The organism is Thioclava sp. JM3, assembly GCF_002213185.1.
GTDB lineage: Bacteria > Pseudomonadota > Alphaproteobacteria > Rhodobacterales > Rhodobacteraceae > Thioclava > Thioclava nitratireducens.
Map to the genome: position 1 here is coordinate 222456 of NZ_NBOB01000002.1, position 221859 is coordinate 444314.

The 221859-nt window shown below is 64.7% G+C and carries 221 protein-coding genes, 6 tRNA genes, 1 pseudogene and 1 riboswitch (2 of these 229 running past the window's edge); of the genes and pseudogenes, 111 read left to right on the forward strand and 117 right to left on the reverse strand.

Going from position 1 to position 221859, the window contains the following annotated elements; genetic code table 11:
* The 11 genes from B6V73_RS04410 to B6V73_RS04460 all read left to right on the forward strand — a co-directional run.
* On the forward strand, positions 1-1097 hold the 3' portion of the coding sequence (locus B6V73_RS04410; RefSeq protein ID WP_341865727.1) for a peptide ABC transporter substrate-binding protein. It extends 523 nt beyond the left edge of the window; only the last 1097 of its 1620 coding nucleotides appear in the window; its start codon lies off the left edge, out of view; the stop codon is at positions 1095-1097.
* Between the two features lie 65 nt (positions 1098-1162).
* Entirely contained in the window at positions 1163-2086 is a 924-nt protein-coding gene (gene oppB / locus B6V73_RS04415) for an oligopeptide ABC transporter permease OppB (protein WP_075776288.1), read from the forward strand.
* 1 nt (position 2087) lies between these two features.
* Positions 2088-3011, forward strand: coding sequence for an ABC transporter permease subunit (locus tag B6V73_RS04420; protein WP_088724641.1), 924 nt, complete (start codon positions 2088-2090; stop codon positions 3009-3011).
* Between the two features lies 1 nt (position 3012).
* Positions 3013-3990 carry an oligopeptide/dipeptide ABC transporter ATP-binding protein gene (locus tag B6V73_RS04425; RefSeq protein ID WP_088719134.1) on the forward strand — a complete coding sequence of 326 codons (978 nt, stop codon included), beginning with the start codon at positions 3013-3015 and terminating at the stop codon, positions 3988-3990.
* Positions 3987-5000 (forward strand): oligopeptide/dipeptide ABC transporter ATP-binding protein, encoded by a 1014-nt coding sequence (locus B6V73_RS04430; RefSeq protein ID WP_088724642.1) that lies wholly within the window; start codon positions 3987-3989, stop codon positions 4998-5000. The genes B6V73_RS04425 and B6V73_RS04430 overlap by 4 nt, the downstream gene beginning before the upstream one ends.
* Before the next feature lie 148 nt (positions 5001-5148).
* The gene (locus B6V73_RS04435; protein ID WP_088721972.1) at positions 5149-7116 is read left to right on the forward strand and encodes a bifunctional 2',3'-cyclic-nucleotide 2'-phosphodiesterase/3'-nucleotidase; all 1968 of its coding nucleotides are present in this window, start codon (positions 5149-5151) and stop codon (positions 7114-7116) included.
* 339 nt (positions 7117-7455) lie between these two features.
* Positions 7456-8649, forward strand: coding sequence for an efflux RND transporter periplasmic adaptor subunit (locus tag B6V73_RS04440; protein ID WP_088724643.1), 1194 nt, complete (start codon positions 7456-7458; stop codon positions 8647-8649).
* 7 nt (positions 8650-8656) lie between these two features.
* Positions 8657-11740, forward strand: a complete 3084-nt coding sequence (locus B6V73_RS04445; RefSeq protein ID WP_088724644.1) for a multidrug efflux RND transporter permease subunit — start codon at positions 8657-8659, stop codon at positions 11738-11740.
* A gap of 171 nt (positions 11741-11911) precedes the next feature.
* The gene (locus B6V73_RS04450) at positions 11912-12097 is read left to right on the forward strand and encodes a PLDc N-terminal domain-containing protein (RefSeq protein ID WP_075776281.1); all 186 of its coding nucleotides are present in this window, start codon (positions 11912-11914) and stop codon (positions 12095-12097) included.
* A 534-nt stretch (positions 12098-12631) separates the two neighbouring features.
* Complete coding sequence (locus B6V73_RS04455) at positions 12632-13462, forward strand: fructosamine kinase family protein (RefSeq protein ID WP_240504096.1); 831 nt, start codon at positions 12632-12634, stop codon at positions 13460-13462.
* A 53-nt stretch (positions 13463-13515) separates the two neighbouring features.
* Entirely contained in the window at positions 13516-14583 is a 1068-nt protein-coding gene (locus B6V73_RS04460; protein WP_143597867.1) for an FUSC family protein, read from the forward strand.
* A gap of 52 nt (positions 14584-14635) precedes the next feature.
* On the opposite strand, the gene ilvD is transcribed toward B6V73_RS04460, so the two are convergent.
* Positions 14636-16471 (reverse strand): dihydroxy-acid dehydratase, encoded by a 1836-nt coding sequence (gene ilvD / locus B6V73_RS04465; protein WP_075776278.1) that lies wholly within the window; start codon positions 16469-16471, stop codon positions 14636-14638.
* A gap of 305 nt (positions 16472-16776) precedes the next feature.
* Between ilvD and B6V73_RS04470 the strand changes: the two genes are divergently transcribed.
* Positions 16777-19182, forward strand: coding sequence for a ligase-associated DNA damage response DEXH box helicase (locus B6V73_RS04470; protein ID WP_088724646.1), 2406 nt, complete (start codon positions 16777-16779; stop codon positions 19180-19182).
* Entirely contained in the window at positions 19179-19826 is a 648-nt protein-coding gene (gene pdeM, locus B6V73_RS04475; protein ID WP_075776276.1) for a ligase-associated DNA damage response endonuclease PdeM, read from the forward strand. Before B6V73_RS04470 ends, pdeM begins: the two co-directional genes overlap by 4 nt.
* Here pdeM and B6V73_RS04480 read toward each other — a convergent pair.
* The 6 genes from B6V73_RS04480 to B6V73_RS04505 all read right to left on the reverse strand — a co-directional run bounded on the left by B6V73_RS04480 (position 19799) and on the right by B6V73_RS04505 (position 25264).
* Entirely contained in the window at positions 19799-20302 is a 504-nt protein-coding gene (locus B6V73_RS04480) for a gamma-glutamylcyclotransferase family protein (RefSeq protein ID WP_088719125.1), read from the reverse strand. The two genes, pdeM and B6V73_RS04480, sit on opposite strands and share 28 nt — an antisense overlap.
* Positions 20299-21150, reverse strand: a complete 852-nt coding sequence (locus tag B6V73_RS04485; RefSeq protein ID WP_088719124.1) for an aldose 1-epimerase family protein — start codon at positions 21148-21150, stop codon at positions 20299-20301. Before B6V73_RS04485 ends, B6V73_RS04480 begins: the two co-directional genes overlap by 4 nt.
* A gap of 316 nt (positions 21151-21466) precedes the next feature.
* Positions 21467-21976 carry a super-infection exclusion protein B gene (locus B6V73_RS04490; RefSeq protein ID WP_088724647.1) on the reverse strand — a complete coding sequence of 170 codons (510 nt, stop codon included), beginning with the start codon at positions 21974-21976 and terminating at the stop codon, positions 21467-21469.
* Positions 21969-23924 carry a DNA topoisomerase IV subunit B gene (gene parE, locus B6V73_RS04495; protein WP_075776271.1) on the reverse strand — a complete coding sequence of 652 codons (1956 nt, stop codon included), beginning with the start codon at positions 23922-23924 and terminating at the stop codon, positions 21969-21971. Before parE ends, B6V73_RS04490 begins: the two co-directional genes overlap by 8 nt.
* 123 nt (positions 23925-24047) lie before the next feature.
* Positions 24048-24383, reverse strand: coding sequence for a hypothetical protein (locus B6V73_RS04500; RefSeq protein WP_143597868.1), 336 nt, complete (start codon positions 24381-24383; stop codon positions 24048-24050).
* A gap of 221 nt (positions 24384-24604) precedes the next feature.
* A complete protein-coding gene (locus B6V73_RS04505; RefSeq protein WP_088724648.1) occupies positions 24605-25264 on the reverse strand; it encodes a glutathione S-transferase family protein in 660 nt (219 codons plus the stop codon).
* A gap of 198 nt (positions 25265-25462) precedes the next feature.
* Between B6V73_RS04505 and ppk2 the strand changes: the two genes are divergently transcribed.
* The 5 genes from ppk2 (at position 25463) to B6V73_RS04530 (ending at position 29881) form a co-directional block, all read left to right on the forward strand.
* The gene (gene ppk2, locus B6V73_RS04510) at positions 25463-26416 is read left to right on the forward strand and encodes a polyphosphate kinase 2 (RefSeq protein WP_240504105.1); all 954 of its coding nucleotides are present in this window, start codon (positions 25463-25465) and stop codon (positions 26414-26416) included.
* A gap of 93 nt (positions 26417-26509) precedes the next feature.
* The gene (locus tag B6V73_RS04515) at positions 26510-27112 is read left to right on the forward strand and encodes a class I SAM-dependent methyltransferase (protein WP_088719121.1); all 603 of its coding nucleotides are present in this window, start codon (positions 26510-26512) and stop codon (positions 27110-27112) included.
* Positions 27113-27375: 263 nt separating this feature from the next.
* The gene (locus B6V73_RS04520; RefSeq protein ID WP_075776266.1) at positions 27376-27819 is read left to right on the forward strand and encodes a cytochrome c; all 444 of its coding nucleotides are present in this window, start codon (positions 27376-27378) and stop codon (positions 27817-27819) included.
* 6 nt (positions 27820-27825) lie between these two features.
* A complete protein-coding gene (locus B6V73_RS04525) occupies positions 27826-28422 on the forward strand; it encodes a cytochrome b/b6 domain-containing protein (RefSeq protein WP_088724650.1) in 597 nt (198 codons plus the stop codon).
* A gap of 100 nt (positions 28423-28522) precedes the next feature.
* Positions 28523-29881 (forward strand): MATE family efflux transporter, encoded by a 1359-nt coding sequence (locus B6V73_RS04530; protein ID WP_088724772.1) that lies wholly within the window; start codon positions 28523-28525, stop codon positions 29879-29881.
* Here the strand turns inward: B6V73_RS04530 and B6V73_RS04535 are convergent.
* From B6V73_RS04535 to B6V73_RS04545, 3 genes are all read right to left on the reverse strand, one after another.
* Complete coding sequence (locus tag B6V73_RS04535) at positions 29878-31089, reverse strand: UbiH/UbiF family hydroxylase (RefSeq protein WP_088724651.1); 1212 nt, start codon at positions 31087-31089, stop codon at positions 29878-29880. The two genes, B6V73_RS04530 and B6V73_RS04535, sit on opposite strands and share 4 nt — an antisense overlap.
* A gap of 203 nt (positions 31090-31292) precedes the next feature.
* Positions 31293-31520 (reverse strand): hypothetical protein, encoded by a 228-nt coding sequence (locus tag B6V73_RS04540; RefSeq protein ID WP_075776263.1) that lies wholly within the window; start codon positions 31518-31520, stop codon positions 31293-31295.
* A 113-nt stretch (positions 31521-31633) separates the two neighbouring features.
* A complete protein-coding gene (locus B6V73_RS04545) occupies positions 31634-32335 on the reverse strand; it encodes a pyrimidine 5'-nucleotidase (RefSeq protein ID WP_088724652.1) in 702 nt (233 codons plus the stop codon).
* Between the two features lie 96 nt (positions 32336-32431).
* Between B6V73_RS04545 and B6V73_RS04550 the strand changes: the two genes are divergently transcribed.
* Positions 32432-33085 (forward strand): GntR family transcriptional regulator, encoded by a 654-nt coding sequence (locus B6V73_RS04550; RefSeq protein ID WP_075776261.1) that lies wholly within the window; start codon positions 32432-32434, stop codon positions 33083-33085.
* On the opposite strand, the gene B6V73_RS04555 is transcribed toward B6V73_RS04550, so the two are convergent.
* The gene (locus tag B6V73_RS04555) at positions 33086-34987 is read right to left on the reverse strand and encodes a glycosyltransferase (protein ID WP_240504106.1); all 1902 of its coding nucleotides are present in this window, start codon (positions 34985-34987) and stop codon (positions 33086-33088) included.
* Between the two features lie 253 nt (positions 34988-35240).
* A complete protein-coding gene (carA, locus tag B6V73_RS04560; RefSeq protein WP_088719116.1) occupies positions 35241-36404 on the reverse strand; it encodes a glutamine-hydrolyzing carbamoyl-phosphate synthase small subunit in 1164 nt (387 codons plus the stop codon).
* A 170-nt stretch (positions 36405-36574) separates the two neighbouring features.
* Here carA and B6V73_RS04565 point away from each other — a divergent pair, with 170 nt between their 5' ends.
* Together B6V73_RS04565 and B6V73_RS04570 are read left to right on the forward strand one after the other, a co-directional pair.
* On the forward strand, positions 36575-37039 hold the full coding sequence (locus B6V73_RS04565) for a GatB/YqeY domain-containing protein (protein WP_075776259.1): 465 nt from the start codon (positions 36575-36577) through the stop codon (positions 37037-37039).
* A gap of 80 nt (positions 37040-37119) precedes the next feature.
* Complete coding sequence (locus B6V73_RS04570; protein ID WP_075776258.1) at positions 37120-37305, forward strand: DUF3008 family protein; 186 nt, start codon at positions 37120-37122, stop codon at positions 37303-37305.
* Between the two features lie 21 nt (positions 37306-37326).
* Here B6V73_RS04570 and B6V73_RS04575 read toward each other — a convergent pair whose 3' ends face one another.
* The 4 genes from B6V73_RS04575 to lipB all read right to left on the reverse strand — a co-directional run bounded on the left by B6V73_RS04575 (position 37327) and on the right by lipB (position 41133).
* Positions 37327-37863, reverse strand: coding sequence for a DUF2244 domain-containing protein (locus B6V73_RS04575; protein ID WP_088719115.1), 537 nt, complete (start codon positions 37861-37863; stop codon positions 37327-37329).
* A gap of 92 nt (positions 37864-37955) precedes the next feature.
* A complete protein-coding gene (gene ctaD, locus B6V73_RS04580; RefSeq protein ID WP_075776256.1) occupies positions 37956-39626 on the reverse strand; it encodes a cytochrome c oxidase subunit I in 1671 nt (556 codons plus the stop codon).
* A gap of 286 nt (positions 39627-39912) precedes the next feature.
* Complete coding sequence (locus B6V73_RS04585) at positions 39913-40344, reverse strand: c-type cytochrome (RefSeq protein ID WP_075776255.1); 432 nt, start codon at positions 40342-40344, stop codon at positions 39913-39915.
* 114 nt (positions 40345-40458) lie between these two features.
* Complete coding sequence (gene lipB / locus B6V73_RS04590; protein WP_075776254.1) at positions 40459-41133, reverse strand: lipoyl(octanoyl) transferase LipB; 675 nt, start codon at positions 41131-41133, stop codon at positions 40459-40461.
* 201 nt (positions 41134-41334) lie between these two features.
* On the opposite strand from lipB, the gene B6V73_RS04595 reads away from it, so the two are divergent.
* The 8 genes and pseudogenes from B6V73_RS04595 (at position 41335) to B6V73_RS04630 (ending at position 49462) form a co-directional block, all read left to right on the forward strand.
* Complete coding sequence (locus B6V73_RS04595) at positions 41335-42999, forward strand: peptidoglycan-binding domain-containing protein (protein WP_088724654.1); 1665 nt, start codon at positions 41335-41337, stop codon at positions 42997-42999.
* 142 nt (positions 43000-43141) lie between these two features.
* Positions 43142-43228 (forward strand) — tRNA-Leu (locus tag B6V73_RS04600).
* A 476-nt stretch (positions 43229-43704) separates the two neighbouring features.
* A pseudogene (locus B6V73_RS21070) lies at positions 43705-44022 on the forward strand (Hint domain-containing protein).
* Between the two features lie 368 nt (positions 44023-44390).
* Positions 44391-45491, forward strand: a complete 1101-nt coding sequence (locus tag B6V73_RS04610; RefSeq protein ID WP_075776252.1) for an ABC transporter ATP-binding protein — start codon at positions 44391-44393, stop codon at positions 45489-45491.
* Positions 45492-45605: 114 nt separating this feature from the next.
* Positions 45606-46682, forward strand: coding sequence for an ABC transporter substrate-binding protein (locus B6V73_RS04615; protein ID WP_075776251.1), 1077 nt, complete (start codon positions 45606-45608; stop codon positions 46680-46682).
* 66 nt (positions 46683-46748) lie between these two features.
* A complete protein-coding gene (locus B6V73_RS04620; protein ID WP_168174864.1) occupies positions 46749-47240 on the forward strand; it encodes a DUF2314 domain-containing protein in 492 nt (163 codons plus the stop codon).
* 17 nt (positions 47241-47257) lie between these two features.
* Complete coding sequence (locus B6V73_RS04625; protein WP_075776249.1) at positions 47258-48538, forward strand: ABC transporter permease; 1281 nt, start codon at positions 47258-47260, stop codon at positions 48536-48538.
* 12 nt (positions 48539-48550) lie between these two features.
* Positions 48551-49462, forward strand: a complete 912-nt coding sequence (locus tag B6V73_RS04630; protein ID WP_075776248.1) for an ABC transporter permease — start codon at positions 48551-48553, stop codon at positions 49460-49462.
* Here B6V73_RS04630 and B6V73_RS04635 read toward each other — a convergent pair.
* The 3 genes from B6V73_RS04635 to thyX all read right to left on the reverse strand — a co-directional run bounded on the left by B6V73_RS04635 (position 49451) and on the right by thyX (position 51591).
* Entirely contained in the window at positions 49451-49864 is a 414-nt protein-coding gene (locus tag B6V73_RS04635; protein WP_088724656.1) for a DUF1810 domain-containing protein, read from the reverse strand. The two genes, B6V73_RS04630 and B6V73_RS04635, sit on opposite strands and share 12 nt — an antisense overlap.
* 128 nt (positions 49865-49992) lie before the next feature.
* Positions 49993-50673: a hypothetical protein gene (locus tag B6V73_RS20410; RefSeq protein ID WP_143597869.1), complete on the reverse strand. Its 681-nt coding sequence runs from the start codon at positions 50671-50673 to the stop codon at positions 49993-49995.
* A gap of 3 nt (positions 50674-50676) precedes the next feature.
* Positions 50677-51591 (reverse strand): FAD-dependent thymidylate synthase, encoded by a 915-nt coding sequence (gene thyX / locus B6V73_RS04640; protein WP_075776246.1) that lies wholly within the window; start codon positions 51589-51591, stop codon positions 50677-50679.
* A 154-nt stretch (positions 51592-51745) separates the two neighbouring features.
* On the opposite strand from thyX, the gene B6V73_RS04645 reads away from it, so the two are divergent.
* Positions 51746-52180: a VOC family protein gene (locus B6V73_RS04645; protein ID WP_075776245.1), complete on the forward strand. Its 435-nt coding sequence runs from the start codon at positions 51746-51748 to the stop codon at positions 52178-52180.
* On the opposite strand, the gene pth is transcribed toward B6V73_RS04645, so the two are convergent.
* The 3 genes from pth to B6V73_RS04660 all read right to left on the reverse strand — a co-directional run bounded on the left by pth (position 52181) and on the right by B6V73_RS04660 (position 54082).
* Positions 52181-52879, reverse strand: coding sequence for an aminoacyl-tRNA hydrolase (gene pth / locus B6V73_RS04650; protein WP_088724657.1), 699 nt, complete (start codon positions 52877-52879; stop codon positions 52181-52183).
* A gap of 87 nt (positions 52880-52966) precedes the next feature.
* Entirely contained in the window at positions 52967-53257 is a 291-nt protein-coding gene (locus B6V73_RS04655; RefSeq protein WP_088719106.1) for a hypothetical protein, read from the reverse strand.
* Between the two features lie 189 nt (positions 53258-53446).
* A complete protein-coding gene (locus B6V73_RS04660) occupies positions 53447-54082 on the reverse strand; it encodes a 50S ribosomal protein L25/general stress protein Ctc (protein ID WP_078539807.1) in 636 nt (211 codons plus the stop codon).
* A 203-nt stretch (positions 54083-54285) separates the two neighbouring features.
* Here B6V73_RS04660 and B6V73_RS04665 point away from each other — a divergent pair, with 203 nt between their 5' ends.
* Positions 54286-55164, forward strand: a complete 879-nt coding sequence (locus B6V73_RS04665; RefSeq protein ID WP_088724658.1) for a helix-turn-helix domain-containing GNAT family N-acetyltransferase — start codon at positions 54286-54288, stop codon at positions 55162-55164.
* On the opposite strand, the gene B6V73_RS04670 is transcribed toward B6V73_RS04665, so the two are convergent.
* On the reverse strand, positions 55155-56318 hold the full coding sequence (locus B6V73_RS04670) for an alpha-hydroxy acid oxidase (RefSeq protein WP_088719104.1): 1164 nt from the start codon (positions 56316-56318) through the stop codon (positions 55155-55157). The genes B6V73_RS04665 and B6V73_RS04670 overlap by 10 nt on opposite strands.
* 154 nt (positions 56319-56472) lie before the next feature.
* On the opposite strand from B6V73_RS04670, the gene B6V73_RS04675 reads away from it, so the two are divergent.
* The 3 genes from B6V73_RS04675 (at position 56473) to argF (ending at position 59635) form a co-directional block, all read left to right on the forward strand.
* Entirely contained in the window at positions 56473-57219 is a 747-nt protein-coding gene (locus B6V73_RS04675; protein WP_088719409.1) for a ZIP family metal transporter, read from the forward strand.
* 222 nt (positions 57220-57441) lie between these two features.
* Positions 57442-58620, forward strand: coding sequence for an aspartate aminotransferase family protein (locus tag B6V73_RS04680; protein ID WP_088724659.1), 1179 nt, complete (start codon positions 57442-57444; stop codon positions 58618-58620).
* An 88-nt stretch (positions 58621-58708) separates the two neighbouring features.
* A complete protein-coding gene (gene argF / locus B6V73_RS04685; RefSeq protein WP_088719102.1) occupies positions 58709-59635 on the forward strand; it encodes an ornithine carbamoyltransferase in 927 nt (308 codons plus the stop codon).
* Positions 59636-59656: 21 nt separating this feature from the next.
* Here argF and yihA read toward each other — a convergent pair whose 3' ends face one another.
* The 8 genes from yihA to rpmH all read right to left on the reverse strand — a co-directional run bounded on the left by yihA (position 59657) and on the right by rpmH (position 66641).
* Positions 59657-60307 carry a ribosome biogenesis GTP-binding protein YihA/YsxC gene (yihA, locus tag B6V73_RS04690; RefSeq protein ID WP_075776237.1) on the reverse strand — a complete coding sequence of 217 codons (651 nt, stop codon included), beginning with the start codon at positions 60305-60307 and terminating at the stop codon, positions 59657-59659.
* Positions 60307-61074 carry an MOSC N-terminal beta barrel domain-containing protein gene (locus B6V73_RS04695; protein WP_088724660.1) on the reverse strand — a complete coding sequence of 256 codons (768 nt, stop codon included), beginning with the start codon at positions 61072-61074 and terminating at the stop codon, positions 60307-60309. The genes yihA and B6V73_RS04695 overlap by 1 nt, the downstream gene beginning before the upstream one ends.
* Positions 61071-62918 carry a membrane protein insertase YidC gene (gene yidC / locus B6V73_RS04700; protein ID WP_088724661.1) on the reverse strand — a complete coding sequence of 616 codons (1848 nt, stop codon included), beginning with the start codon at positions 62916-62918 and terminating at the stop codon, positions 61071-61073. The genes B6V73_RS04695 and yidC overlap by 4 nt, the downstream gene beginning before the upstream one ends.
* 167 nt (positions 62919-63085) lie before the next feature.
* Entirely contained in the window at positions 63086-64705 is a 1620-nt protein-coding gene (locus B6V73_RS04705; RefSeq protein ID WP_088724662.1) for a GGDEF domain-containing phosphodiesterase, read from the reverse strand.
* A gap of 81 nt (positions 64706-64786) precedes the next feature.
* Positions 64787-65668 carry a tRNA 2-thiocytidine(32) synthetase TtcA gene (gene ttcA, locus B6V73_RS04710; RefSeq protein WP_088719098.1) on the reverse strand — a complete coding sequence of 294 codons (882 nt, stop codon included), beginning with the start codon at positions 65666-65668 and terminating at the stop codon, positions 64787-64789.
* Positions 65661-65951, reverse strand: a complete 291-nt coding sequence (yidD, locus tag B6V73_RS04715; protein WP_075776232.1) for a membrane protein insertion efficiency factor YidD — start codon at positions 65949-65951, stop codon at positions 65661-65663. The genes ttcA and yidD overlap by 8 nt, the downstream gene beginning before the upstream one ends.
* Positions 65948-66376, reverse strand: coding sequence for a ribonuclease P protein component (gene rnpA / locus B6V73_RS04720; protein ID WP_077701152.1), 429 nt, complete (start codon positions 66374-66376; stop codon positions 65948-65950). The genes yidD and rnpA overlap by 4 nt, the downstream gene beginning before the upstream one ends.
* Positions 66377-66506: 130 nt before the next feature.
* The gene (gene rpmH / locus B6V73_RS04725) at positions 66507-66641 is read right to left on the reverse strand and encodes a 50S ribosomal protein L34 (protein WP_075776231.1); all 135 of its coding nucleotides are present in this window, start codon (positions 66639-66641) and stop codon (positions 66507-66509) included.
* Positions 66642-66946: 305 nt separating this feature from the next.
* Here rpmH and B6V73_RS04730 point away from each other — a divergent pair, with 305 nt between their 5' ends.
* From B6V73_RS04730 to B6V73_RS04745, 4 genes are all read left to right on the forward strand, one after another.
* Positions 66947-68371, forward strand: coding sequence for a HAMP domain-containing sensor histidine kinase (locus B6V73_RS04730; protein WP_088724663.1), 1425 nt, complete (start codon positions 66947-66949; stop codon positions 68369-68371).
* A gap of 146 nt (positions 68372-68517) precedes the next feature.
* Positions 68518-68594 (forward strand) — tRNA-Arg (locus tag B6V73_RS04735).
* A 127-nt stretch (positions 68595-68721) separates the two neighbouring features.
* On the forward strand, positions 68722-68985 hold the full coding sequence (locus B6V73_RS21075; protein ID WP_240504097.1) for an RpiB/LacA/LacB family sugar-phosphate isomerase: 264 nt from the start codon (positions 68722-68724) through the stop codon (positions 68983-68985).
* Between the two features lie 61 nt (positions 68986-69046).
* Positions 69047-70015 (forward strand): class 1 fructose-bisphosphatase, encoded by a 969-nt coding sequence (locus B6V73_RS04745; protein ID WP_088724664.1) that lies wholly within the window; start codon positions 69047-69049, stop codon positions 70013-70015.
* Between the two features lie 506 nt (positions 70016-70521).
* On the opposite strand, the gene B6V73_RS04750 is transcribed toward B6V73_RS04745, so the two are convergent.
* Both B6V73_RS04750 and B6V73_RS04755 read right to left on the reverse strand, forming a co-directional pair.
* A tRNA-Ala gene (locus B6V73_RS04750) sits at positions 70522-70597 on the reverse strand.
* Between the two features lie 261 nt (positions 70598-70858).
* A complete protein-coding gene (locus B6V73_RS04755; protein ID WP_075776207.1) occupies positions 70859-71185 on the reverse strand; it encodes an FYDLN acid domain-containing protein in 327 nt (108 codons plus the stop codon).
* A gap of 191 nt (positions 71186-71376) precedes the next feature.
* Between B6V73_RS04755 and B6V73_RS04760 the strand changes: the two genes are divergently transcribed.
* The 5 genes from B6V73_RS04760 (at position 71377) to B6V73_RS04780 (ending at position 74249) form a co-directional block, all read left to right on the forward strand.
* Positions 71377-72024, forward strand: a complete 648-nt coding sequence (locus B6V73_RS04760) for a SprT family zinc-dependent metalloprotease (protein WP_240496915.1) — start codon at positions 71377-71379, stop codon at positions 72022-72024.
* Between the two features lie 31 nt (positions 72025-72055).
* A complete protein-coding gene (locus B6V73_RS04765; RefSeq protein ID WP_075776205.1) occupies positions 72056-72712 on the forward strand; it encodes a GntR family transcriptional regulator in 657 nt (218 codons plus the stop codon).
* A 182-nt stretch (positions 72713-72894) separates the two neighbouring features.
* Positions 72895-73182 carry a 50S ribosomal protein L28 gene (gene rpmB, locus B6V73_RS04770; protein WP_088724665.1) on the forward strand — a complete coding sequence of 96 codons (288 nt, stop codon included), beginning with the start codon at positions 72895-72897 and terminating at the stop codon, positions 73180-73182.
* Positions 73183-73295: 113 nt separating this feature from the next.
* Complete coding sequence (locus tag B6V73_RS04775) at positions 73296-73649, forward strand: hypothetical protein (protein ID WP_088719094.1); 354 nt, start codon at positions 73296-73298, stop codon at positions 73647-73649.
* 39 nt (positions 73650-73688) lie between these two features.
* The gene (locus B6V73_RS04780) at positions 73689-74249 is read left to right on the forward strand and encodes a copper chaperone PCu(A)C (protein WP_075776202.1); all 561 of its coding nucleotides are present in this window, start codon (positions 73689-73691) and stop codon (positions 74247-74249) included.
* Positions 74250-74266: 17 nt separating this feature from the next.
* Here the strand turns inward: B6V73_RS04780 and meaB are convergent, their stop codons facing one another.
* A complete protein-coding gene (meaB, locus tag B6V73_RS04785; RefSeq protein ID WP_088724666.1) occupies positions 74267-75253 on the reverse strand; it encodes a methylmalonyl Co-A mutase-associated GTPase MeaB in 987 nt (328 codons plus the stop codon).
* A gap of 130 nt (positions 75254-75383) precedes the next feature.
* Between meaB and B6V73_RS04790 the strand changes: the two genes are divergently transcribed.
* The 3 genes from B6V73_RS04790 (at position 75384) to B6V73_RS04800 (ending at position 79170) form a co-directional block, all read left to right on the forward strand.
* Positions 75384-76136 (forward strand): DUF3108 domain-containing protein, encoded by a 753-nt coding sequence (locus tag B6V73_RS04790; protein WP_088719092.1) that lies wholly within the window; start codon positions 75384-75386, stop codon positions 76134-76136.
* 7 nt (positions 76137-76143) lie between these two features.
* A complete protein-coding gene (gene hrpB / locus B6V73_RS04795; protein WP_240504098.1) occupies positions 76144-78594 on the forward strand; it encodes an ATP-dependent helicase HrpB in 2451 nt (816 codons plus the stop codon).
* A gap of 72 nt (positions 78595-78666) precedes the next feature.
* On the forward strand, positions 78667-79170 hold the full coding sequence (locus B6V73_RS04800) for an acyl-CoA thioesterase (RefSeq protein ID WP_075776198.1): 504 nt from the start codon (positions 78667-78669) through the stop codon (positions 79168-79170).
* Positions 79171-79262: 92 nt separating this feature from the next.
* On the opposite strand, the gene lpdA is transcribed toward B6V73_RS04800, so the two are convergent.
* The 6 genes from lpdA to sucC form a co-directional block, all read right to left on the reverse strand.
* Positions 79263-80651, reverse strand: coding sequence for a dihydrolipoyl dehydrogenase (lpdA, locus tag B6V73_RS04805; RefSeq protein WP_075776197.1), 1389 nt, complete (start codon positions 80649-80651; stop codon positions 79263-79265).
* 48 nt (positions 80652-80699) lie between these two features.
* Positions 80700-81092 carry an MAPEG family protein gene (locus B6V73_RS04810; protein ID WP_075776196.1) on the reverse strand — a complete coding sequence of 131 codons (393 nt, stop codon included), beginning with the start codon at positions 81090-81092 and terminating at the stop codon, positions 80700-80702.
* 107 nt (positions 81093-81199) lie between these two features.
* A complete protein-coding gene (gene odhB / locus B6V73_RS04815; protein ID WP_088719089.1) occupies positions 81200-82732 on the reverse strand; it encodes a 2-oxoglutarate dehydrogenase complex dihydrolipoyllysine-residue succinyltransferase in 1533 nt (510 codons plus the stop codon).
* Between the two features lie 4 nt (positions 82733-82736).
* A complete protein-coding gene (locus tag B6V73_RS04820; protein ID WP_075776194.1) occupies positions 82737-85691 on the reverse strand; it encodes a 2-oxoglutarate dehydrogenase E1 component in 2955 nt (984 codons plus the stop codon).
* 577 nt (positions 85692-86268) lie between these two features.
* Positions 86269-87156, reverse strand: a complete 888-nt coding sequence (gene sucD / locus B6V73_RS04825) for a succinate--CoA ligase subunit alpha (protein ID WP_075776193.1) — start codon at positions 87154-87156, stop codon at positions 86269-86271.
* Between the two features lie 5 nt (positions 87157-87161).
* Complete coding sequence (gene sucC, locus B6V73_RS04830; protein ID WP_075776192.1) at positions 87162-88355, reverse strand: ADP-forming succinate--CoA ligase subunit beta; 1194 nt, start codon at positions 88353-88355, stop codon at positions 87162-87164.
* Positions 88356-88590: 235 nt separating this feature from the next.
* On the opposite strand from sucC, the gene B6V73_RS04835 reads away from it, so the two are divergent.
* Positions 88591-89655, forward strand: a complete 1065-nt coding sequence (locus tag B6V73_RS04835; RefSeq protein WP_088724668.1) for a glycosyltransferase family 2 protein — start codon at positions 88591-88593, stop codon at positions 89653-89655.
* On the opposite strand, the gene B6V73_RS04840 is transcribed toward B6V73_RS04835, so the two are convergent.
* Complete coding sequence (locus B6V73_RS04840; protein WP_088724669.1) at positions 89642-90901, reverse strand: hypothetical protein; 1260 nt, start codon at positions 90899-90901, stop codon at positions 89642-89644. The two genes, B6V73_RS04835 and B6V73_RS04840, sit on opposite strands and share 14 nt — an antisense overlap.
* A gap of 69 nt (positions 90902-90970) precedes the next feature.
* Entirely contained in the window at positions 90971-91933 is a 963-nt protein-coding gene (mdh, locus tag B6V73_RS04845) for a malate dehydrogenase (protein WP_075776189.1), read from the reverse strand.
* Positions 91934-92170: 237 nt separating this feature from the next.
* Here mdh and B6V73_RS04850 point away from each other — a divergent pair, with 237 nt between their 5' ends.
* Positions 92171-92917 (forward strand): sulfite exporter TauE/SafE family protein, encoded by a 747-nt coding sequence (locus B6V73_RS04850; RefSeq protein WP_240504099.1) that lies wholly within the window; start codon positions 92171-92173, stop codon positions 92915-92917.
* An 11-nt stretch (positions 92918-92928) separates the two neighbouring features.
* Here B6V73_RS04850 and B6V73_RS04855 read toward each other — a convergent pair whose 3' ends face one another.
* Entirely contained in the window at positions 92929-93261 is a 333-nt protein-coding gene (locus B6V73_RS04855; RefSeq protein ID WP_075776188.1) for a hypothetical protein, read from the reverse strand.
* A gap of 164 nt (positions 93262-93425) precedes the next feature.
* Between B6V73_RS04855 and B6V73_RS04860 the strand changes: the two genes are divergently transcribed.
* The 11 genes from B6V73_RS04860 (at position 93426) to B6V73_RS04905 (ending at position 101395) form a co-directional block, all read left to right on the forward strand.
* Entirely contained in the window at positions 93426-94298 is an 873-nt protein-coding gene (locus B6V73_RS04860) for a CoA ester lyase (protein ID WP_088722180.1), read from the forward strand.
* A 12-nt stretch (positions 94299-94310) separates the two neighbouring features.
* Positions 94311-94862 carry an NnrU family protein gene (locus B6V73_RS04865; RefSeq protein ID WP_088721939.1) on the forward strand — a complete coding sequence of 184 codons (552 nt, stop codon included), beginning with the start codon at positions 94311-94313 and terminating at the stop codon, positions 94860-94862.
* Position 94863: 1 nt separating this feature from the next.
* On the forward strand, positions 94864-95067 hold the full coding sequence (locus tag B6V73_RS04870; protein ID WP_075776186.1) for a DUF1737 domain-containing protein: 204 nt from the start codon (positions 94864-94866) through the stop codon (positions 95065-95067).
* The gene (locus B6V73_RS04875; protein ID WP_075776185.1) at positions 95067-96101 is read left to right on the forward strand and encodes a MaoC family dehydratase; all 1035 of its coding nucleotides are present in this window, start codon (positions 95067-95069) and stop codon (positions 96099-96101) included. Before B6V73_RS04870 ends, B6V73_RS04875 begins: the two co-directional genes overlap by 1 nt.
* A 255-nt stretch (positions 96102-96356) precedes the next feature.
* Entirely contained in the window at positions 96357-96746 is a 390-nt protein-coding gene (gene sdhC / locus B6V73_RS04880) for a succinate dehydrogenase, cytochrome b556 subunit (protein ID WP_075776227.1), read from the forward strand.
* Positions 96747-96757: 11 nt separating this feature from the next.
* Positions 96758-97150 carry a succinate dehydrogenase, hydrophobic membrane anchor protein gene (locus tag B6V73_RS04885; RefSeq protein ID WP_075776184.1) on the forward strand — a complete coding sequence of 131 codons (393 nt, stop codon included), beginning with the start codon at positions 96758-96760 and terminating at the stop codon, positions 97148-97150.
* Positions 97151-97165: 15 nt separating this feature from the next.
* Positions 97166-98971, forward strand: a complete 1806-nt coding sequence (sdhA, locus tag B6V73_RS04890; RefSeq protein WP_088719084.1) for a succinate dehydrogenase flavoprotein subunit — start codon at positions 97166-97168, stop codon at positions 98969-98971.
* Positions 98971-99258, forward strand: coding sequence for a hypothetical protein (locus B6V73_RS04895; protein WP_075776182.1), 288 nt, complete (start codon positions 98971-98973; stop codon positions 99256-99258). Before sdhA ends, B6V73_RS04895 begins: the two co-directional genes overlap by 1 nt.
* 17 nt (positions 99259-99275) lie before the next feature.
* Complete coding sequence (locus B6V73_RS04900; RefSeq protein ID WP_075776181.1) at positions 99276-100052, forward strand: succinate dehydrogenase iron-sulfur subunit; 777 nt, start codon at positions 99276-99278, stop codon at positions 100050-100052.
* Positions 100053-100242: 190 nt separating this feature from the next.
* A complete protein-coding gene (locus tag B6V73_RS20700; RefSeq protein WP_157771564.1) occupies positions 100243-100419 on the forward strand; it encodes a hypothetical protein in 177 nt (58 codons plus the stop codon).
* A gap of 118 nt (positions 100420-100537) precedes the next feature.
* A complete protein-coding gene (locus tag B6V73_RS04905) occupies positions 100538-101395 on the forward strand; it encodes a DUF1989 domain-containing protein (RefSeq protein ID WP_088724670.1) in 858 nt (285 codons plus the stop codon).
* On the opposite strand, the gene B6V73_RS04910 is transcribed toward B6V73_RS04905, so the two are convergent.
* Positions 101392-102324, reverse strand: coding sequence for an ABC transporter ATP-binding protein (locus tag B6V73_RS04910; RefSeq protein WP_075776179.1), 933 nt, complete (start codon positions 102322-102324; stop codon positions 101392-101394). The genes B6V73_RS04905 and B6V73_RS04910 overlap by 4 nt on opposite strands.
* Before the next feature lie 81 nt (positions 102325-102405).
* Between B6V73_RS04910 and B6V73_RS04915 the strand changes: the two genes are divergently transcribed.
* Positions 102406-102612: a zinc-finger domain-containing protein gene (locus B6V73_RS04915; RefSeq protein WP_075776178.1), complete on the forward strand. Its 207-nt coding sequence runs from the start codon at positions 102406-102408 to the stop codon at positions 102610-102612.
* A gap of 31 nt (positions 102613-102643) precedes the next feature.
* Here the strand turns inward: B6V73_RS04915 and B6V73_RS20705 are convergent, their stop codons facing one another.
* Positions 102644-102805 (reverse strand): hypothetical protein, encoded by a 162-nt coding sequence (locus B6V73_RS20705; RefSeq protein ID WP_166504559.1) that lies wholly within the window; start codon positions 102803-102805, stop codon positions 102644-102646.
* Between the two features lie 314 nt (positions 102806-103119).
* On the opposite strand from B6V73_RS20705, the gene polA reads away from it, so the two are divergent.
* The gene (gene polA / locus B6V73_RS04920; protein ID WP_075776177.1) at positions 103120-105945 is read left to right on the forward strand and encodes a DNA polymerase I; all 2826 of its coding nucleotides are present in this window, start codon (positions 103120-103122) and stop codon (positions 105943-105945) included.
* On the opposite strand, the gene B6V73_RS04925 is transcribed toward polA, so the two are convergent.
* On the reverse strand, positions 105939-106175 hold the full coding sequence (locus B6V73_RS04925; protein WP_075776176.1) for a DUF2798 domain-containing protein: 237 nt from the start codon (positions 106173-106175) through the stop codon (positions 105939-105941). The two genes, polA and B6V73_RS04925, sit on opposite strands and share 7 nt — an antisense overlap.
* Before the next feature lie 266 nt (positions 106176-106441).
* Here B6V73_RS04925 and B6V73_RS04930 point away from each other — a divergent pair, with 266 nt between their 5' ends.
* Entirely contained in the window at positions 106442-107404 is a 963-nt protein-coding gene (locus B6V73_RS04930) for a cation diffusion facilitator family transporter (RefSeq protein ID WP_088724671.1), read from the forward strand.
* Between the two features lie 9 nt (positions 107405-107413).
* On the opposite strand, the gene B6V73_RS04935 is transcribed toward B6V73_RS04930, so the two are convergent.
* Together B6V73_RS04935 and B6V73_RS04940 are read right to left on the reverse strand one after the other, a co-directional pair.
* On the reverse strand, positions 107414-108163 hold the full coding sequence (locus B6V73_RS04935) for a TIM barrel protein (RefSeq protein ID WP_088724672.1): 750 nt from the start codon (positions 108161-108163) through the stop codon (positions 107414-107416).
* A gap of 1 nt (position 108164) precedes the next feature.
* Complete coding sequence (locus B6V73_RS04940; protein WP_088721933.1) at positions 108165-108758, reverse strand: DUF1285 domain-containing protein; 594 nt, start codon at positions 108756-108758, stop codon at positions 108165-108167.
* 72 nt (positions 108759-108830) lie between these two features.
* On the opposite strand from B6V73_RS04940, the gene B6V73_RS04945 reads away from it, so the two are divergent.
* From B6V73_RS04945 to B6V73_RS04975, 7 genes are all read left to right on the forward strand, one after another.
* Positions 108831-109847, forward strand: a complete 1017-nt coding sequence (locus B6V73_RS04945) for a MoxR family ATPase (protein WP_078519704.1) — start codon at positions 108831-108833, stop codon at positions 109845-109847.
* A complete protein-coding gene (locus tag B6V73_RS04950) occupies positions 109844-110764 on the forward strand; it encodes a DUF58 domain-containing protein (RefSeq protein WP_233243022.1) in 921 nt (306 codons plus the stop codon). The genes B6V73_RS04945 and B6V73_RS04950 overlap by 4 nt, the downstream gene beginning before the upstream one ends.
* Complete coding sequence (locus tag B6V73_RS04955; RefSeq protein WP_088724673.1) at positions 110764-113505, forward strand: DUF4159 domain-containing protein; 2742 nt, start codon at positions 110764-110766, stop codon at positions 113503-113505. The genes B6V73_RS04950 and B6V73_RS04955 overlap by 1 nt, the downstream gene beginning before the upstream one ends.
* Positions 113502-115631 (forward strand): hypothetical protein, encoded by a 2130-nt coding sequence (locus B6V73_RS04960; RefSeq protein WP_088724674.1) that lies wholly within the window; start codon positions 113502-113504, stop codon positions 115629-115631. Before B6V73_RS04955 ends, B6V73_RS04960 begins: the two co-directional genes overlap by 4 nt.
* 83 nt (positions 115632-115714) lie before the next feature.
* Positions 115715-116638 (forward strand): carbohydrate kinase, encoded by a 924-nt coding sequence (locus tag B6V73_RS04965; protein WP_088724675.1) that lies wholly within the window; start codon positions 115715-115717, stop codon positions 116636-116638.
* Positions 116635-117084, forward strand: coding sequence for a D-aminoacyl-tRNA deacylase (dtd, locus tag B6V73_RS04970; RefSeq protein ID WP_088724676.1), 450 nt, complete (start codon positions 116635-116637; stop codon positions 117082-117084). The genes B6V73_RS04965 and dtd overlap by 4 nt, the downstream gene beginning before the upstream one ends.
* A 51-nt stretch (positions 117085-117135) precedes the next feature.
* Positions 117136-117717, forward strand: a complete 582-nt coding sequence (locus B6V73_RS04975; RefSeq protein ID WP_075776167.1) for a thymidine kinase — start codon at positions 117136-117138, stop codon at positions 117715-117717.
* A gap of 3 nt (positions 117718-117720) precedes the next feature.
* Here B6V73_RS04975 and B6V73_RS04980 read toward each other — a convergent pair whose 3' ends face one another.
* From B6V73_RS04980 to B6V73_RS05010, 7 genes are all read right to left on the reverse strand, one after another.
* The gene (locus B6V73_RS04980) at positions 117721-118839 is read right to left on the reverse strand and encodes a beta-ketoacyl-ACP synthase III (protein ID WP_088719075.1); all 1119 of its coding nucleotides are present in this window, start codon (positions 118837-118839) and stop codon (positions 117721-117723) included.
* Positions 118840-118881: 42 nt separating this feature from the next.
* The gene (locus tag B6V73_RS04985) at positions 118882-119829 is read right to left on the reverse strand and encodes a D-glycerate dehydrogenase (protein ID WP_088719074.1); all 948 of its coding nucleotides are present in this window, start codon (positions 119827-119829) and stop codon (positions 118882-118884) included.
* Complete coding sequence (locus B6V73_RS04990) at positions 119829-120164, reverse strand: tRNA-binding protein (protein WP_075776164.1); 336 nt, start codon at positions 120162-120164, stop codon at positions 119829-119831. Before B6V73_RS04990 ends, B6V73_RS04985 begins: the two co-directional genes overlap by 1 nt.
* Positions 120161-120973 (reverse strand): pyrroline-5-carboxylate reductase, encoded by an 813-nt coding sequence (proC, locus tag B6V73_RS04995; protein ID WP_075776163.1) that lies wholly within the window; start codon positions 120971-120973, stop codon positions 120161-120163. Before proC ends, B6V73_RS04990 begins: the two co-directional genes overlap by 4 nt.
* 25 nt (positions 120974-120998) lie before the next feature.
* Positions 120999-121502 carry a YbjN domain-containing protein gene (locus tag B6V73_RS05000; protein WP_075776162.1) on the reverse strand — a complete coding sequence of 168 codons (504 nt, stop codon included), beginning with the start codon at positions 121500-121502 and terminating at the stop codon, positions 120999-121001.
* Between the two features lie 284 nt (positions 121503-121786).
* Positions 121787-121862: transfer RNA gene (locus tag B6V73_RS05005), tRNA-Ala, on the reverse strand.
* An 86-nt stretch (positions 121863-121948) separates the two neighbouring features.
* On the reverse strand, positions 121949-122401 hold the full coding sequence (locus tag B6V73_RS05010) for a thioredoxin domain-containing protein (RefSeq protein ID WP_078539752.1): 453 nt from the start codon (positions 122399-122401) through the stop codon (positions 121949-121951).
* Between the two features lie 68 nt (positions 122402-122469).
* Between B6V73_RS05010 and B6V73_RS20710 the strand changes: the two genes are divergently transcribed.
* On the forward strand, positions 122470-122646 hold the full coding sequence (locus tag B6V73_RS20710; RefSeq protein WP_158275078.1) for a hypothetical protein: 177 nt from the start codon (positions 122470-122472) through the stop codon (positions 122644-122646).
* A gap of 4 nt (positions 122647-122650) precedes the next feature.
* Here B6V73_RS20710 and B6V73_RS05015 read toward each other — a convergent pair whose 3' ends face one another.
* From B6V73_RS05015 to B6V73_RS05040, 6 genes are all read right to left on the reverse strand, one after another.
* Positions 122651-123784 (reverse strand): zinc ribbon domain-containing protein, encoded by a 1134-nt coding sequence (locus tag B6V73_RS05015; protein WP_240496912.1) that lies wholly within the window; start codon positions 123782-123784, stop codon positions 122651-122653.
* A gap of 4 nt (positions 123785-123788) precedes the next feature.
* Positions 123789-124916 carry an SPFH domain-containing protein gene (locus tag B6V73_RS05020; protein ID WP_075776160.1) on the reverse strand — a complete coding sequence of 376 codons (1128 nt, stop codon included), beginning with the start codon at positions 124914-124916 and terminating at the stop codon, positions 123789-123791.
* A gap of 22 nt (positions 124917-124938) precedes the next feature.
* The gene (locus B6V73_RS05025) at positions 124939-125907 is read right to left on the reverse strand and encodes a DUF2927 domain-containing protein (protein ID WP_075776159.1); all 969 of its coding nucleotides are present in this window, start codon (positions 125905-125907) and stop codon (positions 124939-124941) included.
* Positions 125904-127082 carry a toxic anion resistance protein gene (locus B6V73_RS05030; RefSeq protein WP_075776158.1) on the reverse strand — a complete coding sequence of 393 codons (1179 nt, stop codon included), beginning with the start codon at positions 127080-127082 and terminating at the stop codon, positions 125904-125906. Before B6V73_RS05030 ends, B6V73_RS05025 begins: the two co-directional genes overlap by 4 nt.
* Before the next feature lie 61 nt (positions 127083-127143).
* Complete coding sequence (locus B6V73_RS05035) at positions 127144-128055, reverse strand: 5-bromo-4-chloroindolyl phosphate hydrolysis family protein (RefSeq protein WP_088724677.1); 912 nt, start codon at positions 128053-128055, stop codon at positions 127144-127146.
* A gap of 253 nt (positions 128056-128308) precedes the next feature.
* Complete coding sequence (locus B6V73_RS05040; RefSeq protein WP_088724678.1) at positions 128309-129913, reverse strand: pseudouridine synthase; 1605 nt, start codon at positions 129911-129913, stop codon at positions 128309-128311.
* A gap of 123 nt (positions 129914-130036) precedes the next feature.
* Between B6V73_RS05040 and B6V73_RS05045 the strand changes: the two genes are divergently transcribed.
* From B6V73_RS05045 to B6V73_RS05065, 5 genes are all read left to right on the forward strand, one after another.
* Positions 130037-130486, forward strand: coding sequence for a nucleoside deaminase (locus B6V73_RS05045; protein WP_075776155.1), 450 nt, complete (start codon positions 130037-130039; stop codon positions 130484-130486).
* Positions 130487-130590: 104 nt separating this feature from the next.
* On the forward strand, positions 130591-130866 hold the full coding sequence (locus B6V73_RS05050) for a peptidase (RefSeq protein ID WP_075776154.1): 276 nt from the start codon (positions 130591-130593) through the stop codon (positions 130864-130866).
* Positions 130867-130931: 65 nt separating this feature from the next.
* Positions 130932-131390, forward strand: coding sequence for a PaaI family thioesterase (locus tag B6V73_RS05055; protein ID WP_088724679.1), 459 nt, complete (start codon positions 130932-130934; stop codon positions 131388-131390).
* Positions 131387-131911, forward strand: a complete 525-nt coding sequence (locus B6V73_RS05060) for a PaaI family thioesterase (RefSeq protein ID WP_075776152.1) — start codon at positions 131387-131389, stop codon at positions 131909-131911. Before B6V73_RS05055 ends, B6V73_RS05060 begins: the two co-directional genes overlap by 4 nt.
* Positions 131904-133211: an MATE family efflux transporter gene (locus B6V73_RS05065; RefSeq protein WP_088724680.1), complete on the forward strand. Its 1308-nt coding sequence runs from the start codon at positions 131904-131906 to the stop codon at positions 133209-133211. The genes B6V73_RS05060 and B6V73_RS05065 overlap by 8 nt, the downstream gene beginning before the upstream one ends.
* Positions 133212-133305: 94 nt before the next feature.
* On the opposite strand, the gene B6V73_RS05070 is transcribed toward B6V73_RS05065, so the two are convergent.
* The 12 genes from B6V73_RS05070 to B6V73_RS05125 all read right to left on the reverse strand — a co-directional run bounded on the left by B6V73_RS05070 (position 133306) and on the right by B6V73_RS05125 (position 143502).
* Positions 133306-134637 carry a glutamine synthetase family protein gene (locus B6V73_RS05070; RefSeq protein WP_088719065.1) on the reverse strand — a complete coding sequence of 444 codons (1332 nt, stop codon included), beginning with the start codon at positions 134635-134637 and terminating at the stop codon, positions 133306-133308.
* A gap of 3 nt (positions 134638-134640) precedes the next feature.
* Positions 134641-135468: an ABC transporter permease subunit gene (locus tag B6V73_RS05075; RefSeq protein ID WP_075776149.1), complete on the reverse strand. Its 828-nt coding sequence runs from the start codon at positions 135466-135468 to the stop codon at positions 134641-134643.
* A complete protein-coding gene (locus tag B6V73_RS05080) occupies positions 135465-136343 on the reverse strand; it encodes an ABC transporter permease subunit (protein ID WP_075776148.1) in 879 nt (292 codons plus the stop codon). Before B6V73_RS05080 ends, B6V73_RS05075 begins: the two co-directional genes overlap by 4 nt.
* Positions 136344-136392: 49 nt before the next feature.
* On the reverse strand, positions 136393-137115 hold the full coding sequence (locus B6V73_RS05085; RefSeq protein WP_075776147.1) for a transporter substrate-binding domain-containing protein: 723 nt from the start codon (positions 137113-137115) through the stop codon (positions 136393-136395).
* A gap of 33 nt (positions 137116-137148) precedes the next feature.
* Positions 137149-137943 (reverse strand): amino acid ABC transporter ATP-binding protein, encoded by a 795-nt coding sequence (locus B6V73_RS05090; RefSeq protein WP_088719064.1) that lies wholly within the window; start codon positions 137941-137943, stop codon positions 137149-137151.
* Positions 137944-138107: 164 nt separating this feature from the next.
* Positions 138108-138530, reverse strand: coding sequence for a TerB family tellurite resistance protein (locus tag B6V73_RS05095; RefSeq protein WP_240496911.1), 423 nt, complete (start codon positions 138528-138530; stop codon positions 138108-138110).
* A gap of 93 nt (positions 138531-138623) precedes the next feature.
* Complete coding sequence (locus B6V73_RS05100; protein ID WP_088719063.1) at positions 138624-139655, reverse strand: NADP-dependent oxidoreductase; 1032 nt, start codon at positions 139653-139655, stop codon at positions 138624-138626.
* Between the two features lie 190 nt (positions 139656-139845).
* Positions 139846-140157 carry a phosphoribosyl-ATP diphosphatase gene (locus tag B6V73_RS05105; RefSeq protein ID WP_088719062.1) on the reverse strand — a complete coding sequence of 104 codons (312 nt, stop codon included), beginning with the start codon at positions 140155-140157 and terminating at the stop codon, positions 139846-139848.
* Positions 140154-140915, reverse strand: a complete 762-nt coding sequence (gene hisF, locus B6V73_RS05110) for an imidazole glycerol phosphate synthase subunit HisF (RefSeq protein WP_088724681.1) — start codon at positions 140913-140915, stop codon at positions 140154-140156. The genes B6V73_RS05105 and hisF overlap by 4 nt, the downstream gene beginning before the upstream one ends.
* Before the next feature lie 62 nt (positions 140916-140977).
* Positions 140978-141925, reverse strand: a complete 948-nt coding sequence (locus B6V73_RS05115; protein ID WP_075776141.1) for a 1-phosphofructokinase family hexose kinase — start codon at positions 141923-141925, stop codon at positions 140978-140980.
* A 130-nt stretch (positions 141926-142055) separates the two neighbouring features.
* Positions 142056-142988: an MBL fold metallo-hydrolase gene (locus B6V73_RS05120; protein ID WP_075776140.1), complete on the reverse strand. Its 933-nt coding sequence runs from the start codon at positions 142986-142988 to the stop codon at positions 142056-142058.
* Between the two features lie 97 nt (positions 142989-143085).
* The gene (locus B6V73_RS05125) at positions 143086-143502 is read right to left on the reverse strand and encodes a metallopeptidase family protein (protein WP_075776224.1); all 417 of its coding nucleotides are present in this window, start codon (positions 143500-143502) and stop codon (positions 143086-143088) included.
* Between the two features lie 97 nt (positions 143503-143599).
* Here B6V73_RS05125 and gltX point away from each other — a divergent pair, with 97 nt between their 5' ends.
* From gltX to gcvP, 4 genes are all read left to right on the forward strand, one after another.
* Positions 143600-144928 carry a glutamate--tRNA ligase gene (gene gltX, locus B6V73_RS05130; RefSeq protein ID WP_088724682.1) on the forward strand — a complete coding sequence of 443 codons (1329 nt, stop codon included), beginning with the start codon at positions 143600-143602 and terminating at the stop codon, positions 144926-144928.
* Positions 144929-145092: 164 nt separating this feature from the next.
* Positions 145093-145183: riboswitch (glycine riboswitch) on the forward strand.
* A gap of 156 nt (positions 145184-145339) precedes the next feature.
* Positions 145340-146443, forward strand: coding sequence for a glycine cleavage system aminomethyltransferase GcvT (gene gcvT / locus B6V73_RS05135; protein WP_088724775.1), 1104 nt, complete (start codon positions 145340-145342; stop codon positions 146441-146443).
* 22 nt (positions 146444-146465) lie between these two features.
* Positions 146466-146825 carry a glycine cleavage system protein GcvH gene (gene gcvH / locus B6V73_RS05140; protein ID WP_075776138.1) on the forward strand — a complete coding sequence of 120 codons (360 nt, stop codon included), beginning with the start codon at positions 146466-146468 and terminating at the stop codon, positions 146823-146825.
* A 5-nt stretch (positions 146826-146830) separates the two neighbouring features.
* Complete coding sequence (gene gcvP / locus B6V73_RS05145; protein WP_075776137.1) at positions 146831-149671, forward strand: aminomethyl-transferring glycine dehydrogenase; 2841 nt, start codon at positions 146831-146833, stop codon at positions 149669-149671.
* 82 nt (positions 149672-149753) lie between these two features.
* Here gcvP and glpX read toward each other — a convergent pair whose 3' ends face one another.
* The 3 genes from glpX to B6V73_RS05160 all read right to left on the reverse strand — a co-directional run bounded on the left by glpX (position 149754) and on the right by B6V73_RS05160 (position 152594).
* Positions 149754-150719, reverse strand: a complete 966-nt coding sequence (gene glpX / locus B6V73_RS05150) for a class II fructose-bisphosphatase (RefSeq protein ID WP_075776136.1) — start codon at positions 150717-150719, stop codon at positions 149754-149756.
* A gap of 269 nt (positions 150720-150988) precedes the next feature.
* Positions 150989-152290, reverse strand: coding sequence for a homoserine dehydrogenase (locus tag B6V73_RS05155; RefSeq protein ID WP_088721918.1), 1302 nt, complete (start codon positions 152288-152290; stop codon positions 150989-150991).
* Between the two features lie 100 nt (positions 152291-152390).
* A complete protein-coding gene (locus B6V73_RS05160) occupies positions 152391-152594 on the reverse strand; it encodes a hypothetical protein (protein ID WP_088721917.1) in 204 nt (67 codons plus the stop codon).
* Positions 152595-152708: 114 nt separating this feature from the next.
* On the opposite strand from B6V73_RS05160, the gene B6V73_RS05165 reads away from it, so the two are divergent.
* Complete coding sequence (locus B6V73_RS05165) at positions 152709-153296, forward strand: TetR/AcrR family transcriptional regulator (RefSeq protein WP_088724683.1); 588 nt, start codon at positions 152709-152711, stop codon at positions 153294-153296.
* Between the two features lie 60 nt (positions 153297-153356).
* Here the strand turns inward: B6V73_RS05165 and B6V73_RS05170 are convergent, their stop codons facing one another.
* Positions 153357-153794: a hypothetical protein gene (locus B6V73_RS05170; RefSeq protein WP_088724684.1), complete on the reverse strand. Its 438-nt coding sequence runs from the start codon at positions 153792-153794 to the stop codon at positions 153357-153359.
* Positions 153795-153896: 102 nt separating this feature from the next.
* A complete protein-coding gene (hisA, locus tag B6V73_RS05175) occupies positions 153897-154616 on the reverse strand; it encodes a 1-(5-phosphoribosyl)-5-[(5-phosphoribosylamino)methylideneamino]imidazole-4-carboxamide isomerase (RefSeq protein WP_075776131.1) in 720 nt (239 codons plus the stop codon).
* Positions 154617-154759: 143 nt separating this feature from the next.
* Here hisA and B6V73_RS05180 point away from each other — a divergent pair, with 143 nt between their 5' ends.
* Positions 154760-155146, forward strand: a complete 387-nt coding sequence (locus tag B6V73_RS05180; protein ID WP_075776130.1) for a DUF2147 domain-containing protein — start codon at positions 154760-154762, stop codon at positions 155144-155146.
* A 52-nt stretch (positions 155147-155198) separates the two neighbouring features.
* On the opposite strand, the gene B6V73_RS05185 is transcribed toward B6V73_RS05180, so the two are convergent.
* The 6 genes from B6V73_RS05185 to purD form a co-directional block, all read right to left on the reverse strand.
* Positions 155199-155864, reverse strand: a complete 666-nt coding sequence (locus tag B6V73_RS05185; protein WP_240504100.1) for an adenine nucleotide alpha hydrolase — start codon at positions 155862-155864, stop codon at positions 155199-155201.
* Positions 155864-156502 carry an imidazole glycerol phosphate synthase subunit HisH gene (gene hisH / locus B6V73_RS05190; protein ID WP_088724686.1) on the reverse strand — a complete coding sequence of 213 codons (639 nt, stop codon included), beginning with the start codon at positions 156500-156502 and terminating at the stop codon, positions 155864-155866. Before hisH ends, B6V73_RS05185 begins: the two co-directional genes overlap by 1 nt.
* Positions 156502-157089: an imidazoleglycerol-phosphate dehydratase HisB gene (gene hisB / locus B6V73_RS05195; RefSeq protein ID WP_088724687.1), complete on the reverse strand. Its 588-nt coding sequence runs from the start codon at positions 157087-157089 to the stop codon at positions 156502-156504. The genes hisH and hisB overlap by 1 nt, the downstream gene beginning before the upstream one ends.
* A gap of 128 nt (positions 157090-157217) precedes the next feature.
* Positions 157218-157292 (reverse strand) — tRNA-Gly (locus B6V73_RS05200).
* Between the two features lie 22 nt (positions 157293-157314).
* Positions 157315-157389: transfer RNA gene (locus B6V73_RS05205), tRNA-Gly, on the reverse strand.
* 434 nt (positions 157390-157823) lie between these two features.
* Positions 157824-159089: a phosphoribosylamine--glycine ligase gene (gene purD, locus B6V73_RS05210; RefSeq protein WP_088724688.1), complete on the reverse strand. Its 1266-nt coding sequence runs from the start codon at positions 159087-159089 to the stop codon at positions 157824-157826.
* A gap of 93 nt (positions 159090-159182) precedes the next feature.
* Here purD and xseA point away from each other — a divergent pair, with 93 nt between their 5' ends.
* Entirely contained in the window at positions 159183-160763 is a 1581-nt protein-coding gene (gene xseA / locus B6V73_RS05215) for an exodeoxyribonuclease VII large subunit (RefSeq protein WP_088724689.1), read from the forward strand.
* A gap of 3 nt (positions 160764-160766) precedes the next feature.
* On the opposite strand, the gene B6V73_RS05220 is transcribed toward xseA, so the two are convergent.
* Positions 160767-161174, reverse strand: a complete 408-nt coding sequence (locus B6V73_RS05220) for a hypothetical protein (RefSeq protein ID WP_240497812.1) — start codon at positions 161172-161174, stop codon at positions 160767-160769.
* 56 nt (positions 161175-161230) lie between these two features.
* The gene (locus tag B6V73_RS05225) at positions 161231-162451 is read right to left on the reverse strand and encodes an alkane 1-monooxygenase (protein WP_088724690.1); all 1221 of its coding nucleotides are present in this window, start codon (positions 162449-162451) and stop codon (positions 161231-161233) included.
* 95 nt (positions 162452-162546) lie between these two features.
* On the opposite strand from B6V73_RS05225, the gene B6V73_RS05230 reads away from it, so the two are divergent.
* The 7 genes from B6V73_RS05230 to B6V73_RS05260 all read left to right on the forward strand — a co-directional run bounded on the left by B6V73_RS05230 (position 162547) and on the right by B6V73_RS05260 (position 169150).
* The gene (locus tag B6V73_RS05230; RefSeq protein WP_088724691.1) at positions 162547-163185 is read left to right on the forward strand and encodes a lysoplasmalogenase; all 639 of its coding nucleotides are present in this window, start codon (positions 162547-162549) and stop codon (positions 163183-163185) included.
* A gap of 55 nt (positions 163186-163240) precedes the next feature.
* Complete coding sequence (gene ftsY, locus B6V73_RS05235) at positions 163241-164509, forward strand: signal recognition particle-docking protein FtsY (protein ID WP_088724692.1); 1269 nt, start codon at positions 163241-163243, stop codon at positions 164507-164509.
* A gap of 179 nt (positions 164510-164688) precedes the next feature.
* Positions 164689-165591 (forward strand): EamA family transporter, encoded by a 903-nt coding sequence (locus tag B6V73_RS05240; protein WP_075776122.1) that lies wholly within the window; start codon positions 164689-164691, stop codon positions 165589-165591.
* Between the two features lie 6 nt (positions 165592-165597).
* The gene (locus B6V73_RS05245; RefSeq protein ID WP_088724693.1) at positions 165598-166215 is read left to right on the forward strand and encodes an inner membrane-spanning protein YciB; all 618 of its coding nucleotides are present in this window, start codon (positions 165598-165600) and stop codon (positions 166213-166215) included.
* Between the two features lie 66 nt (positions 166216-166281).
* Positions 166282-167091 carry an exodeoxyribonuclease III gene (gene xth / locus B6V73_RS05250; RefSeq protein ID WP_088724694.1) on the forward strand — a complete coding sequence of 270 codons (810 nt, stop codon included), beginning with the start codon at positions 166282-166284 and terminating at the stop codon, positions 167089-167091.
* 76 nt (positions 167092-167167) lie between these two features.
* A complete protein-coding gene (locus tag B6V73_RS05255; RefSeq protein ID WP_075776119.1) occupies positions 167168-167734 on the forward strand; it encodes a peroxidase-related enzyme in 567 nt (188 codons plus the stop codon).
* A gap of 78 nt (positions 167735-167812) precedes the next feature.
* Complete coding sequence (locus B6V73_RS05260) at positions 167813-169150, forward strand: 8-oxoguanine deaminase (protein ID WP_088724695.1); 1338 nt, start codon at positions 167813-167815, stop codon at positions 169148-169150.
* On the opposite strand, the gene B6V73_RS05265 is transcribed toward B6V73_RS05260, so the two are convergent.
* Positions 169140-169871 carry a hypothetical protein gene (locus B6V73_RS05265; protein ID WP_088724696.1) on the reverse strand — a complete coding sequence of 244 codons (732 nt, stop codon included), beginning with the start codon at positions 169869-169871 and terminating at the stop codon, positions 169140-169142. The two genes, B6V73_RS05260 and B6V73_RS05265, sit on opposite strands and share 11 nt — an antisense overlap.
* A complete protein-coding gene (guaD, locus tag B6V73_RS05270) occupies positions 169868-171151 on the reverse strand; it encodes a guanine deaminase (protein WP_088724697.1) in 1284 nt (427 codons plus the stop codon). Before guaD ends, B6V73_RS05265 begins: the two co-directional genes overlap by 4 nt.
* A 145-nt stretch (positions 171152-171296) precedes the next feature.
* Between guaD and mgtE the strand changes: the two genes are divergently transcribed.
* Both mgtE and B6V73_RS05280 read left to right on the forward strand, forming a co-directional pair.
* A complete protein-coding gene (gene mgtE / locus B6V73_RS05275; RefSeq protein ID WP_075776115.1) occupies positions 171297-172682 on the forward strand; it encodes a magnesium transporter in 1386 nt (461 codons plus the stop codon).
* Positions 172679-173215 carry a 5-formyltetrahydrofolate cyclo-ligase gene (locus B6V73_RS05280; RefSeq protein ID WP_088724698.1) on the forward strand — a complete coding sequence of 179 codons (537 nt, stop codon included), beginning with the start codon at positions 172679-172681 and terminating at the stop codon, positions 173213-173215. Before mgtE ends, B6V73_RS05280 begins: the two co-directional genes overlap by 4 nt.
* Here the strand turns inward: B6V73_RS05280 and purU are convergent, their stop codons facing one another.
* The 4 genes from purU to B6V73_RS05300 form a co-directional block, all read right to left on the reverse strand.
* Complete coding sequence (purU, locus tag B6V73_RS05285) at positions 173216-174112, reverse strand: formyltetrahydrofolate deformylase (protein WP_075776113.1); 897 nt, start codon at positions 174110-174112, stop codon at positions 173216-173218. It lies immediately after the preceding gene.
* A 144-nt stretch (positions 174113-174256) separates the two neighbouring features.
* On the reverse strand, positions 174257-175207 hold the full coding sequence (locus B6V73_RS05290) for a cation diffusion facilitator family transporter (protein WP_088724699.1): 951 nt from the start codon (positions 175205-175207) through the stop codon (positions 174257-174259).
* A 114-nt stretch (positions 175208-175321) separates the two neighbouring features.
* On the reverse strand, positions 175322-176083 hold the full coding sequence (locus tag B6V73_RS05295; RefSeq protein ID WP_088724700.1) for a VCBS repeat-containing protein: 762 nt from the start codon (positions 176081-176083) through the stop codon (positions 175322-175324).
* On the reverse strand, positions 176083-176406 hold the full coding sequence (locus B6V73_RS05300) for a 2Fe-2S iron-sulfur cluster-binding protein (protein ID WP_075776110.1): 324 nt from the start codon (positions 176404-176406) through the stop codon (positions 176083-176085). The genes B6V73_RS05295 and B6V73_RS05300 overlap by 1 nt, the downstream gene beginning before the upstream one ends.
* Before the next feature lie 166 nt (positions 176407-176572).
* Between B6V73_RS05300 and B6V73_RS05305 the strand changes: the two genes are divergently transcribed.
* The gene (locus B6V73_RS05305; protein ID WP_077701156.1) at positions 176573-177136 is read left to right on the forward strand and encodes a peptidoglycan-binding domain-containing protein; all 564 of its coding nucleotides are present in this window, start codon (positions 176573-176575) and stop codon (positions 177134-177136) included.
* Positions 177137-177245: 109 nt separating this feature from the next.
* Complete coding sequence (locus B6V73_RS05310) at positions 177246-178481, forward strand: MFS transporter (protein WP_088724701.1); 1236 nt, start codon at positions 177246-177248, stop codon at positions 178479-178481.
* A gap of 48 nt (positions 178482-178529) precedes the next feature.
* Here B6V73_RS05310 and B6V73_RS05315 read toward each other — a convergent pair whose 3' ends face one another.
* From B6V73_RS05315 to B6V73_RS21315, 7 genes are all read right to left on the reverse strand, one after another.
* Positions 178530-180002, reverse strand: coding sequence for a DegQ family serine endoprotease (locus B6V73_RS05315; protein WP_077701157.1), 1473 nt, complete (start codon positions 180000-180002; stop codon positions 178530-178532).
* 175 nt (positions 180003-180177) lie between these two features.
* The gene (locus tag B6V73_RS05320; RefSeq protein ID WP_075776108.1) at positions 180178-180369 is read right to left on the reverse strand and encodes a DUF2065 family protein; all 192 of its coding nucleotides are present in this window, start codon (positions 180367-180369) and stop codon (positions 180178-180180) included.
* Complete coding sequence (locus B6V73_RS05325; protein ID WP_168174870.1) at positions 180369-181304, reverse strand: protease modulator HflC; 936 nt, start codon at positions 181302-181304, stop codon at positions 180369-180371. Before B6V73_RS05325 ends, B6V73_RS05320 begins: the two co-directional genes overlap by 1 nt.
* Positions 181301-182497, reverse strand: coding sequence for an FtsH protease activity modulator HflK (hflK, locus tag B6V73_RS05330; protein ID WP_075776107.1), 1197 nt, complete (start codon positions 182495-182497; stop codon positions 181301-181303). Before hflK ends, B6V73_RS05325 begins: the two co-directional genes overlap by 4 nt.
* A gap of 55 nt (positions 182498-182552) precedes the next feature.
* Positions 182553-183905: a glutathione-disulfide reductase gene (gene gor, locus B6V73_RS05335; RefSeq protein WP_088719033.1), complete on the reverse strand. Its 1353-nt coding sequence runs from the start codon at positions 183903-183905 to the stop codon at positions 182553-182555.
* 139 nt (positions 183906-184044) lie between these two features.
* Positions 184045-184830, reverse strand: coding sequence for a ribose-5-phosphate isomerase RpiA (gene rpiA, locus B6V73_RS05340; protein WP_075776105.1), 786 nt, complete (start codon positions 184828-184830; stop codon positions 184045-184047).
* Between the two features lie 58 nt (positions 184831-184888).
* A complete protein-coding gene (locus tag B6V73_RS21315) occupies positions 184889-185011 on the reverse strand; it encodes a hypothetical protein (RefSeq protein ID WP_276206789.1) in 123 nt (40 codons plus the stop codon).
* 149 nt (positions 185012-185160) lie between these two features.
* Between B6V73_RS21315 and B6V73_RS05345 the strand changes: the two genes are divergently transcribed.
* A complete protein-coding gene (locus tag B6V73_RS05345) occupies positions 185161-186540 on the forward strand; it encodes an L-serine ammonia-lyase (protein ID WP_088719032.1) in 1380 nt (459 codons plus the stop codon).
* Between the two features lie 460 nt (positions 186541-187000).
* Entirely contained in the window at positions 187001-188374 is a 1374-nt protein-coding gene (locus B6V73_RS05350) for a DEAD/DEAH box helicase (protein ID WP_088724703.1), read from the forward strand.
* 103 nt (positions 188375-188477) lie between these two features.
* On the opposite strand, the gene B6V73_RS20715 is transcribed toward B6V73_RS05350, so the two are convergent.
* The 3 genes from B6V73_RS20715 to B6V73_RS05365 form a co-directional block, all read right to left on the reverse strand.
* A complete protein-coding gene (locus tag B6V73_RS20715; protein ID WP_168174865.1) occupies positions 188478-188642 on the reverse strand; it encodes a hypothetical protein in 165 nt (54 codons plus the stop codon).
* 9 nt (positions 188643-188651) lie between these two features.
* On the reverse strand, positions 188652-188975 hold the full coding sequence (locus tag B6V73_RS05360; protein WP_088724705.1) for a hypothetical protein: 324 nt from the start codon (positions 188973-188975) through the stop codon (positions 188652-188654).
* Positions 188976-189109: 134 nt separating this feature from the next.
* Positions 189110-190468, reverse strand: a complete 1359-nt coding sequence (locus B6V73_RS05365) for an aminotransferase (protein ID WP_088724706.1) — start codon at positions 190466-190468, stop codon at positions 189110-189112.
* 166 nt (positions 190469-190634) lie between these two features.
* Here B6V73_RS05365 and B6V73_RS05370 point away from each other — a divergent pair, with 166 nt between their 5' ends.
* Positions 190635-191585 (forward strand): LysR family transcriptional regulator, encoded by a 951-nt coding sequence (locus B6V73_RS05370; RefSeq protein ID WP_088719029.1) that lies wholly within the window; start codon positions 190635-190637, stop codon positions 191583-191585.
* Between the two features lie 6 nt (positions 191586-191591).
* Here B6V73_RS05370 and B6V73_RS05375 read toward each other — a convergent pair whose 3' ends face one another.
* On the reverse strand, positions 191592-192245 hold the full coding sequence (locus B6V73_RS05375) for a thiamine diphosphokinase (RefSeq protein ID WP_088722176.1): 654 nt from the start codon (positions 192243-192245) through the stop codon (positions 191592-191594).
* A gap of 141 nt (positions 192246-192386) precedes the next feature.
* On the opposite strand from B6V73_RS05375, the gene B6V73_RS05380 reads away from it, so the two are divergent.
* The gene (locus tag B6V73_RS05380) at positions 192387-195137 is read left to right on the forward strand and encodes a hypothetical protein (RefSeq protein WP_088724707.1); all 2751 of its coding nucleotides are present in this window, start codon (positions 192387-192389) and stop codon (positions 195135-195137) included.
* Between the two features lie 55 nt (positions 195138-195192).
* Here the strand turns inward: B6V73_RS05380 and B6V73_RS05385 are convergent, their stop codons facing one another.
* From B6V73_RS05385 to B6V73_RS05395, 3 genes are read right to left on the reverse strand one after another with little or no spacing between them, the layout of a single operon-like run.
* Complete coding sequence (locus B6V73_RS05385; protein WP_088721894.1) at positions 195193-196371, reverse strand: amidohydrolase; 1179 nt, start codon at positions 196369-196371, stop codon at positions 195193-195195.
* Positions 196372-196413: 42 nt separating this feature from the next.
* Positions 196414-196653 (reverse strand): DUF2842 domain-containing protein, encoded by a 240-nt coding sequence (locus B6V73_RS05390; protein ID WP_088724708.1) that lies wholly within the window; start codon positions 196651-196653, stop codon positions 196414-196416.
* Between the two features lie 4 nt (positions 196654-196657).
* Positions 196658-197953, reverse strand: a complete 1296-nt coding sequence (locus tag B6V73_RS05395; protein ID WP_075776096.1) for an adenylosuccinate synthase — start codon at positions 197951-197953, stop codon at positions 196658-196660.
* A gap of 292 nt (positions 197954-198245) precedes the next feature.
* On the opposite strand from B6V73_RS05395, the gene secG reads away from it, so the two are divergent.
* A complete protein-coding gene (gene secG, locus B6V73_RS05400) occupies positions 198246-198698 on the forward strand; it encodes a preprotein translocase subunit SecG (protein ID WP_075776095.1) in 453 nt (150 codons plus the stop codon).
* A gap of 182 nt (positions 198699-198880) precedes the next feature.
* The gene (locus tag B6V73_RS05405; RefSeq protein WP_075776094.1) at positions 198881-200524 is read left to right on the forward strand and encodes a CTP synthase; all 1644 of its coding nucleotides are present in this window, start codon (positions 198881-198883) and stop codon (positions 200522-200524) included.
* A gap of 34 nt (positions 200525-200558) precedes the next feature.
* Here B6V73_RS05405 and B6V73_RS05410 read toward each other — a convergent pair whose 3' ends face one another.
* The 3 genes from B6V73_RS05410 to B6V73_RS05420 are packed head-to-tail and all read right to left on the reverse strand — an operon-like array spanning position 200559 to position 202872.
* Positions 200559-201089, reverse strand: a complete 531-nt coding sequence (locus B6V73_RS05410; RefSeq protein WP_075776093.1) for a MarR family transcriptional regulator — start codon at positions 201087-201089, stop codon at positions 200559-200561.
* A gap of 35 nt (positions 201090-201124) precedes the next feature.
* The gene (locus B6V73_RS05415) at positions 201125-201889 is read right to left on the reverse strand and encodes a 2-dehydro-3-deoxygalactonokinase (protein ID WP_088724709.1); all 765 of its coding nucleotides are present in this window, start codon (positions 201887-201889) and stop codon (positions 201125-201127) included.
* Positions 201890-201921: 32 nt separating this feature from the next.
* Positions 201922-202872: a zinc ABC transporter substrate-binding protein gene (locus B6V73_RS05420; RefSeq protein WP_088724710.1), complete on the reverse strand. Its 951-nt coding sequence runs from the start codon at positions 202870-202872 to the stop codon at positions 201922-201924.
* An 85-nt stretch (positions 202873-202957) separates the two neighbouring features.
* Here B6V73_RS05420 and B6V73_RS05425 point away from each other — a divergent pair, with 85 nt between their 5' ends.
* The 5 genes from B6V73_RS05425 (at position 202958) to B6V73_RS05445 (ending at position 208246) form a co-directional block, all read left to right on the forward strand.
* Positions 202958-203473, forward strand: a complete 516-nt coding sequence (locus tag B6V73_RS05425) for a Fur family transcriptional regulator (RefSeq protein ID WP_088719023.1) — start codon at positions 202958-202960, stop codon at positions 203471-203473.
* Positions 203470-204270 (forward strand): metal ABC transporter ATP-binding protein, encoded by an 801-nt coding sequence (locus B6V73_RS05430; protein WP_088724711.1) that lies wholly within the window; start codon positions 203470-203472, stop codon positions 204268-204270. Before B6V73_RS05425 ends, B6V73_RS05430 begins: the two co-directional genes overlap by 4 nt.
* The gene (locus tag B6V73_RS05435; protein WP_088719021.1) at positions 204263-205048 is read left to right on the forward strand and encodes a metal ABC transporter permease; all 786 of its coding nucleotides are present in this window, start codon (positions 204263-204265) and stop codon (positions 205046-205048) included. The genes B6V73_RS05430 and B6V73_RS05435 overlap by 8 nt, the downstream gene beginning before the upstream one ends.
* Positions 205049-205109: 61 nt before the next feature.
* Positions 205110-206525, forward strand: coding sequence for an aldehyde dehydrogenase family protein (locus B6V73_RS05440; RefSeq protein WP_088724712.1), 1416 nt, complete (start codon positions 205110-205112; stop codon positions 206523-206525).
* A 119-nt stretch (positions 206526-206644) separates the two neighbouring features.
* Complete coding sequence (locus B6V73_RS05445) at positions 206645-208246, forward strand: APC family permease (RefSeq protein WP_088724713.1); 1602 nt, start codon at positions 206645-206647, stop codon at positions 208244-208246.
* 51 nt (positions 208247-208297) lie between these two features.
* Here B6V73_RS05445 and B6V73_RS05450 read toward each other — a convergent pair whose 3' ends face one another.
* From B6V73_RS05450 to tkt, 3 genes are read right to left on the reverse strand one after another with little or no spacing between them, the layout of a single operon-like run.
* Positions 208298-209173: a lysophospholipid acyltransferase family protein gene (locus B6V73_RS05450; RefSeq protein WP_088724714.1), complete on the reverse strand. Its 876-nt coding sequence runs from the start codon at positions 209171-209173 to the stop codon at positions 208298-208300.
* 11 nt (positions 209174-209184) lie between these two features.
* Complete coding sequence (locus tag B6V73_RS05455; RefSeq protein ID WP_158275080.1) at positions 209185-210072, reverse strand: DMT family transporter; 888 nt, start codon at positions 210070-210072, stop codon at positions 209185-209187.
* 41 nt (positions 210073-210113) lie between these two features.
* Positions 210114-212132, reverse strand: a complete 2019-nt coding sequence (gene tkt, locus B6V73_RS05460) for a transketolase (protein ID WP_088719019.1) — start codon at positions 212130-212132, stop codon at positions 210114-210116.
* A 201-nt stretch (positions 212133-212333) separates the two neighbouring features.
* Here tkt and B6V73_RS05465 point away from each other — a divergent pair, with 201 nt between their 5' ends.
* From B6V73_RS05465 to B6V73_RS05475, 3 genes are read left to right on the forward strand one after another with little or no spacing between them, the layout of a single operon-like run.
* Positions 212334-212909 (forward strand): hypothetical protein, encoded by a 576-nt coding sequence (locus tag B6V73_RS05465; RefSeq protein WP_088719018.1) that lies wholly within the window; start codon positions 212334-212336, stop codon positions 212907-212909.
* Positions 212902-213279: a cell division protein ZapA gene (locus B6V73_RS05470; protein ID WP_075776082.1), complete on the forward strand. Its 378-nt coding sequence runs from the start codon at positions 212902-212904 to the stop codon at positions 213277-213279. Before B6V73_RS05465 ends, B6V73_RS05470 begins: the two co-directional genes overlap by 8 nt.
* Positions 213276-213698 carry an MliC family protein gene (locus B6V73_RS05475; RefSeq protein ID WP_088721887.1) on the forward strand — a complete coding sequence of 141 codons (423 nt, stop codon included), beginning with the start codon at positions 213276-213278 and terminating at the stop codon, positions 213696-213698. The genes B6V73_RS05470 and B6V73_RS05475 overlap by 4 nt, the downstream gene beginning before the upstream one ends.
* 68 nt (positions 213699-213766) lie before the next feature.
* Here B6V73_RS05475 and purF read toward each other — a convergent pair whose 3' ends face one another.
* From purF to B6V73_RS05500, 5 genes are all read right to left on the reverse strand, one after another.
* The gene (gene purF / locus B6V73_RS05480; protein WP_075776081.1) at positions 213767-215245 is read right to left on the reverse strand and encodes an amidophosphoribosyltransferase; all 1479 of its coding nucleotides are present in this window, start codon (positions 215243-215245) and stop codon (positions 213767-213769) included.
* A gap of 106 nt (positions 215246-215351) precedes the next feature.
* Positions 215352-215963, reverse strand: coding sequence for a CvpA family protein (locus tag B6V73_RS05485; RefSeq protein WP_075776080.1), 612 nt, complete (start codon positions 215961-215963; stop codon positions 215352-215354).
* A gap of 22 nt (positions 215964-215985) precedes the next feature.
* Entirely contained in the window at positions 215986-217350 is a 1365-nt protein-coding gene (radA, locus tag B6V73_RS05490; RefSeq protein ID WP_088721886.1) for a DNA repair protein RadA, read from the reverse strand.
* Positions 217351-217354: 4 nt separating this feature from the next.
* Positions 217355-218170, reverse strand: coding sequence for an alpha/beta hydrolase (locus B6V73_RS05495; protein WP_075776078.1), 816 nt, complete (start codon positions 218168-218170; stop codon positions 217355-217357).
* Positions 218171-218770 (reverse strand): 2-hydroxychromene-2-carboxylate isomerase, encoded by a 600-nt coding sequence (locus B6V73_RS05500; RefSeq protein ID WP_088719014.1) that lies wholly within the window; start codon positions 218768-218770, stop codon positions 218171-218173. It abuts the gene before it with no gap.
* Positions 218771-218881: 111 nt separating this feature from the next.
* Between B6V73_RS05500 and B6V73_RS05505 the strand changes: the two genes are divergently transcribed.
* The 4 genes from B6V73_RS05505 to B6V73_RS05520 all read left to right on the forward strand — a co-directional run.
* A complete protein-coding gene (locus tag B6V73_RS05505) occupies positions 218882-219901 on the forward strand; it encodes a ribose-phosphate pyrophosphokinase (RefSeq protein WP_075776076.1) in 1020 nt (339 codons plus the stop codon).
* A 124-nt stretch (positions 219902-220025) separates the two neighbouring features.
* On the forward strand, positions 220026-220871 hold the full coding sequence (locus B6V73_RS05510) for a DMT family transporter (protein WP_075776075.1): 846 nt from the start codon (positions 220026-220028) through the stop codon (positions 220869-220871).
* Between the two features lie 102 nt (positions 220872-220973).
* Positions 220974-221573, forward strand: coding sequence for a superoxide dismutase (locus B6V73_RS05515; protein ID WP_075776074.1), 600 nt, complete (start codon positions 220974-220976; stop codon positions 221571-221573).
* 191 nt (positions 221574-221764) lie between these two features.
* Positions 221765-221859 carry the 5' end (the start) of a hypothetical protein gene (locus tag B6V73_RS05520; protein ID WP_088719011.1) on the forward strand. It continues 133 nt past the right edge of the window, so only the first 95 of its 228 coding nucleotides appear in the window; it begins with the start codon at positions 221765-221767; the stop codon falls past the right edge of the window.

A 221859-nucleotide genomic window follows, 5' to 3' on the forward strand; every position in this document is an offset into this window, starting at 1 on the left:
CGATCCCCTATTTCCGCCAGATGCTCGTTCTGTCCTCGACCTTCCCGGTGCCGCAAAAAGTCGTGGAGAAATACGGTTCCGACTGGACCAAGCCCGAGAACATGGTCGTCAACGGTCCTTACAAGCTGAAGAGCTGGAAAATCGGCGACTCGATCGAGCTGGTGAAGAACGACGCTTATTACGATGCCGCGAATGTCACGCTGACCGATCTGAAGTTCATCCCGATCCAGGACAACGACCAGGCACTGACGCGCTACGAGGCGGGGGAGCTGGACTTCGTGCAGACCCCGGCGGGTCAGTATCCGCGTCTGAAAGATGAGTATCCGGATGCCGCGCACGCTCCGCCGCGCTCCTGCGTCTACGCCTACCGCTTCAACGTCGGCCCGAACGGCCCCGAGGCGCTGAAGGACGTGAAGGTCCGCAAGGCGCTGTCCTACGCGATCAACCGCGACATCATCGTCGACAAGATCCTCAAGGGCGGCCAGAAACCGGCCTATACCTGGACCCACTGGGCGACCGCGAACTTCAAGGCGCCGGACGTGGCTTATGCCGACATGACCCAGCAGGAACGGATGGACAAGGCCAAGGAGCTTCTGAAGGAAGCCGGCTACGGCCCCGATCACCCGCTGAACCTGCGGATCATGTACAACACCTCGGCCGACCACAAGAAAATCGCGATCGCGGTGCAGCAGTTCTGGAAGCAGATCGGCGTGAAGTCGACGCTCGAGAACTACGAGTGGAAGGTCTATCTCGACAAGCTCAACGGGCAGCATGACTTCGACGTCGCCCGTACCGCATGGTGCGCCGACTACAACGAGGCCTCGACCTATCTCGACGTGAACACCTCGTGGTCGGATCAGAACTCGGGTCAGTGGTCGAATTCCGAATACGACAAGTTGATGAAGGACTCGAAGACGGCGGAAGATCCGCAGGAGGACTATACCAAGGCGGAAAAGATCCTCGCCGAGGACATGCCGCTCGCGCCGATCTACGCCTACTCGCTGCCGATGCTGCTGAACCCGCAGATCAAGGGCTACCCGTTCGATAACGTCCAGCTGAACTGGTACGCGAAGAACATGTACAAGGTCGCAAAGTAAGCCGGCTGAAACGATAACGGGCGGGCCGCGCGATCGGCCCGCCCGACTTATTTCGGGACACTCTTATGATCGTCTACATTCTCAAGCGTCTCGCCATCGCGATCCCGACGCTTCTGGTGCTCATCATCGCGAGCTTCCTCTTGATGCACACGGCGCCTGGCGGGCCGTTCTCGTCGGAGCGGGCCGTGCCGCCCGAGGTGCTCGCCAATCTCAACGCGAAATACGGGCTCGACCAGCCGCTCTGGAAGCAGATCGCGACCTATCTGTGGAACGTGGTCGCCCATTTCGATTTCGGGCCTTCGTTCTCGTATAAGGACCGCTCGGTGAACGACATCATCGCGCAGGGCTTCCCGGTCACGCTGACCTACGGTTTCCTCAGCTTCATCGCCGCCGTTCTGGTCGGCGTCACTCTCGGCGTCACCGCCGCGATCAAGCGCAACTCGTGGCTCGACTACCTCGCCGTCGGCATTTCCATCGGCGCGCAGGTGCTGCCGAACTTCGTGATGGCGCCGATCCTCGTGCTGGTGTTTACGCTGTCGCTGCACTGGCTGCCCGGCGGCGGCTGGAGCTTCGACGATCCGCGCTTCTGGATCATGCCGGTGATCGCGCTTTCGACCTCTTACATGGCCTCGATCGCGCGGATCACGCGCTCGTCGATGCTGGAGACGCTGAGCTCAAACCACATCCGCACCGCGCGGGCCAAGGGTCTGCCGAAGCGCAAGATCATCATGCGTCACGCGCTGAAACCCGCGCTGCTGCCGGTGATCTCCTATCTTGGTCCGGCGTTCGTTTCGATGATCACCGGCTCGGTGATCGTGGACGTGTATTTCACCACGGGCGGGATCGGCAAAAGCTTCGTGGATAGCGCGCTCAACCGCGATTACGCGGTGATGATGGGGATCACGATCCTGCTGGGCACGCTGACCATCCTGTTCAACCTTGTCGTCGATATCGTCTACGGATGGATCGACCCGAAAATCCGGTACTGACATGGTCATAGACGAATCCAAGATGACCTCGCTCGCCGAGGCAACGAGCCGCGAAGACGTGGCGGGCCGCTCGCTCTGGGCGGACGCGCGCCGGCGGTTCTTCAACAATAAGGCCGCGATCTTCGGGCTGGCGCTGCTCGTCTTCGTCGTGGCCTTCGCGCTGTTCGGCAACCTGATCGCGGCGTGGAACAATTCCGACATCGACTACAACGTGATGGGCGATGCCACGGCCTCTGCGCCGTCCTTCGCGAACGGCCATTACTTCGGCGCCGACGATCTGGGCCGCGATCTGTTCGCGCGCACCGTGCAGGGCACGCAGATCTCGCTGTTGGTCGGCGTGATCGGCACGCTGATCGCGGTGTCCGTGGGCACGGTCTATGGCGCGATCTCAGGCTATTTCGGGGGCCGCGTCGACGGCTTCATGATGCGCCTCGTCGATATCCTGCTGGCGATCCCTTACATGTTCGTGCTGATCCTGCTGCTGGTCATGTATGGCCGCTCGATCGGGATGCTCTTCGTGGGCGTCGGGTTGATATCCTGGCTGGAGATGGCGCGGATCGTGCGCGGCCAGACGCTGACCCTCAAGAACCGCGACTATGTCGAGGCCGCGCGCGCCATTGGTGTGCCCGCGCCGACGATCATCCGCCGCCACATCCTGCCAAACCTCGTGGGCGTGGTGGTGGTCTTCGCGACGCTTCTGGTGCCGCTGATGATCCTGACGGAGAGTTTCATCTCCTTCCTCGGGCTCGGCGTGCAGGAGCCGCAGACCTCGCTGGGGGCGCTGATCTCTCAAGGGGCGGGGACGATGAGCTACGGCACGCTGTGGCAGCTGGCCTTCCCGCTGTTCTTCTTCGTCACCACCCTGTTCGGTTTCTATTTCGTAGGGGACGGGCTGCGTGACGCGCTCGACCCGAAGGAGCGCTGATATGCCATTGTTGGAAGTCAACGACCTCAATGTCCGGTTCGCAACGCAGGAGGGCGAGGTTCACGCCGTCAACGGCGTCAGCTTCGCGCTCGAGCGCGGCGAGGCGCTGGGCATCGTCGGCGAGTCCGGTTCGGGCAAGTCGCAGCTCAGCTTCTCGATCCTCGGACTGCTGGCCGCGAATGGGAAGGCCTCGGGCTCGGTGAAATTCGACGGGCGGGAGATCCTGAACCTGCCCGAGCCCGAGTTGAACAAGTTGCGCTCCGACCGGATCTCGATGGTCTTTCAGGATCCGATGACCGCGCTCAACCCCTATATGCGGATTTCGGACCAGATGGCCGAAGTGCTGATGCTGCATAAGGGCTTGGGCAAGCGCGCCGCCGTGGCTGAGGCCGCGCATATGCTCGAACTGGTGAAGATCCCGGACGCGAAGAACCGCGTGCGTCTGTTCCCGCATGAATTCTCGGGCGGGATGCGCCAGCGCGTGATGATCGCGATGGCCCTTCTGTGCAAACCAGATGTGCTGATCGCAGATGAGCCGACGACCGCGCTCGACGTCACCGTGCAGGCGCAGATCATGGACCTGCTGGGCGAGCTGCGCCGCGAGCTGGGCATGGCGACCGTGCTGATTACTCACGATCTGGGCGTCGTCGCGGGCTTCTGCGAGCGGGCGATCGTCATGTATGGCGGTCAGGTGATGGAGCAGTCGCCCGTGGATCCTTTGTTCGCCAACCCGACCCATCCCTATACCAAGGGCTTGCTGGCCGCGCTGCCGCGTCTCGATGCGGAAGTCGCGATGACCCCGATCCGGGGCAATCCGCCGAATATGACCGGCGCGCCGAAGGGCTGCCCGTTCTGCCCGCGCTGCGATTTCGTCGAAGAGGTCTGCGCCGACGTTATGCCGCCGCTGACGGAGTTCGCGCCGGGCCGCGCCCGCGCCTGCCACCGTTCCATTGAAACGATCGAGGAGGCCGCCGCATGACGACCCCGCTGATCGAGGCCCGCGACGTTCGGGTCACTTTCGAAATCCGCCGCGCCTCGGACCTGCCGTGGACCGAGCCGCCGAAGCTGCGCGCGGTCAATGGCGTGAACTTCAAGCTGGAGCAGGGCAAGACGCTCGGCATCGTGGGCGAGTCCGGCTGTGGCAAGTCCACGTTGGCCCGCGCGCTGATCCGGATGCTGCCCGCCGAGGGCGAGATCATTTGGGAGGGCAAGACCGATCTGCTGCCGCTCTCGCCGCGGCAGATGCTGAAATACCGTTCCGACATCCAGATGATCTTTCAGGACCCGCTGGCTTCGCTCGACCCGCGGATGACCGTGGGCGAGATCATCGCGGAGCCGCTGCGCACCCATCGCCCGAAGATGGGCCGCAAGGAGCGCAAGCAGAAGGTCCGCGAGGTGATGGAGAAGGTCGGTCTTCTGCCGAACCAGATCAACCGCTACCCGCACGAGTTCTCGGGCGGCCAGTGTCAGCGCATCGGTATCGCCCGCGCGCTGGTGGTGGAGCCGAAGCTGTTGATCTGCGACGAGCCGGTCTCGGCGCTCGATGTCTCGATTCAGGCGCAGGTGATCGCGCTTCTCGAAGATCTGCGCCGCGATCTGGGCCTGACGATCATCTTCATCGCCCATGACCTCAGCGTTGTGCGCCATGTCTGCGACGAGGTGATGGTGCTTTATCTGGGCCAGATGATGGAGGCGGGCGCTACCGAGAAGATCTTTGCAGAGCCGCAGCACCCGTACACGCAGGCGCTTCTGTCGGCGGTGCCGATCCCAGACCCGGAGATCGAGCGCAACAAGACCCTGATCGCGCTGGAAGGCGATCTGCCGAGCCCGCTGAACCCGCCATCGGGCTGCCCGCTGCGCACCCGCTGCCCGCGGGCGAGCGAGGTCTGCGCCACGACACCGCCGACCGAGGAGGTCGCCGGGCGTCAGGTCTTCTGTCACCATCCCGGCCCTGCGGCCGAAGTGCAGGCGGTGCTGTCGGAGAGCTGAAATCTTGTGCGGCGGGCGGTGATGCATCGCCTGCTCACGCGGATTTGCGCAGGTTGACGCAAGGTCTTTGTCCAATCGGTCAAAAGACTGTTACGATCCCCGGATAGAGCGCTCCGGCAAGGAGCCAATTGTCTCGGAGGATCCCCCTATGTCGCTTATTTCGCGTCGTCAGTTTCTCGTTACCACCACCGCCGCGGGCGGTCTCGTGATGGTCCACCCGTTCACCGCGCGCGCGGCTGAAGGTCAGGCCCACCTGCGCCTGCTGTGTACTACCGATATTCACTGCCATATCCGGCCCTACGATTATTATGCCGACAAGCCTGTCGATACCGTGGGCCTGTCGCGCACTGCGACCCTGATCGAAGGCGTGCGCGCGGAAGCCGCCAACACCCTGACCTTCGATAACGGCGATTATATGCAGGGCAACCCGATGGCCGATTACATCGCATACTCCAAGGGAATGAAGGAGGGCGACACCCACCCGGTCATCGCGGCGATGAACCTGCTGGGCTATGATTGCGGCACGCTGGGCAATCACGAGTTCAACTACGGGATGGATTTCCTCAAGAAGGTGAACGACCGCGCAAACTACCCGATGGTCTGCGCGAACTTCGCCCATAAGCTGGGCGCGACCCCGCGCGAGGACGACCTTTACCTGCCGCCCTACCTGATCCTCGACCGCGAACTGACCGATGGGGCTGGAAACAAGATGCCGATCCGCGTCGGCGTGATCGGCTTCGTGCCTCCGCAGATCATGCAATGGGACCGCGCGCATCTCGAGGGCAATTACCAGACTCGCGACATCGTGGAGGCCGCGAAAGCATGGGTTCCGCAGATGCGCGAGGAGGGCGCCGATCTGGTCGTGGCGCTCGCCCATACCGGAATCGACAACGGTCCTCAGACCGACGGCATGGAGAACGCTGCCTTCTACGTCGCAGGCGTCGACGGCATCGACGCGGTGATCACCGGGCACCAGCACCGTAACTTCCCCGGCAAGGATTTCTCGGGCCCCGGGATCGACAATGAGAAGGGCACGCTTCAGGGCAAGCCCGCGGTGCAGGCGGGCTTCTGGGGCAACCACATGGGGCTCATCGACCTTATGCTGAGCCGCGACGGCGGCAAGTGGAAGATCGATAGCCATAGCTCCGAGATCCGCCCGATTTTCGCGCGCGGCGAGGATCGTTCGATCACGCCGCTGACCACCGATTACAAGCCGATCCTCGCGGCCACCGATCAGGTGCATGAAGAGACGCTCAAATATGTCCGCGCCAAGGTGGGCGAGACCGAAGCGCCGCTCTATTCCTACTTCGCGCTGGTGGCCGACGATCCCTCTGTACAGATCGTCTCGAACGCGCAGATCTGGTACGTGAAGAAACTGCTGGAGGGCACGCCCGAAGGCAAGCTGCCGCTTCTGTCGGCGGCGGCGCCGTTCAAGGCCGGCGGGCGCGGCGGTCCGGATTACTTCACCGATGTTCCGAAAGGGCCGGTGGCGATCAAGAACGTCTCCGACCTCTATCTCTATCCGAACACGCTACAGGCGGTGAAGGTCACCGGCGCGCAGGTGAAGGACTGGCTGGAGCGCTCTGCAGGCATGTTCAACCAGATCGAGCCGGGTGCGAAGGACGCGACGCTGCTGAACCCCGATTTCCCGTCCTACAATTTCGACGTGATCGACGGGGTGACTTACCAGATCGACATCACCCAGCCCGCGAAATTCGACAAGGACGGCGTGGCGGTGAACCCCGACGCGAACCGCATCGTCGATCTGAAATTCGAGGGCAAGCCGATCGATCCGAAGGCCGAGTTCGTGATCGCGACGAACAACTACCGCGCCTCGGGGGGCGGCAGCTTCCCCGGCGCGGACGGCTCGACCGTGATCTACCGTGCGCCCGACACCAACCGCGACGTGATCGTGCGCTACATCCACGACAAGGGCACGATCAACCCGAAGGCCGACGCGAACTGGTCCTTCGCGCCCGCGGGCGGCGCGACGGTGCTGTTCGAGACCGGCCCGAAGGCACAGGCCTATGTCGAGGACGTGAAATCCCGGGGTCTCGACATCGAGCAGGCGGGCGACGGCGAGGGCGGCTTCGCGCTCTATCGCATCACGCTCTGAACTGCCTTGGACAGAGGCTGAAAGGGGCGCCATCGGCGCCCTTTTTTACGCGGTGCGGTCGCGAGGCGGTTTGCCTCCGGTATCTCGCGAATACGTGAACTCCGAGCGGGGCGCGAACTGACACCGGAATTGCGGTGCGGATGTCGCGAGCGGCTGCGTTGATTGGAAAGTTTACATTTTAAAACAATAAGTAAGACAAGCCGTCTTTCCCGAGACTCACGGCTCGCAGCATTTGTTTCCTGCATTTCCCGCCGTGCGCGAGTGGCGACAGAACCAAGCGGGCCTATCGTAGAAATGGAACAACGCCGGGAAAACCGGGCTGCGGACAGGAGTTTCAGTATGAGCATTGGTCGGATGACGCGGCGCGCCGCGCTTGGGATGCTGCTTGCGGGCGGGGTCGCCGCGCAGGCATTGGCGCAGGGAATGCCGGGCGGCGCGCGTGGCCCGACCGAGGTCGGCGTGATGCAGGTCGAGACACGGTCCGTGCCCTATACCGTCACCCTGCCGGGCCGCGCCGTGGCCTATGAGCAGACCGATATCCGCCCGCGCGTCGCCGGCACCATCGCCTCGATTGATTACGAGGCGGGTCACAAGGTCGCGACGGGCGACGCGCTGTTTCACATCGACGACGACACCTATCAGGCCGAGCTGACCGCTGCAGAGGCCGAGAAGGCGAGCGCCGACGCCAATGTGCAGGCGGCGCAATCGCAAGTGGACCGCTATACCAAGCTGGAGAAGACGTCGATCTCCGTGAGTGATCTGGAGACCGCGAAGGTCACGCTCGCGCAGGCCAAAGCCTCCGCGCTGAGTGCCGAGGCCGATCTTCAGACTGCGCAGCTCAATCTCGACCGCACGGTGATCCGCTCGCCTATCGACGGCTACCCGGATGTGGCGAACGTCTCCGTCGGCTCGCTGGTCACGGCGAACCAGTCCGACGCGCTGACCACGGTAACGCGGCTCGATCCGATCTATGTCGATGTTTCCGAGAGTGCGGCGCGGATCATGCGGGTGCGTCAACGGATCGATCAGGGTACGCTTCAACGCGGCGATCAACTGAAGGTCTCGCTGCTGCTGGAGACCGGTGAGGAATACGACGGCACCGGCACGCTGGTCAGCCCCGGCGCGACCGTATCCTCGACCACCGGCACGGTCGATTTCCGGTTCAAGTTCGACAATCCCGACCGGCTGATCCTGCCGGGCCAGTTCCTGCGCGCGAAGATCACGTTGGGCACGACACAGGCGATCCTCGTACCGCAGCGCGCGACCACGCGGGAAGGGGATGGGTCGCTTTCGGCCTTCGTCGCCGCGGATGGCACGGCGAAGAAGGTGACGCTGACGACGGCGGGAACCTATCAGAACGCGTGGATCGTGACCGGCGGCATCGAGAGCGGCGATCAGGTGATCCTCGACGGGCTGAAGAACCTGCGCGACGGGGCCGAGATCAAGACGGTGCCGGTGACGATCAACGCGCAGGGGGTCGTGAAGGATGCGAGCCCCTCGGGTGACGAGACCGATACGGCGAAGGCGGAGTGAACCCGGCATGATCCGCTTCTTCATCCATCGCCCCGTCTTCGCGATCGTGCTCGCGCTGGTGACGATGCTCGCCGGCGGCTACGCGCTCACGCAGCTTCCCGTCTCGCAATATCCAGAGGTCGCGCCGACCACGATCCGCATCTCCGCCAGCTATTCCGGGGCGACCGCGCAGGCGGTCGAGAACTCGGTGACGACGCCGATCGAGGACTCGCTGACCGGGCTCGACGGGCTGCTCTACATGGAGAGCTCTTCCAACCAGGGCTCAGCGCGGCTGACGCTGACCTTCGACGGCTCGGTCGATCCGATCGATGCCGAGAACGAGGTGCAGACCAAGATCCGCAAGGTCGAGAATGCGCTGCCTGATGCGGTGCAGACCTCCGGGGTGAATGTCTCGCGCTCGTCTTCGGACATCCTGATGGTCGGGGCACTGGTCTCGACCGATGGCAAATATTCGACCGTCGAGCTGGGCAACATTCTGGACACCGAAGTGAAAGGAGCGATCGAGCGCACTGCGGGCGTGGGCGGGATCAACGTCTTCGGCTCGGGCTACGCGATGCGGGTCTGGCTCGATCCCTACAAGCTCGAGCAATACCAGCTGACGCCGACGGACGTGACCGCGGCAGTACAGGCGCAGAACACCACCGTCTCGGTCGGCTCGCTGGGCGATCTGCCCACCACCGAAGGCCAGCAGTTCACCGCCACGATCACCGCACAGAGCCAGCTGACCTCGGTCGAACAGTTCGAGAAGATCCTGCTGAAAACAGAACCCGACGGCTCTGCGGTCTATCTGGGCGATGTCGCGCGGATCGAGATCGGGCAGGAGAATTACGGCACCAATTCCAGGTTCAACGGCATGAACGCGGCAGGGTTCGGCGTGAACCTCGCGAACGGCGCGAATGCAGTCGATACGGCGGCGGCAGTGCGTGCGACGCTGGATCGGATGTCATCGTCGCTGCCCGAGGGTGTCAAGTTCCAGATCGCCTACGACACCTCGCCCTTCGTGCAGCTTTCCATCGAGAAGGTCTATCACACGCTGGCCGAAGCGATCGTGCTGGTGCTGCTGGTGATCCTCGTATTCTTGCAGAAATGGCGCGCGACATTGATCCCGATCGTCGCAGTTCCCGTGGTGCTGCTGGGCACATTCGCGGTGCTGCTGGTCGCGGGCTATTCGATCAACACGCTGACAATGTTCGCGATGGTGCTGGCGATTGGCCTCTTGGTCGATGACGCGATCGTCGTGGTGGAGAACGTCGAGCGCGTGATGGAGGAGGGGCTCAGTCCCCTACAAGCCACCGAGAAAAGCATGTCCCAGATCACCGGCGCACTGATCGGGGTGGCGCTTGTGCTGTCGGCGGTGTTCCTGCCGATGGCGTTCTTTCCCGGCTCGACGGGCGTGATCTATCGGCAATTCTCGGTAACGATCATCACCGCGATGGTGCTCTCTGCCGTGGTCGCGCTGATCCTGACGCCTGCGCTGGCGGCCAAACTCCTGCGCCCCTCGACGGGCCGCGCGATTGCGCCGGCGCGCGCTTTCAATATCGGTTTCGCGAAAGTGCAGCGCGGCTACGCCGGTGCGGTCGCGCGCATCGTGCGCAAACCCTTCCTGATGGCGCTGGTGCTGGTTCTCGTGCTGGCGGGCGCTTGGGGCGTGATGACCCGGCTGCCGTCCTCCTTCCTTCCGAAGGAAGATCAGGGCGTTCTCATGGCGATGGTGAACCTTTCGGAAGGGTCGACGACGGCACAGACGTCGGATGTGGTCGACCAGATCACCCAATACCTGCTGACGCAGGAGAAGTCCGATGTGGCTTCGGTCTTCGCGACGCTCGGGTTTTCCTTCGGGGGTGGCGGACAGAACACTGCGATGGTCTTCGCCAAGCTGAAGGATTTTGGTGAGCGCACTGGCGCGGATCAAACCGCCGCCGCGATTTCGGGGCGGGCGAACGCCCATTTCGCAGGTCTGCGCGCGGGGCAGGTCTTCTTTCTGCAACCGCCGGCGATCCGCGGGATCGGCAATTCTTCGGGCTTCCAGATGTATCTGGTGGATCAGGGCAATAACGGGACCGCTGCGCTGAAGGAGGCAGGCGATCAGCTCGTGGCCGAGGCGAAATCGGATAGCCGCCTGACCAATGTCCGGGTCAGCGGCGATGAGGACAAGGCAGCACTGCAGCTGGATATCGACCAGCAGAAGGCCGAAAGCTTCGGTCTGACGCTGAGCAACCTAAATTCGATGCTGTCGGTGATCTTCAGCGGGAGATCGGTGAACGACTTCGACCTCAACGGCAACTTGCGCCCGGTGATCGTGCAGGCCGATTCGCCTTACCGGATGCAGCCGGAAGATATCGACACCTGGTACGCGCGGAACGCGTCGGGCGAGATGGTGCCGTTCTCGTCCTTCGCGACGACAAAATGGGTATCGGTCGCCCCAAGGCTGTCGCGCTATGACGCCGCCAATGCGATCGAAATCTCGGGCCAGGCGTCGGACAGCGCAAGCTCCGGCGCGGCGATGGACGCGATGGAGCAGCTGGTCAATGACCTGCCCGGCGGCTACGCGGTCGCCTGGACGGGGTTGAGCTATCAGGAACGCCAGTCCGGCGATCAGGCGCCCTATCTCTATGCGCTCTCGGTGCTGGTCGTCTTCCTCTGCCTTGCCGCGCTCTACGAGAGCTGGTCGATCCCGCTGTCGGTGATGCTCGCCGTGCCGGTGGGCGTTCTGGGGGCGCTGGTCTCGGCGTGGGTCTTCGGGCAGTCGAATGACGTCTATTTCAAGGTGGGTATCCTCACGACCATCGGTCTGGCGGCGAAGAACGCGATCCTGATCGTGGAATTCGCCAAGAACCTCGAGGCCGAGGGCAAGGAGCTGATCCCCGCGACCATCGAGGCGGCACGGCTCCGCCTGCGTCCGATCCTGATGACCTCGCTCGCCTTCATGCTAGGCGTGGTGCCGCTGGCGATCGCGACCGGGGCAGGGGCCGCGGCGCAGAACGCGATCGGCATCGGCGTGCTGGGCGGGATGGCGGCGGCAACCTTCATCGGTGTCTTCATGGTGCCGGCTTTCTACGTCCTGATCCGCAAACTCACTCCGGGGCGCTGAGGCGGGGGGCGATTCCGTCGCGGAGCCGGCGGTGTCAGGCCCATGACCGCCTCAGCGACCTGTCACATCCGCCTGAATCGGGGAATGCGGGGAACAAAGCGTTGAAGACGCAAGTTTCCCCGCCAAGGAAAACCGGCAAATGCCGGAAAGAACCGATAAAGGAGTGAAGTTATGCTGAGCATGATCGGGGGCCTCATCGTCCTCATCCTCGACATCTGGGCCATCGTGTCGATCTTTGGTTCGGGAGCGTCCACCGGCAAGAAAGTGCTGTGGATCCTGCTGATCATCATCCTGCCGGTGATTGGCTTCATCATCTGGCTGATCGCCGGACCGAAGGGCGCGAAGGCGACAGTTTGAACGATGCGGAGTCAAAGGGACGAGCCGCGCAGTGCCCTGCGTATCGTTCCTATCGGCTCTGCTACCCTATTGCTGCTGGCGCTCGCGCTGGCTGTCTGGATCAGCCCTTGGTGGCTGATCCTTTCGCTTTTTGCGAGGCCGTTACGCCAACTGCTGCGAGCCGCGCCGGGAACGCCTTCCTGCGATGAGCGGGGTCGGGTGAACGCAGCCGCCGCAAGGGGTTCGCGGCGGCTGCTGCCCGACGGAGACGAGTGTGGGGAATCTCCGTCAGGGTCTCGTACTGTTCCCGAACGGGAACGTAAAAGCGGACGGTCCCACGGGTCGAGAGCGCTACGCGCATGTCCTCGACACGAAGGCGTCCGGAATGTCTAAGCTGCGCGAAGGGCTGACCCGCAAAGGAGAAGCGGATCGACGGCAACAAAGGGCATTTGCACCGGATGGGGGCACGCACGCAACCGTAATCGGGCTGCACAGGGCGGATATTCGCCGGTAGCCGCGACGGAACGGGCAAACCGAGCGGACCGGGAGGACGAGATGGACGAAGCCGAACGGATAGGAACCGAAGCTGCACGCTTGCTGGATATGACCCCGCAGCGGGTCAAGCCGTTGGCGGGCGGCGATCTGAGCCCGGTTCTGGCGATGGACCTGCCGAGTGGGGAGCGGGTGATCGCCAAGGGCGGGCCGAGCCCGGAGACCGAGGCAGAAATGCTTCGAACGCTGGCCGAGGCGGGCGCGCGGGTGCCGAAGGTGCTTGCGGTCTCTCGGATCTGCCTCGTTATGGAGGCGCTACCCCAGAGCAGCGGGCTGAGGGGCGCGGGCTGGCTGGAACTCGGCGAGTCGCTTCTCCGCCAGCACCGTGCGCCGGGGGCGCCCGATGATACGCCCTATGGTTGGCCCGTCGATTACGCTTTCGGCCCGGTGCCGATCCCGAACGCAGGGCAAGCGACATGGACCGAGTTCTGGGCCGAGGCAAGGCTGCGCCCGTCGCTGCCCGAACTGCCCGCGCCGCTCGCCCGCCGGGTCGAGAGGCTCGCGGCGCAGATCGACGAGCATCTGCCGCCACGCCCGTTCCCGTCCTTGCTGCATGGCGATCTCTGGGCGGGAAACGTGTTGGGCGACCAGGGGCACCTGAGCGGGTTGATCGACCCGGCATGTTATTACGGCGACGCGGAGGTCGATCTCGCGATGCTTCATCTCTTCGGCGCGCCGGGGCGGGAATTTGCCGTGGGCTACGGCGCGCTGCCGCCCGGTTGGGAAGCGCGCCGGGCGATCTATCAGCTATGGCCCGCGCTCGTGCATCTGCGCCTGTTCGGGGCCGGTTATCACGGAATGGTGGCGGGGCTTCTGGACCGGATCGGCGTCTAACGGGGAACCAGCGCGGCCATGAGGCGCTTTGGCTGCATTGAGAGGTGTTCACGGTGTCCCTGCCCAATGTCTCGATCTCGCGGCTGCCCGCGCTCAACTGGTCGCGTGGATTGCCCGCAGCGCTGGCGCTTAGTGGGCTGGTCGGGATCGTGCTGATGCTCGACCTGCCGCGCGGGCAGGAACTGGCGGCGCTCGGCGCGGGGTTTGCCACCTCGACGGGGCAGGGCAAGTCGATCCGCAACCGCCGCTGGCCCGTCACCTTCCTCGACATCGCCGGTAAGCTCGTCGGGATCTTCGCGGGGATGGTCGCTGCGGAGGTCATGATCGGCGGCGTCGCGCTGAGCGTACCGGGAATGCTGCTCGGCGCCTTCGCGGTGGGCTTGTTGTCACGCCGAGATATGAGCCTGTGGTGGCTGTTCCTGCAAAGTTGGCTGTTCTTCTCGCTCTCGACCTTTCTCGTACAGTTCATCCCGTCGCCCGGGCCGGTGCTGCTCGCCGTCGGCGGCGCGATGGTCTGGGTCTTGGCCGTGGAAGAGGCGGTTCGGGTGATCTGGAAATACTTCGCGCCCGAAACCGGTCCAACGCTCGACGGGCAGGTGCCGCCCGACGGCATCGCGCCGCTCAACTCGCTGATCGGGCAGGGGCTGCAGGCGATGGGCGCGGTGGGGCTGTCCTACGGGATCGCGGTCGCCCTCTCGATCAACCACCCCTACTGGGCACCGCTGTCAGCGCTGCTGATGTTGCGCCCGCGCCCGGGCATGACGTGGGAGCGCGTCTTCGTGCGCAGCCTCGCGACGCTTGCAGGTGCGGTCGGAGCGAGCCTGCTTGTGCTAGGGCTCGGGCCGCACAGCGCGCTTATGCCGGGGCTCTACGTGATGTTCGGCGTGACCGCGATCCTGTTTGCTCCGCCCGCGCATTACCCGACCTTCGTTGCTTTCCTGACCGCGCTGATCGTGGTGATGGTCTCGATGGGCAATGATGCGCCGCTGTCGAACGCATGGGGCCGGATCGCGGGGACGGTGCTGGGTGGGGCCTCGGCCCTGGCAATGAGCTATCTCGCCCATGCGATCCGCAAGCGGCTCGGCTGGGAGGAAAGCCTTCCCGAGAGCGATGCCGCGTGAACGAAAACGGCCGCCCCGAGGGACGGCCGTTTCAAATCGAGATGTCAGCCGATCAATCGGGCAGGATGCGCACACCGCCCTTCGCCGCCGAGCTGGCCAGCAGAGCATAGGCCTTGAGTGCGGTCGAAACGGCCCGCTTGCGCGGCTCTGCCGGTTTCCACGGCAGCGGCCCTTTCGCCTCGCGGCGTGCGGCCAGAACATTGTCGGCCACGGCGAGGTTGATCGTGCGGTTCGGGATGTCGATCTCGATGATGTCGCCGGTCTCGACGAGGCCGATCGTGCCGCCTTCTTCCGCTTCCGGGCTCACATGGCCGATGGAGAGGCCCGACGTGCCGCCCGAGAACCGCCCGTCGGTCAACAGCGCGCATTTGGCGCCGAGGCCTTTCGATTTCAGATAGGAGGTCGGGTAGAGCATCTCCTGCATCCCCGGGCCGCCGCGCGGGCCTTCGTAGCGGATGATGACCACTTCGCCCTCGACGACCTTGCCGGTGAGGATGCCCGACACCGCGTCGTCCTGGCTCTCGAATACCTTTGCGGGGCCCGAGAATTTCAGGATCGAGTCGTCGACGCCTGCGGTTTTCACGATGCAGCCCTGCTCGGCGATGTTGCCGTAGAGCACCGCCAAACCGCCATCCTGCGAGAAGGCATGTTCCGCGGTGCGGATCACGCCGCCCTTACGGTCGCGGTCGAGCTCCTTGTAGCGGTTCTCTGTCGAAAACGCCTGCGTGGTGCGCACGCCGCCCGGAGCCGCGCGATAGAACTGGTGGATGGCGTCGTCATTCGCCACCATCACGTCCCACTTCGCGAGCGCTTCGCCCATCGTTTCCGAGTGCACGGTGCGCACGTGTTCGTGGATCAGGCCGGCGCGGTTCATCTCGCCGAGGATGCCCATGATACCGCCTGCGCGGTGGACGTCTTCCATATGGACGTCCTGCTTCGCCGGCGCGACCTTGCAGAACACCGGAACCTTGCGGCTCAGCCGGTCGATGTCTTCCATCGTGAACTCGACCTTGCCCTCATGCGCGATCGCCAACAGGTGCAGCACGGTATTCGTGGACCCGCCCATCGCGATATCGAGGCTCATCGCGTTCTCGAAGGCCTCGAAGGTCGCGATCTCGCGCGGCAGCAGGCCCTTGTCTTCCAGCTCGTAATGGCGGCGCGTGATCTCGACGATCTTGCGGCCCGCCTCGAGGAACAGTTCCTTGCGATCGGCATGGGTGGCGAGCATCGAGCCGTTGCCGGGCAGGGCCAGCCCCAGCGCCTCGGCGAGACAGTTCATCGAGTTCGCGGTGAACATGCCAGAGCACGACCCGCAAGTCGGGCAGGCGGCCTTCTCGATCGCGAGCACGTCCTCGTCGGAGTATTTCTCGTCGGCCGCCGCGACCATCGCATCGACCAGATCAAGGTCGTGACCGATGATTTCCGCGCCTTCCTTGCCGGCCTCCATCGGGCCGCCGGAGACGAAGATCACCGGGATGTTCAGGCGCATCGCGGCCATCATCATGCCGGGGGTGATCTTGTCGCAGTTCGAGATGCAGACCATCGCATCGGCGCAATGGGCGTTGACCATGTACTCGACGCTGTCGGCGATCACTTCGCGCGAGGGCAGGGAGTAGAGCATCCCGTCATGGCCCATCGCGATCCCGTCGTCGACGGCGATGGTGTTGAATTCCTTCGCGACACCGCCCGCGCTTTCGATCTCGCGCGCGACCATCTGGCCGAGGTCCTTGAGGTGGACGTGACCGGGCACGAATTGGGTGAAGGAGTTCACGACCGCGATGATCGGCTTGCCGAAGTCGTCATCCTTCATGCCGGTGGCGCGCCACAGACCGCGCGCACCTGCCATGTTGCGGCCATGGGTGGATCTACGGGAACGATAAAAGGCCATAAGATTTCCGTTTCTGTCGCGCCCGAGGGGACTCGGGCAATTTCCTGTCGCGGGCCTGAATATAACATGGATCGCCCGATGAACAGTGGCGAGATGGCGCGGGTGGACTGTGCGATGGTGCGAGATGTTGGGGAGAGCGCGTCTCGGCGGGCTTCCAGTGGAAGCCTGAGCGGGGAGCGCGCCGCGTGGCGCGACGCAGGGCGCCTCATACGGGAGACGATGGTCTTGCGCGGCGCGCGCGCGACGCCCCCGGAAGACACGCGGCAAAGCTTGCGCATCCGCCGCCTTCACCTACCTTTCATCCGATGCCCGACACCGCCGCCACGCCCCTCCTGCCGCAACGCTTCTCCGACTGGTTCGCCAGCCGCGGCTGGGAGCCGCATAGACACCAATTGGAGGTGCTGGCGTCGCGCGAAGATACGCTCCTGATCGCGCCGACCGGGGGCGGCAAAACGCTGGCCGGTTTCCTGCCGTCGCTCGTCGATCTGGCGGAGAACCATGACGGCCTGCACACGCTCTATGTCTCGCCCCTGAAGGCTCTCTCGAAGGATATCGCCCGCAACCTGCGCGCGCCGGTGGACGAGATCGGGCTGGACCTGCGGATCGAGGATCGCACCGGCGACACCTCGGCCACGCAGCGCCGTCGTCAGCGGGTCGATCCACCGCAGATCCTGCTGACGACGCCGGAGAGCCTCGCGCTGATGCTGTCATACCCCGAGGCGCCGAAGATTTTCGCGGGGGTGAAACGGGTGGTGCTCGACGAGATCCATGCGCTGGCCGAAAGCAAGCGGGGCGACCAGTTGATGCTGGGCGTCGCGCGGTTGCGCAGCCTGTCGCCGGGCCTGACCGTTACCGGGCTGTCGGCGACGGTCGAGGCCCCGCAGGCGCTCGCAGATTTCATGGGCGGCGCGCGGGTGATCATGGCCGACCCGGGCCCGCCGCCTGATATCGAGATGTTGCCGACCGAGCTCCCCGCGCCTTGGGCCGGCGGCGGCGGACGGCACGCCGCGCGCGACGTGATGGCGGCGATTGAGGACGCACGCCTCAGCCTCGTTTTTCTTAACACGCGCGCACAGGCGGAGCTGTTCTTTCAGGCGCTCTGGGAGGTGAATGACAACGCCCTGCCGATCGGGCTGCATCACGGCTCGCTTTCGCGGGAAGCGCGGCACAAGGTCGAGGAGGCGATGGCGAATGGCGCTCTGCGCGCGGTGGTCTGTACCGGCTCGCTCGATCTGGGGCTCGACTGGGGCGATGTCGATCTGGTTCTGCAGGTCGGCGCACCGAAGAACGTCAAACGCCTCGTGCAGCGGATCGGGCGCGCCAATCACCGATATGACGAGCCTTCGCGCGCCCGGATAGTGCCCGCGAACCGCTTCGAGATTGTCGAATGCGCCGCCGCTTTGGAGGCCGTGCGCGAGAACGATCTCGACGGCGGCGGACGACGTTGGCGCGGCCCGCTCGACGTGCTGTGCCAGCATATCCTGCTGACCGCCTGCGCCGGGCCGTTCGAGGCGGATGCGCTTTATGCCGAGGTGCTGGGGGCGGGGCCCTACGCCACGCTGCCGCGCGCCGATTTCGATGCCTGTCTCGAGTTCTGCGCGAAGGGCGGCTACGCGCTGCGGGCCTATGACCGCTGGCAGCGCTTGCTGCAGCGTGATGGTAAATGGCAGCTCCGCGACCCCCGCGCGACCCGCGATCTGCGGATGAATATCGGCACGATCACCGAGACCGAGAAGCTGAAAGTCCGCCGCAAATCCCGGCGCGGCGGCACGCCTCTGGGCGAGGTCGAGGAAGGCTTTGCCTCGTCTCTTTCCCCCGGCGACACGTTCCTGATCGGCGGACAGGTGGTGCGCTACGAGAGCCTGCGCGAGATGGTCGTCGAGGTGACGAATGCCGCCACGCGCGAGCCGAAGATCGCCGTCTTCTCGGGGCTGAAGATGGCGACCTCGCTAGAGCTGTCGCAGCGGGTGCAACGGCTGATCGCCTCGCCGGAAGACTGGGACCAGTTGCCACCCCACACCCGCGATTGGCTGGCATTGCAGCGCGATATCTCGACCCTGCCAGCACCCGGTACACTGACCTGCGAGACCTTCCTGCGCGGCGGACGGGCATTCTTTTGTCTTTATGGCTTCGCGGGGCGCAACGCGCATCAGACGCTCGCACTGCTGCTGACGCACCGGATGGAGCAGGCGGGACTGGGGCCGCTCGGCTTCGTTGCCACCGATTACGCGCTGCTGATCTGGTCGATCGACCCGGTCGAGGATCCCGCCCCGCTGCTGTCGGCAGAAGGTCTGCGGGAAGGCCTGCGCGACTGGCTGGAGAGCAACGCGGTGATGAAGCGCGCGTTTCGGTCGATCGCGACGATTGCAGGGCTCATTCAGCGCAATCTGCCGGGGCAGCGCAAATCGGGCAAACAGGCGACGTTTTCCTCGGACATCCTCTATGACACGTTGCGCCGCTACGATCCCGATCACCTCCTTCTGCGCATCACTCGCGAAGAGGCTAGCCGCGGTCTTGTCGATTTCGAGCGGATCGAGGAGATGCTGGCCCAAGGGCAGAGAATCGTGCATATCCGCGCCCCGCATGTGACGCCGCTGGCCGCGCCGCTGTTGCTCGAACATGGGCAGGTCGGCATTCGCGGCGGCACGGGCGAGGCACGACTGATGGAAGAAGAGGCGCAGGCGATGATGCGCGAGGCGGGGCTGGAATGAGAGAGATCACCTTCGCGGGGCAGCGGTTCGAGGCGCAACCGTCGGGCGCGCTCTATTGGCGCGAGGAGGACGCGCTGATCGTGGCCGATCTTCACTTGGGCAAGTCCGAGCGGATGGCGCGGCGCGGCGGTGCGCTGCTGCCGCCCTTCGAGAGCCTCGACACGGTAATCCGGCTCGAGGCCGAGGTGCTGCGCCTACGGCCTTCGCGGCTGATCAGCCTTGGTGACGCCTTCGATGACGACGCGGCCGCGAGCGAAATCGCCCCGGAGATCGCCGGGCGTCTAACCCGGCTCGCGGCCCTGACCAAGCTGCTATGGATCGCGGGAAACCACGATCCGATCGGCCTGGGCCGGACCGTCGAGGAGACGCAGATCGGCCCGCTCACGCTGCGCCATATCGCCGGTGTCGGGCCGGACCTCTCCGGCCATTACCATCCCAAAGCCAAGATCGCCCGGCGCGCCTATCGGGCGTTTCTCATCGGTCGCGATCACCTGATCCTACCCGCGTTCGGCACCTATACCGGCGGGTTGGATTGCGACGGGCCGGAGCTGTCGTCGCTGGTCGGGCCGGGGGTAGCGGTGCTGACGGGGCCGGGGATGCCGATGCGCCCGATCGGTCAGAGCGCGCTGCGCCAGTCGCGATAGCCCGCCCGTTCCAGCGCCTCGCGCGCCGCGATGAAGCCGGGGCGATCGGGCTCCGGGTCGGGGATCGGCACGACCGGCGCGAGGTCGTCCAGACCCAGACCATGCTCGCGCCGCCCTGCGCGGATCAGGGCGAGATACCATTCGAACGGCGCGATCCCGTCCCGGCGCTGCAAGGCGCGATAGGTGAAGGCACGTGCGCCGTCCTCGAGTACTAGCGCGATTTTCTCGTAATGCAGCCCGGCCCCCTCGGCGGCATCGAGCGCTGGAATGTCGTTCTCCGCGATCTCAAACAACACGCCTCGGGTGCTCGCGTCGCCCTGCGTGATCGTGGCCTTTGCGCTCCCGTCGCGCCCGCGTTTCGAGAAATCGAGCGAATGTCCGGGGATCTCCGCATGGCCGATGACGCGCGCCGAAGGGCAGCGCGCGGCAAGCCGGGTGGTCAGCAAGTTGGACCCGTAGGCGAGGTAGGGGATCATCCGCTTACCCTCAGGCTCATCGCGAATGTCTCCTGCCCGCCGGGGGGCAAGATCATGCTGTCGAGTCGCGCGGCCAGTTCCGGCCCGGCGCCTTCCGAAGCAGGCAGCCCGTGCCACGGCTCAATGCAGATATAGGGCGCACCGGGTTTCTGCCACAGCGCGAGATTGGGCAGGTTGGAAAAGCGGAAATCGAGCACCGGCCCGCCCTCTCCGCAATAGCGCAGCCCGTCGCCCGCGCCTTCAGGGAAGATCATCGCGTCGTCTTCAAACTGTGCCGGATCGAGGGTCAGCGCGCCCGTCGTGAAGGGCGAAGGCATCCGCGCGCGCCCCAGCATACCATCCACGAGCCGAGCGAGCGCAGGCTCCGCGCCGTTGCTCAGCTCGATCCGATGCGGGCCGGTCGCACCGGGCAGCGGCCAACGAAACGCGGGGTGAAAGCCGAAGGAAAACGGCATCTCTCGCTCGCCCGCATTGCTCACAGTAGCGGTGACGCGCAGTTCCGACCCCACGACTTCGTGGACGATCTCAAGACGGAAATCGAACGGATAGGCCGCCGTGTCATGCGAGGGTTCGAGCAGGTGGCAGCAGCGGGATTGCGTCAGCTCGGTCACGCGAAAGGGCAGGTCGCGGGCGAAGCCGTGCTTGGAGATCGCGTGGGGCGTTCCATCGATCGTCACCCCGTCGGGCGCGGGAAGGCCGACGATGGGGAAAAGGATCGGGGCCTGCCCGCTCCACCAGGCCGGGTCGCCCTCCCAGAGCAGCTCCTGCCCCTGATAGCTCAGCCCCTGCATCTCAGCGCCCAGATCGGCGATGGTGACGCTGAGGCTGTCGGAAGAAATCTGCGGCATGTGTCGGGATCCGGAGGTTGTGACGTGTCTCGCCTTGGTATCGCGCCGCCGGAGATGATCCAAGCCCGCGTCCGTTTCGTGCCGAGTGAGGGGGGGCAGCGCCCGACCTTGGGGTGAGCCGCGTCTCGGAGGGCTTCCTTTGGAAGCCTTCAGCGGCGAACGCGCCGCGCGTCGCGGTGTAGGGGGCTTCGCTGTCGATTGGTTTGAGCGGTTTATCTTGCAAGCCCGGAGGACGGTGGGGCTGTGGGCTGCATCGCCAATGCGCCCTCCCGGGGGGAGGGTCGGGCGCTGCCCGGGCTGGTCGCCCGGGCAGACATCAGTCCAGAAAATCCGGATGCTTTCTTAGTATCTTCAAAGCTACTGGCTGGATTGAGAATGCAAAAAGATCGCCTGCCCCGGGAATGCCGAGGTGGGAGGACCGAGTTAGTATTTTCTTCCCCTCCAAGAAATTTGGGGTGCCAGATGAAAGAGGAAACACAGCCGTCGAACGATCTTCCGATATGAAACTACGAAGTATCTGTTTCTCGTCATTCGACAGATTGACGAGGTGGTGCTTCAAAAAGCGATAGTGGCGCCGATTGACGATGGCCTGGGTGACACTCTTCTTAAACCAGTCAAAGACCTCCACAGCTAAAATACCAAGCGACAGAAGAAACAACAGTCCGACTGCAGGCCGAGATGTTGATAAAATTTTGGCCAAACCAAAGGTTTCTCTAATATTCCCGGGAAGAAATAAGACTGCACCAGAAACAACGAGAAATGCCAGAGCTGTCCGCCAAGCAAAAGGTCTTAGATCTGAAAGGCCTGCCAAGAGGCTCTCAAACATCCAGCTCCTCCACGAACTGGGCGTTCTCCTGAATATACTGGAACCGCAGTTCGGGCTTCTTGCCCATCAGGCGCTCCACCAGATCGCCGGTCTCGTTCGGCTCGTCGTCGTGGATCGTGACCCGGATCAACTTGCGCGTCTCGGGATTCATCGTGGTCTCTTTCAGGTCCTTCGCGTCCATCTCGCCCAGACCCTTGAAGCGCTGCACGTCGATCTTGCCCTTGCCGCCCAGACCTTTCTCCAGCATCGCCTCCTTCTCGGCGTCGTCGGCCACATAGATGCGTTTGGCGCCCTGGGTCAGGCGGTAGAGCGGCGGGCAGGCGAGATAGAGGTGCCCCTGATCGATCATCGGGCGCATCTGGGTGAAGAAGAAGGTCATCAGGAGCGAGGCGATATGCGCGCCGTCCACGTCCGCGTCGGTCATGATGATGATCTTGTCATAGCGCAGGTCGTCGACGTTGAACTTGGTGCCGAGGCCGACGCCGAGCGCCTGCGTCAGGTCGTTGATCTCCTGGTTCGAGCCGAGCTTTGAGCTTGCCGCGCCGAGCACGTTGAGGATCTTGCCGCGCAGGGGCAGCAGCGCCTGGTTCTTGCGGTCGCGCGCCATCTTGGCCGAGCCACCCGCCGAGTCGCCCTCGACGATGAACAGCTCGGTGCCCGAACGGTTAGTGGCCGAACAGTCGACCAGCTTGCCGGGGAGGCGCAGCCGCTTGGTGGCCGATTTGCGCTGGGTCTCTTTCTCCTGCCGGCGCTTGAGGCGTTCCTCGGCGCGCAGCACGAGGAAATCGAGGATCGCGCCTGCGGATTTCGTGTCCGAGGCCAGCCAGTTGTCGAAGTGGTCGCGCACCGCGCCCTCGACCAGACGCTGCGCCTCGACGGTGGCCAGACGGTCCTTGGTCTGGCCCACGAATTCCGGCTCGCGGATGAAGCACGAGACCAGCGCGCAGCCGCCGGTGATCAGGTCGTCGCGGGTGATCTGCGCGGCCTTCTTGTTGTTCACCAGCTCGCCATAGGCGCGGATGCCCTTGAGGATCGCGGACCAGAAGCCCGCCTCATGGGTGCCGCCCTCGGGGGTGGGCACGGTGTTACAGTAGGACTGGATGAAACCGTCGCGCGAGGGCGTCCAGTTGATCGCCCATTCGACCGAACCCGGCACGTTGAACTTCTCGCGGAACTCGACCTTGCCCGAGAAGGGGCGGTCGGCATAGGTGCTGGCGCCGCTCAGCGTCTCGGTCAGGTAATCGGCGAGGCCGCCGGGGAAGTGGAAGGTGGCCTCGGTCGGCGTCTCGCCGTCGTCGATCTCGGATTTCCAGCGAATCTCCACGCCCGAGAAGAGATACGCCTTCGAACGCACCATCTTCAGCAAGCGCGCGGGTTTGAACCGGTGATGGCCGAAGATCTGCTCGTCGGCATGGAAAGTGACCGTGGTGCCGCGCCGGTTCGGCGCCGCGCCGATCTTTTCGACCGGACCTTCCGGGATGCCGCGCGAGAAGCGCTGTTCATATAGCTCCTTGTTCTTGGCGACCTGAACGACCATCGAATCCGACAGCGCGTTCACCACCGAAGCGCCCACCCCGTGCAGACCGCCCGAGGTCTCGTAGGCATCGCCCGAGAACTTGCCGCCTGCGTGCAGCGTGCAGAGGATGACTTCCAGCGCGGATTTGCCGGGGAATTTCGGGTGCGGGTCGATCGGGATGCCGCGCCCGTTGTCGCGCACGACGATCGAGTGATCGGCCAGCAGCTCGACCTCGATGCGGCTGGCGTGACCGGCCACCGCTTCGTCCATCGAGTTGTCGAGCACCTCGGCCACCATGTGATGAAGCGCGCGTTCGTCCGTGCCGCCGATATACATGCCGGGGCGTTTTCGCACGGGTTCGAGACCTTCGAGCACCTCGATCGAGGAGGCGTCATAGGAATCGGTCTGGGGCGTCAGAAGATCGTCGGCCATGCTGCTCGCTTTCTCTTGTAGTTTTCTAAACAAGAGATACCGCAGGTTGGGGCGGAGGAGCAAGAAGACCCCTCCGCCCCGATGCGTTCCGAAAGCCCCACAACCCCCGGAAACGACCGACTCTCAAGCGACGCGCGCCATGAGCAGCATCGACCCCACCGCCATTGCGATACCGAGGACTTCCCGTAGGGCGAGTTTTCCGCCGAACAGTACGACCCCCATCGTCACCAGAGCCATCAACGTGAAAAGCGTCGGGGCCACGCCGGTTTGCGCCAGCGACACCTGCCGCAAGGCCAGAAACCAACCTGCTGCCGAGGCGGCATAAAGCGCGCCACCGAGCAAGACAGACGGCGAATGCAGCGCGTGCCCCCTTTCAACCGCGGATTTCAGAATGAAATCGCCCGCGATCACGACCAGCGTCGCACTCAAACACAAGCTGTATCCAAGCAAGGCAGGCATGGTGTCCTCTAACCCTCTTCACCCCGTTAAGATGACGTAAGGGAAAGATCTTGGCCAAACCTGAATTTGCCCTGCTGCGGAAATCCTGACCGCTTGGTAAGGCGGACCTGACCGAAAGGCGAAGTGGTGGCTAAGCGCCTGCCCATGGTTTGAGCAAAGACGCGGACGTGCATCCCTGCGCGTATACCTTTCGGTCTAGACGTTACGCCGAACCCGCCGAATCAAATCGCCTCGGCCTCGCGCTTGTCCCACATTGCCCGGAAGGCCTTGCGGCTCTGGCAAAGCTTGATCCAGCTTTGCAGTCGCGGATAGGGGGCGAGGAACTCGGGGTGGTCCTGCCCGTAGCGCAGAACCTCCGCCAGATTGAGATCGGTCACGGTAAACCGGCCACCCACGATATGGCTATGCGTCTCCAGATGGGTCTCGAGCGTCGTCAGCGGGCGAGCGAGCTTCGAGCAGAGGGATGCGATCTCGGCCTTGCCCTCGGGCGTGTCCTGTTCCTTGCGGCGATAGACGAAGCTGAGCGCGAGCGCGTCGGTCTCGATCCAGGTCGCGGCGAAGAGCGCCCATTGCTCCATCAGCGACAGCTCGCGCTCATGCGCGGGGGCAAGGGGCCCGCCCGCCTTGCGAGCGAGATGCAGGTTGATCGCAAGCGACTCCGTTAGGATCAACCCGTCTTCCTCCAGCACCGGGATCGCGCCCATCGGCGAGAGCTTGCGGAACTCGGGCGAGCGGGTGTTGAGCGGCACCTCCGGCGCGAGCGGATCCTTGAACCGGTTCGCCTGCACGACTCGGCGCAGACGGAACGGCAGGCCCAACTCCTCGAGCAGCCAGAGCGCCCGGCTCGCCCGCGAATGATAGTTGCCGTAGATCGTGATCATGTCCGTTCCCTCGTTTCGAGCGATTTTGGGGGCGTTTTTTTCCGCCGGAAGGCCAGCAGACACGGGTTTTTGACACGTATCAAGGCACATCACGCGGGATTGCGCGACGCTTCGCAAGGTTCAGCCAACGGAGGGATAGGCATGAAGGATCAGGCCACGACCGAACGGGATACGACTGCAAAAGCCGCGGCCGCCGAGATGGCGGTCGACGCGCATTCCCGACCGGCGGAGGGATCGCCCGCAGGCGTCGAGGCCCTGCTGAAGGAGGCGGGCCCGAAGCAATTCCCGCGCGTCGATCCCAACGCGGTGCGGCTGGCCTTCGAGACGGGCAAATATCCCTATCGTCGCAAAATGGCGCGCCCCGCTTACGAGGCGGAGAAAGCGCAGCTTCAGGCCGAGTTGCTCAAGGTCCAGAAATGGGCGCAGGAGACCGGCGAGAAATTCGTGATCCTCTTCGAGGGCCGCGACGCGGCGGGCAAGGGCGGCACGATCAAGCGCTTCACCGAGCATCTCAATCCGCGCTTCGCCCGGGTCGTGGCGCTCAACAAGCCCTCCGAGGAGGAGCAGGGTCAATGGTATTTCCAGCGCTATGTCGAGCATCTGCCGACCGCGGGGGAGATGACCTTCTACGATCGCAGCTGGTATAACCGCGCGGGCGTCGAACGCGTGATGGGCTTCTGCAAACCCAACGACTACCTCGAATTCATGCGCCAAACCCCGGAGTTGGAGCGGATGTTCGTGCGCTCGGGCATCCGGCTCTACAAATACTGGTTCTCGGTCACCCGCGAGGAGCAACGCCGCCGGTTCACGGCACGTGAAACCGATCCGCTCAAGCGCTGGAAGCTGTCGCCGATCGATCTGGCAAGCCTCGATCGCTGGGACGATTACACCGAGGCGAAGGAGGCGATGTTCTTCTATACAGATACCGCCGATGCCCCTTGGACCATCGTGAAGTCGAACGACAAGAAGCGCGCGCGGCTGAACTGCATGAAGCATTTCCTCTCGACGCTGGACTATCCCGACAAGGATCCCTCGATTGCGACACCGCCCGATCCGCTGATCGTCGGCCATGCGAGCCATGTCGTGCATTCCTCGCAGCATATACTTGGTGCATCTCTTCATCCCGATCAGCGTCGCGTGACCAAATCCTGAGCATGTGATCGCCGAGCGGGAACTCCCGGGCCCCTTTCGCCTTGTCCCTTGGCGTGTCGCAATCCATGTCAAAGAGAGGAACCGGAGGAGCGCATGGGCTGGAACGAAAGATTCGCCGGAGACGAGTATCTCTATGGCACGACCCCGGCGGATTTCGTGGCGCGTCAGGCGTGGCGTCTCGCGCCTGGGGCGCGGCTTCTGAGTATCGCCGATGGCGAAGGTCGCAACGGCACCTATCTCGCGAGCCTCGGGCTGCAGGTGACCGCCCTAGAACCCTCGGAAAACGCGCGCCGAAAGGCTGCCGAACTGGCGCAGGAGCGGGGCGTGTCTATGCAGACGATCGACGCCGATCTGCGCGGCTACGACTGGCCGCGGGGGGAATACGACGCCGTGCTCGCCTGCTTCATCCAGTTCGCCGACCCCGCCTTTCGGGCAGAGATTTTCGACGGCATTGCGACCGCACTCAAACCCGGCGGTCTCGCTTTGATCCACGGCTTCGCGCGCCGCCAGCCGCGCTACGGCACGGGCGGCCCGGGGATCGTGGAACAGCTTTACGATCTCGATCTCCTGCGTGACGCCTTCCCGCGCTGGGAGGTGCTGCATCAGGCCGATTACGATGCCGATCTAGACGAGGGCGCGGGCCATTCCGGGCGCGCGGCGCTGATCGATTTCGTCGCCCGCAAACCCGCGCGGTGATTCTGCAGCTTTCGGCAGGAAATTCGGGACTTCGCGCGGCTTCTACGCATAACGCTCGATGTTCCGTCGCGCTTTCTGCTCGGCATTCAGGCGTTTTTGCATCCTCCCTCGGCGGTCGGCCGGAACTCGCCGAAGCGCCCGCGCGTGCCTATCGCTCCGCGAGGGGAGATGTGTGTTTGCGCACAAAGGAGTGTCTTCGGAATGACACGATTGCGTGTAACATCAAGTCGATACGTTTTCGCCATCGCAGACTGGAGTTCCTCATGCGCAAGCCTCTCCTCGCCCTGACCTTGACCCTCGCCGCTACCGCCTCTTTCGCGCAATCGCCCAAGGATGCGGTGGACGCGCGCCAGGGCTATTTCGATCTGCTCGGCGCCCAGATGGCCGTGCTCGCGCCAATGGCGCAGGGCAAGACCGAGTTCGACGCGGCCAAGGCACAGACCGCCGCTGACAACATCGCGGCGCTCGCCAAGGTCGATATCCGTCCGCTCTTCGTCGAGGGTACCTCGGTCGACGACATGATGGAGACCCACGCGAAATCGGAAATCTGGTCGAACATGGATCTCTTCGGGCAGAAGCTCGACGGTTTGCATCAGGCCGCGGCGGAGATGCCTGCCGCAGCGGGCAGCCTCGACACGCTTCAGCCGGCCGTCGGGAAACTCGGCGGCGCCTGCAAGAGCTGCCATGACGAGTTCCGCGCGAAGTAACACCTGATGAAAGACACTGCCGCCGCCCCCGCGAAGAAGACCGTCACGGTCTGGGATCCCGTCGTGCGCCTGTTCCACTGGCTTCTGGTGCTGGCTTTTGCCGTTGCCTGGGGCCTAGGGGAGTGGGGGCCGAACCAGATGACATGGCATTTCTATGCGGGCTACGTCATCGCGGGATTGTTGGCGGTGCGTCTGATCTGGGGGTTCGTGGGGCCGCGCACGGCGCGGTTCTCGCACTTCCTCTATGGGCCCAAGGAGGTGGCGGATTATCTTCGCCACCTGCCATCCAAGGAAAGCTCCGACCATGTCGGGCATAATCCGCTTGGCGGCTGGTCTGTCGTCGTGATGCTGGGGCTACTGATCGTGCAGGTCGTGACCGGGCTGACATCCGATCCGCAGGACTATATCAACGTCGGTCCGCTTGCGGGCTCCGTGCCCGAGAGCATCAGCACGAGCTCGGCGCCCAAGATCCACGAGCTTGTCTCGACCTTGCTGCTGATCGTGGTCGGCATCCATATCGCGGCCATCGTCTATTATCGGGCGTGGAAGGGCGTGAATCTCGTCAAGCCGATGATTACCGGCAAGAAAGAGGTGGGGGAGTAACCGCTCTCTTGACCGCCGCAGCGGGCGGGGCTAGCGCTCGCTCATGACGAGCAACGATCCCCATCAGAGCGCGCCGCCGCCCCAGTCGCAGAGCCAAGCGATGCCTCTCGCCCGCCATGTGCGGGCGATCTTCACTCTGGGCCTGCCGCTGATCGGCTCCAATCTCGCGCAGATGCTGCTCAACGTGACCGATACGGTGATGGTGGGCTGGTATGGCGTCGAGGCGCTGGCGGCGCTGGTGCTGGGCACCTCCTATTTCTTCTCTATCTTCATGCTGGGCAACGGGATCGCGCTGGCGGTGATGGGGCGCGTCTCGGCGAGCCTGGGCGCGGATGACGAGGTGCAGGCGCGGCGCGACACCCGAATGGGGATCTGGCTATCGATCCTGTTCGGCGTCGCGATGCTCCCGCTGTTCTGGAATTCCGGCGCGGTGCTGGAGCTGCTGGGTCAGAAGCCCGAGATCGCGGCGCTCGCACAGGATTACCTGCGCATCCTCGGCTTCGCGCTCGCGCCGGGGCTCGCGATGATGGTGATCCGGTCCTACCTGTCGGCGCAGGAGCGCACGGCGGTGCTGCTCTGGATCACGCTGGGGGCCGTTCTGCTGAACGCGGGCGTCAACTGGATCCTGATCTTCGGCAATTGGGGCGCGCCGGAACTGGGCGTGCGCGGTGCGGCGATCGCTTCGCTGAGCGCGATGGTGCTGAACCTCGTCGCGCAGGCGATCTATGCCGCGCGTGCGCCCGGACTGACTCATATCCGGCTGTTCCAGCGCTTCTGGCGGCCCGATTGGGAGGCGTTCTGGATCGTTGCGAAGATGGGGCTGCCGGTGGGGCTGACCTCCGTCGCGGAAGGCTCGATGTTTCAGGCCTCGGCGCTGATGATGGGCTGGATCGGCACGGTCGAACTGGCCGCGCACGGGATCGCGCTGCAGGTCTCCTCGATCACCTTCATGGTGCATGTCGGTCTCTCGAATGCAGCCACCGTGCGGGCAGGTCGGGCGCATGGGCGGCGTGACCCGCGCCTGCTGCGTGACGGGGCGTTGGCGGTGACGGGGATGTCGCTGGGCTTCGGTTTGCTGACGGTCGCGGTCTTCGTCTTCGCGGGGCCTTGGCTCACGCGCCTGTTTCTCGATGCGGACAACCCGGCCACGCCCGAGATCGTCCTCTACGGCGTTCGCTTTCTGATGGTCGCGGCGATCTTCCAGCTGTTCGACCTGATGCAGGTGATGGCTCTGGGACTGCTGCGTGGCGTGCAAGATACGCGCGTGCCGATGTGGATGGCGGTGGCGAGCTATTGGCTGATCGGCATCCCGGCCAGCTACTTTCTCGCCTTCACGCTGGATCTTGGCGGGGTGGGGCTGTGGTTCGGCCTCGTCCTCGGCCTCGCATCGGCGGGGGCGATGATGATGCTGCGGTTCTGGCGCGGTGCATGGCTGCATCCGCGTCCGGCAGCGGCTTAACGCACGCCAAGCCCCGCCTTCATCAACGTCTTGCGCACCGGTCCGAGCGAATAGAGCGCGCCCAAGACGCCCGCGCGCAGATCGCGCAGTGGCTGGGCCTCGACCATCGAGGCACGGTTGAGCAGATCGATCCCCACCTCGCGCGCCTTCACCTCCGGCCAGCGGCGACGGTGATAGGCGTCGAGCATCTTCGCCTCGCCCAGATGCACCGGGTCTTCCTCGGCCAGCTTCAGAAGGCAGGCCAGATCGGCGAGGCTCATGTTCAGCCCCTGCGCGCCGATCGGCGGAATGACATGGGCGGCCTCGGCGATCAGGGCCACACGCTGGCCCGAGAACCGATCCGCGATCTGCGTCATCATCGGCCAGACAGCGCGGCGGGTCTCCAGCTTCAGCGGCCCGAGAAGCCCGGTCGAGCGTTCCATGATCGCCGCTTCGAACGCTTCCGTGGGCAGCGCGGCGAGGCGCTCGGCCTCGGCGGCGCGCTCCATCCAGACGATCGCGGAAGACGGCTTGCCATCGCGGTCGGGCAGCGGCACCAGCGTGAACGGCCCACCCGAGCGGTGGATCTCGGTAGAGACGTTGTCATGCGGGATCGGGTGGGTGACAGCGAAGGCCAGTGCCTTCTGGCCGTAGCGGATCGTCTTTACGCCGAGGCCAGCCGCTTCGCGCACGAAGGAATTGCGGCCGTCGGCCCCGATCACGAGACGGGCGCGCACATGGGTGCCGTCGGACAGCGTCACCTCGGCACCGCTTTCGCGGGTCACGAGGCCAGTCGTCGCGATGCCGGGGCGGAAATCGACGAGCGGATTATCGGCAAGGGCGGCGACCAGCTCGCGGCGCAGCAGCCAGTTCGGGAAGTTCCAGCCGAAGGGTTCGTCGGACAAGTCGGCCGCGTCGAAATCGCGGGTCAGCCGTGCGGTCGGGCTTTCGCCGCCCGCATCCACGATCCGCATGATCTGCAGCGGCGCGGCATAGGGCAGGAGCCGATCCCAGATTCCCGCCGCTTTCAGCACCTCCCGCGAAGGACGCAGGAACGCGGTCGAGCGCATATCCGCGCCCTCGGCTGCTTCTTCGGTGACCGGCGGCGTGGGATCGACGCAGATCGTCGTGAAGCCCGCCTGCCCGAAGGCCGCGGCTGCGGTCAGGCCGGCGACGCCGCCGCCGGAGATCAGGATATCGGTGTCGATGGGTGTGCGGGTCTCGGCCATGGGGCGCCTCCGTCAATGTCCGTGCCATTTTGCCCTCCGGCGCGGGCAGGTGCAATGATCCGCCGCTGGGATGCGACGTGGCGACACAGCGGAACGCGAGACGGCCCCGCTCAAATCCCGAAGGGGGAGCACAAAAAGAAACAGCCCGGATCGCGCGGATCCGGGCCGTGTTCGCCATGGGCGAGAATTCTTCGAATAGGACGTCAGCCGCCTGCGGTCATCACCACGAGAAGGGCGAGCATGATCCAGGTCGCGCCAACAGCCCAGAGGATGAGGCCACCGAGGCCCATGGTCACAACCATGCCAGCGGCCAGAGCCACGACGACAAGCGCGAGGGTGAACATGAAAGCAGGCGTAATCTGCTTGTGCTCGGTTTCGGAATGATTGGCCGCATAGGCCGAAACGCCGGAGTCGGCAGTCGTCATGGTCATATCGATTCTCCCGTTTGCTGTCTCCCTGACAGGCCCCCGTCACTTAAAGATGCATCGCGGACCGATAAAGACGCGAAGCCGTGCCATATTGTCGCAGAGTCGTCACTTTGCCTTCAATCGCGCGTGATCTCCCGGAGGAACCCGGCGAGATCGGCGGTGTGGTAGTGGATGTGATCCTCTGGCGCAGGGGCGGGGGCGACATGCACGGTCTTCATGCCGAGTGCATGGGGATGGCGCAGGTTGCGGGCGTCGTCCTCGAACATAGCGCCGCGCGTGGGCTCGATCTCGGCCTGCGCGAATATCCGGTCGAAGGCTTCGCCGCGCGGCTTTGGATGAAACTCCGCGTGCTCGACACCATAGACCCCGTCGAAAAGCCCGGTCAGCCCACGCGCCTCGATGACCCGTGTGGCATAGGGGGCCGAGCCGTTCGTGTAGACGATCTTGCGGCCCGGGAGCGCGTCGATGCCTTCGCGCAGCGCATCATCCTTGACCAAATGATCGAGTGAGATCTCGTGGACTTCGTGCAGATAGGGCGCCGGGTCGACGTCGTGCTCGTGCATCAGCCCGGCCAGCGTGGTGCCGTAAAGCTGCCAGTAGTGGTTGCGCAGGTGATCGGCCCGCGCCCGATCAACGCCCAGCGAGCGCATCACGAAATCGGTCATCTTCACCTCGATCTGGTCGAAGAGTCGCGCCTCCGGCGGGTAGAGCGTGTTGTCGAGATCGAACACCCAGGCGTCGACATGCGCGAACTCGGCAGCGAGGTCGCGGTCGGCGGGGGAGGCGGAGGCGGGGGCAGGCGCGGTGCTGTCTGTCATGGGCTGCAAGCTAAGTTGCGGGGCGCGCGGGTGCAATCTGCTTGTCACCGGGTGCGCGCCGCGCCTAATCTCTGGCAGATCTCGAAAGCAGGATGCATGCAAAAAGACGCCTACACTCTCATACTCGACGCCATCGACGAAGGCGTCTACCGCCCCGGGGACCGCTTGGTCGAATCCGAATTGGCGGAGCGGTTCGGAGTGTCACGCACCCCGGTGCGCGAGGCGTTGCAGCGGCTCGAAACCCAACAGATGCTGGCCCGCGACGGGCGTTCGCTCATCGTCGCCTCGCTCGATCACAACCAGTTGGCGGAGTTGTATGTCGTGCGCGCCGAACTGGAGGCGCTGGCGGCGCAGCTGGCTGCGAAACATGCGGCTCCCGAAGAGGTCCGGGTGCTGCAGAACATGATCGACGAAGATCGCGGTCAACTCGACGATCCGGAGGCGTTGAGCCGGGCCAACCGCCGGTTCCACCACCAAATTCACCTCGCCTCGCATAATCGTTACCTCGTCCAGCAGCTCGATCTTGTGCACCGCTCGATGGCGCTTCTCGCGACCACCTCTCTTGCGGTGAAGGGCCGGGGCGAGGCGGCGCTCGACGAGCATCAGGCGATTGTCGATGCGATCCGCGAGGGCAATGGCGACGCGGCGGCCTCGGCGCTGCGGGCCCACATCTCGCGCGCCTTCGAGACGCGCCTCACGCTCGACGCGGCGCATCACGGGACGGCGGGCCACTGGGCCGAGGCTCTGTGATTATCCGATAAGCGGTGAATGGGCCTCGCGTTGCGGGGGCGGGCGCGCCGCGGCCTCTGCGGGGGCGATCTCGTCGCCGGGTCGGGCCTCCGACGCTGTCGCGTCACTGTCGTCGAAAATGCCGTGGCTCGTCTTGTCCCAGTAGAAGGGGCGCGCGATCAGTTCGTAGAGCGCCTTCCAGCCCGCCAGCGCGCCCAGCGGATAATAGAGGTGGAGCGTCGGGATCCATTTTATCAGGTTGCGATGCTCCGCCCCCCGGCAGGCCCAGGCAGAGGTCGTGATCGCGATCAACTCGGACAGAATGAAAGTCCCCATAACCAACGCGAAGACCGGGCCGGGCAGGGCGCTCGCGATCGGATGCCAAAGCCCGAACAGCGCGAGCCAAAAGCTCCACAAGACCGGCGCCAGAACATATTGTGAGAGCGAGCCGAGGATCAGGATCTGCACGCCGAGAAAGCGTTTCGTGCCCAGATCCCGCCAGAGCTGCACCGGATCGCGCATATGCACCGCCCATGTCATCGCGTAGCCCTTGAGCCAGCGCGAGCGCTGTTTGACCCAAGGCAGGGCGCGGCAATTCGCCTCCTCGAAGGTGGCGGCAGCGATCAATTCGGTGCGGTAGCCGTGCCGCGCGAGACGCACGCCAAGATCGGCATCCTCGGTCACGTTATGCGCGTCCCAGCCGCCCAGCTCCTCCAGCGCGTCGCGGCGGAAGAAGAGGGTCGTTCCGCCCAAGGGCACGACGAAGCCGAGCCGCGCGAGCCCGGGCAGGAACATCCGGAACCACGTCGCATATTCCACGGTGAAGCAGCGCGCGAGCCAATTGGTGCGCGGGTTGTAATAGTCGAGAACCCCTTGCAGGCAGGCCGTCTCGGGCGGGGCCGCGAGGAAGCGTTGGGCGACGATCTGCAGTTGATCCGGCTCGGGCGCGTCCTCGGCGTCCCAGACACCGATCACCGAGCCGCGACAGAAGTTCAGCGCGTAGTTCAATGCGCGCGGCTTCGTCTTGATCGGCCCGTCCGGTACCGTGACCACCCGCATCCAGCGTGGCAGATCGGCGTTCGCAAGAGCCGCACGGGTCATCGTGTCGCTGTGTTCGATGACGAGGATCACATCGATCAATTCGCGCGGATAGCGCAGCTTGCCGAGCCGCGAGACGAGCCGCGCCGCGATGTCGGTCTCGCGAAACAGCGGGACCATCACCGAGATGATCGGCAGCCGCCCTTTCGGCGCGCCCAGGATGAGTGGGTCGGGGCTGGGCTTGCGTTGTTCGGTGATCTCGCTCGCAAAGGCTGCGAGCTTGAGCGCCATCGAACCCACGAGCGTCAGCATCACCCACCCGAAGAAAAGGCCGAGAAGCAGGTTGGGCGCAAGCAACATTCCGAGCCCGGTCACCGCGACGAGCCCCGCCGCGATCCGGCTGGCGCGCCGTTCGTTATGGTTGCGGCAGCTCTCGACCGGGTCGACCTTGATCTCGGCGTGTCGGATCAGCGCGGTCTCGCGGCATGTGAGCAGGCTGTCATGCACGCAGCGTTCCGCGGCCAGTACGAGCCGGTAGGGCGCATGGCACGTGGGTAGCGAAGCCTGTAGAGCCTCGAAATCCTCGGGCCGTGCGGTCGCGATGAGGGTGACGCCGCCGACGCGCCGCCAGGGAACCATCGCGTGCTTCAGGCAAAGCTCAGGTCCGATGGCATCGATGAGGCGAGGATCGGGCGGCTCGGCTTGCAGGTCGACCACTGAGGCATGTCGTTGTTCAGCCAAGGCGGCCATCAGATCGGTCTCGTGTACCCAGCCATTCGCGAGAAGGATATCACCAAGCCTTACATCTTCGCGCTGCCGAAGCGCCGACGCCGTAAGCAGATCGGCCGGATCGACCGCGTCCCGATCCAGCAGGATTTCTCCCAGAGGTGGGCGCGCGGCGCGGCCGGCGTGTCGTTTTGGCTTAGCATCAAGGCTGCGCCGTCTGAGCGGAGCAATGGAATTCGCGATTGGATTGGTCAGCAGCAGCGGCGCCGGTTTGGCGTCAGTCGCTGGTGTTTCGAAAAGCTTTTGCCGCGCGCCCATGCCAAACCTCGCATCTGTCCTTGAAGGCAGGATGCGAGCGTTTGATTAATAGGCAGTTAACCTCAGTTCCGAGCCTATAGTCGCCGGAAGCGCGTTACGACTTGCGCGCGCGCATCGCGGTCGCGAAACGCTCGAACAGGTAGTAGCTGTCCTGCGGGCCAGGGCTCGCCTCGGGGTGATACTGCACCGAGAAGACCGGGCGATCGGCCATCGCAATACCGCAGTTCGAGCCGTCGAACAGCGAGACATGGGTCTCGGTCACACCCTTGGGCAGGGTCTGGCTGTCGACCGCGAAACCGTGGTTCATCGAGGTGATCTCGACCTTGCCGGTGGTCAGGTCCTTCACCGGGTGGTTCGCCCCGTGGTGTCCGTGGTTCATCTTGACGGTCTTCGCGCCAAGCGCGAGCGCCAGCATCTGGTGGCCGAGGCAGATACCGAAGACCGGCAGCTCGGTTTCGAGAACGCCCTTGATCATCGGCACGGCATATTCTCCGGTCGCTGCCGGATCGCCCGGACCGTTCGACAGGAAGACCCCATCGGGTTCAAGCGCGAGCACGTCCTCGGCCGTCGCGGTGGCTGGCAGCACGGTCACGTCGCAGCCAGCCGAGGCGAGGCAGCGCAGGATGTTGCGCTTCGCGCCGTAGTCGATGGCGACCACTTTCAGGTCGTTGCCTTCGGCTTTCTTGTAACCCTCGGGCCAGGCCCACCGCATCTCGTCCCAGCGGTAGCTTTGCGCACAGGTCACGTCTTTCGCGAGATCGAGCCCTTCGAGCCCGGACCATTCGCGGGCCTTGCGTACCAGCGCCTCGATGTCGAAGACCCCGTCGGGGTTGTAGGCGATCGCGACATGCGGCGCGCCTTGCTGGCGGATTTCGCGGGTGAGGCGGCGAGTGTCGATGCCGCCGATGCCGATGCGACCGCGCTTCTCCAGCCACTCGACCAGAGTCTCGGCGGCGCGCCAGTTCGACGGCTCGGTCGGGTCCCATTTCACCACCATTCCGGCGGCAACGGGATCGTTGGTTTCGTCATCTTCCGGGTTCACGCCGGTATTGCCGATATGGGGGAAGGTGAAGGTCACGACCTGGCCCGCATAGGAGGGGTCGGTCATGATTTCCTGATAGCCGGTCATCGACGTGTTGAAGACCAGTTCGGCCACTGTCTCGCCCGGGCGGCCGAAGCCCTTCCCGTAGAACAGCGAGCCATCAGCGAGTGCGATCAATGCAGTGGGCTTTTCCGATGCGGACTGGCTTGCAGGCATGGCGCGACTCCCCGATGTCAAAATTCGCCGGAACCTAGACGCGCTGGGCGCGGGGGTCAAGAGGGCACGAGATAATTGCGAATTGCTTATTTATCAACAACTTGCAAGAGTTGTGCGCGTTTCGCAATACCGCTATTCTGGCGCCTTCACGGAAGTAGGGACACGATGTGATGCAAATGCGCGACAAGATCGCCGCCGCGTTGAAAACGGCGATGAAGGAAAAGGATCAGGAGCGGCTCTCGACGCTGCGGCTGGTCAATGCCGCCATCAAGGACCGCGAGATCGCGATGCGTGCCGAAGGCGAGGGCGAGGGCACTGTCGGCGACGCCGAAGTGCTTGCGATCATGGGAAAGATGGTGAAACAGCGTCAGGAAAGCGCGCGTGCCTATGAAGAGGGCGGGCGGCTGGAACTGGCCGAGAAGGAACAGGCCGAGATCCGCGTGATCGAGGAATTCCTGCCGCGCCAGCTGACCGAAGACGAGGTGAATGCTGCCATCGAAGCGGCCATCGCGAAACTCGGTGCGGATTCGATTCGCGACATGGGCCGCGTGATGGGTGAGCTGAAAGGCCAATACACCGGACAGATGGATTTCTCGAAGGCGGGCCCGATGGTGAAGGATCGCCTCGCCTCGTGATCGGCAGCTGCCTTCGCTGGCCGGGAACAACGCCCCCTCGTGGGGCGTTTTCTTTTGCGCATTTTTGAAAGGAGGCGGCGATGCCAGCACAATCGAAGGCACAGCAGAAAGCTGCGGGCGCGGCGCTTGCCGCCAAGCGCGGCGAGATGAAGGTGGGCGATCTTCAGGGCGCCTCGAAGGAAATGTATGACAGCATGTCCGAGAGCGAGCTCGACGATATCGCGAGCACCAAGCGCAAGGATCTTCCCGACAGCAAGGACGACTGATCCGTCCGCTTGCCGCGGGGATCAGGAGGGCAGCGGCGCACGCGCGGCTGCGAGCCGGATCACCAGTTCGCGGTGCAGTCGTTGCCGTTCCTCGGGCGTGAGGAAAGCACCGATCTCGACCTCGCGAGGGCCGCCTCGCAGGGTCAGGTAGGCTGCGACCGGCCCGCCTTTTCCGTGAAGATCGACCTGTACCCAATGTGGATTCGCCGCCCAGTCGCGCGACGGCTTGCCCGGTTCGTGGCGGATAAGGTGCAGCTCGGGCCCGTTGAATGTCAGGATCTCGAGCACTTCGCCCGTGCGATAGCTGTGCGAGATCGCCCACCACACCCCCGCGATGGCGAGCGCGATGAAGGGCAAGAGCCCCCAAAGCTCCACGTGACCCAGCAGTGAAAGTAGCGGCAGGCTGACCATGACGACGGTCGCCGCGATGAAGAAGACGAAACCTTTACGCGGCAAGGAGCGGTAGGGCCACAGATGCAATTGATCGGGCAGGGGCGCAGCCTCGGAGCGGGGCGCCTCCATGGTTTGGCCTTCGGTATCCGTCCAGCGATAGGGCATGATCCGCCCGGTCCTTCCTGCAACCTTTCGCCCTTTTGCAAACGGCCCCGGATCGCTCCGGGGCCGTTCTCGTTATCAGGAGATGTAGATCACTAGTGCGCGTGTGCGTGATCCCAATCCTCGCGCTTCGGGAGCTCTTCGAAAGTGTGCTCCGGCGGCGGGGAGGGCAGGGTCCACTCCAGCGTATCGGCATACTCGTTCCAGTAGTTGTTCTCGGTGACGCGCTTACCCTTGAACAGGGTGTAGAACACGATGCCGAGGAAGAACACGAAGCTGGCGAACGAGATAAACGCACCGATCGAGCTGACGAAGTTCCAGGTGGCGAAGGCCTCCGGGTAGTCGATGTAGCGGCGCGGCATGCCCTGACGGCCGAGGAAGTGCTGCGGGAAGAAGATCAGGTTGGACCCGATGAACATCATCCAGAAGTGCAGTTTGCCGGCCCATTCCGGGTATTGGCGCCCCGACATCTTGCCGATCCAGAAGTAGACGCCGGCGAAGATCGCGAACACCGCCCCCAGCGACATCACGTAGTGGAAGTGCGCCACGACGTAATAGGTGTCGTGGTAGACGCGGTCGAGCGGGGCTTGGCTGAGCACCACGCCGGTCACGCCGCCGATTGTGAACAGGAACAGGAAACCGATCGCCCAGAGCATCGGTGTCTTGAACTCGATCGAGCCGCCCCACATCGTCGCGATCCAGCTGAACACCTTCACGCCGGTTGGCACCGCGATCACCATCGTCGCCACCATGAAGTAGCTCTGCTGGGTCAGCGACAGGCCGACCGTGTACATGTGGTGCGCCCAGACGACGAAGCCCAGAACACCGATCGCCACCATCGCATAGACCATCGGCAGGTAGCCGAAGACCGGCTTACGCGAGAAGGTCGCGATGACGTGGCTGATGATGCCGAAGCCCGGCAGGATGATGATGTAGACCTCGGGGTGTCCGAAGAACCACAGGATGTGCTGGTACAGGATCGGATCGCCGCCACCCGACGGATCGAAGAAGGTGGTGCCGAAGTTGCGGTCCATCAGCAGCATGGTGATCGCGCCTGCCAGAACCGGCAGCGAGAGCAGGATCAGCCAGGAGGTCACGAAGATCGACCAGGCGAAGAGCGGCACCTTGTGCAGCGTCATGCCCGGCGTGCGCATGTTGAGGAAGGTCGTGATCATGTTGATCGCGCCAAGGATCGAACTGGCGCCCGAGACGTGCACGGCGAAGATCGCGAGGTCCATGGAATAACCGCCCTCGTGGACCGATAGCGGCGGGTAGAGCACCCAGCCCACGCCCGAGCCCGAGCCGCCGCCGCCACCCGGCGCCAGCAGCGAGGCGATCCCGAGCGAGGTGCCCGCGACATAGAGCCAGTAGCTGAGGTTGTTCATCCGCGGAAAGGCCATGTCCGGCGCGCCGATCTGGAGCGGCATGAAGTAGTTGCCGAAGCCCCCGAACAGCGCCGGGATGACGACGAAGAACATCATCAGGACGCCGTGATAGGTAATCATCACGTTCCAGAGGTGCCCGTCGGGGGTGCATTCCTCGGCCGAAGCGATGAAGCGCGCGCCTTCGGCGCACATGTATTGCACGCCCGGCTCCATCAGCTCGAGGCGCATGTAAACTGTGAACAGGACCGAGATCAGCCCCACCGCGCCTGCGGTGAAGAGATACAAGATCCCGATATCCTTGTGATTGGTCGACATGAACCAGCGGGTAAAGAACCCGCGCGACTCATGTGCGCCCTCGCCGTGAACGGCTGCGTCCGCCATAGTGATCTCCCATTTCTCCCGACAGACCCGGGTCTCCCGTCCCTTTGGGTCTGAATGTCGGGAGGTTATGAAGATTTGGAGGGCAGGGCAAGAATTCAGCACACGCTGCCGTGAAAAAATGTCGCAGCTCTGTCAGGTGTGAGTGATCCGTGATCTCGCGCCCTTGGCACGCGGAGCGCGGGCTGAGACCGCCCCGCGCGACAGTTGCGAATCCGCGACGCGGCTCACAAAAAAGCGGACCCTCGAAAGGGTCCGCCAACGAACGCGTGATATGTTCGTTTCGCGATCAGGACTCGGGCGCGTCGGGCGACACTTCTTCCGAGCCGAGATAGGCCGCAATGTCTTCCTGGTTCTTGCGCTGCTTGTAGGCCATGCCGGATTTTGCCTTGGGATCGCCGGTTTGTTCCTCGAGGAACTTCGTGGGATCGGTGATGTATTCGGCGAGCAGCTCTTCGGTCCAGACGGCGCCGGTTTCGGCGTATTCCTTGATCCCGTCCTTGTATTTATAGCCATCGACGGATGCGACCTTGCGGCCGATGACATTGTAGAGGTTCGGGCCGACCTTGCCGCCTTTGAAGATCGCCGTGCCATCGGGGGCGACGATCGAGTGACAGGCCTTGCACCGTTTGAATTCGTCTTTGCCTTTCTCGACGTCCTGCGCGAGCGCGGGGCCCGCAACGGCGACGGCGGTGATCATGGCAATAAGGCTGAGTTTCATCGCGTCTTCCTTGTTGGTTTTGAGTTAAAGCTCGAGCCCTCCCGACCCGGCTTTCACAGGGCAGTCACGCTGCCTTGAAGGGCGTTCTAACATGCATGATTGCCTATGTGTCCACTAAACTTCCGAGGTCGCATTTAGTTTACTCACGAAAATGCGACTGAATGTCGCACGCAGCGCGACGTCAAGATCGGCCATTCCCACCGGCAGGCCGAGGTCGACGAGGCTGGTGACCCCGTGCTCGCGAATCCCGCAAGGGACGATTCCGTCGAAATGCGAAAGATCGGGCTCCACGTTGATCGAGATGCCGTGAAAGCTGACCCATTTGCGCAGCTTCACTCCAATCGCGGCGATCTTGTCTTCGCGCAGGCTGCCGTCTGCCGCCTTCGGTTTGTCGGGACGTTGCACCCAGACGCCGACGCGGCCGTCGCGAATTTCGCCTTTCACGTTGAATTCGTCGAGCGCGGCGATCACCCAGTCTTCGAGCTGGCGCACGAAGCAGCGCACGTCGCGCCCGCGCTTGTTCAGGTCGAGCATGACATAGGCGACGCGCTGGCCGGGCCCGTGATAGGTGTACTGACCGCCGCGCCCGGCCTCGAAGACGGGGAAACGGTCGGGATCGACAAGGTCTTCACGCTTGGCGGAGGTGCCGGCCGTGTAGAGCGGCGGATGCTCGAGCAGCCAGATCATCTCCTCGGCTTCGCCTGCGGCGATCTTGGCGACGCGGTCTTCCATGAAGGCAAGTGCCTCGTCGTACGGGACCGGGCTGTCACTTACGCGCCATTCCACCATTTCTTAACCTCACCCGCCGGAATTCCTCACCCGACGTCAATAATTCTTGCCACATCACCGATTCGGAGCGCAAACTTTACCTATTGGTAAGGTCGCGCACCCCCCGCGCCGGTCACATTCCGACCGGTCCTGTCGTGCAGAAACATGGAATTTGCGGGGCAACAGGCAAGACCGGAAGTCATTTGATTGGAGGGTTCAGGAATGAAACACAAGTTCGTTCTGGCGGGTCTTGCGCTCGCCGTCGCTACGGGCGGACCGGCCACGCCAGCATTGGCGGGCGGTTCGGATATCGTCGGCGGGGTGATCGGAGGGATCATCGGCGGCGCGATCGTGAACGAGGCCAACCGCCAGCCGCGTACGGTCACCAAGCGCACCTATTACAAGAAGCCGACCATGTCGTCGGCGCAGCGCGAGGCCAATCGCGAGGTGCAGGTCTCGCTCAACCACTTCGGATGGAATGTCGGCACTCCGGACGGGGTGCTGGGGCGCAACTCGCGCGCGGGCATCTCGCAATATCAGGCCTTCATGGATTTCCCGATCACGGGAGAACTGACCGATATTCAGCGCAGCATCCTCACCACCGCCTATCAGAAGGCGAGCCTTGGCGGTTCGGCGGTTGCGCAGACGATCTCGACCCATCCGCAGGGGATGCGCGGCCTGCTGATGCAGACGCGCGACCAGATGCTGGGCACCGGAGATGCGACCTATGCCGGCAACTCGATCGGTGGTTTGCCGCCGCAGATTTCCGAGGCCGTGTTCGAGATCGCGCGCAGCTCCAATGTCGAACCGCAGCAGTTGATGGCGCGGTCGGGCTTCGTGCAGCTGGCCGATCTGAACAATGACGGTCGAACCGATTACCTGCTCGACACCTCGGTGCTGGGGCCGGGCTTCTGGTGCAACGACAAGAGCTGCGCGGTGCGGGTCTTCGCCTCGACGCCGAGCGGCTTCTCGCGCAACGATTTCCAAGCCTATAACGCGACGCCTGCAATGTTTACCTGTCAGGCGGGGGCCTGTCAGAAGACTGGAGCGAACGTCCAGAACAACGCGCCGGTGACAGCCGCAGCGCCTGCGCCAGCTCCTGCCCCTGCTGCGCCGTCTTTCTCGACGCAGATGGCGTCGCAGCCGGCGCCTGCGATGCCGTCCTTCGTCGCGCCCGCGCCGGTTGCCGAACCGGTGCCGGTGTCGCTTGCGTCTTTCTGTTCGAAGACCAGTCTCGTCACCTCGTCGAATGGCGGCTTCGTCACGGAGGCCTCGCTGACCGATCCGGGGCAGGCTCTGGGCGAGCAGTTCTGCCTCGCGCGCGGGTACGCGCTCGATGAAGGTGCGGCGCTGGAGGCCAAGATCGGCGGCTTCACCCCCGAGCAGATCGCTGCGCAATGCCGCGATTTCGGGGCGCTTCTGTCCGAGCAGGTGGCCGCCGTCGGGTCTACCCCGCGCGAGGCGACGCTTGCCAAGGTGAAAGGCTTCATCGCCGGTTCAGGCATGAGCCCGGAGCAGCTGTCGGGCACCGCGAAGGTCTGTCTGTCGGTCGGCTACCGCACCGACGACATGGAGGTGGCGCTGGGATCGGCGCTGGTTCTGGGTGGTCTGGGCGAGGGAGCCTATGACGAGCTTGTCGGCCATCACCTGATGCAGGGAATCGGCACCGCCGAGCGCCCCGATCTCGCGATGGATTGGTACGAGAATGCGCTTTCGGCGCAGCCGGTCTTCGCGCCCGCACAGCCCGAGCGTAGCGGTCTCATCCGCAAGGCGGCCCTGATGATGAACGGCCGCGCCGATGCGTCGTCGGCGCCGAAGCCCGCGATGGCCCTGCCAAGCTTTGCCGCGAAAGCGGCAGAGCTCGTGGAAACCGCGGCGCCGCAATAACCTATCGCTTGCGCAGGCCGGGACCGCCCGGCCTGTCGCGACGGCAAGAGCGTGAATGAGAAAAATTCTCGCCAATCCCGAAATACCCCCTTTTCATCCCCCAAGCCTTTGGCTAATACGCGCCACACCAAGCCTAGACAGTGCGGTCGTGGCGGAATTGGTAGACGCGCAGCGTTGAGGTCGCTGTGGGGTAACTCCCGTGGAAGTTCGAGTCTTCTCGACCGCACCATCTCTCTCCCTAGGAGAGATCTGACTGACCCGACGCGGGTTATCCCCCAGATCAAGTTCACCGTGACACGTCGAAGATGCATGTGCATCGTCGCTTGGCGGATTCTTGGCGTTTTTCATTATCTTTCAGATGGTTAGTTCGCTTTGGCGGGCGCCGTGCGCTCAGCTCAGCGCCCGGTAGGCGCTTTTGCTGGTCCTGTTCCTCGACAGCAGCTTACGCTGAGCGAGGATCGCATGACCTGTCACATCACCGGAATCGTCATATTCCCGAGGGGGCGGTCAGCGCCAATTGCACGGTCAGCTTCGAGCGGCTCGGCGGAATCGTCACGAGCGTCGAGCAGGGGGGGGGACGCAGCGCGGGGGCCTCGGATCGTCTCGGCATAGATTGACGCGAATGGCGCTCTCGTGAGCGATCTCCCCGCGGGCGTCTTTGCGCGAGTCGGGTGGCGACGCGGATAGAATAGTTTCCGCCACTCGATCCGGCGGGGTCGCCGCAGCTTTACGCGATGGGAATCCCCGTGCGTCACGAAAGGCATCCGGCTCTCGACGCCGCGCGGTCCGCGCCGGGTCGAGAGCCTGCAACCGGGCGACCTTGTCACCACGCTGGATGACGGCCCGTAGCCGGTTCTATGGTGCGCGCACCGCCGGTTCGGGGCAGAAGCGCTCGCTGCCAATCCGCGGCTGCGTCCGGTCCGACTGCAGCCCGGCGCGTTCAGTAATCGCCGGGCGCTCGTCCTATACGCGCAACATTTCGTCTGGCTGCTGCTGCCACGTCATACCTTGGTCAAGGCCTAAGGCGCGTGGGTCGAAGGCTTTTGGACCGGGCCGCTGGCGCTACCTGCGCTGCCCTCCTTCGACCTGGCCCTCTGTTGCGCGCGCGACCCGATCTGGCCGAGGTCCATTTCCTCGGCGCGGCGCTTAATACGGTCTATGGTCCGCGTGTCCGGTCATGGTGACGCAGCGGCAATTTTACCGCTCCAAATGCAAGTCTTGGTCGCTCCTTGCGCGACAGGTGACGCAAAACGGCAATTTTTCGGGCGAATCCGTGCTGTGATAGCCCTGTGACGCGGGTTTTTGATTTCCGGGTTGAAAAACGGAAGTGCCCTTGCTTTAGTCACATGCACGGGAAATGACCAACGACAAAAAACAACGGGGAGCCCGCTTTGAACAACGCAGCTAGCGGCGATGGATTCGTCGTATTCGACCGCGTGCAGAAGAGCTATGACGGCGAAACGCTCGTCGTGAAAGATCTCAATCTCTCGATCGGCAAGGGTGAGTTTCTAACGATGCTCGGCCCGTCTGGATCCGGAAAAACGACCTGCCTTATGATGCTTGCAGGTTTCGAGACCGCCACGAATGGCGAGATACGCCTCGACGGCCAGAACATCAACATGGTGCCTCCGCACAAGCGTGGCATCGGCATGGTGTTCCAGAACTACGCACTCTTTCCTCACATGACCGTAGGCGAGAATCTCGCCTTCCCGCTCGAAGTGCGGGGCATGGGCAAGGATGAGCGCGAAACCAAGATCAAGCGTGCGCTGGACATGGTGCAGATGGGGAGCTTCATCCATCGCCGTCCGGCGCAGCTTTCAGGCGGTCAGCAGCAGCGGATCGCACTGGCGCGCGCGCTGGTGTTTGACCCCGAGCTGGTCCTGATGGACGAACCGCTCGGTGCGCTCGACAAGCAGCTTCGCGAACATATGCAGTTCGAGATCAAGCACCTGCACGAAAGCCTCGGGATTACCGTGGTTTACGTCACCCACGATCAGGGCGAGGCGCTGACTATGTCGGACCGCGTCGCTGTGTTCAACGACGGGCGCATCCAGCAGCTCGCACCGCCGGATGAACTCTACGAGCGCCCGCAGAACAGCTTCGTCGCGCAGTTCATCGGCGAGAACAACAAGCTTCCGGGCAAGGTCGAGACGCTGAACGGCGACACCTGCACGGTGCGACTCGAGAATGGCGAGATCATCGACGCGACGGCGGTCAACATTCGCGAGGCGGGGCAGGAGACGCTGGTCTCGATCCGCCCCGAGCGGGTCGAATTCAAGCCCGAGATGATGCCTTCGGGCGCCCATACGATCACCGCGGACGTACTCGAAGTGATCTACATGGGGGACATACTGCGCACCCGGATGAAGGTCGCGGGATCGCGGGAATTCGTCATGAAATCGCGCAACACTCTCGATCAGGTGCGACTGACGGAAGGCCAGACGGTCAAGATCGGCTGGCACCCGCAGGACGCGCGCGCGCTCGATCTCTGAGAATGCGGAGTGTGCGGACCAAGCTCCGCACGCTCCGATCTGCCGCAACACGCGGCCAAGCGGCGAAAACGCCGCAAAACCACAAAAGCTCAACCAACTGGGAGTAAAACCAAGATGAAAAAAGCTATGATCCTGAGCACGGCGCTCGTCGGCCTCGTGGCCGGGGCGGCGCAGGCCGAGCAAGTCACTGTCCTGTCCTGGGGCGGGGCCTACGAAAAGAGCCAGGTCGAGGCCTATAACAAGCCCTTCACCGAGGCGACCGGCATCGACGTGAACATGGAAGCCGCCGACAACCCCGGTACCCCGATCAAGGCGCAGGTCGAGGCGAACAACGTCTCGGTCGACGTGGCCGACGTCGAGAAGTCCGACGCGATCCGCCTGTGCGACGAAGGTCTGCTCGAGCCGATCGACCCCGACACCGACCTCGCCGCCGCCCCCGACGGCACCCCAGCGAGCGAGGACTTCATCGACGGCTCCTTCACCGATTGCGGCGTCGCCAACATCGTGTGGTCGACCGTGATGTCCTACAATGCGGACAAGGTCGACGGCACGCCGACCTCGATCGCCGATTTCTTCGACACCGCGAAATACCCGGGTAAGCGCGGGCTGCGCAAGTCGGCGAAAGGCACGCTCGAAGTGGCGCTGATGGGCGCAGGCGTTCCGGCCGCGGACGTCTACAAGGTGCTCGGCACCCCCGAGGGCGTCGACAAGGCCTTCGCCGAGCTCGACAAGATCAAGAGCGATGTCGTGTGGTGGGATGCCGGCGCGCAGCCGCCGCAGCTGCTGGCCGATGGCGAAGTGGTGATGTCGACCGCCTATAACGGCCGTATCTTCAACGCCGAGGTCGCCGAGGGCCAGCCCTTCAAGATCGTCTGGGACGGCCAGCTTCTGGACTTCGACTTCTTCGTGATCCCGAAAGGGGCGCCGCATATGGAAGCCGCGAAGAAATACTTGAAGTTCGCGACCGAGACCCAGCAGCTCGCCAATCAGGCGAAGTGGATCTCCTACGGTCCGGCGCGCAAGTCCTCGGCTCCGTTGGTCGGCATGTATCAGGACGGCAAGACCAAGATGGGCCCGCATATGCCCACCGCGCCTGAGAACATGTCGAACGCTCTGGTCAATGACTCGGAGTTCTGGGCGGACCACGACACCGAACTGAGCGAGCGCTTCAACGCCTGGCTCGCTGGCTAAGTCCTGCGAGGGTCGCGCGGCACTCCGCCGCGCGGCCCGACCTGTTCGATGTCAGGAGCCCCGTGGATGTCAGCCTTCCGGTCGTCTCTGGCCAGCTTGTGCCTCGGCCTTTGTCTGTCGCTGTCCGTCACCTTGCCCGCGCGAGCGGATGAAGATGCGGTGGTCGGCTACGAGACCGGCGATACGCAGATGAACATGGCGATCGGCCAAGCCCGCGCGACTTATGAAACCGTCTTCATTCCCGCGGTGCGCGCCCGGTCCGGCTCGCGTTTCATGCTCAAGACAGGGATCGATACCCCCGCCAATGGCCTCGAACATATCTGGATCGCGCCGATTTCGATCTCCGCGCAGAAAATCACCGGCACGTTGATGAACGAGCCCGTGCATTTCAAGGCGCATGCAGGAGACGAGATTACCTTCGCGCCGAACCAGATTTCCGACTGGAGCTTCCGACGCGAAGGCAAGCTCCACGGTAACTATACGACGCGGGTGATGCTGCCCGATATTCCCGCCGAGCAAGCCGCGAAACTGCGCGCACAGCTCGCCCCGCTGCCCTGAGGGGCCAAGGAGACACGATGAGCGACGCAACGATGGATGCGAGCCTAAACGGCCCTGAACCAACACAGTTGAAGACCGCCGACGGGCTGCCGCTGAAGGTCGCCCTCGCGAAATCGCAGGCCCGCGCGAAACGCCGCGCCTTCCTGCTGGTCGCGCCTCTGTTCCTTTTTGTCCTGATCACCTTCGTGGTCCCGATCGGGCAGATGCTGCTGCAATCGGTCTATAACGACGGCTTCTCGAAGAATGCGCCGGCGCTTGGGCAATGGTTCGACGCGCATCCGCTGGGCTCGCCCATCGACGAGAGCGCCTATGCGGCGCTCGCCTCGGACCTCAAGCAGATGAAGGAAAACCGGACGCAGGGCGAGGCGGGGACGCGGATCAACTATGACGTCGCGGGCACGCGCTCGCTCTTCACCTCGACCGCGCGCAAGATCGAACGTCTCGAGCCGCCATGGAAAGAGGCCATCCTCGGCGTGGACGAGGGGTGGAGCGATCCGAACCTGTGGCGGGCGATGCGCTCTGCCTCGAGCCCCTATACGGTGGATTTCTACCTCGCCGCGATGGATCACACCCGCGACAAGGACAACAATATCGTGCCGGTCGATCCGCAGCGCGCGATCTACGGCAAGCTCTTCACCCGCACCGCGATCCTGTCTCTGGTGATCACCGTGCTGTGCATGATCCTCGCCTTCCCGATCGCGCATCTTCTGGCCTCGCTGCCGCTGGCGAAATCCAATCTTCTGATGATCTTCGTGCTGCTGCCCTTCTGGACCTCGCTGCTGGTGCGGACGACCTCGTGGATGGTGCTCCTGCAGCAGCAGGGCGTGATCAACGATCTGCTCGTCTGGTCGGGCCTGATCGGCAACGATAACCGGCTGGAGATGATGTATAACCAGACCGGCACGATCGTTGCGATGACCCACATCCTGCTGCCCTTCATGGTGCTGCCGCTCTATTCGGTCATGCGGACCATCCCGCCGAGCTATGTCCGCGCGGCCCGCAGCCTTGGGGCCACCTCGTGGACCGCCTTCCGCCGCATCTACCTGCCGCAGACGCTGCCGGGGATCGGGGCAGGGGCGCTTCTCGTGTTCATCCTGTCGGTCGGCTACTACATCACCCCCGCCCTTGTCGGTGGTGCGGACGGTCAGCTGATCTCGAACATGATCGCCTTCCACATGCAGAAATCGCTCAACTGGTCGCTCGCGGCAGCACTCGCCTCGATGCTGCTGGGCGGCGTCATCATCCTCTACTGGCTCTATGACCGGCTGGTGGGCATCGACAACATGAAGCTGGGCTGAGGAGAAACACAGATGGCCGTTCCCGCATATGCAAGCCCGCTCGAGAGAACCTGGCACTACGCCTATCTCGTGATCTGTGGCCTGATCTTCTTCTTCCTGATCGCGCCGATCGTGGTGATCATTCCGCTGTCCTTCAACGCGGAGCCTTACTTCACCTTCACCGAGAAGATGCTGAGCTTCGACCCCTCCGGCTATTCGATGCGCTGGTATGACATGCTGCTGACCTTCGGGATGCAGGAGCCGCAGGTCGAGCGCAGTTGGTCGTGGTGGATGGATGCCTGGCAGCATTCGACCTGGATCGACGTGGCGAAGAACTCGATCATCATCGGCTTCTTCTCGACGATCCTCGCGACGGTGCTGGGCACGCTGGCAGCCCTCGGCCTGTCGCGCCCCGAGATGCCGTTCCGCCGCGCCATCATGGCGGTGCTGATCTCGCCGATGATCGTGCCGATCATCATCACTGCGACGGGGCTGTTCTTCTTCTACTCGAAGACCGGGCTCGCGCATTCCTATCCGGGCATCATCATGGCCCACGCAACCTTGGGCATTCCCTTCGTGATCATCACCGTGACCGCGACGCTGGTGGGCTTCGATCACTCGCTGACCCGTGCGGCGCAGAACCTCGGTGCCGACCCGCGCACGACCTTCTTCAAGATCGTGATGCCGCTGATCCTGCCGGGCGTGGTGTCGGGCGCGCTGTTCGCCTTCGTCACCTCTTTCGACGAAGTCGTCGTGGTGCTCTTCGTGGCAGGCTACGACCAGCAGACGATCCCGCGCCAGATGTGGAACGGTATCCGCGAGCAGATCAGCCCCGCGATCCTTGCGGTGGCCACGATCCTCGTCTTCGTGTCGATCGCGCTTCTGACCACGGTCGAGCTGCTGCGCCGCCGCTCCGAGCGCCTGCGCGGGATGTCACCGGGCTAAGGCGTCAAGCGTCAGCGGACAGCGCTCGCCCTCATAAAACGTCTCAAGGAGCCGGGTGAACACCGGCTCCTTTTTCTTTGAGGCGGCCTCGAACAGCGTCGCGCAGGAGCGCAGCTTCAGCGCATCGACCGGCCCCATGATCTCCTCAATGGGCGTGCCCGCATGGGCGAGCACCGCCTCGGAGGCCTCCACCAACCGCGTCCGCAATACCGGATCGGCGAGATAGGCCCGCGCCTCGGCCAGATCCGCGATCCCGTATTCCACCGCTCGGGGCGACCGCCCGAGCGAGGCCAGTTGCGGGAAGATCCACCAGATCCAATGGCTGGTCTTGCGACCTTGGCGTAGCTCGCGCAGCGCGGTCGGATAGTCGCGGGCTTGGGGGGCGTGGAAGCGTTGGGTCATGGGATGAGCCTAGCACGCTCTGGACATCGCGAGGAGGGCCGCGACCGATCCGAGGGTGGGCGCAATCGCGCCCGCCCTGGGGGCGGGTCGGGCGCGGCCCGGCCTAGGGGCCGGGCGAAGAAAACCTGCTAGAGCGGCTTGTCTTTATTTGCGCCAATTGCGTTCAGCCAGATTACGAAGTCTCGGCCAATAGGAGTTAGGCGAATACATTCTGCATCTACGTCGACTAGACGAAAATCAGTCAAGTAACGGATGTAACCTTCGAAGGGTACAGACGCGAGATCAGTGAGTTCCTTTTGGAGTATTGCATACTCCTTCCGCGCTTCTTCGAGAGATATCTGCCCACCGCGCTGGTTGAGCAATTCAAGAGCTCGAATCTGACTGCCAAAAATGTTGCTGTATGCGGACGCAAAATGTCTCAGCAACCGTTCTTTCGCCACAGCCGCGATCAGAATTTCTAGACGTTCGTGCTCTGGATGGTCTTCAAGTTCTTCTCTGACGCTATCCCTTATTTCTCGCTGTGCAGGCGTCAAATTCTCCTCAAGGATTGGTAAAACCTTATTCGACCGTTGTTCACCGGGCAGTGAATCGTCTAGCGCACCGGAGTTCCCGCGTTGCTGCGGAATAAACTCTGCGCGATTGTTTCCAACGGTTAGGTGCTTGATATTTCGCAACAAACCTTTGAGTGGTTCACGGAAAATAAACGCAATGACAACGATCGCCACCGGCCAAGAAAGCCATCTTAGCGCTTCCACTAAAAGCGCTATGTAAGGCAAACCGGTGGACGGTTCATAACTAACGTTCAGCACTCGTTACCCCCAAACCTCCGTAAACTCCCGCCACTCGCCTTTGCTCATGCCGGAGGTCTCCTGCGTGATCTCCTCGCCCGCCAGACGGCGCTTGAGCAGCTCCACCGCCTTGCCCGAGAGGTTTACCCCGCCCAAGCGGTAATCCTCGAAGGCCGAATAGGCGGCGGGGACCCAGTCACGCACGATGTCGCACATGGTCTCGGCATAGACGCGGATCTCGTATTGCGCGTGGCTGTCGGCGCGCAGGCGCAGGAAGTGGAAGAGGTTGTGCAGGTCCACCTTCCAATACCACTGGGTGTAGATATTGGTGGGCAGGTTCATCCGCGCCAGTTCCCGGGCGAGGCCCTGTTTGCCCGCATCCTCGTCGGGCGTCAGCATGTCCTCGTAATGGTCATAGGCGCGCATCGCGTCGTCGCGCAGGATGTCGAGCACGCGGGCGGCCTCGGCGCCTTCGAGCACCTGACCGCGGCCCTGATGGTTCTGGCTCGATTGCGCGGCGAGCTGGCTGGCCTCGGGGATGTAGAATTCGCGATCGAGGATCGAGTAGCGCGCGGAGTATTCGTTGACGTTTGCGGTGCGGTGGCGGATCCACTGACGCGCGACGAAGACCGGAAGTTTGACGTGGAACTTGACCTCGCACATCTCGAACGGGGTCGAGTGCCAGTGCCGCATCAGGTAGCGGATCAGGCCCGCGTCGCTGTTCACCGTCTTGGTGCCCCGGCCATAGGAGACGCGCGCCGCCTGCACGATCGCGTTGTCGTCGCCCATGTAGTCGATGACCCGGACCACCCCGTGATCGAGCACTTCATGGGCTGTATAGAGCCGCTTCTCCATCCCCGGCGAAACCGCCCGCGCGGTCATTTGCGTCTCGGCGCGCTGTGCGTCGATCTCGGCTTGTTGTTCGGGGGTGAGCGCCATGATGTCCTCCGGATGTCTCGAATCGACCTCCACTATATCTGCGATGGGCGGCTCTAGGAACCGCCATATCCTGTGGATAAGCCGGGGTGCTTGCCGCGGCCGCGTCAGGAGCTATCCTCCGGTTAACCGCAATCAGTTCCAAGGAAGCCTGTTCATGAAAATCGAATATCTGCACACGATGGTCCGCGTGCTCGACCTCGAGAAATCGAAAGCCTTCTACGAGCTTCTGGGGCTCAAGGAACGTAACCGCATCGAAAACGAGAAGGGCCGCTTCACGCTGGTCTTCATGTGCCCGCCCGATCAGGACGACGGCACGGCGGATGTCGAGCTGACCTGGAACTGGGACGGCGATAGCGGGCTGCCCTCGGACAGCCGCCATTTCGGCCACCTCGCCTACCGCGTCGAGAACATCTACGAGATGTGCCAGCACCTGATGGACAACGGCGTAACGATCAACCGTCCGCCGCGCGACGGTCACATGGCCTTCGTGCGCTCGCCCGACAATATCTCGGTCGAGCTGCTGCAGATGGGGGAGTCGCTGCCGATCCAGGAACCCTGGGCCAGCATGGAAAACACCGGAAGCTGGTGATTACTTGCGAAAGTGATCCTTGAGCTTGTCGAAGGGGCTGCGGGTTTCCGTGGCCTCTTTCTTTTGCGGGGCGTTTTGCGGGGCAGGGGTGTTGGCTTTCGTGGGTGCCTTGGTCCCGGTCGAAGAGCGCGGCGGCGCGACCCGCAGGCTCACCGCATTGAGGAATTTCGACCCGTCGCCCGCCGCCAATGCGGGCGCGCCGTCCGAAATCCCGCGCAGCAGATCGTCGAGCATCTCCTGCTCCGCCTTCGGGAAGTCGTTGAGCACATAGCCCGCCACACGGTCCTTATGTCCCGGATGGCCGATCCCCAGCCGAACCCGCGCGTAGTCGGGCCCCATATGCTGATGGATCGAGCGCAGCCCGTTATGCCCGGCATGGCCGCCACCCTGTTTGAGGCGGCACTTACCGGGGGCGAGGTCCAACTCGTCATGGAAGACGGTGATGTCGGAGACATCGACCTTGTAAAAATCTGCGGCCGCGCGCACGGACTGGCCGGAAAGGTTCATGAAGGTCTCGGGTTTCAGCAGCACAACGCGGGTTGAGCCGAAACGGCCCTCACTCACCTGACCCTGAAACTTGCCGCGCCACGGGGCGAAGCCGTGATCCTCGGCGATCCGGTCGAGCGCCATGAAGCCGATATTGTGACGATTGTTCGCGTATTTCGCGCCCGGATTTCCCAGGCCCACCCAGAGTTGCATGCGTCTCCCCTTTCGAACGACGGTGTCGAGGCTCTGCTCACTCCGGGATAAGTGAGCGCGCGCGAAGGGGAAAGGGGGTCGTCGCGTTCAGGCGGCGCGGTGTTCGACGTAGGCCGGGCGTCCCGATGAGCCGACGACGATCGGTCGCTCTTGAGTGTCGGGAAGGGCAAACTCATCGAAGAGGCGTTCGCTGGTCTCTTCGATATTGCACTTCGCGATTTCCTCATACCCGTTGCGCGGGAGTCGTCGGGCCGTAAAGATGCGGAACGGTCGCAGGACCGGACCCAGCACCGTATAGAGGGCGCGGCTAATTGCGTTGAGCATTCTAGGCGGTAGCACCACGAATGCTGCAAGAACGAGTGCGAATAGCTCCAGCATGTGACTAGCCTTTAGGTTGTATTAACTTTGAGGCTATAGCGTTTCGCGCAAAAGGCGAGGAAATTCGAGATCACATAGATGTGAACTTGAATGGTTGGCGGTTTGCCGCGCATCCGGGGAATCAAGCGCCGCGCAAAGAAAAACGGGGCCCCGAAAGGCCCCGTCTCGAAAATCTCATCGGAAGAAGAATTACTCTTCGGTCGCTTCTTCGCTGGCTTCTTCGCCTTCGTCCTCGTCGGAGGAACCGCCACCGAAGCCTTTCGGCGGGGCGACGTTCGCGATCACGAAGTCACGCTCGATGGTGGGCTTGGCGCCTTTCGGCAGGTCCACGTCGGAGATGTGGATGGTGTCGCCGATCTGCTTGCCTTCGAGGTCGACCACGATCTGCTCGGGGATATCGCCGGCGAGAACGTTGAGTTCGACTTCCGGGCGCACTGCGACGAGGGTGCCGCCGCGCTTCAGGCCGGGCGCCTTCTCGTGGTTGATGAACTCGACATGCACGAAGAGCGAGATGCGCGAGTTGCGGTGGGTGCGCATGAAGTCGACATGGGTCGGCAGGTCCTTCACGACGTCTTTCTGAACGCCGCGGCAGATCACGCGGACGTCTTCCTGGCCTTCCATCTTCAGGTTGAAGAGGGTGGACATGAAGCGGCCTTTGCGCAGGCGGGTGATCAGGCGGTTGTAGTCGAGGTTGATTGCAACCGGGTCCTTGCCGTCGCCATAGACGATACCGGGCACGAGGCCCTCACGACGCGCTTGCCGAGCGGCCCCCTTGCCCGTCCCCGTACGCGCCACGGCTTCGATCGTTTCGATCTCTTTTGCCATAACTGGTCTCCAATTTGTCAAAGTGATGGGCCGCCTCCAAGGGTGTCGGGCCCATGAAGCCGCGCGAATACTCGGGATTGGCCGGGATGGCAAGGGCAAACCGACGACGTTACGGAAACCGGGAGGGGACGGAAACTGGGGTTGCCACAGCTTGGTACCTGACTAAAGTCAGAAAATATTCCGGACTTCAGTCAGGTATTTCCATGGATTCTATCGCACGTATACGCCGGTTCAACCGGGCCGTCACCCGACAGCTCGGGGCGCTCAACTCGTCTTTCCTGGGGCGTGGCCGCCCGCTTGGTTCTGCGCGGGTGCTCAACCTGATCGGGCGCGGGCAGGGGGATGTCGCGAAACTGCGCGAGGCATTGGCCCTCGATTCCGGGCAGATGAGCCGCCTGTTACGCGGGCTGGAGGGCGAGGGATTGATCGTGATGGAGGACGATCCCGAGGACGGGCGGCGCCGCATCGCGCGGCTCACCGACGCGGGCCAGGCGGAATTCGCGGAATATGAACGGCTCTCCGATGCGCAGGCGGCGGATATCCTGTCTCGCCATCCCGATCACGCCGCGCTGCTGGGGGCGATGGACCTGATCGCGACGTCGTTGACGCGCAGCGAGATCGAGATTGTGCCCTGCGACCCACTCGATCCGCGCGCGCAGTCCTGTCTGGCCAAATATTATGCGGAACTCTCTGCCCGGTTCGACGGGGGCTTCGACGTGAGCCTGTCGAAAGACCCCGAGGCAGCCGAGATGCGTCCGCCCCATGGCACGTTCCTGATCGCCTTATCCGACGGATTGCCGCTGGGCTGCGCAGCCCTGAAGGGCGGGGCGGACTATGCCGAGGTGAAACGCGTCTGGATTGCCCCCGCCGCACGCGGCTTGGGGTTGGCGCGGCAGCTAATGACCGCGCTCGAAGCCTCGGCCCGCGAACTGGGCCACCTGCGCCTGCGGCTCGACACGAATTCAGCGCTGCCCGAAGCGATCGCAATGTACCAGCGCTTCGGCTGGCACGAGATCCCGCGTTACAACAACGATCCCTACCCGGACCGGTTCTTCGAGAAACGCCTGCTCGCTCAGGAATAGGTGTCGAAGAACCCGTTCGGGATCAGCAGATCGTCCCGGCCCAGATCCGCGATCCGGCGCTTGCCACACAGAGCCATCGATGTGTCCAGCTCTTTTTGGATGACCTCGAGCGCCTTGGTTACGCCCGGCTCGCCCATCGCGCCCAGACCGTAGACATAGGCGCGCCCGATCATCACGCCCTTCGCGCCAAGCGCCAGCGCCTTGAGCACGTCCTGCCCCGAGCGGATACCGCTGTCGAGCCAGACTTCGGTCTTGTCGCCGACTGCGTTGACGATCTTCGGCAGCATCCGGATCGAGCTGAGCGCCCCGTCGAGCTGACGCCCGCCATGGTTCGAGACCACGATCGCATCGGCTCCTGTGGCGGCCGCCATCTCGGCATCTTCTTCGCTCAGGATTCCCTTCAGGATCACCTTGCCGCCCCACATGTCCATGAGCTGCTTGATCCGGTCCCAGTTGAGCGACTGATCGAATTTTTCCGCCGTCCAACTTGCCAGCGAGGCGGGATCGGCGGCGCTCTCCACATGGCCAACGATATTGCCGAAGAAGCGCCGCTTGGTCTGCAGCATCTCGATGCCCCAGCGCCATTTCGTGGCGAGATCGGCCAGCACGGCGGGGGTGAATTTCGGCGGCGCCGTCAGGCCGTTCTTAAGGTCCTTGTGCCGCTGCCCCAGCAGCTGCAGATCGACCGTGATGACCAGCGCGGAGCAGCCCGCGGCCCGTGCCCGATCCAGCACGCGCTTGTTATAGTCGTCGTCGGTCAGCGTATAAATCTGGAACCAGAAGGGCTGGCTGACATTCTCGGCCACGTCCTCGATCGAGCAGATCGACATCGTCGACAGCGTGTAGGGTACGCCGAACTTCTCCGCCGCGCGCGCCGCCTTGATCTCGCCATCCGCGCGCTGCATCCCCGTCATCCCGACCGGCGCCAGCGCCACCGGCATCGCGACGTCCTGGCCCAGCATCGTCGATTTCGTCGAGCGCCCCGTCATGTCCCGCGCGATCCGCTGGTTGAGCCGGATCTGCGCGAAATCCTCGGTATTCTCGCGGAAGGTCTGCTCGGTATACGAGCCGCTTTCCGCGTAATCGTAGAACATCTTCGGCGTGCGGCGCTTATGCAGACGTTTCAGATCGGCGATGGAGGTGATGACGGTCATGGGGGTTCCTCTCTCCGTGGTTAAGTTTCCTTACCAATCGCGCGAAATTTGCGCAATCACCCATCGCAAGGCTTGCAATCATGCCCGATCCGTTCCCATCTCGCCGGGAGAACACGAAAAGGAGAGCGCCGTGAACGAGGTATGGCTCGGCCTGATGGGCGGCATGGTGGCGGGCGTCGCGACAGCCGCCGGGGCGATCCCGGCGCTCCTGGGTCGCTCGATGAGCCAGCGCACCGCCGATACGATGCTGGGCTTTGCGGCGGGCGTGATGCTCTCGGCGTCGTATTTCTCGCTGATCCTGCCGGGGATCGACGTGGCAGAGACCATGTTCGGCTCTGTCTGGGTCGCCGCCGCCATCGCCGCGATCGGGATCGCCATCGGCGCGGGCTTCGTGGCCTGGCTGAACGCGACCCTGCCGCACGAGCATTTCACCTCCGGCCGTGAGGGTGCCGATGCGGCGCAACTGGCGCGGATCTGGCTCTTCGTGATCGCGATCACCATTCACAACTTTCCCGAAGGTCTGTCGATCGGCGTCGCTTTCGGCGCGGGCAACGAGAACGGCTTCTCGGTTATGACTGGCATCTCGCTGCAAGACATCCCGGAAGGCCTCGCCGTGGCCGTCGCGCTGATCGGGCAGGGCTATTCTCGGCGGAAGGCCTTTTTCGTCACCGCGATGACCGGGGCGGTCGAACCCGTGGGCGCGCTGGTCGGCGCAGCTGCCGTGTCGGTCTCCGGCGCACTGCTGCCATGGGGGCTGACCTTTGCAGCGGGTGCCATGCTATACATCATCAGCCACGAGATCCTGCCCGAAACCCACCGCAACGGGCACCAGAACCGCGCGACCGCCGGGCTACTCTTCGGCCTGATCCTGATGATGTTCCTCGACGTGACGCTTGGCTGATCCCTCTTTACTTCCGCGCTGCCCCAGCGTAAGCGCCATGCATGATCGCAAGGGCCGCATATATTTCCCGTCCCCGACGTCGCCGCTGAAGCGCCTGACGTCCGATCTGCCGTGGCCTGCCGCCACACCCAATCCCAAATCGCTGACCGAAGGCCCCCGAATGTTGACAGCCCCCCGGGACTGTTGCACGAATTTGCCTTCCCTTACTGGAGCTTGACCCCGATGATCCCCTCCGTCCTGCCGACCTATAATCGCGCACCGCTCGCCTTCGTTAAGGGCGAAGGTTCCTGGCTCGAGACGGCGGATGGGAACCGATATCTCGATATGGGCGCTGGGATCGCGGTGAATGCGCTGGGTCATGCCGCGCCGGAACTGGTCGAGGCGCTGACCGAGCAGGCCGCGAAGCTTTGGCACGTCTCGAATCTCTACCAGATCCCGCAACAGCAGGCGCTGGCCGATGCGCTGGTCGAGAAGACCTTCGCCGATACGGTATTCTTCACCAATTCCGGCACCGAGGCTGCGGAACTCGCGATCAAGATGGCGCGGAAATACTGGTCCTCGAAAGGCGAGGACCGGGTGGAGATCATCACCTTCGAGGGCGCCTTCCACGGCCGCTCCACCGGTGCGATCTCGGCCACGCCGAAATCGGAAAAGATGGTGAAGGGCTTCGGCCCGCTGCTGCCCGGCTTCACCCAGCTTCCTTGGGGCGATCACGAGGCGCTCAAGGCTGCCGTCACCGACAAGACCGCCGCCATCCTGATCGAGCCGATCCAGGGCGAAGGCGGCATCCGCCCGGTGCCCGATCAATGCCTGAAAGGGCTGCGCGATCTCTGCGACGAGACCGGCGCGCTCCTGATCTTCGACGAGGTGCAATGCGGCGTGGGCCGCTCTGGCCGGCTGTTCGCGCATGAATGGGCAGGCATCACGCCCGATATCATGATGGTCGCGAAAGGCATCGGCGGGGGCTTCCCGCTGGGCGCGGTGCTGGCGACCGAGGAGGCCGCCTCCGGCATGGTCGCGGGCACGCATGGCTCGACCTATGGCGGTAACCCGCTGGGCTGCGCGGTCGGCGCCAAGGTGATGGAGATCGTCTCCGAGGCCGCATTCCTCGACCAGGTGAACGCCAAGGCAGGTTTCCTGCGTCAGAAGCTCGAAGGGCTGATCGCGGCGCATCCCGACACGTTCGAAAGCGTGCGCGGCACCGGACTGATGCTGGGGCTCAAATGCAAGCGCGCGCCGGCCGATCTCGTGGCCGCCGCCTATGACCAGCACCTGCTGACCGTCCCGGCGGCGGATAACGTGCTGCGCCTGCTGCCCGCGCTGAACATTTCCGAGGCCGATCTGGCCGAGGCGGTGACCCGGCTCGATGCCGCCGCGTCGCAACTCGAAAAGGCCGCCTGACTTCCTCTTGGCGTAAATATCCTCGGGGGCTGCGCGGGAGCGCAGCGGGGCGGACAGCCCCTCAGGCCCCTCCACGAAAGACAAACCGATGAACCATTTCCTCGATATCCATAAAACCGACCCCGCCGCGCTGCGGTCCATGATCGACCAGGGCATCGCGATGAAGCAGGCCCGCAACGGTCGTCCGAAAGGCGCGCCCGATGACGAGCAGCCGCTCGCCGGGCACATGGTCGCTCTGATCTTCGAGAAGCCCTCGACCCGGACCCGCGTCAGCTTCGATGTCGGCGTGCGTCAGATGGGCGGGCAATCGATGGTGCTCTCGGGCGCGGATATGCAGCTGGGCCATGGCGAGACCATCGCCGATACCGCCCGGGTTTTGTCGCGCTACGTCGATCTAATCATGATCCGGACCTTCGAGGAGGAAACACTGCTCGAGATGGCCGAATATGCCTCGGTGCCGGTGATCAACGGCCTGACCGACCGCACTCATCCCTGCCAGATCATGGCCGATGTTATGACCTATGAAGAGAAGCGCGGGCCGATCGCGGGCAAGAAGGTGGTCTGGTCGGGCGACGGCAACAACGTCTTCGCCAGCTTCGCCCATGCCGCGGCGCAGTTCGGCTTCGATCTGACCTTCACCGGGCCGGAAACGCTCGACCCCGAACGTGCGTGGCTCGACTTGGCCGAGAAGGCGGGCCACCCGATCACGATAGAGCGCGATCCGATCAAGGCGGTCGAAGGCGCCGATCTGGTTGTCACCGACACTTGGGTGTCGATGCATGATCCGGAATCCGCGAAGGAGCGTCGCCACAACCAGCTGCGGCCCTACCAGGTCAACGAGGAGCTGATGAGCCACGCCAAGGCCGACGCGCTTTTCATGCATTGCCTGCCCGCGCACCGCAATGACGAGGCGACGAGCGGCGTCATGGACGGCCCAGCCTCGGTGATCTTCGACGAGGCAGAGAACCGTCTGCACGCGCAAAAGGCGGTGATGCGCTACTGCCTCGGCAAGTGACGACAGAAGCCGGGCAGGGGGTCACTCCAGCCCGGCGATGATCGCGCGCAGCGTCTCGATCCCTTCGCCTTTTTCGGACGAGGTCAGTACGATCTCGGGGAAGGCGGCGGGGTGTTTGGCCAGCGCCTTACGCACCTGATCCAGCACCTTTTCGCAATCTTTCGCGCTGACCTTGTCGGCCTTCGTCATCACGACCTGAAATGGGACGGCGGCGCGGTCAAGCAGCGTCAGGATCTCCTCGTCCACCGCTTTGACGCCGTGGCGCGTGTCGATCAGCACGAAGGCGCGACGCAGCGTTGCGCGGCCCGACAGGTAATCCTTCAGCAACGCCTGCCATTTCGCGACCACCGCGACCGGGGCCTGCGCGAAGCCGTAGCCCGGAAGGTCGACCAGATAGGGTCCGTCCTGCGTCGTGAAATAGTTGATCTCCTGCGTGCGGCCCGGCGTGTTCGATGCGCGCGCGAGGTTGCGGCGGTTCGTGAGCGCGTTGATCAGGCTTGACTTGCCGACATTGGATCGTCCCGCGAAGCAAACCTCAATGCGGTCGGCGGGTGGTAGCCCCTTCATCGCGACGACGCCCTTGAGGAAATCGACGGGGGCGGCGAACAGCTTGCGCCCACGCTCACGCGCGAAATCGTCGGGCTCTTCGGCCAGCGGGAAATTCAACTCCATCAGAGTACCTCGATCTTGTCGCCGCGCGCGATGCGGCCCTGTTTTGTGACGAGGCAGAATGCGCCAAGGTCAGTATGCCCGTAATGGCGTTCCAGCTCTGCCAGCATCTCGATGTCGCGCTCGCCCGTCTCGATACTGGCGTCCGTCGCGCGACAACGCCCGATACAGGCGCGCAGTTGCAGCTCCGCCTCGCCCACGCGTACCGTTTTCCCGATCAGGTCCATCTCGGCGAAGGGCTCCCAGCCCTCGACCCAGAGATTGGCGCGGAAGCGGCGGCGGTCGATGGGCTTGCCCACACGCGCCGAGAGATCGTCGAGCGAAGCCTGCCCGATCAGCGAGACATAGGGCAGGGGATCATCGGTGAAAGCCCGGTCGGGGCCGCGTACCAGCGCGGTCGGGCGCGGCGCGCTCTCGGGCCAGAACGGGCGCAGCCATTCCAACAGTTTGCGCTGGTCGAGCTCACGCTCGGGATCGATCTCGAGATGCCATTGCTCGGGGTGCTCCAGCAGAATGTGTCCGTTCTCGAGCATCCGCGACGTCACCCCCATCAGGCCCGGCGCGGAACGCCCGATCACGAAGTTGATCTTTTGGCCCCAGCCATCCGCGCGCCCCTCCGCATCGACACCGATCTTGGAGCGCTCATGCAGCACCGCCCACTCCCGGTCGCAAGGCAAGACGCGCCCCTCTTCAAGGGACGCGTCCTTCAGTTCCTCTACCCCGATCGACTTGATCGGATGTCGGTAGATGCGAGAGAGCGTTGCGCTCATTTCTTCTCTTCGGCGGGTTTCTTCCGCGAGAAGCTCTCTTTGATATTGCCGAACAGGTCCGGCCGCTTCCCGTGCATCGACATGATCGTGTACTGCTGGATGAACGTGATCGTGTTGTTCGTGATCCAGTAGAGCACGAGGCCCGAGGCGAAGCTGCCCAGCATGAACATGAAGACCCACGGCATCCACGCGAAGATCATCGCCTGAGTCTTGTCCGTCGGCGCCGGGTTCAGGCGCTGCTGGAACCACATCGAGACACCCAGCAGGATCGGCAGGATACCGAGCGACAGGATGAAGAGCGGCGAGCCCGGATCGGGCGCTGCGAAGGGCAGAAGGCCGAACAGGTTCAGGATCGAGGTCGGATCGGGGGCCGATAGGTCGTGAATCCAGCCGATCCACGGCGCGTGATACAGTTCGATCGTGACGTAGATCACCTTATAGAGCGAGAAGAAGATCGGGATCTGGATCAGAAGCGGCAGACAGCCCGCGGCGGGGTTCACCTTGTGCTTCTTGTAGAGCTCCATCATGCCCTGCTGCATCTTCTGGCGGTCGTCGCCAGCGGCCTCTTTCATCTTCTCCATCTCGGGCTGCAGTTCTTTCATGCGCGCCATCGAGATGTAGGACTTCCGTGCCAGCGGGAAGACAATCAGCTTGATGATGAAGGTCAGCGCGATGATCGCCCAGCCCATGTTGCCGATCGCGCCATGCAGGAAGTGCAGGAGGCGGAACATCGGCTTGGTGAGGAAGTAGAACCAGCCCCAGTCGAGCGAGTCGACGAATTTCGGGATCGGGACATTGTCCTGATAGTCGCGCAGGGTTTCCCATTCCTTCGCACCGGCGAAGAGGTGGGTCTGCGCGTCACCCTTGGCGCCCGGCGCGACGTCGATCACCGGCAGGCGGGTCTCGGTCTGGTAGATGTCGGACTTCTCGCCCGAATATTTCACCACCGAGGTGAAGGGGCCCGAGATCGGCGCCAGAACGGTCTGCCAGTATTTGTCGGTAAAGCCCGTCCAGCCGGCGTCCTTCACCTGCTTGATCTCGGCCTGACCCTCGGCGCCCTTGTTATCGAGCTTGGTGATGTTCTTGTATTTGATCTCTTGGAGATTGCCGTCATCCATCGCCACGAGGCCTTCGTGGAGCACGTAGACGCGGCGTTCCTCGGGGATGCCGTGACGCGCGATGATACCGTATGGGGCAAGCTTCACGGCGGCGTTGGTACCGTTCTGCACCGACTGCTTGATCGTGAAGAGATACTTGTCATCGACCGAGATCTCGCGCTGGAAGGTCAGGCCGTGGCCGTTGTCCCACTGAAGCGTCACAGGCGTGTCGGGCGTGAGTTTGCCGTTGCCGACCTGCGTCCAGACCGTATTCGGGCCGGGCACCTGATCGCCCGGCAGACCGCCCGCGGGCAGCCAGCCATAGACGACGTAATAGGGCAGGGTCGAATTGTCGGTATTGCCGCTGATGGGCGAGAGGAGACGCACGTCGGGCGAATCTTTCGCCAGCGTTTCCTTGTATTTCTTGAGCGACAGGTCGTCGAAGCGCCCGCCGAGAGTCGAGATCGACCCCTCGACCGCCGGGGTGTCGATCGCGATGCGCGCGGCGCTTTGGGCTTGGGCGCTCGCGGTTTGCGACATGGTCGCCGTATCGACCGGCGCGCCGGTGGTGTCGGCCGCAGACTTCGGTGCGATATCAGTGCTTTCGGGCGTCGCGGCCTGTTGCGTGGTCACCTCGCTCGGCGGGGTCGTCGTGTCCTGCGTGGGCGGGAAGAAATAGGTCCAGACGCCCAGCACGACTGCGGAGAGTACCACCGCGAGAATGAGATTCTTGTTTTGGTTGTCCATGAAACCCTAAGTCCACAAGCCTGTCGAAAACTTGCATGGGTTCAACAGAAGGGGCAGCCAAAGGTCAAGCCATTTTCCCTTGAAACGATCGATCGGGCACGGTTTGCCTCTGCGTGCTTGGTCACGATGCCGGGCGCGCGGCGGCGGAGAGCGGTCTGCGGGGCCGCTCAACGCCGGCCGATTTGCGGCGTCGCGGCGAGCTTGGTGCGGTGCCGTTCTGCCCAATCGAGAAATTCGCTGATCGGCATCGGGGCGGCGATCGCCGGGCCTTGCACCGCTGAGCAGCCCAGCTGGCACAGCATCGCGTGCTCGGCGATACCCGGCACCCCTTCGGCGAGCGTTTTCAGCCCCAGTCCTTCGGCCATCGATACGATCGCGGCGGTCAGGCGCTGGCGCTCGGTGTTGTGGTCGATCTGTGCGGTGAGCGAGCGATGGATGCGCAGCCGCTGCGGTCCGAGCCGGTGGATCGTTTCTGCCGAGACGGGGCCGGAGCCGAACCCCGCCAGTTCGATCAGGCAGCCTAGGCGTTTGATTTCGTGCAGGGTGCGACAGCAAACCGGATCGTCGAGCCGCGCCACCATCGCCTGCGGGACGATCAGCCGCAGCCGGTTCGGGGCGATCTCGAACCGGTCGAATTCCCAGGCCAGCCGCTCGGCCAGTCTCGGGTCGCCCATCTGGCCGTGCAGGAATGGCAGCGAGGCCGGGCCGAAGTCGCTGCCGTCGCGCGAGATGTCGCGCAGCGCACCGAAGGCCGCGTAGAGCATCACCTCGGAGAAGCGCGCGCCGAGCCCTGCAGCTTCGATCGCGGGAAGAATCTCGCTTTCGGTCAGGATCCCGCGCTGCGCGTGAAGCCAGCGCGGGATTGCCTGAAATCCCACGATGTCCCCGGTATCAGTGGATATCTGCGGCAGGAAGAACGCCTTTATATGCTCGTCCTCCAGTGCCTCCCTCACGCTGGCGGATAGCGGGTGCGGGCCCGGCTCTTTCATGACGATCTTGTTGGAGCGGGAGGAGCGGATCGCGCCGGGGCCGCTGCGCATCGCGCGCTCGGCGGCGGTTTCGGCGCGCGACAGGGCCGCCTCCGCCTCCGCATGGGCGTGCGCTTCGGCCTTGGCCAGCGTGGCGGCGTCCTCGCGATGGGCAGGGGACGCATCACTCCGGCCCACGAGGTGAAAGCCGATATGCATGGTGATCTGTTCGGTCTGTGCCGCGATCGAGTAAGGCTCGCTTACCGCTTCCTGCAGGCGCCCGCAAAGCTGGATCATGCCCTCGAGCCCGAGGCGTGGCGTCGGGCGCAGCAGGACCGCGAAACGGGCACCCTCCCATCGGGTGACTACGTCGCCGCCGCGCAGCTGCCCCTGAAGCCGCTCGCCGATCCGGCGCAGCAGCAGGTCGAAGTCCCGGGCCGGCAGGCGCCGGAGCGCCTGCTCCGGCGCGTCGAGGCCGAGAATCAGGCAGCCGGTCGGGCGATTGCGCGCCCGCGCGTCCTGCAGGGATGCGGCCATTTCGGAGATCGCGGCATTTGGCGGCGGCAGGCCGGTAGCGGGGTCGCAGCCTTCCTCGTCAGTCTCAAGCGGGACAGGCAGGGGGCGGGTCATCCACCCCACCAGAAGCGCGGTAAGGCCGATCAACACCATCGCCTCGGGCCCCACCCAAAGCAGGGCGAGCCCACAGGCCGGTACGAAGGCGATCATCTCGCGACGGAGCAGAACCGGCCCCGGCTTGCCGTGATATCTTGCGCGCAGCTCTGATTTGCGGGCGGCGCGCTTGCCCCCGTCCTTTCCCATGACACCTACCCCCGTGGCACATGCAGGCCCCTCAGGAGCCCCCTTCGCCGGCGAGGTTAGGCGCAATTGGTATTCAGCCGGTTAATCGCGCTCGCGCAAAACCGGGACGTTTTCGTTAAAATCCGCTTCACTCTCCGCGCGCCGCTCGAGCCCCGCGAAATCGAAGATCGCGGGGTCGCACAGGTGCGAGGGGCGCGCGTTGAGTAGCGCCTTGAACATCTTGTTGCGGCGGCCGGGGGCGTTCTTCTCCCAGCCGTCGAGCATCATCTTCACCTGCTGGCGCTGCAACCCGTCCTGAGAGCCGCAGAGATCGCAAGGGATGATCGGATAGTCCATCGCACGGGCGAATTTCTCGCAATCCTCCTCCGCGACGAAGGCGAGCGGTCGATAGACGAAGAGATCGCCTTCCTCATTCAGCAGTTTGGGCGGCATCGTCGCAAGGCGCGAGCCGTGGAACAGGTTCATGAAGAAAGTCTCGAGAATGTCGTCGCGGTGATGACCCAGCACGACGGCCGAGCAGCCTTCCTCGCGCGCGATGCGATAGAGGTTGCCGCGCCGCAGCCGCGAGCAAAGCGCGCAATAGGTGCGGCCCTGCGGGACCTTGTCCATCACGATCGAATAGGTGTCCTGATATTCGATCCGGTGCGGCACGCCCATCTTCTCGAGGAATTCCGGAAGCACGGTCGCGGGGAAGCCCGGCTGGCCCTGATCGAGATTGCAGGCCAGCAGCTCCACCGGCAGCAGCCCGCGCCATTGCAGCTCGTGCAGCACGGCCAGCAGCGTGTAGCTGTCCTTGCCGCCCGACAGGCAGACCAGCCAGCGTTGACCGCGTTCGATCATGCCGTATTTCTCGATCGCCTCGCGGGTTTCGCGCACGATGCGCTTGCGCAGTTTCTTGAACTCGGTCGTCGAGGGCGCTCCTGCGAAAAGCGGATGGATCGGGCTGTCTTCGTCATCAAGCATCTGGAGTGTCCTTCGCGTCATGCGCATGGGCGCAACGATGGGCGGCGTCATGTTCGGGATCGGCGCCAGGCACCGGGTCGTAGCCATGCCCGCCCCAGGGGTGGCAGCTCAGGAGCCGTTTCCCGGCAAGCCATCCCCCCTTCAGTGCGCCGTGCCTCTCGAGCGCTTCGAGCGCATAGACCGAGCAAGTCGGCTGGTAGCGGCAGCCGTGCCCCATCCAGGGGCTGAGCAGCAAGCGATAGGCATGAACCGGCAGGGCGAGGATTCGGGCGAGGGGGCTCATTTGCGTTTGCTCCCCTTGGGTTTGCGCGGTCTCGGCGGGGTGATCGGCAAATCGTGAATGATCGTGAGCACGGTCTCGAATTCGGCCAGCATGGCGGCGAAGTCGCGCGTTGCGGTCGCCTCGGGGCGCCCGACCAGAACATAGTCCCAGCCCGGCCGACCCGCCTTGGGCAGAACGGCGCGGGCGATTTCGCGCAGGCGGCGTTTCGCGCGATTGCGCGCCACCGCATTGCCGAGCTTCTTCGAGCAGGTGAACCCCACGCGGATCAGATCGGGGGCGACGGGCTCGTCTTCGCGGCGTTTGCGCGCCTGCAGCAGAAAGCCGGGCATCCCCTTACGCTGCGCCGAGGCCGCTTTCAGGAAATCCGCCCGCTGCCGCAGAACCGCGGTCGGGCGAGTCGGATCATCTGAGCGTATGGCGGCCATCAGGGGACCTCCGGCGAATAAACGGCGCGCAAAATAGCGAAGCCGCCGGTCTTTTCACCGATCCGACCCGAGGGCCCGACCTGCGAAAAGCATCCGGCGGCGTCAAAAGCCAGTCGCGGCTGTAACGGCCTTAAGCCGACAGACGCTTACGGCCCTTCGCGCGACGGGCGTTGAGAACCCGGCGTCCACCCTTCGTGGCCATGCGGCTGCGGAAGCCGTGGCGACGGGCGCGAACGAGGTTCGACGGCTGGAACGTGCGTTTCATCGTTTTCACTCCGGTTCGGGCCCAGAAACAGGATTCGAGGGCCAGATAGCATTTCGAAGCCGCTCTTTAGTGACCTCTCCCCGGCAAGTCAATTCGCGAAAGCGGGTTTTTTCCGGCTTTTCCGGTCGCTTCGCATGGATCGTGACCGCTCACGGGGTTTTGCCTTTCGTGCGAGCCACCTATCTTGTGCACAAAGAGCGGCTGACGCGCAGGATGGCATCCTTGCATCCTGACGGGCGGTGCATCAAGAGTGACAGTGAAGGGGACAGGCCGACGCTGCGGGGCGGCTCTGCGTTTGATAGGCGATGAAAGTGAACACTCTTTCAGGACGGTTTCTGATCCTGACCACGGTTTTCGTGGTGCTCGCCGAGGCGTTGATCCTTTTGCCGGGGCTGGCGAATTTCCGTGAGGACTATCTTCTTACGCGACTCGAGCGGGCGCAAATCGCCTCGCTCGCGCTACTGACCACAGACACCACCATCGCGCCCGATCTGGAAAAGGAACTGCTCTCCAACGCGGGCGTCTTCAACGTCGTGCTGCGTAGGGATGCGGCGCGGCAGCTGGTGTTGTCCTCTCCGATTCCCTCGCCCGTGACCGAAACCTACGATTTGCGCGATTCGACCGAATGGACGCGCATCCGTGACGCGGTGCATGCGCTCTTCGATTCCGAGGATCGCGTAATCCGGGTGCTGGGGCAGCCGGTGCAGAAGGGCGGCATCGTGATCGAGGTGACGCTCGCGACCGAGCCGATGCGGATCGCAATGGTGGAATACGGGCTACGGCTCCTGTCGATCTCCGCGGTCTTCTCCGTGATCACCGCCGTTCTGCTGTTCCTGCTGGTGCGGCGCCTGATGGTCGTGCCGATCAAGCGGCTTGTAGCGCATATGTCATCCTACGCGGACGCGCCCGAAGACGCGCGGCGTATCATAACCCCGCAGGCCAGCGTCGAGGAACTGCGCGTGGCGGAAGAGGCCTTGGCCTCGATGCAGCAGCAGCTCACCGCGTCGCTGCGCCAGAAGGAGCGTCTCGCACAGCTGGGGCAAGCGGTCGCCAAGATCAGCCACGACCTGCGCAACATCCTGACCACGGCGCAGCTCTTCGCCGACCGTATGGAAAGCTCGGACGATCCCGGCGTGAAGCGCGCGGCGCCGAAGCTGACCGGCTCGATCGAGCGCGCGATCAACCTGTGTGAAACGACGCTCGCCTTCGGCAAGGCCAAGGAGCCGCCGCCGACGCTGTCGCGCTTCATGTTCGGCGAGCTGGCGCAGGAAGTTCTGGAAAACGAGGAACACCCGAGCGAAGGCCCGGTCGTCGATTTCGTCACCGACATGCCGCCGAACCTGGTAATCCGTGCCGACCGCGAGCAGCTCTACCGCGTGCTCAACAACCTCGTGCGCAATGCCCGTCAGGCGATCGAGGCCACCGGAAAGAACGGTACGGTAGAGATCGGCGCAGGCGAGAATTCCGAAGGTTGGTGGATTCGCGTGCAGGACAGCGGCCCCGGACTGCCCGAGACCGCCCGCGAACATCTCTTCAAGCCGTTCACCGGGGGCACCCGAGCGGGCGGTACGGGGCTCGGCCTCGCTATTGCCGCGGAGTTGATTCGTGGCCATGGCGGGCGGCTGGACCTCGTTCGGACCGATGGGAGCGGCACCGAGTTTCGCATCTTCCTGCCCTCCGATGTCGCGTTGGATTGTGTCTCCGAGAAGGGCGGCGGCGCAATCTCCTGAGCCCGTGCGGGGTTTCGCGCCGGCAGCGATGCACCCATCCGCAGGGCTGCCGCGAGGGCATCCGGGAATTTTGACGGTTTTGCGAAATTGCCGCGAATTTGCTCTTGCATCGCTCCGACGTGGCCGTTACATCGCCCCACATAAGCGGACCCGTAGCTCAGCTGGATAGAGCACTTGACTACGAATCAAGGGGTCGGGCGTTCGAATCGTCCCGGGTCCGCCATTTCTCTCCCTTCCGAAATATAGATGATCAGCACGCCACTGATGCGGTTACGCGCGCGGTGATAGCTGTCAAGCGCTGGCGTGGCTGCAGTCCCAGACGTTGCGCATGACGTATGGCAGAGGCTTAGGTGCGTGGTGTCCGGAGTATCACGCCGCCGGGACCCGGCCTCGCGCTCGACTGTGCGATTTGCGTGGCTTTGCGCGTCGCGACCGACTGCGGCATCTCGAACAACGCGCATATCATCACGATGGGCGCGCGGGTCGTGGGGGCGGAGCTCGCAAAAGACATCGTCGATGCCTTCCTGTCCTCGTCCTTCGATCCCGAGGGGAAATCGGCGGGCAACGTTCAGGCCATTGACGCGGTCGACGCCAAGTATCACACGACGGTCTGAGCGAACTCCCGAGGGCCGGGCGGTTCGCCGCCCGGTCCCAACTCACTGACGGAATTCCCACATGCTGACCTTGCCGAACGACCGTCCCTCGCAGGCGGCGCACCTGCGTGACTGCCTGCCTGCTGGCGGGCTTGGAGAGATCATCGCCGCGCTGGCGAATGCCTTGCCGCCGATCGAGCAGCGGCTCGCGGCGGGCAGGTTGCCCGGCGATCCGGCCGCGCCCTGTGGTCAGAATGAGAGCGGCGATGTGCAGAAGGCGCTCGATGTTGGCGCGCATGACCACATCATTGCGGCGCTTGCCGGGCTGGGTGTGCGGCACATGCTGTCGGAAGAGGCCGAAGAGGTCGAACTGCTCGACCCGGAAGGCCAATTCGATCTCGCGATCGATCCGATCGACGGGTCGGGCTCGATCGGTATCGGCGCGCCGCTCGGGATGCTGTTCGCGATCTATCCGACCGGACCTGCCGATTTCCGGCGTCCGGGCTCGGAGGCGATCGCGGCGGGTTATGCCTCCTTCGGGCATTCGCTGGATTTCGGGTTCACGGCCGGGCAGGGGGTGCAGATCGCCACCTATGACGGCGAGGACTTCCGCATGACGGCGCAGGATGTCCGGCTGTCGCCCAAAGCGTCGACCATTGCCTACAACGCCTCGAACGAGCGCCATTGGAGCCCGGGGCTGCAACGCTGGGCCGTCGAGTTGCGCGCCGGGGCAGAGGGCCCGCGCGGGCGCGATTTCAACATGCGTTGGCTGGCGGCGGCGGTCGGTGAATTGCACCGTATCCTGCTCAAGGGTGGTGCGTTCCTTTATCCGGCGGACCGGCGCGAGGGGTATCGAGGGGGGCGGCTGCGGCTGGCCTATGAGGCGGTGCCGATCGCCTGTCTGATCGAAGCGGCAGGCGGCCGCGCCACCGATGGCACCAAGCGCATCCTCGATCTCGTGCCGGAGGCGCCGCATCAGAACGTGCCGCTCGTGTTCGGCGCGGCGGAAGAGGTCGAGATCATCAAGACATATCTTTCGGAGGAGACCTGACCTATGGCCCGCATCACGCTACGCCAGCTGCTGGCGGCGCGCTGAGTGCGTCGCCTGTCGAGGCCAGCCACAAGCGCGGCAACATATTGAGCGATTTTCTCCGTGGCCCCGGAATGCCGCAGAAACCACGCTTTCCGTCCGAAGGCGCGCAACGGGCTACGAGCCCCAACGCGAAGAAGCTATCGTCGCGATCGCGGGCGGCCGTTCTCCGACGAACAGACCGCGCGCACGAGTGAGTTGGCGGCGCGCAAAGGTCGACCTCGGTGGACGCTACTCGACGAAGTACAACGCCTGTGTCGGTCGCGTCACGAAGCGCGCGCTGGCACCGAGTGAGGTCGACAAGGCTGCGTTGGCGCGCACTCCACGTCCTCACGGTGTCGTTCGCTGGCCGAAGAAAGCCCTATGCGCGGGGAGCCTAAGCGCACGGCGAGACCGGACCGCGCCGGCGCGCGGCAAGCTTCTCACGACAAGCGCGATGTGATCGGATGCGTTTTCGGAAGTTTGTTTGGTGGAGCCAAGGGGAGTCGAACCCCTGACCTCTTGAATGCCATTCAAGCGCTCTCCCAACTGAGCTATGGCCCCACCGGAGGTCCAGCGGGTCAGGCCCGCTGTGTGGGGAGGCGTATAGGCAAAGCGTCGGGGCGGCGCAAGAGGAATTTGTTGTGAAGGCGGGGGAAATTTTCGTCCGCTGCGTATTCCCGTGCGTCACCTGAGCGGCGCTGGCGTAGAGGGCGCGTCGGGGCAAGGGGGGAGCGGGAAAGGCGCGGCCTCACGTCCGGAAAAAGAAAAAGGCGCGACGGTTTCCCGTTGCGCCTTGATCTCTCGTCCGAGCGGCCCAGCCGATCAGTTGTCTTCCTTGTCCTCGGTGCTGACATCCGCGATGTCATCGAGCGAGACATTGTCGTCATCGTCGTCGTCGTCGAGCAGATCGTCGTCGAGATCCACGTCGCCGTTATCGTCGTCGAGATCGTCATCGTCGAGATTGACATCGTCATCTTTCTGCGACGACGTCTTGTCGGTCACGAGCGTGCGACCGCTGCCCGAGGTCAGAGCCTCGAGGGTGAAGGTGTTGTTGCAGACCGGGCAGGTCATCGGGTCGTTATTCAGGTCGTAAAAGCGGCTCGCGCAATGCGGGCACAGACGCTTGACGCCCCATTCCTCTTTCGGCATGGAATTCTCCTGCGCACTTATATCCAGCAGAGTCGCAGCCAACTGCCACATGCCGCGCAGGGTGTCAAAGCCTTTTCGCGCCTTTCTTGTGGGGCTGCGACCCGATGGCCGCGCCTCGTGACCGAACCTGCCGGAGAATGCCCCTGTCCCGCCCACCTCACATTCCCGAACTGCCCGAGGTGGAGTTGGTGATGCGCCGTTCCGGTCGCGCGCGCAGGTTCTCATTGCGGGTGTCGCGGGTCGACGGGCGGGTGGCCCTCACGATCCCGCGGGGCGCGTCCGAGCGAGAGGCGCTGGCCTTCGCGCGCTCGCAAACCGAATGGCTGCGCAAGACGCTCGGGGCGATCCCGCCCGCGCAGGCCGTGCGATTCGGACAAGCTGTCCCCTTCCAGGGGCAGATGCTGATGCTCGAACCCGCGTCGCTGCGCAGCCCGAAGATCGACGGCGCGCGCCTCCTCGTGCCCGAAGATCCGGCACGGCTGGGCGTGCGGGTCGAGACTTTCTTCAAACACGCAGCTCGTCAGAGACTGCATGCGGCGACCGCGCGCTACGCCTCCGAGATCGGGCGTGACTTCGCGAAGATCACGATCCGCGACACCCGCTCGCGCTGGGGGTCCTGCAGCTCGACCGGGGCGCTCTCCTATAGCTGGCGGTTGATCATGGCGCCGCCGGACGTGCTGGATTATGTCGCGGCCCATGAGGTCGCGCATCTGGAGGAGATGAATCACTCGCCCGCCTTCTGGCGCGTCGTCGAATCCCTGCGGCCGAGCTTCAAGGCAGAGCGCGCATGGCTCAAGCGCGAAGGCTCCGCGCTCCATGCGATCCGGTTTCGCGATTGACCCGCGGCGGCAACGTGATCACAAAAAGCGAATGACCACGATTTCCACACGCCCCATCGAGACCGCCGCCCATGATCGGCTGTACCGCACTTTGCGCCAGCAGATCATGGTGGGGGAGTTGCTGCCGGGCACTGCGCTGACGTTGCGGGGTTTGGGCAAGCAATACGGTGTCTCCATGACCCCCGCGCGCGAGGCGCTGCGGCGGCTGGTTGCGGAAGGCGCGCTGACGCTGTCGAGTTCGGGGCGGGTAACCACGCCGGAGCTGTCCAACGAACGGATCGAGGAGCTGGCCGCGCTGCGGGCGCTGATCGAGCCGGAACTGTCGGCCCGTGCCCTGCCGCGCGCCCACCTCGCGCTGATCGACCGTCTCGGTGCGATCAACGTCGCCAATGCCGAGGCCGTCGCGAAACAGGATGCGGTAGGCTACATCCGCACCAACCTCGAATTCCACCGCACGCTCTATCTGCGCGCGCAGGCGCCCGCGATGCTCGCGGTGATCGAGACCGTCTGGCTGCAGCTGGGGCCGACGATGCGCGCGGTCTATACCAAGCTGCAGCGCAACGAGCCGCCGCGCCATCACCGGATGATTCTCTCCGCTCTGCGGGCGGGCGACGAACCGGCGCTGAGATTGGCCGTGCGCACCGATGTGACCCAGGGTTTGCGCCATCTGGCTCAGCGCGGGTGGTGAAACCGCCCCTGAAGCGGTGGGGAAGGTGGATAAAATCGGCCTGGGCGACTTGACGCGAGGCGCCATTGGCCGTATTCCGCGCCAACAGATTTTCGGGCGCTGCCAAGCGGCGCCTTTTCATGTTGGGGCCGGGCGCGCGATTCGCGTAACTTCGGCCAGGTAAGAAACGAAGGAAGAATGCCATGTCGCGCGTTTGCGAACTGACCGGCAAGGGCCCCACGACGGGCAACAAAGTGAGCCACGCGAACAACAAGTCGCGTCGTCGCTTCCTGCCGAACCTGAACGATGTTTCCCTGATCTCGGATACTCTGGGCCAGAGCTTCAAGCTGCGCGTTTCCGCAGCCGGCATGCGCTCGGTGGACCATCGCGGCGGTCTCGACGCGTTCCTCGCCAAGGCGAACGATGCGGACCTCTCGGTGAACGCTCTGAAGATCAAGAAAGCGATCGCGAAAGCTCAGGCTGCCGCCTGATCCCTTTCCGGATCGGAATTTTCGAAAACCCCGCGCCGAGGCGCGGGGTTTTTGCTTTGTTCGGCTGAACTGTCGCATTCCCATCGTCACATCCTCACGCTAGTGTGAGCGCCATGTGGAGGACGCGCTTCAAGCTACTGATCGGGATCGTCGCGGCGCTCGTGCTGGCCATGACCAGCATGACCATGGCGGTTGCGCGCGGGCAGGCGCGTGTCGCGGGCGAGGTGGTGATCTGCACCGGCTATGGCGTGACCACGATCAGCGTCGATGCCGAGGGCAACCCGACTGGCCCCGTGCATCTCTGTCCCGACATGGTGCTGGCGATGATGGCCGCCGTCGCGGTCGCGCCGGCCCTGCCGACTCCGCCGCAGGGCGAGGGGCGCAGGCTCGAGACGGTCGAGCTCGAGAGCGCGCAGGCGCAGGCCTTCGTGGTGCCGCGCGCCCGTGGTCCGCCTGCAGCCGTCTGATCCCCAGCCTTCAGACGAATACAGCCTCAGGAGACATGAATGATCCGCAAATACCTGATGAGCGCGGCGCTGATCGCCGTCGCTCTCCCCGCCTTCGCCGCTGACCAGATCCAGATCATCGACCCTTATGTCCGGGTCTCGACCCCGATGTCGAAATCGGCGGCGGCCTTCATGGAGATCAAGAACATCTCCGATCTCGACGACCGGCTCGTCTCGGTCAGTTCGAACGTTGCCGCGCGTGTCGAACTGCATACGCACAAGCAGGGACCGAACGGCGCGATGCAGATGCTCGAAGTCAAGGAAGGCTTCGAGGTTCCCGCCAAGGGCGAGCATGTCCTGCAGCGGGGCGGCGATCACGTCATGTTCATGGGGCTGAAGCAGTCGCTCCATCAGGGTGACATGGTCACGCTCAATCTGCGTTTCGAGAAAACCGGACTGATGGTCGTCGACGTCCCGGTCGATCTGAGCCGCGATCAGCCGACCGAGACTGCGCAGGATCCCGCGCCTGTCTCCACACCGGAGATTTCACATGAAGACGTGACCCACGGCGAGCCGGAACATACCGAGCCCACCATGGATAAGAAAGAAGGCGATATGTAAGCCGGGCAGGGCGGCGCTCAGCCGCCCAGCTGCTCCAGCATCACAGCCGCAGCTGCAGAGGCCGCGCTTTCACCGCTGGCCACCGCGTCGCCCAACTCGCGCATTTTCGCCCGGATCTCCGGATCCCGGCGCAACCGCGCGAGGAGCCCCTCGCGGACCTCAGCCTCGAACCAGTGCCGCGCCTGCTCGGCGCGGCGCTGATCGAAATGTCCGTTCGCGCGGCGCCATTCGGCTAGCGCGGTCATTTCTTCCCATGCTTTCTCCAGCCCGTTCTCCTCCATGGCCGAGACCGGCAGCGCCTTCGGGAAACCCTCGGGGTCCTGCGGGCGCTTGCGCAGCAGCCGCAGCGCGCCCGAGTAATCCGAGACCGTCCGCATGGCGGCCGGTTTCAGATCGCCATCCGCCTTGTTCACCAAGATCAGGTCGGCCATCTCCATGATGCCGCGCTTGACGCCCTGCAGCTCGTCGCCGCCAGCCGGGGCCATCAGCAGAACGAACAGGTCGACCATCTCGGCTACCAGCGTCTCGGACTGGCCGACGCCCACGGTCTCTATCAGCACGACGTCGAAGCCCGCCGCCTCGCAGAGGCTCACCGCTTCGCGGGTGCGTCGCGCGACGCCGCCGAGATGCGCTTGTGAGGGCGAGGGGCGGATGAAGGCGTTGGGATCGCGCGACAGACGTTCCATACGGGTCTTGTCACCGAGGATCGAGCCGCCTGAGCGGGCCGAGGACGGATCGACCGCCAGCACGGCGACCTTCAACCCCTTGCCGGTCAGCATCATCCCGAAGGCTTCGATGAAGGTCGATTTGCCCACTCCCGGCGTGCCCGAAAGCCCGATCCGCAGCGCCTGACGCCCTTCACCTGCGAGCGTATCGAGCAGTTCGACCGCCTGCGCGCGATGCTCCGCCCGTCCGGATTCCACCAGCGTGATCGCACGCGCCAGGGCGCGACGATCGGAGGCGAGAATGCGCGGAGCGAGGTCGGCGGGGCTTTGATCGGTCATCGGCAGGCTTTCGCTGATTTTGGGTATTCGTGTCAAAAATGACATCAGACGTGAAGACTTATCGGTTACTTGCCTGCACCCTGCGACCTATGTCCAGAGCGAATGGGAAATTCCTGACAAGAGGATGCCAATGAGATTTCTATCGAGCCTTGCGTCGCGCCCGGTGGCTGCGATGCTGAGCGCCGCGTTGCTAGTCGCGCCCTTGGGCGCGGCGCCGGCGCGCGCCGATCAGAGCGACAAGATCGTCTTCGACGTGGTGCTCAAGGGCATCCGCGCGGGTGAGCTGGCGATCAACGGCAAGATCACCGACGGTGCCTATGGCGCGAACGGCGTGTTGCAGACGGCGGGCCTCGTGGGGCTGCTGCGGAAAATCAAGTTTTCGGCCAGTGTCTCCGGCCTCTATGACGGTCAGAAGTTCACCCCGATGAAATATTCAGAGGTCGACGACGCACCGGGACGCAAATCCAAGCACCAGATCATCTACAATAACGGCACGCCGGTTTCCGTCAGTCAGCAGCCACCGCGCAAGCCCTCGCCCCGGGATGTCGATCCCGCGAAACAGGGCGGCACGGTCGACCCGCTGACGGCGCTCTATGCGGTGCTGCGCGACGTGCCGCGCGACGAGGCCTGCAAGCTCGACGTGAAGATGTATGACGGCGCGCGGCGCTCGCAGGTGCGGCTCTTCGAGCCCAAGCCCGATGGCAAGAACATCGTCTGTTCGGGCGAATATCGCCGCCTCGCGGGCTTCTCCGAGAAGGACATGAAGGAAAAGTCCCGCTTCGCCTTCACCCTCTATTACGAGCCGAGCCCGAATGGCGGTTTGCAGGTCGACAAGATCGAGACTGATACGCTCTATGGAAAAGGCCGCCTCACTCGGCAATAAGGGGCGGGTGAACACAGACCGCCTTTCCCTTCCTATCGACGTGGTGCTGCCCGATCTGCGGGCGGCGCTTTCATCGCATGGCCGCGCGGTGCTGATGGCGCCGCCGGGCGCGGGCAAGACGACCCGCGTGCCCCTCGCGCTCTTGGACCAGATCGAGGGCCGGATCGTCATGCTGGAGCCGCGCCGTCTGGCCGCGCGCGCTGCCGCCGAGCGTATGGCGGACACTTTGGGCGAAAAGGTCGGCGAGACGGTCGGCTACCGCATCCGGGGCGAGGCGAAGGTCTCGAAATCCACGCGGATAGAGGTCGTTACTGAAGGCATCCTGACGCGCGTGCTGCAATCCGACCCGGAATTGACCGGCATCGGCTGCGTGATCTTCGACGAATTCCACGAACGCTCGCTCAATGCCGATCTGGGGCTGGCTCTGGCTTGGGAGGTGCGCGGCGCGCTCAGGCCCGATCTGGCGCTGGTGGTGATGTCCGCCACGCTCGATGCAGAGCCGGTGGCGGCATTGCTCGACGATGCGCCGATCGTGGTGTCCGAGGGGCGGGCCTTTCCGGTCGAGACGCGCTGGCTGGACCGTCCGGTGGACAGTTCGATGCGGTTTGAGGCCGCGATGGCCGGGCTGATCACTGAGGCCGCTGAGGCGACCGACGGAAGCCTTCTGGCCTTCCTCCCGGGCGAGGGTGAAATACGCCGCGTCGAAGCTCAGCTGAAGGGCTGTCTTTCCCCTGACATCGCGATCCGCCCGCTGTTCGGCGCGATGGAATTCGCCGCCCAACGCGCCGCCATCGCGCCCGCGCCCTCGGGCCGCAAACTGGTGCTCGCCACAGCCATAGCGGAAACCTCTCTGACGATCGAAGACATCCGCGTCGTGATCGACGGCGGCCGCGCACGCCGGGCGCGCTTCGATCCAAGCTCCGGCATGGCGCGATTGGTGACCGAGCCCGTCTCCCGCGCCGAGGCCGAGCAGCGCCGGGGCCGCGCGGGCCGCGTGGCCGAGGGCATCTGCTACCGGCTCTGGACCAAGGGTGCGGAGGGCGCGCTGCCCGCCTTCGCCCCGCCCGAGATCGAGGTCGCCGACCTGACCGGACTCGCGCTGGAACTCGCGGTCTGGGGTACAGATGGTGGCGATCTGGCTTTCCTGACGCCGCCGCCTGCACCTGCGATGACCGAGGCGCGCGCTTTGCTGGAAGAACTCGGCGCGCTGAAATCGGGGCTGATCACGGAACACGGGCGCAAGCTCGCCAAACTGCCGCTGCACCCGCGCCTCGGGCACATGCTGCTGACCGCGGGCCCCGAGGCGGCACCGCTTGCTGCCCTTCTGGCCGAACGCGATCCGCTGCGTGGCGCGCCCGCTGACCTGACGCTGCGGCTCAGCGCGATTCGCGACCCGAAGCGCTTCGAGGCGCACCACCCCTATACGCCCCATCGCGGCACAATCGAGCGTATCCGATCCGAGGCGAAGCGGCTGGCCCGCCTCGCCACTGCAGTGCCCGAGACCTATTCCTCCGCCGAGCAACTCGCGCTCGCTTACCCTGACCGTGTGGGGCTTCGCCGCAAGGGGAATGCGCCGCGCTACGTGCTCTCGGGTGGCAAAGGGGCGGTGGTGGCCGAAGGCGATCCGCTGGGCGCGCAACGCCTCATCGTGGTGAGCGATCTAGACGGCGATCCGCGCGAGGCGAAAGTGCGCCAAGGCATCGCGATCTCCGAGGCCGAGGTTCGTCGCCTCTACGCGGATCAGATCGCATGGCAGGATGTCTGCGACTGGTCCAAGCGAGAGGGCCGCGTGATCGCGCGCAAGCAGGAGCGGTTCGGCGCGCTGGTCCTCGACGATCGCGTGTGGAAAGACGCCCCGCGCGAGGCGGTGGCGCAAGGCGCGCTGGCAGGATTGCGCCAGATCGGCCTGCCGATGAGCGCGGCGGCGCGCCGGCTGCAGGCGCGGGTGGAGCTGCTGCGCGGGCAGGGGGCCGATCTGCCCGATTTCTCCGATGAGGGGCTTTTGGCCTCCGCCGAGAACTGGCTTCTGCCCTATCTCGGCAAGGCGAGGACTGAGGCCGACCTGCGCAAGCTCGACCTCACCGATCCGCTGCGCGCAGCGCTCGACTGGGAGCAGATGCAGCTGGTGGACCGTCTTGCCCCTGCGCATTTCGAAACTCCGCTCGGCCGTCGTGTGCCCATTGACTACGCTGGCGAGGCGCCGGGCATCGAGATCCGTCTGCAGGAGATGTTCGGCGTCACCACCCATCCGACGGTCGGCCCGAAACGCCTGCCGCTCAGGATCACGCTGCTGTCACCCGGCCACAAACCCATTCAGGTCACGATGGACCTGCCCGGGTTCTGGGAGGGCTCTTACGCCGATGTGCGCAAGGATATGCGAGGGCGCTACCCCAAGCACCCGTGGCCCGAGGACCCGCGCGAGGCCGATCCGACGCTGCGGGCGAAGCCGCGCAAGTGAGCCATGCGCATCGCGCGGATTGACCCTACGAGAGGCTTTCGCGCATATGGCGCGAGGCAATGAGGGAAAACCATGACCGAAACACTGACCTTCGAGGACCGCAAGCGCCTCGAGATGACCGTGCTGATGACGCCCGATCAGGCGAATTTTTCGGGCAAGGTGCATGGCGGCGCGCTGCTGAACTGGCTCGACCGGGTCGCCTTCTCGCTCGCCTCACGCTACTCGCAGCGCTACGCGGTGACGCTGTCGGTCGACCAGGTGACCTTCCAGCAACCGATCAACGTGGGCGAGCTGGTAACGTTTCGCGCCAGCGTGAACCATACGGGCCGCACCTCGATGGAGATCGGCATCCGCGTCGAAGCCGAGAACATCACCGCGGGCACGCGGCGACACACGAACAGCTGCTATTTCACGATGGTCGCGGTGGATGAAAACGGCAAGCCCGCAGAGGTGCCGACGCTGAAGCCCGACACGGACGAGGAACGCCACCGCTGGCGCGCCGCCGAACTCCGCCGGGAACTGCGCCGTGAATTCGCCGCGAAGATGGATGCGGCTGCGGATCACGGCGAGGGCTAAGCCTGGGCTAGTGACCGGAGTTCGGGCCACCGCGCCAAACGAAAAGGGCGCCCCGCGGGGCGCCCTTTCACGTTTCTCTCGACCCTTGCCGATCAGGCGTGGATCGCGCCGTCGCCGCAGGCCAGTGCGGCTTCGCGAACGGCCTCGGAGAAGGTCGGGTGAGCGTGGCAGGTCAGCGCCACGTCCTGTGCCGAGGCGCCGAATTCCATCGCCACGCAGATTTCGTGGATCAGGTCGCCCGCGCCCGGGCCGATGATGTGGCAGCCGAGGATGCGGTCGGTTTCCTTGTCCGCGATCAGCTTCACGAAGCCGTCCGACTGGAACACGGCCTTGGCGCGGCCATTGCCCATGAAGGAGAACTTGCCGACCTTGTAGGCGCGACCGTCCTGCTTGAGCGCCTCTTCGGTCTGACCGACCGAGGCGACTTCCGGGCTGGTGTAGATCACGCTCGGGATCACTTCGTAGTTCACGTGACCATGCTTGCCCGCGATGACTTCGGCAACAGCCATGCCTTCGTCCTCGGCCTTGTGGGCGAGCATCGGGCCGGTGACCGCGTCACCGATCGCGTAGATGCCCTTGGCGGTGGTCTGCCAGTGCGCGTCAGTCTTTACCTGACCGCGCGGCAGCATCTCCACACCCACGCCTTCAAGTCCCAGACCGTCGGTATAGGGCTTGCGGCCGGTCGCGACGAGGACGGTCTCGGCCTCGATCGACGCGTTGCTCTCATCCTTGCGCAGCTGGTAGTTCACCGTGGCCTTGCCGTTCTTCACGTCGACGCTCTGGACGGCGGCGCCCATGACGAATTTCAGTCCCTGCTTGGTCAGGATCTTCTGGAAGTTCTTCGAGACCTCGCCGTCCATGCCGGGGGTGATTGCGTCGAGATATTCCACGACGGTGACATCCGCGCCGAGACGAGCATAGACCGAGCCCATTTCCAGACCGATGACGCCCGCGCCGATCACGACCATCGACTTCGGGATCTTGTTCAACGACAGCGCGCCGGTCGAGGTCACGACGGTTTTCTCGTCGATCTCGATGCCCGGCAGCGACGACGGCTCGGAGCCGGTGGCGATCACGATCGACTTGGCGTTATGGACGTCGTCGCCCACTTTAACCTTGCCGGCCTCGGGGATCGAACCCCAGCCCTTGATCCAGTCGATCTTGTTCTTCTTGAACAGGAACTCGATGCCCTTGGTGTTGCCGTCGATGACTTCCTGCTTGTAGGTCAGCATCTGCTTCCAATCGACCGAAGGCGATTTGCCCTTCAGGCCCATCTTGGCGAAGTTATGCTCGGCTTCGTGCAGTTCATGGGTGGCGTGCAGCAGCGCCTTGGACGGGATGCAGCCCACGTTGAGGCAGGTGCCGCCGAGGCTTTCGCGGCCTTCCACACAGGCGGTCTTCAGGCCCAGCTGGGCGCAGCGGATGGCGCAGACATAGCCGCCCGGGCCGCCGCCGATCACGATCACATCATAGTCAGCCATTATTCTTGCTCCTTGGGTTGGGGCGCGAGCAGGCCTCGCGCCGGGAGGTCAGATCAGCGCGGCAATCGCCAGCGCCAGAATTGCGAAGAAGGAAAAGCCCCAGATGAGCGAGCGCCACGGCACCCAGCCCAGCAGATAGGACGGAATGTAGAGGAGCCGCGCGATCAGGAAGATCCAGGCGAAGGCCACGGTGGCGGCGCTCGATTGTCCGGTCAGTCCGATGACCAGCGCGACGGGGGCGAAGAGAATGAGCCCCTCGAAGGAGTTGTTCATCGCGCGCTGCAGCCGTCCGAGCAGGGTCGAGATCGGCGGCGGCGTCTTGTCGCGCGGGGAAACGGGGTATTTTGTGCCGAGCTCGGTATTGGCCTTCACCGAATACGCCACCATCAGCCCCAGATGGAGCAGGATCGCGAGTATGAGCACGGTCAGTTCGGGGGTCATCGGTCGCTCCCGGAGGTGAGGGAGGACCGGGGGCTGTCTGCCCCCCGGACCCCCCGAGGATATTTAGCAAGAGCGAAGGGGCAGGGGATGCCGCCTTCGTTCCGGTCTTACAGATCCATCAGCAGGCGGCGCGGGTCTTCCAGCGCTTCCTTGACGCGCACGAGGAAGGTCACGGCGCCTTTGCCGTCGACGATGCGGTGGTCGTAGCTGAGTGCGAGATACATCATCGGCTTGATGACGATCTGGCCGTTCTCGACCATCGGACGTTCCTGGATCTTGTGCATGCCGAGGATGCCCGATTGCGGCGGGTTGAGGATCGGCGAGGACATCAGGGAGCCATAGACGCCGCCGTTCGAGATGGTGAAGGAACCGCCCTGCATCTCGGCCATCGAGAGTTTGCCGTCACGGGCGCGGGTGCCCATCTCGGCGATCGTCTTCTCGATCGAGGCGAAGCCCATCTGGTCGGCGTCGCGCACGACCGGCACGACGAGGCCGTTCGGGGTGCCCACGGCCACGCCCATGTGGACGTAGTTTTTGTAGACGATCTCGTTGCCGTCGATCTCGGCGTTCACTTCCGGGACCTCTTTCAGCGCGTGGCAGCAGGCCTTCACGAAGAAGGACATGAAGCCGAGCTTCACGCCGTGCTTCTTGAGGAACAGGTCCTTGTACTCGTTGCGCAGGTTCATGACGCCCGACATGTCCACCTCGTTATAGGTGGTCAGCATCGCGGCCGTGTTCTGCGAGTCCTTGAGGCGCTTGGCGATGGTCGCACGCAGGCGGGTCATCTTCACGCGCTCTTCGCGCGACGCGTCATCGGCATTGACCGGACCGCGCGGCGCCTGCGAGGGCGTCGAGGCGACGGAAACCGAGGCCTGCTTCGGCGCGCTTTCGGCCTTGGCCACGTCTTCCTTCATGATCCGGCCATCCTTGCCCGAACCCTGAACGGAAGCCGGGTCGATGCCCTTCTCCGCCATCAGCTTCTTGGCGGACGGCGCATCCTCGACATCCTTGCCGCCCTTGCCGCCAGCGGCGGGGGCTTCGGATTTGGTCTCTTCCTTGGCGGGCGCGCTGGCGGCGGTTCCACCGCTTTCGCCCTCGGCGATCACGGCCAGCTTGGCCGAGGCGTCGACGGTCGTGCCTTCCTCGGCGACGATCTCTTTGAGAACGCCAGCAGCGGGCGACGGCACTTCGACCGAGACCTTGTCGGTTTCCAGCTCGCAGAGCATCTCGTCGGCCGCGACCGTGTCTCCGACCTTCTTGAACCACGTCGACACAGTTGCCTCGGTGACCGATTCACCAAGGCTGGGCACCATCACGTCGGTCATCTTTCCCTCGTTCGATTGGGGCTGTTGGGCGGGTTTTTCCGCCGGTTTGTCTTCTTTCTTCGGCGCGGGGCTGGCGCCAGCCTCTTCGATCGTCGCGAGAAGCGCATCGACGCCGACGGTCTCGCCTTCGGCGGCGACGATCTCGCCGAGCGTGCCGGCTGCGGGGCTCGGCACTTCGACGGTCACCTTGTCGGTTTCGAGCTCGCAGAGCATCTCGTCGGCGGCCACGGTGTCGCCGGGCTTCTTGAACCAGGTGGCGACGGTGGCTTCCGTGACGCTCTCGCCGAGCGTGGGAACGCGGACTTCAGTGGACATCTATTCAACCCTCCAGTGCATCGTTGACGAGCGCGTCTTGCTCGGCCTTGTGGCGGCTTGCCAGACCCGTCGCGGGCGAGGCGGACGCCGCGCGGCCGGCATAGCGCGCACGGGCATGTTTCGCGTCGATCTTGGCGAGGACCCATTCGATATAGGGTTCGACGAAGAACCAGGCGCCCTGGTTTTTCGGCTCCTCTTGGCACCAGACGATCTCGGCATTTTTGAAGCGGGTCAGCTCTTTGGTGACCGCCTGCGCGGGGAACGGGTAGAACTGTTCCAGACGCAGCAGGTAGACATCGTCGAGCCCACGCTCGTCGCGCTGCGCGAGCAGGTCGTAATAGACCTTGCCCGAGCACATCACGACGCGCTTGATCTTGTCGTCGGCCTTCAGCTCCAGATCCGAATTGCCGCGCTCTGCATCGTCCCACAGGACGCGGTGGAAGCTCGAGCCGGTGGTGAACTCCTCCGCCGTGGAGACGGCCTTCGGGTGACGCAGCAGCGATTTCGGCGTCATCAGGATCAGCGGCTTGCGGAAGTCGCGGTGGATCTGGCGGCGCAGGATGTGGAAGTAGTTCGCCGGCGTCGTGCAGTTCGCGACGATCCAGTTATCTTCCGCCGACAGTTGCAGGAAGCGCTCCAGACGGGCCGAGCTGTGCTCGGGGCCCTGACCTTCGAAGCCGTGCGGCAGCAGGCAGACGAGGCCCGACATGCGCAGCCATTTCCGCTCGCCCGAGTTGATGAACTGGTCGAACATGATCTGCGCGCCGTTGGCGAAATCGCCGAACTGGGCTTCCCAGAGCGTCAGCGCCTTCGGTTCCGCCAGAGAGTAGCCGTATTCGAACCCGAGCACCGCGTATTCGCTGAGCATCGAGTCGATCACCTCGTAGCGGGCCTGACCCTCACGGATGTGGTTGAGCGGGTAATAGCGGTCCTCGTTCTCCTGGTTCACGAAGGCCGAGTGGCGCTGCGAGAAGGTACCACGGGTGGCGTCCTGACCCGACAGGCGGACAGGGTAGCCCTCGGTCACGAGCGAGCCGAAGGCCAGCGCCTCGGCGGTCGCCCAGTCGAAGCCCTTGCCGGTCTCGAACATCTGCTTCTTGTTGTCGAGCAGACGCTGCACCGTCTTGTGCAGGGCAAAGCCCTCGGGCGCGGTCACGAGCGCCTTGCCGACCTCCTCGAGAGTGTCGGGCGAAATCGCGGTGGTGCCGCGCTCGTATTCGCTCTTTTCCCGCTCCATGCCGGACCAGCGACCGTCGAGCCAGTCGGCCTTGTTCGGTTTGAAGACCTTGCCGGCCTCGAACTCCTCGTTGAGATGCGACTGGAACGAGGCTTTCATATCCTCGATCTCGCCCTCGGGGATCAGGCCGTCGGCCACCAGACGCTCGGTGTAGAGTTGCAGCGTGGTCTTGTGGGTCTTGATCGACTTGTACATCACCGGGTTGGTGAACATTGGCTCGTCGCCTTCGTTGTGACCGAAGCGGCGGTAGCAGAAGATGTCGATCACGACGTCCTTGTGGAACTTCTGACGGAACTCGGTCGCGACGCGGGCGGCGTGCACAACGGCCTCGGGATCGTCGCCGTTCACGTGGAAGATCGGGGCTTCCACCATCAGCGCGAGATCGGTCGGGTAGGGCGAGGTGCGCGAGAAGTGCGGCGCGGTCGTGAAGCCGATCTGGTTGTTGACGACGAGGTGGATCGTGCCGCCGGTGCGGTGACCGCGAATGCCCGAGAGCTGGAAGCACTCGGCCACGACGCCTTGACCGGCGAAGGCTGCATCACCGTGCAGCAGCACCGAGACGACCTTGGAGCGGTCCGAACGGTCGGCCAGCTGATCTTGCTTGGCGCGGACCTTGCCGAGTGCGACCGGGTTCACCGCCTCAAGGTGCGAGGGGTTCGCGGTCAGCGACAGGTGGACCTTGTTGCCGTCGAACTCACGGTCGGCGGAGGCGCCGAGGTGGTATTTCACGTCGCCGGAGCCGTCCACGTCCTCGGGCTTGAACGAGCCGCCCTGGAATTCGTGGAAGATCGCGCGGTAGGGTTTTTGCAGGACGTTCGCGAGGACCGAGAGGCGACCGCGGTGGGGCATGCCGACCACGACCTCTTGCAGGCCGAGCTGGCCGCCCCGCTTGATGATCTGCTCCATCGCCGGGATCAGCGCTTCGCCACCGTCGAGGCCGAACCGCTTGGTGCCCATGTACTTGACGTGCAGGAACTTCTCGAAGCCTTCGGCCTCGACGAGCTTGTTGAGGATCGCCCGGCGGCCGGTCTTGGTGAAGGTGATTTCCTTGCCGTAGCCTTCGATACGCTCTTTCAGCCAGGCCGATTGCTCGGGATCGGAGATGTGCATGTATTGCAGCGCGAAAGTGCCGCAATAGGTGCGCTTCACGATATCCATGATCTGGCGCATCGAGGCGATCTCGAGGCCGAGCACGTTGTCGATGAAGATCGGACGATCCATGTCGGCATCGGTGAAGCCGTAGCTCTTCGGATCGAGCTCCGGATGCTGGCCGGTGTCGCGCATCCCCAGCGGGTCGAGATCGGCGGCGAGGTGACCGCGGATACGGTAGGCGCGGATGATCATCAGCGCGCGGATCGAGTCCAGCACGGCGCGTTTGACCGCCGCCTCGTCGACCGCGACGCCGGCCTCGGCAGCCTTCTTCTTGATCTTGTCGCCAGCGGCCTTGCCCTCGGCGGGGGCGGGCCATTCGCCGGTCAGCGCCGCAGTCAGATCGTCGGCTGCCATCGGCGGCCAGTCGCGACGCTCCCAGCTTGCGCCTTCGGCGGATTTTCTCACGTCCTGATCGGGATCACCGAGCGAGGCGAAGAAGGCAGCCCAGGCGGTATCGACCGAAGACGGATCTTCGGCAAACTTCGCATAAAGCTGCTCGACATATTCGGCATTCGCGCCTTGCAGGAACTGCGAGGCATTGAACTGGTCGTTGGGGGATTGGTCGGTCATTTTCCTCACCTTCGGTCGGTGAAACAGGGATCTGCGGGAACTCGAACGTTTATCGCCGGCCCGTTGAAGAGCGCGCTAAGCGCGGGGCACGCGAGGCGGTGGCGGGGCCGCGCGGAGCGCAGAGGCCCTCGCGACGGATACGGGGGTGGAACGGCACATGATGCTGGGTCCTTTCCTTCGCGCGCGGGGCCCTCACAGATACGTCGAAACCGGCACCTGCTTGCCCGGGCATATTGCCTTCTGGCTCAGTGATGTAGGTGCTGATTTCGGGACTTCCATGCAGGGCAGGGATGCGCGCGGGGTCGGAGGTGCCCGACGAGCGGGGAGCCGGGACCGGAACGGGCCCGCCATGAGCGGAGGTTCCGGCGAATTCCGTGGCGAGCCATGCGCCGCTCGCGACGCGCTCTGCCGCAGAAGAAGACCGGCCCCCGTCGCTGCTTTCGAGCAGGGCGCATGCGACCGTCCCCGAAACGGGGAGGGAGGCGCGCCGTGCGATCCGCAGCGACATGGGTCCGGTCCTTTCCTTGGTCTGGATGCAGGGCCGCGTACGCCGCGACCCTGCCAGTTTCGAGAGAGCTTATTCGCCCTTGATCGCTTTCATCACCGCTTCGCCCAGCGTGGCGGGGCTGTCAGCGACGACGATACCGGCCGACTTCATGGCCTCGATCTTCGATTCCGCATCGCCTTTGCCGCCCGCGACGATCGCGCCGGCGTGGCCCATGCGGCGGCCGGGAGGGGCCGTGCGGCCGGCGATGAAGCCAGCGGTCGGCTTCCAACGGCCTTTTTTCTTCTGCTCGGCGAGGAATTCCGCGGCTTCTTCTTCCGCCGAACCACCGATCTCACCGATCATGATGATCGATTCCGTTTCCGGATCGTCGAGGAACATGTCGAGCACGTCGATATGCTCGGTGCCCTTGATCGGGTCACCGCCGATGCCGACGGCCGAGGACTGGCCCAGACCCATATCGGTGGTCTGCTTGACCGCCTCGTAGGTCAGCGTGCCCGAGCGCGACACGACGCCGACCGAACCACGCTTGTGGATGTGGCCGGGCATGATGCCGATCTTGCAGGCGTCGGGGGTGATGACACCGGGGCAGTTCGGGCCGATCAGACGCGACTTGGAGTCGATCAGCGCGCGCTTGACCTTCATCATGTCGAGGACCGGGATCCCCTCGGTGATGCAGACGATCAGTTCCATTTCCGCGTCGATCGCTTCGAGGATCGAGTCAGCCGCGAAGGGCGGCGGAACGTAGATCACCGAGGCGTTCGCTTCGGTCTTGGCTTTCGCCTCGTGGACCGAGTTGAAGACCGGCAGGCCCAGATGCTCCTGGCCGCCTTTGCCGGGGGTCACGCCGCCGACCATCTTGGTGCCGTACGCGATTGCCTGCTCGGAGTGGAAGGTGCCCTGCGAGCCGGTGAAGCCCTGGCAGATGACCTTGGTGTTTTCGTTGACGAGAACTGCCATGATTCTTAGCCTTTCACCGCTTTGACGATTTTCTCTGCGCCATCCGACAGGTTGTCAGCGGCGATGACGTTCAGGCCGGAATTCGCGATGATTTCCTTGCCTTTTTCGACGTTGGTGCCCTCGAGGCGGACGACCAGCGGCACTTCGAGGCCGACTTCCTTCACCGCAGCGATCACGCCTTCCGCGATGATGTCGCAGCGCATGATGCCGCCGAAGATGTTCACGAGGATACCTTTGACGTTCTTGTCCGAGGTGATGATCTTGAACGCTTCGGTCACTTTTTCTTTCGTGGCGCCACCGCCGACGTCGAGGAAGTTCGCGGGCTCTGCACCGTAGAGCTTGATGATGTCCATCGTGGCCATTGCGAGGCCAGCGCCGTTCACCATGCAGCCGATCTCACCGTCGAGCGCGATGTAGTTGAGGTCGTATTTCGACGCTTCGAGCTCTTTGCTGTCTTCTTCGGTTTCGTCGCGCAGGGCGGCGATGTCCGAGTGGCGGTAGACGGCGTTGCCGTCGAAGCCGAGCTTGGCGTCGAGCACCTTGAGGTTGCCGTCGGTCATGACGATCAGCGGGTTGATCTCAAGCATCTCCATGTCCTTCTCGATGAAGGCTTGGTAGAGCTTGCCGAGAAGGCCGACCATCTGCTTCACCTGCGGGCCTTCGAGGCCGAGCGAGAAGGCGACGCGGCGGCCGTGGAACGGCTGGTAGCCGGTCGCCGGGTCGATCGAGAAGCTGAGGATCTTGTCGGGGGTGTTCGCCGCGACTTCCTCGATGTCCATGCCGCCTTCGGTGGAGGCCACGATCGAGACGCGCGAGGTCACGCGGTCGACGAGCAGCGCGAGATACAGTTCGCGCTCGATGTCGGAGCCGTCTTCGATGTAGATGCGGTTGACCTGCTTGCCCGCCGGGCCGGTCTGGTGCGTCACGAGCGTCTTGCCGAGCATCTGCTTGGCGAGCGTTTCAGCCTCTTCGACCGATTTGGCCAGGCGGACACCGCCCTTTTCGCCGGCTTCGGCTTCCTTGAAGTGGCCCTTGCCGCGGCCACCGGCGTGGATCTGCGCCTTGACGACCCAGAGCGGACCATCGAGTTCGCTGGCTGCGGTCTTCGCTTCTTCGGCCTTGAGGACGACACGGCCGTCCGAGACCGGTGCGCCATAGCTCTTGAGAAGCTGTTTGGCCTGATATTCGTGGATATTCATCCTTGGATACCCCATGCTGGTGCGATTTGAGGGGGTTCTAGGCGCTTAAGCCGGGGGGACAAACCGAAATCGCGACAATCTGCCCCACTCGCCCGGAAAAAGCGACATACGTGATCACAGGGCGGAAAGGTGTGATCACAAATCGGAAAATGCTGCACTGTGGCATGGGTGCACTGGCACGACTCGGTTAATTGAACCTATCTGCGCTGAGCGCATTGGCAGGGATCGAATTTAGATGACGCAAGGGCAAGATATGCCGCGCTGGGGCGTGGTGGCGACGGTGGACGAACCGGCTGCGCTGGTGGCCGCCTATGTCGCGCATCATCTGAGCATCGGCGCCAGCGAGGTCCACGTCTTCTTCGACCGCCCGAACCCGGAGGCCGAGGCGCTGCTCGCGCCGGTTGAAGGCGCCTTCATCCACCATTCCGGCGATGACGATTGGGAGCGTAGCTGGCGCCGGAAACGTCCCGCACGCCATCAGGGCCGCCAGAAATACAACGCGACCCGCGCGCTGACCGAGACCGAGCTCGATTGGATGATCCATTGCGACGCGGATGAGTTCGTGAGCCTCGTGCGCCCGCTCGCATGGGAACTGGCGAAAACAGGCGAACAGAAAGCGTGGCTGCGTCTCGAAGTCGACGAGCGCTGCTATCTCGACCGCAAACCCGGCCCGGATATTTTCAGCGGCGTGTTCCGGCGGCGCTGGGACGGGTTTCAGGATGACGGGCTGATGTTCTACGGCTTCCGCGCGCGCTTTCTGAAGAAAGGTCTCGCGGGTCATGTCGCAGGGAAGCCCGTCGTGCGCGCCGGGCGGGGCTATGCGATCGGGGTGCACTACCCGCTGAAAGACTGGGACAGTAAGGAAAACGATTTGCCTTACAGGCCCAGCTATAATGGGCGGTTGATGCATTTCGATGGGCTGACGCCATTGCACTTCATCCTCAAGATGCTGCGCCGCGCCACGACCAAGGTGAAGGGGCAACCCGTGCCCTATGTCGGGTCCCGCAAGGCGCAGTTCGCCGAAGCCGCTGAGCGCGCCGCCGATCCCGCCGAGCTGAAGGCGCTCTGGTGGGAGGTGCAGGGGATGCGCGACTACGAGGCAGCCGAGTTGGAGGCCCACGAGCTGCTGATCCGCCCGGACGTGAAGATCGCGGCCGAAACGCGCGCGCTTTTTGGCGACAAGGTGGACCTTTCGCCCGCGTCGTTCGACCATGCGCTGCTTCTCCATGAGGCCGAGCTGATCGCTCGCCTAAAGGACGAATTCGGCTTCGATCCGGAGCCGCTCGTCAGTTCAGCATGAACATCATCAAGCCTGTCCGGCTGCCGACCAACCGCGAAAAGCGCGTCCAGTTCTCGGGCGTCAGCATCGGAGCGTCGGTGAAATAGGGATCGAGCGCCCAGCCCTGAACGACCCCGGTCAACGGCAACGGCGCGGGGTCTTCGAGCCACGCGCCCAGGTCGACCCCGATCGGCACGCGCCAGAAGGGGAAGGACTTTTCGCTCGTCAGGAGCGCCTCGCCATCGCTCAGCACGCCCCGCCATGTCTCGCCAAGACGGTCGGGAAACTCGACATCAAGCGCCTGATCCTGCGCGTCGCTCGGAATCCACTCCGCCTGATTGTCGGTCTCGGCTTCGGCAAGGTCCCAGAACTGCCGGTTATCCGCAATCATTGCCAGCCAATGATCCCGCGCGGCGCGGGTGTGTTGCGGGTCGGGTTGCTGGTGGAGCATGTCGAGAAGCGCAGCCGCCGGGTCGACGAAGCTGAAAATCCTCAGCCCGTCCATCGAACTGTATTGACCCGCGCTGGCGGCTTTCTCCTGCGCTTCCACGAGTTTCGCGTAGGTCTCCAACACCCGCGCGATCGCCGGCTCGGGATCGAAGGCGAGGGTCAGCTCGCCAGCGCCCGAGATCAGATGGGTATAGGCGGAAAGCCAAGCCGCATCCGCATTGTCGAAGCGCACGATCCGAGCCTCCGCGGCTTCGGTCTCCGGTGCGCGCGGCATGAAGACGCCGCGCAGAATTGTCACCGCCGACTCGCCGTCATCGCGCGCGCCATTGCCATCCAGATCGAACCAGAGGTCGTTCAGGTCGATCGCAAGACCGAACTCCGGCCCATCGGCCACACCGTCGAGCGCGGATCTCGCCCGATCCATCTCGGCGATCAGGGCCTCGCTTTCGCGCGTGACCGCATCGGCGGTAAAGGTTTCGCGCGGCGCGGCGCTGTCGCCGGGGACGTTGCCGATTAAGGGCATCAGCACACGGGCGGCGCCGGCCTCCATCTGCCATCGCGTTGCGGCTTCGAGACTTGCGAGGAACTCCAGCCCCGCCAGCGCGAAGCGATCCTTCGGCGCGAGCGCGTCCCGCGATTTCAGATCGGCCAGCACAGCCGCGATCCCCTCCGCCCCGATCCTTGCCGAGATCGGATCGACGGCAGGCGCATCGCTGCGTGTGATCTTGACGGTGACCGGGCCGTCCTGCGCATGGGCGGCAATCGGTGAAACGGCGAGCAAGGCGGCGAAACACGTGACGAGACGGGCGGAACACATGGCACTCTCCAAAACAAAGGGCGCGCCGACAAAGGCGCGCCCCAAGATTGGATCAGTCCTGTATTTCGATCAAGCGAGCGTGCTGTCGATACCCTTGCAGGCTTCCACGAGACCTTTCACCGCATCGACCGACTTGTCGAACATCGCCTGCTCGTCCTTGTTGAGCTTGATGTCGATGACCTTCTCGATGCCCTTGGCGCCGATCACGGTCGGAACGCCGACATAGAGACCGTCGAGGCCGAGCGCGCCTTTGACGTAAGCGGCGCAGGGCAGGACGCGCTTCTGGTCTTTCAGGTAGGCTTCCGCCATCTCGATCGCCGAGGTGGCCGGGGCGTAGAAGGCCGAACCGGTCTTCAGGAGGCCCACGATTTCGGCGCCGCCGTCACGGGTGCGCTGGATGATCGCGTCGAGCTTCTCCTGCGTGGTCCAGCCCATCTGCACGAGGTCGGGGAGCGGGATGCCACCGACGGTCGAGTAGCGCGCGAGGGGCACCATGGTGTCGCCGTGGCCGCCGAGCACGAACGCGTTCACGTCGCGCATCGAGACGCCGAATTCCAGCGACAGGAAGTGACGGAAACGTGCCGAGTCCAGAACGCCCGCCATGCCGACGACCTTCTGTGCCGGCAGGCCGGAGAATTGCTGCAGCGCCCAGACCATCGCGTCGAGCGGGTTGGTGATGCAGATGACGAAGGCGTCGGGCGCGTGGGCTGCAATGCCCTCGCCGACCGATTTCATCACCTTGAGGTTGATGCCGAGCAGATCGTCGCGGCTCATGCCCGGCTTGCGCGGAACGCCAGCGGTCACGATGCAGACATCCGCGCCCGCGATATCGGCGTAATCGTTGGTGCCCTTGAAGGAGCCGTCGAAGCCTTCCGCCGGGCCCGACTCCGCGATGTCGAGCGCTTTGCCCTGCGGCGTACCTTCGGCGATATCGAACAGAACGACGTCACCGAGTTCCTTGATGGCGGCGAGATGGGCGAGCGTGCCGCCGATCTGGCCGGCGCCGATAAGGGCGATCTTGGGTCTGGCCATTTGGTCCTCCGGGTGGATGGATTGGAAAATAGATCGCGGGTGGAGTAGCTCTTTGGCTCGCAAAGGGCAAGAGTGCTGCGCTGCGGCGAGGCTGCTTGTATGCACTCGTATGCAGAAACTGCCCCACCCGCGGCGCGCATCCGCCTGCGCGAGGTTCCGTTTCCCGGCGCGCCATGCCAGCAAGAGGACCGACCGGGGCAGGGCGATTCTCTGCGCCCGCGGGAAGAGGGGCAAGCGATGATGGATTTGGGAGCGCTCGGCTGGGCCTTGGCGGTCTTCGCCGCCGTCATGGTGGGCCTGTCGAAGGGTGGCGTTCCTATGGCAACCTCGATCTCGGTCCCGGTGCTGGCGATCGTGATGGACCCGATCGCGGCCGCGGGCCTGTTGCTGCCTGTTTATATCATCGCGGACATGTTCGGCCTCTGGGCATATCGCAAGCATTACGACCGGCGTGTGCTGGCGATCCTGATCCCGTCGGCGACCTTCGGTATCGGTATCGGCTGGGCCACCGCAGAGATCGTGCCCGAACGCTGGGTGACCTTGATGGTCGGCGTGATCGGCGCTGTTTTCGCGGTGAACGCGCTGTTCCGGCATCGGCATGGTGCGCGGCAGGAAGCGCGGGTCGCGCCGGGCCTGTTCTGGGGCACGATCGCGGGCATCACCAGTTTCGTCAGCCATTCCGGCGCGCCGCCCTACCAAGCCTACACGATCCCGCTGAACCTGCCAAAGCAGGTATTCGCGGGGACGGCGACGATCCTGTTCTCCTATGTCAATCTCGCGAAGCTCGGGCCTTATATCGCGCTTGGCGAAGTAAGCTGGGACAGCATCGGCACCGCGTTGATCCTGGCGATACCGGCCTCGGCTTCGGTGTTCCTCGGCGTCTGGTTGGTCAAGCGGATGCCCACTGAAATCTTCTTCAAGGTCGTGATCTGGGTACTCCTGCTAATCTCGCTGAAGCTGATCCAGCAAGCGCTCATGAACTGAGGGGGCGGCGTTTAAAGCGCCGCGTCCTTCTGCGGAAGTTTCCCGTCGAGTTCCTCGAATGCCTCGCCCGAGGCGATCAGGCAGCTCACGCCATCCGCCGGGGTGACGATGATCGTCCAGTTGCCCGCCTCCGCCGCGAAAATTTCCAGCACGGAGTTATTTGCGGAGAGCGCCACCATGCGGCGGCTCTCGTGATATTTCGCTTCGAGATTGGCCACGATCTCGTCTCGCTTGCCACAGGCGCGCGACGGATCAGACGGATCCCGCGTCTCACCGAAAGCAGCCTGAGCGAAGCCGATCGCTGCGGCCAGGCCGAGCGTGAGCACATAAGTTTTGTTCAGCATTTTGATCCCTCTGAAAGCATCATCCGAGAGTGACGGTCCAGCTGTCAAGAAAGCTTTACGATGGCGCTGCGCGATGTCGGCAGTTGTGATTTTTCTGCGATGCGGCAAATCTTACCTTGCCGATTCTGTCCCATTCGTGCGATCTGGCGAAAGAAAATTGCGAGATGGAGAATCAAATGGCCCGCCCGACCCGTTCCGTGCTCTACATTCCCGGCTCGAAACAGCGTGCGCTGGAAAAGGCCACCGGGCTTGCCTGTGACGCGATCATCTTCGACCTCGAAGACGCCGTGGCGATCGACGAGAAGGTCAATGCGCGCGCGCTCCTTGCGAAGACGCTGACCGAGGTCGATTACGGCCCGCGCATGAAGATCGTGCGGGTCAACGGGCTCGACACCGAATGGGGGCGCGAGGATGTGCTGGCCTTTGCCGACGCGATCCGCGCAGGCGCCAAGGTCGATGCGATCCTGATCCCGAAAGTCTCCACGCCCGCCGATCTTATCGCGGTGGCCGATCTCATTCAGAGCGTGCCGCTCTGGGCGATGATGGAGACCGCGCTGGGGATGCTCAACGCGGGCGATATCGCGGCGCATCCGCGGCTCGAAGGCATGGTGATGGGCACCAACGATCTAGCGAAGGAACTCGGGAGCCGCTTCCGCGCCGATCGCCTGCCGATGCAGACGGGGCTGGGCCTGTGCCTTCTCGCCGCGAAAGCGCATGGCAAGATCATCGTCGACGGCGTCTATAACGCCTTCAGGGATGACGAGGGCCTCAAGGCCGAATGCGAACAGGGGCGCGACATGGGCTTCGACGGCAAGACGCTGATCCACCCCGCGCAACTCGAGGTCTGCAATGCGGCCTTCGCCCCTTCCGAGGCCGAGATCGACCTCGCCCGGCGCCAGATCGCTGCCTTTGAGAAAGCCGAGGAAGCGGGGCAGGGTGTCGCGGTCGTGGATGGAAAGATCGTCGAAAATCTGCATATCGTCACGGCGCGGCAAGTCCTCGCCAAAGCGGAGGCGATTGCCGCGCTTGGCAGCTAAGAGGCAATCGCAATGACATTACTCATCCTCGGCGTCCTGATCTGGTCGCTCGCACATCTGGCAAAACGGATCTTTCCGGGCTTCCGGCGCGCGCTCAAAGGGGCCGAGCGTCCGATGGTCGCCGCTCTCGTCCTGATCAGCCTCGTTCTGATGTTCGTCGGCTGGCGCGCAAGCGATCCGGTCTTCTACCTCTGGACGCCGAACGCGGCGCTCAAGGGGATCAACAACCTGTTGATGCTCTTCGCGGTCTACCTGTTCGCGGTCTCGGGCATGAAGCTCTGGCTCAGCGGCAAGATTCGCCACCCGCAGCTGACTGCGGTGAAGACCTGGGCCTTGGCGCACCTGCTGGTCAACCCGACCCTGCCGGGGATCATCCTGTTCGGCGGTCTGCTCGCCTGGGCCGTGGTGGAGGTCATCCTGATCAACAAGAAGTCGAAGCCCGCGAAAGTCACGCCCGAGGTGAAAGTCGGCAAGGAGATCGGCGGCATCGTCGGCACGGTCGTCCTCTTCGGCCTGATCGCGATGATCCACATCTGGTTCGGTCACAACCCGTTCGGAGCCTGACATGAAAATCTACCGCCTTCTGACCGAGGAAGACACCTCGGCCTTCTGTCACAAGGTCAGCCTTGCGCTGTCCAAGGGCTGGGTGCTGCATGGCGATCCGCAATATGCCTACGATCATGCGAATGGCGTGATGCGCTGTGCCCAAGCCGTGACCAAGGAGATCGAGGGTGAGTATCACCCCGACATGAAGCTGGGAGAGCAATAATGGGCAAAACCAATCCGGGCCGTTTCTTCGAGGACTACAAGCTGGGCGACGTGATCCGTCACGCCGTCCCGCGCACCGTCGCGGAAGGGGAGCGTGCACTGTATCACGCGCTCTACCCGGCGCGGCATGCGCTCTATTCCTCGGACGAATTCGCGGCGGCCTGCGGATTGGATGGCTCGCCTCTCGACGATCTGATCGCCTTCCACGTCGTCTTCGGCAAGACGGTTCCGGACGTGTCGCTCAACGCGGTGGCCAATCTCGGCTATGCGGAAGGGCGCTGGCTGAAGCCGGTCTATCCGGGCGACACGCTGCGCTCGGAATCCGAGGTGATCGGGGTCAAGCAGAACTCCAACGGCAAGTCAGGCGTGGTCTATGTCCGCACCCGCGGTCTGAACCAGGCGGGTGAGGTTGTGCTGGAATATGTCCGTTGGGTGATGGTGCGCAAAGGCGATCTGGACGCGCCCGCGCCCGAGACCGTGCTGCCCGATCTGGCATCGGTCGTGGCGCCGGAGGATCTGGTGATCCCCGAGGGGCTGAGCTTCGAGGATTATGATTTCGATCTGGCGGGCGAGCCGCATCGTTGGGGCGATTACGAGATCGGCGAAAAAATCGACCATGTGGACGGGGTGACCATCGAGGAAGCCGAGCACATGATCGCCACGCGCCTGTGGCAGAACACCGCCAAGGTGCATTTCGACGCGACCTTCCGTGCCGATGGCCGGCGCCTGATCTATGGCGGGCATGTCATCTCCATGGCGCGCGCGCTGTCCTTCAACGGACTGGCGAACGCCCAGTTGATCGTGGCGCTCAATGCCGGGGCGCATGCCAACCCGTGCTTCTCGGGCGATACGGTGAAAGCGTGGTCGGAAGTGCTCGACAAGGCCGAGACAGGCGCGCCTGGCGTCGGCGCGATCCGTCTGCGTCTGGTCGCCGTGAAACAGGGCGCGCCGGAGTTCGGCTATAAGGGAGAAGACGGCAAATATCTCCCCGAGGTGCTGCTCGACCTCGACTACTGGGCTCTGATGCCGATCTGATCGCCGCCCGAGAGACTCACTCCCGGGGGCAGGGCGCCCGGGAGCGTTAACATGTGATCACGCACAGAATTTATGTGATCACAAAGCGAATTTTTCGCCGCTCTTTACGCGCAAATGACATGTTTTCAACCTTGCCCCCCGTGACTTGGGAGAAAATTACGCTAGTAAAAGAGCCAATTCCGGCCAGCTCCGCGCCAGCGCGTGCCTCCGATCGAGGCCGACGAGAGCGCCGAGCCCAGCGAAAAGGGACCGATCATGGCTGAAGCGAAACAGGTTGAGCGTCCGCTTTCCCCGCACCTTCAAATCTACCGTCCGCAGATGACCTCCTTCTCGTCGATCATGACGCGGATCACGGGCAACGGTATCATCGTGGGCGTTCTGCTGCTCGTCTGGTGGCTCCTCGCCGCCGCGACCAGCCCCGATTACTTCAATTTCGTGAACGCGATCGCGACCTCGTGGTTTGGCGATCTCGTCTTCACCCTGTCGCTGCTGGGCGTCTGGTATCACTACCTCGCCGGCATCCGGCACCTGATCTTCGATGCGGGCAAGTACATGGATATCAAATCCGCCGAGATGCTCGGCTGGATCTGCACCATCGGTTCGGTCGTGCTGACCGTGCTGACCCTCATCATCATCCAATTCTGACGGAGGCCCTCATGCGTTACCTCACCGACCGCAAGCGCGCCGTGGGCAAGGGCGCCTCGGGCACTGGCCCCGAGCATCACTGGTGGATGTCGGCCTCGGCCGTTGCTCTCGCCTTCATGATCCCGACCTGGCTCTACATCGTAGGTACCACTCTGGGTGCGGACCAGCAGACCGTGATCACCACGTTCTCGAAGCCCTTCCCGGCCATCCTGACCGCGCTGGTCGTGATCGTCGGCATGCGCCACTTCGCGAAGGGCACCGAGATCTGGATCGAGGACTACATCCACGGCACCGCCGCGAAGGCCACCAAGATCGCGATGCATTCGCTGGCTTACGTGATCATGGCGACCGCACTCTATGCACTCGGCAAGATGGTCTTCATCGGCCTTCTGCTGGGCAACTGATAACGGGACGAGATAATGGCTGCTTACGAATACGAAACGCATAATTACGACGTGGTCGTGGTCGGCGCCGGTGGCTCGGGTCTGCGCGCCACGCTCGGCATGGCCGAACAGGGCCTGCGCACCGCCTGCGTGACCAAGGTCTTCCCGACCCGCTCGCACACGGTCGCCGCACAGGGCGGCATCGCCGCCAGCTTGGGCAACATGGGCCCGGACAGCTGGCAGTGGCATATGTACGACACGATCAAAGGCTCGGACTGGCTCGGCGATAACGACGCGATGGAATATCTCGCGCGTCACGCCCCCAAGGCCGTCTACGAGCTCGAGCACTATGGCGTGCCGTTCTCGCGCACCGAAGAGGGCAAAATCTACCAGCGTCCCTTCGGCGGCCACACCACCGAATACGGTGAAGGCCCGCCCGTGCAGCGCACCTGTGCTGCCGCGGACCGCACCGGTCACGCGATCCTGCACACGCTCTACGGTCAGTCGCTGAAGAACAACGCAGAGTTCTACATCGAGTATTTCGCGATCGACCTGATCATGTCCGATGACGGGCAGTGCCAGGGCGTCGTCTGCTGGAAGCTCGACGACGGCACGATGCACGTCTTCAACGCGAAGATGGTTGTGCTGGCGACCGGCGGTTACGGCCGCGCCTATTTCTCGGCCACTTCGGCCCATACCTGCACCGGCGACGGTGGCGGCATGGTCGCGCGGGCCGGTCTCGCGCTGCAGGACATGGAATTCGTGCAGTTCCACCCGACCGGCATCTACGGTTCGGGCTGCCTGATCACCGAAGGCGCCCGCGGCGAGGGTGGTTACCTGACCAACTCCGAAGGCGAGCGCTTCATGGAGCGTTACGCGCCGACCTACAAGGATCTGGCGTCGCGCGACGTGGTGTCGCGCTGCATGACCATGGAGATCCGCGAAGGCCGCGGCGTGGGTGAGCACAAGGACCACATCTTCCTCAACCTCAGCCACCTTCCGCCGGAAGCTCTGGCCGAGCGCCTGCCGGGTATCTCGGAATCGGCGAAAATCTTCGCCGGCGTCGACGTCACGAAAGAGCCGATCCCGGTTCTGCCGACCGTGCACTACAACATGGGCGGTATTCCGACGAACTACCACGGCGAGGTCATCAACCCGAAAGAGGGCGATCCCGATGCGATCGTGCCCGGCCTGATGGCCGTGGGCGAGGCGGGTTCGGCCTCTGTGCACGGTGCGAACCGCCTGGGCTCCAACTCGCTGATCGACCTCGTGGTCTTCGGTCGTGCCGCCGCGATCCGCGCCGGCGAGGTCGTCGATCCCAACGCGTCGAACCCGGACATCCCGAAAGCCAAGATCGACGCCATCTTCGAGCGCTTCGACAAGGTGCGCTACGCCGATGGCGGCACGCCCACCGCGGCGCTGCGCGACGAGATGCAGCGCACGATGCAGGCGGATGCGGCGGTGTTCCGGACCGACAAGACGCTGGCCGAGGGGGTCGAGAAGATGAAGGCGGTCGCCGCCAAGCTCGACGATCTCAAGGTCACGGACCGGTCGCTGATCTGGAACTCGGACCTGATGGAAACGCTGGAACTCGAGAACCTGATGCCGAACGCGCTGGCGACCATCGTGGGCGCCGAGGCACGCAAGGAATCCCGTGGTGCACATGCTCACGAGGATTATCCCGATCGCGACGACACCAACTGGCGCAAGCACTCGATCATGCATGTCGACGGCGCGAACGTCGATCTGACCTTCCGCCCGGTCCACATGGACCCGCTGACCCCCGAGGATCAGGGCGGGATCGAGATCAAGAAGATCGCGCCGAAGAAGCGGGTCTATTGATGCGTCACGCGCCGGCATATGGGCTTCTTGCGGCAGGGCTTGGCCTTGCCGCCTGCGCCCCTATCCCGGTCGAGCAGGCCGAGCGCCAGTGCTATGCCCAGTTCGCGCCCAAGCCGCCCATCACGGGCGAGGCGGGCATGGGCGTCACCAATAGCGGCTTCAGCTCGAAGATGAAGGTCGAGATGAATATCGGCGCCTCGGTGCAGGGCGACCCGTCCGCGGCCTACGACTCCTGCGTTTACAGAAAATCCGGCCGAATGCCCACGCGGCCGCTCTATTCGTACTGACGGAAAGGGGACCAACCATGGTTCAGTTCACGCTTCCGAAGAATTCCAAGATCCGCGTCGGCAAGACCTGGCCGAAGCCGGATGGCAAGAATATCCGCAAGTTCCAGATCTATCGCTGGGACCCGGATACCGGGGAGAACCCGCGTCTTGACACGTATTTCATCGACATGGACAAGTGCGGGCCGATGGTTCTCGACGCGCTCTTGAAGATCAAGAACGAGATCGACCCGACGCTGACCTTCCGCCGCTCCTGCCGCGAAGGCATCTGCGGTTCCTGTGCGATGAACATCGACGGGATCAATACGCTGGCCTGTATCTACGGTCTCGACGAGATCAAGGGCGACGTGAAGATCTACCCGCTGCCGCATATGCCGGTGGTGAAAGACCTGATCCCCGACCTAACCATGTTCTACGCCCAGCACGCGTCGATCATGCCCTGGCTCGAGACTAAGACGAACCGTCCCGAGAAGGAATGGCGCCAGTCGATCGAAGACCGCAAGAAGCTGGACGGTCTGTATGAGTGCGTCATGTGCGCCTCGTGCTCGACCTCGTGCCCGAGCTACTGGTGGAACGGCGACAAGTATCTCGGCCCGGCAGCGCTGCTGCACGCCTATCGCTGGATCATCGACTCGCGCGACGAAGCGACGGCAGAGCGCCTCGATCAGCTCGAAGACCCCTTCAAGCTCTATCGTTGCCACACGATCATGAACTGCACCAAGACCTGCCCGAAAGGTCTGAACCCGGCGAAAGCGATCGCCGAGATCAAGCGGATGCAGGTCAACCGGGTCGTCTGATTCGACGCATATATTGGGGCCTGCCTCTGGCTCACCCCCAACAGATAGTAGAAAGGGCGGCGCGAGCCGCCCTTTTCGCTGCGTTGCGGCAAATGCATATCGCGGTTGCAGCATTTTGGGTTTGAATCCCCGCGAAAATCCCTAAATCGGGTGGCAGGGAGGAACTCGAAACGTGACTGGAGAGAGTTCCATGGTCGACATCGTCAAATTCCCCAAAGGGGCGCAACCGGTTCAAGTGGCCGAAGAGCATCTGGCCTACTACACCCCGGAGAAATCCGCCCCTGTGTTCACCCCGGCCGCGAAAGCTGAAGAGACCACCGGTCTCGAAGCGGTCGAGCTGATGTACGAGTATTACACCGCGGCTTGAGCGGTGACCTCCCGAATAGTTCCGTCGTGACTGCCCCGGCTCTTCGCCGGGGTTTTTCTTTGCGCCTTTCGCTCCTGGGCGGGGCAGGGCAGAGTGGGCGCGACAAGGAGGGAGCCCCATGCATCCGACGCCCGAGCACGCCTCGCCCGAAGACGCCCAAACCCGCCGCGATATCGCGCCGGTGATCTGTTACCCGACGGACGCGCTGCCCGCGCCGGACCTGTCCGCCTATCGCGCCGTGCGCGGGAACTGGGACAAGATCGCCGACCTGCGAGTGCCCCCGCGCGAGGCGCTGGCCTTCGACGTGCCCGCCGGACATTTCTTCCGCATCGCTTCGGTCGAGGGGCCGCAGGTGGGTGATCTGAATTTGTTCTCGGCGGACCTGTCCGAGCGGTTCTATTCCGGAAAGACACGCGCGCTGCATGGCACGCATCTGAGCCGCGGCGACCGGCTGTGGTCCGGCTTTCCGACGATGCGCCCGCTGGCGACGATTACCGAGGATACGCTCGACTGGTATGGCATCGACGCATTCGGTGGCTCGGTCCATGACGTGATCGGCACGCGCTGCGATCCTTATACGCATTGCCTGCTGTCCGATGGCGGACAGTATCACCATTGCTGCCATTCGAACCTGACCCGTGCGCTGGCCGCGGCCCGTGATCTGCCTCTGCAAGAGGCGGAGGCGCTGGTGCATGACGTGCTCAACGTCTTCATGTGCACCGGCTTCACCCGCGACACCGGGCAGTATTTCATGAAGGCGAGCCCGGTCCGGCCCGGTGATTATCTCGAATTCTTCGCAGAGACCGATTTGCTGGGCGTTCTGTCGGCGTGCCCGGGCGGGGATTGTTCAGCCGAGCACAGCTCGGACACGGCTGCATGTTACCCGCTGGGCGTGGAAATCTACCGCCCGAAATCAGCGCCCGAAGGCTGGGCGCCGCCCGCGCCCAACGCCTACGACCGCAGCCACGGGCTTTAACGGTTCGAGGTCAGCGAGACGAAGACTTCCTCGAGGCCCGGCTGTTCGCTCGCGATGTCGCGAATCTCGACCCCGGCGACGCGCAGCGCGTCAAGGATATCCTCTGCCGAGGTCTCGTTGCGCGAGTAGGAAAACGCCATCTGTCCGCCCGCGCGGGTCTCGAGCGTGACGCCTTCGGGAAGCCGAATCTCTTTCGTGACTTCGTTGCGCGGCTCCACCACCAGCGCCTTGCGGTCCATCCGCTTGAGAAGGTTCGGCGTGGTGTCGCGCACGATCAGTTCGCCGTTGTTGATGATCGCGATCTCGTCGCACATTTCCTCGGCTTCCTCGAGGTAGTGCGTGGTCAGGATGATCGTCATGCCCTGCTCATTGAGCTTGCGGACATTGCGCCAGAGCATCGCGCGCAGCTCGATATCGACGCCTGCGGTCGGCTCGTCCAGCACGAGGATCTGCGGGCGATGTACCAGCGCTTTGGCAAGCAGCAGACGCCGCTTCATCCCGCCCGAGAGGTTTCGCGCATAAGCCTCGGCCTTGTCCGACAGGCCCACCAGTTCGAGAATCTCGTCCGTCCAGCGCTCGGATTTCGGCACGCCATAGAGGCCCGCCTGCATCTCCAGCGCCGCGCGGGGCGTGAAGAACGGGTCCATGTTCAGCTCCTGCGGCATCACCCCGATCGCGGCGCGCGACTGGCGCGGGTTCACGTCCTGATCGAAACCCCAGATCACGACGCGCCCGTCGGTTTTCTTCACCAGCCCCGCAAGAATGTTGATCAGCGTCGACTTGCCCGCCCCGTTCGGGCCGAGAAGCCCGAAGATCGACCCCGCAGGGATCGACAGGTCGAGCCCCTTCAGTGCTTCTTTCGGTGCCTGCTTCTTGCCGCCTGCATAGGTTTTGCGCAGCCCGGTGACTTCGATTGCCTGCTGTTCCAACTTGCCCCGCCTTTCGCGATTGCTAGAATGAAGCCCAGATTTCAGGGCGCGGTTTTCGTGCCTTATATATACGGAGCATCCATGACTGCCACCCATTCGCCCAATGCCCCCGACGCACCCGAGACCGAGGTCGTCACCACCTGGAAGGTTGCCTGCGACGGCGGCGAGGGGGCACTCGGCCATCCGCGCGTTTGGCTGTCGATCCCGCGGGACACCGGTTTCGTCGAATGCGGCTATTGCGACAAGAAATACGTGATCGACCGCGATCACGCGCATGACGATCACTGAACCTGTCTGAGTCGACAGGGAAGGACGGCGTTCAGCCGTCCTTTTTCTGTGCCGCGCGTTTCATGCGTTCAAGCAGCGCAGCCTTCGGGTCCTTCTTGCTGAAAGGCGTCTTGTCGGTGCCGTAGGCGTTATGCTCGGCATGTTTGGGCGTGTTCTTGGGCGGCTTCGCGCCGCCCATTTTGGAATAGTCCATAGCTCAAATCCTTTACGGTTGCCGCTTGAGATGGGGGATTTCGGGGGCTCTGGCAAGGGGCGCCACGCGTATCGCTCGGCGCGGCCGACCAGCCCGGGCCGCGCACGACCTTCCCCCGGGAGGGCGCATCGGTGATGGAGCCTACAGCCTCTCTGCCCTACGGGCTTGCGAAATGAACTGCTCAAACCAGACGACAGCGAAGCGCGCACCCAAGGCTCGGGCGCGGCCCTTCACGCTGAGCGGTCGCCGATCCTCTTTCCCTCTGCACCCCCCTGTGGCACAACCGGGGCCAACGCGCGAAGGAGGGCTCCGCAATGGCATTCGGCAAAGGCTGTCACCTGCATCTGATCGACGGTTCGGCCTTCATTTTCCGCGCCTATCATGCGCTTCCGCCGCTGACACGCAAATCCGACGGGCTGCCGATCGGGGCTGTCTCCGGATTCTGCAACATGCTGTGGAAATACATCGAGGACGCCAAGGGCTCCGACGCGCCGACCCATGCAGCCGTGATCTTCGACAAGGGCAGCCACACCTTCCGCAACGACCTCTACGATCTCTATAAGGCAAATCGCGACGAGATGCCCGAGGAACTGCGCCCGCAGATCCCGCTGACACGCGAGGCAACAAAGGCGTTCAATATCGCCTGCGAGGAACTGGCGGGCTACGAGGCCGACGACATCATCGCGACGCTCGCCCGGCAGGCCCGCGAGGCGGGCGGTCGCGTCACGATCATCTCGTCGGACAAGGATCTGATGCAGCTCGTCGGCGGCGGGGTCGAGATGTTCGACGCGATGAAGAACCGCGCGATCGGTGTCGAGGAGGTCGAGGCGAAGTTCGGCGTCGCCCCCGAGCGCGTGATCGACGTGCAGGCGCTCGCAGGCGACTCGGTCGACAACATCCCCGGCGCGCCCGGCATCGGCGTGAAGACGGCGGCGCTTCTGATCAACGAATTTGGCGACCTGGAGACGCTGCTCGCACGTGCCTCCGAGATCAAGCAGCCCAAGCGCCGCGAGACGCTGATCGAGAAGGCCGAGCAGATTCGCCTCTCGAAGCAGCTGGTAACTCTAGACGATCAGACCCCCATCGAGTTCACGCTCGACGATCTGGAAATCCGCGAGCCCGATGTCGATACGCTGATGGGCTTTCTCAATGAGATGGAGTTCCGCACGCTGACCCGCCGCGTGGCCGAGAAATTCGGCGCCGAGCCGCCGCCCGCGCCCGTCGTCACCGACGTGCCGGCAAGCCATGTCGACCCCGCGCCGGAGGTGGACCAGCCGCCCTTCGATCCCGACAGCTATGTCTGCATCCGCGATGCCGAGACACTGACGCAGTGGCTGGATGAGGCCCGCGCCAAGGGCTGGGTCGCGGTCGACACCGAAACCACGTCCCTCAATGACATGAAGGCCGAACTGGTGGGCGTGTCGCTGTGCACCGAAGCGGGCAAGGCGGCTTATCTGCCGCTCGCTCATATCTCCGGCGGCGATGATCTTTTCGGCGGCTCCGAACGTGTCGCCGGCCAGATGGACTTCAAGGAGGCGCTGGCGCTCCTCAAACCCGTGCTCGAAGACCCGGCGATCCTGAAGATCGGCCAGAACATGAAGTATGACTTCAAGATCTTCGCCCGGCTCGGGATCCGCGTGGCGCCGATCGACGACACGATGCTGATGTCCTACGCAATGTTCTCGGGGCTGCACGGCCACGGGATGGATACGCTGTCGGATCGCTACCTCAACCACCAGCCGATCCCGATCAAGGAACTGATCGGCACCGGCAAGAGCCAGATCACCTTCGACAAGGTCGAGATCGAGAAGGCTACCCGCTACGCCGCTGAGGACGCCGATATCACGCTGCGCCTCTGGCAGCAGTTCAAGCCGCGGCTGCATCGCGAACGCGTCACCACCGTCTACGAGACGCTGGAGCGTCCGATGGTGCCGGTGCTGGCCGATATGGAAATCGCGGGCGTGAAGGTCGACGCCTCGGTGCTGTCGCGCATGTCCAACGCCTTCGCGCAGAAGATGGCGCAACTCGAAGACGAGATCGCCGAGATCGCGGGCCAGCCCTTCAATGTCGGGTCGCCGAAACAGCTGGGTGAGATCCTGTTCGACACGATGGGCGTCGAGGGCGGCAAGAAGGGCAAGACCGGGGCCTACGGCACGGGCGCGGATGTGCTCGAAGACGTGACCACGATGGAAGACACCAACCCGCAGGCCGCGCGGCTGGCGGCACGTGTGCTCGACTGGCGGCAGATCTCGAAGCTGAAATCGACCTACACGGATGCGCTGCAGACCCATGTCCATCCCGAAACGGGCCGCGTCCATACCTGCTACTCGATCGCGGGCGCGAATACCGGACGTCTGGCCTCGACCGATCCGAACCTGCAGAACATTCCCGTGCGCTCCGAGGAAGGCCGCCGCATCCGCGAGGCGTTCGTGGCGCGCGAGGGCTGCAAGATCGTCTCGCTCGACTACAGCCAGATCGAATTGCGCATCCTCGCCCATGTGGCGGATCTTCCCGAGATGCGCGAGGCCTTCAAGGAAGGACTGGACATTCACGCCGCGACTGCCTCGGAGATGTTCGACGTGCCGCTCGACCAGATGACGCCGGAGATCCGCCGTCAGGCGAAGGCAATCAATTTCGGCGTGATCTACGGTATTTCCGGCTTCGGCCTTGCCCGCAACCTGCGCATCCCGCGGGCCGAGGCGCAGGGCTTCATCGACCGGTATTTCGAACGCTTCCCCGGTATCCGCAAATACATGGACGACACGGTGGCCTTCGCGAAGGAGCACAAATACGTCCAGACCCTGTTCGGACGTAAAATCCATACGCCCGATATTGGCGCGAAAGGCCCGTCGGCGGGCTTCGCCAAACGCGCCGCGATCAACGCGCCGATCCAGGGGGCTGCGGCCGATATCATTCGCCGCGCGATGGTGCGGATGCCCGAGGCGATCGACGGTCTCCCGGCCCGGATGCTGCTACAGGTGCATGACGAACTGATCTTCGAGGTCGAGGACGCCGCGATCGACGACCTGATCAAGACCGCCCGGGCCACGATGGAAGGCGCGGCGGAGCCGGTGATGAAGCTCTCGGTGCCGCTCGTCGTCGACGCGGGGCAGGGGGAGAGCTGGGCCGCCGCTCACTGAGCCGCGGGTTGACGCACGAGGATATTGGTCACGCGCCGCGCCAACGGCGCGACCAGCAGCACCGAAGGATAGGCGAACATCCAGCTCGAGAGCCAGCTTGCCGCCCAGAGCGCCGGAAAGTCCTCCACAAGCCCCGTCGCCCGGTAGGTCGCCACGCCCGAGACCAGAAACGACATGATCCCCGACAGGATCAGGCTGAAGACGAAATGGGCGTAACGGGCGGGGATCATCGGGTCTCCTTCTCGGGTCGGAAAATTCTCCGCTCGCATTTTGGTGATTGAGCGTGAGGAGGCAACGCACAAACCTGTGTGCTGATCCGCGCGAACGAGTTGTCTCGCATTGACCCCGCCGCCGCGCAATGTTGAGACTGCGCATGCCTCCGGCGGGGATATTTGGACCAAGCCGAAAATGCGGGCATCGCGTTCGACTTGGCCCCAACATCCCCTGCGGAGCGTCCCAACCGCGCCTCAGGCGCCGAGATTCGAGAAAAGCGCCCATGCCCCACGATCATCACCACCACCACCATCTCGACGCCGATACGAGCGATAACCGTGTGCTCTGGGCGGTGGTCGTCAATGTCATCCTGACGGTCGCGCAGGTGCTGGGCGGGGCGATCGCTGGCTCGATGGCGCTGATCGCGGACGGGGTTCATAATTTCTCCGACGCGGCGGCGCTGGTGCTGGCCTTCGGGGCGCGCAAGCTGGCCAAGCGCGGGGCGGATGCCGCGATGAGCTTCGGCTGGTCGCGCGCCGAGGTCATCGCGGCCTTCGTCAATTACATCGCGCTGATCCTGATCTCGCTCTGGCTGATCGTGGAGGCTGTCGGGCGGATGATCGATCCGCCTCAGGTCGATGGCTGGATCGTGGTCTGGCTCGCGACGCTGGCGTTGATCGTCGATCTGGCGACGGCGGCGCTGACCTATGCGCTCTCCAAGCACAGCCTGAACATCCGCGCGGCTTTCCTGCATAATCTGGCCGATGCCGGGGCGTCGGTCGCCGTGATCGTGGGCGGTGTCGTGATCCTGCTCTACGACTGGAAGATGGTCGATCCGATCCTGACCATCGGCATCTCGCTCTTCATCCTGTGGCATGTCGCCACCGATCTGAAACCGGTGCTGCGCATCCTGATGCTCGGTGCGCCGCCCGAGAAGGACAGCACCGAGGTACGCCGTGCGCTGGGGGATGTCGAAGGCGTCGAGGGTGTCCACCACGTCCACCTGTGGCAGATCGACGAGCGGCGCGTCTCCGTCGAGGCGCATCTCGTGCTGGCGGAGGGGCGGAATTACGCAACTGTCATTGCGCGGGCCAAGGATATGCTGGCACACCAGTTCGGCATCCATCATGCGACGCTGGAGCCGGAAAGCGCGGATCTGGGCTGCGCCGACCACAAGGCACATGAAGACCACGCGGCTCGCGATCACGACCATGCTCATGAGCACGGGGCGCACCCCGCGCATTGAGCGCGGGGCCTAGCGTAGCCAGTCCAGACTTTCCGGTGTGCTGCCCTTCGGCATGTACTCCGCCGAGACGTAGCCATCATAGCCTGCCGCATCGAGCGTCGCGAAGAAGCCCGCGAGATCGCTTTTGCCCGAACCGGGCGCGCCCCGGCCCGGCGCATCCGCGAATTGCACATGCGCCGCGCGATGCCCGTGCGCGGCCCAACAGCCCGCCAGATCGCCGGTCAGCATCTGCGCGTGATAGGCGTCGAATTGCAGATGTAGGTTCGGGGCAGCGACCGCGTCGAGCACTTCCGCCGCGAGATCGAAGCTGTCGAGGAAATAACCGGGCATGTCGGTCGGGTTGACCGGCTCGATCGTCAGGACCCGTTTCGGCGCGCGCGCCGTCGCCCATTTCAGGTTCTCGATATAGGTCGCGCGGGCCTCCGCCCCTTCGGCCTTCCCCGCCATGATATGGATGGCGCGTGGCTTCAGGATATCGGCGAAGCGCATCGCGCGGTCGAAATCGCGGCGGAAGCGCGCTTCGCTGCCCGGTACCGCGGCGAAGCCACGATCGCCGCCGGTGTAATTCGGCGGCGGCACGTTCATCAGCACGAAGCTCAGGTCGTGACGGATCAGTTCGTGGCGCATCTCTTGCGCGGAAGCGTCGTAGGGAAACAGCACCTCGACCGCGTCGAAGCCGGCTTTTCTTGCCGCTTTGAAACGATCCATGAAAGGCAGTTCGGTGAAGAGGAACGTCAGGTTCGCGGCGAACTTCGGCACATCACAACTCCGCGGCACGCATGATCGGGAAGAAGCTGCCAGCCGAGATCACACCGGTCCAATCTTCGCCCTCAAATTCGCGGGTCACGGCGAGATCGACGAGCCGGTAAAAGCTCTTGCGGTCGATCAACGCCTCCAGTCCGCGGCGCACATGCAGATAGGGGCGGGGCTCGCCATCCTCGCTATGTTCCACCCGGATCGCGTGGTCTGCATCGGCAAGAACCACGTCGCCCACATTGGTCGTGAAGCGAATCGACTGGTCGTCGCCCTCGCCCTCAGCGGTGAAATCGACGGCGATGAACGGCGCGTCCTCGACCCGGATGCCCACCTTCTCGACCGGGGTAACGAGATAGTATTTCCCGTCCTCCAGTTTCAGAATCGATGAAAACAGTCGCACCAGCGCCTCGCGGCCGATCGGCGTGCCAAGATAGAACCACGTCCCGTCGCGGCGGATCTCCATATCGAGGTCGCCGCAGAAGGGCGGATCCCACAAATGCACGGGCGGCGGGCCCTTTTTGCTGGCTTTCTTGGCTGCATCCGCAAGCCCATCTGCCGTGGGGGAAGAGGTCGAAACTGTCTGTTTGTGATCCGTCATGCAAATTTGGCCGTTGGTCGGAGCGTGGTTATCTGCTTTGCTGGCAAGATAGGCATCAACGGGGAGAATGTCATGGCCGAGCCCGAAAAGCTGATGGAAGATATCGAACGACTTGGCGGCAAGCTTGCACAGGCGCGCGCCTCGATCGACCGGCGATTCATCGGGCAGGATCAGGTGGTGGAGCTGGTTCTGGCGGCGATGCTGTCCGGGGGGCACGCGCTTCTGGTCGGCTTGCCGGGCTTGGGCAAGACGCTTCTGGTCGAGACGCTGTCGACCGTGATGGGGCTGGGATCGAACCGCATCCAGTTCACGCCCGACCTGATGCCCGCCGATATTCTGGGCTCCGAAGTTCTGGAAACGGCGCCCGACGGCAGCCGCGCGTTCCGCTTCCTCGAAGGCCCGGTCTTCTGCCAGCTGCTGATGGCGGACGAGATCAACCGCGCCTCGCCCCGGACCCAGTCTGCGCTTCTTCAGGCGATGCAGGAACGCGAGGTCACCATCGCCGGCGAGCATCGCCCGCTTGGCCCGCCCTTCCACGTTCTCGCCACGCAGAACCCGATCGAGCAGGAGGGCACCTATCCGCTGCCCGAGGCCCAGCTCGACCGTTTCCTCGTTCAGATCGACGTCGATTACCCGGATCGCGAGACAGAGCGCTCGATCCTGCTGGCGACCACCGGTGTCGCGGCGGAGGGCGCGCATACCGTCTTCACCCCGGCCGAACTAATCGAGGCGCAGGGGATCGTGCGGCAGATGCCCGTGGGCGAGAAGGTTGTCGATGCGATCCTCGATCTGGTGCGGCTGTGCCGTCCGCGCGAGGCCGAGGCGCCCGACTTCATCCGCGATGCGCTGGCCTGGGGACCGGGGCCGCGGGCCGCGCAGGCGCTGATGCTGACCGTTCGGGCGCGTGCGCTGATCAATGGCCGACTGGCGCCGACGCTGGACGACGTACAGGCAATGGCCCGCCCGGTGCTGATCCACCGCATGGCGCTGAGCTTCGCGGCCCGCGCCCGGGGCGAGACGTTGGGCGACCTGATCGACCGCGCCGTGGCAGAGGTCACCGGGCCGCGCGCCGCCGGGGCCGCCGCTTGAGCGTGACCTCCGATACCGCAGCGTCGGGGCCCGCCCCCGCGCTGAGCCTGCGCCGCGAGGCGGAAGGGGCAGCCTCTGCGCTGCCTCCGCTGCTGGTCGCGGCGGAGCAGTTGGCGGCGACCGTTCAGATGGGGTCACATGGGCGCAGGCGCGCGGGATCGGGCGAGGAATTCTGGCAATACCGCCCCGCCCATGCGGGCGACGAGCTGCGCTTCGTCGATTGGCGGCGCTCGGCGCGCTCGGATAGCCAATATGTGCGCCAGCGCGAATGGCAACTGGCGCAATCGGTGCATCTGTGGGTCGATGATGCGGCCTCGATGCGCTTCACCGGGGCCGAGAGCGGTCGCAACGCCCGCGTCACCAAATCCGAGCGCGCGCGGGTGTTGGGCCTCGCGCTCGCGGTGCTGATGGTGCGCGGCGGTGAGCGCGTGGGGCTGACCGGCCCTCTCGCACCACCACGGCCCGGACGCGCGCAGCTGATGGAGCTTGCGGGCCTTCTGTCGCGCGAGGCGGGCGTGCAGGATTACGGCGCGCCCGAAATCGCGGGCGTCACGCCGCAATCGCGCGTCGTGCTGCTGTCGGATTTCTTCGGTGATCTCGGCCCGATCGAAGCGGCGCTGGGGCGTCTGGCGGATCGTGGCGTCTCGGGCGTGATGATGCAGGTGCTCGACCCCGACGAGGAAGCCTTCCCCTATGACGGGCGCACGATCTTCCAGTCGATGACCGGCGCGCTGGTCCATGAGACGCGCAAGGCTGGCGATTTGCGTGCGCGTTATCTCGACCGGCTGGCCGCACGGCGCGATCAGCTCGCCACGCTTGCGCGCAGCGCGGGCTGGCAGTTCTCAACCCATCACACGGGCGATCCGGCGCAGGTGGCGCTGCTCTGGCTCTATTCCGCGCTCGAAAGGGGGCGCTGATGTGGATGCTCGGCCCCATCGGCTTCACCGCGCCCTGGCTTCTGCTGGGGCTCGCCGCGTTGCCGATCATCTGGCTGATCCTGCGCGCGGTACCGCCCGCGCCGATCCGCAGGCGCTTTCCGGGCGTCGCGCTGCTTTTGGGCCTCAAGGACGAGGAAGTGCAGGCCGCGCGCACGCCGTGGTGGCTGCTGGCGCTCCGTCTTCTGGCGCTGGCCGCCGCGATCATCGGTTTTGCCGGGCCGGTCCTGAACCCACAGCGGGTCGTGCCCGGAACCGGGCCGCTCCTGATCGTGGTCGACGGTAGCTGGGCCTCTGCCCGCGATTGGTCGCGCCGGGTGGAGCGGATGACGGCGGCGCTGAAGGACGCGCAGCAGGCGGGCCGTCCGGCAGCTGTAATTTCGCTGGCCGATCCGCCGCCCGCACAGGTGAGTTTCACGGATGCGGGCGCGCTGATCCAGTCGCTCCCCGGCATCCAGCCGCAGCCTTGGGCGCCGCAGAACTTCGACGCCGCAAACCTGCCGGACGGGAATTTCGAGACGCTCTGGCTGTCTGACGGGTTGGCCCGCGACAGCCGGGCCGGTGTTCTGAGCGCGCTGGAGGCGCGCGGTCTGGTCAAGGTCTGGCAGCCGCAACTGCCGGTTCTGGCGCTGGGCGCGGCCCGGATCGAGGATGGCGCGCTCGTCGTGCCCGCGCTTGCCTCCAGTATTCCGCCCAACCCGCGCGATGTCGCCGCTGTAGGGCGCGATCCGGCGGGTGTCGAGCGCGAGTTGGCGAGCCAGCCGCTTCAGTTCACCGACAGCCGCGAAACAGAGCTGCGTTTCGATCTGCCGCCCGAGCTACGCAACCGTATTACCCGGATCGAGGTCACGGGCATGCGCTCGGCCGGTGCGGTGAGCCTGACCGATGACGCGGTCAAACGCCGCAAGGTCGCGATCCTGTCGGGTGCGCGCGACCGCGAGGGGCTGGAGCTGCTCTCGCCCACGCATTACCTGCATCAGGCGCTCGCCCCGACGGCGGACCTGATCGAGGGCACGCTTGCCGATGTGCTGACCGCCGATCCGGACGTGATCATCCTCGCCGATATGGCCGATCTGCCCGAACAGGCTAAACTGCAGGAATGGGTCGAGAAGGGCGGGCTGCTGATCCGCTTCGCAGGGCCGCGCATGGCCAATGCCAATCTCGACGCCGACACGCTGCTGCCGGTGCAGCTGCGTGCCGGAGGCCGCTCGCTGGGCGGCACGATGAGCTGGGGCGATCCGCGCGCGCTGGCGCCCTTCCCGGAAAACTCGCCCTTCACGGGGCTGACGGTGCCCGACGACGTGACGGTGAAGGCACAGGTCATGGCCGAGCCCGCGCCGGACCTGAGCGAACACACGATCGCCGCGCTGACCGACGGCACGCCGCTCGTCACCCGCGCCAAGATGGGGCAGGGGGCGGTCGTGCTGTTTCACGTCACCGCCAATGCCGAATGGTCGACCCTGCCGCTGTCGCTGCTGTTCCCGCAGATGCTGGAACGGCTCGCGGTCTCTGCCCGGCCCGCCGCGCCGGAAGAGGCTGATCTCGCGGGCCAGACCTGGGTGCCGCAGAAGCTGCTCGACGGGTTCGGGCGGCTGCAGGATGCAGGCGCCGCCGCAGGTGTGCCGGGCGAGGAGCTGGCCAAGGCCGAGCCCGGGCCGAAGCTGCGCCCGGGCATCTACACCGCCGAGGACCGCTCGGTCGCGCTGAACGCCCTGCCGCGCGGCGCGACGCTTTCGCCCGCGAGCTGGCCTGCGAATGTCCCCGTCGAAGGGGCTTTCGAACAACGCGAAATGCCCTTGAAAGGCTGGCTTCTGGGGGCTGCGCTTGCGGCGCTTCTGCTGGACATCCTCGCGACGCTGGCGCTCTCGGGCAAGCTCTGGGGGCCGCGTGCGATGAAGGCCGCCGCTTTCGGGGCCGCCGTGATCCTCGCAAGCTTCGCGCCGCCGCAAGCCCATGCCGAGGATATGGATCCGGGGCGCGCGATCGAGGCTGCGTCCAACGTGGTTCTGGCCGCGATGCCCACCGGCGATGCCGAAGTCGACCGGGTTTCGATGGCCGGGCTCAAGGGCCTGTCGCAGGTTCTCAACCGGCGTACCACGGTCGAGCCTTCCGCGCCGATGATGGTCGATCTGAAGAACGACGATCTGGCCGTCTTTACCTTCATCTACTGGCCGATCACGGCAGATCAGCCTGCACCGAGCCCGATGGAATATGCCAAGCTGAACCGCTACCTGCGCGGCGGCGGGATGATCCTGTTCGACACGCGCGACGCCGATATCGCGGGCTTCGGCGAGGCGACGCCCGCAGGCAAGCGTTTGCAGGCGCTGGCCGCGCCCTTGGACATTCCGCCGCTCGCGCCGATACCGGATGATCACGTACTGACCCGCACCTTCTACCTTCTGCAGGATTTCCCCGGTCGCTATGATGGCACGATCTGGGTGGAGGCTCCGCCAGCCGATGCCGAACGCGCCGAGGGGATGCCGTTTCGCAACCTCAATGACGGGGTGACGCCGGTGGTGATCGGCGGTAACGACTGGGCCTCGGCCTGGGCCGTCGACGATCGCGGGATGCCGATGTTCCCGGTGGGGCGCGGCCGCACCGGCGAGCGTCAGCGCGAAATCGCGGATCGTTTCGGGGTGAACCTGATCATGCATGTGCTGACCGGCAACTATAAATCCGATCAGGTCCATGTGCCTGCGCTTCTCGAAAGGCTGGGGCAATGAACGGGGTGTCGGTAATCTTCGCGCCGCTTCTGCCATGGCCTGTGATCGCGGGCGCGGGCGCTGTGGCGGTCGTTCTGCTGGCGCTGGCGCTCTGGCGCGGGCTTAAGGGCTGGGCGCTGCGGGCCTTGGCCGCGCTGGTGCTGCTGGCCGCGATCGCGCAGCCCTCCTTGCAGCGCGAACAGACCACGCCACTGTCGAATATCGTTTTGCTGGTCGACGACCGGTCCTCCTCGCAGAAGCTCTCGGATCGCGGGCAACAGACCGACCGCGCCGTGGCACGTCTGCAAGCGCAGCTCGATGCGATGCCTAATGTGGAGACGCGCCGGATCACCGTTCCGGACGGGGCCGACAATGCCGGCACCGAGCTGGGCGCGAGCCTCGCCGAGGCGCTGGCCGCCGAGCCGCGCGCCCGGGTCGCGGGGGCGCTGATGGTCACCGACGGGCAGGCCCATGACGCGCAGCTTGCCCCCGATCTGCCCGCGCCGCTGCAGGTGCTGCTGACCGGCAAGCGCAGCGACTGGGATCGTCGTATCCTGATCGAGACCGCGCCTTCCTTTGGCATTATCGGTGAGGAAACCGATATCCGTCTCAAGGTCGAGGATATGGGCGCCGTTCCCGAAAGCGCGGGCGGCGTGGCCGATCTGACGATCTCGATCGATGGCAAGGACCCGAAAAGCTACAAGGTGCGCACCGATCGCGATCTGGAACTGCCGCTGACGCTGACCCATGGCGGGCAGAACGTGGTGCAGTTCACGCTGACGCCGCTGGATGGAGAGCTGACCGACCGCAACAATGTCGCGACCGTGCAGATCAACGGCGTGCGCGACCGGCTGCGGGTGCTTCTGGTCTCGGGTCAGCCCCATGCGGGCGAGCGGACGTGGCGCAACCTTCTTAAGTCGGATGCGGGCGTCGATCTCGTGCATTTCACCATCCTGCGTCCGCCGGAGAAACAGGACGGCGTGCCGGTGACGGAGCTGTCACTGATCGCCTTCCCGACGCAGGAGCTGTTCGTCGACAAGATCGACCAGTTCGATCTGATCATCTTCGACCGCTACGGCGCACGGGGTATCCTGCCGTCGGCCTATTTCGACAACATCAAGGATTACGTCGAGCGCGGCGGCGCGATCCTCGTGGCCGCCGGTCCGGAATTCGCAACCGTCGAGAGCCTCTATCAGACGAGCCTTGGCGACATCATGCCCGCGCGCCCCACCGGCCGCGTCATGTCGGAAAGCTTTCTGCCGCGCCCGACCGATCTGGGCCTGCGCCACCCGGTGACCGCCGGGCTGGAAGGGGCACCTGCGCCCGAGGGCGAGGATACGGCCGCCGAGAAAGACGGCCCGCATTGGGGGCACTGGCTGCGCCAGATCGAACTGACGAACCCCACCGGCGAGGTCGTCATGTCCGGGGCCGAGGGCAAGCCGCTGCTGGTGCTATCGCGCGAAGGCGAGGGGCGGGTGGCGCTTTTGGCGTCCGATCAGGCGTGGCTCTGGGATCGCGGCTATGACGGCGGTGGGCCACAGCTCGAATTGCTGCGCCGCATCGCGCATTGGGAGATGAAAGAGCCTGAACTGGAAGAGGAGGCACTCTATGCCGAGATCGATCCCGGCGCACTTTCGATGCGGATCATCCGTCGCACGATGGAAGATACCGCGCCGCCGGTGACCGTGACGCTGCCCGATGGCTCGACGCAGGAAGTGCCGCTGACCGAGACCGCGCCGGGTCGCTTCACCGCGCGCTGGACCGCGCCCGAGGCAGGGCTCTACCGGCTCAAGGACGGCGATCTGGAGCGGGTCGTGGCGATGGGCCCCGCCAGCCCGCGCGAGTTCGAACAGACGATTGCCAGCGGCGATCCCCTCGCTGCCGTGGTCGAGGCGTCGAATGGCGGCGTGACGCGGCTCGAAGACGGGGTGCCCGATATCCGCGAGGTGCGTGCGGGGCGACCCTCGGCAGGGCGCGGCTGGATCGGCATCACGCCGCGCGGCGCGACGGCCACCACCGATATCCGCGTGCAGCCGCTGATGCCCGCCTGGGTCTGGCTGCTCCTCGCAGCGCTGCTGACCGTGGGGGCATGGCTGATCGAAGGGCGGAATCGGCGCGGCGGTGGCGGCGGGCCGAGCGCAGCGTGATCCAAGCGGGGATTGCCCGGAGACCGCTTCACGTGTAGCAGGTGTTAGCGGTATCGGAACGCGAAGACGGAGGAGAGGCCCCGATGATCCTGAGCTGTGGTGAGGCACTGATCGACATGCTCCCGCGCGAGAGCGCGCAAGGCGAGCCGGCCTTTGCGCCCTATCCCGGAGGAGCGGTGTTCAATACCGCGATCGCGCTGGGGCGGTTGGGGGCGCGCTCGGGTTTCCTGTCGGGGCTGTCGGAGGATCTGTTCGGGCAGATGCTGGTCCACTCACTCTCTGATAGCGGCGTCGATGCGGGGCTCTCGGTCCGCTCGGACCGGCCCACGACGCTGGCCTTCGTGACGCTCACCGACGGCCATGCGAGCTACGCCTTCTACGACGAGAATACCGCGGGTCGCATGCTGAAGATCGAGGATATGCCTGCGATCCCGGCAGAGGTGAAGGCGATGTTCTTCGGTGGCATCTCTCTGCCGGTCGAGCCCTGCGGGGCGGCCTATGAGGCGCTGATGCTGCGCGAGGCGGAGAGCCGCGTGACGATGATCGACCCGAATATCCGTCCCGGTTTCATCCGCGACGAGACGGCCTATCGCGCGCGGCTTGAACGGATGTTCGCCGTGGCCGATATCGTGAAGGTCTCGGACGAGGATCTGCGCTGGATCGAAGGGCCGGGCACCATCGCCGATCTCGCGCGCGGGCTGCTCGCCAAGGGGCCGAAGCTGGTCTTCGTCACCGAAGGCGCGACCGGCGCGCACGGCTTCTCGAAGCACTGCGAGGTGTTCGTGCCCGCGCGCAAGGTCGAGGTAATCGATACGGTCGGTGCAGGCGACACGTTCAACGCTGGCGTTCTGGCGGCGCTGGATCGCGCCGATGCTCTCGACAAGCGCAAGCTTGCAGGAGCCGAGGACGAATTGATCTCCGACTGCCTCAAGCTGGGCGTGGCCGCCGCTGCGGTCGTCGTCAGCCGGGCAGGGGCCAACCCGCCCTGGTCGGACGAGCTGGCATGAGGGCGCTGATCCAGCGGGTCTCCGAAGCCTCGGTCACCGTCGACGGCAATCGCATCTCCGAAATCGGGCCCGGCCTTCTGATCCTGTGCTGTGCGATGCAGGGTGATGACGAGAAAGTGGCCGAGAAACTGGCAGAGCGGGTCTCGAAACTGCGCATCTTCAAGGACGAGGCGGGCAAGATGAACCGCGCGGTGGGTGATATTGGCGGCGCCTGTCTGGTGGTCAGCCAGTTCACGCTGGCCGCTGACACCTCGCGCGGCAACCGTCCCGGTTTCTCTGCTGCCGCACCGCCCGAAGAGGGCGATCGGCTGTATCGGCATTTCGCCCGGCACCTCGAATCTCTGGGCCTGCCGGTCCAGACCGGGGCGTTCGGCGCGGATATGAAAGTGGCGCTTCTGAACGACGGGCCGGTCACGATCTGGATGGACAGCGCCGACCGTCCGTGAACGTCGCTGGGGCAGTCTTGCTCCCCTGAAAATCGCGGGCTATTGCAGGCTATGGCCAAGCTCTACTTCCATTATTCCACGATGAACGCGGGCAAGAGCACGATCCTCTTGCAAGCCTCCCACAACTATATCGAACGCGGGATGGAGACGTTCCTCGTGACCGCGCGGCTCGACAATCGCGCGGGCGACGGGCGCATCGCGAGCCGGATCGGCATCGGTGCGGAGGCGGCCTGTTTCACCGAAGAGACCGATATGTTCGCGCTGATCGAGAAGCGCTTGGCGGACGGCCCCTGCGCCTGCATCTTCGTGGACGAGGCGCAGTTCCTGACCGAGACGCAGGTCTGGCAGATCGCCCGCGCGGTCGATGACCTGCGCGTGCCGGTGATGTGCTACGGGTTGCGCGTGGATTTTCAGGGCAAGCTGTTCCCCGGCTCGGCGGCGCTGCTGGCGCTCGCCGACGAGATGCGCGAAGTCCGCACGATCTGCCATTGCGGCAAGAAGGCCACGATGGTGGTGCGGATGGGCCCGGACGGACAGGCGCTGCGCGATGGCGATCAGGTGCAGATCGGTGGCAACGAGACCTATGTCAGCCTCTGCCGCCGTCATTGGCGCGAGGCGATGGGAGAGGCCTAAGCCTCAGATCTTCTCGACCACGACCGAGCCCACCGAATAGCCCGCCCCGAAAGAACAGATCAGTCCGATCTCGCCCGGTTTGAAATCGTCGGAATATTTCGAAAACGCGATGATCGAGCCGGCAGACGACGTGTTGGCGTAATCCTGCAGGATATTCGGCTGCTCGCCCGGCTCGGGATCGCGGCCAAGAACCTTCTTGCCGATGAAGTCGTTCATCGATTTGTTCGCCTGATGGAGCCAGAGGCGGTGCAGGTCCTCGGTCGCCACGCCAGTCTCGGTGAGGTGGTCGTGGATATGGCCCGCCACCATCGGCAGCACTTCCTTGAAGACCTTACGGCCCTCCTGCATGAACTGCATGTCGCGGCGGTCGGCCACGCCATCGGGCCGGGTGCGGCGCAGGAAGCCGTTATTGTTGCGGATGTTGTTCGAGAACTCCGTCGCGCAACGGGTGGAACGGATCAGGAAGCCATGTGGCGCATCCTCGCGCCGTTCGATTAGTGTCGCGGTCGCCACATCGCCGAAGATGAAATGGCAATCCCGGTCGCGCCATTCGAGATGGCCCGAGGTGATTTCGGGGTTCACGACCAGCGCGCGCCGCACGGATCCGGTGCGGATCATGTCGGCGGCGGCCTGAATGCCGAAAGTGGCCGAGGAACAGGCGACGTTCATATCGAAAGCGAAACCGCCCGCGCCGAGAAGCTTCTGAATCTCGATCGCGATGGCGGGGTAGGCGCGTTCCATGTTCGAGGCCGCGCAGATCACCAGATCGACGTCCTCGCCCGTGCGGCCCGCCATCTTCAGCGCCTTGTGGCAGGCATCGAGCGCGATTTCCGCCATGATGCCGGGCTCTTCATCCGAGCGCTGGCGCAGGCGCGGATACATGCGCGTGGGGTCCAGCACGCCTTCCTTGTCCATCACGTAGCGCTGCTCGATCCCGGAGGCTTTCTCGATGAACTCGACCGAGCTATGCGGCTTGGCCTCGATCTCGCCTGCGGCGATGGCCTCTGCGTTCTCGGCGTTGAACAGATCGGCATAGGCGTTGAATGCTTCGACCAGTTCGGCATTCGTGATGACGTGTTCCGGCGTATAGACTCCGGTCCCGGTAATGACGGCTTGATGCATCGGATCCTCCTTGGCAGAGCCTCCCGCCAAGGAGGTGAAAGGTCAAGACGACACGCGATTGGGCGGCGTGTTGCCGTCACGAAAGGCGATGAGATTGTCGACCGCCATGTGGCCCATGTCGTCGCGCACCTCAAGAGCGGCGGTGCCCAGATGCGGAAGCAACGTGACGTTATCCATCTCGCGCAGGGCCTCGGGGACGTCGGGCTCGCGCTCGTAGACGTCGAGGCCCGCGCCCGCGATCACATTGCCCTGCATCGCCGCCACCAGTGCCGCCTCGTCGACGATATCGCCGCGTGCGATATTGATGAGATGCGCATGTGGCTGCATCTTCGCGATCTCGGCGGCGCCGATCAGGTGATGCGTGGCGGGGCTCGCCGGCACCGCGATTACCACGAAATCGGAACTGGTGAGCAACTCGTCCTGGCTCAAATGCGTCGCGGGGAAGCCCGGATCGACGGGGGTGCGCTTGGTGTAAGCCACCTCCATGCCGAAGCCGAAATGGCAGCGCTTCGCGATCGCCGTGCCGATGCGGCCCAGACCGATGATCCCGACTTTCTTGCCCGAGACGTGCTGGCCTAGGAATTGCGTCGGCGTCCAGCCGGTCCACTCGCCGCGCCGCACGAACCGCTCGCCCGCCGAGGCGCGCCGTGCGCTCATCAGGATCAGCATCATCGCGATATCGGCGGTGGCGTCCGTCACCGCGCCCGGCGTGTTGGTCACCGTGATGCCCTTCGCCTCGGCGGCGGCCACGTCGATATGGTTATAGCCAACCCCGAAGTTGGCCACGATCTTCGCGCGCGGGCTGCCCTCGAAGGCCGCCGCCGTCACCTTGTCGCCAAGCGTGACGAGAAGCGCGTCATACTCGGCCAGAGCCGCGCGGGTTTCCTCCTCGGTCATCGGCGCGGCCCCGTTGCGGAAGGTCACGTCGAATTCGCGCGCCACGCGGGCCTCGACTTCGTCGGTCAGCTTGCGGGTCACGAGGAGCTTCATCAATACATCCTCCCGCCGATCGGGACGTCCTTGTCGGGCGTCAGCAGCACGACCTCGCCCGCCTCGTCCGGCACGCCGAGCACCAGTGCCTCGGACATGAACGGCCCGATCTGGCGCGGCGGAAAGTTGACCACGCCGAAGACCAGCTTGCCGACCAGCTCCTCGGGCGCGTAATGCACCGTGATCTGGGCGGAGCTTTTCTTCACGCCGATCTCCGGGCCGTAATCGACCCAGAGCTTGATCGCGGGCTTGCGCGCCTCGGGGAAGGGCTCGGCCTGCGTGATCCGGCCGCACCGGATGTCGACCTTCATGAAGTCGTCGAAGGAGATGGTCATTTCCCCAGCTCCCGGTTGCGCGCGATATTCGCGGCGACCGCTTTGCGCATCAGGGGCGGCATGCCGGTCTCGGGGTCCATCAGAACCTCGAGCGCCGCTGCCGTGGTGCCGCCGGGCGAGGTGACGTTCTCGCGCAGCTTCGACGGGCTCTCGTCGCTATCCTCGGCCAATTGCCCCGCGCCGCCGACGGTCGCCTTGGCGAGCCGCAGCGCCAGGTCGGGATCGAGCCCCTCGGCCTCGCCCGCTGCCGCCATCACCTCGATCAGGTGGAAGACATAGGCCGGGCCCGAGCCGGAGACGCCGATTACCGCATCCATCTGGCCCTCGTTGTCGAGCCGCACGACCTGACCCACGCCGGTCATCAGCGCATCCGCCGTGTCGAGATCGTCACTCGTCGCGTTCGGATTGCCGACGATCGCGGTCACGCCACGGCCGATCGCGGCGGGCGTGTTGGGCATGGCGCGCACCAGACGCGCCTGCTTGCCCAGCATCTTCTCGTAGCCCTCGATGGTGATCCCCGCGGCGACGGTGACGAACAGAGTATCGCCTTCGGCCATGGCCGACAGCTGCGGCAGCGCGTCGGCCATCATCTGCGGCTTCACCGCGACGAGGACGACAGCCGGGTGGTCGGGCAGTTCGGCGTTGAGATTCACGCCGGACTCTTTCAGCCAGTCGGATGGATTCGGATCGACCACCCAGACCGAAGCTGCGGGCAGACCGCCCTTCAACAGCCCCTGAAGGATCGCGCCGCCCATGCGTCCGCAGCCCAGAATGACGAGGCCGCGGTCGGAAATGTTATCAAAGCTCATGCTTCCCCCTTTGTTCGGGGGGAGATTAGGCGCGCCCGTAGGCCTCCGCAATGGCCACCTGCATCGCGTCTTCGGGAGTGCGCTCGCCCCAGGTCGCCAGCTGGAAAGCCGGGTAGAACCGCTCGGAGGACACGACAGCCGCGCCGATCAGCCGGTCGATCTGCTCCGGCCCGGGCATCTGCCCGCCCGATAGCACCAGCCCGTGCCGCCAGACCATCAGCCGCTGATCGGGCCAGAAGGTGAAGGCGCCGGTCCAGACCCGGTCGTTGATGCGGTTGAGAAGCTCGTAGAGCGCGCCCTCACGGGTCGCGGGCGGATCCATCTCGAAAGTGGAGATCAGCCGCAGGGTTTCATCCATCGGCGACCAGGCGAGGGTGATCGAGTAAGTCCGCCACTGACCCTCGACCGCCATTGCGATCTGGTCATCGGTAACCCGGTCGAATTCCCATTCATGGGCTTCGGCCAGCGTCTCGACGATGTCGATCGGGTGGAGTTCCTCGGCGTACAGATAGTCTTCGCTCAGTGCCATGCTCGTATCCCCCTGCCTTTTTAGATGCCCGGAGTGCAGCTCCCCTAGGGCTTGTCGGCTTTACAAGGAACGGCGGTAGCAGCCGCCTTTCCCTACAACATATCGTGTAGGCAGGTTTGCGTTCTGTAAAGCAATTTGTGGTGGATAAGCCGGGCGGGTGCCACGAAATCTGGGGATAGTTCATCCACAAAGCGGGGCCACTGGCTGGCTCTCTTTCACTAAGTATTTGAGATCGCTTTAAAACACAAAAAGCGCCCGAAGGTCGGGCGCTTTTTGAGGCGGTTTGGTGGAGCCTAGGGGGATCGAACCCCTGACCTCGTCATTGCGAACGACGCGCTCTCCCAGCTGAGCTAAGGCCCCGTACCGTGGCGTGGTATTTCGCGCAAGGCGCGGGCGTTGTCAAGCGGCCCGCCCGCGCCGCACGCTAAAATTTCTGCCGATCCGCTTTATGCGGGCACCGAGATTTTCGACTTCACGAAATTGACCAGATCGCCTGCCGGGCGCGCCCCTGCAGCACGGGCGACCTCGCGGCCTTTCGCGAACAGGATGAAGGCGGGAATGCCCTGAATCCGGTAGCGTTGAGTCGCGGTAGGGTTCACCTGCGTGTTGATCTTCGCGAGCCGCACATGGGGTGTCAGCTTCTCTGCGGCCATGTTGAACTGCGGCGCCATCGCCTTGCACGGGCCGCACCACGGCGCCCAGAAATCGACCAGCAGCGGCAGGTCGTCCTTCTCGGCCTTGGCGAGCGTCTTGAAATCTACTTCCGTCACCTTGTGCGAAACGAGCCATCCGCCGCAGGTGCCGCATTTCGGGTTTGCGCCCAGCTTCTCGGCGGGGACGCGGTTGGCCTGTCCGCAATCGAGGCAGGTCACACGATAGCTTTGAGAGGATTGGGTCATGTCACCCCTCCGTTACATTGGGTTGAAAGATATATCGGGAACCCACTTCGGCTTTGCAAGGAGACGACATGACGCGCTGGAAAGAGCTGAGCCCCGAACGCCAGATGGATCTTCGCGCCGCCTATGACATCGAAATGGCGCGGCAGACCAATACCTGCTCGATTGACGAGAAGATTGCGCGCTTCGCCGAATGGCTCGCGCCGCAGGGCGTCGCCTTCGGGATGGAAGACTTGGCAAAAGGCTGATCTCTCAGCGGCCCTTCAGGTAGAAGAACACGCCCGCCACGATTAGTGCAGCAATCACTGCCAGTGCGATCTTCCATGCCGACCACGGGCGATCCCCGCGCACGCGGCCCGTCTGGGCGTTGACGACGAAGCGGTAGGAGCGGCCGCGGAACTTGTACGCGGCGGTCCAGATCGGTAGCAGGATATGCTTGAAGGTTTCGGCCGAGAACTGCGGGTCCATCGCGCCGATCCGCTGCTCGTCGCCGCCGATATCGCGACGGATGTCGGTCTGGATGACGCGGATCATCTCTGCCTGCGCGGCATGATGGCCCTCTTGCAGTTGCACGGTGTAGCCCTCGGCGGTGAAGCCCGCGAGGTAATCGCGCCGGTAGGGTTCGAGCGCCGTCAAATCCCAAGGGCGCAGCGCCTGCACGTAATCGGGCGGCAGCGAGCGCGCGGCGTAGATCACCACATCGTCGAAATCGCGCGCGACCTGACCCGAGACCGGGGTCCAGCGGATGCGGCGGACCTGCTCGGTGCGGGGGCCCTTGTCGGTCTGCACCGTGCGCGTGACGTAATAGGCATCGCCGCGCTGCCCGGAATAGCGCGTGCGGGTGGCGGCATCGAAGGTCCAGAAGGGCGCGTAGATGCCGGTCATGCGCCGGCCCTTGCGGGCATATTGCGACAGTCCGTTGGGCGCGAACCACAGCGAGCCGAGCCATTTCGAGAGCGCCGCGCGCGCCTGTTCCTCGGTCAGTTGGAAGGGGAGCACGCCTTGCGGCTTGATCAGCCGCGTCGTGCCGGTATCGACCACCACCGGCGTCGCGCAGAACGGGCATTCAGTCGCGTGCTCGCCATTCTGCAGCTCGATCGAGGCGCCGCAATTGGGGCAGGAGACGGTGCGGTGCTCCTCCATCTCCTGCGCGGGCAATTCGCGGGTCAGCGCATCGTCGAGCGGCAATTCGCGCAAACGGGCCTCACCGCGCCCGGTGGCGGAGGGAATGTCCTGCACATGGCCGCAGTGGTCGCAGACGAGCCGCGTCTGGCCCGGCGCAAACCGCAGATCGGCGCCGCAGCTTTCGCAGTGATAGTGGCTCTCGCCGCGTGGGTCGGCAGGGGCGGCAGCTGCGCTCCGCCCCACTTTCGGGAAACCCAGCATCGGATCAGCTCGCAGCAGGCGGGGGCGGCGGCGGTGCGATGGTGAAGAGCTGCGCCAGTTCGGTCACGTCCTCGGCGCGCATCCAGCCGTTCTGACCCGGCGTCCAGACGAGACTGTCACGGGTGAGCGAGCCTTCCGAGACCATGCGTCCCAGATGGCCGCGCCCGAAGGGCCCCTGCGTCTGGCCGTTGACCGCGAGATGCCAGACCTTCTCGACCGGCGGCGGGGGAGGGGGCGGCGGCGCGGCGGCGGCGGGTTGTTGACCCATCTGCCCCCACGGCCCCATCTGCTGACCCATTGCCATGCCCATGCCCGCGCCCATTCCGGCCCCCATCGCCGCGCCCATCCCGGCGGAGGCGCCCGAGCCCGGCTGCCCCATGGCCTCCGCGGCATTATATTGCATGTAGCGGTTCAGATCGCCCACGATGCCCATCGAGGTGCGCTTGTCGAGAACCGCCTCCACCGCTTCGGGAAGTGAGACGTTCTCGATGTAGAATTCCGGCAGCTCCAGCCCGTAATTCGCAATGGTGGGCGCGATCGCCTTGGTGATCACCTTACCCATGTCCGCGGTGTTCGCCGCCATGTCGAGGACCGGGATGCCCGAGCTGGCGATGGCGCGCGAAAACTCCTGCACGATCACGTTGCGCAGCTGGTAGCTGATCTCGTCCGAGGTGAACTCGCCATCGGTGCCGACGATCTCGGTCAGGAACTTGCCCGGATCGGTGACACGCATCGAATAGGTGCCGAAGGCGCGGATGCGCACCGGGCCGAATTCGGGATCGCGCGCCATGACCGGGTTCTTCGTGCCCCATTTGAGGTCATTGAACCGCGTTGTGTTGACGAAATAGATCTCGGACTGGAAGGGCGATTTGAACCCGTGATCCCAATGCTGAAGCGTCGTCAGAATCGGCAGGTTGTTCGTCTCCAGCATGTAGAGGCCCGGACCGAAGATATCGGCCAGCTGCCCCTCATGGACGAAGACGGCGGCCTGCCCTTCGCGGACGGTCAGCTTGGCGCCGTATTTGATCGCATGGCCCTCACGTTCGAACCGCCAGACCATCGTGTCGCGGGTGTCGTCGGTCCAGCCGATGACGTCGATGAATTCGCCCGAGAGGAAATCGAGAATGCCCATGGATGCGGTTCCTTCTTGGTTCTCAGCTTGCGCCGCCCAGCAATTCGGCGGCGATCGTGGTGACGATCGGGCGGGCCTCGCGCTCGGTCATGCCGGGCTTCAGGCGCGGATCGTAAAGCATCTGCAGCAGCAGCTCGTCATGCTTGGTCAGCAGCGAGAATTCCTCGTCATCGTTGAAGATCGAGGGCCGCGCGCGCGGATAGTCATTCGCGAGGCCGAGCCCCTGAGCCAGCTCCTCGTGGATACAGCTGGTGCGCAGTTCCGGCGGGTGCTCGCCGCGGATCACCGCGACCGCGTCGGTATAGATCGGGCTGTCGCCCTGCGAGAAGGCGAAGACGACACAGTAGGTGGACAGCGGCAGGTTCGTGATCGCCTCGACTGAGCTTTCATCGATCCCCGGCACGAGTTGTCGCAGGCGCGGGCCGATTGCGCGACGCTCGTCTTCGTTGAGGAACAGCACGTGGAAATTGCCGCCATGCTTTACAACGCTGACCGGATGGCGCGAGGCGCTCGCGAGCTTGCCCGCATAGGCGCGCACTTCGGCGACATCCGAGGCGCGGTCGGCCTTGGGAATCGAGGCGCCGAAATCGACGTCCATCCGCACCGGTTTCTCCCAGCGCCGCAGCCGAGAGGGCGTCTGGCGGGCGACGAACCCGCCGCCCTGCGCCGCGTATTCGTCGTAGAGCGCGATATGGATAAAGTTCTGCACCAGTTGGCGCTGGTTGAACGGTGCATCGCGCGGCGCGACATCGGTGCGCAGCTGGCCGCGGCTTTCCATCTCGGCGGCGGTCTTGGCGAAATAGGCAGACATCTCTCGCGACAGCGCGCTCTGCTCCGTGACCTTGGAGCGGTCGAGATCGGCTGGCGCGCTGGGCGGGCGCGCGGTCTTGTCCGGTGCGAGCGGCGAGCCGCCCAAGCCCGGCGTGCAGGCCGAAAGGGCCAGCGCCGCCAGCCCTGCAAGAACCGGGAAGGCCGCACGCATCCGCATCATCCCGCAGCTCCGCCGGCCTGTGCAGAGGATTTCGCCGCCGACAGGGTGTTGCGCAGCTTGTCTTCCATCTCGATCAGTTCCTTCTCGGCATCGGCCCGCTTGCGCTTGCCTTCGTCGGCGATGCGCAGGCTGTCTTCGATCGTGGCGACCAGATCGGCATTGGCCGCTTTCACCGCCTCGATGTCGAAAACGCCGCGTTCCATTTCGGTGCGGATCTCGGCATTGGCTTCGCGCAGGTTCTTGGCGTTGGCGGTCAGCAGGTCGTTGGTGAGGTCATTCGCTTCGCGCACGGCGCCCGCCGCCTCGCGCGAGCGCTGGATCGTGACCGCCTGCGCCAGCTGAGTCTCCCAGAGAGGCACTGTGTTCACCAGCGTCGAGTTGATCTTGGTCACAAGGCTCTTGTCGTTTTCCTGCACCAGCCGGATCGAAGGCAGCGACTGCATCGTCACCTGACGCGTCAGTTTCAGATCATGCACCCGGCGTTCCAGATCGTCGCGCGCGGCGCGCAGATCGCGGAGTTCCTGTGCCTTGAGTACTTTCTGATCTTCGGAAGCGGCTTCCATCTCTGTTTCTTTTGCAGGGATTTCCTGCGTGTCGAGCTGGGCGAGCTTTTCCACGCCCGCTGCAATGTAGAGCGCGAGCTCGTCGTAGAAATGCAGCGTCTTGTCGTAGAGCATATCGAGCGATTTGATGTCCTTGAGCAGGTTATGCTCGTGGCTCAGCAACTCGTCGGTGACGCGGTCGATCTGGCCCTGCACCTCCTCGAAGCGGGCGACGAAATTGCCAAACGGAGCGGCGCGGCCCAGCAGTTTCTCCCACCAGCTGCGCTTGCGGCGTACATCGAGTTCCGACACCGAGAAGCCGCGGATCGTGGTGACGATCTGGCGCAGGCTGTCCCCGGCGGGGCCGACATCCTTGTTCTTGACGCCCGAGAGCATTTCCTGGCTGATCGATTGCAGATCGGTCTGCGCGCGCGAACCGAAGCGGACGATCGAATTCGTGTCGCTCATGTCCAGCTCGGCCATGCGCTTGCGGATTTCCTCGGCGGTTTCCGGCGGAGCCTGATCGAGCGGGGTCACCGCCTCTGCCGGGCCCGGCTCGGGCAGCAGGGAGCCGCTGACACCTTCCACTTCGGTCATCAGCTCGGTCGCCTTCTGGCGGGTCGTCTCGGTCATCTCAGGGCCTCCTTGCGCCTGTCGGGACAGATCCCGGGGTCACGTGTCACGTCACGCCTCGTCATGTCTTTCGGGTCGTCGGCACGACCCCTTCGCGCGCCAGCCGGTCGCGCAGAACGTCGATCTCGATTTCCAGCCCTTCGCGGCCGTCTTCCAGCATCTTCCTGGTGCGCGCGGTGAAATTCGCCTCCAGATCATCCAGCAGCGCCGCGTAATCGTCGCGTGCGGTCTGATCGCGGGTGTTGCGCCACAGGTCGGCGAACTTGATCGTCGCGTCGCGCGCGCCCTGCAGATAGACCGTCATGTAGCGCCGCGCCTGCGCCAGATCGCCGGGGTCTTCCTCGACCGCGCGGAACAGATCGCGGGCAGTGGTGGCGAATTGCTCGACCCGGCCGATCAGGACACGCTCGCCCGAGGGGGTGATCGCCTTGCGCATCTCTTCCAGATAGGCCTCGCCCTCCTTGACCACGCGGGCGACGCGCTCTTGCTGAAATTCGTCGACGCCGTCCATCCCCTTGTCCTTCAGCGGATCGAGACCGAAGGCCACGAGCGAGACAACGGTGCCGATCGCGCCGATCCCGGCGGCTCCGATCACACCGAGGCCGGGCGCTTGTGCGCCGATGGCGAGGCCCAGCCCATAGGCGACCGAGCCCAGAATCTTCCGAGGAAAGGCGGGCCGCTTGGCCGAGGCGCGGGCGACATAGGCGAATTCCGCCCGCAGCCCCTCGCGGATCGTCCAGGCGGCGCCCGCGATCAGCGCGAAAGCCGCGAGCGCGCGGGCCAAGGTGAGGGGCCCGTCGCCGAAAGCGCTCAGCAGAAAGGGCAGGGCGGCGGCCACGATCCAGAACGGACGGCCTTCCTGGGGGTGGCGAGCATCGGGACGGCGATGGGGAGGTACGCTGCGGGGATCGTGCAGGTCGGGCCCGCTGGCCGGGCCTTGGGGCGAGTATTTTCCGCCATAGCGTTGAGCCATCACACGCTCCCGGTGAACGCGACCGACAGCGTCAGCGCGATCATCAGCCAGAAAGCGATTCTCTTTTGCGCTTCGCGCGACATCGCCAGCCCCTGCCATCGGACGCGAATTCCGGCGTCCTGATAATATTTTATAAGCAGGCTGGCGGGTCTATGCCAGAGAGACGGTGTGAAATTCGCGTAAACCCGCCGAGGAAAAAAGTGAGGGGAAAACCACGGCGGTTTTCCCCTCACTCAAAGCGTGTTTTCGCCGGTCAGTCGCGGTTGCCACCGCGCGGCTTGCCGCCGAAGGGCTTGCCGCCGGGTTTTCCGCCCGGCTTGCCGCCATGCGATTTGAAGCCGCCGGAACGTGCGGGCCGGTCGCCGCGCGCGTCGCCGTGGGATTTGAACCCGCCCGAACGCGGTTTCCCGCCCGGTTTGCCACCATGCGATTTGAACCCGCCCGAGCGGGGCTTGTCGCCGCCACGGTCGTCTCGGCCCGCTTCGTCGCGATCCCGGCTGAAGCGCGCCTTGTCGCCGAACTTCCCACTGGGCTTGCCGCCGAACTTCCCGCCGGAGCGGTCATCGCGGTCGCGGTTGAAGCTGGGCTTGTCGCCACGCGGCCCACGATCCGGACGGTCTCCACGATCCTTCGAGAAACGCGGACCCCGATCGCCGCGCTCGCCTTCATCGCGATGCGACTTGAAGCCACCGGCCCGCGGCTTGCGTGGCCCGTCGCGGAACGGGCGATCCTCGCGCCCGCCCTCGTCGCGGTCCTTGCGGAAGCGCGGCTTGTCGTCGCGGCTACCCTCGTCGCGGTCCCGGTTGAAGCGCGGCTTGTCGCCACGCGGCCCGCGATCCGGGCGGTCGCCCCGGTCCTTCGAGAAGCGCGGCCCACGATCGCCGCGCTCGCTCCGATCACCGCGGTCGCCCTCGTCACGATGCGATTTGAAGCCGCCCGTGCGCGGCTTGCGCGGACGATCCTCACGGCCGCCGTCATCGCGATCCCGCTTGAAGCGCGGCTTGTCGCCCCGGTCCTTGCGCTCGCCGCGCTCCGGGCGATCCCCACGCTCCTTGCGCTCGGGCTTCGCTTCGCCGCCCACCGACTTGTCGTCGAGCAGGCCGCCCAGCTGGTCGCGCAGCATCTTGCGCTTCACTTCCATGACGTCGCCTGCCTTCATGTCCATCAGGCGGAACGGACCATAGCTGATCCGGATCAGGCGGTTCACCTGGAAGCCGATCTCGGTCATGGCGCGACGGATTTCGCGGTTGCGGCCTTCACGGATGCCCACGGTCAGCCACGCATTCGCGCCCTGCTGACGGTCGAGCGAGACCTCCATCGGCAGGAATTCTTCGCCGTCGATGGTTATGCCTTGGCGCAGCGGCTCGAAGCTCTGCTCGGTCGGGCGGCCATTCACGCGAACGCGGTATTTGCGCAGCCAGCCGGTCTCGGGCAGTTCCAGACGGCGCTTGAGGCCGCCGTCATTGGTCAAGAGAAGCAGGCCTTCGGAGTTGAGGTCGAGACGGCCCACGTTCAGCACGCGCGGCATGCCTTCGGGCATTTCGTCGAAAATCGTACGGCGGCCCTGTTCGTCCTTCTCGGTCGTGACCAGACCCAGCGGCTTGTAATAGAGCCACAGCCGCGTCTCCTGCGGTGCGTCGATCGCCTTGCCGTCGATGGTGATCTTGTCCGAGGCCGCCACGTCGAGTGCGGGCGAGTCGATCTGCTTGCCGTTCACCGCGACCTTGCCGGCGAGGATCATCTTCTCGGCGTCGCGGCGCGAGGCCACGCCGGAGCGCGCGATCACCTTGGCGACGCGTTCCTTCGCGGCGGATTTTTCGACGGATTTCGGGGCGGAATTTTCGGGAGTGTCGGTCATGTCCGGTTCCTTCTAGGGGAGGGGGCGCGCGAGTCGCTCGGGCGCGAAAGACCGCGATCTACACCTTTCCGAGGCGCGTGGGAAGCGTCTTGATAAGCGCGGGTTTGCAGGCGATGAAGAGCCATGGAATTCCGGTCTTTCATGCAACAGGCGCTGGCAGAGGCGCGCGCGGCGGCCAAGCGCGGCGAAGTGCCCGTCGGCGCGGTGGTCGTCTCCCCTGACGGTAGGGTGGTGGCCTCTGCGGGCAACCGCACGCGCGAGCTGGGCGATCCGACGGCCCATGCCGAGATTCTCGCGATGCGCGACGCCTGTGCGCAGATCGGCTCGGAGCGGCTGCCCGGTTACGACCTCTATGTCACGCTCGAGCCCTGTCCGATGTGCGCCTCGGCGATCTCTCAGGCCCGGATCGCGCGGCTCTATTATGGCGCGGCCGATCCGAAATCGGGCGGCGTCGCGCAGGGGCCGCGCATCTTCGCGCATCCGCAGAGCCACCACGTGCCGGAAATCTACGACGGCATCGGGGCGGCGGAGGCCGAGGCGCTCCTGAAGGATTTCTTCGCAGCGCGCCGCTGAGCCTCGCCCGTCTGGACGCGTCTACTTTCATGTGGCATATCAAGCGTATCGCAGGCCCGAGGGGTCGCGATCCCCGATATCGAAGACGACCAGAAGGAGCAGGAATGCGTTCGGCATTGCGTCTGCGCGAAGGTGGCCTTGCGGCCTATCAGCAAGAGATGAAATGGGTCGCGCTCGCCCTCGGCATCGCCTCCACCATTGCCATCGTGCAGAACTGGTACCCGCTCAACCTGTTTCTCAGCCTGCCATTCTGCCTGATCTGGGCCTATCACGCCTGGCTGCATACAGAGCGCCAGCTGAAATATCTCAACATCATGTTCACCGGTTTCTACCTCTACGGGATCGCGCGCTATTTCCTGATGTCGCAGGGGCAGGGCTGAGGCGCGGGTCTTGTAACCCCGTCGGCCAGCGGGGATAGTCGCGCAAGACATTCGGGGATGATTTTATGAGCGACGAGAACGACAAGATACTCGAACAGGCGCGCCAGTTCATCGAGGCGATCCCGCATTCCCGCGCGCTGGGAATGGAGATGGACGAGATCCGCCCCGGCTGCGCGACCCTCTCGATGCCCTATGACACGCGCTTCGTGGGCGATCCGCGCACCGGCGTGATCCATGGCGGCGCCGTCTCGGCGCTGATGGATACCTGCGCGGGCGCCGCCGTAATGAGCCACCCGCAGGCGGGCGCCTCTACCGCGACGCTCGATCTGCGCATCGATTACATGCGCCCCGCCACGCCCGGCCAGCGGATCACCGCGCGGGCCGAATGCTATCACGTCACTCGCTCGGTGGCCTTCGTGCGTGCGACCACCCATGACGAGGACGCGGAGCGCCCCGTGGCGACTGCCACCGGTGCCTTCACCGTCTCGCGGCCCGACAAACCCAAATCGGAGGGCCAGACATGAGCCGTCCCAAGCCCGAACCCGTCCAGCAGGTCAAGCAGCGCCGTGACGGCGCGCTCAAGATGCTCGTCGAGGGCATTCCTTACGCGCAATTCCTCGGCATCGGTTTCGACCGGCGCGGCGACGAGCTGACCGGTGTTCTGTCCTATGATGACAAGCTGATCGGCAACCCGATGCTGCCCGCGATCCATGGCGGGGTGACGGCGGCCTTTCTAGAGGTCACCGCGATCATCGAGCTCAGCTGGTCCTACCTCTGGGACGATATCGAGGCGGGGCGGATCGATTTCGACGCGCTGACGCCCGAGAGCCTGCCGCGGCTGCCCAAGACGATCGACTTCACGGTGGATTACCTGCGCTCCGGCCTGCCGCGCGACGCCTATGCGCGGGCGCGGGTCAACCGCTCGGGGCGGCGTTACGCCAGCGTCCATGTCGAGGCGTGGCAAGACAACCGGACCCGGATCTTCGCGCAGGCGACCGGACACTTCCTGATGCCCGCGCGGGACGATACCTCCGCCAATGGCTGAGATTACCCATGCGCGGGTCCTGAAGATCGCGCTGCCCATCGTCCTCTCGAACGCCACGATCCCTATCCTCGGCGCGGTCGACACGGCCGTCGTCGGCCAGATCGGCCTGCCCGCGCCGATCGGGGCGGTGGGGATCGGAGCGGTGATCCTGTCCTCGCTCTACTGGATCTTCGGCTTCCTCCGGATGGGCACAACCGGGCTGGTGAGCCAGGCGCATGGGACGGGCGACACGGGCGAGGTGTCCGCCGGGCTGATGCGCGCGCTGATCATTGCGGGGATCGCCGGGCTGAGCCTCATCGTGCTGCAACTTCCGCTGTTCTGGGCCGCTTTTCAGCTTGCCCCAGCGAGCGACGAGGTCGAGGGTCTTGCCCGCGACTACCTGCAGATCCGCATCTGGGGCGCGCCGCTGACGATCTCGCTCTACGCTTTCACCGGATGGTTGATCGCGCTGGAGCGCACGCGCGGGGTCCTCTTGCTGCAGATGGCGATGAACGCGTTGAACGTCGGGCTGGATCTTCTGTTCGTTCTCGGCTTCGGTTGGGGCGTGCAAGGCGTAGCCGGCGCCACGCTCATCTCCGAAATCGGCGGTGTGCTGCTGGCGCTTTGGCTGTGTCGCGCTGCCTTTGCGGGAGGGCTGTGGCGCGCGCGCGCGATCTTCGACCGCGTGAAACTGGCGACTATGGCGCGGGTGAATACCGACATCATGCTCCGCTCGATCCTGCTGCAGGCGAGCTTCACCTCCTTCCTGTTCCTCGGCGCGGGACAGGGCGATGTGACCCTCGCGGCCAATCAGGTGCTGCTGCAATTCCTGCAGATCACGGCCTTCGCGCTGGACGGGTTCGCCTTCTCCGTCGAGAGCCTCGTGGGGCAGGCCGTGGGCGCGCATTCCGCGGCACGGCTGCGCCGGGCGAGCATCGTGTCCTCGCAATGGGGGATCGGTGGCGCGCTCGTGCTGGGCGCGGTCTTCCTGCTCGCAGGCCCTGCGATCATCGACCTGATGACCACCGCGCCGAATGTCCGCATCGAGGCGCGCGATTACCTGTTCTGGATTGCTGCCGCGCCGCTGATCGGGGGACCGGCCTGGATGCTCGACGGCATTTTCATCGGGGCGACCCTGACGCGCGAGATGCGCAACGCGATGGTGATCTCGGTCGCGATCTACACGGCGGCGCTATTCGTGCTGATCCCGCTTTTCGGCAATCACGGGCTCTGGGCGGGGCTGATGATCCTCAACGCCACGCGCGGCCTGACGATGGCGCGGCTCTATCCCCGGGCCGAGTCGAAAGCTTCATCCGGGTAGAGGCGCGGCCCCTCTGGCTGCGCCCCGCCTCTCCCTTCCCCTTGGGAGAAATATCCCGGGGGTGAGGGCGAAGCCCGAGGGGGCAGCGCCCCCTTCAGACGGTATCCAGGTAAAGCTCGGTCTGTTCCTGATCCGAGAGCTCCGCCATGTAATGCAGCTCCTGCCGCTTGGTCATGGCGAAATTGGTGATCAGTTCGCGGTCGAAGATGCGCGGCATGATCTCGCAATTCTGGAAGGCGTCGATCGCCTCTTCCCAGTCGGTGGGCATCTGCGGCAGGTCGAGCGCATAGGCGTTGCCCTTGATCGGCTCGGGCGCTTCCATCTTGTCTTCGATCCCGATCAGCGCCGCGCCTAGGATAGCGGCGATCATCAGGTAGGGGTTCACGTCGCCGCCCGCCACGCGATGCTCGATCCGGCGCGCCTGCGGGCCAGAGGCCGGGATACGCAGCGCCGAGGTGCGGTTCTCGTAGGCCCAGGCGATCCCAGTTGGCGCATGGGCGTCGGGCACCAGCCGGTCATAGCTGTTCTCATGCGGCGCGAAGATCAGCGCCGAGCCCGACATCGCAGCCAGACAGCCGGCGACCGCGTGGCGCATCTGATCCGAGCCCTGCGGCGTGCCGTCGTTGAAGATGTTGTTGCCCTCGGCGTCGAGCACGGAGAAATGCATATGCATGCCGTTGCCGGGCCATTCGTCGTACGGTTTCGCCATGAAGGACGCGGCGAAACCATGCGCGCGGGCCAGCCCTTTCACCAGCATCTTGAACAGCCAGCTGTCATCGGCGGCCTTCAGCGGGTCGGGTTGGTGGCTAAGGTTGATCTCGAACTGGCCGGGACCCGCTTCGGAGATCGCGGTATCGGCGGGAATATCCATCGCCTCGCAGGCGTCGTAGAGCTGGCTGAAGAAAATGTCGAACGCGTCGAGCGCGCGCAACGATAGCACCTCGCCGCCGGTGCGGCGTTTACCCGAGCGCGGCGAGGGCGGCACCCGCAGGGTCTTGCCGCTATCGTCGATCAGGAAGAATTCCAGCTCGGTCGCGACCACGGGGGTCAGCCCCAGAGCCTTGTAGCGTTCCACGACGCGGGCCAGCGCCTGCCGGGGATCGCCCGCATAGGGCGTGCCGTCCATGTGGAACATCCAGATCGGCAGCAGCGCCGTCGGCGCCGAGAGCCACGGCATCGGCAGGAAGCCCCGCTCTGTCGGCATCAGAAGGCCGTCGGCATCGCCGGATTCGAAGACGAGCGGGCTGTCTTCGACATCCTCGCCCCAGATGTCGAGGTTCATCACCGAATAGGGGAAGCGCGTCCCTTCGGTGAAGACCTTATCGGCGAAGCGGGCTGGCAGGCGTTTGCCGCGCGCCACCCCGTTGAGATCGGCCGCCGCCACGCGGATCGTGCGAACGTCGGGATGGTCGTGCAGCCAGTTCATGTGTCACCTGATAATCTGCGGCCTGAACCGGAAGCGCTTGCGGCTTTCCTGCGGCAGATGGCGGTTCAGGCGGCGGTTGATCACCCCGAAGACCGCGATGACGCAGAGCGTGAGCAGGATGAAATAGAACGCCGCGATCGGGTAGGGGATGAAGGGATTGAAGGTCTTGTCCGCGAAATATTTCGCGTAATAGAGCGCGTCGCCCTCCTGCCGGAACGCCGGGAAGCCCGAGAAGAACACGAGCGTGGTGGCGTGGAACAGGAAGATCGCCTCGTTGGTGTAGGACGGCCAACCGAGCCGGAGCATCGTCGGCCATGTCACGCGGCGGAATTTGGTCCAGCCGGTCATGCCATAGGCGTCCGCGGCTTCCATGTCGCCTTTCGGAACCGAGCGCAGCGCGCCGTAGAAAATCTCGGCGGCATAGGCGGAGGTGTTGAAGAACAGCACGATCAGGGCGCCTGCCCAGGCCCGCGTGATCCAGTCCGTCGCGACCGTGATGCCAAGGATCGGGAAGCCAGCCCGGGGCAGCATCGCGAAGGCCTCGTAGGCGAGGAAAAACTGGATGAAGAGCGGTGAGCCGCGGAACAGGAAGATGAACCAGTCCGCGGGTTTGCGGAAAATTGCACGTTCGGAGTTCTTCGCCACTGCCAGCGTGGTCGCGAGGAAGAAGCCCGCCAGAAGCGCGAGGATGCCGAAATAGAGGTTCCAGATCATCCCCGAGCCGATCAGGGTGAATTGCTGGCACATGGTGAAATCGGAGCGCGGCAGCAGCCGCTCGCCGATGCCCACGGACCGCAGACCGTAATCCGCGATGGTCTGAATGCAGCTCATGCGCCCGCCTTTCTCAGCGCTTCACCGGCAGCCGTGGCCTGCCCGAAGGAGAGGCGGCGGTTGATGCGCGCCAGCACGATCTCGGAGAGCTTGGTCATCACCAGATAGAAGACCAGCAGCGCGAGGAAGTAGTAGAGCCGCCAGTCGGGGTGTGGATAAGAGTAGATCTGCGACTTGGTCGCGCCGAGTTCGCGCGCCCAGTAGACGATATCCTCGATGCCCAGAAGGAACAGCAGAGGCGTCGCCTTGATGAGGATCATCCATAGGTTTGACAGGCCGGGGATCGCATAGGCCCACATCTGCGGGATCAGTACGCGGCGGTTCACCTGCGCGCGAGTCATGCCGTAAGCCTCGGCGGTCTCCAGCTGCGCGCGCGGCACGGCCTGCATCGCACCGAACAGCACGTTCGCGGCGAACGCCCCGTAGACGATGGAGAAGGCCACCACGGCCAGCGCGAAGCCATAGGCCTCGTGGTAGAATTGTGGGGAGGTACCGAGCGGGATTTTCGCCGCGGCACAGACGTGGAACTCGTTGCCCGTCCAGGCGGGGCCGGGGTCGGGGCAGATCGCGCGCGATTTCAGGTATTCGAGCCCCTGGTCCATCGCGATCGGCACGAAGAGGAAGAAGATGATATCCGGCACACCGCGCACCATCGCGATATAGCCGCGTCCCAGAAGCTTCAGCGGTGCGAGGGTCGACCGCGCGGCGAGCGCGCCCCCGAAACCGAAGATCAGCGCCACCGGCGCCGTCACGGCCAGCAGGATCAGCACGATCCCAAAGGAGCCATAGAACATCATGTGCTTGCCCGTTGTCAGGTAGCACAGAAGCCAGGAAAGCCCGTGAAGGGCGGAAGGATCGGAACAGCTGTTGAGCATCTGGATCGGTCGGGGGGCGCGCCGCGTGACCCGCCCCCCGCTTTCTGGATCAGTTTTTGAAGGTCAGCGCTTTGTCGCCGAAATACTTCTTGATCATCTCGTTGAGCGAGCCGTCGGCCTTCATTTTCGAGATCCCGTCATCGAGCTTGTTCTTGAGCTCGGTGTCGGACTTGCGCAGGCCGATGCCGATGCCCTTGCCCAGCGGCACGTCGTCGCCGACGAATTGCAGGTTGTCCTGACCGTCGAAGGGCTTGAGCGCGTCCTTGTCGGCGAAGACCGCGTCGGCCTCGCCGTTCTTCACCGCCGCGATCGTGTCGTCGAGCGTGGCGTATTCGGCGAGCGTCGCACCGCTTTCGGCGACATGGGCCGCCTGGATCGTGCCGGTCTGCGCCGCGACCACGGCGCCCTTGAGATCGACGTTCGGATCCATCGCGAGATAAGCGGAGGGCGCCGGCGGGTAGTAGGGCTGGGTGAAGTCGATCGATTTCTCGCGCTCGGCGGTGATCGACATGCCAGCGATGATGGTGTCGTAGTTGCCGCTCAGCAGGTTCGGGATGATCGAATCCCAGTCATTGGTGACCCAGGTGCAATCGAGGCTCTCCATCTCGCAGAGCTTGTCGCCCAGTTCGCGCTCGAAACCTGCAACTTCGCCGTTGTCGTCGATGTAGTTGTAGGGAGGGTAGGCGCCCTCGGTGCCCATGCGGACCGTTTCAGCCGCGGCAATGCCGGCCGACAGGCCGAGAATGGCGGCGGTCAGGATCAGTTTTTTCATCTTGGGTTCCCCGTTGTTTGTTCTTGGGTTGGTTCACGCCGGCGCGGTGGCCGACAGGAATTGTTGCAGGCGCGTCGATTTCGGCGCGCCGAACAGAGCCTCTGGCGGGCCCTCTTCCTCGATCTTGCCCTGGTGCAGGAAGACGACGTGGTCCGAGACGTCACGCGCCAGCCGCATGTCGTGGGTGACGAGGATCATGGTGCGGTGTTCGGCGGCGAGGTCCTTGATGACCTTCACCACCTCCTGCTGCAATTCGGGATCGAGCGCCGAGGTGGGCTCGTCGAAAAGAAGCGCCTTGGGCTCCATGCACAGCGCCCGCGCGATCGCCGCCCGCTGCTGCTGGCCGCCCGAGAGCTGCGCGGGCCAGGCGTCGCATTTGTCGCCGATGCCGACCTTCGCCAGTAATTCGCGCGCCAGCTTCTCGACCTTTGCCTTGTCGCGGCCCAGCACCGTCACCGGCGCTTCCATCACGTTCTGCAGAATCGTCATGTGGGCCCAGAGATTGAACTGCTGGAACACCATCGACAGGTTCGTGCGGAAGCGTGTGACCTGCGCGCGGTCGGCGGGACGACGATTGAGTCCCTCGCCACGCCAGGCGACGTGCTCGCCCTCGAAGATCACGTCGCCCTTCTGGCTGTCTTCGAGCAGGTTGCAGCACCGCAAGAGGGTCGACTTGCCCGAGCCCGAAGAGCCGATCAGCGACACCACATGGCCGCGTGGGGCGGTGATCGAGACGCCCTTGAGCACCTCGAGCGAGCCGTAGCTCTTGTGAAGGTCACGGATTTCGATGACGGGCGCGTCTTGGGGCGCAGGCTCGTTTCGGGTCACGCAGGCAGCTTCTCTTTGTCCATCCGCGCAATCTGGCGCGATTTGGCCGATGATTGCAACTGCGTCTGCCCGGTTGACGATGGGGAAGGGGCCGAAATCACGAGCATCTGAGGAAAAAATATGCGTGAACCGGTCGCGCCTCCACGCCGGCCTGTCCCTCTAACTCAGCTTCGGCGGGCCTCGACGCGCTGCCGCGCCACCGCCGAATCGACATCGTTGACGCCCAGAAGCTTCGCCGCGAGACGGATCAGCGCATCCTCATGGGCGTCGCGCACCCCGTCGGCCAGCGCCACGTCCCACAGCGCCTCGATCACGCCGGTGCGGTCCTCGTAGGCGACCTTGTCCTTCAGCGCGCGGGTGAAGCGGACGGTATCGGGCGCACCCGCCTCGACCTCTTCGGCGCGCTTGCGCATCTCGGTCGCCTCGAAGCTCGAAAGCCCGTTGCGCTGCGCGAGAACCCGGTCGATCCGGATCTTCTCGTCTTCGGTATAGTTTTCATCCGACCGCGCGAGCCGCACCAGAAGTGCGCCTAGCGCCAATTCACGATCTTCCCCCTCCATCGGATCGGGGGCGGGATCGTTGAGCATATCGAAAAGGCGTCCAAACATAAGCGTAGAGATAAGCGATGCGCGGCGCAGGGCAAGTCACGGATGCGAAAGCCCTGCGCACATCTCTCGCCTTCAGCCGACTTTCACGACCATCTTGCCGAAATTACGGCCCTCCAGCAGATCGTAAAGCGCCTGCGGCGCGGCCTCTAGGCCCTCCACCACCTGCTCCTTGTACTGAACTTTGCCCTCTTTCAGCCAGCCGGTCATCGCCTCCGAGAATTCCTGATAAAGCTCGATCGGGAAGCTGTCGAAGATGATGAAGCCCTGCACCTTCACCTTCATGCGCAGGATAGTCGACAGGATCTGCGGCCCGTGATCGGGTCCCTCGGGCAGGCCTTGCAGGTTATACCACGCGACCATGCCGCAGACCGGCATTCGCGCGAAGGGGTTGAGAAGCGGCAGCACGCCGTAAAGCACCTTGCCGCCGACATTCTCGAAATAGACGTCGATGCCGTTGGGGCAGGCCGCGGCCAGTTGTTCGGCGAAATCCTCGGCGCGGTGATCGATGCAGGCGTCAAACCCCAGCGTCTCGGTGACATGGGCGCATTTCTCGGCTCCGCCCGCGACGCCGACGACGCGGCAGCCCTTGATCTTGGCGATCTGGCCGACCGTTGCGCCCACGGGCCCGGAGGCGGCGGCCACCACAACAGTCTCGCCGGGTTTCGGCTCGCCGATCTTCAGCAGGCCCGCATAGGCCGTGTAGCCCGGCATCCCGAGAATCCCCAAGGCCCAGCTCGGGTTCTCCGGCTCCGGCCCGAGATTGAGTACCTGCGTGCCATCCGAGACGAAGAAATCCTGCCAGCCTGAGGGCGAGAGCACGTAATCGCCCTTCGAGAAGCCCGCGACATCGCTCTCCATGACCTCGGCCACGACCTGACCGGTCATCACGCCGCCGATCTCGACCGGGGTGGCGTAGGATTTCGCATCCGACATCCGCCCGCGCATATAGGGGTCGAGCGACAGATAGACGGTGCGCAGCAGCATCTCGCCCTTGCCGGGCCGCGGCACGGCCTCGGTTTCCAGTTTCAGCGTGTTCTCGTTCGGCGCGCCTTTCGGGCGCTCGGCGAGGATGATCTTGCGGTTGGTGTCTTGGGTCTGAGCCATGAAAGCCTCCTGTTTGAGAGGCCAGCTAGCACGCGGTTTGCACGGGGAAAGGGGGCGCTGCCCCCTCGGGCTTCGCCCTCACCCCCGGGATATTTCGACAAGCCCGAATGCCAGAGGTTTCCGGGGCGTCCTCGGGCTTGCGGAAATATCCCTGGGATGAATTTCCGAAGGAGAGAAGGGACAGCGCCCCTTAGCTGCGCGCGGCTTTCTCGGCAATGCCGGAGGTGCCCTCGCGGCGCTCCAGTTCCGCCAGCACATCGGCCAGCTTCACGTCGCGTGCCGCCAGCATCACCAAGAGGTGATAAAGGACATCCGCCGCCTCGTAGGTCAGGTTTTCGCGGTCGTCCTTCGCTGCGGCGATGATAGCCTCCACCGCTTCCTCACCGAATTTCTCGGCGCATTTCTCCGGGCCCTTGGCCAGCAGCTTCGCGGTCCAGGAGGTGTCGGGATCGGCGCCCTTGCGGCTCTCGATGGTCGCGGCGAGTTGGTCCAGAATGCTCATTGCAGCCTCATCGGAATGCCCGCGGCGGCCATATATTCCTTGGCTTCGCGGATCGTGTATTCTCCGAAGTGGAAGATCGAGGCGGCGAGTACGGCCGAGGCGCCGCCTTTCGTCACGCCTTCCACCAGGTGATCGAGATTGCCGACACCGCCGGAGGCGATCACCGGCACGTCCACCGCGTCCGAAATCGCCTTCGTCAGCTCCAGATTGAAGCCCGCGCGCGTGCCGTCGCGATCCATCGAGGTCAGCAGGATTTCCCCCGCGCCCTTCGCGGTCACGATGCGGGCGAATTCCACCGCATCGATGCCGGTGGGCTTGCGCCCGCCATGGGTGAAGATTTCCCAGCGGCCCGGCTCCACGGTCTTTGCGTCGATCGCGCAGACGATGCACTGACTGCCAAAGCGGTCGGCGGCCTCGGTGATGACGTTCGGATCGGCCACGGCGGCGGAGTTGAACGAGACCTTGTCGGCGCCTGCCAGCAGGAGTGCGCGCACGTCTTCATGGGTGCGCACGCCGCCGCCCACGGTGAGCGGCATGAAACATTGCTCGGCGGTGCGGGTCACCAGATCGAACATGGTGCCGCGGTTTTCATGGGTCGCGTGGATGTCTAGGAAACACAGCTCGTCTGCGCCTGCCGCGTCATAGGCCTTCGCGGCCTCGACCGGGTCGCCCGCGTCGATCAGGTTCACGAAATTGACGCCTTTCACGACGCGGCCATCGGCGACGTCGAGACAGGGAATAATGCGGGTCTTCAGCATGGGCGGCGCTCCTTTGGCGCTTTCATAACGCGCAGGTGCCGCGAGGCAAAGGGGCAGAGTGCTCAGATCGGCTCGACGGGGCAATGCGGCAGAAGGCGGCGCACCATCGCGGCGGAACACAGGTCAGTGGCGGGGGTGGTCACGGTGGCCGCCGCGCCTGCCGCGCCGTGCTGCAACGCCTCGTGGAAAGGTTTGCCGCGGGAGAGCGCGAGTGTGAAAGCCCCGACGAAACTGTCGCCCGCGCCCACTTTCGAGACGACATCGACCTTAGGCGCCACGGCAAACCAGCGCGCGTCCTTGGTGGCGAGCACGTTGCCATCCGAGCCGCGCGCGACGATCACCGCATGTGCCAGTCCGCGCTGCACGAGGCTTTGCGCGAAGTCGGCGCTGTCGCTGCGCTCGGGCAGTTTGCGGCCCGCCAACTCCTCGGCCTCCAGTTCGTCCATCCGCAGAACGTCGGCGGGTTGCGCCTTGCTTTCCATCAACTGGTGCAGAGCCTTGCCGGAGGTGTCGAGGAAAAGCCGCGCCTTGGTCCGGGCCATTTTCGTCGCCAGCCGCGCGGGGAAATCCTCGGGCACGCCGGGCGGTTGCGAGCCGGACAGCACGACGATCCCGTCTTCAGGGGCGGCGCGCGCGATCCGGCTGAGCGCCTTGGCGACATCGCGCGCGCCCCAGTCCGGCCCCGGCATCACGAAGCGGTATTGCGCGCCCGTGCTCTGGTCGGTGGCAGTCAGGCTCATCCGCGTCTCGCCCGGCGCGGGGTAGGGGAAGAGAGCGATCCCGGCCTCGGCGAGGAGCCGCATCACCCGGTCCCCGGTGGTGCCGCCAAGGGCGACGAAGGCCGTGGAATTGCCGCCCAAGGCAGCGATCGCGCGGCTGACATTCAACCCGCCGCCCCCCGGATCGGTCAGCGGCCGCGTGCAGCGCAGCTTGCGCTCGGGCGCGATTTCGGGGGTTTCGATCGACAGATCGACCGTCGGGTTGAGCGTGATCGTGAGGATCGAGGTCATCGCAGGCTCCGAAGCCGTGGTGGGTATCGGGATCATCGCAGCTAACGATCTGCGATCAAGGGGGCGTGCGGGATTGAGGTAGTGGGCGCCCGGACGGCGAAAGGACCGTCCGGACAATCGAAACGATGGATCAGACGTTGAGCTGATAGGTGATCGGGTGGAAGTGGAAGCCGGTGTCGAGTGCCTCGAGATGACCTACGCCCGGGAAGGGCATGTGGTAGCCGATGAAAGCCAGTTTGTCGGCGGCGACACGGCCCAGAAGCTCCTTGCGAGTCTTCGCGGCCATCTCCTTGTCCATATCGTATTTCACTTCCCATTCCGGGCGCTGAAGCGACCAGACATAGTGGTTCGACGTGTCGGCAGCGAGCATCAGCCCCTTGCCGCCCGACTCCACCATGAAGGCCATATGGCCCGGCGTGTGGCCGAAGGCTTCGACTGCCGAGATGCCGGAGACGACCGAATCGCCACCCTTGAGGTAGCTCATCTTCTCGGCCAGCGGACGGACCTTGGCCTCGAACGTGTCGTTGCCCGCGTTCGACCAATGGTCGAATTCCTTTTGGCCGGTGATGTAGGCAGCATTGGCGAAGGTCTCGCCGCCATCGCCCATCAGCCCGCCGATATGGTCGCCATGCATATGGGTGATCACGACATGGGTGATGTCCTCGGGCGAATGCCCAGCGGCGGCGAGCGCCGAGGTGATCCCCTCGGGCGACAGGCCGGTGTCGAAGAGGATTTTCTCCGAGCCGGTCTCGATCAGGGTCGGGGTGAAGAAGTTAAGCGACTTGTCCGCAGGGATGTAATTGGCCTCAGAGAGCTTGGCGAAGTCCTCGGGGCTGGCGTTCATACCGAAGATAGTCTGCGGCTCTTCCAGCTCGCGCGATCCGGCGAGCAGCGTGGTGATCGTCAGATCTCCCATCTGCATCCGACGATAGCGCGGGATCGCGGGCGGGGCTTCGTTCGCGCTTTGCGCGGCGGCGCCGGTCCCGGTCAGAAGCGCGGGGGCGGCGGGCAGGAAAGCGGCGGTTTTCAATGCTGTACGGCGGGTCATGAAGGTCCTGGTCATCGGGTCTCTCCCTCTCGATGGTTGATCTTCGCATGTCGAAGTCGAGCGCTTCGCGCCGCTCCCACAGACTCGTGAACGTAGCGTGAGCCGCTTCGGTTCACTCCCACCAGCGATCGATCGAAGAAATATCGCCGTCGGACCACCCGAGGTGATGCGCCAATTCGTGCACGAAAACATGGGTGACGAGGGCACCGAGGGGCTCGTTGCCGCGCGAGACCCACTCGTCGAGGATCGGACGTCGGAAGAGCCAGATCACATCCGCGTGGCCACCGGGGTCCATCACGGATTTCTCGGTCAACGGGATGCCGTCATAGAGCCCGGTCAGCTCGAAAGGGTCTTCGATGCCGAGATCGGCGAGCATCGCTTCGGAGGCGAACTCTTCCACCCGGATCGCGACCTCTGCCGCAGCTTTCGCGAAAGCCGGGGGCAGGGCGGCGCGCGCGGCCTCGGCCAGCGCCTCGATCTCCTCGATGCCCGGCGCCGTGACATCCGCCCAATCGTAACCCTCGCCCATCGCCACCTCCAAACCGCTCTGCACCTCTCGCATGGCCCCTCATATGGACAAACGCACCGCCTTGTGAAAGAGCAGGCGCCAACAGGAGTTTGCCCAGATGACCACCGTTACCCGTTTCGCCCCGTCGCCCACCGGCTATATCCATGTCGGCAACCTGCGCACCGCGCTGATGAACTACCTGATCGCCCGCAAGACCGGCGGTCAATTCATCCTGCGCCTTGACGACACCGATCAGGAGCGCTCGAAGCAGGAATATATCGACGCACTGAAGCAGGATCTCGAATGGCTCGGCATCGAGTGGGACCGGGAAGAGCGCCAGTCGCTGCGGCTCGACCGCTATGCCGAGGTGGCAGAACAGCTGAAGGCCGACGGTAAGCTTTATGAATGCTTCGAGAGCCCGACCGAGCTGGACCTCAAGCGCAAGAAACAGCTGAACATGGGTCGCCCGCCGGTCTATGACCGCGCCTCGATGCATCTGTCGGATGCCGAAAAAGACGCGCTTCGCGCCGAGGGCAAGGAAGGATACTGGCGCTTCAAACTGGAACTCGAGCGGATCGAGTGGAAAGACGGCATCCTTGGCGATCTGTCGATCGATGCGGCAAGCGTGTCCGATCCGGTGCTGATCAAGGCCTCGGGGCAGGTGCTCTATACCTTCGCCTCACCGGTAGACGACGCGGATATGGGCATCACCCATATCGTGCGCGGCGGCGATCACGTCACCAATACCGCGACGCAGATCCAGATCATCGAGGCGATCGGCGGCAAGGTTCCGAACTTTGCACACCATTCGCTGCTGACCGGCCCGCAGGGCGAGGAACTGTCGAAGCGTCTCGGTGCGCTCTCGATCCGCGATCTGCGCGCCGAAGGGATCGCCCCCGAGGCGCTGCTGTCGATGATGGCGCGTCTGGGCTCGAGCCAGCCGATCGAGCTGAAGATGTCAATCGACGAGCTGGCCGACGGGTTCGATCTGAACCATTTCGGCTCGGCGCCCACGAAATTCGACCCGGCGGACCTGATCCCGCTGACCCGCGCGCGCAACCAGCACCTGCCGTTCTCGGCCGTGGCGGATCGTATCGCTGATCTCGGCATCCCCGAGGAGCAGCGCGAGCGCTTCTGGAAGGTCGCCTCGCAGAATATCGACAAGCTCGACGATCTGAAGGGCTGGGCCGATCTGTGTCTGAACGGCGCGGAGCCGGAGATCGACGAGGAAGATCGCGACTTCATCGCGCAGGCCATGACGATGCTGCCCGCGCCGCCCTATTCCGACACCACGTGGAAGGACTGGACCTCGGAGGTGAAGGAGGCGACCGGGCGCAAGGGCAAGGGCCTGTTCATGCCGCTGCGCAAGGCCGTGACCGGCATGGCGCACGGGCCCGATATGGGCGAGCTGATGCCGCTTCTGCACAAGGTTCCGGCGCGCGGCTGACGGCTCCGCCGCAGGCTCGTGAGATCAATTCGAAAGGCGCGAGGGATTTTCCTCGCGCTTTTTGTTTGGGCAATTCGCGACCTCGTGAGGTCGTTTTCGGCGGCAAAGCGGCGGTTTTGGCGATTGGGGCTTGTCAGTCGCGCGGGGCCTCAGGTAATCGGAAGAAGTCGGATACGGGAGAATCCGGGGGTAACCTCGGTGCCGAAGGAGCAACCGCCCCGGTAAACTCTCAGGCAAAAGGACCGTGCCCGACGAAGGACTCTGGAGAGTGATGCTGCGTGCAATCGCGGCATCCGCCGAAGGGATAACGATCTCAGGCGTCTGCATCGCAGGCACGGACAGAGGGGGCATCGGGCGAGCCGGAGGGCTCATGAATCGATGCCGGATCATCCGGCTGAAGGGGAGGCCGCGATGAGCGAGTTGAAACGCACACCGCTATACGATCTGCATCTGGAACTGGGCGCCAAGATGGTGCCGTTCGCGGGCTACGAGATGCCCGTGCAATATCCGCTGGGCGTGATGAAGGAGCACCTGCACACCCGCGCCAAGGCAGGGCTGTTCGATGTCAGCCACATGGGGCAGGTGATCGTGCCGGGCGAAGGCGCTGCCGAGGCGTTCGAGGCGCTGGTGCCGGTCAGCCTGATGGGCCTGAAAGAGGGTCGCCAGCGCTATGCGATGTTCACCGATGAGAATGGCGGCATTCTCGATGACCTGATGGTGGCGAACCGAGGCGATCATCTCTTCGTCGTGGTGAACGCGGCCTGCAAGGAAGACGACATCGCGCATATGCGGGCGCATCTGGAATCGGTCGAGGAACTCACCGACCGCGCGCTACTGGCGCTGCAAGGGCCTGCCGCCGAAGGCGTTCTTGAGGCTCTGGTGCCCGGCACCGCCAAGATGCGCTTCATGGATGTGGGCGTCTATCACTGGAACGGGACGGAGCTTTGGATCTCGCGCTCGGGCTATACCGGTGAAGACGGCTACGAGATTTCCGTGCCCGCGGACCGCGCGGTGGAATTTGCCCGCAAACTGCTCGCCGATGAGGCGGTCGAGCCGATCGGTCTGGGCGCGCGCGACAGTCTGCGGCTCGAAGCGGGGCTTTGCCTCTACGGCCATGACATCGACACCACGACGACTCCGGTCGAGGGCAACATCGCCTGGGCGATCCAGAAGGTGCGCCGCAAGGGTGGGGAGCGCGAAGGCGGCTTCCCTGGGTCGGATCGTATCCTGAGCGAACTGGAAAACGGCCCGAGCCGCCTCCGTATGGGGCTTCGCCCCGAGGGTCGCGCGCCGATGCGCGAAGGCGTGGAAATCTTCGCCGGACCCGAGGGCGGTCAGCCTATCGGGCGTGTGACCTCGGGCGGTTTCGGCCCCTCGATCGAGGCACCGATGGCGATGGCCTATCTGCCCGCAGGCACGAAGGAAGGCGCCACCGTCTATGGCGAGGTGCGCGGCAAGCGTCTGCCCGCCAGGGTCGTGGCGATGCCTTTCCGCCCTGCAACCTACAAACGCTGAACAACCAACCGGGAGACATTCCATGAAATTCACCGAAGACCACGAGTGGCTCAAGACCGAAGGCGACGTCGTGATCGTGGGCATCACCGAGCACGCCTCCGAGCAGCTGGGCGATGTCGTATTCGTCGACCTGCCCGATGTGGGTGACACGGTCGAGAAGGGCGACGAGATCTGCGTGATCGAGTCGGTCAAGGCCGCCTCCGACATCCTCGCGCCGCTCGACGGCGAGATCGTCGCGATCAACGAGGATCTGGCCGAAAACCCGGCGCTCGTGAACGAAGACCCGCTGGGCAAGGCGTGGTTCTTCAAGATGAAACTCACCGACGCCTCCGCGCTCGACGGCTTTATGGACGAGGCCGCTTACAAAGACTTCATCGGGTAATATCCATGACCTTCACCCCCACGACTTACGACAGTTACGATTTCGCCAATCGCCGCCATATCGGCCCGTCACCGGCCGAGATGGAGGAGATGCTCAAGGCCGTGGGGGCGCCGGACCTCGACGCGCTGATCGCCGAGACGGTGCCGAAAAGCATCCGTCAGGCCGAGCCGCTGGGCTGGGCGCCGCTGACCGAATACGGGCTGCTTCAGAAGATGGAAGGCGTCGCGAAGAAGAACCGCGTGATGACCAGCCTGATCGGGCAGGGCTATTATGGCACCGTCACGCCGCCCGCGATCCAGCGCAACATTCTGGAAAACCCGGCTTGGTACACGGCCTATACGCCCTACCAGCCCGAGATCGCGCAGGGGCGTCTCGAGGCGCTTCTGAACTTCCAGACGATGGTGTCGGATCTGACCGGGCTGCCGGTCGCCAATGCTTCGTTGCTCGATGAGGCGACGGCGGCGGCGGAAGCCATGGCGATGGCGCAGCGCGTGTCGAAATCGAAGGCCACTGCCTTCTTCGTCGATGAGAATTGCCACCCGCAGACCATCGGCGTGATCCGGACCCGCGCGGAGCCGCTGGGGATCGAGGTGATCGTGGGCGCGCCCGAAACGCTCGAAGCCGAGAAGGTCTTCGGCGCGATCTTCCAATATCCGGGCACCTATGGCCATGTCCGCGACTTCACCGCCGAATGCGAGGCGCTTCATGCCGCGAAGGCCGTCGCCGTGGTCGCGACCGATCTGCTCGCGCTGTGCCTGCTGAAAGAGCCGGGCGCGATGGGCGCCGATATCGCCGTAGGCTCCGCGCAGCGCTTCGGTGTGCCGATGGGCTATGGCGGCCCGCATGCGGCCTTCATGTCCTCCACCGACGCGATGAAACGCGCGATGCCCGGGCGGATCGTCGGCGTTTCCATCGACAGCCGAGGCAACCGCGCCTACCGCCTGAGCCTTCAGACCCGCGAGCAGCATATCCGCCGCGAGAAGGCGACCTCGAATGTCTGCACCGCGCAGGCGCTCCTCGCCGTGATGGCGAGCTTCTACGCCGTGTTCCACGGTCCCGTCGGTCTGCGCGCGATCTCCGAACGTGTGCACCTGCTGACGGTGCAACTGGCCGAGGCGCTGAAAGCCGCAGGCGCCGTGGTAGAGCCCTCGAATTTCTTCGACACGATCACCGTCGAGGTGGGCGTGGGCCAGCAGGGTATCCTCGCCGCCGCCCGCCATCGCGGGATCAACCTGCGCAAGGTGGGCCGCGATCGGGTCGGTATCTCGCTCGACGAGACCAGCGATCCGGGCGTCGTCGCCAAGGTGCTCGACGCCTTCGGGATCACCGATCCCGCGCCGAAGGCGACGCAGCCGGCGGTACCCGATGCGCTGCTGCGCGAGAGCGACTACCTCACCCATCCGGTCTTCCACATGAACCGCGCTGAATCCGAGATGATGCGCTACATGCGCAGGCTCTCGGATCGCGACCTCGCGCTCGACCGCGCAATGATCCCGCTGGGCTCGTGCACGATGAAGCTGAATGCAGCGGCAGAGATGATGCCGCTCACATGGCCGGAATTCGGCACGTTGCATCCGTTCGTGCCGCTCGATCAGGCGCAGGGCTATGCGGAGATGATCGACGATCTGACCGCGAAACTGTGCGAGATCACCGGCTACGATGCCTTCTCGATGCAGCCCAATTCGGGCGCACAGGGCGAATATGCAGGGCTTCTCACCATCGCCGCCTATCACCGCGCCAATGGCGACGATCAGCGCGATGTCTGCCTGATCCCGATGTCGGCGCATGGCACGAACCCGGCCTCGGCGCATATGGCGGGGATGAAGGTCGTCGTCGTGAAATCGGCGCCCAACGGCGACGTCGATCTCGAAGACTTCGAAGCGAAGGCTGCAGAGGCGGGCGACAAGCTCGCGGCCTGCATGATCACCTATCCCTCGACCCATGGCGTGTTCGAGGAGACGGTAAAGCGCATCTGCGACATCACGCACGAATATGGCGGTCAGGTCTATCTCGATGGCGCGAACCTCAACGCGCTGGTGGGGCTGGTGAAACCGGGCGAGATCGGCTCGGATGTGAGCCACCTCAACCTGCACAAGACCTTCGCGATCCCGCATGGCGGTGGTGGCCCGGGCATGGGGCCGATCGGGGTGAAATCGCACCTCGCACCCTACCTGCCCGGCCACCCCGAGACCGGCGGCGAAGAGGGACCGGTGAGTGCCGCGCCCTATGGCTCCGCCTCGATCCTGCTGATCTCCTGGGCCTATATCCTGATGATGGGCGGGCCGGGCCTGACGCAGGCGACCCGCGTGGCGATCCTCGCTGCCAATTACATCGCTGCGAAGCTGAAAGAGGGCTACCCGATCCTCTTCATGGGCAATCGTGGACGTGTCGCGCATGAATGCATCATCGACACGCGGCCCTTCGCGGAGGTGGGCGTGACGGTGGACGACATCGCCAAGCGCCTGATGGATAACGGCTTCCACGCCCCCACGATGAGCTGGCCGGTCGCTGGCACGCTGATGGTGGAGCCTACCGAATCCGAGACCAAGGCCGAGATCGACCGCTTCATCACCGCGATGCTCTCGATCCGTGATGAGATCCGCGACATCGAGGCGGGCGAGATCACCCCCGAGGACAGTCCGCTGCGCCACGCGCCGCACACGGTCGAAGACCTCGTGGCCGATTGGGACCGGAAATACACCCGCGAGCAGGGGTGCTTCCCGGCAGGCGCCTTCCGCGTCGACAAATACTGGCCGCCCGTGGGCCGGGTCGACAACGTCTTCGGCGACCGCAACCTGATCTGCACCTGCCCGCCGGTCGAGAGCTACGCCGACGCGGCAGAGTAACCGCCAGCCAAAATGACGAAAGGCCGGAGCACCGCGCTCCGGCCTTTCTCTTCTTCTCGATAAAAATATCTAGGCGCGCCGGTTACTTCACAGGGTTGCGGTAGATCACGCGGCGCAGCGAGCCGGTCTTCGACCGCATCAGCATCGTCTCGGATTCGATATAGGTCGGCTCGCGCTTCACGCCCTTCACGATGGACCCGTCGGTCACGCCGGTCGCGGCGAAGATCACGTCCGAGCGCACCATGTCGTCGCGCGCATAGACCTTGTCGAGGTCGGTGATGCCCGCCTTCTTCGCGCGGCCCCGCTCGTCGTCGTTGCGGAACAACAGCTTGCCCCACATCTGGCCGCCCATGCATTTCAGCGCCGAGGCTGCCAACACGCCCTCGGGCGCGCCGCCCGAACCCATATACATGTCGATGCCAGTGAAATCGGGCTCGGCGCAGTGAATGACACCCGCCACGTCGCCATCGGTGATGAGGCGGATCTTTGCGCCGGTCTCGCGAACCTCGGCGATCATGTCTTCATGGCGCGGACGGTCGAGGATGCAGACCGCAATGTCCTTGGTTTCGACGCCTTGCGCCTTGGCGAGCGCCTGAACGCGCTCGGTCGGGGTCATATCGAGCGAGACCACGTCCTTCTCGTAGCCCGGGCCGATCGCGAGCTTGTCCATGTAGACGTCGGGCGCGTGCAGCATCGTGCCGCGCGGCGCCATCGCGATCACGGTGAGCGCGTTGGGCATGTCCTTCGCAGTAAGCGTCGTGCCTTCCAGCGGGTCGAGCGCGATATCCACCTCGGGGCCGACGCCCTGGCCGACTTCCTCGCCGATATAGAGCATCGGCGCCTCGTCGCGCTCGCCTTCCCCGATGACCACGGTGCCCCGGATTTCCAGCTTGTTGAGCTGATCGCGCATCGCGTTCACCGCCGCCTGATCGGCGGCCTTCTCGTCGCCGCGACCGATCAGGTCGGCTGATGCATGAGCCGCCGCTTCCGACACGCGGGCGAGGCCCAGCGAAAGCATGCGGTCGTTGAAATCAATCGGAGGGGTCATTTAGGTCTTCCTGTCTGCCTGGGCGTTACGGGCTGCGGACAGGTAAAGCCTGTGGGAGACCGAAGGGCAACCCCGGGAGCGCTAACATGCGGGGCGAGCCCCTGTCGCGGCGAAAAATGGCGCGCAAGCCGGGGTCTTATGCCGTTTGCGGTGTGAAAAGATACGGCGATGTAACCGGCGTGAGAGGATAGGGCGCGCCTTATGGTGCCGCCCGGCGTCAGATCAGCAGGAATGCGGTGCGCGGCGAAATGGCTCTCGCCGCGCGATGCTCAGACTTCTTCGATGCGGATTGCGACCGGCTCGCCCTCGACGACGCGGGTCGCGGGCAGCGCGTTGATCGCCGCGTCGATCGCGTCGCGCGTCGTCTTGTGGGTGACAATCAGCACCGGAGCCGAGGTGTCGGCATGGCCGTATTGGCGCATCCGGCTGATCGAGACGCCCGCCTCGCCCAGAACGGTCGCGACTTTCGCCAGCGCGCCGGGTTTGTCCGACAGCTGCAGGCGCAGGTAATAGGGTGCCGCAATCGCGGTCACGGCGGGAGTGGGGGCCTCGAGCTTGTCGGCGGGCTGGCCGAAGACCGGCAGCCGCAACCCGCGTGCGAGGTCCATCACGTCGCCCATCACGGCGCTCGCGGTCGGGCCTTCGCCCGCGCCTGCGCCACGCAGCACGATCTGGCCGACCGAGTCGCCTTCCAGCACGGTCATGTTCGTCCCGCCGGTCAGCTGTCCCAGTGGCGAGGTGGCGGGCACGAGGCACGGCGTCATGCGCTGCTCCAGCCCGCGGCCGGTCATCTGCGCGACGCCCAGCAGCTTGATCTTGTAGCCCATATCGCCCGCGCGGCGGATATCGTCGATCGAGATGCGCCCGATCCCTTCCAGCGTCACGTCGTCGAAGGCGACCTGCGTGCCAAAGGCGATGGCGGCGAGGATGGCAAGCTTGTGGCCCGCGTCGATGCCGCCCACATCGAGGTTCGGATCGGCCTCGAGATAGCCAAGCGCGCGCGCCTCCTCGAACACCGTGTCATAAGGCAGGCCAGCATCTTCCATCCGTGTCAGGATGTAGTTGCAGGTGCCGTTCATCACGCCCATCACGCGGCGGATGCCGTTGCCCGCAAGCCCTTCGGTCAGCGTCTTGATGACCGGGATGCCGCCTGCGACGGCGGCCTCGTAGCGGATCGTGCGGCCGAGGCTTTCGGCGAGTTCCGCCAGCGCCTGACCGTGATGCGCGAGCAGCGCCTTGTTCGCGGTGACCACGTCCTTGCCCGCTTTCAGCGCGGCTTCGGTGGCGTCCTTCGCGGGGCCTTCATGGCCGCCCATCAGTTCGACAAAGACGTCAATATCGTCGCGCTGCGCGAGCGTCACCGCATCGTCTTCCCATGCATAGCTCGACAGGTCCGCATCGCGGTTCTTGGTGCGGTCGCGCGCCGAGACGGCGGTGATTTCGATCGGGCGGCCCGCGCGGGCTTCCAGCAGATCGGCATGGCGCTGCACGATCTTCACCACACCGATGCCCACGGTGCCGAGACCCGCGATGCCAAGACGCAAGGGTGCGGTATCGGAGACGGCGGACATAGGGACCTCATGAGCGAAACTTGGTGGTTTGCGCCCTGTTAGCGGGAAAGCGCAGGCAGGGCAACGCGGCGTGCGGCTTCAACCGCGCCGTGGCGAGATTTTATTGGCTGCGCATCGTGTCTGCGCGGGCGCGCAACGCATCGGCGCGCGCCTCCAGCTCGGGGGCCGGATCGGGGGTGAGAGGTTGATCGGTCAGGATCTCGTCCATCGGCAGCAGCGCCGGATAGCCCTCCGTCGACCGCTTCGAACAGGCGGTCAGCGAGGCCAGCAGGGCAAATAGGGCGATCAGGGCAGGGGCGCGCATGGTCTCTCCTCTCGGGACGCTGCCAAACTATTGCGCGCGCGGCCCCATTGCCAGTGCCGATTGGGCCGCAAATCGGGTTTGATATTGAACGCTTGTTCAGTTAGCGTCGGTATCATGGCACGCAAGACAGGCTCCCATTCCGAGATTACCGGCCCGAAGATCCGCGCCGAGGCGCAAAGGCTCTTTGCGCGGTACGGCTTTGCCGCCGTTTCGATGCGCCAGATCGCGGGCGCGGTGGGGGTGCAGGCGGGGGCTCTCTACCTCTACACGCCCGACAAGGAAGCGCTGCTTTTCGATCTGCTCAAGACCCATATGGACGAGCTGATCGCCGCATGGCGCGCCGAGCCTGCCCGGGGCGACGCCCATGCGCGGCTGGAGCGTTTCGTGCGCTTCCACATCCGCTTCAACCTCGAGCGGGCCGAGGCTGTGTTCCTCAGCTACATGGAACTGCGCAACCTGAGCCCGGAGAATTTCGCGGTGATCGAGGGGCTGCGCAAGACCTACGAGACCGAGCTGGAAGAGATCCTGAAGGCCGGGCAGGACGAAGGCGTGTTCCTAATCCCGGACACGAAACTCGCGACGATGGCGATCATCGCGATGCTGACCGGCGTGAATACATGGTTCCGCGAAGGCGGACGCCTGAGCCGCGCCATGGTCGCCGATATCTACTGGGATATGGTGCGCAAGTCCGTGGGCGCCTGAGCCATGTGAAAGGGCGGCCGAAGCCGCCCTCTCTTTATGCGATCGATTGCCCGATTTGACTCAGCCGGGCGACAGCGGAGCCTTCGGAGGATCGAATTTCAGGCTGTGAATACCGCCGAAGCCTTCCCAACCGCCGTTGAAGAACAGATCGCCGCCAACGGTCCAATGTTTGCCCATCAGCCCGCCCGTGCCGAACCAGCCACGGCTGCCATAGCCCATGCCCAGCTCCGCCATGGCGTTGTCCTGACCGGCGACTCCCGTCAGCTTGATCTTGCCCTGCACCGGTCCCGGCCCCATGCCGAGATGCAGTGACAGCTTTGCCCCGTTGATGTCGCCATCCGGATCGAGGTCGTAATTCATCGCGCCGAACACCCCTTCAAGGCCGCTCGCGCCCGGGCCGAAGGTCCAGTTCAGACCCACAAACCCCTTTGTATCATTCGCTAGCGCGGCGCTTGCGAGGCAAGCAGTCACCGCGGCAATCGTCATCATGCGTTTCATGGCACACTCCACACTTGGTGTTAACGCTGGCTCCAGCCTCACGCGGAAAATCACACCACGCAATGATTTGTGTCACTTTTGCGGGATTTCCTCTGCGCTGCGTCAGGCGCGCAACGCTGCCAGCGCCTCGGTCAGATCGAGTGCCCCGTCATAGATCGCGCGCCCCGAGATCGCGCCCGCGATCACGCCGGTGTCGCGCAGGGCGATCAGGTCGGGCAGGGAGGAGACCCCACCGCTCGCGATCACCGGGATCTCGACCGCGCGCGCCAGCGCCTCGGTCGCGGCGATGTTCGGTCCACCCATAGCGCCATCGCGCATGATGTCGGTGTAGATGATCGCGGCGACGCCCGCGTCCTCAAACGATTTCGCCAGATCGGTGACCATCACATCGGTCTCTTCCGCCCAGCCCTTGGTCGCGACTTTGCCGTTACGCGCGTCGATCCCGACGGCCACCTGGCCGGGGAAGGCTTTCGCCGCCTCGCGCACCAGATCGGGGTTCTCGACTGCGACGGTGCCGAGGATCACCCGCGCAAGCCCTTTATCCAGCCAGCGCTCGATCGTCGCCATGTCGCGGATACCGCCGCCCAGCTGTGCGGGCACCTTGATGCGCGACAGGATCGCCTCGACGGCGGCGGCGTTCACCGGCTCGCCCGCGAAGGCGCCGTTGAGGTCCACAAGATGCACCCATTCGCAGCCCGCCGCCTCGAATTTGGCCGCCTGCGCCGCGGGGTCGTCGCCGAAGACCGTGGCCTTGTCCATCTCGCCATGCAGCAAGCGCACGCATTGGCCATCCTTGAGGTCGATCGCGGGGTAGAGGATCATCGGGGCTCTCCTGATTTGTCGCGTCGCCTCTTGCCACGGGTTCGCGGATTTTCCAAGCCTGACGCGGACGTCACGTCAGTCTTGCCGGGAATCGGTCTTGCATGGCCTGATGCGGCCAGCAGGCAAAAGGGAGGAGATTTGCCATGAAGACATTGATGATCGCCGCGGTGACTTTGGCATTGGGCGCAGGCGCGGCGCTGGCCGACCCGATCGAGGGCACCTGGAAGACGCAGCCCGATGACGGCGCCTATGCCTATGTGGACATCGCGCCCTGCGGTGCGAAATTCTGCGGTACCATCGTGCGCACCTTCAAGGGCGGCAGCGAGTACAAGTCGGAGAACCTCGGCAAGCAACTCGTGATCGGAATGGAGCCCCAGGGCGACAACAAGTACAAAGGCAAGGTCTGGCGTCCGTCGAACAACAAGATCTACCTCGGCAAGATTACCGTTCAGGGCAACGCGATGGCGCTGGCGGGTTGCGTGGCCGGCGGCCTCTTCTGCAAATCGCAGGACTGGCAGCGCGTGAAGTGACTTTTCTCCCCGGCCTTGCGCGGATGCGGCGGGCCGGGATTTCTCGCCGGAGTTACTCCGGGATCAGATCGGCATAGGCGAAGCCGTCGCGCATAACGGTTTCGCCCACCCGCACCGGGATCGCCGCGTCGAAGATCGGGCCCGCACTGACGGCGGTGTGAAACTCGCCATTCTCGCCGCAGGGATCGACGCCTTCAGGTAGATCGGCCAGCAGGCTTTCATCGAAACGCCGCCCCGCGAAGCTTCGGTCGAGCTTGCTCGGGTCCACCGTCACCAGATGCGTGACGAACCCCGCCGCGATCATCTCACGCGCCAGCTGATCCGTAGGGCGCTGCCAGAGCGGAAACAGCGCCTCGACGCCGAGCGGCTTCAGCTTCGCGATCCGGTAATCGCGCACGTCTTCGAGGAAAAGATCGCCGAAGACCATCGTCTTGACGCCAAGCGCCTTCACCTGATCCATGGCAGAGGCCATCCGCGCCTCGTAATCCTCGTTTGAGCAGGGCCAGGGCAGCGGCACCTCGATCAGCGGCAGGCCCGTGGCCTTCGCCTGACGGCGCAACAGCTCATTGCGCGTGCCGTGCATCGCGACCCGGTCGAAAGCCTCGTTGGTCGTGGACAGCAGCGCCACGACATCCGCGTGGCCTTCGGTCCGGCAAGCATGCAGCGCCATCGCGCAATCCTTGCCCGACGACCACGACAGAACCGCCTTGGGGGCCATCAGGGCTTCCAGCCGAGGAAATTCGCGATCAGCCGCAACCCGGTCGCCTGCGACTTCTCGGGGTGGAATTGGGTGCCCACGATATTGTCACGGCCCACGATCGCGGTGATCTCCACACCATATTCGGCATAGGCCAGACGGTGCTCAGGCTCGGCTACGTTGAAGTGGTAGCTATGCACGAAATAGGCGTGATCGCCGGTGTTGATGCCGCTCAGAACCGGGTGATTGTAGCCGACCACCAGATCGTTCCACCCCATATGCGGGACTTTCATCGACGGATCGGAGGGTTCGATCTTCACCACTTCGCCGGGGATCCAGCCGAAGCCCTCGGTCTCGCGGAATTCCAACCCGCGCGTCGCGAGCATCTGCATGCCGATGCAGATCCCGAGGAAGGGGCGGCCCTTCACGGTCACCGCCTCCTCGATCGCCTGTGCCAGCCCCTCGAAGCGATAGAGCGCCGCGCTGCAGGACGGAAACGCCCCGTCGCCCGGCAGCACGATCCGGTCGGCGCGCGCGACGACGTCGGGCTCCGAGGTCACGACGATCGTGCCGTGACCCGTCTCGTTCGCCATGCGCTGAAACGCCTTCTCTGCCGAGTGAAGGTTGCCCGAATCGTAATCGACCAGTGCCGTGAGCATCAAAGCGCCCCTTTGGTCGAGGGCAGCACGCCGCCCATGCGCGGATCGGGCTCGACCGCCATGCGCAGGGCGCGGGCGACCGATTTGAACGCGGCTTCGGCGATGTGGTGGCTGTTGAAGCCATGCACGCGGTCGATATGCAGCGTGATCCCGCCATGGGTGGCGAGGGCCTGGAAGAACTCGCGCACCAGCTCGGTGTCAAACGTGCCGATCTTGGCCGTCGGCATGTCGCAGTTCCACACGAAGAAAGGCCGCGCGGACAGATCGAGCGCGCAGGAGACCTGCGTGTCGTCCATCGCCAGAGCGAAATGGCCGTAGCGCCGGATGCCGCGCTTGTCGCCAAGCGCCTGCACCAAGGCCTGACCCAGCGCGATCCCGGTATCCTCGACCGTGTGGTGATCGTCGATATGCAGGTCGCCCTTCGCCCGCACGGTCATGTCGATCAGCGAGTGCCGCGCGAGTTGGTCGAGCATGTGGTCGAAAAAGCCCACGCCCGTTTTGTTGTCATACTGACCGGTGCCATCGAGATCGATCTCGACGCTGATCTCGGTCTCGGCGGTGTTGCGGCTGATCGTGGCCTTGCGCATTGGGCGCCTCCCTGAAACTCATCGCCTTATAGGCCGGGGCAGGGGGCGCGCTCAAGCAGGCTGCTGTCGATTGCAGGATCGGTGCGGCGGAAAAACAAAAGCCTCCCCGAAGGGAGGCTTTTTTGTATTGGAGCGGGCGAGGCGATTCGAACGCCCGACCCTAACCTTGGCAAGGTTATGCTCTACCCCTGAGCTACGCCCGCATCCTTGGGTATTTGACCGAACTGGAGCGGGCGAGGCGATTCGAACGCCCGACCCTAACCTTGGCAAGGTTATGCTCTACCCCTGAGCTACGCCCGCGCCGGTTCGGTGGAGGCGGATTTAGGGGATAGCGGCGTAGGCTGCAAGAGGAAATTTTGCGCGAAGGGGAAAATTTCTGCCTGACGTTTCGGCAGGCGGCAGTGAGGTGCGTTGGAAGCGCCTCGCGAGGTAAGAGGACCGCAAGCCGGCGGGATCAGGATGCGCCAAGCGAGGGGGCTCTGCCCCCGCTGGCTGCGCCAGTCCTCCGGGATATTTGACCCAAGCCGAAAACGAAAAATGCCCGACTCGATCCGCAGAAGGGCGGGCGAGCCGGGCACTTTCGTCTTGGGCGGTCATCGGCGTCCCCGCCTGTTCCGCGAATTCTTGTTAGCGCAGGCATCGTTAAGACTTCGTTGCGCGCCTTCGACTTGGTGGAAATATCCCGGGGGGCGCGCGGAACGCGAGCGGGGGCAGAGCCCCCTCCATGCATCAGGTCAGTGCAGCGCCCGCCAGCCGATATCGCGGCGGCAGAAGCCTTGGGGCCAGTCGATCGCATCGACCATCGCGTAGGCGCGGTCGCGCGCTTCCTGCAGGTTCGCGCCGCGGGCTGTCACGTTGAGAACCCGGCCGCCGCTCGCGACGATCTTGCCGTCTTTTTCGGAGGTGCCCGCGTGGAAGACCATGTGCGAGCCGTCCTCGGGCAGCGTGTCGAGGCCGCCGATCACCGAGCCTTTCTCATAGGCGCCGGGATAGCCCTGTGCCGCCATAACCACCGTCATCGCATGATCGGGCGCCCATTGCGCCTGCACTTCGTTCAGCCGCCCTTCCGCGCAGGCCAGCAGCAGGTCGAGCGCCTGCGCGCCGAGCCGCAGCATCAGCACCTGACATTCGGGATCGCCGAAGCGTACGTTGTATTCCACGAGACGCGGCTGGCCGTTCTCGATCATCAGACCGGCATAAAGGACGCCCTGAAAAGGGGTGCCGCGCTTGGCCATCTCGGCGACGGTGGGGCGGACGATCTCGTCCATCGCCTTGGCCTCGATCTCGGGGCTCAGGATCGGGGCGGGGGAATAGGCGCCCATACCGCCGGTATTCGGGCCGGTATCGCCTTCGCCGACACGTTTGTGATCCTGCGCGCCGCCCACGGCCAGCACGTTCTCGCCGTCACAAAGCACGAAGAGAGAGGCTTCCTCGCCCTCCATGAATTCCTCGATCACGACTTCCGCGCCCGCGCTTCCGAAGGCGCCGCCGAAAATCTCGTCGATGCCGTTGAAGGCCTCATCGAGCGTCATCGCGACGATTACGCCCTTGCCAGCGGCAAGGCCGTCTGCCTTGACCACGATAGGCGCACCCTGTTCCCGGACATAGCCCTTCGCGCCTTCCGCGCTGGTGAAGCGGGCATAGGCTGCGGTGGGCGCGTTGCAGGCGTCGCAAATCTCTTTGGTGAACGCTTTCGAGGCTTCCAGCTTCGCGGCCTCCGCCGAGGGGCCGAAGGTCAGGATGCCCTGATCGCGCAGCGCATCGGCCACACCCGCGGCGAGCGGCGCTTCCGGCCCGATCACCACGAAATCGATCGCATTCGCTTCGCAAAGTTCGAGCACCGCCGCCGTATCGCTCGGGTCGATCGCCGCGCAATCGGCGATCTGCGCGATCCCGGCATTGCCCGGGGCCACGATCAGCCGGTCGCATTTCGGATTTTGCTTGATCGCCCAAGCAAGTGCATGTTCGCGCCCGCCGCCGCCCAGAACCAGAATGTTCATCGCTCGCCCCCTTGGCCTTCGCTTTGCTGCCTTCTAAGCTGCGCGAAACCCCGAGGCAAGGCGCCCCGGACCAACGCGAAACAAGGCGGGCAGATGGACCTTCTCGACGACGAAAACGGCTCGAACGCGCATGACTACACGGTCTCCGAGATCTCGGGGGCGGTGAAGCGGGTGATCGAGGGGGAATTCGGCCGCGTCCGGGTGCGCGGCGAAGTAGGCCGTGTCTCGACGCCGCGCTCGGGCCATATGTATTTCGACCTAAAGGACGACCGCTCGGTGATCGCTGCCGTCAGTTGGAAGGGGCAGGTGGCGAAAATGCAGGTCCGCCCAGAGGAGGGGATGGAGGTCATCGCCACGGGCCGGATGACGACCTTCGCGGGCCAATCCAAATACCAGCTGATCGTCGACAATGTCGAGCCGGCGGGCGCAGGCGCGCTGATGGCGATGCTGGAGGCGCGGCGCAAGGCGCTGGCCGCCGAGGGGCTGTTCGATGCGGGCCGCAAGAAGCCCATTCCGTGGCTGCCGCGGGTGATCGGGGTGGTGACCTCGCCCTCGGGGGCGGTGATCCGCGACATCCTGCACCGCCTCGCTGACCGCTTCCCGCGCCATGTGCTGATCTGGCCGGTGGCGGTTCAGGGGCAGGCTTGCGCTCCGGAAGTGGCGCGCGCGGTGCGGGGCTTCAACGCGCTGGCGCCGGGCGGGAAAATCCCGCGCCCCGATCTGATCATCGTCGCGCGCGGCGGCGGCTCGATCGAAGACCTCTGGGGCTTCAACGAAGAGGCCGTGGTCCGCGCCGTGGCCGAAAGCGACATCCCGGTGATTTCGGCGGTGGGCCACGAGACCGATACGACGCTTGTCGATCACGCCTCCGACCGGCGCGCGCCCACGCCCACCGCTGCAGCTGAGATGGCGGTGCCGGTGCGCGCCGAACTGGCCGCGTGGCTGTCGGAGGCGCAGACGCGGATGATGCGGGCGGCGCGTGGGCGGCTCGATCAGCGGGGCCAGCGACTGCGCGATCTGGCCCGTGGTCTGGGCCGTCCCGAGGCGCTGACGCAACCGGCGAGGCAAAGCTTCGATCTCTGGGCCGAGCGGCTGGGGCCTGCGCTGCGCACGCTGGTTCTGCGCAAGAATACCCGTTTCGCGCCGCTGGCTGCGCAAATCTCGCCGAACCTGCTTCGGCGCTTCATCCGGGATCGCTCGCGGGAGATCGACGGACTGTCGGCGCGGCTCGCTCCGGCACCTGCGGCGCGGATGCGGCGCGCCAAGCAAGATCACACGCAGCTTGCGCGGCGGTTGGATGCGGCGCGGGTGCGGATGATCGGCGATGCGCAAAGGCGCAACCGCGAAGGGGCGGAGCGGCTGACGGGACTGGAAACCCGGCTGGAGCGCTGCCTGCCCGCACGGATCGAAGCGCAGCGCGAACGGCTCGAGCGGCTCGACCGGATGCGCCAGACGCTGGGCTATCGAGAGACGCTCAAGCGTGGTTATGCGGTGGTGCGCGGGCCCGACGGCGTGGTGACGTCGCAGGTGGTGGCGGAGAAACAGTCCGGTCTCGAGATCGAGTTCGCCGATGGCAAGCTTGCGGTCATTCCGGGCGGTGGCGGCAGTGCGACGCCGCCGAAGCCGAAGAAGAAAAAGCCCGATCCGGGACCGTCTCAGGGTAGCCTGTTCTGAAACCTATACGCCGACGTCCGGCCCCTGACAGATCAGCGGGTCGTGGCTTTCCGACAGGCTCACCAGTGGTTCCTGCGAGGGATCGCCCTTGAACTGCGCGACCAGCCCTTTCGCCGTGTCATAGAAGGTCCAGCATTGCAGCGGCGCGTATTCGCCGTAATCAAAGCAGATATACTGCCCGTCCTGATACCAGTCACCTTCCTTGCATTCGCTTTCGGTGAAGGCCCAGATCACCTTGTGGCCGGGCTTGTATTGCTCGGACCCGTAGGGCTGGCCGAAGACCGAATAGGTGATGGTGCGCCCGACGGTGCGCTGATCGAACTGCTCTGCATTGAGAGGCGGACCGAGCGGGTCGGCCGCAGCTGATAGGTTCGGCGCGAAGGCCAGCATCAGGATCAGTATCGGCCGCATCGAGGGAGGCTCCGGCTGTTGCATTGACCCAACCTGCCAGATCGCGGCCCGCTTGCCTAGCGCGCGCTCGCCCCTTCGGCGCCGCGTGGCTTGTCCTGCTGCAGCGCCTTCACGCGCTTGTCCATGACGCGGCGCCAGAGTGGCGGGAACAGCGCCAGCGCCGCCATCGCGGGTAGGCTGCGCGGCAGGACGGGCCGTTGCGGCTCGGTCAGATCGCCAAGCCGAAGGGCGGGATATTCCCGCGCCGGATGCGCATGGTGATCCGAATGGCGCGGCGCGTTGAGCATCCACAGCGAGGTGATCGGCGCGGGCGCGTCCCAGCTGTGATGCGCATCGACCGGATCGAAGCTGCCATCGCCCCGCCGCCGCCGCGACAACCCGTAATGCTGGACGTAATCGGCGAGCAGGATCTGCAGCTGCGCATAGGCGCAGAGCAGGATATAGGCCACCACGCCCTCGGCCCCGAAGAGCAGTCCGAACAGCACCGCGAACCACAGACCGCCCAGCAGATAGGACGGGTAGGGGCCGAGCCGCGCGATCCTCGCCTTGATCTGCGCGCTCAGCGGTGCTTTCGGATCGATCGCGGGCAGGCGGGCGAAGCGGTTGCGCTCCATCTCGTAGCCGCCGACGAAGCTGCCGATCCAGGCGCGGGGCGCAAAGGACCAGAAGCCCTCGCCAAGCTGTGCCGAGTTCGGATCGTCCGGCGTCGCGACGAAACGGTGATGGACCAGCCGATGCGCCGAAGTGTGATGGCCGAAGAGCAACGAGATATAGACCCATTTGCCCAGCAGAAACAGCCGTTTGTCCGGCCGGTGGATCAGCTCGTGCGCGTTGGAATTCGACACCTGTCCGAAGAACAGCCCGAAAGCCAGCCAGACCGCGATCCAGCTCGGGCCCTCCAGCATCGTATGCCCTGACATCGCCGCCACGCCGAGCACGAGCAGCACGAAATGCACCACCGCCAGCGTCGTCGACAGCGCATCGGCCGCCGGGAATTCCGAGCCTTCCGGCGCATCTGGAGTGGGATGCTTCAGCGTCTCGTCGAGGAGGAACATGCACAGCGCGATCCAGACCAGCGCCGCCCAGGCCGCGAGCCCGCCGAAGACGCCCGCCACCAGCAAAACCGGCACCGGCAGAAGCGTCACGACCGCGAAGCTGTCGACGCCCGGGATCTCGCGCGAGAGCCGCAGCAGATTTGCAAACGCACCGCGAAGGCGGCGCTTGCGCGTCGGGTCATTGCCTTGGGTCACGTGCTGCGGGTCCGGTTCGCTCGACATGGGAAGTTCCATCGTTTTGCGCCATTCTTTCGGCGATTTCGACCATTTTGTGACTCAGCTTGCGGGGGCGGGGCTTTTCTGCGCCAGATGTGGCGATGATGTCCGCAGCTCCGATCAGCCTCGTTATCGCCGCCGTCTTCGCGGCAATCTACCTCGTACGCCATGCGGGGGCGGGGGAAAGCAGCGCGAAAACCCTCGTGAAGACCGCCTCCGTCGTAGCGCTGATCCCGATGGCGGCCGCCCTGGGCGCGCCGCTTGCGATCCTCGCGGGGCTCGCCCTTGGTGCAGCGGGCGACTTCGCCCTGTCGCGCTCTGGCCAGCGCGCCTTCCTGATCGGCATGGCAGCCTTTGCGGCGGGGCATCTGGCCTATCTGATCGGCTTTCTCGAGATGGGCGCGCAGCCCTCGGCATGGACCATCCCTCTCATCGCCCTGGGGCTCTCGGCGGAGTTCTGGCTGCTGCCGCGGACGGGCGGGCTGTGCTGGCCGGTGCGGGCCTACATCTGGATCATCGTCGCGATGGCGGCGGTGGCGATGGGCCTGCCCGCGGGCTATCTGCTGGTGATCCTGGGTAGCCTCGCCTTCGTGCTTTCCGACCTGATCCTCGCGCTGCAGATGTTCGTGCTGCACGACGCCGAACGTAAGCGGATCGCGGCGCGCGCGCTCTGGGTGCTCTACTGGGGCGGTCAGGCGCTGATCGGCTGGGGCGCGGGATCGGGTTTTGCCGGGGGATAAGCCTTCCATCCGGGACTGCGATGAACTAGGTGGAGCGTAAGGAAAGGCCTGATCCATGTCGTTTTTCAAAAAGCTCAAATCGCGTCTGACGCGTTCTTCCTCAAAGCTCGAGCAGGGGCTCGAGGATATTGTCGCCGAGAATGCCTCCAGTGAAGACGAGGTCGCGGAGACGCCCGAAACCTCCGCTGCCGAGACGCCGGCAGAGGCGCCGCCGAAGACCCGCGCTGAACACGCTCCGAAGCCGGAACCCGAGCCCGAGCAGGAACCCGAGCCCCGGCATGATGAGACGATCAACCTCCCCGATCCCACGCCGCCCGCACCCGGCTACGTGCCCGCGCCGGTGACCGAACCGGTCGAAGAGGAACACGCGCAGATCGCAAAGGCCCCGCTCGACGTCGAGCCCGCGCCCGAGCGTCCAAACCCCGAGCCGAAGAAGCCGAGCCTTCTGGGCCGCATCTTCGGCGGCGGAGAGGCGAAACCCGCCGAGCCGCGCCGTGTCCTCGATGACGAGATGCTGGAAAGCCTCGAAGAGCTGCTCATCGCCTCAGACATGGGCGTCGACACCGCGCTGCGCGTCTCGGCAAACCTTGCCGAGGGGCGGATGGGTCGCAAGCTCTCGGTTTCCGAGATCAAGGGGCTTCTGGCCCAAGAGGTCGCCCGGATCATGGAGCCGGTCGCGAAACCTCTGCCGCTTTACCCCAAGAAGCCGCAGGTCGTGCTGGTGGTGGGCGTCAACGGGTCGGGCAAGACCACGACGATCGGCAAGCTCGCCTCACAATTCCGCGCAGCCGGCAAGCAGGTCGTGATCGCGGCGGGCGACACGTTCCGCGCAGCCGCCGTCGAACAGCTGCAGGTCTGGGGCGATCGCGCCGGCGTGCCGGTCCTGACCGCGCCCGAAGGTTCCGACCCGGCTTCGCTTGCCTATGACGCGATGAAGAAGGCCGAGGCCGAGGGGGCGGACCTTCTGATGATCGACACGGCTGGCCGGTTGCAGAACCGCGCCGATCTGATGGAGGAGCTGGCGAAAATCGTCCGCGTGATCCGCAAGGTCGACGAGACCGCGCCGCATAACACGCTTCTCGTGCTCGATGCGACGACGGGGCAGAACGCGCTGCAGCAGGTCGATGTCTTCCGCAAGATCTCGAACGTGTCGGGGCTGGTGATGACCAAGCTCGACGGCACTGCGAAAGGCGGCGTGCTGGTCGCGCTGGCCGACAAGTTCGGCCTGCCGATCCACGCGATCGGGGTGGGAGAGCAGCTCGACGATCTGGCGCCCTTCGATCCGGAAGAGTTCGCGCAGGCCCTCGTGGGCCTCGAAGACTGAACCCGCGATTGGGGGCGCCGCCCCCCGCGCTTGCGCGCGCCCCCCGGGATATTTGTGCAAGCCCGAAGAGAGCCCTGCGCCTTTCCTCTTCCCCTTGGTCGAAATATCCCGGGGGTGAATGGCCCTGAGGCCAGAGGGGGCAGCGCCCCCTAGCGCCCGAGATCACGAAGGACTTCCCCTTGAGCGACTGGATCATCTCTGTCTCGGGCACCGAGACCGGCAAGCACCTCGCGCTGGGCCTCGCGCTGCTCGCGGCCTTTCTGCACGCGCTGTTCGGGGCGTTGCAGAAGGGGCGGCACGACCCGTGGCTCAGCCGCGCCGCGATCGATGCGAGCTACGGGATCATCGCGGCCCCTTTCGCGCTCTTCGTGGTGCCGTGGCCCGAGCCCTACATGTGGCCGATCTTCGTGGGCGTGTTCTTCATCCATGTCGGCTACAAGCTGCTGCAGGCGGCCTGCTACCAGCGTGGGGCTTATACGGTGGTCTACCCGGTCGTGCGTGGTACCGGGCCGCTTTTCGCGGTGATCGGGGCGGGGATTATCTTCGGAGAGCATTTCACGATCGGCCAATGGGCCGGGGTGGCCACGCTTCTTGCCGGGATCTACGGTCTTGCGATCTACAACCTGCGCAATGTGACGGTCGATCGAGAGACGATGGTGCCGGCGCTGATGCTCGCCGTGGCGACCGGTGCCTTCGTCGCGCTCTACACCACCTATGACGCCTATGGCATCCGCGCGACCGCCGATCCCTTCACCTTCCTGGCGTGGTTCTTCTTCATCGACGGCTGGTTCATGCCGATCTTCACCGCGCGGCGCTGGACGAAGCTGCCGAGTTCGGAAATGGTGCCGCTCATCAAGAGGGGTGTTATCGGCGCGATTGTTGCTTATTTCTCCTTTGGCTCGATCATGTTGGCGACACGGCTCGACAAGGTGGGCGAGGCGGCGGTGCTGCGCGAGACCTCGACGGTCTTCGCAGCCCTCATCGGCTGGCTCGTGCTGGGCGAGAAAGTTGGGCCGCGGCGTACGGCCCTGATGGCGCTGATCGCGGCGGGGGCCGTGATCGTTGAGATAGCAGGCAGGTAAAGGCAGATGGCAGAGAAAAAGATTTCCCCGTGGGTGAAAGCGGCGCTCGACTGGGGGCCGCTCATCGTCTTCTTCGTCGCCTTCAACCGGCTCAAGGACGGCACCTACACGATCCTCGGCACCGACTATTCGGGCTTCGTCGTGGCCACCGCGCTGTTCATCCCGCTGATCGCCGCCTCGACGCTGATCCTGTGGGCCTTGACGCGCAAGATCTCGGCGATGCAGATCGCGACGCTGGTTCTGGTGCTGATTTTCGGCGGGCTATCGGTCTGGCTGAACGATCCGACCTTCTTCAAGATGAAGCCAACCATCATCTACCTGCTCTTCGCGGGTATCCTCGGGGCGGGGCTGATCCGCGGCAAGGCGTGGCTGCAGCTGGTGATGAACGAGGCGATCCCGATGGCGCATGAGGGCTGGATGATCCTGACCAAGCGCTTCGTGGGGCTGTTCCTCGCGCTCGCGGTGGCCAACGAGATCGTCTGGCGCACGATGTCGGACGAGATCTGGGTCGATTTCAAGACTTTCGGCCTGCCGATCATCCTGATCGTCTTCATCATGTCGCAGACCAAGCTGTTCGAGCGTCACGGCATCGAAAAGGAAAAGGGGGACGAGGCGGAGAAGTAACTCCGCCCTGTCCGCGCCCGCCGCGATCCGTTACACCTGTCGCGACTGCCAAAGCCGGAGCCGCTCATGAAAATCGCCACCTTCAACATCAACGGCATCAAGGCGCGCCATCAGGCGCTGGTCGATTGGCTGAAGGAAGCCGAGCCGGACGTGGTCCTGCTGCAGGAGATCAAGTCGGTCGACGAGGGTTTCCCGTGCGAGCTGTTCGAGGATCTGGGCTATTCCGTCGAGACACATGGGCAGAAAGGTTTCAACGGCGTTGCGATCCTCTCGAAACTGCCGCTGGAGGATGTGACGCGGGGGCTGCCCGGCGATGAGGGTGATGAGCAGGCGCGCTGGATCGAGGCGACCGTCGTCGGCGAGAAGGGCGCGGTGCGGCTCTGTGGCCTCTATCTGCCCAACGGCAACCCGGTGGAACTCGACGATGCGGGGCGACCTGTCGCGGGCGGCAAATACGCCTACAAGCTCGCGTGGATGGAGCGGATGAAGGCGCGGGCCGAGGCGCTGCTGGCGCTGGAAGAACCCTTCGTGATGGCGGGCGATTACAACATCATCCCGCAGGACGAGGATGCCGCGAAGCCCGAAGCGTGGCGCGGCGATGCGCTGGCGCTTCCGCAAAGCCGCGAGGCGTTCCGCCGTATCCTCAATCTTGGCTTCACCGAGGCCTTCCGTGCCCGGGTGCAGGGGCCGGGGCACTACTCGTTCTGGGACTATCAGGCGGGCGCCTGGCAGAAGAACAATGGCATCCGGATCGACCATCTGCTGCTGTCCCCGCAGGCGGCGGACCTGTTGCGCGATGTCGGCATCGACAAGGAAATCCGCGGCCGCGACAAGCCCTCTGATCACGTTCCGGTCTGGATCACGCTCGACGTCTGATCGCGATTGCCGCAACGTCATTTCCTCGGCCTCGCCGCGACTGTGCATAGTGGCGGCGAAAGAGAGGAGACCCCAGATGCAAGACCAGATCAGCCGGCACCCGGTGCCGCAACTCGCCGACATGCCAGAGGATATCCGCACGCGGATCGAGGCGGTTCACGAGAAGGCCGGGTTCATCCCGAACATCTTCCTCGCCCTGGCGCATCGCCCCGACGAGTTCCGCGCCTTCTTCGCCTATCACGACGCGCTGATGGAGCGGCCTGGCAACCTGACGATCGCCGAGCGCGAGATGATCGTCGTGGCGACTTCGGCGGCAAACGAGTGCCAGTATTGCGTGATTGCACATGGGGCGATCTTGCGCATCCGCGCCAAGAACCCGCTGATCGCCGATCAGGTCGCGGTGAATTACCGCAAGTCCGACATCACGCCACGCCAGCGGGCGATGCTCGATTTCGCGATGAAGGTTAGCCTGCGGGCGCAGGAGGTCGAGGAGGCTGACTACGAAGCGCTGCGCGCCCATGGTTTCACCGATGACGATATCTGGGATATCGGCGGGATAACGGCGTTCTTCGGCCTGTCGAACCGGCTGGTGAACATGGCTTCGATCCCGCCGAACCCCGAGTTCTATGCGATGGGGCGCTGAGCGCCTCTGGTCTTCGCCCATCCGCGCGGTCTAGGGTCTGGCAAGATCAGACAGAGGGCCAGCTAGGAGGAACGCGCGATGGGCGAGATCTTGATCCGGAGCGCCGAGGTGGTCGTCACGATGGACGGCGCCCGGCGCGAGTTGAAGGGCTCGGATCTGCTGCTGCGCGACGGCCAGATTGCAGCTGTCGGGCCGGGGCTGGAAAGCATGGGCGAGGTGGTCGAGGCCAAGGGCTGCGTCGTCACGCCGGGGCTCGTGAACACCCATCATCACCTCTATCAGACGCTGACCCGTGCGGTGCCGGGCGGGCAGGATGCGCTGCTCTTTGGCTGGCTGCAGACGCTCTACCCGATCTGGGCGAAGATGGGTCCCGAGGAGCTCCGCGTCTCGGCGCAGGTCGGACTGGCGGAACTGGCGCTGACCGGCTGCACCACCAGTTCCGATCACCTCTACATGTATCCGAATGGCGCGCGGCTGGAGGACACGATCCACGCGGCGGCGGAACTGGGGTTGCGCTTCCATCCCACGCGCGGCGCGATGAGCATCGGCGAGAGCGACGGCGGCCTGCCACCCGATAGCCTGGTTGAGCGCGAAGAAGCGATCCTGAACGACTGCATCCGGGTCGTCGACGCGTTCCACGATCCCAACGAAGGTTCGATGTGCCGGGTGGGGATCGCGCCCTGTTCGCCGTTTTCCGTCTCGCGCGAGCTGATGCGCGACGCGGCGCTGCTCGCGCGCGACAAGGGCGTTATGCTGCACACCCATCTTGCCGAGAATGACGAGGATATTTCCTACAGCTTGGAGCAGTTTGGCTGCCGGCCGGGGCAATATGCCGAAGATCTCGGTTGGACCGGCGAGGATGTCTGGCACGCGCATTGCGTGAAGCTGGATGCGGGCGAGATCGACCTGTTCGCGCGCACGCAGACCGGCATTGCGCATTGTCCGTGCTCGAATTGCCGTCTGGGCTCGGGCATCGCGCCGGTGCGCCAGATGCGCGATGCGGGGGTTAAGGTGGCGCTTGGCGTCGATGGCTCGGCCTCGAACGATGCAGGGAGCCTCATCGGCGAGGCGCGCATGGCGATGCTGCTGCAGCGGGTGCAAAACGGCGCCGACGCGATGGCCGCGCGCGAGGCGCTGGAGATCGCGACGCTAGGTGGCGCGCAGGTTCTGGGCCGCCCCGATTGCGGGGTCCTCGCGCCGGGCAAGCGGGCAGATGTGGCAATCTGGGATGTCTCGGGGCTGGCGGCGGCAGGCGCGTGGGATCCGGTCGCGGCACTGGTACTCTGCGGGCCGCCCAAGGTGAAACACCTCTTCGTCGAGGGCCGTCAGGTGGTGCGCGACGGGCAGGTTGTGACGATCGACCTGCCGCGCGTGATCGAGACGCAGAACCGCCTCGCATCAGCGCTTATGGGCTGAATTTCTCGCGCCGCACGGCCCCGGCGGCGCTGGCGATCCGCAGCAGGCGGCGACGGTCGCCTGCAAGGGCAGACTCCATCAACCCCGAGAGGCCTCCGCGCGCCTTCAGATGCGGTGCGAGGTCGGAATGGCCGAGATCGGGGAAGATCAGGTGATCGACATTTGATGGGTGCGGGAAGGGCATAGCCTGCGCCAGATCGTCCTGCGCGCCGTGACACAGGATCGCCCAGCAGGTCGCGGGCGGAAGCGGAGTCGTCTCGCGGGCGAAATGTTCAATCTGAGAGGTCCACTCGCTCCATCGAGCCTCCCCCGGCACGACGCCCGGTTTTACCGAGAATTGCGGAGACAAGGCCAGCACCACGTCAACCGGGAGCACCTCCGCTGCGACCAGCGCCGAGACCGCGCCCATCGACAGCCCAATGGCAGCGATCCGGGTCACGGGGCGGCGGCGCCGCACCTCTGCCAAGGCTGCACGCAGGGCTGGGGCGAAGCCAGGATCGTTCGTCCAGCTTCGGCTGTCGTCGCTGATGAACAGCGCCCGGCGTGGGAAGCCCAGCGTGCCGCGCCCCGTGGCGGTGGCGACGAATTCCGATGCGGGCGGGCGGCTGGGATCGTGTCCGATCGAGGCGAAAGAGATGACCAGATCGTCGCCGCCACCGTCAAGAAAATCGACCGTGAAAGGCGCGCGGGCGTAGATCCTCTCGAAGGCAGGATCGGTCAATGCAGCCGCTTGCCTGCGACCCAAGTTCCCGCGATGGCGCGGTCGTCGCCCATCATGATCGTCGGGAAGATCGCCTCCCAGACGTCGTTCGCACGGTCGGCACGCTGCGAGATGGCAGGCGTCGAGGCGAGGTCGACCGCGATGAAATCCGCCTCCATTCCCGGCGCCAGCGCGCCGATCTTGTCGCTCATCCGCATCGACTTGGCCGAGCCTTGCGTCGCCAGCCACCAAAGCTGCGCGGGGTGCAGCGGCTGATACGTCAGCTGGCCGATCTCGTAAGCTGCGGCCATGGTGCGCAGCATCGAGAAGCTCGACCCGCCGCCGGTATCGGTGGCCAGCCCGATCCGCTGCCCCTCGGCAAGACGTGTCGGCCAGTCGAACAGCCCCGAGCCGATGAAGGTGTTAGAGGTCGGGCAATGGATCAGCGCCGCGCCGACCTCCTTGATCCGGTCGGCTTCGCGCGGCTCCAGATGGATCGCGTGGCCATAAAGCGCGTTCTCGCCCAGTAGATCATAGGTCTCGTAGGTGTCGAGGTAATCGCGCGCGGTGGGATATAGCTCGCGGACCCATGCGATCTCGTCCACCTGCTCGCTCAGATGGGTTTGCATCAGGCAATCGGGATGTTCCGCCCAGAGCGCCCCCAGCGCGGCCAGCTGATCGGCCGACGAGGTGGGCGAGAAGCGCGGCGTGATGACATAGCTCAGCCGGTCCACGCCATGCCATTTCTGCAAGAGGACTCGGCTGTCGTCATAGGCCGATTGCGGCGTGTCGCGCAAAGCCTCCGGCGCGTTGCGGTCCATGCAGGTCTTGCCCGCCGCCGCCCGCATCCCGCGCGCCTTCGCGGCTGCGAAGAAGGCTTCGACGCTGACGGGATGGATCGTGCAATAGCTGCACATCGAGGTGGTGCCGTTCATCAGCGCCAGATCGAGATAGCGTGTCGCGATCTCTTCGGCATGGGCGGGATCGGCGAAGGAAATCTCCTCGGGGAAGGTGTAGGTGTTGAGCCAGTCGATCAGGCGCTTGCCCCAGCTCGCGACGATCGCGGTCTGCGGATAATGCACATGGGCGTCGACGAAGCCGGGCGACAGCAGATGATCGCCGTGATCGGTGATCTCGGCCTGCGGATGATCCTCGCGCAGGTCGTCGGCCTCGCCTACGGCGGCGATAAGGCCGCCCTCGACCAGCACGCCACCGCGCCGGCGATGTGCAACCACTTCGGGCCCTTCGACGAGCGCGTCGCCGCGATATTCCAGAACCTGCCCAAGATGCAGTTCAGCCATCATTCTCTCCTGTCCGACGCGTCATGCTAGGGCGGGGCGGGGCGAAGGTAAATCTCTGCCGTGGCGGCGCTTCTTTTTCGGCTCCGCCCCCTGTCCATCTGCGAGAAAACAGCTATGTTTCACGCGCGATCCGAACGGGGGCGATATGGCCGAAGCACTTGCCGAAGAGACAGAGCGCGAGGAAGAGGATTATCGGCTGAGCGGGGAGCTGGTCGAGGAAATTCTCGATGCCGTCGAGCAGGAAGATGCGGAGCGGTTGAGCGAGCTTCTCGAGCCGCTGCACGCCGCCGACATCGCCGACCTTATCGAACAGGTCTCCGGCCACGAGCGGCGCGAAATCCTGCGGCTCTGGGGCCGCCAGATCGACGGCGAGATCCTGACGGAGATCGACGAGGGCATTCGCGAGGAAGTTCTCGCAAGCCTGCCGCCGGAAGTCCTGGCCGACGCGGTGCGCGAGCTCGACTCCGATGACGTCGTCGACCTGATCGAGGACCTTGAAGAGCCGCAGCAGGAAGCGATCCTCGGCGCTCTCGACGAGACCGACCGGGCCGCGGTCGAGAAATCGCTGGGCTATCCCGAATATTCCGCCGGTCGTTTGATGCAGCGCGAGGTCGTGACCGCGCCCGAGCATTGGACAGTGGGCGAGACGATCGACTTCCTGCGGAAAGCGAAATGGCTGCCCGACCAGTTCTATCACGTGACCCTTGTCGATCCGGGGCACCACCCGATCGGAAATGTCACCTTGGGACGAATCCTGTCGGCCCCGCGTGCCTCGAAGCTGACCGATATCTGCGAGGAGGAATTCCGCAAGATCTCGGCCTATCAGGACGAGGGCGACGTGGCCTATGCGTTCAACCAGTATCACCTGATCTCGGCCCCGGTCGTGGACGAGGATGACAGGCTGGTCGGCGTGATTACCATCGACGACGCGATGTCCGTTCTCGACGAGGAACACGAGGAAGACATCCTCCGCCTCGCCGGTGTGGGCGACGAATCCGCGATCTCGGATACCGTTCTGGAAACCGTACGTCAGCGCCTGCCGTGGCTTTTCGTGAACCTGCTGACGGCGATCCTCGCCTCGGCGGTGATCTCGATCTTCGAGGGCACGATCCAGCAACTTGTGGCGCTGGCCGTCTTGATGCCGATCGTGGCTTCGATGGGTGGCAATGCGGGCACGCAGACCCTGACGGTCGCGGTGCGGGCGCTGGCGACCCGCGACCTGACCGACAGCAACGTCTGGCGCGTCGTGCGACGCGAAACCATCGTCGGGCTGCTGAACGGTCTCGCCTTCGCGGTGGTGATGGGAGCAGTTGCCGCCTTCTGGTTCTCGGGCGCGCAGCTTGGCATTGTGATCGGCTTGGCGATGGTCATCAATCTCGTTGTCGCCGCGCTGTCGGGCATCCTGATCCCGCTCGCGCTGGAGAAGCTTGGCGCGGACCCGGCGCTGGCCTCGGGCACGTTCGTCACGACAATGACCGATGTGGTGGGCTTCTTCGCCTTCCTCGGCCTCGCCTCCGTCGTGTTGCTATGAGCAAGGATCTCGCGCGCAAGGACGCTTTCGCGGCGCGCAAAGCCGCCCATGCCGCCGATGAAGGGGCCGCGACCCGCGCGCTGACGGCGGCGCTGGAGCCTTTCGCGGGCAAGGTGCTGGCGGGCTATTGGCCGATCCGGACCGAGCCCGATCCGCGCCCTGCGATGATCGACCATGGCGGGCCGCTCTGTCTGCCGGTTGTGGTGGAGCAGGCGCAGCCCCTGGTCTTTCACCGCTGGACACCCGAGACCGAGATGATCGCGGGCGCTTTCGGGGCGCATGTTCCGGCGGAAGGCGAGGAGATCACGCCCGAGGTGCTGATCGTCCCGCTGCTGGCTTTCGACGCGCAGGGCTTTCGGCTGGGCTATGGTGGCGGCTTTTACGACCGCACGCTGGAGGGGCTGCGCGCACGCGGCCCCGTCACAGCGATCGGTTTCGCCTTTGCCGCTCAGGAAGTTCCGCAGGTGCCCACCGAGCCGACGGATCAGCCGCTCGACATGATCGTGACCGAGGTGGGCATCCTACATTTCTGATTAGCCCATCCGCTCGGAGGCGTAGGCGCCGGGCGAGGCGGGGAAGACAACCGTCTTGTTGTCGTTCAGGAACACCCGGTGCTGCACATGGGCATGGATCGCGCGCGACAGCACCTGCGCCTCGACGTCGCGGCCCAGCGAGACGTAATCCGACGGGCTCTGCGCATGGGTAATGCGCACGGTGTCCTGCTCGATGATCGGGCCTTCGTCGAGATCGGCGGTCACGTAATGCGACGTCGCACCGATCAGCTTCACGCCACGCTCATAGGCCTGCTTGTAGGGGTTCGCGCCCTTGAAGCTCGGCAGGAAGGAGTGGTGGATGTTGATGATCCGGCCGGACATTTTCTGGCACAGCGCATCCGACAGAATCTGCATGTAGCGCGCCAGAACGATAAGTTCCGCACCCGACTCATCGACCACGTCGAGCAGGCGCTTCTCTGCCTCGGGCTTGTTCTCCTTCGTCACCTTGATGTGGTGGAAAGGCAGGTCATGGTTCACGACGACCTTCTGGTAGGTCATGTGGTTGGACACCACGCCCACGATCTCGATCGGCAGCGCGCCGATGCGCCAGCGATAGAGAAGATCGTTCAGGCAATGGCCGAAATTCGACACCATCACCAGAACCTTCATCTTCTCGCGCGAGTCGCGCACGGCCCAGTCCATCTCGAACTCCTTGGCGACCGGCTCGAATGCAGCGCGGATCGCGTCGGCATCCTTGCCTTGCTCCGAGACGAAGCTCACGCGCATGAAGAACTGACCGGTCTTCTGGTCGTCATATTGATGCGAGTCGGTGATGTTGCAGCCCTGATCGGCCAACACATTCGCGATCCCCGCGACGATCCCCCGCGTGGAGGGGCAGGCAACGGTGAGAACGTAGGCGTCGGCAGTCTGGGTCATGTCGCATCCCTTTTGATCTTTCGCCCGGTTTCCTAGCGTGCCGGGGGTGGGGACACAATCACCCCGTGTCAGGGGAGGAGCGCGGGAGAAAGCGACGGCGTTGCGGTGAAAAGCGGCATCGCGTCGGGGGCGAGGCGCGCGGAGTCAGGCTGCAGCGTTTTCGTGCTGTGTGCCGCGCAGGGATTCGATCTCAAGGAAAACGCTGGAGACCTCGGGATGGGCCTCGTGGATTTTCTTTTGAACCTCCTCGACCGCGTGGAAGATCGCCTCGGGTGACAGGCCTTTTTGCATTTTCAGTTCGATATTCACCAACACCTGCTCGGGGGCGAAATGCATTGTCAGAAGCCGTTTGACCTCCGCGACTTCGTCGAAACCGGTCGCGATCTCCCGGATCGATTTGCGCACGTCGCGGTCGGCGGCTTCGCCCATGATCAGCGCGCGAGTCTCGTAAACCAGAATGATGGCGACCACGATCAGGATGAGCCCGATCACGATCGAGGCTGCGCCGTCGAAGAACGGGTTCTCGAAGGTCACCGAGAGATAGACGCCAAGCGCTGCAGCGAGGATACCCAGAAGCGCCGCACTGTCTTCGGCGACGACGACGAAGATCGACGGATCTTTGGAGCGGCGGAACGCCTTGAAATAGCCTTCCCCCGGTTTGCGTTGCTTCAGGAGCTGGCGGATCGCGATCACCCAGGAGGTGCCCTCGGCAAAGAACGCCACGAGCAGGACGCCGTAGTTCCAGATCGGCTTCTCGATCGGCTCTGGATGCTGGATATGGACCATGCCCTCGTAGACAGACAGCCCGCCGCCGATCGCGAAGAGCAGCATCGCGACAACGAGCGACCAGAAATACAACTCTTTGCCATAGCCGAACGGATGTTTCTCGTCCGGCTCCTTGCGGCTGCGCTTGTGGCCCAGAAGCAGCAACCCCTCATTGCCGGTATCGACCACCGAGTGGAACGCCTCCGCCAGCATCGACGAACTGCCCGTGAACGCCGCGGCCACGAATTTCGCGATGGCGATCAGAAGGTTCGCTGCGAGCGCGCCATAGACGGCAATCGGCTTTTCTTCGGAGGCTTGGGCTTCGGCCATGAACGGAATCCTGGATCGGGGCGCGAGACGGGGAGGAACGACCTCGCGCCGGTGTCGTCGTGCTGGATCAACACGGTGCGGGCAGGCCGGTTCCCGAACCGCCCGCGTGCGAGGTCAGATGCCGCAGCCGATCGCCTTCGCGAAACTCGCGGGCGAGGTGTCGTCAGCGATGCGTCTCCATGCCACGGTTTGCTTGGGCGTGACCGAGAGAGACAGCAGACCCGACCAGTCGAAACTGGCGACGATAATCTCCGGCCCGGCGCCGCAATCGCGCAGGCCGCCCATGATCGTGTCCGAGCCGAAGTGGTGATTGGTGAATCTCCCGCCCGCGAAGCTCGGGTGCAGCGCGCCGTCGCGATATTCGAAAATCCGCAAGACGCCCAGCCGATGCGGCGCGTCGATCAGCGCGATGTCGCGATGTCCGTTGCCATCGAAATCCGCGACGCCGATGGGCGCGAGCCAATGGTTCGGCTCTCCCACGAAATCGGTCGCGGCGAGGAACTTCGGTTTGCCGGATTTTAACGTGAGCACGAGGAGCCGCGAACCCAGCCGGAGATGCGATTGCACCACGATCACCTCGTCGATCCCGTCGCCGTCGAGATCGCTCAGGCGTGGTGCCGTGTCCTCATAGACGAGATCGGGATCGAGGCGCAGGTCGTAGGTCAGCGTGCTGTGGCCTGAGAACAGCCCCTTGGCGTCGCCTGCCTTGCGGGTCACGTCGATCTGGAGATTCGCGAATTCATGCTCGGGGCCGAGTGCGCGGTGACCGTAGCGATCCGTGGGCTCGGTGAACCGCGCGGCGACCGACATTTCGGCCCGCGCGGGCAGGGCGGCAGCGGTGACCAGCGCAAAGGCGAGGGTCACCGCGCGGCGCATCAGATCTGCTTTTCGGGAAGGTTGACGATCAAGCCGTCGAGTTCGTCGGTGACCTTGATCTGGCAGGTCAGGCGCGAGGTGACGGGATCGGGTTCGTACGCGAAATCAAGCATGTCTTCTTCCATCGGATCGCGCGGAGGCAGCTTCTCGATCCAGTCCTTGTCGACATAGACGTGGCAGGTGGAACAGGCGCAGGCGCCACCGCAATCGGCGTCGATGCCGGGCACGCCATTGTCGCGCGCGCCTTCCATCACGGTCATGCCGGGCTTCACGTCGATCTCGTGACGGGTGCCGTTGAATTCGACATAGGTGATTTTCGCCATAGCTCGGGGCCTCTTGTTCGTGATCAAAACGCGAATGCCGGCGGGGCCGGTCGCAAGTGATCTAAGCTGCTTTCGGCGATTTGGCCAGAGGTGGGCGGTCACGGGCAAGGGATTGCCGCGGCGTGGATATTGGCTACTCTGCGCGCCGAGGCAGGCGGAGACGAGAATGCGGCAGATCGCTGAAAACTTCGGCACGGCGCGTGCGATGCTGGTCGCGCTGGGTGTTGCGATGGGGCTGGCGGGCTGTCAGCCCGGCACGCAGGGGGCGTACGCTACTCCGAAGGACCCGCCCGCCAAGACGCTCGCCCATGTGCTGCAAAGCCGTCCGTCCGCTGATGATGCGCGGGGCTGCTTCACCGAACTCAAAGGCCCTGCCAAGGTCGAGACCGTGACTGGACAGGTAGAGGTGATCCCCGAACAGCGCGATCCGAAGACCGGCAAGGTCACGCAGCCCGCGATTTACCGCGAATTGAGCGGCCAGAAGCTCGTCGATAGCGGCAAGCCGCGCTATTTCGAATCCGTTTGCTCGGAGGATCTGACGCCCGCTTTCGTCGCGATGACCCAGCGTGCGCTGGCGCTGCGCGGGCTCTATTCCGGCCCCGCCGACGGCAAGCTGGACCCGGCGACGGGCCGCGCGATCGCGGCCTATCAGGCGCCGCGCGGCCTCGACAGCCCGACGCTCTCGGTGCGCGCAGCACAGGAACTCGGCCTCTATATCTGGTCGGACTGAGCCCTCTCACGCCGCCATCGCGGCGCCGCACAGCCCTCTGCGCAGGCGGCGGGGTTGTGCCGGTCGGCGGAACCGTCTCTAACCGGGGATCAAGGGATCAGGGGGCACCATGCGAAAGTTATTCGGCAGTAACCTGCGCTTCATGCGCGACAACGCCCGCTGGCTTGGCGCGGGTTTCCTGCTGACGCTGTTCTCGTCCTTCGGGCAGACTTTCTTCATCGGCCTGTCGGGCAATGACATCCGGGCGACATTCGGCCTGTCGGGCGGCACCTTCGGCGCGCTCTACATGGTGGCGACGCTGGCCTCGGCCTCGACGTTGCCCTTCCTCGGGCGCACGCTCGATCTGATGCCCGGCTGGAAGGTGGTGCGCTTCACCATCCCGCTTCTCGCGCTGGCCTGTGTCGGCATCACGCTCGCGCCGAACCTGATCTTCCTGACGCTCGCGATCTACATGCTGCGGCTCTTCGGGCAGGGCATGATGACCGAGATCGCTTTCACCGAGATCGGTCGCTGGTTCGTCGCGAGCCGCGGCAAGGCGATGTCGCTGGTCGTTCCGGGCCAACCCTTCGGCTCCGCGGTGCTGCCGGTTCTCGTGGTGTTGGTCGCGCAGGCGAGCGGCAACTGGCACCTCGCATGGTGGCTCTCGGCGGCGCTGCTGGTGATGATCGCATGGCCGCTCCTGATGCGCCTGATGCAGGTCGAGCGGGTGCCCAACGCCACCGAGGTGCAATCGAGCGCATCGGGCACAGCGCGCGACTGGACCCGCGCGGAGGTGATCCGCGATCCGGTCCTCTACATGCTGCTGGCAGGGCTGCTCGCACCGCCCTTCATCGGTACGGTGATTTTCTTCCATCAGGGCTACCTGACGGAGTTGCGCGACTACTCCCCGCTCGCCTTCGCCGCGGCCTTTCCGGTGATGTCGGCGGCCACTGTGGGCTTCGGCTTTGTCTGCGGCGGGCTGATTGACCGGTTCGGCGCGCTGCGCCTGCTTCCATTTGTTCTGGCGCCGCTGACGCTGGCCTCGCTGACGGTCGCGCTCGTGACGCCGGTCTGGGGCGTCTATGTCTTCATGGGCCTTCTGGGCATGTCGAACGGGTTCACAGGGACGCTGATGGGCGCGCTCTGGCCCGAGGTCTACGGCGTGAAAAACCTGGGCGGCATCCGCGCGATCATCGTGGCCTCGATGGTGCTCTCGACCGCAGTGGGGCCCGGGATCACCGGCGTGCTGATCGATATGGGGGTGGAGCTTCCGACCCAGATGCTGGGCATGGCGCTGTGGTGCGTGATCGCCGCCGGAAGCCTGACCATTGCCGCCCGCCGGGTGCAGGCGCGCGAAGCGCAATGAAAAAGGCGCCCAGCGGGGCGCCTTCTCATTCGTCTTGAACGGTGCGGATCACTCCACGGGGAGTGCCACGAAACGCGGCTCGCCGGCGCGGCGGATCAAGAGCAGGATCGACTTGCGCCCGGCCTCTTTCGCTGCCTGCACGCGCTCTTCGAAATCGCCGACCGCGGAGACAGGTTTCTGTCCGACCTCGGTGATCAGGTCACCGACACGCAGGCCCTTCTCGAAGGCCGAGGAAGTCTCGTCGATCTGCTTGATGACGAGGCCGTTCGCTTCTTTGGTCAGGCCCATCTCGGTGCGCAGGTCATCGGTGAGCGGCGTCACGGTCAGGCCGAGCATGTCCTTCTCGACCTCCTGCGGGGCCTGAACGGCTTTCGGGGGCTGCTCGCCCTCGGCAGCCTCACGGCGGCCCAGCGTCACCAGAAGCGTCTTGGTCTCTCCATCGCGCAGCACGGTCACGCGGACTTTCTCGCCCACCGGAGCATCGGCCACGCGGCGCACCAGATCGCGGGTATTCTTGACCTCGCCGCCATCAAACGAGGTGATCACGTCGCCCGACTGGATACCGGCTTCCTTGGCGGGGCCGTCCGGCACTTCCGAGACCATCGCGCCTTCCGGCTTGGGCAGGCCCATCGCCTCGGCCATGTCGGCGGTGACGTCCTGAATCTTCACGCCTAGCCAGCCGCGCCGCGTCTCGCCGTATTCCTTGAGCTGTTCAACAACCTTCTGGACCACGTTCGATGCCATCGAAAAGCCGATCCCGATCGAGCCGCCATTGGGCGACAGGATCGCGGTGTTCACGCCGACGACCTCACCTTCCATGTCGAAGAGCGGGCCGCCCGAGTTGCCGCGGTTGATCGCCGCATCGGTCTGCAGGTAGTCGTCATAGCTGCCCGAGAGCTCGCGGTTGCGTGCGGAGATGATCCCGGCCGAAGCGGAGAAGCCCTGGCCCAGCGGGTTGCCCATCGCCATCACCCAGTCGCCCACCCGCACGGCGTCGCTGTCGCCGAACGCCACGAAGGGCAGGGGGGAGTCGCTCTCGACCTTCAGCAGAGCGATGTCGGTTTTCGGGTCGGTGCCTACGAGTTTCGCATCGAGCCGCTTGCCCGAAAAGAACTCGATCTCGATCTCGTCTGCATCTTCGATGACGTGGTTGTTGGTGACGATGTAGCCGTCTTCCGAGATCACGAAGCCCGAGCCGAGCGCGTTCGAGCGGCGCGGTGCGCCCCGCCCGTTCGGGCCATTTGGCCCGTTCGGGTTCGGCAGGCCGAAATCGCGGAACAGATCCTCGAAGGGCGAGCCGGGCGGAAAATTCGGCATGTTGCCGGTCGGTGCGGCCACCGTGGTCGAGGTGGTGATGTTTACCACCGAATTGGACACCTGATCGACAAGTTCTGCAAAGCTTTCGGGGGCGGCGCGGGCATAGGCCGGCGCGGCCAGCGGTGCGAAGGCGAGCGCGACGGCAAGCGTCGCGGCGCTGAATCCGGCGCGCAGAGTCGATCCGGGTCCGGTGAGGAAATTCATGTAGCTCTCCCTTGCTTCGCCGGTCCGGAGGCCGGCGCGATGCTCTCTTTGAGTTGAAATGTAGGAGCAGCGAGGGACGAAGGGAAGTTATTCGCCAAAATTCACGACAGGAAATTGCGTCGCAGGGGGGCGAAGCGGGCGCTCTCTTGCGCCTAAGATGCGGGGAACTGAGCGGTTATCCGAAGACGCGCAGCGCCCAGAGGATCGCCACGCCCGCTGCCAGAGTCGCAAGGCCAAGCGTGCGCCGCTGCCCCGCCGACATGGCGCGCAGCGCGTCCAGCGCCTGCTCGATACGTGAAGGGGCCAGCGCAAGCGCCAGCCCCTCGATCACAAGGACCAGTCCCAGACCGGTCAAAAGCATCGCCATCACTGGCCGACCTGGCTCGCAGATCCGTTGCCCCGGCTTGCACCGGTTTCGGGCCCCGGGTTCTCCCCGATCGAGCGCAGGAAGCGCCCGTAATCGAAGTAGAGGCTGTCGGGCTGCGTCACCAGCGACGAAGTCTGCGTCTTCATCGACTGCGCGTAGAATTGCAGCGCGCGGACGAATGCGAAGAACTGGCGATCCTTGCCATACGCATCCGCATAGACCTTGTTGGCCTGCGCGTCGGCTTCGCCGCGCACGATCTCGGCCTGCTTCTTGGCCTCGGACGTGACCTCGACCGCAGTACGGTCGGCGGTTGCGCGGATGCGCTGTGCGGCCTCGGCGCCGCGGGCGCGCTCGTCTGCGGCCTCGCGCTCACGCTCTGCCCGCATCCGGCCATAGGTGGAGGCCAGGTTCTGCTCGGGCAGGTCGGTGCGGGTCAGACGCACGTCGATCACGTCGACGCCCAGCGAGAGCGCCTCGCGCCGTGCCAGATCGCGGATCCGGTTCATCAGCGGCGTCCGGTCGTCCGACAGCACCGCCGTCGAGGGGACCGAGCCCAGAACTTCACGGATCGCGTTGTTCAGGATGCCATCGATGCGGCTCTTGGCGATCTGCTCGCCGCCCCCGCCCACGGCTTCGCGGAATTTCACCGCATCGACAATGCGCCAGCGCGCGAAGGCGTCGACCACGAGACGGCGGTCGTCCTCGGGTGTGACTTCGAGCGGTTGCGTGGTGAGGCTCAGGATGCGGTCGTCATATTTGACGATCGTATCCACGATCGGGATCTTGTAACCGAGACCCGGCTCCGTCTTCACCTGCTGCACCTCACCGAAGCGCAGCACGAGTGCTTTTTCACGCTCGTCCACCACGAAGACCGAGTTCAGCCCGAGGAAGATCAGAACAACGATAACGGCAATTGCGATAGGTCCGCGCATCAGTTGCTTCCTCCATTGTTGGCGGTCGATTTGGTGGTGCTGGGCGCCGAGCTGTTCGACGTCGAGCTGGAGTTCTTGCGCAACTGGTCGAGCGGCAGGTAGGGCACGACCCCACCGGCGCCATCCTTGGTGTCCACGACAACCTTGTCCACATTTTGCAACAGCTTGCCCATGGTCTCGTAGAACATCCGGCGCTTGGTCACTTCGGGCGCTTTCTCGTATTCCGTCAGAATCGAATTGAAGCGCGCGGCGTCACCTTCGGCTGCGTTCACGATCTGCGCGCGGTAGCCTTCGGCCTCTTCCTTGACCTGAGCGGCCTCACCACGGGCACCTGCCGTCACCTTGTTGGCATAGGCGTCGGCCTCTTTCTCGAGACGGTCCCGCTCCTGCTGCGCGGCCTGCACTTCGCGGAAGCTGTCGATCACCTCGCGCGGCGGATCGGCGCGGTTGAAGTTCACGCGGACGATGTTGATGCCCGCATCGTAGCTGTCGAGCGTCTTTTGCACCGCCGTGCGCAGATCGGCCGCGATCTCGCCACGCGCGGTCGACAGGATCGGCGCGAGGTTCGAGCGCGCGATGATGTCGCGCATCGCGGATTCGGAGACCGCGCGGATCGTGTCCTGCGGATCGCCGAGGTTGAACAGGTATTTCGCCGGATCGCTGATGTTCCAGACCACCTGGAACTCCAGATCGACGATGTTCTGGTCGCCGGTCAGCATGAGGCCGGTATCGTTCGTGCCGGCACGGCCGGAGCCGATATCGACGGTCTGTTCGCGGGTCACCGGAACCTTGGTGTAGGTGAGGAAGGGCCACGGCGCGAGATTCAGGCCGGGGCCCTTGGTCGCGTGGTAGCGCCCGAACATGAGCTCCACCGAGCGTTCTTCAGGGTTTACCTTGTAGAGCGAGGAGCCGAGCCAGATCGCCACCACGGCCACGAGGCCTATGATCACGGCGATCTTGGTCGGGAAGGGGGGCTTGCCGCCTCCGCCGCCATTGGGACGGTTGGGGCGATTGCCGCCGCCCTTGCCGCCCATCAGCACGCGGAGCTGCTCGGAGCCCTTGCGCATGAATTCCTCGATTTCGGGGATCTGGCCGCCCTCACCGGGACGTCGCTGACCGGGGCGTTTGTCTTCGCGGTCGTCATCGCGGTCGTCGCCGCCACCGCCTCCGCCGCCCCAGGGGCCTCCGTTGCTCATATGCTCCTCACCTTTCCGTTATCTTCTCGGACAGTTGGGTATCTTTTCCGTGATTTCAATAATGTCTTACCGGGTTCCGCATGGTCACGAGCTCTTCGCCCATCGTCGGGTGGACCGCGCAGGTCGCGTCGAACTGTTCCTTGGTCGCACCCATCTTGACGGCGATGCCGACCATCTGGATCAATTCGCCCGCTTCGGGCGCGACGATATGGCAACCCAGCACGCGGCGCGTTTCGCGACACACGATCAGTTTCATCAACACACGCGCGTCGGAGCCCGCAAAGCTCGAGCGCATCGGCCGGAAACTGGAGACGTAGACCTCGGCATTGCCGCGCTCCTCAGCCTCTTCCTCGGTGATGCCGACGGTGCCGAATTCGGGCTGGGTGAAGACGGCGGAGGCGACCAGTTCGTGGTCCGAGGGCCGGGCGTTCGCGCCGAAGACGGTATCGGCGAAAGCGTGGCCCTCGCGGATCGCGACCGGGGTCAGGTTGATGCGGTCGGTCACATCGCCCACGGCGAAGATCGAGGGCACGTTGGTCTGCGACCATTGGTCGACCATGACCTCGCCGCGCTCGCCCAGTTCCACGCCTGCTGCTTCGAGGCCGAGCCCCTCGGTGTTCGGCGTGCGACCCGTCGCGTAGAGCACCGCGTCGAACTCGTCCTCGCGCCCGTCGCCGCAGGTCACTTTCAGGCAGTTCTCGGTCTTCTCGATCTCGGTTATGACGACATGGGTGTGAATTTCGATGCCGCTCGCCTGCATCTGGTCGACGATCAGGTCGCGTGCCTCGCCGTCGAAGCCGCGCAGCAGCGGCGAGCGGTTGTATTGCGTGACCTGCACGCCCAATCCGTTGAGGATGCAGGCGAATTCGCAGGCGATATAACCGCCGCCGACGATCAGGATGCGCTCAGGCAAGGTGTCGAGCTTGAAGATGTCGTTCGAAGTCATCACCAGGTCGCAGCCCGGGAACTCGGGTACGAAGGGCCGTCCGCCGACCGCGACGAGAATGTGCTTGGTGGTGATCTTCGTGCCATCGGCCAGCGTGACCTCATGCGGACCCGAAACCGTCGCGCGCTGGTCGAAGACCTTCACGCCCGCGTTTTCCTGTCCCCGGCGGTAGATCGCTTCGAGCCGGTCGAGCTCCGCATCCAGCTTGCCGCGGAACCCGGGCCAGTCGAATTGACCTGCATCGGCGCTCCAGCCATAGGCGCGCGCCTCCTCGATGGCCGCCGGCGCGGTGGAGGCGAAGACCATCAGTTTCTTCGGGACGCAGCCGCGAATGACGCAGGTGCCGCCCATTCGGTATTCCTCGGCCAGCGCGACGCGCGCACCGTGACCGGCGGAAATCCGGGCCGCTCGCACCCCGCCCGAGCCGCCGCCGATGACGAAGAGATCATAGTCGAAGCTCATGGGAGGCCTTCCTTCCTTGTGGTCCTTGCGCATTGGCTTAGCGGTCCATGCGCTCAGGAGCAAGGCGGGGGAGGGAGGGTGAGGCGCGCGGAACGGGGATGCGGCGCAGCTTTGCATCCCCGGGCGCGCGCCGCGCGGATCAATCCATGTCGCGGAAGATATTCTCGTCCTCGGCGAACTCGATGGTCTCGTTGGCGACCGTGCCCTCATTGATGTCGCGGATCTCGACCTTGCCGTCGGTGCCGCCGATGATGACCTTGTCGCAGATGTCGATGAAGAGGCCGTTCTCGACGACGCCGGGAATCTGGTTCAGCACCAGCGCCAGCTGACGCGGGTTGCCAATGCGGTTGAGGTGCAGATCGACGATATAATTGCCCTCGTCGGTCACGAAGGGCTGCTGACCGTTCAGGCGCAGTGAAGTCTGGCGGCCCATTACATCCATCGAGTCCAGCAGTTCCTCGATCAGCGCGCGGGTGACCTGCCAGCCGAAGGGGACGACCTCGACGGGCAGGGGGAAGGCGCCCAGATGGTTCACTTCCTTGGAGGCGTCGGTGATGACGATCATCTGGTCCGACGCGGTGGCGACGATCTTTTCCTGCAGCAGCGCGCCGCCGCCGCCCTTCACGAGGTTCAGGTCGGGGTCGAATTCGTCCGCCCCGTCGATCGTTATATCAAGCCATTTCGCCTCGTCGAGGGCCACGACCTTGATGCCGACCTGACGCGCGAGATCGGCGGTGCGGGTCGAGGTCGGAACCCCGATCAGTTGCAGGCCTTCATCGCGAATACGCTCGCCAAGGCAGCGCACCATCCAAGCGGCGGTCGAGCCGGTGCCGAGGCCCACGCGCATCCCGTCTTCGACGAAGTCAACGGCACGGCGGGCGGCGGCGAATTTCGCCTTGTCGATCGGGGAGAGGTCGGCAGCCATTTGGCACTCCATTCATGGGCAGTCTGAGTTGCGGATGCTTATAGGCAATCCGGGGCGTTCAGGCGAGGGCTTTGTCGATCCTTGCTAAGCGCAGGAGGAATTGTCGCATCCCGCCCGCCATCAGCCGCGCGGCATCGGATCGGGAGTCGGTGCCGTGCCTGATCCGCGAAGGCGTGGTCATTGCCGAGCGTCCTTTCGCCCGTCAGGTTGCGCGAAACTCCTCCATATCGCGTCAACGATGTTGCTTTTGCGCGTGGCGGGGTCGTTTTGGGGCTGTTGGTCGGCGGGCGAAACCGGCAGTCTGGGCCCAAATCAGGGCAGGGAGGTCGCATGTTTCTGAGCGTCTTCGATATCTTCAAGATCGGCGTCGGGCCGTCCTCGTCGCATACGATGGGGCCGATGGTGGCGGGCGCGCGGTTTCTCGACGCGCTCCGGGCCTCGCCCTTCACCGCGCATGGGGTGCGGGTACGGCTGCACGGCTCGCTCGCCTTTACCGGCAAGGGCCATGCGACGGACCGCGCGGCGATCCTCGGGCTCGCGGGCGTGGTGCCCGAGAGCTACGATAACGATCTGGCCGAGAAATTGCTGGCCGCGAATGCGCGCGATCACCTGTTGAAGCCTGATGGGCTGCCGCCTTTGGCCTTCGACCCCGAGGCCGATCTGATCTTCGACTACGACACGTCGCTGCCCGGCCACGCCAACGGCATGGTGATCGAGGCGCGCGACGCGCAGGGCGACGTGTTGATGCACGAGGTCTATTACTCGATCGGCGGTGGCTTCGTGCGCACAGAAGCCGAACTGGCCGCGGTCGACGATGCGGCCCGCGACGCGCCGAGCCCGGTGCCGTTTCCCTTCAAGACCGCCGAGGAAATGCTGGCGATGGCCCATGCCTCCGGGCTGAGCATCGCGCAGATGAAGCGGCGCAACGAGGCGCGCTTCCGTGGTCCTAAGGAGATCGACGAGGGTCTCTCGAAAATCTGGGTCACGATGCGCGATTGCATGGAGCGCGGATTGACGAGCGAGGGCGAATTGCCAGGCGGGTTGCGGGTCAAGCGCCGTGCCAAGGCGATCCATGAGAGCCTGAAGGCGGATTGGGGCCAGAACCTCGCTCCGCCGCATCAGATCAACGACTGGATCTCGGCCTATGCGATGGCGGTGAACGAGGAAAATGCCGCCGGCGGGCAGGTCGTCACTGCACCTACGAACGGAGCGGCGGGTGTGTTGCCTTCGGTGATCCGCTACTGGCTCGATCATGTGCCTTCCGCATCCTCCGCGAAAATCCCCGATTTCCTACTGACCGCGGCGGCGGTCGGCGGGCTGATCAAGACCAACGCGTCGATCTCGGGCGCCGAATGCGGCTGTCAGGCCGAAGTCGGATCGGCGGCGGCGATGGCGGCGGCGGGACTGGCCGCCGTGCTGGGAGGCACGCCTGAGCAGATCGAGAACGCGGCCGAAATCGCGCTGGAGCACCACCTCGGCATGACCTGCGATCCGGTAAAGGGGCTGGTGCAGGTGCCCTGTATCGAGCGCAACGGTCTGGGCGCGATCAAAGCGGTGTCGGCGGCTTCGCTGGCGCTGCGCGGAGACGGCACGCATTTCGTGCCGCTGGACGCGGCGATCGAAACGATGCGCCAGACGGGCCGCGACATGCACGAGCATTACAAGGAAACGAGCCTGGGTGGGCTAGCGGTGAACGTGCCGAACTGCTGAGGATGCATTATCCGTGCTGAGGGCCTCGCCCGATCGCGGGTGGGCGCTCACGCGATAGGTGGCGGGTACTTAATCGTGCCATTTCTCCCCAAGACCGAGCGCGCGCAGGTTGCGCGAAAGCGCCCTGGGGGGCGGTCGGGCGCGGCCCGGGATGGTCGCCCGGGCGGGCCATCACTTCGAGGGAAGCCACCAAAACACGCTCCCCCTTGACTTTTAGCGCCATCACGCGCATTTAGCCCACATCGCCGCGCTGCCGCGTGAGCAAGCCGCGCCCGAGAGAGGCGCACCGGCGATACCTCCCGAGTTCCCATTCACGCAGGGTTCTGACACGCGAGACCGGACCACGCGGGACTAGCCCGCCTGTCCCGAGGTCTGCGTCAACCTGCGCTCCGGACACTCCCGTCCGGGCTGATCGCCGTGCGCATCCCCGCGTGGGAGCCTCGGCCATAAAGGATAGGCATTGTCCGATTTCTCTTCGCTGGGGCTCTCCCCGGCCATTCTCAAGTCGCTCGCACGCGCAAAATTCACCCAGCCGACCCCGATTCAGGAAAAGGCGATTCCGCTGGTTCTTGCGGGCCATGACGTGCTGGGCCTCGCCCAGACCGGCACCGGCAAGACGCTGGCATTCGGCCTGCCGCTCATCGACAAACTGATGGCGCAGCCGGGCAAACCTTCGCCCAAGACCTGCAAGGCGCTGATCCTCGCGCCGACCCGCGAACTGGTGAACCAGATCGCCGACAACCTCTCGGGGCTCGTTCAGGGTACCAAGATGAATGTCGCCACCGTCGTCGGCGGCCAGTCGATCAACCGTCAGATCACCATGATGCATCGCGGCAACGACATTCTCGTCGCGACCCCGGGCCGTCTGATCGACCTTATGGATCGCGGCGCGGTCGACCTGCGCTACACCCGCCATCTGGTGCTCGACGAGGCCGACCAGATGCTCGACCTCGGTTTCATCCACGCGCTTCGCAAGATCGCATCGCGCCTTGGCACCCCGCGCCAGACGCTGCTGTTCTCGGCCACGATGCCGAAGCAGATGGAGGAGATCTCGCAGGCCTACCTCACCGATCCGAAGCGTGTGCAGGTCTCGCCCCCCGGCAAGGCCGCCGACAAGATCACCCAATCGGTGCACTTCCTCGACAGCAAGGCCGAGAAGGCCCGCAAGCTGCGCGATATTCTCTCGGCCGACATGGGCGCGCTGACGCTCGTCTTCGCCCGCACCAAGCATGGCGCGGAAAAGCTGATGAAGAGCCTCCGCGCAGATGGCTACAACGCGGAATCGATCCACGGCAACAAATCGCAAGGCCAGCGTGACCGCGCGATCAAGGGCTTCCGCGATGGCAAGGTCAACGTGCTGGTCGCGACCGATGTGGCTGCGCGCGGGATCGACATTCCGGGCGTATCCTATGTCGTGAACTTCGACCTGCCGGACGTGCCGGATGCCTATGTCCACCGTATCGGGCGCACCGCGCGCGCCGGTCGCGAGGGCGAGGCGATTGCCTTCTGCTCGCCGGACGAGGCGGATAACTTCCTGCAGATCGAAAAGCTGATGAAGATCGAGATCCCGACCGCGAGCGGCGAACGCCCCTCCGAGGCCGTGCGCCCCTCCGCGCGCGCAGGTCGTGGCCGCGGTCGCGGCGGTCCGCGCTCCGGCGGCTACAAGGGTCGCGGCGGCAAGCCCCAGGGCAAACCGCAGGGGCAAGGCCAGGGTCAAGCTCAGGCCCAAGCGCGCTCGAAACCGCGCGCGGAAGCCAAGCCCAAGGTCGACGCCGGCGGCAACGCTACGCCGAAGCGGCGTCGCCCGCGTCGGCGCAACGCAGGCGCCGCATGAAATTGACACCGGGCCGCATCGCAAGATGCGGCCCGTTTCAGTTCGACCGTCCGGTCTATGTGAGGCGCGTCCGAACGATCCAACCGAAACGCATCCACTGCCTTCACCTGCATCGCTTCAATGTGATGTCCAACGCCGCGGCGAAGCCGTTTGCAGAAAAATCGAAAACGCCCACTTTCGGAATGGAAACGTAGAAATTCGCCTTCCCACCTGCCGCCTCGACTCGTTTTAGCGCGTTGATCGCAAGCTTGTCGGTCCGTTCATCCACCCAGGCATATTATCCGGTCGAACGCAGACGGAAATTTCTCTGCCCGATGGTGATGGTCATTCCGCCAGAGCGCGGCAGTCGTCGGTCGGCATAAACGGACACCTCCGGTTGCCTCCCCGAATGCTTCGTAACCGCGACGTAGAGAAGCGAGCCATTCAGCAGAATGCGCCGATCATTCGCGGTCGCGACCCAGCAGGTCTTGATGGTGTCGTTTCTCTCTTCGAAAACGCTCCACTTCCCGACATTGCCGATGCTATCGGCGGCGTGAGATGGCGAGAGCGCACCGAGAGCAATCAGGGCGGCGCAGGAAAGTACTCTGAGAAGAAGGCTCATGCGCGTTCCTCCGACCAACGCCATCTACCTCGCCCCATAAGGGCAAGGTAATGATAGGATAATTTTAGTTAGTTGCGCCGAGTTATGTGCCGGGGCGCCTAACGGGAGAACTGGTGTTCTCGCGGCTTGGAGGCTCACCCCACCTCGGCGAACACCTTCTTCAGCGCCGTCTCCAGCTTCTCAAACATCTCGTCCATCTGCGGCTCGGTCAGGATGAACGGCGGACACAGCACCACCGATTGCCCCAAGGGTCGGCAGATCAGCCCCTGATCGGTGCAGGCATTGGCGATGCGTTCCGAGACCGAGAGCGACCCGTCGAACGGGGTCTTGCTCTCGCGGTCCTTCACCGCTTCCAGCGCCCACATGTAGCCCACGCCGCGCAGTTCGCCGATATTGGGGTTTTGCGCGATCTGGGCGAGGCCCTCCTCCAGTCGCGGGCTCAGGCGGCGGACATTCTCGGCCAGCCCCTCGTTCATCACCACGTCGATCGCTTTTAATGCGATCGCGCAACCGACCGGGTGGCCCGAAGCGGTGAATCCGTGGGGGAATTCCTCGATCGCCTCGGAGGCGGCTTGCAGGCGGGCTGACAGTTCCGGGCCGAGGATCACCGCACCCATCGGGAAGAACCCGGCGGTGAGGTTTTTCGACGAGATTATCGCGTCGGGCTGGAAGTCATAGGTTTCGCAGCCCCATGTGTTGCCGGTGCGCCCGAAGCCGCAGATCACCTCGTCCGAGATCAGCGGGATGTCGTATTTCTTGAGAATCTTCGCGACCGCCTGGAAATAGCCCTTCGGCGGCGTGATCACCCCGCCCGCGCCCATCACCGGCTCGGCGAAGAAGCCCGCGATCGTCTCCGCGCCTTCCTTGATGATCGTCGCTTCCAGCTCGTTCGCGAGGCGGTGGGTGAATTGCTCCTCCGTCTCGCCCTCATGTCCCTCGCGCCAGTAATGTGGGCAGGTGAGATGCAGAAACCCCGGCAGCGGCAGGCCGAAGACCGAATTATAGGGCTTGCCCGTCATCGAGGCCGAGACCGCCGTGACCCCGTGATAGGCGTTCTTGCGGGTCAGGATCTTGCGCTTCTGCGGCTTGCCCTCGGCGGCGTGCAGGAACCACAGCATCTTGACCATCGTGTCATTCGCCTCGGAGCCGGAATTGGTGTAGAACACCTTGCCGTCGCCGAAAGGCGAGACCTCGATCAGCTTCTCGGACAGCATCACCGTCTGGTCCGACATCCGCCCGAAGAACGCGTGATAGCCCGGGAAGCGCGCATATTGCGCCTGCGCCGCCGCGATCAGCCCTGGATGGTCGAACCCGGCGACCATGTTCCAGAGCCCGGAATTCGCATCGAGATATTTCCGCCCCTCGGTGTCGAAGATGTACGGCCCCTCGCCATGGGTCACGACGACCGCGCTGCGATCGTGGATCGTGGGCAGATCAGTGAAACCGTAGAAGCTATGCGCATCGGCGCGGGCCTGCCAGCTTTGGTCTTTCATCTCGCGACTCCTTCGGGATGGGCGATGGATGGAAGCGAGGCTATCCGCGGCGCGGTCGGCGTCAATGCTCTACGATGTCCCATGGTTGCGCGCGGCTTGCGTACCGGGGCGGGGCAGGGCAGTCTGCGCGGCAAGACTTATCGCCTCCCCGACCACGGAGCCTCCCATGCCCGCCGCCCATCCCCGCATCAGCCTCTGGGCGGTCGAGGTCTTCGTGGCCACGGCAGAGGAAGGCGCGACTACCGCCGCCGCGCGCCGCCTCGGCGTTTCGGCCTCGGCGGTCAGCCAGCAACTCGCAGGTCTGGAAAGCGCTTTGGGCGCGGAGCTTGTGGACCGTTCGGCCCGGCCGTTCGCGCTGACGGCTGCCGGGCGGGCTTTCCTGCCTCATGCCGAGGCGATGTTGGACGAATTGGCGCGGGGCCGCGCCGGGGTGGGCCAAGCCGATCCGGCGGGGCTCACGAGTTTCCGGCTGGGCATGATCGAGGATTTCGAGGCCGAGGTGACGCCGCTCCTGCTGGCGGGGATGGCGGATGAGCTCAGCACCTGCCGGTTCGAGCTGGAAACCGGGCCGAGCCACCGCCTGCTGTCGAAGCTCGAAGCGCGCGGTCTGGATGTCGCCGTCGCCGCCGAGCCGCAGGGCGCCGCGCTCGACGGGATCGAGCTGCATCCGCTTCTGACGGAACCGTTCCTCGCCATCCATCCCGCCGATGCGCCTGCGCAGAGCGATCCGCCGCTGCCGCTGATCCACTATTCCCAGCGCACGCTGATGGGCCGACAGATCGCCGCGCATCTCGCGCAAACGGGCAAGGCGCCGCCGCATCAACTGGAACTCGACAGCTACCCAGCGATCCTTGCGCTGGTCGCGGCAGGGCGGGGTTGGACGATCCTCACGCCCTCGGCAGTGCGCCATGCGCCGCGCGCGGGGCTGGCGCTCTCGCCGCTCGACGGGCCGCCTTTGACCCGGCGGATCGTGCTGGCGGCGCGCGACGGGATGATGGCGGATTGGCCTGCGAAAGTGGCGGGCCGCCTGCGGACGCTGCTGCAAGAACGCGTGGTCGAACCGGCTCTGGCGGAAGCGCCGTGGCTGGAGGAGACGTTGCGGGTCGAGGCGGGCTAGGGCGGCTCAGCCGATCCCCAAACCGGCCAGCGCGGCAGCGAATTCCTCGCGCGGCAGCATCATCAGTGCCGGGCCGTCCATCACGATCCTCACGGAGCCCGTCGCGCGGTTCGAGGTGCCGACCCGCTCGGCGGGGGTAAAGCCGATCCCGTCGAGCGGCCAATGGAGCCCTTCCGAGCGCGCCTTTACCTCGCCGAAAGGAAACAGTGATACGCGCGTGCCTTCCGCCAGATCGAGCGAGAGCGACGGAGGGCAGCGGAAGATCACCTCCTCCTCAGCAAGCATCACCACCCGATGCGGCGTGCGGATCAGGTCGGTCATCGCGGCCAGCGTGTGATCCAGCCGCATCCCCGTGAAACCGAGCGCGAGGATGAACGGTGCCTCGATCCGTTGCAGGGATTTCGCGAAATCGGTGCTGTCCTGCTCGGCCACCTGATGGACGCGTGGGCCCAGCGATGCCCGTGCCGCATCCGACAGAGAATCCAGATCGCCGATCACCGCTTTCGGGGTCAGGCCCATCGCCAGCGCGCGATCTCCGCCACCATCGGCGGCCACGAGGCAGGGGGCGATTGTCAACGCTTCGTCAACATCCGCCTGTTTGATCGCGCCGGCGCCGAGAAGCGAAACCCCGGTTGACGAATGGACAATACTGCTAATCATGGATTGATTGATGACGATTGTGGCAAAGAAAGACAATCGAGACCGGTAAAAAACCTTTCAAATGCCTTCTTTCGTCCACGCGAAAGAACCAGTTGGACAGGAATGTCGACGCATTGAGGTCCAATAGAAAGCGAGTGGTCCATGGTTGGTGCGAGCAAGATCCTGACCGTATCCTACGGCACCTTTTCGTGCACCTTGGAAGGATTTGACGAGCCTTTCAACACGATGAAGGCGATTGCGGAGTATTTCCGCGATCTGGCCGCCGACGACCGGTATTTCGGCGCAGAGCCGCCCCAACCCGATGCGGAGATGCTTCACCGTATCGCGGAGCGGGAGATTCAGCGCCGGGTCGAGGCAAAAATTCAGGAAAACGGCGTCGTGCTGCGCCAGCAAGACACCCTTCTGGGGGGCGAGGCCGCGGCGGACGAAACGCTCGCGCCGTCGCAGGAAGAGCCGCTTGTGACGTCGGAAGCGCCGCAAGAAGCCGCGCCTGCCGCCGAAACGCCCGCGCAGCCGGAGGTCGCCGAGACGCCCGAGCCGGTGACAGCGCCCGAACCGGTCGCAGAGCAGCCCGAAGCCGAGGTTGCGGCGCAGCACGCCGAGCCCGAAGCAGGCTTCGCGCAGCCGGAAACCGTTGCCGCCAAGCTGCAGCGTATCCGCGAAGCCGTCGCCCGTGCTCGCGAGGTTCAGGCCGACAGCTTCTCCGAGGAAGACGAACCCGTTTCCGCCCCCGAGGCGCTTCTGGGCCGCTTCGAGGCTGAACCGTCGAGCGAAGCCGAGGATTTCGGCTACGACCTTGACATCTCCGGCCCGCTGAGCGCCGAGGAAATCGAACCCGAAGCCTCCGAGCCTTCGCAGCCCGACGCCGAGATGCCCGAAGAAGACGTTGCAGAAGAAGCGGCGGAGGTCGCGCTCGAACAGGCCGCGGAAGACATCGAAGCGGCTGAAGCCGAAGAGCCCGTCGCCGAGCAGGGTGAGGCTGACGCGGACGAAGACGAGGAAGCCGACACCGACTTCAACACGAGCGACGATCAGATGCAGCGCCGTCAGGCGACCCGCCGCGCGCGCCGTTCGGCCAAGCGTGCCAAACGCATCGCGGCGCTCAAGGCCGCTGCGGACGAACTCGGCGCGACCGAAGAGACCGACGCCGATCAATCCGAGGACAGCGCCGAGGCGGCCTCGGCAGATGTCACCTTCGACACCGAAACGCCGGTCGACGCACCCGCCACGCCGCGCTTGCGTGCCCGCGTGATCAAGGTGCGCCGCCGCGAAACCATCGAGTCTGCGGAAGCAGCATCGGCCGCTACTGACGAGGGTTCGGAGCAGACCGAAGACGGTGCCACCGCCGAAGTTGCCACCACCGAAGTTCAGGAAGATCAGGCGACCCCGGCCGAGGCGCAGGTCGAAGCCGAGGCCGATGCGGCGCAAGAACAGCCTGAAGTCGCCGCAGAGGCCGAGCAGGAGGTGGAAACCGAGGCAGAGTTGGAAGCAGAAGCCGAGGATGACGACCTCGCCGCGCGACTGGCTGCGGAACTGGGCGACGCCTCGTCGGAGGCAGGCCCGGCGCCGAAGGCAGAGCAGCCACGCGCCCGGGACGATGCCGATCACGGCAGCCGTGTGCCTGGCGGCCTGTCGCCGGAAGCCGAAGCCGATCTCATGCGCGAGCTCGCGGCACTGCAGATGGAGAACCTCTTCACCGGGTCCGAGATCGAGACCGACGACGAGGCTCCGCAAGAGGCCGTCGCGCAGGGCGAAGTGGCCGAAGACGACGCGATGCCGGAAATCGACCTGTCCGAACTGGAAGACGAGTCGGTCGACGCCCCGCTGGTTCTGACGCAGGACGATGCCGAGGCGCCCGAGGCGGAAACGCCTGAGGCACACATGGAGACCGCGTCGCTCGACGCGCAGGACGTGCTGGTTCTGGGCAACACGATCATCGAGGCCGAGGAAGCCGAGGTCGAGGCGATGTCGGAAGATGACGCCATGGCGGAAGCGGAGGAAGATACCCGCGCCGACACGTTCGCTGCCGAGGCATCGGAAGAAACCGAAGCCACCGGGACCGCAGACGCGGAAGACACGGAAGAGGCGCAGGCCCCGGCCGAGCTCGCCGCGCGCGAGGTCGCGTCGCTTTCCGAAAGAGAGACCGACCGCGAGGCGGAGATGGATCGTCTCCTCGCCGAGGCCGACAAGCAGGCCGAAGGTGTCGAGACGCGCCGCCGCTTCTCCGCGATCGCGCATCTCAAGGCCGCCGTGGCTGCGACCGTCGCGGATCGTCTGGCCAAGGGGCAGGACACCGCGAAAGGCGGCGTCGAGGACGAGGACGGGTCCGAGCCCTATCGTGCCGACCTGACCCAAGCCGTGCGCCCGCGTCGCCCGGTCAGCTCGGGCGAGACGGGTTCGCGTCGCCCCGAACCAATGCGACCGGCGCCGCTGGTACTGGTCTCGGAACAGCGCGTCGATGCGGAAGAAGAAGCCGCCGATGAGCAGCCCGCGCCTCAGCCCACCGCCGCGATCCGCCCGCGCCGTGTCTCGGCAAGTCAGTTCGGCGCTGGCGGAGCGGACGAGGCCGAAGCCATGCCGATGAACCCCGAGCAGGCGACGAGCTTCGCCGAATTCGCCGAAAGCCTTGGTACGCAGGGTCTCTCCGATCTGCTGGAAGCCGCTGCGGCCTATACCTCGGCCGTCGAAGGGCGTCCGCATTTCTCGCCGCCGCAGATCATGCGCAAGCTGTCCTTCATGGACGATGCGGTTGATGTGCCGCGCGAGGAGCGGATGCGTGTCTTCGGGCGTCTGCTGCGTCAGGGCAAGATCACCAAGGTGAAGCGCGGCCAATACGCGATTACCGAAGCCTCGCGCTACTGGGACGAGGCGAAGATGGCCTCGGGACAGTAACCCCGGCGAAAGATCAGAAAAGGGCGGTCCTTCGGGGCCGCCCTTTCTTATTGGATCAATAGAGCCGTGCGCGCAGGCATTGGATCAGCACGCGCGCGCCGGGGGCGATCAGCTCGTCGGGAAAGTCGTAATCGGGATTGTGCAGGGCCGGGCGGTCGCCTGCGCCCAGAAGCGCCATCGCCGCGGGGCCGTGATCGGCAAAACGACCGAAATCCTCGGAGGCGCGCATCGGTAGATCGGTCTCGGTGGTCTCTATCCCCTCGGCCTGAAGCGCCCCCCGCAGGATGCCATTCGCTTCGGGGGCGTTTTCGCAATGGCGAAAGATATCATGATAGGTGATCTCGCGCTCCAGCCCGAGCGCATCGGCGGCGTCACGCACCATCGCCTCGGCCTTGTCGACTAGCCCCGCCATCCCCGCATCGCGCTGGGTGCGCAGGGTCGCCCAAAGCTCCGCCGCGCCGGGGGCGACGCCGAAGGCAGGCTCACCGAGCCGCGCATGGGTGACGGTGACGCGCGCGAAATCGGGATCGCTTTGGTGCAACGCGTTGCCGAGCGCCGTTAGATCGGTCAGCAGCCGGGCCAGTGCCGGGGCAGGGGAACGACCGCTTTCTGGTAACGAAGCATGAGCGGTCCAGCCGGTGAGCGTGATCTTCATGCCGCGCGAGGCGCAGTTCATTACCCCGTCCTGCAGCGCCGCCGTTCCGAGAGGGACACCCGGCATGTTGTGCAAGGCGAAGGACAGGTCGGGCGCGATCTCGACAAAGCGCGGATCGGCAATCACGGCTGCAGCCCCTGCGCCGGTCTCTTCGGCCGGTTGGAACAGCAAGACCGCGCGGCCACGGGCGGGACGATTGCGCGACAGCCAGCGTGCGACTCCCGCGAGAATCGCCATATGCCCGTCATGGCCGCACAGATGCCCTTTGCCGGGAAAGTTGGAGCGGTAGGGCGGGGCGCCGGTCTCATGGATCGGCAGCGCGTCCAGTTCGCAGCGCAACAGGATTGTGGGTCCGGGCTCCGCGCCGTCGTAGATTGCGGCGACCCCGTGCCCGCCAAGCTCGGTCAGCGTCCGGTCGGGTGCGGTTGGCAGCAGCATCGCGACGACCCGCGCGGCGGTGTCGCGTTCCTCGCCCGAAAGCTCGGGATCCTGATGCAGGCGGTGCCGCCACGCGGTCAATTCCGTGATGTCGGAATTGGTTAGGCTGTCGGGCGGGAGGGGGGAAGGCGCGCTGGTCATGAGACTAACCTGCCCGTTTTCCGGCGCGCCCGCCAGAGGGTGTCACTCGCGCGGTGGATCATCCGGATCGTCCTTGCCGACACCTTTGAAGATCGGCTTGAGCGGCGCGATCCAAAGCACGCCGAGCACGACATAGACGCACAACTCCGCCCAGATCGGCAGCCGCCCCCAGCGCGCGCCCGCCCAGTTCACCACCGTGACGGCGACGACGACATAGGCGGGCAACCCCACGACGAGGGCCAGAAGCGAGAGGCGGCGACGGGCCTTGTAGCTCAGCGCCATTGGATCAATCCGCGAAGGGGTCGGTCACGAGGATCGTGTCGTCGCGCTCGGGCGAGGTCGAAAGCATCGCGACCGGGCAGTCGATCAGCTCCTCGATCCGGCGAACATATTTGATCGCGGCGGCCGGAAGATCGGCCCAGCTGCGCGCGCCTTCGGTCGATTCGGCCCAGCCTTCGATCTCTTCATAGACGGGGATGCAGCGCTTTTGCTCTTCCGCGGCGGTTGGCAGATAGTCGAGCTTCTCGCCATCGAGTTCGTAGCCGGTGCAGATTTTGATCGTTTCGAACCCGTCGAGCACGTCGAGCTTGGTCAGCGCGATGCCGTTCACGCCCGAGATCGCGCAGGTCTGACGCACCAGGGCCGCGTCGAACCAGCCGCAGCGACGCTTGCGGCCCGTGACGGTGCCGAATTCATGGCCGCGCGTGCCGAGGCGGTTGCCGTCCTCGTCGTCCAGCTCGGTCGGGAAGGGGCCTTCGCCTACACGGGTGGTGTAGGCCTTGACGATCCCGAGCACGAAATCGATCGCGCCCGGGCCCATGCCGGTGCCGGCCGCAGCCTGACCTGCGACCACGTTCGACGAAGTTACGAAGGGGTAAGTGCCGAAGTCGATATCCAGCAGCGAGCCCTGGGCACCTTCGAAGAGGATCCGCTTGCCCTGCTTGCGCTGCTCATTGAGCACTTTCCAGACGGGGGCCGCGTATTTGAGGATCTCGGGGGCGACTTCCTTGAGCTTGGCGATCAGCGCGTCGCGGTCGATCGCTTCGATGCCGAGCCCCTTGCGCAACGGATCGTGGTGCTGCAGCGCGCGGTCGACGCGGGCCTCCAGCGTCGCGTCATCGGCGAGATCGGCCACGCGGACCGAACGGCGACCCACCTTGTCTTCGTAGGCCGGGCCGATACCGCGGCCGGTGGTGCCGATCTTGGTGCCTTTCGAGGCCGCTTCCTCGCGGGCGCGGTCGAGCTCGCCGTGAATCGGCAGGATCAGCGGGGTATTCTCCGCGATCATCAGCGTCTCGGGGGTGATCTCCACCCCCTGGTCGCGGATCTTCTCGATCTCGGCGAGCAGGTGGAACGGGTCGAGCACGACGCCGTTGCCGATCACCGAGAGTTTGCCGCCCCGCACCACGCCCGAAGGCAGTGCGTTGAGCTTGTATACCTTGCCGTCGATCACGAGCGTATGGCCCGCGTTATGACCGCCCTGAAAACGCGCGATCACGTCCGCGCGCTCGCTGAGCCAGTCCACGATCTTGCCTTTCCCCTCGTCACCCCATTGGGCGCCGACGACGACGACATTGGCCATTGCTCTCTCCTTGGCAGGTGTAAAACCGCGCGAGGTATAGCGGCTGAGCGCGCGGGGCGAAAGACCGCATTTGCGAGAGGCGATCGCTCTATCCATACGCCTCGCGCAGGCGGGCAGCGCAGGAGCCTCCGGCTGGGATATTTGGGCCAATACGAAAGTCAAAGCGCGCGTGTAGGCCGGGCGTGGGCCGATTTGACCCCGCGAAAGCCGAAAATCCGCCTATGCGGCCTTGCGCCCTCAGCCTCATCCGCCTAGATAGGCGCGTCGCAAGAAAGAAGGCCCGGACCCGTTCATGGAAAACGTCGTTCTCTCGATCCACCTGATCCTCGCGCTGCTGCTGATTGGCGTGGTGCTCCTGCAACGCTCCGAAGGGGGTGGTCTCGGCATGGGGTCGTCCAACAGCTCCGGCGGTGGCGTAGGCGGGTTGATGACCGGTCGGCAGGCCGCCAATGCGCTGACCCGCGTGACCTGGGTTCTGGCCGCCGGCTTCTTCGCGACCTCGGTGACGCTGACGGTTCTGGCCGCGCAGAAAGCGGGCACCGGCTCGGTGGTCGACACCGCTGCGCCCCAGCAAAGCGCGCCGGCGGATACCGCGCCGGCCAATGACACGACCGGTTCGACGCCCTCGCTCGACGTGGTGATGCCGCCGCCTGCCAGCGGTTCGGACGCCTCGACCGGCGGAAACGCGGGCGAAACCACGACGGATACGCAAAGCGGTCCGGTCACGCCGCCCGCCGCCAACTAAGCCGTCACTTCAGTCAACCATCGGTTCGCACCCACAAAAACTTGCGGGTGCGTCCTATCCAAACTCAATAGCTTGCGGTCTGGTTGCGGGCAGGCCGCGAATCGTGTAAGCATTAAATCCCGTGATCCTGACCCTCTTGGGGCAGGGAAACCATTCGAATTTCGCAGATCACGGGGGTCTTCATGGCACGTTATGTCTTCATTACCGGCGGCGTCGTCTCGTCGCTCGGAAAGGGTTTGGCATCCGCCGCCCTGGGGGCATTGCTGCAAGCACGCGGCTTTTCGGTTCGGCTGCGCAAGCTCGATCCCTATCTGAACGTTGATCCGGGCACGATGAGCCCGTTCGAGCATGGCGAGGTTTTCGTCACCGATGACGGGGCGGAGACCGATCTCGACCTTGGTCACTACGAACGATTCACCGGGGTTTCGGCCCGCAAGACCGACTCGATCTCCTCGGGGCGGATCTACACCAACGTGCTCGAGAAGGAGCGCCGCGGGGAGTATCTGGGCAAGACGATCCAGGTGATCCCGCACGTGACCAACGAGATCAAGGATTTCCTCGATGTCGGCGATGACGAGGTCGATTTCATGCTGTGCGAGATCGGCGGCACGGTGGGCGATATCGAAGGTCTACCCTTCTTCGAAGCGATCCGTCAGTTCAGCCAGGACCGACCGCGCGGTCAGGTGATCTTCATGCATCTCACGCTGCTGCCCTATCTGGCGGCGTCCGGCGAGCTGAAGACCAAGCCGACGCAGCACTCGGTCAAGGAACTGCGCTCTATCGGCCTCCAGCCCGACGTGCTGGTCTGCCGCTCGGAGCAGCCGATCCCCGACAAGGAGCGCGGCAAGATCGCGCTGTTCTGTAACGTGCGCCCCGAGGCGGTGATCCCCGCCTACGATCTCAAGTCGATCTACGAGGCGCCGCTGGCCTATCACCGCGTCGGTCTCGATCAGGCGGTGCTTGACGCGTTCGGCATCTCTCCCGCGCCGAAGCCGGAGCTGAGCCGCTGGGAAGACGTGATGGACCGTCTCGATCATGCCGAGGGCGAGGTGCGCGTCGCGATCGTGGGCAAATACGTTCAGCTCGAAGACGCCTACAAGTCGATCGCCGAGGCGCTGACCCATGGCGGGATGGCGAACCGGGTGCGCGTGAAGGCCGAATGGATCGACGCCGAGATTTTCGAGAACGAAGATCCGGCACCTTATCTGGAAAACTACCACGCGATCCTTGTGCCCGGTGGCTTCGGTGAGCGCGGCACCGAGGGCAAGATCCGCGCCGCCCAATTCGCGCGCGAAAAGGGCGTTCCTTACCTGGGCATCTGTCTGGGTATGCAGATGGCCGTCATCGAGGCCGCGCGGAACCTCGCGGGCGTCAATGATGCGGGCTCGGAAGAGTTCGATCACGAGGCGGGCAAGAAGCGCTTCACCCCGGTCGTCTATCACCTCAAGGAATGGGTGCAGGGCAACCACAGGGTCGAGCGCAAGGTCACCGACGACAAGGGCGGCACCATGCGCCTGGGCGCCTACACGGCGGCGCTGAAGGAGGGCTCGAAGGTCGCCGAGGTCTATGGCGCGACCGATATCGAGGAGCGTCACCGCCACCGCTATGAGGTCGACATCAAGTATCGCGAGCCGTTGGAGAAATGCGGGATGACCTTCTCCGGCATGTCGCCGGATGGCCGCCTGCCCGAGATCGTCGAGCACAAGGATCACCCGTGGTTCATCGGCGTGCAGTTCCATCCCGAGCTGAAATCGAAGCCCTTCGCTCCGCATCCGCTGTTCGCGGGCTTCATCAAGGCCGCGTTGGATCAGAGCCGGTTGGTGTGATCCCGGCTTCCCTCTGAAATCGAGAAAGCCGCGCCTATCCCTGCGCGGCTTTTTTCTTTTTCTTCTTGGAGGTTTTCGGTGCGGGTTTCCCGGTCTGACCGCCGCCGCGTGCGGGGTCGATATGCCGGGCCAGTTCGGTCGGATCGAGGCGGATCAGCGCCTGTATATAGCCCGAGGCCGCGTCGAGGAGTTCACACAAGGCCGCCGCCCGCGGATCGGCGCTGCGGGCCTCCAGGGCGGATAGGTGATCACGTGCGGGGCCGATCACGCGACGTTCGCGCTCGGCCAGCATCAGCCGCGCCAGTTCCCACGGCTCGGTCGGGGCGACGAAGTAATCCTTGCGCGAGCCAGGGGACCGGGCCGCCTGCACGAGGCCCGCATCGCGCAATTCCTTCAACGCGGTCGAGACGTTGGAGCGCGACAACCCAAGCTGCGCGACCAAATCGTCGGCCGAGGGCGCTTGAGCCGCGCGCCAGATCGCGCCGAGGCAGCGGCCGGCGGGGCGGGAAAATCCGAAACGGGGGGCGAGTTCGGCGAAGGCTTCGGGCAGTTCGGTATCACTCATGCATTCATCCTCTGCCGCCTGTCTCCGCCGCCGGGTTACGCGCCGGGCCGGCGCGCCGCGGACAGTCCCGCGATCAGCGCGGCCTCTCCGTCGCCCAAAGTGACCTGCGCGCCCTGCGCTTGCAAGCCACGGGCGCAAATTTCCGACCAGCCGGGGGCGGAGGCGGAGGACAGCGCCAGCACGGTCTGGCCCAGCCACCACGGTTTCGCCGCGGCGAGTTCCGCGCCCAGCACGGCGCCGGCGGCGCGCGGGGTGGGGCGTCCAAGGCTGAGCGGGGCCAATTCGCGGGCGAGGCGTTCGGGGCGCGAAAGCGTATCGGCGAGAGCTGCGTCGAACCCGTCGCCGGCTTCGAGCGGTGCGCCGAGCGCGGCCAGCATCGCGGCGGAGCCTGCGCGCATCGCGCTGACGACTTCGCCCGCCGAGATATGCGCCCAGATCGCGCTTGCGCCGCAAATCCAGATCACGCCATCGAATTGCGGGATGCCTGCGAGGATACCGGCGATTCGGGCGGCCTCGGGGGCCGTGATCTCGGTGCCGTCGCTGTCTTGGATGAGGCCGGGCAGGGCGGGGTAGCTTTGCCCGCCGATCTCGGTTAGCGGCAGCGCTCCGTCGGGGCGAGGCGTGCAGGGAAGCGCGCGAAGGTCAGGGCCTGCAGTGGAGGCCGCCACGATGGCAGCAGCCCCTTCAGGCAAGAGCGGGCGCGCGGCGGGCCCGGTTTTGCGGTCGGTCACCGCCCCGTCCGACACATGTGCGGCGCGCCAGCGCCCGAATTCTTCCGTGAGTGCGATCCAATCAGCCATGGCGCATCAGATCGCATGGAGGTGGTGCGGGATCAACCCTGCGACAGGCAGGCGGTGATCGTGTCCGCCATTCCTTGCATCAGGTCCTCATAGAGACCGGGGCCATAGGTCAGCGCGGTGCCGGAAGGATCGAGCGACTTGCCGAGCCTCACCGGCGTCCCATCGACGAGGATTTCGACCATTTTCGGGTCGTGGTTCGCTTCCGGGAAGGCGCAGACGGCTTCCTTGGCCGACGCCTCTTCGCGCAGGCTCACCAGATGGGCGGCCCCCGGGGTGGAGGCATCGCTTGGGGAAAGCGCGCCCATGATGGTCAGGCCGTAATGATCGGCGAGATAGCCGTACGCCGCGTGATAGACGAGGAAAGGCTTGTCCGCGACCGGCGCGAACTCGGCCTTGAGCTTGGCGTCGAGCGTCTCGATCCGCGCTTGCGCGGCTTCAGCGTTGGCCGCGTAGGTCTCGGCATGTTCGGGATCGGCCTTGGAGAGGTCTTCGGCGATCAGACCGAGCCAGAGCTTCGCATTGTCGGGGTCAAGCCAAGCATGCGGATCGGTCATCTGGTCGACTTCGGCGTGGTCCCCATTCCCGGCCTCGGCGTGATCCGCGTCGGCGTCGACGCTGTGATCATGCGGGTCCGGCACCGAGAAGCTTCGCAGGGTCGTGCCGGGCGCGTGAAGCAATTCGACCGACTGGCCCTTCACTCCCACGCCGTCGATCGCGCGTTCGAGCCACGGCGTCAGCCGCGGGCCGACCCAGAAGACGAGGTCCGCGTCTTGCAGATCGCGCGCCTGGCTGGGCTTCAGTTGATAGTGATGCGCGTCGGAATTCTGGCCGAGCAGAACCTCCGGCTGCCCCAGATCGCCCATCACCTGCGCGACGAGTGATTGCACCGGCGGAACATCGGTCACCACACTGGGCACCTCGGCTTGGGCGAGGGCGGGCAGTGCGGCAAGGGCGCTCACGAGAACGGGAAGGGTGGGGCGCATCTGATGTCTCCTGTCCAGCTTGATCTGAGGAGCGGAAAATGTATGTTATAAAATCACTCGTCAAGAAGAAATGTGATAAGGTAACATGCTCGTGGGTTCTTCGACCTCTTCCGCAAAGGCTTTCACGCCGCATGACCACAGCCGATGCGCCGGCGCGACGCTGGCGCGCGCCGAGGCTGTCGCCGCCGAAAAGGGCGCGCGGCTGACTCCTGTGCGTAAGCGTGCACTGGAAATACTGCTGGAAGAACATCGGGCTATGGGGGCCTACGAAGTGCTCGACCGGCTCGCGGCGGATGGGTACGGCAAGCAGCCGCCCGTCGCCTATCGCGCGCTGGAATTCCTTGTCGAGCACGGTCTCGCGCATCGCGTGCGTCGCCTCAACGCCTTCGCCGCCTGCATGAGCCCGGGCGAAAAACATGCGCCGGTTTTCCTGATCTGCCGCAACTGTGGCGAAGTCGCCGAGGCCGGCCCCGAAGAAGGGGCCGACGAGGTGCGTCACGCGTTGCAGGGCGCAGCCGAGCGGTTGAATTTCCATGTCGAGCGGGCCACCGTAGAGGCGCTGGGGCTCTGCCCCAACTGCGCCGCCGAGGAGGCGCAATGAGCGAGTTGATCACGGCGCAGGGTCTGAGCGTGCGCCATGGCGAGGTCGAGGTGCTTCACGGCGTCGACTTCACGATTTCCTCCGGCGAGATCGTTACCGTCGTCGGGCCCAACGGGTCGGGGAAATCGACGCTGATCCGCGCCCTGATTGGGTTGGAGCGTGCCGCGCGGGGCAAGGTGAACCGTCAGGCCGGGCTGCGGATCGGTTACGTCCCGCAAAAGCTGCATGTCGATGCGAGCCTGCCGCTGACCGTGCGCCGGTTCCTGTCGCTGCCCAAGCGCGTCTCGAACGCCCGCGCCGAGGCCGCTTTGGAGCGCACCGGCGTTCCGCATCTCGGTGGGCGGCAGATTTCGCGGCTCTCGGGCGGGCAGTTTCAACGTGTGCTTCTGGCGCGCGCCCTGCTGTCCGAGCCGCAGATCCTGATCCTCGACGAGCCGACGCAGGGGCTCGACCAGCCCGGCACGGCGGGGTTCTACAAGCTGATCGAGGAGGTCCGTCAGGAAACCGGCTGCGCGGTGCTGATGGTCAGTCACGATCTGCATGTCGTGATGTCGGCCTCGGACAGGGTGATCTGCCTCAACGGCCATGTCTGCTGTCAGGGGACGCCGAAGGTGGTGGCCGAGGCGCCGGAATATCGCGCGCTATTCGGGATGGGCACGCAAGGAGCCTTCGCGCTCTATCAGCACAGCCACGATCATGGCGAACATGCGGATCACGCAACCTGCAACCACGATCACGATCACGCCGACGACGCGGCGAAGGACGGCACTCACACGCACGGGCAGGCGCATGTTTGACGATTTTCTTTTCCGCGCGGCATTGGCCGGGATCGGCCTGACCTTCGCGACCGGGCCTCTGGGCTCTTTCGTTGTGTGGCGGCGCATGGCCTATTTCGGCGATGCGACCGCCCATGCGGCGATCCTCGGCGTGGCACTTAGCTTCGCCTTCGGCATCTCGGTCTATCTCGGCACGCTTGGCGTGGCGCTGGCGATGGCGCTCACCGTCGCGCGGCTGTCGGGGCGCGGCCATGCGATGGACACGCTCTTGGGGGTGCTCGCCCATTCCGCGCTCGCCTTCGGCCTCGTCGCGGCGTCGCTGCAATCGGGGCTGCGGGTCGATCTGTCGGCTTGGCTGTTCGGTGATATCCTCGCCGTGTCGCGCAGCGATCTGGCCGTAGTCTGGGGTGGGGCCGCAGTCGTCGCAGCACTTCTGGCATGGCGCTGGCAGGGGCTGCTGACCGCGACGATCAATGACGAGCTGGCGATGTCTTCCGGGCTCGACCCGCGACGCGAGCAGATGGCATTGACCATCGCGCTGGCGCTGACCGTGGCGGTGGCGATCAAGATCGTCGGTGCGCTTCTGATCGCGGCGTTGCTGATCGTCCCGGCGGCTACGGCGCGGCAATTTGCGCGCGGGCCGGAGGCGATGGCGGCGGGCGCGACCGGGGTGGGGATCGCCTCGGTGCTGCTCGGGCTATGGGGCTCGTTGCAGTTCGACACGCCTGCGGGTCCGACGATCGTGGCGGCCTCCGCTGTGCTCTTCGTGCTGTCCCTGCCGCTGCGTCGCGCGCGCTAAGCCGCGCTGCCGCTTGCCAATTCCCGTCCCGCGCGGTGAGATGCGCGACAAAGGAGCCTCGATGGATCATCGCAGTTTCAAGACCCCGTCGCAGATTTTCGTCGACCTAGCGGCGGGCAACCCGCAGCGCCGCATGGCTTTCGATCCGGCGCAACGGCGCGCGGCGCTGCAGGCGCTCTCGCGCGCGATCCATGATTGCGAGGCGGAGATCCTCGCCGCGCTGGCGGAGGATTTCGCCAAGCCCGAGGCCGAAATTCGCCTGACCGAGATCCTGCCCGTTCAGGCGGAGATTTCGCACGCGTTGCGCAATCTGAAAACGTGGACGAAAGTGCGTCGGGTGCGCCCGACCCGTGCGATGTTGGGCACCCGCGCGCGGATCGTGCCGGAGCCGAAGGGCACCGCGCTGATCATCGCGCCGTGGAACTACCCGCTGGCGCTGTCGCTCGGGCCGCTGGTTTCGGCCATCGCGGCGGGCTGTGCCGCGATCGTCAAACCCTCAGAGCTGGCCCCGGCCAGCGCCGCCGTGATCGCGCAGATCGTCGACGAGGCGCTACCTGCCGATCTCGTGCGTGTGGTGCAGGGCGGGGTCGAGGTCAGTCAGGAACTGCTAGAGCAACCTTTCGATCATATTTTCTTCACCGGCTCGCCGCGGGTGGGCAAGATCGTGATGGCGGCGGCGGCGAAGCATCTCACCTCCGTGACGCTGGAGCTGGGCGGCAAATCCCCGGTCATCGTCGGCCCCGGCGCCGACCTGAAAAAGGCCGCGCGGATGATCGCCTGGGGCAAGTTCGCGAATGCCGGTCAGACCTGCATCGCCCCCGATCACGTCTATGTCGCCAAGCAGGTCGAGGCCCCGTTCCTGGCCGAGCTGAAAGCCGCGATTGCGCGGATGTATGGCAAGACGGAAGAGGCGCAGGCGGCCTCGCGCGATCTCGCGCGGATCATCAACCCGGATCATTTCGCCCGGCTCATGGACATGATCGAGAGCGCGCAGTCAGCGGGCGCAAAGGCGCTGACCGGCGCAACCGGTGAGGCGCAGAGCCGCTATATCGCGCCGACCGTCCTGATGGGCACCGATCCGTCGATGACGGTCGAGCAGGAGGAGATTTTCGGTCCCGTCCTGCCGGTCATTCCCTTCGACGATGCGGTGGATGTGGTGACGCGGATCGAGGCCGGGCCGAAGCCGCTCGCCCTTTACATCTTCGAGCGCGACCGCGGCTTGATCGACCGATTGCGCCGCGCAACCAGTTCCGGCGCGGTGGGCATCAATGTCGCGCTGGTTCATTACCTGCACCAGAACCTGCCCTTCGGCGGGATCGGCAATTCGGGCGTGGGTGCGGCGCATGGCCATTGGGGCTTCGAGGCATTCACTCATCTCAAACCCGTGCTCGAGAACCGTTTCGCGCCGCTCGCGATGCTGATGCCGCCCTATCGCAGCGGACGCATGGCGAAGCTCGCCCAGAAATTTCTGCGCTAAGGCTGACTGCGGATTTCACGCGTGATCGCGTTCCGCCACAAGCCCGTGTAATCGCTCCGGTTGGCGAGATCGCGCCCTAGTTGAACTCCTGTGATCAATAAGAAACAGGGGATTCACCAATGGCATCAACCGAAACGATGGCGGGAGGAGGCAAGCTGCGGCGGGACGCCGGGGTCATCGGGCTGCTCTTCGCCTCCACGACGTCGATGATCGGCTCGGGCTGGCTCTTCGGGGCCTATCACGCCTCGAAAATCGCTGGGCCGCTCTCGGTCTGGTCCTGGGTGGTCGGGGCGGCGATCATCATGCTGATCGCGCTGTGCTTCGCCGAACTCTCCACGATGTTCTCCAAATCCGGCGCGCTGGTCCATATGAGCCACGCGAGCCACGGTGCGACCTTGGGCAGGCTCTGGGGCTGGATGCTGTTTCTCAGCTATGCGCCGGTGCCTGCGGTCGAGGCCGAGGGGATCGTGACCTATGCGAACAATTACCTGCCCTATTTTCTGCGCGGAGACGGGACGGGCACGCTGACGCTGGTGGGCTTCATCACCTCCGCGCTTCTCCTGAGCGTTCTGGCGCTGCTGAACTTGCTGGCGATCAAGGCGCTGCTGAAGGTGAACAATACAGTGACGTGGTGGAAGATCGCGGTGCCTCTGATCACCGTGGTCGGCCTGATCGCGGCTTCGTCCCATTGGGGCGTCTGGCATGCGGCTCCGGGTACCTACAAGGCGCAAGGCATGTTCACCGCGATTCCGGCCGCAGGGATCGTGTTCTCGTTCCTCGGCTTTCGCACGGCGATCGACTTGGGCGGCGAGAGCGCCAATCCCGGCCGCAATATCCCGATGGCTGTGATCGGCTCGGTCATTCTTGCCGCGATCGTCTATATCCTGCTGCAAGTGGCCTTCATCATGGCCCTCTCGAAGGGCGATCTGGCGAATGGCTGGTCGTCTCTGAGCTTCAAAGGTTCCGCGGGTCCCTTCGCCGGTCTCGCCGCGACGCTCGGCATGGGCTGGCTGGCGCTGCTCCTCTACGTGGACGCCTATATCTCGCCCGGCGGGACGGGGCTGATCTACGTCACTGGCGGCTCGCGCATCCTCTATGCCGTGGGCGATACCGATAGCGGGCCGAGCGCGCTGACGCATACCACCCGTCACGGCGTGCCGTGGCTGGCGGTTGCGGTGATGTGGGCCGTGGGCGTTTTCTTCCTGCTGCCCTTCCCGGCGTGGCAATTGCTGGTGGGCTATATCAGCTCGATCACGGTTCTGACTTATGGCCTTGGTCCGATCGTGCTGATGGTGCTGCGCCGGTCGCAGCCCGATGCCGAGCGTGCGTTCCGTCTGAAAGGGGCGGAGTTCCTTGCACCACTGGCCTTCATTGCCTCGAACCTCGTGATCTACTGGACCGGGTTCTACACCGACTCGATCCTGTTCGGGATGCTGCTCGTGGGCTTCGCCATCTACGCGCTCGTGTTCCACGTCGTGCAGAATAAATCCGCCTCCGAGTTCGGCTGGCGCCATATCGGCTGGCTCGCGCTGTGGTTCGGCGGGCTCTGGATCATCACCGCGCTCGGCACTTCGGATCACGCGCTGGGGGTGCTGAACTTCTGGGGTGGGATGGCCCTCGTCGCGGTGTGGTCGCTGGTCGTGATCTGGTTCGCGCTGCGCGCGGCACTTCCGGCGGAGGAAACCGGCGCGCTGATGGAGCGGATCCAGCGCGGCAACTGAGCCGGTCCGAGAGGCCAAAAAGGCGCGCGAGAAAATCTCGCGCGCCTTTTCTTATTTGCGTTTCCCCTTCCAGCGGCGATGAATCCAGAGCCATTGCTCCATGTGCTTGAGGATCATCTCCTCCAGCCCGTCATTGAGGGTCTGGGTCATCGTTTCGGGGTCGGTATGGGGCACGGGCTTGTCAGCATAGATCCTGAAGCTGAGTCCGTCGGGCTGGCGGACCGCGTAGATCGGCACCAGATCGGCCTTCATCTTCAGCGCCATTTCCGCCGCAGACAGAGGTGTGAAGGCGGGCAGGCCGAAGAAGCTCAATTCCGCGCCCTTGCTGAAATGCTGATCGAAGCCGAAGGCGACCATCCCGCCATCGCGCAGGAACTTTATCATGTCGCCCAAACCCCGGCGCGAGCGCGAGAACAGCGGCTCGGCGATGGCGGAAATGGTCGAGACATATTGTTCGTTGAAGAGCGGGTTGTTCATCGGGCGGTAGATCGCGCCGACCCGGTAGCCGCGCCCTGCAAGCGCCGCGCGCCACGCGTCGTAATTGCCGAAATGGCCCGCAGCCAGAACGACCGGACGCCCCTCGCGATGGGCGGCTTCCAGCGTCTCGGCCCCGGGGCCTTCGATCGGCAGATCGCGCACGCGGGCCACGAATTCCTCGCCGGAATAGATCTCCGCCAACATGCGGCCCAGATTGTCGGGCATCTCGCGCTGCAGCCGCTTGATCTCGTCCTCGGACAGATCAGGACAGGCGATCGCCAGATTCTCGCGGATTTTGCGGGTGAAGCCAAGGACCGGCGCGAGCCGCGCCACCATCCGCCCCGCCGCCGGGATGCGCCGCTCGTACGGTAGCCGCTGGACCAGCCGCATCACCGCCACGAAAAGGGCATTCGAGACGCGGTCGGACAAGGTGGGTTCGCGGTACTTCATCGTGTCGGGTGTCAGGCTCTGGCTTGGCGCGCAGCTCGGCGCTCACGCGACCAGACATAGAGGCCAGCCCCCACGATCACAAGCGCCCCGGCGATCGTGAACCCGTCAGGAAACTGTCCGAACATCAACCAGCCCCAGAAGGACGCGAACAGCAGACCCGAATAGCCGAACGGTGCCAGCGTCGAGGCCTCGGCCAGCGCGAAGGCGCGGATCAGCAGAAATTGCGAGAGGCTACCCGCAAGCCCGAGGCCGAGGAAAACCCACAGATCGGAGAGCGCGATCGGCTGCCATATGAAGGGCAGGGCGAGCGAGGAAAGCGCAAGCCCGGTATAGGCGGACCAGAGCTGCGAGGTGGCCGCGCTATCGCCGCGCAGGTAGCGCGTCAGCAGCACCGCGCCCGCGAAGCTGAAGGCGGCGAGTAGCGCCAACAGTGCAGCCGGATGAAAGCCCGCGAAACCCGGGCGCAGGATGATCATCGCGCCGATGAACGCGGCCGCGATGCCGAAGATGCGGTGTGGGCCCAGCCGCTCGCCCAGAAACAGGGCGGCGCCGAGCGTCACGATCACGGGGTTCAGATCGCCAAGCGCGGTCGCGGTGGCCAGCGGGACATGTTTCAGCGCGTAGAAGAACGAAACGATCGCGCCCATCTGGAACAAGGCCCGGCCCAGTTGGAACTTCGGCTGTGCGCTGCGAAGCCTGCGCGGCAGGCTGCCGCGATAGATGACCGCCAGCACGGCGGCATTCACCGCGAAGCGCGCCCAGACGATCAGAAGCGGGTGGTAACCTTGCCCGAGAAGTTTCGCGAAAGCGTCCATCAGAGTCAGCATCGAGAACGCGCCGAGCATCAGCGCGATCCCCATCCCGGGGCGATCGCCCTCGGGAAGCAAAGAGGGGGCCACGCCGGGCCCCCTCGCTGTCGCTTTCAACCCGGGCAGAGCCATCAGAGGAGGCTCTTGACCTTCTCGGCCACGGCCTCGGGGGTGATCCCGAACTTCTCGTAAAGCTCGCCTGCCGGGGCGGAGGCGCCGAAGCCCTCCATGCCCACGAAGCCGGCTTTCGCCTCGCGGCCACGCTCGCCCAGAAGCCAGCGGTCCCACGGCTGGCGCACGGCGGCCTCGACCGCCACGCGGACCGAGTTCGGCGGCAGCACGCGCTTGCGGTAGGCCTCGTCCTGCTCGGCGAACAGCTCCATGCAGGGCATCGAGACGACACGGGTACCGATCGCTTCCTTCTGCAGCATCTCGCGAGCTTTCAGCGCGATTTCCACTTCCGAGCCGGTCGCCATCAGGATCACCTGACGCTTGCCATCGGCTTCGGCCAGAACATAGGCGCCGCGCGCGGTGAGGTTCTGCGGCTTGTACTCGGTGCGCAGCGTCGGCAGACCCTGACGCGACAGCGCCAGAACCGAGGGGGTGCCCTCTTGGTTCATCGCGATTTCCCACGCCTCGGCGGTCTCGATGACATCGGCGGGGCGGAAGGTCAGCGTGTTCGGCGTCGCGCGGCAAATCGCGAGATGCTCGACCGGCTGGTGCGTCGGGCCATCTTCGCCCAGACCGATCGAGTCATGGGTCATGACATAGACGGTCGGCACTTTCATCAGAGCCGAGAGACGCATCGCGCCGCGCGCGTAGTCGGTGAAGCAGAAGAACGTGCCGCCATAAGGGCGCACGCCGCCATGCAGCCACTGACCGTTCATCGCGGCGGCCATGCCATGCTCGCGGATGCCGTAGTGGATGTAGCGACCCTTGCGGTTCTCCGCGTTGAAGACCGTCATGTCCTTCGACTTCGTGAGGTTCGAGCCGGTGAGGTCGGCCGAGCCGCCGATGGTCTCGGGGCAGGCGGCGTTGATCACGCCCAGAACCATTTCGGACGCCTTGCGGGTCGCGACCTTCGGTTTGGCCTCGGCCTGTTCCTTCTTGAACTTGCGGATCGCGCCGGTCAGCTTCTTCGAGACGCCGCCTTCCATGATGCGCGTGAACTCGGCCTGCTTGGCCGCCGAGAGCTTGCCGAAGCGCTCCTCCCATTCGGCGCGCTCTGCTGCGCCGCGGGTGCCGATCGCTTCCCATTGCGACTTTACGTCGGCGGGGATTTCGAACGGGCCGTGATTCCAACCGTAGATCGCCTTGGTGCGCGCGATCTCCTCGTCGCCCAGCGGCGAGCCGTGGGCGGAGTAGCTGTCGGCCTTGGTGGGGGCGCCGAAGCCGATGATGGTCTTGCAGTCGACCAGAACCGGACCCTTGGCTTGCTTCGCCTTGGTCAGCGCCTCGTCGATGGCAACCGGATCGTGGCCGTCACAGGCGAAGACAGTCCAGCCCGACGCCTCGAAGCGCTTGCGCTGGTCGGTCTTGTCCGACATCGACACGCGGCCGTCGATGGTGATGTCGTTGTTGTCCCACAGCACGATCAGGTTCGACAATTCCTGCATCCCGGCAAGGCCGATGGCCTCCTGGCTGATGCCTTCCATCAGGCAGCCGTCGCCTGCGATGACCCAGGTCCGGTGATCGACGAGCTTCTTGCCCCATTGCGCGCGCAGCGCCTCTTCGGCGATGGCCATGCCGACCGAGGTCGCGAGGCCCTGGCCGAGCGGCCCGGTGGTGGTTTCCACCGCGTCGAGCAGGAAATTCTCGGGGTGGCCCGCGGTCAGCGCGCCCGACTGGCGGAAGTTCTTGATCTGGTCGAGCGTGACCTGCTCATCGCCGCAGAGATAGAGCAGCGAATAGATCAGCATCGAGCCGTGGCCGGCCGAAAGGATGAAGCGGTCGCGGTCAGCCCATTTCGGGTTCTTCACGTCGAATTTCAGGTGGTTCTGGAACAGAACGGTCGCCACGTCGGCCATACCCATCGGCATGCCGGGGTGACCGGAATTGGCGGCCTGCACCGCATCCATCGCCAATGCGCGGATCGCGGAGGCAAGTTTCCAATGCTCAGGATGGGCGGCGCGCAGCTCTTCGATTTCCATGAAACGTCCTTTCGCGGGGCAGCAGTTGGATGGGTCCGCGCCCCTGATAGCAGGGATCGGCCCAAGATCAAGCGTGGCCCACAAGTGCTTGGGGCAAAAGGGTGGGCTTGCCCTGTCGCAAAGGGTTAGACTGATCGAAATCCGCAGCCGGGCCGCGATTCGGCCATGGCAAGCGAAAAACATGAGGACGAGGAGGCGTGCATGAGTGATATCGCCGAATACGAACGCCGCATCGCTTTCGCGCTCGAACGGATCGGGCGCGGGGTCGAAGCGCTCAAGCAGCGCGAGGCAATGCAGGCCAAGGCAGCGCAATCCGCAGCGCAGCAAACCGAGCCGGAGGCCGCCGAGGCGGAACTGCCCCCGGTACCGGAGCCGCCGCCCGAAGTTGTCGCAGATCCGGCGGAGGTGGCCGAACTGAAAGCCGCGCTCGCCGCGGAGCAGGAAGCGAACGCACAACTCTCCGAACGCGTCCGCGCGATCCGCGAGAAACAGGACACCACGCTGGGCGCGATGGAGCGCAAATACGGCGCCGCCGTCCGGGCGCAGGAATCTGCCTTCAAGGAGGTCGCTGCCCTCAAGCAAGCCAACGCGGCGCTGGTCGCGGCCAATCGCAAGCTGATGGACGAGGGCGTGGCCTTCTCCGACGAGGCGCTGATGGCCGAGTTGCAAAGCCTGCGCGCCGCGCGCGACGGCGAAAGCGCCGAGCTTGAGCAGATCATCGCGGGTCTCGACCCGATCATCGAAGCGGCGAACCGCGAGGAGGGGACCGATGCCTGAGGTGACGATTTCCGTCGGCGGCCGCGATTTTCAGGTCGCCTGCCAAGAGGGTGAAGAACATTTCCTGCGCTCGGCTGCCGGGATGCTCGACAGCGAGGCGCAGGTGCTTCTGGGCCAGATCGGGCGCGTGCCCGAGAACCGGATGCTCTTGATGTCGGGGCTGATGCTGGCCGACAAGGCTGCGGGTATCGAGGATCAGCTGCGCGACGCGATGAACCGTCTTGGCGAATTGCAGGCGAAGATCGACGAATTGCAGTCGAACCCGGCCCATGTCGAAGTGCCGATCCTGCCGCCCGAAGTGACCGAGACGCTGGCCGAGATCGCCGCACGCGCGGAGTCGCTCGCCGACCGGGTCGAGGACGACGCGTGAGACGTACGCTATTTGGGGCGCTGCTCGCGGGCGCCGCGCTGACGGGGCCGGTGGAGGCGCAGGATGCGGCGGCGCCATCGGGGCAACACGACACGCCCGTCGAGCGGCTTGAGCCGCTCAACCCGACGACCGGCGATACGGTAGAGCCGGTAGTGACCGTCACCTATCATTGCGAGCGCGGCGCGGAAGTGCACGCGGCCTACATCAACGACACCGATCCCCAGCGCGTCGCCCTGTTCCTGCAGGGACGGCTCGTCGTGATGAGCCATATCCGCTCTGCCGACGGCGCGAGATACGCCGAGGATGGCGAGGGCGAGGCGGGTTATGTGTGGTGGACAAAGGGCCACGGCGCGATGCTCGACTGGATCGCCGAGGATGGCGAGGCGCAACCGCTGTTCCGCGCCTGTCAGGAAGACTGAGGGCCGCAACGCGATACGCGCGGCGGCCCTGAAGAAATCGTATCAGACGAACGGAAAGCGCCGCGCGCTTACTCGGCCGCCTTCATCTCGAAACCCTTTTCCAGCTGATCCGAAGGCGTGATCGGATACTCGCCGGAGAAGCAGGCATCGCAATATTGCGGGCAGGAATTGTCGCGGCCCTTGGCCTCGCCCACCGCGCGATACAGCCCGTCGAGCGAGATGAACTTGAGGCTGTCCACGCCGACCCATTCGCGCATCTCTTCCTCGGTCATCTGCGCCGCCAGCAGCTTGTCGCGGTTCGGCGTGTCGACGCCGTAGAAGCACGGCCATGCGGTCGGCGGCGAGGCGATCCGGAAATGCACCGATTTCGCGCCCGCATCGAGGATCATGTCCTTGATCTTGCGCGAGGTGGTGCCGCGCACGACCGAGTCGTCGACAAGGACCACCCGTTTGCCGCGAATGAGCGACTTGTTGACGTTCAACTTGAGGCGCACACCCATGTTGCGGATCTGCTCGGTCGGTTCGATGAAGGTGCGGCCCATATACTGGTTGCGCGTAATCCCGAGCGCGAAGGGGATGCCGCTTTCCTGACTGTAGCCGATCGCGGCGGGGGTGCCGCTGTCGGGCACGGGGCAGACCAGATCGGCCTCGACCGGGGCTTCGCGGGCCAGCTCGACGCCGATGGCGCGACGGGTCTCGTAGACCGAGCGGCCGCCGATCATGCTGTCGGGGCGCGAGAAATAGACATGCTCGAAGATGCAGAAGCGCCCGGTCGAGGGGCCGAAGGGACGCGAGCTTTCGATATGGCCGTCCTGAATGACCACCATCTCGCCCGGATCGATCTCGCGGACGAATTCCGCGCCGATGATGTCGAGCGCACAGGTCTCGGAACTGAGCACATAGCCATGTTCGCCGAGCTTCCCCAGCACCAACGGGCGCACGCCCAGCGGGTCGCGCACACCGATCAGCTTGGTGCGCGTCATCGCGACGATGGAGAACGCGCCTTCCACGCGGCGCAGCGCGTCGGCGATCCGGTCGGCGTGCTTGCGCTGGATCGAGCGCGCCATCAAGTGGATGATGCATTCGCTGTCGGACGACGACTGGAAGATCGCGCCGCGCTCGATCAGTTCGCGGCGCAGCGCGTCGGCATTGGTGAGGTTGCCGTTATGCGCGACCGCGCAGCCGCCCATCGAGAACTCGCCGAAGAAGGGTTGGATATCGCGGATCACCGCCCCCTTGGAGCCTGCGGTGGAGTAGCGCACATGGCCGATGGCGATATCGCCCGGCAGCGTTTCCATCAGGCTCGACTTGGTGAAATTGTCCCGGACGTAGCCGAAGCGGTGAGCGGAATTGAAGCCGGTTGCGGCATCATGCGCGACGATACCGCCCGCTTCCTGACCGCGGTGTTGCAGGGCGTGCAGACCAAGAGCCACGAAATTCGCGGCGTCGGAAATGCCGACCACACCAAAGACGCCGCATTCTTCCTTGAGCTTGTCGTCGTCGAAAGGATGGGCGAAGTGGGTCTTCTGGGCGGCGGGGCAGGACATGGCATCAGCTCCGTATGACGCAAGGGGAGGGCGCTTGCGCTCATTTATATGCAAACGCGAGAGGTGTTAACCCCTCGCGCCTGCAAAAACCGTCATGTGGCTGTCATCAATTCGCCGTTGCCGGGGGCAATTCGTCCGTCCGGGCCGGGGCATCGGCACCCGGAGGCGCGGGGCAGGCGGCTACGAGTTGCTCGTAGCGTTGCACGATCCAGCCGGGCGCATCGGCGGGCATCGATTCGTCGAGCTGTCCGGAGGCGCGCGAGAACACCTTGGCCGAGCGCGAGTCGTCGACCACTGGCACGGGGTCGTTGCTCATCACGCGGTCGTAGACCACGAAGGCCACCGCGACGAGGATCACGCCGCGCACCACGCCGAACAGGAAGCCAAGCCCCTGGTCGATCCCGCCAAGGGCCGAGCGTTGCACGGCGGAGGCGAACAAGGGCGTCAGGATCGAGAACACGACGAGCGCCACGGCGAAGACCACCGCGAAGCCGCCGATCATGCCCAGCTCGCAGCTTTGGCCGATGAACTTGTCGAGGCCGGGGATCTGCTGCACCAGAGGGCGCGCCTCGTTGGCGAAAATGTAAGCGACGATCGCCGCCGCGATCCAGCCGACGATGGCCAGCGCCTCACGCACGAAGCCCCGCGAATAGGCGAGGATCGCCGAAAGAATGATGACGACCGCCACGATGGCATCGACAATGGTGAACCCGTCCATTTTCGCTCCTGTGTTCTCGGCGTTATCCGGCGCCGAACATCTCCCCGGTAAAAGTCACGAGATCGCCCAGCTTGCGCAGGGACATCCCGCTCGACCCTTCGGCTTTCGTTCCCGAGGGTGCGATCGCTTGTGAAAAACCAAGTTTCGCCGCTTCTTTCAACCTGTTTTCCGCTTGACCCACGGGACGCAGCGCACCCGACAGGCTGATTTCCCCGAAAATCACCATGTCCGCTGGAAGCGCCACATCTTCGCGCGCACTGAGAAGCGCGGCGGCCGCGGCGAGGTCGGCTGCGGGCTCAACCACCCTCATCCCGCCCGCGACATTCAGGAACACGTCGAGCCCCGCGAAGGGGATGCCGCATCGCGATTCCAGCACCGCGAGAATGGTCGAGATCCGCCCGCTGTCGAGCCCGACTACGGTACGACGGGGCGAAGCAAGCGTGGAGGGTGCAACCAGCGCTTGAATCTCCGTCAGCACCGGTCGCGTGCCTTCAATTCCTGCGAAAACCGCCGATCCCGGCGCGGGTTGGCCGCGCTCCGACAAGAACAGCGCCGAGGGGTTGGCGACCTCGGCCAGACCCGCCCCGGTCATCTCGAAGACACCGATCTCGGAGGCCGGGCCGAAGCGGTTCTTCACCGCGCGCAGGATGCGGAACTGGTGGCCGCGCTCGCCCTCGAAATAGAGCACCGTGTCGACCATGTGCTCGATCACGCGCGGGCCCGCGATCTGGCCTTCCTTGGTGACGTGACCCACGAGGATGACGGCGGTGCCGCGCTTTTTTGCGAAGCTCACCAATTCGTGTGCGGCGGCGCGCAGCTGGCTTACCGAACCCGGTGCGCTGTCGACATTGTCCGACCACATGGTCTGGATCGAATCGATGATGACGAGGTCGGGGCGCTCGGCTTCCAGCGTCGTCAGGATGTCGCGAAGCGAGGTTTCAGCGCCCAGCCCGACCGGCGCGTCCGCAAGGCCCAGCCGTTGCGCGCGCATCCGCACCTGGCTCGCCGCTTCCTCTCCCGAGATATAGAGTGCCTTCACTCCCTTGCGGGCGAAGCTGGCGGTCGCCTGCAGCAGAAGCGTCGATTTCCCGATGCCCGGATCGCCACCCACGAGCACCGCCGAAGCCGCCACGAGACCGCCGCCCAGAACCCTGTCCAACTCCTCCATGCCCGATTTCACGCGGGCGGGCGGGGTTTCCTTGGTGTCGAGCGCGGTGAGCGGGATCACCTTGCCCTTAGCGCCTTTCATCCCGGAGCCGGGCGTGGTCGAGATCGGGGCTTCCTCGTGGATGGAGTTCCATGCGCCACAGGCGTCGCAACGCCCGGACCATTTGGCATGCGTCGCGCCGCACTCGGCGCAGCGGAAGATCGCGGATTGCTTGGCCATGAGGTCAGCTACGTTCCAGATTGGCGGCGATGAGGCTCGCGCATTGTTCGGGATGAGTGGCTGGCAGCATATGGCCCGCGCCCTCGACGCAGGCGACGCCCACATCGGGCAGGCGCGCGGCAATCGCCTCGGCCACTTTCGGCATCGTCGGCGGCGAGCGGTCGCCATGGATGATCATTGCGGGCGCGTCGATCTGCTCGATCCCGTCGGGCCGTGCTATCTGCGCCGGATCCGCGAAATTGGCGCGAGAGATATTCTCGACCATCGGCATGCACGCGGTGAAACGTTCGCGCTGCGTTTCGGTATAGCTGTCCCACGGCTGGCCGGTGCCCCAGTCACGCATGAAGCCGCGTGCGGCCGGCTCGTAATCGCCCGCTTCCATCAATTGCTCGAAGTGATCCTGCTTGGCGCGCAGGTCCTGCCAATCCGGGTCGTCCTCGGGCAGCGCCGCGAACAGCACCGGCTCGATCAGCGTCAGCGAGCGGACGGCCTCTGGCGCGCCGACCGCGATGCGCAGCGCAACCGAGGCGCCGAAACTATGCCCGATCAGATCGACAGGGCGCTCAATGAAGCTTGCAGCGATCCGTGTCACCTGCGTCTGGAAGCTCCCGGGCTCGCTCGCATCGCCGCGCCAGGGTGCGGATTGCCCGTGGCTCGGCTGATCGAAGGCGGTCGCCGTGATCTGCTGGCCCAACGGCATCAGCGCCTTCGCCCAGAGGTTCGAACTGCCGAGCGTGCAATGGATCGCGATCGCCGGACGTTCGCCCTGACCGAAGCTCTGCCAGAAGACTTCGGCCCCTTGTCGTTGGTCGCGCGGCATTCAGAGCGTCCCCAGGTAGTCGTCGAGCAACTCCAGGTGATCCTGCCCCCAGAACCGCTCGTCGGTGTCGGTGACGATATAGAAGGGCGAGCCGAACACGCCGGCCTCGACCGCGTCCTCGAGGTTCTTCTCGTAGGTGACCGCGCCGTCGAAGAGGCCGGTGGTCGCCAGATCGCCGTCGAAACCGTTGGCTTCCAGCGCCTCGCGGATCACCTCGTCCGAGGCGATGTCCTTGTCCTCCGCCCAGCAGGCGCGCAGGATCGCGTTGACCAGCCCGCCGACATCGCCGCCGCCCGCTTTCTGCGCCGCGATGATCGCGTAAGACGACGGTGCGGGGTTCGGCGGATAGCCGGGAGGCGTGTAGTTCATCTCCATCCCGAGCCGCTTCGACCAGCGCTTGAGCTCCTGCATCCGGTATTCCATCCGGCTCTGGTGACGCTGCGCCGGGCGCACGCCGCCGGTGCGGTCGAACAGGCCCAGAAGGTCGAGCGGTTTGTAAGTCACGTCAGCGCCGTGACGCGCCGCGATCTCTTCGAATCGCGGGCCGCCGAGATAGGCCCACGGGCTGAACGTGCCGAAATAGTAGTCGATCCGTGCCATTCATAACACTTTCTTGACAGTCGAAATTGCCGCCACGCTACCCCGGTGCTAAGGCAGGCGCAATCAAGCGAATCCCGCCGGGGCTGCCCGGCGTCACGAAGGAACTGGCCCATGTCCGTCGTCACCGAACCGAAGCTCATCTCCGGAAATTCCAACAAACCGCTCGCGCAATCGATCGCGCGCCGCATGTCGATGCATCGCGGCATGTCCGTCGGTTTGGTGGATGCGCGGGTCGAGCGTTTCAACGACGGCGAGATTTTCGTCGAGGTTTTCGAGAACGTGCGCGGCGAGGATATGTTCATCATTCAGCCGACCTCGAACCCGGCCAATGACAACCTGATGGAGCTGCTGATCATCACCGACGCGCTCAAACGCTCCTCGGCAGATCGCATCACCGCCGTGATCCCCTATTTCGGCTATGCACGTCAGGACCGCCGCACCAAGGCCCGCACGCCGATCTCGGCCAAGTTGGTCGCGAACCTACTGACCGAAGCGGGCGTTGACCGCATCCTGACGCTCGACCTGCACGCAGCCCAGATCCAGGGCTTCTTCGATATTCCGGTGGACAACCTCTACGCCTCGCCGGTCTTCGCGCTCGATATCCTGCACAACTTCAAGGGCCAGACCGACGATATCATGGTTGTCTCGCCCGACGTGGGCGGCGTGGCCCGCGCCCGTGAGCTGGCCAAGCGGATCGACGCGCCGCTCTCCATCGTCGACAAGCGCCGCGAAAAGGCGGGCGAGGTCGCGGGAATGACCGTGATCGGCGACGTGAAGGGCCAGAAATGCATCATCGTCGACGACATGGTCGACACGGCAGGCACGCTGTGCAAGGCCGCCGACCTGCTGATCGAGCACGGCGCGACCGAGGTTCACGCCTATATCTCGCACGGCGTGCTGTCGGGCCCGGCGGTCGAGCGGGTGACCAATTCGGCACTGAAGACGCTGGTCATCACCGACTCGATCGAGCCGACCGAGGCCGTGAAAGCCTGCCCGAATATCCGCATCGTGCCGACTGCGCCGATGTTCGCACAAGCGATCCTGAACACCTGGTCGGGCACCTCGGTGTCCTCGCTCTTCGAGACAGACACGCTCGTCCCGATCTACGAGGGCATGTACACTCGCGACTGAGCGGTCGCGCCGCTGGACGCGCCGCGCTCGCTTGTTTGGATCGACCCGGGGTACATGCTCCGGGTCATTTCATTTCGTCGGAAAGCCCGATGGACATCGGCGCATTCCGCGCCATTCTGGCGGCATGCGCCTTTTCGCTCTCACCGCTCTCGTCATGATCGCTTTCGCGGCCAATTCGGTGCTCAACCGGATGGCGGTGCATGATGCTGGCTGGGGGCCCGCTGCGACGGGCTTCGTGCGGCTCGCCTCGGGGGCGCTTGTTCTGCTGCTTCTCGCGATGCGGGCGAAAGGAGTGCGGGGCCTGCGTCTGCCAAGGGCGGTTCTGAGCGCCGGGGTCGCGACGCTCGCGCTCTATATCTTCGGGTTTTCCATCGCGAGCGGGCTGATCGACGCTGGCGTCGGCGCGCTGACGCTGTTCGGGATGGTGCAGATCACCATGTTCGCGGGGGCGCTGTGGCTGCGCGAGGCGATCTCGCTCTGGCGCTGGATCGGGGCGGGGCTGGCCTTCGCAGGGCTTATGGTCCTGCTCCTGCCCGCCTCGGGCGACGCCCATATCGATCCGCGCGGTTTCGCGATGATGGCGCTCGCCGGGATCGGATGGGGGCTCTATTCGCTCAACGGGCGGCGCACGCACGATCCGCTGGTCGCGACCGCGCTTAACTTCGCTCTGGCCACACCGCTGGCGCTGATCTGGATGCTCGGCGCGGGCGACTGGGGGCAGGGCGCAAGCTGGGGCTGGGCGCCCGCGATCCTCTCGGGTGCTGTGACCTCGGGGCTGGGCTATGCGCTGTGGTATCGCGTGTTGCCGCAAATCCCTGCGAGCCTCGCCGCGATCGCACAACTTTCCGTGCCTCTGATCGCGGCGCTGGGCGGGGCGGTGCTTCTGGCCGAAATCCCGTCGGCGCGCTTCTGGCTGGCCGCGGCGCTGGTGATCGGCGGCATCGCGCTCTCGCTGCGGCGGAAAACCTGAGCACAACCGTCGGATGTTCGCCGCGGAAACGTCTTGACCTCGGAACTTCCAGCGCTTCTTTAGTGTTTGACGTACGAACCTTCGAACTCAAGAGAGGACATCATGGCTTTTGAACTTCCCGATCTTCCCTATGCCCACGACGCACTCGCGGATCTCGGCATGTCGAAGGAGACCCTCGAATATCACCACGACATTCACCACAAGGCCTATGTCGATAACGGCAACAAGGCGATTGCCGGTACCGAATGGGAAGGCAAGTCGGTCGAAGAGATCGTGAAAGGCACCTATCAGCCGAACGCCGTCGCGCAGAACGGCATCTTCAACAACGCCTCGCAGCACTGGAACCACACCCAGTTCTGGGAAATGATGGGTCCGGGCAACTCGGCCATGCCGAGCGAGCTGGAAAAGGCGCTGACCGAAAGCTTCGGCTCGGTCGACAAGTTCAAGGAAGACTTCGCTGCCGCGGGCGCTGGCCAGTTCGGCTCGGGCTGGGCATGGCTCGTGAAGGACAGCGACGGTTCGCTGAAAGTGACCAAGACCGAGAACGGCGTGAACCCGCTGTGCTTCGGCCAGACCGCGCTTCTGGGCTGCGACGTGTGGGAGCACTCCTATTACATCGACTTCCGCAACAAGCGCCCGGCCTATCTGTCGAACTTCCTCGACAAGCTGGTGAACTGGGAAAACGTCGCTTCGCGCATGTAATCTCCGCGAAACGAGCGAATTGGAAGGGCGTCCCGTGGGGCGCCCTTTTTCTTTGCGCGCTTCACGACGCCCGTTTGTGAGCACGTTTGTGTGCCGGGGCGATTGCCGGGACGGAAAGACCGCTAAGCAGGAACCGCGACGCCGCCGGATCGGTTTTCTTGACAGAAACCCGTAACCAAGAGGAGGATACGATGGCTGAACGCATTCGCTCCAATGACGGCAAGCGCGAAACCGAAGAGGTCCTCGGCGAGAAGCCCGAGAATATCGAGACGCCGGAAGGGCAAGG

Coding starts and splice junctions, on each gene's coding strand:
- oppB (WP_075776288.1), top strand. CDS start 1,163: ATGATCGTCTACATTCTCAAGCGTCTCGCCATCGCGATCCCGACGCTT.
- B6V73_RS04420 (WP_088724641.1), top strand. CDS start 2,088: ATGGTCATAGACGAATCCAAGATGACCTCGCTCGCCGAGGCAACGAGC.
- B6V73_RS04425 (WP_088719134.1), top strand. CDS start 3,013: ATGCCATTGTTGGAAGTCAACGACCTCAATGTCCGGTTCGCAACGCAG.
- B6V73_RS04430 (WP_088724642.1), top strand. CDS start 3,987: ATGACGACCCCGCTGATCGAGGCCCGCGACGTTCGGGTCACTTTCGAA.
- B6V73_RS04435 (WP_088721972.1), top strand. CDS start 5,149: ATGTCGCTTATTTCGCGTCGTCAGTTTCTCGTTACCACCACCGCCGCG.
- B6V73_RS04440 (WP_088724643.1), top strand. CDS start 7,456: ATGAGCATTGGTCGGATGACGCGGCGCGCCGCGCTTGGGATGCTGCTT.
- B6V73_RS04445 (WP_088724644.1), top strand. CDS start 8,657: ATGATCCGCTTCTTCATCCATCGCCCCGTCTTCGCGATCGTGCTCGCG.
- B6V73_RS04450 (WP_075776281.1), top strand. CDS start 11,912: ATGCTGAGCATGATCGGGGGCCTCATCGTCCTCATCCTCGACATCTGG.
- B6V73_RS04455 (WP_240504096.1), top strand. CDS start 12,632: ATGGACGAAGCCGAACGGATAGGAACCGAAGCTGCACGCTTGCTGGAT.
- ilvD (WP_075776278.1), bottom strand. CDS start 16,471: ATGGCCTTTTATCGTTCCCGTAGATCCACCCATGGCCGCAACATGGCA.
- B6V73_RS04470 (WP_088724646.1), top strand. CDS start 16,777: ATGCCCGACACCGCCGCCACGCCCCTCCTGCCGCAACGCTTCTCCGAC.
- pdeM (WP_075776276.1), top strand. CDS start 19,179: ATGAGAGAGATCACCTTCGCGGGGCAGCGGTTCGAGGCGCAACCGTCG.
- B6V73_RS04480 (WP_088719125.1), bottom strand. CDS start 20,302: ATGATCCCCTACCTCGCCTACGGGTCCAACTTGCTGACCACCCGGCTT.
- B6V73_RS04485 (WP_088719124.1), bottom strand. CDS start 21,150: ATGCCGCAGATTTCTTCCGACAGCCTCAGCGTCACCATCGCCGATCTG.
- B6V73_RS04490 (WP_088724647.1), bottom strand. CDS start 21,976: ATGTTTGAGAGCCTCTTGGCAGGCCTTTCAGATCTAAGACCTTTTGCT.
- parE (WP_075776271.1), bottom strand. CDS start 23,924: ATGGCCGACGATCTTCTGACGCCCCAGACCGATTCCTATGACGCCTCC.
- B6V73_RS04500 (WP_143597868.1), bottom strand. CDS start 24,383: ATGCCTGCCTTGCTTGGATACAGCTTGTGTTTGAGTGCGACGCTGGTC.
- B6V73_RS04505 (WP_088724648.1), bottom strand. CDS start 25,264: ATGATCACGATCTACGGCAACTATCATTCGCGGGCGAGCCGGGCGCTC.
- ppk2 (WP_240504105.1), top strand. CDS start 25,463: ATGGCGGTCGACGCGCATTCCCGACCGGCGGAGGGATCGCCCGCAGGC.
- B6V73_RS04515 (WP_088719121.1), top strand. CDS start 26,510: ATGGGCTGGAACGAAAGATTCGCCGGAGACGAGTATCTCTATGGCACG.
- B6V73_RS04520 (WP_075776266.1), top strand. CDS start 27,376: ATGCGCAAGCCTCTCCTCGCCCTGACCTTGACCCTCGCCGCTACCGCC.
- B6V73_RS04525 (WP_088724650.1), top strand. CDS start 27,826: ATGAAAGACACTGCCGCCGCCCCCGCGAAGAAGACCGTCACGGTCTGG.
- B6V73_RS04530 (WP_088724772.1), top strand. CDS start 28,523: ATGCCTCTCGCCCGCCATGTGCGGGCGATCTTCACTCTGGGCCTGCCG.
- B6V73_RS04535 (WP_088724651.1), bottom strand. CDS start 31,089: ATGGCCGAGACCCGCACACCCATCGACACCGATATCCTGATCTCCGGC.
- B6V73_RS04540 (WP_075776263.1), bottom strand. CDS start 31,520: ATGACCATGACGACTGCCGACTCCGGCGTTTCGGCCTATGCGGCCAAT.
- B6V73_RS04545 (WP_088724652.1), bottom strand. CDS start 32,335: ATGACAGACAGCACCGCGCCTGCCCCCGCCTCCGCCTCCCCCGCCGAC.
- B6V73_RS04550 (WP_075776261.1), top strand. CDS start 32,432: ATGCAAAAAGACGCCTACACTCTCATACTCGACGCCATCGACGAAGGC.
- carA (WP_088719116.1), bottom strand. CDS start 36,404: ATGCCTGCAAGCCAGTCCGCATCGGAAAAGCCCACTGCATTGATCGCA.
- B6V73_RS04565 (WP_075776259.1), top strand. CDS start 36,575: ATGCAAATGCGCGACAAGATCGCCGCCGCGTTGAAAACGGCGATGAAG.
- B6V73_RS04570 (WP_075776258.1), top strand. CDS start 37,120: ATGCCAGCACAATCGAAGGCACAGCAGAAAGCTGCGGGCGCGGCGCTT.
- B6V73_RS04575 (WP_088719115.1), bottom strand. CDS start 37,863: ATGCCCTATCGCTGGACGGATACCGAAGGCCAAACCATGGAGGCGCCC.
- ctaD (WP_075776256.1), bottom strand. CDS start 39,626: ATGGCGGACGCAGCCGTTCACGGCGAGGGCGCACATGAGTCGCGCGGG.
- B6V73_RS04585 (WP_075776255.1), bottom strand. CDS start 40,344: ATGAAACTCAGCCTTATTGCCATGATCACCGCCGTCGCCGTTGCGGGC.
- lipB (WP_075776254.1), bottom strand. CDS start 41,133: ATGGTGGAATGGCGCGTAAGTGACAGCCCGGTCCCGTACGACGAGGCA.
- B6V73_RS04595 (WP_088724654.1), top strand. CDS start 41,335: ATGAAACACAAGTTCGTTCTGGCGGGTCTTGCGCTCGCCGTCGCTACG.
- B6V73_RS04615 (WP_075776251.1), top strand. CDS start 45,606: ATGAAAAAAGCTATGATCCTGAGCACGGCGCTCGTCGGCCTCGTGGCC.
- B6V73_RS04620 (WP_168174864.1), top strand. CDS start 46,749: ATGTCAGCCTTCCGGTCGTCTCTGGCCAGCTTGTGCCTCGGCCTTTGT.
- B6V73_RS04625 (WP_075776249.1), top strand. CDS start 47,258: ATGAGCGACGCAACGATGGATGCGAGCCTAAACGGCCCTGAACCAACA.
- B6V73_RS04630 (WP_075776248.1), top strand. CDS start 48,551: ATGGCCGTTCCCGCATATGCAAGCCCGCTCGAGAGAACCTGGCACTAC.
- B6V73_RS04635 (WP_088724656.1), bottom strand. CDS start 49,864: ATGACCCAACGCTTCCACGCCCCCCAAGCCCGCGACTATCCGACCGCG.
- thyX (WP_075776246.1), bottom strand. CDS start 51,591: ATGGCGCTCACCCCCGAACAACAAGCCGAGATCGACGCACAGCGCGCC.
- B6V73_RS04645 (WP_075776245.1), top strand. CDS start 51,746: ATGAAAATCGAATATCTGCACACGATGGTCCGCGTGCTCGACCTCGAG.
- pth (WP_088724657.1), bottom strand. CDS start 52,879: ATGCAACTCTGGGTGGGCCTGGGAAATCCGGGCGCGAAATACGCGAAC.
- B6V73_RS04655 (WP_088719106.1), bottom strand. CDS start 53,257: ATGCTGGAGCTATTCGCACTCGTTCTTGCAGCATTCGTGGTGCTACCG.
- B6V73_RS04660 (WP_078539807.1), bottom strand. CDS start 54,082: ATGGCAAAAGAGATCGAAACGATCGAAGCCGTGGCGCGTACGGGGACG.
- B6V73_RS04665 (WP_088724658.1), top strand. CDS start 54,286: ATGGATTCTATCGCACGTATACGCCGGTTCAACCGGGCCGTCACCCGA.
- B6V73_RS04670 (WP_088719104.1), bottom strand. CDS start 56,318: ATGACCGTCATCACCTCCATCGCCGATCTGAAACGTCTGCATAAGCGC.
- B6V73_RS04675 (WP_088719409.1), top strand. CDS start 56,473: ATGGGCGGCATGGTGGCGGGCGTCGCGACAGCCGCCGGGGCGATCCCG.
- B6V73_RS04680 (WP_088724659.1), top strand. CDS start 57,442: ATGATCCCCTCCGTCCTGCCGACCTATAATCGCGCACCGCTCGCCTTC.
- argF (WP_088719102.1), top strand. CDS start 58,709: ATGAACCATTTCCTCGATATCCATAAAACCGACCCCGCCGCGCTGCGG.
- yihA (WP_075776237.1), bottom strand. CDS start 60,307: ATGGAGTTGAATTTCCCGCTGGCCGAAGAGCCCGACGATTTCGCGCGT.
- B6V73_RS04695 (WP_088724660.1), bottom strand. CDS start 61,074: ATGAGCGCAACGCTCTCTCGCATCTACCGACATCCGATCAAGTCGATC.
- yidC (WP_088724661.1), bottom strand. CDS start 62,918: ATGGACAACCAAAACAAGAATCTCATTCTCGCGGTGGTACTCTCCGCA.
- B6V73_RS04705 (WP_088724662.1), bottom strand. CDS start 64,705: ATGGGAAAGGACGGGGGCAAGCGCGCCGCCCGCAAATCAGAGCTGCGC.
- ttcA (WP_088719098.1), bottom strand. CDS start 65,668: ATGCTTGATGACGAAGACAGCCCGATCCATCCGCTTTTCGCAGGAGCG.
- yidD (WP_075776232.1), bottom strand. CDS start 65,951: ATGAGCCCCCTCGCCCGAATCCTCGCCCTGCCGGTTCATGCCTATCGC.
- rnpA (WP_077701152.1), bottom strand. CDS start 66,376: ATGGCCGCCATACGCTCAGATGATCCGACTCGCCCGACCGCGGTTCTG.
- rpmH (WP_075776231.1), bottom strand. CDS start 66,641: ATGAAACGCACGTTCCAGCCGTCGAACCTCGTTCGCGCCCGTCGCCAC.
- B6V73_RS04730 (WP_088724663.1), top strand. CDS start 66,947: ATGAAAGTGAACACTCTTTCAGGACGGTTTCTGATCCTGACCACGGTT.
- B6V73_RS04745 (WP_088724664.1), top strand. CDS start 69,047: ATGCTGACCTTGCCGAACGACCGTCCCTCGCAGGCGGCGCACCTGCGT.
- B6V73_RS04755 (WP_075776207.1), bottom strand. CDS start 71,185: ATGCCGAAAGAGGAATGGGGCGTCAAGCGTCTGTGCCCGCATTGCGCG.
- B6V73_RS04760 (WP_240496915.1), top strand. CDS start 71,377: ATGCGCCGTTCCGGTCGCGCGCGCAGGTTCTCATTGCGGGTGTCGCGG.
- B6V73_RS04765 (WP_075776205.1), top strand. CDS start 72,056: ATGACCACGATTTCCACACGCCCCATCGAGACCGCCGCCCATGATCGG.
- rpmB (WP_088724665.1), top strand. CDS start 72,895: ATGTCGCGCGTTTGCGAACTGACCGGCAAGGGCCCCACGACGGGCAAC.
- B6V73_RS04775 (WP_088719094.1), top strand. CDS start 73,296: ATGTGGAGGACGCGCTTCAAGCTACTGATCGGGATCGTCGCGGCGCTC.
- B6V73_RS04780 (WP_075776202.1), top strand. CDS start 73,689: ATGATCCGCAAATACCTGATGAGCGCGGCGCTGATCGCCGTCGCTCTC.
- meaB (WP_088724666.1), bottom strand. CDS start 75,253: ATGACCGATCAAAGCCCCGCCGACCTCGCTCCGCGCATTCTCGCCTCC.
- B6V73_RS04790 (WP_088719092.1), top strand. CDS start 75,384: ATGAGATTTCTATCGAGCCTTGCGTCGCGCCCGGTGGCTGCGATGCTG.
- B6V73_RS04800 (WP_075776198.1), top strand. CDS start 78,667: ATGACCGAAACACTGACCTTCGAGGACCGCAAGCGCCTCGAGATGACC.
- lpdA (WP_075776197.1), bottom strand. CDS start 80,651: ATGGCTGACTATGATGTGATCGTGATCGGCGGCGGCCCGGGCGGCTAT.
- B6V73_RS04810 (WP_075776196.1), bottom strand. CDS start 81,092: ATGACCCCCGAACTGACCGTGCTCATACTCGCGATCCTGCTCCATCTG.
- odhB (WP_088719089.1), bottom strand. CDS start 82,732: ATGTCCACTGAAGTCCGCGTTCCCACGCTCGGCGAGAGCGTCACGGAA.
- B6V73_RS04820 (WP_075776194.1), bottom strand. CDS start 85,691: ATGACCGACCAATCCCCCAACGACCAGTTCAATGCCTCGCAGTTCCTG.
- sucD (WP_075776193.1), bottom strand. CDS start 87,156: ATGGCAGTTCTCGTCAACGAAAACACCAAGGTCATCTGCCAGGGCTTC.
- sucC (WP_075776192.1), bottom strand. CDS start 88,355: ATGAATATCCACGAATATCAGGCCAAACAGCTTCTCAAGAGCTATGGC.
- B6V73_RS04835 (WP_088724668.1), top strand. CDS start 88,591: ATGACGCAAGGGCAAGATATGCCGCGCTGGGGCGTGGTGGCGACGGTG.
- B6V73_RS04840 (WP_088724669.1), bottom strand. CDS start 90,901: ATGTGTTCCGCCCGTCTCGTCACGTGTTTCGCCGCCTTGCTCGCCGTT.
- mdh (WP_075776189.1), bottom strand. CDS start 91,933: ATGGCCAGACCCAAGATCGCCCTTATCGGCGCCGGCCAGATCGGCGGC.
- B6V73_RS04850 (WP_240504099.1), top strand. CDS start 92,171: ATGATGGATTTGGGAGCGCTCGGCTGGGCCTTGGCGGTCTTCGCCGCC.
- B6V73_RS04855 (WP_075776188.1), bottom strand. CDS start 93,261: ATGCTGAACAAAACTTATGTGCTCACGCTCGGCCTGGCCGCAGCGATC.
- B6V73_RS04860 (WP_088722180.1), top strand. CDS start 93,426: ATGGAGAATCAAATGGCCCGCCCGACCCGTTCCGTGCTCTACATTCCC.
- B6V73_RS04865 (WP_088721939.1), top strand. CDS start 94,311: ATGACATTACTCATCCTCGGCGTCCTGATCTGGTCGCTCGCACATCTG.
- B6V73_RS04870 (WP_075776186.1), top strand. CDS start 94,864: ATGAAAATCTACCGCCTTCTGACCGAGGAAGACACCTCGGCCTTCTGT.
- B6V73_RS04875 (WP_075776185.1), top strand. CDS start 95,067: ATGGGCAAAACCAATCCGGGCCGTTTCTTCGAGGACTACAAGCTGGGC.
- sdhC (WP_075776227.1), top strand. CDS start 96,357: ATGGCTGAAGCGAAACAGGTTGAGCGTCCGCTTTCCCCGCACCTTCAA.
- B6V73_RS04885 (WP_075776184.1), top strand. CDS start 96,758: ATGCGTTACCTCACCGACCGCAAGCGCGCCGTGGGCAAGGGCGCCTCG.
- sdhA (WP_088719084.1), top strand. CDS start 97,166: ATGGCTGCTTACGAATACGAAACGCATAATTACGACGTGGTCGTGGTC.
- B6V73_RS04895 (WP_075776182.1), top strand. CDS start 98,971: ATGCGTCACGCGCCGGCATATGGGCTTCTTGCGGCAGGGCTTGGCCTT.
- B6V73_RS04900 (WP_075776181.1), top strand. CDS start 99,276: ATGGTTCAGTTCACGCTTCCGAAGAATTCCAAGATCCGCGTCGGCAAG.
- B6V73_RS20700 (WP_157771564.1), top strand. CDS start 100,243: ATGGTCGACATCGTCAAATTCCCCAAAGGGGCGCAACCGGTTCAAGTG.
- B6V73_RS04905 (WP_088724670.1), top strand. CDS start 100,538: ATGCATCCGACGCCCGAGCACGCCTCGCCCGAAGACGCCCAAACCCGC.
- B6V73_RS04915 (WP_075776178.1), top strand. CDS start 102,406: ATGACTGCCACCCATTCGCCCAATGCCCCCGACGCACCCGAGACCGAG.
- B6V73_RS20705 (WP_166504559.1), bottom strand. CDS start 102,805: ATGGACTATTCCAAAATGGGCGGCGCGAAGCCGCCCAAGAACACGCCC.
- polA (WP_075776177.1), top strand. CDS start 103,120: ATGGCATTCGGCAAAGGCTGTCACCTGCATCTGATCGACGGTTCGGCC.
- B6V73_RS04925 (WP_075776176.1), bottom strand. CDS start 106,175: ATGATCCCCGCCCGTTACGCCCATTTCGTCTTCAGCCTGATCCTGTCG.
- B6V73_RS04930 (WP_088724671.1), top strand. CDS start 106,442: ATGCCCCACGATCATCACCACCACCACCATCTCGACGCCGATACGAGC.
- B6V73_RS04940 (WP_088721933.1), bottom strand. CDS start 108,758: ATGACGGATCACAAACAGACAGTTTCGACCTCTTCCCCCACGGCAGAT.
- B6V73_RS04945 (WP_078519704.1), top strand. CDS start 108,831: ATGGCCGAGCCCGAAAAGCTGATGGAAGATATCGAACGACTTGGCGGC.
- B6V73_RS04955 (WP_088724673.1), top strand. CDS start 110,764: ATGTGGATGCTCGGCCCCATCGGCTTCACCGCGCCCTGGCTTCTGCTG.
- B6V73_RS04960 (WP_088724674.1), top strand. CDS start 113,502: ATGAACGGGGTGTCGGTAATCTTCGCGCCGCTTCTGCCATGGCCTGTG.
- B6V73_RS04965 (WP_088724675.1), top strand. CDS start 115,715: ATGATCCTGAGCTGTGGTGAGGCACTGATCGACATGCTCCCGCGCGAG.
- dtd (WP_088724676.1), top strand. CDS start 116,635: ATGAGGGCGCTGATCCAGCGGGTCTCCGAAGCCTCGGTCACCGTCGAC.
- B6V73_RS04975 (WP_075776167.1), top strand. CDS start 117,136: ATGGCCAAGCTCTACTTCCATTATTCCACGATGAACGCGGGCAAGAGC.
- B6V73_RS04980 (WP_088719075.1), bottom strand. CDS start 118,839: ATGCATCAAGCCGTCATTACCGGGACCGGAGTCTATACGCCGGAACAC.
- B6V73_RS04985 (WP_088719074.1), bottom strand. CDS start 119,829: ATGAAGCTCCTCGTGACCCGCAAGCTGACCGACGAAGTCGAGGCCCGC.
- B6V73_RS04990 (WP_075776164.1), bottom strand. CDS start 120,164: ATGACCATCTCCTTCGACGACTTCATGAAGGTCGACATCCGGTGCGGC.
- proC (WP_075776163.1), bottom strand. CDS start 120,973: ATGAGCTTTGATAACATTTCCGACCGCGGCCTCGTCATTCTGGGCTGC.
- B6V73_RS05000 (WP_075776162.1), bottom strand. CDS start 121,502: ATGGCACTGAGCGAAGACTATCTGTACGCCGAGGAACTCCACCCGATC.
- B6V73_RS05010 (WP_078539752.1), bottom strand. CDS start 122,401: ATGACCCAATCCTCTCAAAGCTATCGTGTGACCTGCCTCGATTGCGGA.
- B6V73_RS20710 (WP_158275078.1), top strand. CDS start 122,470: ATGACGCGCTGGAAAGAGCTGAGCCCCGAACGCCAGATGGATCTTCGC.
- B6V73_RS05015 (WP_240496912.1), bottom strand. CDS start 123,784: ATGCTGGGTTTCCCGAAAGTGGGGCGGAGCGCAGCTGCCGCCCCTGCC.
- B6V73_RS05020 (WP_075776160.1), bottom strand. CDS start 124,916: ATGGGCATTCTCGATTTCCTCTCGGGCGAATTCATCGACGTCATCGGC.
- B6V73_RS05025 (WP_075776159.1), bottom strand. CDS start 125,907: ATGATGCGGATGCGTGCGGCCTTCCCGGTTCTTGCAGGGCTGGCGGCG.
- B6V73_RS05030 (WP_075776158.1), bottom strand. CDS start 127,082: ATGACCGAGACGACCCGCCAGAAGGCGACCGAGCTGATGACCGAAGTG.
- B6V73_RS05035 (WP_088724677.1), bottom strand. CDS start 128,055: ATGGCTCAACGCTATGGCGGAAAATACTCGCCCCAAGGCCCGGCCAGC.
- B6V73_RS05040 (WP_088724678.1), bottom strand. CDS start 129,913: ATGACCGACACTCCCGAAAATTCCGCCCCGAAATCCGTCGAAAAATCC.
- B6V73_RS05045 (WP_075776155.1), top strand. CDS start 130,037: ATGGAATTCCGGTCTTTCATGCAACAGGCGCTGGCAGAGGCGCGCGCG.
- B6V73_RS05050 (WP_075776154.1), top strand. CDS start 130,591: ATGCGTTCGGCATTGCGTCTGCGCGAAGGTGGCCTTGCGGCCTATCAG.
- B6V73_RS05055 (WP_088724679.1), top strand. CDS start 130,932: ATGAGCGACGAGAACGACAAGATACTCGAACAGGCGCGCCAGTTCATC.
- B6V73_RS05060 (WP_075776152.1), top strand. CDS start 131,387: ATGAGCCGTCCCAAGCCCGAACCCGTCCAGCAGGTCAAGCAGCGCCGT.
- B6V73_RS05065 (WP_088724680.1), top strand. CDS start 131,904: ATGGCTGAGATTACCCATGCGCGGGTCCTGAAGATCGCGCTGCCCATC.
- B6V73_RS05070 (WP_088719065.1), bottom strand. CDS start 134,637: ATGAACTGGCTGCACGACCATCCCGACGTTCGCACGATCCGCGTGGCG.
- B6V73_RS05075 (WP_075776149.1), bottom strand. CDS start 135,468: ATGAGCTGCATTCAGACCATCGCGGATTACGGTCTGCGGTCCGTGGGC.
- B6V73_RS05080 (WP_075776148.1), bottom strand. CDS start 136,343: ATGCTCAACAGCTGTTCCGATCCTTCCGCCCTTCACGGGCTTTCCTGG.
- B6V73_RS05085 (WP_075776147.1), bottom strand. CDS start 137,115: ATGAAAAAACTGATCCTGACCGCCGCCATTCTCGGCCTGTCGGCCGGC.
- B6V73_RS05095 (WP_240496911.1), bottom strand. CDS start 138,530: ATGCTCAACGATCCCGCCCCCGATCCGATGGAGGGGGAAGATCGTGAA.
- B6V73_RS05100 (WP_088719063.1), bottom strand. CDS start 139,655: ATGGCTCAGACCCAAGACACCAACCGCAAGATCATCCTCGCCGAGCGC.
- B6V73_RS05105 (WP_088719062.1), bottom strand. CDS start 140,157: ATGAGCATTCTGGACCAACTCGCCGCGACCATCGAGAGCCGCAAGGGC.
- hisF (WP_088724681.1), bottom strand. CDS start 140,915: ATGCTGAAGACCCGCATTATTCCCTGTCTCGACGTCGCCGATGGCCGC.
- B6V73_RS05115 (WP_075776141.1), bottom strand. CDS start 141,925: ATGACCTCGATCCTCACGATCACGCTCAACCCGACGGTCGATCTGTCG.
- B6V73_RS05120 (WP_075776140.1), bottom strand. CDS start 142,988: ATGACCAGGACCTTCATGACCCGCCGTACAGCATTGAAAACCGCCGCT.
- B6V73_RS05125 (WP_075776224.1), bottom strand. CDS start 143,502: ATGGGCGAGGGTTACGATTGGGCGGATGTCACGGCGCCGGGCATCGAG.
- gltX (WP_088724682.1), top strand. CDS start 143,600: ATGACCACCGTTACCCGTTTCGCCCCGTCGCCCACCGGCTATATCCAT.
- gcvT (WP_088724775.1), top strand. CDS start 145,340: ATGAGCGAGTTGAAACGCACACCGCTATACGATCTGCATCTGGAACTG.
- gcvH (WP_075776138.1), top strand. CDS start 146,466: ATGAAATTCACCGAAGACCACGAGTGGCTCAAGACCGAAGGCGACGTC.
- gcvP (WP_075776137.1), top strand. CDS start 146,831: ATGACCTTCACCCCCACGACTTACGACAGTTACGATTTCGCCAATCGC.
- glpX (WP_075776136.1), bottom strand. CDS start 150,719: ATGACCCCTCCGATTGATTTCAACGACCGCATGCTTTCGCTGGGCCTC.
- B6V73_RS05155 (WP_088721918.1), bottom strand. CDS start 152,290: ATGTCCGCCGTCTCCGATACCGCACCCTTGCGTCTTGGCATCGCGGGT.
- B6V73_RS05160 (WP_088721917.1), bottom strand. CDS start 152,594: ATGCGCGCCCCTGCCCTGATCGCCCTATTTGCCCTGCTGGCCTCGCTG.
- B6V73_RS05165 (WP_088724683.1), top strand. CDS start 152,709: ATGGCACGCAAGACAGGCTCCCATTCCGAGATTACCGGCCCGAAGATC.
- B6V73_RS05170 (WP_088724684.1), bottom strand. CDS start 153,794: ATGAAACGCATGATGACGATTGCCGCGGTGACTGCTTGCCTCGCAAGC.
- hisA (WP_075776131.1), bottom strand. CDS start 154,616: ATGATCCTCTACCCCGCGATCGACCTCAAGGATGGCCAATGCGTGCGC.
- B6V73_RS05180 (WP_075776130.1), top strand. CDS start 154,760: ATGAAGACATTGATGATCGCCGCGGTGACTTTGGCATTGGGCGCAGGC.
- B6V73_RS05185 (WP_240504100.1), bottom strand. CDS start 155,864: ATGGCCCCCAAGGCGGTTCTGTCGTGGTCGTCGGGCAAGGATTGCGCG.
- hisH (WP_088724686.1), bottom strand. CDS start 156,502: ATGCTCACGGCACTGGTCGATTACGATTCGGGCAACCTTCACTCGGCA.
- hisB (WP_088724687.1), bottom strand. CDS start 157,089: ATGCGCAAGGCCACGATCAGCCGCAACACCGCCGAGACCGAGATCAGC.
- purD (WP_088724688.1), bottom strand. CDS start 159,089: ATGAACATTCTGGTTCTGGGCGGCGGCGGGCGCGAACATGCACTTGCT.
- xseA (WP_088724689.1), top strand. CDS start 159,183: ATGGACCTTCTCGACGACGAAAACGGCTCGAACGCGCATGACTACACG.
- B6V73_RS05220 (WP_240497812.1), bottom strand. CDS start 161,174: ATGCGGCCGATACTGATCCTGATGCTGGCCTTCGCGCCGAACCTATCA.
- B6V73_RS05225 (WP_088724690.1), bottom strand. CDS start 162,451: ATGTCGAGCGAACCGGACCCGCAGCACGTGACCCAAGGCAATGACCCG.
- B6V73_RS05230 (WP_088724691.1), top strand. CDS start 162,547: ATGATGTCCGCAGCTCCGATCAGCCTCGTTATCGCCGCCGTCTTCGCG.
- ftsY (WP_088724692.1), top strand. CDS start 163,241: ATGTCGTTTTTCAAAAAGCTCAAATCGCGTCTGACGCGTTCTTCCTCA.
- B6V73_RS05245 (WP_088724693.1), top strand. CDS start 165,598: ATGGCAGAGAAAAAGATTTCCCCGTGGGTGAAAGCGGCGCTCGACTGG.
- xth (WP_088724694.1), top strand. CDS start 166,282: ATGAAAATCGCCACCTTCAACATCAACGGCATCAAGGCGCGCCATCAG.
- B6V73_RS05255 (WP_075776119.1), top strand. CDS start 167,168: ATGCAAGACCAGATCAGCCGGCACCCGGTGCCGCAACTCGCCGACATG.
- B6V73_RS05260 (WP_088724695.1), top strand. CDS start 167,813: ATGGGCGAGATCTTGATCCGGAGCGCCGAGGTGGTCGTCACGATGGAC.
- guaD (WP_088724697.1), bottom strand. CDS start 171,151: ATGGCTGAACTGCATCTTGGGCAGGTTCTGGAATATCGCGGCGACGCG.
- mgtE (WP_075776115.1), top strand. CDS start 171,297: ATGGCCGAAGCACTTGCCGAAGAGACAGAGCGCGAGGAAGAGGATTAT.
- B6V73_RS05280 (WP_088724698.1), top strand. CDS start 172,679: ATGAGCAAGGATCTCGCGCGCAAGGACGCTTTCGCGGCGCGCAAAGCC.
- purU (WP_075776113.1), bottom strand. CDS start 174,112: ATGACCCAGACTGCCGACGCCTACGTTCTCACCGTTGCCTGCCCCTCC.
- B6V73_RS05290 (WP_088724699.1), bottom strand. CDS start 175,207: ATGGCCGAAGCCCAAGCCTCCGAAGAAAAGCCGATTGCCGTCTATGGC.
- B6V73_RS05295 (WP_088724700.1), bottom strand. CDS start 176,083: ATGCGCCGCGCGGTGACCCTCGCCTTTGCGCTGGTCACCGCTGCCGCC.
- B6V73_RS05300 (WP_075776110.1), bottom strand. CDS start 176,406: ATGGCGAAAATCACCTATGTCGAATTCAACGGCACCCGTCACGAGATC.
- B6V73_RS05305 (WP_077701156.1), top strand. CDS start 176,573: ATGCGGCAGATCGCTGAAAACTTCGGCACGGCGCGTGCGATGCTGGTC.
- B6V73_RS05310 (WP_088724701.1), top strand. CDS start 177,246: ATGCGAAAGTTATTCGGCAGTAACCTGCGCTTCATGCGCGACAACGCC.
- B6V73_RS05315 (WP_077701157.1), bottom strand. CDS start 180,002: ATGAATTTCCTCACCGGACCCGGATCGACTCTGCGCGCCGGATTCAGC.
- B6V73_RS05320 (WP_075776108.1), bottom strand. CDS start 180,369: ATGGCGATGCTTTTGACCGGTCTGGGACTGGTCCTTGTGATCGAGGGG.
- hflK (WP_075776107.1), bottom strand. CDS start 182,497: ATGAGCAACGGAGGCCCCTGGGGCGGCGGAGGCGGTGGCGGCGACGAC.
- gor (WP_088719033.1), bottom strand. CDS start 183,905: ATGAGCTTCGACTATGATCTCTTCGTCATCGGCGGCGGCTCGGGCGGG.
- rpiA (WP_075776105.1), bottom strand. CDS start 184,830: ATGGCTGCCGACCTCTCCCCGATCGACAAGGCGAAATTCGCCGCCGCC.
- B6V73_RS21315 (WP_276206789.1), bottom strand. CDS start 185,011: ATGACCACGCCTTCGCGGATCAGGCACGGCACCGACTCCCGATCCGAT.
- B6V73_RS05345 (WP_088719032.1), top strand. CDS start 185,161: ATGTTTCTGAGCGTCTTCGATATCTTCAAGATCGGCGTCGGGCCGTCC.
- B6V73_RS05360 (WP_088724705.1), bottom strand. CDS start 188,975: ATGAGCCTTCTTCTCAGAGTACTTTCCTGCGCCGCCCTGATTGCTCTC.
- B6V73_RS05365 (WP_088724706.1), bottom strand. CDS start 190,468: ATGAAAGACCAAAGCTGGCAGGCCCGCGCCGATGCGCATAGCTTCTAC.
- B6V73_RS05370 (WP_088719029.1), top strand. CDS start 190,635: ATGCCCGCCGCCCATCCCCGCATCAGCCTCTGGGCGGTCGAGGTCTTC.
- B6V73_RS05375 (WP_088722176.1), bottom strand. CDS start 192,245: ATGATTAGCAGTATTGTCCATTCGTCAACCGGGGTTTCGCTTCTCGGC.
- B6V73_RS05380 (WP_088724707.1), top strand. CDS start 192,387: ATGGTTGGTGCGAGCAAGATCCTGACCGTATCCTACGGCACCTTTTCG.
- B6V73_RS05385 (WP_088721894.1), bottom strand. CDS start 196,371: ATGACCAGCGCGCCTTCCCCCCTCCCGCCCGACAGCCTAACCAATTCC.
- B6V73_RS05390 (WP_088724708.1), bottom strand. CDS start 196,653: ATGGCGCTGAGCTACAAGGCCCGTCGCCGCCTCTCGCTTCTGGCCCTC.
- B6V73_RS05395 (WP_075776096.1), bottom strand. CDS start 197,953: ATGGCCAATGTCGTCGTCGTCGGCGCCCAATGGGGTGACGAGGGGAAA.
- secG (WP_075776095.1), top strand. CDS start 198,246: ATGGAAAACGTCGTTCTCTCGATCCACCTGATCCTCGCGCTGCTGCTG.
- B6V73_RS05405 (WP_075776094.1), top strand. CDS start 198,881: ATGGCACGTTATGTCTTCATTACCGGCGGCGTCGTCTCGTCGCTCGGA.
- B6V73_RS05410 (WP_075776093.1), bottom strand. CDS start 201,089: ATGAGTGATACCGAACTGCCCGAAGCCTTCGCCGAACTCGCCCCCCGT.
- B6V73_RS05415 (WP_088724709.1), bottom strand. CDS start 201,889: ATGGCTGATTGGATCGCACTCACGGAAGAATTCGGGCGCTGGCGCGCC.
- B6V73_RS05420 (WP_088724710.1), bottom strand. CDS start 202,872: ATGCGCCCCACCCTTCCCGTTCTCGTGAGCGCCCTTGCCGCACTGCCC.
- B6V73_RS05425 (WP_088719023.1), top strand. CDS start 202,958: ATGCTCGTGGGTTCTTCGACCTCTTCCGCAAAGGCTTTCACGCCGCAT.
- B6V73_RS05430 (WP_088724711.1), top strand. CDS start 203,470: ATGAGCGAGTTGATCACGGCGCAGGGTCTGAGCGTGCGCCATGGCGAG.
- B6V73_RS05435 (WP_088719021.1), top strand. CDS start 204,263: ATGTTTGACGATTTTCTTTTCCGCGCGGCATTGGCCGGGATCGGCCTG.
- B6V73_RS05440 (WP_088724712.1), top strand. CDS start 205,110: ATGGATCATCGCAGTTTCAAGACCCCGTCGCAGATTTTCGTCGACCTA.
- B6V73_RS05445 (WP_088724713.1), top strand. CDS start 206,645: ATGGCATCAACCGAAACGATGGCGGGAGGAGGCAAGCTGCGGCGGGAC.
- B6V73_RS05450 (WP_088724714.1), bottom strand. CDS start 209,173: ATGAAGTACCGCGAACCCACCTTGTCCGACCGCGTCTCGAATGCCCTT.
- tkt (WP_088719019.1), bottom strand. CDS start 212,132: ATGGAAATCGAAGAGCTGCGCGCCGCCCATCCTGAGCATTGGAAACTT.
- B6V73_RS05465 (WP_088719018.1), top strand. CDS start 212,334: ATGAGTGATATCGCCGAATACGAACGCCGCATCGCTTTCGCGCTCGAA.
- B6V73_RS05470 (WP_075776082.1), top strand. CDS start 212,902: ATGCCTGAGGTGACGATTTCCGTCGGCGGCCGCGATTTTCAGGTCGCC.
- purF (WP_075776081.1), bottom strand. CDS start 215,245: ATGTCCTGCCCCGCCGCCCAGAAGACCCACTTCGCCCATCCTTTCGAC.
- B6V73_RS05485 (WP_075776080.1), bottom strand. CDS start 215,963: ATGGACGGGTTCACCATTGTCGATGCCATCGTGGCGGTCGTCATCATT.
- radA (WP_088721886.1), bottom strand. CDS start 217,350: ATGGCCAAGCAATCCGCGATCTTCCGCTGCGCCGAGTGCGGCGCGACG.
- B6V73_RS05495 (WP_075776078.1), bottom strand. CDS start 218,170: ATGCCGCGCGACCAACGACAAGGGGCCGAAGTCTTCTGGCAGAGCTTC.
- B6V73_RS05500 (WP_088719014.1), bottom strand. CDS start 218,770: ATGGCACGGATCGACTACTATTTCGGCACGTTCAGCCCGTGGGCCTAT.
- B6V73_RS05505 (WP_075776076.1), top strand. CDS start 218,882: ATGTCCGTCGTCACCGAACCGAAGCTCATCTCCGGAAATTCCAACAAA.
- B6V73_RS05510 (WP_075776075.1), top strand. CDS start 220,026: ATGCGCCTTTTCGCTCTCACCGCTCTCGTCATGATCGCTTTCGCGGCC.
- B6V73_RS05515 (WP_075776074.1), top strand. CDS start 220,974: ATGGCTTTTGAACTTCCCGATCTTCCCTATGCCCACGACGCACTCGCG.